The organism is Bacillus sp. S10(2024), assembly GCF_050473865.1.
GTDB lineage: Bacteria > Bacillota > Bacilli > Bacillales > Bacillaceae_G > Bacillus_A.
Map to the genome: position 1 here is coordinate 4,121,717 of NZ_JBFLUR010000002.1, position 230,686 is coordinate 4,352,402.

General features: G+C 36.1%; 214 protein-coding genes, 22 tRNA genes, 2 rRNA genes, 17 pseudogenes, 2 riboswitches and 1 other annotated feature (2 of these 258 cut by a window edge). Of the genes and pseudogenes, 177 read left to right on the forward strand and 78 right to left on the reverse strand.

Going from position 1 to position 230,686, the window contains the following annotated elements; all coding sequences use genetic code 11:
* The 30 genes from AB1280_RS20875 to AB1280_RS21020 form a co-directional block, all read left to right on the forward strand.
* Window positions 1-1,995: ribosomal RNA gene (locus tag AB1280_RS20875) — 23S ribosomal RNA — on the forward strand (it extends 928 nt beyond the left edge of the window).
* A 102-nt stretch (window positions 1,996-2,097) separates the two neighbouring features.
* A 5S ribosomal RNA gene (rrf, locus tag AB1280_RS20880) occupies window positions 2,098-2,213 on the forward strand.
* A 4-nt stretch (window positions 2,214-2,217) separates the two neighbouring features.
* Window positions 2,218-2,293: transfer RNA gene (locus AB1280_RS20885), tRNA-Val, on the forward strand.
* 7 nt (window positions 2,294-2,300) lie between these two features.
* Window positions 2,301-2,376, forward strand: a tRNA-Thr gene (locus AB1280_RS20890).
* An 8-nt stretch (window positions 2,377-2,384) separates the two neighbouring features.
* Window positions 2,385-2,460: transfer RNA gene (locus tag AB1280_RS20895), tRNA-His, on the forward strand.
* Window positions 2,461-2,476: 16 nt separating this feature from the next.
* Window positions 2,477-2,557 (forward strand) — tRNA-Leu (locus AB1280_RS20900).
* 29 nt (window positions 2,558-2,586) lie between these two features.
* Window positions 2,587-2,661, forward strand: a tRNA-Gly gene (locus AB1280_RS20905).
* A gap of 16 nt (window positions 2,662-2,677) precedes the next feature.
* A tRNA-Leu gene (locus tag AB1280_RS20910) sits at window positions 2,678-2,766 on the forward strand.
* Between the two features lie 3 nt (window positions 2,767-2,769).
* Window positions 2,770-2,843 (forward strand) — tRNA-Arg (locus tag AB1280_RS20915).
* A gap of 9 nt (window positions 2,844-2,852) precedes the next feature.
* A tRNA-Pro gene (locus AB1280_RS20920) sits at window positions 2,853-2,926 on the forward strand.
* A 15-nt stretch (window positions 2,927-2,941) separates the two neighbouring features.
* Window positions 2,942-3,014 (forward strand) — tRNA-Ala (locus AB1280_RS20925).
* A 15-nt stretch (window positions 3,015-3,029) separates the two neighbouring features.
* A tRNA-Met gene (locus tag AB1280_RS20930) sits at window positions 3,030-3,106 on the forward strand.
* Window positions 3,107-3,110: 4 nt separating this feature from the next.
* Window positions 3,111-3,187 (forward strand) — tRNA-Ile (locus tag AB1280_RS20935).
* 17 nt (window positions 3,188-3,204) lie between these two features.
* Window positions 3,205-3,297: transfer RNA gene (locus tag AB1280_RS20940), tRNA-Ser, on the forward strand.
* A 28-nt stretch (window positions 3,298-3,325) separates the two neighbouring features.
* Window positions 3,326-3,402, forward strand: a tRNA-Met gene (locus tag AB1280_RS20945).
* Between the two features lie 2 nt (window positions 3,403-3,404).
* Window positions 3,405-3,480: transfer RNA gene (locus AB1280_RS20950), tRNA-Asp, on the forward strand.
* Between the two features lie 10 nt (window positions 3,481-3,490).
* Window positions 3,491-3,566: transfer RNA gene (locus AB1280_RS20955), tRNA-Phe, on the forward strand.
* 15 nt (window positions 3,567-3,581) lie between these two features.
* Window positions 3,582-3,657 (forward strand) — tRNA-Thr (locus tag AB1280_RS20960).
* A gap of 9 nt (window positions 3,658-3,666) precedes the next feature.
* Window positions 3,667-3,742: transfer RNA gene (locus tag AB1280_RS20965), tRNA-Lys, on the forward strand.
* 7 nt (window positions 3,743-3,749) lie between these two features.
* A tRNA-Gly gene (locus tag AB1280_RS20970) sits at window positions 3,750-3,820 on the forward strand.
* Between the two features lie 7 nt (window positions 3,821-3,827).
* Window positions 3,828-3,904 (forward strand) — tRNA-Ile (locus AB1280_RS20975).
* A gap of 3 nt (window positions 3,905-3,907) precedes the next feature.
* Window positions 3,908-3,982: transfer RNA gene (locus AB1280_RS20980), tRNA-Asn, on the forward strand.
* A gap of 8 nt (window positions 3,983-3,990) precedes the next feature.
* Window positions 3,991-4,081: transfer RNA gene (locus AB1280_RS20985), tRNA-Ser, on the forward strand.
* 6 nt (window positions 4,082-4,087) lie between these two features.
* A tRNA-Glu gene (locus tag AB1280_RS20990) sits at window positions 4,088-4,159 on the forward strand.
* Window positions 4,160-4,663: 504 nt separating this feature from the next.
* Window positions 4,664-5,608: an L-lactate dehydrogenase gene (locus tag AB1280_RS20995; protein WP_429756867.1), complete on the forward strand. Its 945-nt coding sequence runs from the start codon at window positions 4,664-4,666 to the stop codon at window positions 5,606-5,608.
* Between the two features lie 353 nt (window positions 5,609-5,961).
* Complete coding sequence (gene glgB / locus AB1280_RS21000) at window positions 5,962-7,869, forward strand: 1,4-alpha-glucan branching protein GlgB (RefSeq protein WP_429757382.1); 1,908 nt, start codon at window positions 5,962-5,964, stop codon at window positions 7,867-7,869.
* Window positions 7,817-8,947 (forward strand): glucose-1-phosphate adenylyltransferase, encoded by a 1,131-nt coding sequence (locus tag AB1280_RS21005; protein ID WP_272188720.1) that lies wholly within the window; start codon window positions 7,817-7,819, stop codon window positions 8,945-8,947. Before glgB ends, AB1280_RS21005 begins: the two co-directional genes overlap by 53 nt.
* A gap of 167 nt (window positions 8,948-9,114) precedes the next feature.
* Window positions 9,115-10,143 carry a sugar phosphate nucleotidyltransferase gene (locus AB1280_RS21010; protein WP_272188719.1) on the forward strand — a complete coding sequence of 343 codons (1,029 nt, stop codon included), beginning with the start codon at window positions 9,115-9,117 and terminating at the stop codon, window positions 10,141-10,143.
* 84 nt (window positions 10,144-10,227) lie between these two features.
* The gene (gene glgA / locus AB1280_RS21015) at window positions 10,228-11,724 is read left to right on the forward strand and encodes a glycogen synthase GlgA (protein WP_429756868.1); all 1,497 of its coding nucleotides are present in this window, start codon (window positions 10,228-10,230) and stop codon (window positions 11,722-11,724) included.
* 64 nt (window positions 11,725-11,788) lie between these two features.
* Complete coding sequence (locus tag AB1280_RS21020) at window positions 11,789-14,197, forward strand: glycogen/starch/alpha-glucan phosphorylase (protein ID WP_429757383.1); 2,409 nt, start codon at window positions 11,789-11,791, stop codon at window positions 14,195-14,197.
* A 248-nt stretch (window positions 14,198-14,445) separates the two neighbouring features.
* Here AB1280_RS21020 and AB1280_RS21025 read toward each other — a convergent pair whose 3' ends face one another.
* Window positions 14,446-15,192 (reverse strand): lipase family protein, encoded by a 747-nt coding sequence (locus AB1280_RS21025; RefSeq protein WP_429756869.1) that lies wholly within the window; start codon window positions 15,190-15,192, stop codon window positions 14,446-14,448.
* Window positions 15,193-15,263: 71 nt separating this feature from the next.
* Window positions 15,264-16,046 carry a TIGR00266 family protein gene (locus tag AB1280_RS21030; RefSeq protein ID WP_272188716.1) on the reverse strand — a complete coding sequence of 261 codons (783 nt, stop codon included), beginning with the start codon at window positions 16,044-16,046 and terminating at the stop codon, window positions 15,264-15,266.
* A 290-nt stretch (window positions 16,047-16,336) separates the two neighbouring features.
* On the opposite strand from AB1280_RS21030, the gene cspD reads away from it, so the two are divergent.
* Window positions 16,337-16,537: a cold-shock protein CspD gene (gene cspD, locus AB1280_RS21035; RefSeq protein ID WP_035432508.1), complete on the forward strand. Its 201-nt coding sequence runs from the start codon at window positions 16,337-16,339 to the stop codon at window positions 16,535-16,537.
* Window positions 16,538-16,700: 163 nt separating this feature from the next.
* Here the strand turns inward: cspD and AB1280_RS21040 are convergent, their stop codons facing one another.
* Window positions 16,701-17,432: a yteA family sporulation protein gene (locus AB1280_RS21040; RefSeq protein ID WP_272188714.1), complete on the reverse strand. Its 732-nt coding sequence runs from the start codon at window positions 17,430-17,432 to the stop codon at window positions 16,701-16,703.
* 166 nt (window positions 17,433-17,598) lie between these two features.
* A complete protein-coding gene (locus AB1280_RS21045; RefSeq protein ID WP_429756870.1) occupies window positions 17,599-18,546 on the reverse strand; it encodes a 1,4-dihydroxy-2-naphthoate polyprenyltransferase in 948 nt (315 codons plus the stop codon).
* 247 nt (window positions 18,547-18,793) lie between these two features.
* Between AB1280_RS21045 and AB1280_RS21050 the strand changes: the two genes are divergently transcribed.
* Genes AB1280_RS21050 through menB form a run of 4 tightly spaced genes read left to right on the forward strand, consistent with a single transcriptional unit; the run spans window position 18,794 to window position 23,578 of the window.
* Window positions 18,794-20,188 (forward strand): isochorismate synthase, encoded by a 1,395-nt coding sequence (locus AB1280_RS21050; RefSeq protein ID WP_429756871.1) that lies wholly within the window; start codon window positions 18,794-18,796, stop codon window positions 20,186-20,188.
* Window positions 20,185-21,939: a 2-succinyl-5-enolpyruvyl-6-hydroxy-3-cyclohexene-1-carboxylic-acid synthase gene (gene menD, locus AB1280_RS21055; protein ID WP_429756872.1), complete on the forward strand. Its 1,755-nt coding sequence runs from the start codon at window positions 20,185-20,187 to the stop codon at window positions 21,937-21,939. The genes AB1280_RS21050 and menD overlap by 4 nt, the downstream gene beginning before the upstream one ends.
* The gene (menH, locus tag AB1280_RS21060; protein WP_429756873.1) at window positions 21,936-22,763 is read left to right on the forward strand and encodes a 2-succinyl-6-hydroxy-2,4-cyclohexadiene-1-carboxylate synthase; all 828 of its coding nucleotides are present in this window, start codon (window positions 21,936-21,938) and stop codon (window positions 22,761-22,763) included. The genes menD and menH overlap by 4 nt, the downstream gene beginning before the upstream one ends.
* Complete coding sequence (gene menB, locus AB1280_RS21065; protein ID WP_429756874.1) at window positions 22,760-23,578, forward strand: 1,4-dihydroxy-2-naphthoyl-CoA synthase; 819 nt, start codon at window positions 22,760-22,762, stop codon at window positions 23,576-23,578. The genes menH and menB overlap by 4 nt, the downstream gene beginning before the upstream one ends.
* 626 nt (window positions 23,579-24,204) lie before the next feature.
* On the opposite strand, the gene AB1280_RS21070 is transcribed toward menB, so the two are convergent.
* Together AB1280_RS21070 and AB1280_RS21075 are read right to left on the reverse strand one after the other, a co-directional pair.
* Window positions 24,205-25,614, reverse strand: coding sequence for a GW domain-containing glycosaminoglycan-binding protein (locus AB1280_RS21070; RefSeq protein WP_429756875.1), 1,410 nt, complete (start codon window positions 25,612-25,614; stop codon window positions 24,205-24,207).
* 14 nt (window positions 25,615-25,628) lie between these two features.
* A pseudogene (locus AB1280_RS21075) lies at window positions 25,629-25,838 on the reverse strand (hypothetical protein); the annotation flags it as partial.
* Between the two features lie 137 nt (window positions 25,839-25,975).
* On the opposite strand from AB1280_RS21075, the gene AB1280_RS21080 reads away from it, so the two are divergent.
* The 26 genes and pseudogenes from AB1280_RS21080 (at window position 25,976) to AB1280_RS21205 (ending at window position 50,900) form a co-directional block, all read left to right on the forward strand.
* Window positions 25,976-26,272, forward strand: coding sequence for a WXG100 family type VII secretion target (locus AB1280_RS21080; protein ID WP_429756876.1), 297 nt, complete (start codon window positions 25,976-25,978; stop codon window positions 26,270-26,272).
* 74 nt (window positions 26,273-26,346) lie between these two features.
* Window positions 26,347-29,856, forward strand: a complete 3,510-nt coding sequence (gene esaA / locus AB1280_RS21085) for a type VII secretion protein EsaA (RefSeq protein ID WP_429756877.1) — start codon at window positions 26,347-26,349, stop codon at window positions 29,854-29,856.
* A gap of 43 nt (window positions 29,857-29,899) precedes the next feature.
* Entirely contained in the window at window positions 29,900-30,394 is a 495-nt protein-coding gene (locus AB1280_RS21090; RefSeq protein ID WP_429757384.1) for a type VII secretion protein EssA, read from the forward strand.
* Between the two features lie 3 nt (window positions 30,395-30,397).
* Window positions 30,398-30,670 carry an EsaB/YukD family protein gene (locus AB1280_RS21095; RefSeq protein ID WP_429756878.1) on the forward strand — a complete coding sequence of 91 codons (273 nt, stop codon included), beginning with the start codon at window positions 30,398-30,400 and terminating at the stop codon, window positions 30,668-30,670.
* Between the two features lie 3 nt (window positions 30,671-30,673).
* Window positions 30,674-31,849 (forward strand): type VII secretion protein EssB, encoded by a 1,176-nt coding sequence (essB, locus tag AB1280_RS21100; protein ID WP_429756879.1) that lies wholly within the window; start codon window positions 30,674-30,676, stop codon window positions 31,847-31,849.
* Complete coding sequence (essC, locus tag AB1280_RS21105; RefSeq protein ID WP_429756880.1) at window positions 31,827-36,302, forward strand: type VII secretion protein EssC; 4,476 nt, start codon at window positions 31,827-31,829, stop codon at window positions 36,300-36,302. The genes essB and essC overlap by 23 nt, the downstream gene beginning before the upstream one ends.
* A 299-nt stretch (window positions 36,303-36,601) precedes the next feature.
* A complete protein-coding gene (locus AB1280_RS21110; protein WP_429756881.1) occupies window positions 36,602-37,033 on the forward strand; it encodes a DUF5082 domain-containing protein in 432 nt (143 codons plus the stop codon).
* Between the two features lie 261 nt (window positions 37,034-37,294).
* Complete coding sequence (locus AB1280_RS21115; RefSeq protein WP_429756882.1) at window positions 37,295-37,582, forward strand: TIGR04197 family type VII secretion effector; 288 nt, start codon at window positions 37,295-37,297, stop codon at window positions 37,580-37,582.
* A 1-nt stretch (window position 37,583) separates the two neighbouring features.
* Window positions 37,584-38,300 (forward strand): DUF4176 domain-containing protein, encoded by a 717-nt coding sequence (locus AB1280_RS21120; RefSeq protein ID WP_429756883.1) that lies wholly within the window; start codon window positions 37,584-37,586, stop codon window positions 38,298-38,300.
* Complete coding sequence (locus AB1280_RS21125; protein ID WP_429756884.1) at window positions 38,301-40,442, forward strand: T7SS effector LXG polymorphic toxin; 2,142 nt, start codon at window positions 38,301-38,303, stop codon at window positions 40,440-40,442.
* Window positions 40,443-40,459: 17 nt separating this feature from the next.
* Complete coding sequence (locus AB1280_RS21130; protein WP_429756885.1) at window positions 40,460-41,434, forward strand: hypothetical protein; 975 nt, start codon at window positions 40,460-40,462, stop codon at window positions 41,432-41,434.
* 16 nt (window positions 41,435-41,450) lie between these two features.
* The gene (locus AB1280_RS21135; RefSeq protein WP_429756886.1) at window positions 41,451-41,906 is read left to right on the forward strand and encodes a hypothetical protein; all 456 of its coding nucleotides are present in this window, start codon (window positions 41,451-41,453) and stop codon (window positions 41,904-41,906) included.
* A gap of 350 nt (window positions 41,907-42,256) precedes the next feature.
* Window positions 42,257-42,700, forward strand: coding sequence for a hypothetical protein (locus AB1280_RS21140; protein ID WP_429756887.1), 444 nt, complete (start codon window positions 42,257-42,259; stop codon window positions 42,698-42,700).
* A gap of 13 nt (window positions 42,701-42,713) precedes the next feature.
* On the forward strand, window positions 42,714-43,226 hold the full coding sequence (locus tag AB1280_RS21145) for an Imm6 family immunity protein (RefSeq protein ID WP_429756888.1): 513 nt from the start codon (window positions 42,714-42,716) through the stop codon (window positions 43,224-43,226).
* 555 nt (window positions 43,227-43,781) lie between these two features.
* Window positions 43,782-43,970: pseudogene (locus AB1280_RS21150) on the forward strand (DNA/RNA non-specific endonuclease); the annotation flags it as partial.
* Window positions 43,971-44,057: 87 nt separating this feature from the next.
* Window positions 44,058-44,348: pseudogene (locus AB1280_RS21155) on the forward strand (polymorphic toxin type 15 domain-containing protein); the annotation flags it as partial.
* A gap of 41 nt (window positions 44,349-44,389) precedes the next feature.
* Window positions 44,390-44,521, forward strand: a pseudogene (locus tag AB1280_RS21160) (HNH endonuclease); the annotation flags it as partial.
* Complete coding sequence (locus AB1280_RS21165) at window positions 44,518-44,985, forward strand: DUF6985 domain-containing protein (protein WP_429756889.1); 468 nt, start codon at window positions 44,518-44,520, stop codon at window positions 44,983-44,985. The pseudogene AB1280_RS21160 and the gene AB1280_RS21165, both read left to right, overlap by 4 nt.
* A gap of 323 nt (window positions 44,986-45,308) precedes the next feature.
* The gene (locus tag AB1280_RS21170) at window positions 45,309-45,794 is read left to right on the forward strand and encodes a hypothetical protein (protein ID WP_429756890.1); all 486 of its coding nucleotides are present in this window, start codon (window positions 45,309-45,311) and stop codon (window positions 45,792-45,794) included.
* A 27-nt stretch (window positions 45,795-45,821) separates the two neighbouring features.
* On the forward strand, window positions 45,822-47,054 hold the full coding sequence (locus AB1280_RS21175) for a PoNi-like cognate immunity protein (protein ID WP_429756891.1): 1,233 nt from the start codon (window positions 45,822-45,824) through the stop codon (window positions 47,052-47,054).
* 200 nt (window positions 47,055-47,254) lie between these two features.
* On the forward strand, window positions 47,255-47,578 hold the full coding sequence (locus tag AB1280_RS21180; protein WP_429756892.1) for a DUF6572 domain-containing protein: 324 nt from the start codon (window positions 47,255-47,257) through the stop codon (window positions 47,576-47,578).
* Between the two features lie 69 nt (window positions 47,579-47,647).
* Window positions 47,648-48,427, forward strand: coding sequence for a hypothetical protein (locus AB1280_RS21185; protein WP_429756893.1), 780 nt, complete (start codon window positions 47,648-47,650; stop codon window positions 48,425-48,427).
* A gap of 19 nt (window positions 48,428-48,446) precedes the next feature.
* Window positions 48,447-49,160 carry a pentapeptide repeat-containing protein gene (locus AB1280_RS21190; protein WP_429756894.1) on the forward strand — a complete coding sequence of 238 codons (714 nt, stop codon included), beginning with the start codon at window positions 48,447-48,449 and terminating at the stop codon, window positions 49,158-49,160.
* A 185-nt stretch (window positions 49,161-49,345) separates the two neighbouring features.
* A complete protein-coding gene (locus AB1280_RS21195; protein WP_429756895.1) occupies window positions 49,346-49,588 on the forward strand; it encodes a hypothetical protein in 243 nt (80 codons plus the stop codon).
* 27 nt (window positions 49,589-49,615) lie between these two features.
* Window positions 49,616-50,086, forward strand: coding sequence for an Imm30 family immunity protein (locus AB1280_RS21200; protein ID WP_429756896.1), 471 nt, complete (start codon window positions 49,616-49,618; stop codon window positions 50,084-50,086).
* Window positions 50,087-50,153: 67 nt separating this feature from the next.
* Entirely contained in the window at window positions 50,154-50,900 is a 747-nt protein-coding gene (locus AB1280_RS21205; protein ID WP_429756897.1) for a DUF4261 domain-containing protein, read from the forward strand.
* Between the two features lie 392 nt (window positions 50,901-51,292).
* Here AB1280_RS21205 and AB1280_RS21210 read toward each other — a convergent pair.
* Window positions 51,293-51,595 (reverse strand): annotated as a pseudogene (locus tag AB1280_RS21210) (transposase); the annotation flags it as partial.
* A 145-nt stretch (window positions 51,596-51,740) separates the two neighbouring features.
* On the opposite strand from AB1280_RS21210, the gene AB1280_RS21215 reads away from it, so the two are divergent.
* The 8 genes and pseudogenes from AB1280_RS21215 (at window position 51,741) to AB1280_RS21250 (ending at window position 57,259) form a co-directional block, all read left to right on the forward strand.
* Window positions 51,741-52,250 carry an ankyrin repeat domain-containing protein gene (locus AB1280_RS21215; protein ID WP_429756898.1) on the forward strand — a complete coding sequence of 170 codons (510 nt, stop codon included), beginning with the start codon at window positions 51,741-51,743 and terminating at the stop codon, window positions 52,248-52,250.
* Window positions 52,251-52,618: 368 nt separating this feature from the next.
* Window positions 52,619-53,266 carry a DNA/RNA non-specific endonuclease gene (locus AB1280_RS21220; RefSeq protein ID WP_429756899.1) on the forward strand — a complete coding sequence of 216 codons (648 nt, stop codon included), beginning with the start codon at window positions 52,619-52,621 and terminating at the stop codon, window positions 53,264-53,266.
* A gap of 21 nt (window positions 53,267-53,287) precedes the next feature.
* Window positions 53,288-53,743, forward strand: coding sequence for an immunity protein YezG family protein (locus AB1280_RS21225; protein WP_429756900.1), 456 nt, complete (start codon window positions 53,288-53,290; stop codon window positions 53,741-53,743).
* Between the two features lie 141 nt (window positions 53,744-53,884).
* Window positions 53,885-54,089: pseudogene (locus AB1280_RS21230) on the forward strand (hypothetical protein).
* 374 nt (window positions 54,090-54,463) lie between these two features.
* Entirely contained in the window at window positions 54,464-55,243 is a 780-nt protein-coding gene (locus tag AB1280_RS21235) for a hypothetical protein (RefSeq protein ID WP_429756901.1), read from the forward strand.
* Between the two features lie 19 nt (window positions 55,244-55,262).
* Window positions 55,263-55,977, forward strand: a pseudogene (locus AB1280_RS21240) (pentapeptide repeat-containing protein).
* 223 nt (window positions 55,978-56,200) lie between these two features.
* A complete protein-coding gene (locus AB1280_RS21245; protein WP_429757385.1) occupies window positions 56,201-56,767 on the forward strand; it encodes an HNH endonuclease in 567 nt (188 codons plus the stop codon).
* Window positions 56,768-56,791: 24 nt separating this feature from the next.
* The gene (locus AB1280_RS21250) at window positions 56,792-57,259 is read left to right on the forward strand and encodes a DUF6985 domain-containing protein (RefSeq protein WP_429756902.1); all 468 of its coding nucleotides are present in this window, start codon (window positions 56,792-56,794) and stop codon (window positions 57,257-57,259) included.
* A gap of 517 nt (window positions 57,260-57,776) precedes the next feature.
* On the opposite strand, the pseudogene AB1280_RS21255 reads toward AB1280_RS21250, so the two are convergent.
* Window positions 57,777-57,928: pseudogene (locus AB1280_RS21255) on the reverse strand (IS66 family transposase); the annotation flags it as partial.
* 228 nt (window positions 57,929-58,156) lie between these two features.
* Between AB1280_RS21255 and AB1280_RS21260 the strand changes: the two are divergent.
* From AB1280_RS21260 to AB1280_RS21340, 17 genes and pseudogenes are all read left to right on the forward strand, one after another.
* Complete coding sequence (locus tag AB1280_RS21260; protein ID WP_429756903.1) at window positions 58,157-58,411, forward strand: hypothetical protein; 255 nt, start codon at window positions 58,157-58,159, stop codon at window positions 58,409-58,411.
* Window positions 58,412-58,417: 6 nt separating this feature from the next.
* On the forward strand, window positions 58,418-59,107 hold the full coding sequence (locus AB1280_RS21265) for an SMI1/KNR4 family protein (RefSeq protein ID WP_429756904.1): 690 nt from the start codon (window positions 58,418-58,420) through the stop codon (window positions 59,105-59,107).
* A 197-nt stretch (window positions 59,108-59,304) separates the two neighbouring features.
* Window positions 59,305-60,084 (forward strand): hypothetical protein, encoded by a 780-nt coding sequence (locus AB1280_RS21270; protein ID WP_429756905.1) that lies wholly within the window; start codon window positions 59,305-59,307, stop codon window positions 60,082-60,084.
* Window positions 60,085-60,103: 19 nt separating this feature from the next.
* Window positions 60,104-60,817 carry a pentapeptide repeat-containing protein gene (locus AB1280_RS21275; RefSeq protein WP_429756906.1) on the forward strand — a complete coding sequence of 238 codons (714 nt, stop codon included), beginning with the start codon at window positions 60,104-60,106 and terminating at the stop codon, window positions 60,815-60,817.
* Between the two features lie 186 nt (window positions 60,818-61,003).
* Complete coding sequence (locus AB1280_RS21280; protein WP_429756907.1) at window positions 61,004-61,327, forward strand: hypothetical protein; 324 nt, start codon at window positions 61,004-61,006, stop codon at window positions 61,325-61,327.
* Window positions 61,328-61,338: 11 nt separating this feature from the next.
* Entirely contained in the window at window positions 61,339-61,923 is a 585-nt protein-coding gene (locus tag AB1280_RS21285) for an NAD+--asparagine ADP-ribosyltransferase (RefSeq protein ID WP_429756908.1), read from the forward strand.
* 11 nt (window positions 61,924-61,934) lie between these two features.
* Complete coding sequence (locus AB1280_RS21290) at window positions 61,935-62,387, forward strand: SUKH-3 domain-containing protein (RefSeq protein ID WP_429756909.1); 453 nt, start codon at window positions 61,935-61,937, stop codon at window positions 62,385-62,387.
* A 581-nt stretch (window positions 62,388-62,968) separates the two neighbouring features.
* The gene (locus AB1280_RS21295) at window positions 62,969-63,391 is read left to right on the forward strand and encodes a DNA/RNA non-specific endonuclease (protein ID WP_429756910.1); all 423 of its coding nucleotides are present in this window, start codon (window positions 62,969-62,971) and stop codon (window positions 63,389-63,391) included.
* A gap of 20 nt (window positions 63,392-63,411) precedes the next feature.
* The gene (locus AB1280_RS21300) at window positions 63,412-63,867 is read left to right on the forward strand and encodes a DUF600 domain-containing protein (protein WP_429756911.1); all 456 of its coding nucleotides are present in this window, start codon (window positions 63,412-63,414) and stop codon (window positions 63,865-63,867) included.
* An 85-nt stretch (window positions 63,868-63,952) separates the two neighbouring features.
* A pseudogene (locus tag AB1280_RS21305) lies at window positions 63,953-64,141 on the forward strand (DUF6985 domain-containing protein); the annotation flags it as partial.
* 441 nt (window positions 64,142-64,582) lie between these two features.
* Window positions 64,583-64,801 (forward strand): annotated as a pseudogene (locus tag AB1280_RS21310) (DNA/RNA non-specific endonuclease); the annotation flags it as partial.
* A gap of 78 nt (window positions 64,802-64,879) precedes the next feature.
* Window positions 64,880-65,263 (forward strand): hypothetical protein, encoded by a 384-nt coding sequence (locus AB1280_RS21315; RefSeq protein ID WP_429756912.1) that lies wholly within the window; start codon window positions 64,880-64,882, stop codon window positions 65,261-65,263.
* Between the two features lie 17 nt (window positions 65,264-65,280).
* Window positions 65,281-66,255: a hypothetical protein gene (locus tag AB1280_RS21320; RefSeq protein ID WP_429756913.1), complete on the forward strand. Its 975-nt coding sequence runs from the start codon at window positions 65,281-65,283 to the stop codon at window positions 66,253-66,255.
* A gap of 16 nt (window positions 66,256-66,271) precedes the next feature.
* On the forward strand, window positions 66,272-66,727 hold the full coding sequence (locus tag AB1280_RS21325) for a hypothetical protein (RefSeq protein WP_429756914.1): 456 nt from the start codon (window positions 66,272-66,274) through the stop codon (window positions 66,725-66,727).
* 487 nt (window positions 66,728-67,214) lie between these two features.
* Window positions 67,215-67,994, forward strand: coding sequence for a hypothetical protein (locus AB1280_RS21330; RefSeq protein ID WP_429756915.1), 780 nt, complete (start codon window positions 67,215-67,217; stop codon window positions 67,992-67,994).
* Between the two features lie 19 nt (window positions 67,995-68,013).
* Window positions 68,014-68,727, forward strand: coding sequence for a pentapeptide repeat-containing protein (locus AB1280_RS21335; RefSeq protein ID WP_429756916.1), 714 nt, complete (start codon window positions 68,014-68,016; stop codon window positions 68,725-68,727).
* A gap of 294 nt (window positions 68,728-69,021) precedes the next feature.
* Window positions 69,022-69,813, forward strand: a pseudogene (locus AB1280_RS21340) (hypothetical protein); the annotation flags it as partial.
* A gap of 594 nt (window positions 69,814-70,407) precedes the next feature.
* Here AB1280_RS21340 and AB1280_RS21345 read toward each other — a convergent pair.
* Entirely contained in the window at window positions 70,408-72,270 is a 1,863-nt protein-coding gene (locus AB1280_RS21345; protein ID WP_429756917.1) for a SpaA isopeptide-forming pilin-related protein, read from the reverse strand.
* 296 nt (window positions 72,271-72,566) lie between these two features.
* Window positions 72,567-72,824, reverse strand: a pseudogene (locus AB1280_RS21350) (CcdC protein domain-containing protein); the annotation flags it as partial.
* 179 nt (window positions 72,825-73,003) lie between these two features.
* On the opposite strand from AB1280_RS21350, the gene AB1280_RS21355 reads away from it, so the two are divergent.
* On the forward strand, window positions 73,004-73,480 hold the full coding sequence (locus AB1280_RS21355) for a GyrI-like domain-containing protein (protein WP_429756918.1): 477 nt from the start codon (window positions 73,004-73,006) through the stop codon (window positions 73,478-73,480).
* A 178-nt stretch (window positions 73,481-73,658) separates the two neighbouring features.
* On the opposite strand, the gene AB1280_RS21360 is transcribed toward AB1280_RS21355, so the two are convergent.
* Entirely contained in the window at window positions 73,659-76,523 is a 2,865-nt protein-coding gene (locus AB1280_RS21360; RefSeq protein WP_429756919.1) for a SpaA isopeptide-forming pilin-related protein, read from the reverse strand.
* A gap of 976 nt (window positions 76,524-77,499) precedes the next feature.
* On the opposite strand from AB1280_RS21360, the gene AB1280_RS21365 reads away from it, so the two are divergent.
* From AB1280_RS21365 to AB1280_RS21380, 4 genes are all read left to right on the forward strand, one after another.
* Window positions 77,500-78,945, forward strand: coding sequence for an o-succinylbenzoate--CoA ligase (locus AB1280_RS21365; protein WP_429756920.1), 1,446 nt, complete (start codon window positions 77,500-77,502; stop codon window positions 78,943-78,945).
* A complete protein-coding gene (gene menC, locus AB1280_RS21370) occupies window positions 78,946-80,052 on the forward strand; it encodes an o-succinylbenzoate synthase (protein WP_429756921.1) in 1,107 nt (368 codons plus the stop codon).
* A 4-nt stretch (window positions 80,053-80,056) separates the two neighbouring features.
* The gene (locus AB1280_RS21375) at window positions 80,057-80,359 is read left to right on the forward strand and encodes a nucleotidyltransferase family protein (protein ID WP_429756922.1); all 303 of its coding nucleotides are present in this window, start codon (window positions 80,057-80,059) and stop codon (window positions 80,357-80,359) included.
* Between the two features lie 290 nt (window positions 80,360-80,649).
* Window positions 80,650-80,844, forward strand: a complete 195-nt coding sequence (locus tag AB1280_RS21380) for a YjcZ family sporulation protein (protein WP_429756923.1) — start codon at window positions 80,650-80,652, stop codon at window positions 80,842-80,844.
* Between the two features lie 52 nt (window positions 80,845-80,896).
* Here AB1280_RS21380 and AB1280_RS21385 read toward each other — a convergent pair whose 3' ends face one another.
* The 5 genes from AB1280_RS21385 to AB1280_RS21405 all read right to left on the reverse strand — a co-directional run bounded on the left by AB1280_RS21385 (window position 80,897) and on the right by AB1280_RS21405 (window position 87,606).
* Window positions 80,897-82,879 (reverse strand): ABC transporter permease, encoded by a 1,983-nt coding sequence (locus AB1280_RS21385; RefSeq protein WP_429756924.1) that lies wholly within the window; start codon window positions 82,877-82,879, stop codon window positions 80,897-80,899.
* Window positions 82,876-83,628: an ABC transporter ATP-binding protein gene (locus AB1280_RS21390; RefSeq protein WP_429756925.1), complete on the reverse strand. Its 753-nt coding sequence runs from the start codon at window positions 83,626-83,628 to the stop codon at window positions 82,876-82,878. Before AB1280_RS21390 ends, AB1280_RS21385 begins: the two co-directional genes overlap by 4 nt.
* 111 nt (window positions 83,629-83,739) lie before the next feature.
* A complete protein-coding gene (locus AB1280_RS21395) occupies window positions 83,740-85,710 on the reverse strand; it encodes an FtsX-like permease family protein (protein WP_429756926.1) in 1,971 nt (656 codons plus the stop codon).
* A gap of 192 nt (window positions 85,711-85,902) precedes the next feature.
* The gene (locus tag AB1280_RS21400; protein ID WP_429756927.1) at window positions 85,903-86,907 is read right to left on the reverse strand and encodes a sensor histidine kinase; all 1,005 of its coding nucleotides are present in this window, start codon (window positions 86,905-86,907) and stop codon (window positions 85,903-85,905) included.
* Between the two features lie 3 nt (window positions 86,908-86,910).
* Window positions 86,911-87,606, reverse strand: a complete 696-nt coding sequence (locus tag AB1280_RS21405) for a response regulator transcription factor (RefSeq protein ID WP_272188670.1) — start codon at window positions 87,604-87,606, stop codon at window positions 86,911-86,913.
* Window positions 87,607-87,760: 154 nt separating this feature from the next.
* On the opposite strand from AB1280_RS21405, the pseudogene AB1280_RS21410 reads away from it, so the two are divergent.
* From AB1280_RS21410 to AB1280_RS21420, 3 genes and pseudogenes are all read left to right on the forward strand, one after another.
* Window positions 87,761-88,162 (forward strand): annotated as a pseudogene (locus tag AB1280_RS21410) (SdpI family protein); the annotation flags it as partial.
* 491 nt (window positions 88,163-88,653) lie between these two features.
* Window positions 88,654-89,424 (forward strand): ABC transporter ATP-binding protein, encoded by a 771-nt coding sequence (locus AB1280_RS21415; protein ID WP_429756928.1) that lies wholly within the window; start codon window positions 88,654-88,656, stop codon window positions 89,422-89,424.
* Entirely contained in the window at window positions 89,411-91,357 is a 1,947-nt protein-coding gene (locus AB1280_RS21420; RefSeq protein ID WP_429756929.1) for an FtsX-like permease family protein, read from the forward strand. Before AB1280_RS21415 ends, AB1280_RS21420 begins: the two co-directional genes overlap by 14 nt.
* Window positions 91,358-91,564: 207 nt before the next feature.
* On the opposite strand, the gene fliB is transcribed toward AB1280_RS21420, so the two are convergent.
* Entirely contained in the window at window positions 91,565-92,812 is a 1,248-nt protein-coding gene (gene fliB, locus AB1280_RS21425) for a flagellin lysine-N-methylase (RefSeq protein ID WP_429756930.1), read from the reverse strand.
* A gap of 198 nt (window positions 92,813-93,010) precedes the next feature.
* Window positions 93,011-93,541, reverse strand: a complete 531-nt coding sequence (hpt, locus tag AB1280_RS21430) for a hypoxanthine phosphoribosyltransferase (RefSeq protein WP_272188666.1) — start codon at window positions 93,539-93,541, stop codon at window positions 93,011-93,013.
* A gap of 138 nt (window positions 93,542-93,679) precedes the next feature.
* Between hpt and AB1280_RS21435 the strand changes: the two genes are divergently transcribed.
* The 3 genes from AB1280_RS21435 to AB1280_RS21445 all read left to right on the forward strand — a co-directional run bounded on the left by AB1280_RS21435 (window position 93,680) and on the right by AB1280_RS21445 (window position 95,990).
* Window positions 93,680-94,582 (forward strand): ABC transporter permease subunit, encoded by a 903-nt coding sequence (locus AB1280_RS21435; protein ID WP_429756931.1) that lies wholly within the window; start codon window positions 93,680-93,682, stop codon window positions 94,580-94,582.
* Window positions 94,575-95,492: an ABC transporter permease subunit gene (locus AB1280_RS21440; protein ID WP_429756932.1), complete on the forward strand. Its 918-nt coding sequence runs from the start codon at window positions 94,575-94,577 to the stop codon at window positions 95,490-95,492. The genes AB1280_RS21435 and AB1280_RS21440 overlap by 8 nt, the downstream gene beginning before the upstream one ends.
* Before the next feature lie 174 nt (window positions 95,493-95,666).
* Window positions 95,667-95,990 (forward strand): hypothetical protein, encoded by a 324-nt coding sequence (locus AB1280_RS21445; RefSeq protein WP_429756933.1) that lies wholly within the window; start codon window positions 95,667-95,669, stop codon window positions 95,988-95,990.
* 40 nt (window positions 95,991-96,030) lie between these two features.
* On the opposite strand, the gene thiT is transcribed toward AB1280_RS21445, so the two are convergent.
* A complete protein-coding gene (gene thiT / locus AB1280_RS21450) occupies window positions 96,031-96,630 on the reverse strand; it encodes an energy-coupled thiamine transporter ThiT (RefSeq protein ID WP_272188662.1) in 600 nt (199 codons plus the stop codon).
* A gap of 86 nt (window positions 96,631-96,716) precedes the next feature.
* Window positions 96,717-96,818: riboswitch (TPP riboswitch) on the reverse strand.
* A 332-nt stretch (window positions 96,819-97,150) separates the two neighbouring features.
* On the opposite strand from thiT, the gene AB1280_RS21455 reads away from it, so the two are divergent.
* The 7 genes from AB1280_RS21455 to AB1280_RS21485 all read left to right on the forward strand — a co-directional run bounded on the left by AB1280_RS21455 (window position 97,151) and on the right by AB1280_RS21485 (window position 102,281).
* The gene (locus AB1280_RS21455) at window positions 97,151-97,378 is read left to right on the forward strand and encodes a FeoA family protein (protein ID WP_272188661.1); all 228 of its coding nucleotides are present in this window, start codon (window positions 97,151-97,153) and stop codon (window positions 97,376-97,378) included.
* The gene (feoB, locus tag AB1280_RS21460) at window positions 97,375-99,363 is read left to right on the forward strand and encodes a ferrous iron transport protein B (protein ID WP_429756934.1); all 1,989 of its coding nucleotides are present in this window, start codon (window positions 97,375-97,377) and stop codon (window positions 99,361-99,363) included. The genes AB1280_RS21455 and feoB overlap by 4 nt, the downstream gene beginning before the upstream one ends.
* Window positions 99,364-99,379: 16 nt before the next feature.
* Window positions 99,380-99,547, forward strand: a complete 168-nt coding sequence (locus tag AB1280_RS21465) for a FeoB-associated Cys-rich membrane protein (RefSeq protein WP_272188658.1) — start codon at window positions 99,380-99,382, stop codon at window positions 99,545-99,547.
* A 231-nt stretch (window positions 99,548-99,778) separates the two neighbouring features.
* The gene (locus tag AB1280_RS21470) at window positions 99,779-100,444 is read left to right on the forward strand and encodes a PspA/IM30 family protein (RefSeq protein WP_272188657.1); all 666 of its coding nucleotides are present in this window, start codon (window positions 99,779-99,781) and stop codon (window positions 100,442-100,444) included.
* A gap of 81 nt (window positions 100,445-100,525) precedes the next feature.
* A complete protein-coding gene (locus AB1280_RS21475; protein ID WP_272188656.1) occupies window positions 100,526-100,930 on the forward strand; it encodes a DUF350 domain-containing protein in 405 nt (134 codons plus the stop codon).
* A gap of 22 nt (window positions 100,931-100,952) precedes the next feature.
* Window positions 100,953-101,459: a DUF4178 domain-containing protein gene (locus AB1280_RS21480; protein ID WP_272188655.1), complete on the forward strand. Its 507-nt coding sequence runs from the start codon at window positions 100,953-100,955 to the stop codon at window positions 101,457-101,459.
* Between the two features lie 12 nt (window positions 101,460-101,471).
* Window positions 101,472-102,281, forward strand: a complete 810-nt coding sequence (locus tag AB1280_RS21485) for a DUF4247 domain-containing protein (protein WP_272188654.1) — start codon at window positions 101,472-101,474, stop codon at window positions 102,279-102,281.
* Window positions 102,282-102,332: 51 nt separating this feature from the next.
* Here AB1280_RS21485 and AB1280_RS21490 read toward each other — a convergent pair whose 3' ends face one another.
* From AB1280_RS21490 to AB1280_RS21500, 3 genes are all read right to left on the reverse strand, one after another.
* A complete protein-coding gene (locus AB1280_RS21490) occupies window positions 102,333-103,364 on the reverse strand; it encodes an ElyC/SanA/YdcF family protein (protein ID WP_429756935.1) in 1,032 nt (343 codons plus the stop codon).
* A gap of 109 nt (window positions 103,365-103,473) precedes the next feature.
* Entirely contained in the window at window positions 103,474-104,502 is a 1,029-nt protein-coding gene (cydB, locus tag AB1280_RS21495) for a cytochrome d ubiquinol oxidase subunit II (RefSeq protein WP_429756936.1), read from the reverse strand.
* Window positions 104,492-105,838: a cytochrome ubiquinol oxidase subunit I gene (locus tag AB1280_RS21500; protein WP_272188652.1), complete on the reverse strand. Its 1,347-nt coding sequence runs from the start codon at window positions 105,836-105,838 to the stop codon at window positions 104,492-104,494. Before AB1280_RS21500 ends, cydB begins: the two co-directional genes overlap by 11 nt.
* Before the next feature lie 219 nt (window positions 105,839-106,057).
* On the opposite strand from AB1280_RS21500, the gene AB1280_RS21505 reads away from it, so the two are divergent.
* Window positions 106,058-106,621 (forward strand): beta-class carbonic anhydrase, encoded by a 564-nt coding sequence (locus tag AB1280_RS21505; protein WP_272188651.1) that lies wholly within the window; start codon window positions 106,058-106,060, stop codon window positions 106,619-106,621.
* Here AB1280_RS21505 and yidD read toward each other — a convergent pair.
* The gene (yidD, locus tag AB1280_RS21510) at window positions 106,618-106,848 is read right to left on the reverse strand and encodes a membrane protein insertion efficiency factor YidD (RefSeq protein ID WP_429756937.1); all 231 of its coding nucleotides are present in this window, start codon (window positions 106,846-106,848) and stop codon (window positions 106,618-106,620) included. The genes AB1280_RS21505 and yidD overlap by 4 nt on opposite strands.
* A 129-nt stretch (window positions 106,849-106,977) precedes the next feature.
* On the opposite strand from yidD, the gene luxS reads away from it, so the two are divergent.
* Entirely contained in the window at window positions 106,978-107,451 is a 474-nt protein-coding gene (gene luxS, locus AB1280_RS21515; protein WP_429756938.1) for an S-ribosylhomocysteine lyase LuxS, read from the forward strand.
* Window positions 107,452-107,764: 313 nt separating this feature from the next.
* Here luxS and AB1280_RS21520 read toward each other — a convergent pair whose 3' ends face one another.
* Complete coding sequence (locus AB1280_RS21520) at window positions 107,765-107,998, reverse strand: DUF3953 domain-containing protein (RefSeq protein ID WP_429756939.1); 234 nt, start codon at window positions 107,996-107,998, stop codon at window positions 107,765-107,767.
* A 322-nt stretch (window positions 107,999-108,320) separates the two neighbouring features.
* Here AB1280_RS21520 and AB1280_RS21525 point away from each other — a divergent pair, with 322 nt between their 5' ends.
* Window positions 108,321-108,635 carry a hypothetical protein gene (locus tag AB1280_RS21525; RefSeq protein WP_035436259.1) on the forward strand — a complete coding sequence of 105 codons (315 nt, stop codon included), beginning with the start codon at window positions 108,321-108,323 and terminating at the stop codon, window positions 108,633-108,635.
* A gap of 81 nt (window positions 108,636-108,716) precedes the next feature.
* Window positions 108,717-109,196, forward strand: coding sequence for an RNA deprotection pyrophosphohydrolase (ytkD, locus tag AB1280_RS21530; protein WP_272188645.1), 480 nt, complete (start codon window positions 108,717-108,719; stop codon window positions 109,194-109,196).
* A 94-nt stretch (window positions 109,197-109,290) separates the two neighbouring features.
* Here ytkD and AB1280_RS21535 read toward each other — a convergent pair.
* Both AB1280_RS21535 and AB1280_RS21540 read right to left on the reverse strand, forming a co-directional pair.
* Window positions 109,291-109,530: pseudogene (locus AB1280_RS21535) on the reverse strand (IS4 family transposase); the annotation flags it as partial.
* 150 nt (window positions 109,531-109,680) lie between these two features.
* Window positions 109,681-111,213: an acyl-CoA thioester hydrolase/BAAT C-terminal domain-containing protein gene (locus AB1280_RS21540; protein WP_429756940.1), complete on the reverse strand. Its 1,533-nt coding sequence runs from the start codon at window positions 111,211-111,213 to the stop codon at window positions 109,681-109,683.
* A 578-nt stretch (window positions 111,214-111,791) separates the two neighbouring features.
* Between AB1280_RS21540 and AB1280_RS21545 the strand changes: the two genes are divergently transcribed.
* The gene (locus AB1280_RS21545; protein WP_429756941.1) at window positions 111,792-112,877 is read left to right on the forward strand and encodes a recombinase family protein; all 1,086 of its coding nucleotides are present in this window, start codon (window positions 111,792-111,794) and stop codon (window positions 112,875-112,877) included.
* A gap of 194 nt (window positions 112,878-113,071) precedes the next feature.
* Entirely contained in the window at window positions 113,072-113,470 is a 399-nt protein-coding gene (locus AB1280_RS21550; RefSeq protein WP_429756942.1) for an RDD family protein, read from the forward strand.
* A gap of 22 nt (window positions 113,471-113,492) precedes the next feature.
* Here the strand turns inward: AB1280_RS21550 and AB1280_RS21555 are convergent, their stop codons facing one another.
* Genes AB1280_RS21555 through AB1280_RS21565 form a run of 3 tightly spaced genes read right to left on the reverse strand, consistent with a single transcriptional unit; the run spans window position 113,493 to window position 116,069 of the window.
* Complete coding sequence (locus AB1280_RS21555) at window positions 113,493-114,299, reverse strand: ABC transporter permease (protein ID WP_429756943.1); 807 nt, start codon at window positions 114,297-114,299, stop codon at window positions 113,493-113,495.
* Window positions 114,292-115,056, reverse strand: coding sequence for an ABC transporter ATP-binding protein (locus AB1280_RS21560; protein ID WP_429756944.1), 765 nt, complete (start codon window positions 115,054-115,056; stop codon window positions 114,292-114,294). The genes AB1280_RS21555 and AB1280_RS21560 overlap by 8 nt, the downstream gene beginning before the upstream one ends.
* A gap of 11 nt (window positions 115,057-115,067) precedes the next feature.
* The gene (locus AB1280_RS21565; RefSeq protein WP_429756945.1) at window positions 115,068-116,069 is read right to left on the reverse strand and encodes an ABC transporter substrate-binding protein; all 1,002 of its coding nucleotides are present in this window, start codon (window positions 116,067-116,069) and stop codon (window positions 115,068-115,070) included.
* 409 nt (window positions 116,070-116,478) lie between these two features.
* On the opposite strand from AB1280_RS21565, the gene AB1280_RS21570 reads away from it, so the two are divergent.
* The 5 genes from AB1280_RS21570 (at window position 116,479) to AB1280_RS21590 (ending at window position 121,973) form a co-directional block, all read left to right on the forward strand.
* On the forward strand, window positions 116,479-117,453 hold the full coding sequence (locus AB1280_RS21570) for a phosphotransferase enzyme family protein (RefSeq protein WP_429756946.1): 975 nt from the start codon (window positions 116,479-116,481) through the stop codon (window positions 117,451-117,453).
* Between the two features lie 104 nt (window positions 117,454-117,557).
* Window positions 117,558-118,838 (forward strand): SLC13 family permease, encoded by a 1,281-nt coding sequence (locus tag AB1280_RS21575; protein ID WP_429756947.1) that lies wholly within the window; start codon window positions 117,558-117,560, stop codon window positions 118,836-118,838.
* 52 nt (window positions 118,839-118,890) lie between these two features.
* Entirely contained in the window at window positions 118,891-120,228 is a 1,338-nt protein-coding gene (locus AB1280_RS21580) for a TrkH family potassium uptake protein (protein WP_429756948.1), read from the forward strand.
* Window positions 120,229-120,261: 33 nt separating this feature from the next.
* Window positions 120,262-120,915, forward strand: coding sequence for a potassium channel family protein (locus AB1280_RS21585; RefSeq protein WP_272188634.1), 654 nt, complete (start codon window positions 120,262-120,264; stop codon window positions 120,913-120,915).
* A gap of 293 nt (window positions 120,916-121,208) precedes the next feature.
* On the forward strand, window positions 121,209-121,973 hold the full coding sequence (locus AB1280_RS21590; RefSeq protein ID WP_429756949.1) for a 2-phosphosulfolactate phosphatase: 765 nt from the start codon (window positions 121,209-121,211) through the stop codon (window positions 121,971-121,973).
* 217 nt (window positions 121,974-122,190) lie between these two features.
* On the opposite strand, the gene AB1280_RS21595 is transcribed toward AB1280_RS21590, so the two are convergent.
* The 4 genes from AB1280_RS21595 to AB1280_RS21610 all read right to left on the reverse strand — a co-directional run bounded on the left by AB1280_RS21595 (window position 122,191) and on the right by AB1280_RS21610 (window position 127,597).
* Complete coding sequence (locus tag AB1280_RS21595; RefSeq protein ID WP_429756950.1) at window positions 122,191-123,591, reverse strand: HBL/NHE enterotoxin family protein; 1,401 nt, start codon at window positions 123,589-123,591, stop codon at window positions 122,191-122,193.
* Between the two features lie 231 nt (window positions 123,592-123,822).
* The gene (locus AB1280_RS21600) at window positions 123,823-124,950 is read right to left on the reverse strand and encodes an HBL/NHE enterotoxin family protein (RefSeq protein WP_429756951.1); all 1,128 of its coding nucleotides are present in this window, start codon (window positions 124,948-124,950) and stop codon (window positions 123,823-123,825) included.
* Between the two features lie 30 nt (window positions 124,951-124,980).
* Entirely contained in the window at window positions 124,981-126,210 is a 1,230-nt protein-coding gene (locus tag AB1280_RS21605) for an HBL/NHE enterotoxin family protein (RefSeq protein WP_429756952.1), read from the reverse strand.
* Between the two features lie 67 nt (window positions 126,211-126,277).
* The gene (locus AB1280_RS21610) at window positions 126,278-127,597 is read right to left on the reverse strand and encodes an HBL/NHE enterotoxin family protein (protein WP_429756953.1); all 1,320 of its coding nucleotides are present in this window, start codon (window positions 127,595-127,597) and stop codon (window positions 126,278-126,280) included.
* 1,036 nt (window positions 127,598-128,633) lie between these two features.
* Here AB1280_RS21610 and AB1280_RS21615 point away from each other — a divergent pair.
* Complete coding sequence (locus AB1280_RS21615; RefSeq protein WP_429756954.1) at window positions 128,634-129,659, forward strand: thermonuclease family protein; 1,026 nt, start codon at window positions 128,634-128,636, stop codon at window positions 129,657-129,659.
* A 52-nt stretch (window positions 129,660-129,711) separates the two neighbouring features.
* On the opposite strand, the gene AB1280_RS21620 is transcribed toward AB1280_RS21615, so the two are convergent.
* Window positions 129,712-129,828, reverse strand: a complete 117-nt coding sequence (locus AB1280_RS21620) for a YjcZ family sporulation protein (RefSeq protein WP_272188623.1) — start codon at window positions 129,826-129,828, stop codon at window positions 129,712-129,714.
* A gap of 373 nt (window positions 129,829-130,201) precedes the next feature.
* On the opposite strand from AB1280_RS21620, the gene AB1280_RS21625 reads away from it, so the two are divergent.
* The 5 genes from AB1280_RS21625 (at window position 130,202) to AB1280_RS21645 (ending at window position 137,778) form a co-directional block, all read left to right on the forward strand.
* Entirely contained in the window at window positions 130,202-132,517 is a 2,316-nt protein-coding gene (locus tag AB1280_RS21625) for a binary toxin-like calcium binding domain-containing protein (RefSeq protein WP_429756955.1), read from the forward strand.
* 667 nt (window positions 132,518-133,184) lie between these two features.
* Complete coding sequence (locus AB1280_RS21630) at window positions 133,185-133,898, forward strand: response regulator transcription factor (RefSeq protein ID WP_429756956.1); 714 nt, start codon at window positions 133,185-133,187, stop codon at window positions 133,896-133,898.
* A complete protein-coding gene (locus tag AB1280_RS21635) occupies window positions 133,895-134,953 on the forward strand; it encodes a sensor histidine kinase (protein WP_429756957.1) in 1,059 nt (352 codons plus the stop codon). The genes AB1280_RS21630 and AB1280_RS21635 overlap by 4 nt, the downstream gene beginning before the upstream one ends.
* Before the next feature lie 87 nt (window positions 134,954-135,040).
* A complete protein-coding gene (locus AB1280_RS21640; RefSeq protein WP_429756958.1) occupies window positions 135,041-135,529 on the forward strand; it encodes a DM13 domain-containing protein in 489 nt (162 codons plus the stop codon).
* A gap of 608 nt (window positions 135,530-136,137) precedes the next feature.
* Complete coding sequence (locus AB1280_RS21645) at window positions 136,138-137,778, forward strand: family 14 glycosylhydrolase (RefSeq protein ID WP_429756959.1); 1,641 nt, start codon at window positions 136,138-136,140, stop codon at window positions 137,776-137,778.
* Window positions 137,779-137,906: 128 nt separating this feature from the next.
* Here the strand turns inward: AB1280_RS21645 and AB1280_RS21650 are convergent, their stop codons facing one another.
* Window positions 137,907-138,809: a Nif3-like dinuclear metal center hexameric protein gene (locus AB1280_RS21650; protein ID WP_429756960.1), complete on the reverse strand. Its 903-nt coding sequence runs from the start codon at window positions 138,807-138,809 to the stop codon at window positions 137,907-137,909.
* A gap of 136 nt (window positions 138,810-138,945) precedes the next feature.
* Here AB1280_RS21650 and AB1280_RS21655 point away from each other — a divergent pair, with 136 nt between their 5' ends.
* Window positions 138,946-139,269, forward strand: a complete 324-nt coding sequence (locus AB1280_RS21655) for an iron-sulfur cluster biosynthesis family protein (protein ID WP_429756961.1) — start codon at window positions 138,946-138,948, stop codon at window positions 139,267-139,269.
* 114 nt (window positions 139,270-139,383) lie between these two features.
* On the opposite strand, the gene AB1280_RS21660 is transcribed toward AB1280_RS21655, so the two are convergent.
* Window positions 139,384-141,087, reverse strand: coding sequence for a hypothetical protein (locus AB1280_RS21660; RefSeq protein ID WP_429756962.1), 1,704 nt, complete (start codon window positions 141,085-141,087; stop codon window positions 139,384-139,386).
* 326 nt (window positions 141,088-141,413) lie between these two features.
* Window positions 141,414-141,635, reverse strand: coding sequence for a hypothetical protein (locus tag AB1280_RS21665; protein WP_020060219.1), 222 nt, complete (start codon window positions 141,633-141,635; stop codon window positions 141,414-141,416).
* A gap of 353 nt (window positions 141,636-141,988) precedes the next feature.
* Here AB1280_RS21665 and AB1280_RS21670 point away from each other — a divergent pair, with 353 nt between their 5' ends.
* Window positions 141,989-142,360, forward strand: a complete 372-nt coding sequence (locus AB1280_RS21670; RefSeq protein WP_272188613.1) for an ATP synthase subunit I — start codon at window positions 141,989-141,991, stop codon at window positions 142,358-142,360.
* Window positions 142,361-142,492: 132 nt separating this feature from the next.
* On the opposite strand, the gene pckA is transcribed toward AB1280_RS21670, so the two are convergent.
* Window positions 142,493-144,079, reverse strand: a complete 1,587-nt coding sequence (pckA, locus tag AB1280_RS21675; protein WP_429757386.1) for a phosphoenolpyruvate carboxykinase (ATP) — start codon at window positions 144,077-144,079, stop codon at window positions 142,493-142,495.
* A 219-nt stretch (window positions 144,080-144,298) separates the two neighbouring features.
* A riboswitch (SAM riboswitch) is annotated at window positions 144,299-144,421 on the forward strand.
* A gap of 165 nt (window positions 144,422-144,586) precedes the next feature.
* Between pckA and metK the strand changes: the two genes are divergently transcribed.
* The gene (metK, locus tag AB1280_RS21680; RefSeq protein ID WP_020060222.1) at window positions 144,587-145,786 is read left to right on the forward strand and encodes a methionine adenosyltransferase; all 1,200 of its coding nucleotides are present in this window, start codon (window positions 144,587-144,589) and stop codon (window positions 145,784-145,786) included.
* Between the two features lie 175 nt (window positions 145,787-145,961).
* Here the strand turns inward: metK and AB1280_RS21685 are convergent, their stop codons facing one another.
* The 3 genes from AB1280_RS21685 to AB1280_RS21695 are packed head-to-tail and all read right to left on the reverse strand — an operon-like array spanning window position 145,962 to window position 148,524.
* On the reverse strand, window positions 145,962-146,663 hold the full coding sequence (locus AB1280_RS21685; protein WP_429756963.1) for a hypothetical protein: 702 nt from the start codon (window positions 146,661-146,663) through the stop codon (window positions 145,962-145,964).
* 18 nt (window positions 146,664-146,681) lie between these two features.
* Window positions 146,682-147,614 carry an ABC transporter permease gene (locus tag AB1280_RS21690; protein WP_429756964.1) on the reverse strand — a complete coding sequence of 311 codons (933 nt, stop codon included), beginning with the start codon at window positions 147,612-147,614 and terminating at the stop codon, window positions 146,682-146,684.
* The gene (locus AB1280_RS21695) at window positions 147,607-148,524 is read right to left on the reverse strand and encodes an ABC transporter ATP-binding protein (protein WP_429756965.1); all 918 of its coding nucleotides are present in this window, start codon (window positions 148,522-148,524) and stop codon (window positions 147,607-147,609) included. Before AB1280_RS21695 ends, AB1280_RS21690 begins: the two co-directional genes overlap by 8 nt.
* A gap of 188 nt (window positions 148,525-148,712) precedes the next feature.
* Here AB1280_RS21695 and AB1280_RS21700 point away from each other — a divergent pair, with 188 nt between their 5' ends.
* On the forward strand, window positions 148,713-150,497 hold the full coding sequence (locus AB1280_RS21700; RefSeq protein WP_429756966.1) for a response regulator: 1,785 nt from the start codon (window positions 148,713-148,715) through the stop codon (window positions 150,495-150,497).
* A 36-nt stretch (window positions 150,498-150,533) separates the two neighbouring features.
* Window positions 150,534-150,638, forward strand: a pseudogene (locus tag AB1280_RS21705) (hypothetical protein); the annotation flags it as partial.
* A 208-nt stretch (window positions 150,639-150,846) separates the two neighbouring features.
* Here AB1280_RS21705 and AB1280_RS21710 read toward each other — a convergent pair.
* Window positions 150,847-151,029, reverse strand: a complete 183-nt coding sequence (locus tag AB1280_RS21710; RefSeq protein ID WP_429756967.1) for a hypothetical protein — start codon at window positions 151,027-151,029, stop codon at window positions 150,847-150,849.
* A gap of 160 nt (window positions 151,030-151,189) precedes the next feature.
* Here AB1280_RS21710 and AB1280_RS21715 point away from each other — a divergent pair, with 160 nt between their 5' ends.
* The 4 genes from AB1280_RS21715 to AB1280_RS21730 all read left to right on the forward strand — a co-directional run bounded on the left by AB1280_RS21715 (window position 151,190) and on the right by AB1280_RS21730 (window position 153,514).
* Window positions 151,190-151,699 carry a MogA/MoaB family molybdenum cofactor biosynthesis protein gene (locus AB1280_RS21715; RefSeq protein ID WP_429756968.1) on the forward strand — a complete coding sequence of 170 codons (510 nt, stop codon included), beginning with the start codon at window positions 151,190-151,192 and terminating at the stop codon, window positions 151,697-151,699.
* Entirely contained in the window at window positions 151,696-152,277 is a 582-nt protein-coding gene (locus AB1280_RS21720; protein ID WP_429756969.1) for a molybdenum cofactor guanylyltransferase, read from the forward strand. Before AB1280_RS21715 ends, AB1280_RS21720 begins: the two co-directional genes overlap by 4 nt.
* A 116-nt stretch (window positions 152,278-152,393) precedes the next feature.
* On the forward strand, window positions 152,394-152,858 hold the full coding sequence (locus AB1280_RS21725) for a hypothetical protein (RefSeq protein ID WP_429756970.1): 465 nt from the start codon (window positions 152,394-152,396) through the stop codon (window positions 152,856-152,858).
* A 29-nt stretch (window positions 152,859-152,887) separates the two neighbouring features.
* Window positions 152,888-153,514 (forward strand): NUDIX hydrolase, encoded by a 627-nt coding sequence (locus AB1280_RS21730; RefSeq protein ID WP_429756971.1) that lies wholly within the window; start codon window positions 152,888-152,890, stop codon window positions 153,512-153,514.
* Window positions 153,515-153,578: 64 nt separating this feature from the next.
* Here the strand turns inward: AB1280_RS21730 and AB1280_RS21735 are convergent, their stop codons facing one another.
* Window positions 153,579-154,112 (reverse strand): N-acetyltransferase family protein, encoded by a 534-nt coding sequence (locus AB1280_RS21735; protein ID WP_429756972.1) that lies wholly within the window; start codon window positions 154,110-154,112, stop codon window positions 153,579-153,581.
* A gap of 384 nt (window positions 154,113-154,496) precedes the next feature.
* Window positions 154,497-154,913 (reverse strand): hypothetical protein, encoded by a 417-nt coding sequence (locus tag AB1280_RS21740; RefSeq protein ID WP_272188602.1) that lies wholly within the window; start codon window positions 154,911-154,913, stop codon window positions 154,497-154,499.
* Window positions 154,914-155,326: 413 nt separating this feature from the next.
* Between AB1280_RS21740 and AB1280_RS21745 the strand changes: the two genes are divergently transcribed.
* Both AB1280_RS21745 and AB1280_RS21750 read left to right on the forward strand, forming a co-directional pair.
* Complete coding sequence (locus tag AB1280_RS21745) at window positions 155,327-158,458, forward strand: collagenase (protein ID WP_429756973.1); 3,132 nt, start codon at window positions 155,327-155,329, stop codon at window positions 158,456-158,458.
* A gap of 199 nt (window positions 158,459-158,657) precedes the next feature.
* The gene (locus AB1280_RS21750) at window positions 158,658-159,554 is read left to right on the forward strand and encodes a DMT family transporter (RefSeq protein WP_429756974.1); all 897 of its coding nucleotides are present in this window, start codon (window positions 158,658-158,660) and stop codon (window positions 159,552-159,554) included.
* 434 nt (window positions 159,555-159,988) lie between these two features.
* On the opposite strand, the gene AB1280_RS21755 is transcribed toward AB1280_RS21750, so the two are convergent.
* Both AB1280_RS21755 and AB1280_RS21760 read right to left on the reverse strand, forming a co-directional pair.
* Window positions 159,989-160,159 carry a hypothetical protein gene (locus AB1280_RS21755; protein ID WP_272188599.1) on the reverse strand — a complete coding sequence of 57 codons (171 nt, stop codon included), beginning with the start codon at window positions 160,157-160,159 and terminating at the stop codon, window positions 159,989-159,991.
* Between the two features lie 17 nt (window positions 160,160-160,176).
* A complete protein-coding gene (locus AB1280_RS21760) occupies window positions 160,177-160,338 on the reverse strand; it encodes a hypothetical protein (RefSeq protein ID WP_429756975.1) in 162 nt (53 codons plus the stop codon).
* Between the two features lie 1,025 nt (window positions 160,339-161,363).
* Here AB1280_RS21760 and AB1280_RS21765 point away from each other — a divergent pair.
* A complete protein-coding gene (locus tag AB1280_RS21765) occupies window positions 161,364-161,525 on the forward strand; it encodes a hypothetical protein (protein ID WP_097795902.1) in 162 nt (53 codons plus the stop codon).
* A gap of 54 nt (window positions 161,526-161,579) precedes the next feature.
* On the opposite strand, the gene AB1280_RS21770 is transcribed toward AB1280_RS21765, so the two are convergent.
* Window positions 161,580-161,759 carry a hypothetical protein gene (locus tag AB1280_RS21770; protein ID WP_272188597.1) on the reverse strand — a complete coding sequence of 60 codons (180 nt, stop codon included), beginning with the start codon at window positions 161,757-161,759 and terminating at the stop codon, window positions 161,580-161,582.
* Between the two features lie 375 nt (window positions 161,760-162,134).
* Between AB1280_RS21770 and AB1280_RS21775 the strand changes: the two genes are divergently transcribed.
* Window positions 162,135-162,809, forward strand: coding sequence for a hypothetical protein (locus AB1280_RS21775; RefSeq protein WP_429756976.1), 675 nt, complete (start codon window positions 162,135-162,137; stop codon window positions 162,807-162,809).
* Between the two features lie 273 nt (window positions 162,810-163,082).
* Here the strand turns inward: AB1280_RS21775 and AB1280_RS21780 are convergent, their stop codons facing one another.
* Both AB1280_RS21780 and AB1280_RS21785 read right to left on the reverse strand, forming a co-directional pair.
* Complete coding sequence (locus AB1280_RS21780; protein WP_429756977.1) at window positions 163,083-163,241, reverse strand: hypothetical protein; 159 nt, start codon at window positions 163,239-163,241, stop codon at window positions 163,083-163,085.
* Window positions 163,242-163,496: 255 nt separating this feature from the next.
* On the reverse strand, window positions 163,497-163,874 hold the full coding sequence (locus AB1280_RS21785) for a hypothetical protein (RefSeq protein ID WP_429756978.1): 378 nt from the start codon (window positions 163,872-163,874) through the stop codon (window positions 163,497-163,499).
* 434 nt (window positions 163,875-164,308) lie between these two features.
* On the opposite strand from AB1280_RS21785, the gene AB1280_RS21790 reads away from it, so the two are divergent.
* Window positions 164,309-164,830, forward strand: coding sequence for a DUF3967 domain-containing protein (locus AB1280_RS21790; RefSeq protein ID WP_429756979.1), 522 nt, complete (start codon window positions 164,309-164,311; stop codon window positions 164,828-164,830).
* A 1,257-nt stretch (window positions 164,831-166,087) separates the two neighbouring features.
* On the opposite strand, the gene AB1280_RS21795 is transcribed toward AB1280_RS21790, so the two are convergent.
* On the reverse strand, window positions 166,088-166,414 hold the full coding sequence (locus tag AB1280_RS21795) for a 6-aminohexanoate hydrolase (protein ID WP_429756980.1): 327 nt from the start codon (window positions 166,412-166,414) through the stop codon (window positions 166,088-166,090).
* Entirely contained in the window at window positions 166,407-166,643 is a 237-nt protein-coding gene (locus AB1280_RS21800; protein WP_429757387.1) for a helix-turn-helix transcriptional regulator, read from the reverse strand. Before AB1280_RS21800 ends, AB1280_RS21795 begins: the two co-directional genes overlap by 8 nt.
* Before the next feature lie 314 nt (window positions 166,644-166,957).
* Between AB1280_RS21800 and AB1280_RS21805 the strand changes: the two genes are divergently transcribed.
* Both AB1280_RS21805 and AB1280_RS21810 read left to right on the forward strand, forming a co-directional pair.
* Window positions 166,958-167,302, forward strand: coding sequence for a hypothetical protein (locus tag AB1280_RS21805; RefSeq protein ID WP_429756981.1), 345 nt, complete (start codon window positions 166,958-166,960; stop codon window positions 167,300-167,302).
* A 719-nt stretch (window positions 167,303-168,021) separates the two neighbouring features.
* Entirely contained in the window at window positions 168,022-168,276 is a 255-nt protein-coding gene (locus tag AB1280_RS21810; RefSeq protein ID WP_272188586.1) for a hypothetical protein, read from the forward strand.
* Between the two features lie 226 nt (window positions 168,277-168,502).
* Here the strand turns inward: AB1280_RS21810 and AB1280_RS21815 are convergent, their stop codons facing one another.
* The gene (locus tag AB1280_RS21815; RefSeq protein ID WP_429757388.1) at window positions 168,503-169,045 is read right to left on the reverse strand and encodes a phosphatase PAP2 family protein; all 543 of its coding nucleotides are present in this window, start codon (window positions 169,043-169,045) and stop codon (window positions 168,503-168,505) included.
* A 142-nt stretch (window positions 169,046-169,187) separates the two neighbouring features.
* Window positions 169,188-169,703: a gamma carbonic anhydrase gene (locus AB1280_RS21820; RefSeq protein WP_272188584.1), complete on the reverse strand. Its 516-nt coding sequence runs from the start codon at window positions 169,701-169,703 to the stop codon at window positions 169,188-169,190.
* A 74-nt stretch (window positions 169,704-169,777) separates the two neighbouring features.
* Between AB1280_RS21820 and AB1280_RS21825 the strand changes: the two genes are divergently transcribed.
* Window positions 169,778-170,578, forward strand: a complete 801-nt coding sequence (locus AB1280_RS21825; RefSeq protein ID WP_272188583.1) for an alpha/beta hydrolase — start codon at window positions 169,778-169,780, stop codon at window positions 170,576-170,578.
* Between the two features lie 53 nt (window positions 170,579-170,631).
* Window positions 170,632-171,693, forward strand: a complete 1,062-nt coding sequence (locus AB1280_RS21830) for a tetraprenyl-beta-curcumene synthase family protein (protein ID WP_429757389.1) — start codon at window positions 170,632-170,634, stop codon at window positions 171,691-171,693.
* Window positions 171,694-171,928: 235 nt separating this feature from the next.
* Here AB1280_RS21830 and AB1280_RS21835 read toward each other — a convergent pair whose 3' ends face one another.
* The 5 genes from AB1280_RS21835 to AB1280_RS21855 all read right to left on the reverse strand — a co-directional run bounded on the left by AB1280_RS21835 (window position 171,929) and on the right by AB1280_RS21855 (window position 175,039).
* Window positions 171,929-172,093 (reverse strand): hypothetical protein, encoded by a 165-nt coding sequence (locus tag AB1280_RS21835; RefSeq protein ID WP_429756982.1) that lies wholly within the window; start codon window positions 172,091-172,093, stop codon window positions 171,929-171,931.
* 35 nt (window positions 172,094-172,128) lie between these two features.
* The gene (locus AB1280_RS21840; RefSeq protein WP_429756983.1) at window positions 172,129-172,665 is read right to left on the reverse strand and encodes a hypothetical protein; all 537 of its coding nucleotides are present in this window, start codon (window positions 172,663-172,665) and stop codon (window positions 172,129-172,131) included.
* The gene (locus tag AB1280_RS21845; RefSeq protein ID WP_429756984.1) at window positions 172,662-173,357 is read right to left on the reverse strand and encodes an aspartate/glutamate racemase family protein; all 696 of its coding nucleotides are present in this window, start codon (window positions 173,355-173,357) and stop codon (window positions 172,662-172,664) included. The genes AB1280_RS21840 and AB1280_RS21845 overlap by 4 nt, the downstream gene beginning before the upstream one ends.
* Before the next feature lie 153 nt (window positions 173,358-173,510).
* The gene (locus AB1280_RS21850; RefSeq protein WP_429756985.1) at window positions 173,511-174,083 is read right to left on the reverse strand and encodes a class I SAM-dependent methyltransferase; all 573 of its coding nucleotides are present in this window, start codon (window positions 174,081-174,083) and stop codon (window positions 173,511-173,513) included.
* Complete coding sequence (locus AB1280_RS21855) at window positions 174,080-175,039, reverse strand: TIGR01212 family radical SAM protein (RefSeq protein ID WP_429756986.1); 960 nt, start codon at window positions 175,037-175,039, stop codon at window positions 174,080-174,082. The genes AB1280_RS21850 and AB1280_RS21855 overlap by 4 nt, the downstream gene beginning before the upstream one ends.
* 103 nt (window positions 175,040-175,142) lie before the next feature.
* Here AB1280_RS21855 and AB1280_RS21860 point away from each other — a divergent pair, with 103 nt between their 5' ends.
* From AB1280_RS21860 to AB1280_RS21890, 7 genes and pseudogenes are all read left to right on the forward strand, one after another.
* Window positions 175,143-175,406 carry a YtzC family protein gene (locus AB1280_RS21860; RefSeq protein WP_272188574.1) on the forward strand — a complete coding sequence of 88 codons (264 nt, stop codon included), beginning with the start codon at window positions 175,143-175,145 and terminating at the stop codon, window positions 175,404-175,406.
* 15 nt (window positions 175,407-175,421) lie between these two features.
* On the forward strand, window positions 175,422-175,571 hold the full coding sequence (locus AB1280_RS21865; RefSeq protein ID WP_035436096.1) for a hypothetical protein: 150 nt from the start codon (window positions 175,422-175,424) through the stop codon (window positions 175,569-175,571).
* A 135-nt stretch (window positions 175,572-175,706) separates the two neighbouring features.
* On the forward strand, window positions 175,707-176,468 hold the full coding sequence (locus AB1280_RS21870) for an ABC transporter ATP-binding protein (protein ID WP_429756987.1): 762 nt from the start codon (window positions 175,707-175,709) through the stop codon (window positions 176,466-176,468).
* 16 nt (window positions 176,469-176,484) lie between these two features.
* The gene (locus tag AB1280_RS21875; protein ID WP_429756988.1) at window positions 176,485-178,326 is read left to right on the forward strand and encodes an FtsX-like permease family protein; all 1,842 of its coding nucleotides are present in this window, start codon (window positions 176,485-176,487) and stop codon (window positions 178,324-178,326) included.
* 103 nt (window positions 178,327-178,429) lie between these two features.
* Window positions 178,430-178,882, forward strand: coding sequence for a hypothetical protein (locus AB1280_RS21880; protein WP_429756989.1), 453 nt, complete (start codon window positions 178,430-178,432; stop codon window positions 178,880-178,882).
* A gap of 650 nt (window positions 178,883-179,532) precedes the next feature.
* The gene (locus AB1280_RS21885) at window positions 179,533-182,169 is read left to right on the forward strand and encodes a collagenase (RefSeq protein WP_429756990.1); all 2,637 of its coding nucleotides are present in this window, start codon (window positions 179,533-179,535) and stop codon (window positions 182,167-182,169) included.
* Window positions 182,170-182,311: 142 nt separating this feature from the next.
* Window positions 182,312-182,838 (forward strand): annotated as a pseudogene (locus AB1280_RS21890) (isochorismatase family protein).
* Between the two features lie 122 nt (window positions 182,839-182,960).
* On the opposite strand, the gene AB1280_RS21895 reads toward AB1280_RS21890, so the two are convergent.
* Both AB1280_RS21895 and AB1280_RS21900 read right to left on the reverse strand, forming a co-directional pair.
* A complete protein-coding gene (locus AB1280_RS21895; protein WP_429757390.1) occupies window positions 182,961-183,452 on the reverse strand; it encodes a DUF6584 family protein in 492 nt (163 codons plus the stop codon).
* Window positions 183,453-183,468: 16 nt separating this feature from the next.
* Window positions 183,469-183,897, reverse strand: a complete 429-nt coding sequence (locus AB1280_RS21900) for a DUF5412 family protein (RefSeq protein ID WP_429756991.1) — start codon at window positions 183,895-183,897, stop codon at window positions 183,469-183,471.
* Window positions 183,898-184,130: 233 nt separating this feature from the next.
* Here AB1280_RS21900 and AB1280_RS21905 point away from each other — a divergent pair, with 233 nt between their 5' ends.
* The 4 genes from AB1280_RS21905 (at window position 184,131) to AB1280_RS21920 (ending at window position 187,703) form a co-directional block, all read left to right on the forward strand.
* A complete protein-coding gene (locus AB1280_RS21905) occupies window positions 184,131-184,649 on the forward strand; it encodes an RNA polymerase sigma factor SigX (protein WP_429757391.1) in 519 nt (172 codons plus the stop codon).
* 3 nt (window positions 184,650-184,652) lie between these two features.
* Complete coding sequence (locus tag AB1280_RS21910; RefSeq protein WP_429756992.1) at window positions 184,653-185,828, forward strand: anti-sigma factor family protein; 1,176 nt, start codon at window positions 184,653-184,655, stop codon at window positions 185,826-185,828.
* 65 nt (window positions 185,829-185,893) lie between these two features.
* Window positions 185,894-186,859 (forward strand): ABC transporter ATP-binding protein, encoded by a 966-nt coding sequence (locus tag AB1280_RS21915; RefSeq protein WP_429756993.1) that lies wholly within the window; start codon window positions 185,894-185,896, stop codon window positions 186,857-186,859.
* The gene (locus AB1280_RS21920; protein WP_429756994.1) at window positions 186,831-187,703 is read left to right on the forward strand and encodes an ABC transporter permease; all 873 of its coding nucleotides are present in this window, start codon (window positions 186,831-186,833) and stop codon (window positions 187,701-187,703) included. The genes AB1280_RS21915 and AB1280_RS21920 overlap by 29 nt, the downstream gene beginning before the upstream one ends.
* Window positions 187,704-187,888: 185 nt before the next feature.
* Here AB1280_RS21920 and AB1280_RS21925 read toward each other — a convergent pair whose 3' ends face one another.
* The gene (locus AB1280_RS21925; RefSeq protein WP_429756995.1) at window positions 187,889-188,188 is read right to left on the reverse strand and encodes a hypothetical protein; all 300 of its coding nucleotides are present in this window, start codon (window positions 188,186-188,188) and stop codon (window positions 187,889-187,891) included.
* A gap of 208 nt (window positions 188,189-188,396) precedes the next feature.
* Between AB1280_RS21925 and AB1280_RS21930 the strand changes: the two genes are divergently transcribed.
* From AB1280_RS21930 to AB1280_RS21940, 3 genes are all read left to right on the forward strand, one after another.
* Complete coding sequence (locus tag AB1280_RS21930; RefSeq protein WP_429756996.1) at window positions 188,397-189,590, forward strand: MDR family MFS transporter; 1,194 nt, start codon at window positions 188,397-188,399, stop codon at window positions 189,588-189,590.
* Window positions 189,591-189,640: 50 nt separating this feature from the next.
* Window positions 189,641-189,854: a binding site (T-box leader), on the forward strand.
* 67 nt (window positions 189,855-189,921) lie between these two features.
* Complete coding sequence (leuS, locus tag AB1280_RS21935; RefSeq protein ID WP_429756997.1) at window positions 189,922-192,330, forward strand: leucine--tRNA ligase; 2,409 nt, start codon at window positions 189,922-189,924, stop codon at window positions 192,328-192,330.
* A gap of 145 nt (window positions 192,331-192,475) precedes the next feature.
* Window positions 192,476-192,709, forward strand: coding sequence for a hypothetical protein (locus AB1280_RS21940; protein WP_429756998.1), 234 nt, complete (start codon window positions 192,476-192,478; stop codon window positions 192,707-192,709).
* Between the two features lie 243 nt (window positions 192,710-192,952).
* Here the strand turns inward: AB1280_RS21940 and AB1280_RS21945 are convergent, their stop codons facing one another.
* The 5 genes from AB1280_RS21945 to AB1280_RS21965 all read right to left on the reverse strand — a co-directional run bounded on the left by AB1280_RS21945 (window position 192,953) and on the right by AB1280_RS21965 (window position 197,973).
* Complete coding sequence (locus AB1280_RS21945) at window positions 192,953-193,369, reverse strand: haloacid dehalogenase (RefSeq protein WP_035436070.1); 417 nt, start codon at window positions 193,367-193,369, stop codon at window positions 192,953-192,955.
* An 85-nt stretch (window positions 193,370-193,454) separates the two neighbouring features.
* Window positions 193,455-193,637, reverse strand: coding sequence for a hypothetical protein (locus AB1280_RS21950; protein WP_020060265.1), 183 nt, complete (start codon window positions 193,635-193,637; stop codon window positions 193,455-193,457).
* A gap of 118 nt (window positions 193,638-193,755) precedes the next feature.
* A complete protein-coding gene (locus AB1280_RS21955; protein ID WP_429756999.1) occupies window positions 193,756-194,862 on the reverse strand; it encodes a Ger(x)C family spore germination protein in 1,107 nt (368 codons plus the stop codon).
* On the reverse strand, window positions 194,838-195,932 hold the full coding sequence (locus AB1280_RS21960) for a GerAB/ArcD/ProY family transporter (RefSeq protein WP_429757000.1): 1,095 nt from the start codon (window positions 195,930-195,932) through the stop codon (window positions 194,838-194,840). The genes AB1280_RS21955 and AB1280_RS21960 overlap by 25 nt, the downstream gene beginning before the upstream one ends.
* Window positions 195,933-195,948: 16 nt before the next feature.
* Entirely contained in the window at window positions 195,949-197,973 is a 2,025-nt protein-coding gene (locus AB1280_RS21965) for a spore germination protein (protein WP_429757001.1), read from the reverse strand.
* 253 nt (window positions 197,974-198,226) lie between these two features.
* Between AB1280_RS21965 and AB1280_RS21970 the strand changes: the two genes are divergently transcribed.
* From AB1280_RS21970 to AB1280_RS21985, 4 genes are all read left to right on the forward strand, one after another.
* Window positions 198,227-199,351, forward strand: coding sequence for an alpha/beta fold hydrolase (locus AB1280_RS21970; RefSeq protein ID WP_429757002.1), 1,125 nt, complete (start codon window positions 198,227-198,229; stop codon window positions 199,349-199,351).
* 67 nt (window positions 199,352-199,418) lie between these two features.
* Window positions 199,419-199,724 carry a rhodanese-like domain-containing protein gene (locus AB1280_RS21975; protein ID WP_272188551.1) on the forward strand — a complete coding sequence of 102 codons (306 nt, stop codon included), beginning with the start codon at window positions 199,419-199,421 and terminating at the stop codon, window positions 199,722-199,724.
* A 241-nt stretch (window positions 199,725-199,965) separates the two neighbouring features.
* Window positions 199,966-200,190 (forward strand): spore germination protein, encoded by a 225-nt coding sequence (locus AB1280_RS21980; protein ID WP_429757003.1) that lies wholly within the window; start codon window positions 199,966-199,968, stop codon window positions 200,188-200,190.
* A 211-nt stretch (window positions 200,191-200,401) separates the two neighbouring features.
* Window positions 200,402-200,746, forward strand: coding sequence for a hypothetical protein (locus tag AB1280_RS21985; RefSeq protein WP_429757004.1), 345 nt, complete (start codon window positions 200,402-200,404; stop codon window positions 200,744-200,746).
* Between the two features lie 76 nt (window positions 200,747-200,822).
* Here the strand turns inward: AB1280_RS21985 and AB1280_RS21990 are convergent, their stop codons facing one another.
* Window positions 200,823-201,494 carry an NAD(P)H-dependent oxidoreductase gene (locus AB1280_RS21990; RefSeq protein ID WP_429757005.1) on the reverse strand — a complete coding sequence of 224 codons (672 nt, stop codon included), beginning with the start codon at window positions 201,492-201,494 and terminating at the stop codon, window positions 200,823-200,825.
* A gap of 140 nt (window positions 201,495-201,634) precedes the next feature.
* Between AB1280_RS21990 and AB1280_RS21995 the strand changes: the two genes are divergently transcribed.
* Window positions 201,635-201,964, forward strand: coding sequence for a winged helix-turn-helix transcriptional regulator (locus tag AB1280_RS21995; RefSeq protein ID WP_272188545.1), 330 nt, complete (start codon window positions 201,635-201,637; stop codon window positions 201,962-201,964).
* A 36-nt stretch (window positions 201,965-202,000) separates the two neighbouring features.
* Here AB1280_RS21995 and narI read toward each other — a convergent pair whose 3' ends face one another.
* The 5 genes from narI to AB1280_RS22020 all read right to left on the reverse strand — a co-directional run bounded on the left by narI (window position 202,001) and on the right by AB1280_RS22020 (window position 209,452).
* Window positions 202,001-202,684 carry a respiratory nitrate reductase subunit gamma gene (gene narI / locus AB1280_RS22000; RefSeq protein ID WP_272188544.1) on the reverse strand — a complete coding sequence of 228 codons (684 nt, stop codon included), beginning with the start codon at window positions 202,682-202,684 and terminating at the stop codon, window positions 202,001-202,003.
* Between the two features lie 17 nt (window positions 202,685-202,701).
* Window positions 202,702-203,232, reverse strand: coding sequence for a nitrate reductase molybdenum cofactor assembly chaperone (gene narJ, locus AB1280_RS22005; RefSeq protein ID WP_429757006.1), 531 nt, complete (start codon window positions 203,230-203,232; stop codon window positions 202,702-202,704).
* A gap of 19 nt (window positions 203,233-203,251) precedes the next feature.
* Window positions 203,252-204,727 carry a nitrate reductase subunit beta gene (gene narH, locus AB1280_RS22010; RefSeq protein ID WP_429757007.1) on the reverse strand — a complete coding sequence of 492 codons (1,476 nt, stop codon included), beginning with the start codon at window positions 204,725-204,727 and terminating at the stop codon, window positions 203,252-203,254.
* Entirely contained in the window at window positions 204,717-208,400 is a 3,684-nt protein-coding gene (locus AB1280_RS22015) for a nitrate reductase subunit alpha (RefSeq protein ID WP_429757008.1), read from the reverse strand. Before AB1280_RS22015 ends, narH begins: the two co-directional genes overlap by 11 nt.
* Window positions 208,401-208,759: 359 nt before the next feature.
* Window positions 208,760-209,452 (reverse strand): Crp/Fnr family transcriptional regulator, encoded by a 693-nt coding sequence (locus tag AB1280_RS22020; protein ID WP_272188539.1) that lies wholly within the window; start codon window positions 209,450-209,452, stop codon window positions 208,760-208,762.
* Window positions 209,453-209,751: 299 nt separating this feature from the next.
* Here AB1280_RS22020 and moaA point away from each other — a divergent pair, with 299 nt between their 5' ends.
* Both moaA and AB1280_RS22030 read left to right on the forward strand, forming a co-directional pair.
* Window positions 209,752-210,765 (forward strand): GTP 3',8-cyclase MoaA, encoded by a 1,014-nt coding sequence (gene moaA / locus AB1280_RS22025; protein WP_429757009.1) that lies wholly within the window; start codon window positions 209,752-209,754, stop codon window positions 210,763-210,765.
* A gap of 15 nt (window positions 210,766-210,780) precedes the next feature.
* Entirely contained in the window at window positions 210,781-211,794 is a 1,014-nt protein-coding gene (locus AB1280_RS22030; protein ID WP_429757010.1) for a molybdopterin-synthase adenylyltransferase MoeB, read from the forward strand.
* Between the two features lie 24 nt (window positions 211,795-211,818).
* Here the strand turns inward: AB1280_RS22030 and moaC are convergent, their stop codons facing one another.
* The gene (gene moaC / locus AB1280_RS22035) at window positions 211,819-212,307 is read right to left on the reverse strand and encodes a cyclic pyranopterin monophosphate synthase MoaC (RefSeq protein ID WP_429757011.1); all 489 of its coding nucleotides are present in this window, start codon (window positions 212,305-212,307) and stop codon (window positions 211,819-211,821) included.
* Window positions 212,308-212,402: 95 nt separating this feature from the next.
* Here moaC and AB1280_RS22040 point away from each other — a divergent pair, with 95 nt between their 5' ends.
* From AB1280_RS22040 to AB1280_RS22085, 10 genes and pseudogenes are all read left to right on the forward strand, one after another.
* Window positions 212,403-213,695: a molybdopterin molybdotransferase MoeA gene (locus tag AB1280_RS22040; RefSeq protein WP_429757012.1), complete on the forward strand. Its 1,293-nt coding sequence runs from the start codon at window positions 212,403-212,405 to the stop codon at window positions 213,693-213,695.
* A complete protein-coding gene (gene mobB, locus AB1280_RS22045; protein ID WP_429757013.1) occupies window positions 213,656-214,177 on the forward strand; it encodes a molybdopterin-guanine dinucleotide biosynthesis protein B in 522 nt (173 codons plus the stop codon). Before AB1280_RS22040 ends, mobB begins: the two co-directional genes overlap by 40 nt.
* Complete coding sequence (locus AB1280_RS22050; RefSeq protein WP_272188531.1) at window positions 214,174-214,644, forward strand: molybdenum cofactor biosynthesis protein MoaE; 471 nt, start codon at window positions 214,174-214,176, stop codon at window positions 214,642-214,644. The genes mobB and AB1280_RS22050 overlap by 4 nt, the downstream gene beginning before the upstream one ends.
* The gene (gene moaD / locus AB1280_RS22055) at window positions 214,641-214,874 is read left to right on the forward strand and encodes a molybdopterin converting factor subunit 1 (RefSeq protein WP_272188529.1); all 234 of its coding nucleotides are present in this window, start codon (window positions 214,641-214,643) and stop codon (window positions 214,872-214,874) included. The genes AB1280_RS22050 and moaD overlap by 4 nt, the downstream gene beginning before the upstream one ends.
* 236 nt (window positions 214,875-215,110) lie before the next feature.
* Complete coding sequence (locus tag AB1280_RS22060; protein WP_429757014.1) at window positions 215,111-216,280, forward strand: nitrate/nitrite transporter; 1,170 nt, start codon at window positions 215,111-215,113, stop codon at window positions 216,278-216,280.
* A 209-nt stretch (window positions 216,281-216,489) separates the two neighbouring features.
* Entirely contained in the window at window positions 216,490-216,828 is a 339-nt protein-coding gene (locus AB1280_RS22065) for a YmaF family protein (RefSeq protein ID WP_272188724.1), read from the forward strand.
* Window positions 216,829-217,227: 399 nt separating this feature from the next.
* A complete protein-coding gene (locus AB1280_RS22070) occupies window positions 217,228-218,067 on the forward strand; it encodes a DUF2935 domain-containing protein (RefSeq protein ID WP_429757015.1) in 840 nt (279 codons plus the stop codon).
* Window positions 218,061-218,180 (forward strand): annotated as a pseudogene (locus AB1280_RS22075) (DUF2935 domain-containing protein); the annotation flags it as partial. The gene AB1280_RS22070 and the pseudogene AB1280_RS22075, both read left to right, overlap by 7 nt.
* 177 nt (window positions 218,181-218,357) lie before the next feature.
* The gene (locus tag AB1280_RS22080; RefSeq protein ID WP_429757016.1) at window positions 218,358-218,561 is read left to right on the forward strand and encodes a hypothetical protein; all 204 of its coding nucleotides are present in this window, start codon (window positions 218,358-218,360) and stop codon (window positions 218,559-218,561) included.
* A gap of 100 nt (window positions 218,562-218,661) precedes the next feature.
* Window positions 218,662-218,967, forward strand: coding sequence for a YjdJ family protein (locus AB1280_RS22085; RefSeq protein ID WP_429757017.1), 306 nt, complete (start codon window positions 218,662-218,664; stop codon window positions 218,965-218,967).
* A 153-nt stretch (window positions 218,968-219,120) separates the two neighbouring features.
* On the opposite strand, the gene AB1280_RS22090 is transcribed toward AB1280_RS22085, so the two are convergent.
* Window positions 219,121-220,788 carry an LPXTG cell wall anchor domain-containing protein gene (locus AB1280_RS22090; protein ID WP_429757018.1) on the reverse strand — a complete coding sequence of 556 codons (1,668 nt, stop codon included), beginning with the start codon at window positions 220,786-220,788 and terminating at the stop codon, window positions 219,121-219,123.
* 382 nt (window positions 220,789-221,170) lie between these two features.
* Here AB1280_RS22090 and AB1280_RS22095 point away from each other — a divergent pair, with 382 nt between their 5' ends.
* The gene (locus AB1280_RS22095) at window positions 221,171-221,407 is read left to right on the forward strand and encodes a DUF2553 family protein (RefSeq protein ID WP_098915883.1); all 237 of its coding nucleotides are present in this window, start codon (window positions 221,171-221,173) and stop codon (window positions 221,405-221,407) included.
* 1 nt (window position 221,408) lies between these two features.
* Window positions 221,409-221,591, forward strand: coding sequence for a sporulation protein Cse60 (locus AB1280_RS22100; RefSeq protein ID WP_272188522.1), 183 nt, complete (start codon window positions 221,409-221,411; stop codon window positions 221,589-221,591).
* A 78-nt stretch (window positions 221,592-221,669) separates the two neighbouring features.
* Here AB1280_RS22100 and AB1280_RS22105 read toward each other — a convergent pair whose 3' ends face one another.
* The 3 genes from AB1280_RS22105 to AB1280_RS22115 all read right to left on the reverse strand — a co-directional run bounded on the left by AB1280_RS22105 (window position 221,670) and on the right by AB1280_RS22115 (window position 224,683).
* Window positions 221,670-221,774: a DUF3973 domain-containing protein gene (locus AB1280_RS22105; RefSeq protein ID WP_272188521.1), complete on the reverse strand. Its 105-nt coding sequence runs from the start codon at window positions 221,772-221,774 to the stop codon at window positions 221,670-221,672.
* Window positions 221,775-221,898: 124 nt separating this feature from the next.
* Window positions 221,899-223,347 (reverse strand): MDR family MFS transporter, encoded by a 1,449-nt coding sequence (locus AB1280_RS22110; protein ID WP_429757019.1) that lies wholly within the window; start codon window positions 223,345-223,347, stop codon window positions 221,899-221,901.
* A gap of 70 nt (window positions 223,348-223,417) precedes the next feature.
* Entirely contained in the window at window positions 223,418-224,683 is a 1,266-nt protein-coding gene (locus AB1280_RS22115) for an NAD(P)/FAD-dependent oxidoreductase (protein WP_429757020.1), read from the reverse strand.
* A gap of 153 nt (window positions 224,684-224,836) precedes the next feature.
* Between AB1280_RS22115 and AB1280_RS22120 the strand changes: the two genes are divergently transcribed.
* Together AB1280_RS22120 and AB1280_RS22125 are read left to right on the forward strand one after the other, a co-directional pair.
* Window positions 224,837-226,486, forward strand: a complete 1,650-nt coding sequence (locus AB1280_RS22120) for a putative polysaccharide biosynthesis protein (protein ID WP_429757021.1) — start codon at window positions 224,837-224,839, stop codon at window positions 226,484-226,486.
* Window positions 226,487-226,530: 44 nt separating this feature from the next.
* Complete coding sequence (locus AB1280_RS22125) at window positions 226,531-227,259, forward strand: pseudouridine synthase (protein ID WP_429757022.1); 729 nt, start codon at window positions 226,531-226,533, stop codon at window positions 227,257-227,259.
* Window positions 227,260-227,450: 191 nt separating this feature from the next.
* Here the strand turns inward: AB1280_RS22125 and AB1280_RS22130 are convergent, their stop codons facing one another.
* Complete coding sequence (locus AB1280_RS22130; RefSeq protein WP_090918771.1) at window positions 227,451-227,672, reverse strand: DeoR family transcriptional regulator; 222 nt, start codon at window positions 227,670-227,672, stop codon at window positions 227,451-227,453.
* 343 nt (window positions 227,673-228,015) lie between these two features.
* On the opposite strand from AB1280_RS22130, the gene pepV reads away from it, so the two are divergent.
* From pepV to pulA, 3 genes are all read left to right on the forward strand, one after another.
* The gene (pepV, locus tag AB1280_RS22135; RefSeq protein ID WP_429757023.1) at window positions 228,016-229,422 is read left to right on the forward strand and encodes a dipeptidase PepV; all 1,407 of its coding nucleotides are present in this window, start codon (window positions 228,016-228,018) and stop codon (window positions 229,420-229,422) included.
* A 316-nt stretch (window positions 229,423-229,738) separates the two neighbouring features.
* The gene (thpR, locus tag AB1280_RS22140; RefSeq protein WP_429757024.1) at window positions 229,739-230,293 is read left to right on the forward strand and encodes an RNA 2',3'-cyclic phosphodiesterase; all 555 of its coding nucleotides are present in this window, start codon (window positions 229,739-229,741) and stop codon (window positions 230,291-230,293) included.
* A 67-nt stretch (window positions 230,294-230,360) separates the two neighbouring features.
* Window positions 230,361-230,686, forward strand: partial view of a type I pullulanase gene (pulA, locus tag AB1280_RS22145; protein WP_429757025.1) — the beginning only. The gene runs 1,816 nt beyond the window's last position; 326 of the gene's 2,142 nt are visible here — the first part of the coding sequence; its start codon is at window positions 230,361-230,363; the stop codon falls past the right edge of the window.

Below are 230,686 nucleotides of genomic sequence, written 5' to 3' on the forward strand. Positions count from 1 at the left end.
GTCCCCATCGGATTACCGAATTCAGTCAAACTCCGAATGCCAATGACTTATCCTTAGGAGTCAGACTGCGAGTGATAAGATCCGTAGTCAAAAGGGAAACAGCCCAGACCGCCAGCTAAGGTCCCAAAGTGTGTATTAAGTGGAAAAGGATGTGGAGTTGCTTAGACAACTAGGATGTTGGCTTAGAAGCAGCCACCATTTAAAGAGTGCGTAATAGCTCACTAGTCGAGTGACTCTGCGCCGAAAATGTACCGGGGCTAAATACACCACCGAAGCTGCGGATTGATACCTATGGTATCAGTGGTAGGGGAGCGTTCTAAGTGCTGTGAAGTCAGATCGTAAGGACTGGTGGAGCGCTTAGAAGTGAGAATGCCGGTATGAGTAGCGAAAGACGGGTGAGAATCCCGTCCACCGAATGCCTAAGGTTTCCTGAGGAAGGCTCGTCCGCTCAGGGTTAGTCAGGACCTAAGCCGAGGCCGACAGGCGTAGGCGATGGACAACAGGTTGATATTCCTGTACCACCTCTTTATCGTTTGAGCAATGGAGGGACGCAGAAGGATAGAAGAAGCGTGCGATTGGTTGTGCACGTCCAAGCAGTTAGGCTGGTAAGTAGGCAAATCCGCTTACCGTGAAGGCTGAGCTGTGATGGGGAAGCTCCTTATGGAGCGAAGTCTTTGATTCCCCGCTGCCAAGAAAAGCTTCTAGCGAGATAAAAGGTGCCTGTACCGCAAACCGACACAGGTAGGCGAGGAGAGAATCCTAAGGTGTGCGAGAGAACTCTGGTTAAGGAACTCGGCAAAATGACCCCGTAACTTCGGGAGAAGGGGTGCTTTCTTAACGGAAAGCCGCAGTGAATAGGCCCAAGCGACTGTTTAGCAAAAACACAGGTCTCTGCGAAGCCGTAAGGCGAAGTATAGGGGCTGACACCTGCCCGGTGCTGGAAGGTTAAGGAGAGGGGTTAGCGCAAGCGAAGCTCTGAACTGAAGCCCCAGTAAACGGCGGCCGTAACTATAACGGTCCTAAGGTAGCGAAATTCCTTGTCGGGTAAGTTCCGACCCGCACGAAAGGTGTAACGATTTGGGCACTGTCTCAACCAGAGACTCGGTGAAATTATAGTACCTGTGAAGATGCAGGTTACCCGCGACAGGACGGAAAGACCCCGTGGAGCTTTACTGTAGCCTGATATTGAATTTTGGTACAGCTTGTACAGGATAGGCGGGAGCCTTTGAAGCCGGAGCGCTAGCTTCGGTGGAGGCGCTGGTGGGATACCGCCCTGGCTGTATTGAAATTCTAACCTACGGGTCTTATCGACCCGGGAGACAGTGTCAGGTGGGCAGTTTGACTGGGGCGGTCGCCTCCTAAAAAGTAACGGAGGCGCCCAAAGGTTCCCTCAGAATGGTTGGAAATCATTCGTAGAGTGCAAAGGCATAAGGGAGCTTGACTGCGAGACCTACAAGTCGAGCAGGGACGAAAGTCGGGCTTAGTGATCCGGTGGTTCCGCATGGAAGGGCCATCGCTCAACGGATAAAAGCTACCCCGGGGATAACAGGCTTATCTCCCCCAAGAGTCCACATCGACGGGGAGGTTTGGCACCTCGATGTCGGCTCATCGCATCCTGGGGCTGTAGTCGGTCCCAAGGGTTGGGCTGTTCGCCCATTAAAGCGGTACGCGAGCTGGGTTCAGAACGTCGTGAGACAGTTCGGTCCCTATCCGTCGTGGGCGTAGGAAATTTGAGAGGAGCTGTCCTTAGTACGAGAGGACCGGGATGGACGCACCGCTGGTGTACCAGTTGTTCTGCCAAGGGCATAGCTGGGTAGCTATGTGCGGAAGGGATAAGTGCTGAAAGCATCTAAGCATGAAGCCCCCCTCAAGATGAGATTTCCCATAGCGTTAAGCTAGTAAGATCCCTGAAAGATGATCAGGTTGATAGGTTCGAGGTGGAAGCGTGGTGACACGTGGAGCTGACGAATACTAATAGATCGAGGACTTAACCATATAATATGAAGCAAGTGTTATCTAGTTTTGAGAGAACATAAAAAAACTTGTTGACTTTTTGAGTCAATCAAGTATAATAATGATTGTCTCAAATGAATATAGTCTGGTAATGATGGCAGAGAGGTCACACCCGTTCCCATACCGAACACGGAAGTTAAGCTCTCTAGCGCCGATGGTAGTTGGGACTTTGTCCCTGTGAGAGTAGGACGTTGCCAGGCAAATGGAGGATTAGCTCAGCTGGGAGAGCACCTGCCTTACAAGCAGGGGGTCGGCGGTTCGATCCCGTCATCCTCCACCATATAAATGCCGGCTTAGCTCAATTGGTAGAGCAACTGACTTGTAATCAGTAGGTTGGGGGTTCAAGTCCTCTAGCCGGCACCAGGATTATGGCGGCTGTGGCGAAGTGGTTAACGCATCGGATTGTGGCTCCGACACTCGTGGGTTCGATTCCCATCAGTCGCCCCATTTTTAAAAATAATATGCGGGTGTGGCGGAATTGGCAGACGCACCAGACTTAGGATCTGGCGCCTTTGGCGTGGGGGTTCGACTCCCTTCACCCGCACTTTCAGTAAAATAACTCATACATGTCTTGCGGAAGTAGTTCAGTGGTAGAATACAACCTTGCCAAGGTTGGGGTCGCGGGTTCGAATCCCGTCTTCCGCTCCAGTTTTCAATATGACATGCCGGGGTGGCGGAACAGGCAGACGCACAGGACTTAAAATCCTGCGGTGGGTGACCACCGTGCGGGTTCGACCCCCGCCCTCGGCACCATATGCGCCCGTAGCTCAATTGGATAGAGCGTTTGACTACGGATCAAAAGGTTAGGGGTTCGAGTCCTCTCGGGCGCGCTTTATTAACGGGAAGTGGCTCAGCTTGGTAGAGCACCTGGTTTGGGACCAGGGGGTCGCAGGTTCGAATCCTGTCTTCCCGATAGCTTTAAAACAATGGGGCCTTAGCTCAGCTGGGAGAGCGCCTGCCTTGCACGCAGGAGGTCAGCGGTTCGATCCCGCTAGGCTCCACTTATAATTCTTTATGGCGGTGTAGCTCAGCTGGCTAGAGCGTACGGTTCATACCCGTGAGGTCGGGGGTTCGATCCCCTCCGCCGCTACCATAAAGGACCTTTAGCTCAGCTGGTTAGAGCAGACGGCTCATAACCGTCCGGTCGTAGGTTCGAGTCCTACAAGGTCCACCACTCAAGTTTTTATATATGGAGGTATACCCAAGTTCGGCTGAAGGGATCGGTCTTGAAAACCGACAGGCGGCGAGAGTCGCGCGGGGGTTCGAATCCCTCTACCTCCTCCATTTTTTATTTAAAAGAATATTATATCATCGCGGGGTGGAGCAGTCTGGTAGCTCGTCGGGCTCATAACCCGAAGGTCGCAGGTTCAAATCCTGTCCCCGCAACCAATGGTCCCGTGGTGTAGTGGTTAACATGCCTGCCTGTCACGCAGGAGATCGCCGGTTCGACCCCGGTCGGGACCGCCATTTATATTAAGGCTCGGTAGCTCAGTCGGTAGAGCAGAGGACTGAAAATCCTCGTGTCGGCGGTTCGATTCCGTCCCGAGCCACCATTTTGAAATATGCAAGCCGGCTTAGCTCAATTGGTAGAGCAACTGACTTGTAATCAGTAGGTTGGGGGTTCAAGTCCTCTAGCCGGCACCATTTCAAAATGAGCCATTAGCTCAGTTGGTAGAGCATCTGACTTTTAATCAGAGGGTCGAAGGTTCGAGTCCTTCATGGCTCACCATTTTTATGCGGGTGTAGTTTAGTGGTAAAACAAGAGCCTTCCAAGCTCTGGTCGAGAGTTCGATTCTCTTCACCCGCTTTTTCTAGGGCCTATAGCTCAGCTGGTTAGAGCGCACGCCTGATAAGCGTGAGGTCGATGGTTCGAGTCCATTTAGGCCCACCATATTCCGCAGTAGCTCAGTGGTAGAGCTATCGGCTGTTAACCGATCGGTCGTAGGTTCGAGTCCTACCTGCGGAGCCATATAATATAGAGAAGTACCCAAGTGGCTCAAGGGGCTCCCCTGCTAAGGGAGTAGATCGCGTAAGCGGTGCGAGGGTTCGAATCCCTTCTTCTCTGCCAGAAATTGGCCCGTTGGTCAAGTGGTTAAGACACCGCCCTTTCACGGCGGTAACACGGGTTCGAATCCCGTACGGGTCATATTAAAAAAGATAGCAGATTCTGCTATCTTTTTTTGCATTTTAGAGATTTTTTTTCGTATTTAAGAAAGACTAATAATATGGCGAACAAAAGTGAGAATCTTTGGCGTAGTTATTAAAGGAATAATTTTTGATTTGCAGAAATGAAATGGAGCCATAAAGGTTGCTGAGGACTACTGCAAATTATAAAGAGAAAAGGATATTCTAACTTTTCTTTGTATTCGATGGTTTTATATTTTATTAAAAATAAGTTTAATAGTATATATTTTACTTTTCACAATCTAAAGAAAACGCTACCATTGAAGTTGATTCCATGCTTGGTATTATAACTTTCTCCTATCTGTGAAAAAGTTCACAAATAGGTCAAAAAACGTGAATATATTCACAAAGAAACGTGCTACAATATGTATGTAAGGAAGTTAAACAATATAAAATCAGTATTTTAATTTTTTACTTAAATGACAATGCTAATAATGATATTAGAAAATAGAGAGGGGATTTTACCATGAAAAAAGGTATCAACCGCGTAGTATTAGTAGGAACAGGAGCTGTAGGTTGCAGCTATGCATATTCTATGATTAACCAAGGTGTAGTTGAAGAGTTTGTTCTTGTTGATGTAAACGAAGCAAAAGCAGAAGGCGAAGCAATGGACTTAAGCCACGCTGTTCCATTCGCTCTAGCTCCAACAAAAGTTTGGAAAGGTAGCTATGCAGATTGTAAAGATGCAGATCTTGTTGTTATCACTGCTGGATTACCACAAAAGCCAGGTGAAACTCGCTTAGATTTAGTTGAGAAGAATACAAAAATCTTTAAACAAATCGTTCGCGGTATTATGGATAGCGGATTTGATGGTATCTTCTTAATCGCAACTAACCCAGTGGACATTTTAACTTATGTAACTTGGAAAGAATCTGGATTACCAAAAGAGCGCGTAATCGGTTCTGGTACAACTTTAGACTCTGCTCGCTTCCGTTATATGTTAGGTGAGTACTTAGATATAGACCCACGTAACGTGCATGCGTATATTATTGGTGAACATGGTGACACAGAGCTTCCTGTATGGAGCCATGCTTCTATCGGTGTACAAAAGATAGAAACAATCTTAGCGAACAATGAGCAGTATAAACAAAGTGATTTAGATGAAATCTTTGCAAATGTACGCGATGCTGCTTACCATATTATTCAACGTAAAGGTTCAACTTACTACGGTATCGGTATGTCACTATTACGTATAACTAAAGCGATCTTAAACAACGAGAACAGCGTATTGACAGTATCTGCATATCTTGAAGGACAATACGGACAAAGAGATGTTTACGTAGGTGTTCCAGCAGTTATCAACCGTCAAGGTGTTCGAGAAGTTGTAGAGCTTGAATTAAATGCAGAAGAAGAATTGAAATTTGATCATTCTGTAAAAGTGCTAAAAGAAACTATGGCACCAGTGCTATAATCCAAATTGTATAAAATCCCTTTCCGGCCTCCCCTGTATTTCACCCCTTTGCCGGAAGGGGTTTTTTTATGTATTACTTTAATGGAAAGTAATAACAATATAGTGATAAATTCCTTATCTTATCCATTGAAAAAATTATTTTAAAATAAAACGCTTACAATGAATATTCGTCAAAATTCGATATTATTCGGTTAAATTTCATGAAATTATCATGGATTTCTATAAAAAAGCGAATATTTTTTAGAAATTCGCAAGGATATTTCAATTTACCGAAGAATAGTAATAACGTATTTAAAATTCTGTCATCTTGTGAGGTGAACATAGTGATTGAGACAAAGTGTAATGTGAAAGACATGTTATTGTTCCATGAAGAAAAGTTTTATGATAGCTACGATATTCTTGGTGCTCATTTGACGATGGAAAATGGAATGGAAGGCACACGTTTTTCCGTATGGGCACCTCATGCACAAGCTGTGAGTATTGTAGGAGATTTTAATGAGTGGAATAGCGAGATCCATGAAATGATACGAGTGACAGAGAAAGGGATTTGGTCTTTATTTATACCGAATATTCCTCAGCACGAATTATACAAGTATGCAATTCAAACACGAGAAGGGCATACGATTTTAAAAGCTGATCCGTATGCAATGTGTGCTGAAGTTCGGCCAAATACGGCATCCGTTGTTTATGATATAAAAGGATATAAATGGAAAGACCAGAAATGGTTTCAAAAAAAGAAACGAAAGCCAATCTATAATGAACCATTAGCCATTTATGAGCTTCACTTTGGTTCTTGGAAAAAGAAAGAAGATGGGTCTTTTTATTCGTATAGAGAAATGGCAGATGAGCTTATTCCTTATGTAGCGGAGCATCAATTTACTCATGTTGAAATTATGCCGCTCGTTGAACACCCATATGATCGTTCTTGGGGATATCAAGGAACGGGGTATTATGCACCGACAAGTAGATACGGAACACCACAAGATTTTATGTATTTTGTCGATGAATGTCACAAATATGGGATCGGTGTCATTTTAGATTGGGTACCAGGACATTTTTGTAAAGATGCTCATGGGCTTTATTTGTTTGATGGAGAGCCGACGTATGAATATAAAGATCTTGATGTGCAAGAAAATCGTGTATGGGGAACAGTGAATTTTGATTTAGGAAAACAAGAAGTGCAAAATTTTCTTATTTCAAATGCGCTGTTTTGGATGAAGTTTTATCATATTGACGGTTTTCGTGTGGATGCGGTTGCGAACATGTTGTATTGGGAGCGAAATGGAGAACAGGAAAGCAACGAACATGCAGTAGCGTTCTTGCAAAAGTTAAATGAAGCTGTATTTGCAGAGGATCCAACTTTCTTAATGACTGCGGAAGATTCAACGGCATGGCCGCTCGTAACAGCCCCGACTTATGAAGGTGGACTTGGCTTTAATTATAAGTGGAATATGGGCTGGATGAATGACATTTTAAAATATATGGAATGTGCGCCGGAGTATCGGAAATACATTCATGACAAAGTAACATTCTCGCTGCTGTACGCGTATTCAGAGAATTTTATTTTACCTTTATCGCATGATGAGGTTGTACATGGGAAGAAGTCGCTGTTAAATAAAATGCCGGGTGATTATTGGTCCAAGTTCGCGCAGCTTCGTTTATTGTACGGCTATTTATTTACACATCCAGGGAAGAAACTGCTCTTTATGGGCGGTGAGTTTGGACAATTTGATGAATGGAAAGACCTTGAAAATTTAGATTGGAGTTTACATGATTTTGAGATGCATAATTGTATGCATGATTATTTCAAGGAGCTCATAGCATTGTATAAGCGCTCCAAGCCGCTTTGGCAGCTTGACCATACACCGAAAGGCTTTCAGTGGATTGATGCGGATAACCGTGAGCAAAGTGTTTTTTCGTTTATTCGCCAAGGTGAAAGAGAAGAGGATGTTCTCGTTGTCATTTGCAACTTTACAAGCGCGGTGTACGAAAACTATAAAGTTGGCGTACCGGCATTTCGCTATTATAACGAAATTTTAAATAGCGATAGTTCTACATACGGCGGTTCGGGAAAAATGAATAAGAAGCGATTAAAGTCGATTATGGAACCTTATCATAATCAGCTTGCACATGTCGAAATGACAATACCACCATTTGGAATTTCAATTTTACGGCCAGTGAAAACACGAAAGGGGAGTAGCAAACAAGATGGTTCAAAAGCAGAAGTGCGTAGCAATGTTATTAGCAGGGGGAAAAGGTAGTCGTCTAAGTGCATTAACAAAAAATCTAGCTAAGCCAGCTGTTCCATTTGGGGGGAAATATCGCATTATTGATTTTACTTTAAGTAACTGTGCAAATTCTGGTATCGAAACAGTCGGGATTTTAACACAATACCAGCCGTTAGAGTTGCATAGTTATATCGGCATTGGAGATGCATGGGATTTAGACCGTGTAAATGGAGGGGTTACTGTACTTCCTCCTTATGCGGAGTCTTCAGGTGTGAAATGGTATACAGGAACGGCAAGTGCCATTTATCAAAATTTAAACTATTTAAAGCAGTATGAACCAGAACATGTTCTTATTTTGTCTGGAGATCATATTTATAAGATGGACTATGCCAAAATGCTCGATTATCACGTGGAACGAGAAGCTGATGTCTCTATTTCTGTTATTGAAGTACCTTGGGATGAAGCGAGCCGCTTTGGCATTATGAATACGAATGAAGAGATGGAGATTATTGAATTTGAAGAAAAGCCGCAATTTCCAAAAAGCAACCTAGCTTCAATGGGAATTTATATTTTTAATTGGGCTATCTTAAAAGAGTATTTAGAAATGGATGCAAGAAATCCAGAATCTAGTAATGACTTTGGGAAAGATGTGATTCCACTTTTACTAGATGAAGGTAAAAAGCTTGTTGCGTACCCATTTAGCGGGTATTGGAAAGATGTTGGAACAGTGAAGAGTTTATGGGAGGCAAATATGGATCTACTTCAGGAAGATTCATCGCTTAATTTATATGATCTTGATTGGAGAATTTGTTCTGTAAATCCGAATCAGCCGCCGCAATATATTGCACCATCAGCAGAAGTGGAAGAATCGTTAATTAATGAAGGTTGTGTTGTTGAAGGGAATGTGCAGCATTCTGTATTGTTTCAAGGGGTAATTATAGAGGAAGGAAGCAGAATTGTCGATTCAGTTATTATGCCAGATGCTAAGGTTGGAAAGAATGTCGTGATTGAGCGTGCTATTGTTGCGCCAGGGATGGTAATTGAAGATGGAACGATTATTCGTCCAGAAAAAAATATAGAAGACGTTGTGTTAATTGCAGAGGAAATATAAAGTGAGACGTTTGTTATACAAGTAAAAAAGACTGAATACCCCCCCTTTCTTTTTAGGTGGGCAAGAGCATCTAGCCATGCATAGAAGTGGTTATTGGAAACAATTTAATTTTGTATGGACGATTATTTTACTTTCTGTTAGAGCGTGACGAAAAGGGGATGAGATGAGTGAGAGAATCAATGTTAGGAATTATTAATGCGACAGAGAATTTCCCATCACTACAGCAAGTAACAAATCATCGATCGTTGGCGGTATTGCCGTTTGGCGGACGTTACCGTTTAATAGATTTTATGCTTTCTAATATGGTAAATTCTCATATTCATAGTGTAGCTATTTTCACAAGTCATAAAAATCGTTCGCTCATGGATCATCTCGGTTCAGGGAAACAGTGGGATTTAGATCGGAAACGCGACGGCTTATTTTTATTTCCTCCAAATCGCCAATGTGATCAAGATGAGTTTGGCTCATTTGCTCATTTTAGCAGACATATTGACTACTTTTTGCGTAGTAAGCAAGAATATGTTGTTATTACAAATAGTCATGTTGTAACAGCGCTTGATTTCCAAGCTGTATTAGAGCGTCATTTACATACAAACGCACATATAACGGAAGTATGTCACCGTGGGAAGTCGCTTCAGACGTATGTACTAAAGAAGGAGTTATTATTACATTTGTTTGAGACGTACCAAGATATGGGCTATTATAGCTTACTTGATATTGTTAAAGAAAAACGAGACACTTCATTACGCATGGAAAGTTATGAACATACTGGTTATGTGGCGGTTATAGATTCAATTGAAAGTTACTATAAGCATAGTTTAGAAATATTGCAGCCGCACATTTGGAAGCAAATCTTTCAGAAAGAAGCACCAATTTTTACGAAAGTAAAGGATGAGCCGCCAACAAGGTACGGAAAAGAGGCAAGGGTACATAATGCGATGATTGCTAACGGCAGCATTATTGAAGGGGAAGTGGAAAATAGCGTTGTCTTTCGTTCCGTAAAGATTGGAAAAGGTTCTATCGTTCGTAATAGTATTATTATGCAAAAGAGCCAAATTGGAGAGAATTGTATACTAGATGGTGTAATCCTTGATAAGGATGTAAAGATTGAAGATGGAACAATATTAACAGGTTCAAGTGATCCATTTGTTGTAGAGAAAGGAAAAATTCAAAGCAGTAATGTAACAATACAGTAAGATCAGAATTGAGAGGAGGAATCTGCATGCTAGGCATAGGTAAATGTTTTACCTATGCCTAGCTATTGCGGAGAGACAATTACAGTGAATATTTTATTTGCAGTATCAGAGTGCGTACCATTTATTAAATCGGGTGGATTAGCAGATGTAGCTGGAGCACTCCCAAAGGCGTTACAAAAACTTGGGATGAACGTGCGCGTTATGCTTCCATATTATAGTTTAATTCCGGAGCATATAAGAAACAAATGTGTGCTTCATAAAGTGATTACGGTTCAGCTTGGCTGGCGTAATCAATATTGTGGTATTTTGAAATTGGAACAAGAAGGAATTACGTATTACTTTATCGACAATGAGTATTATTTTAAACGTGATTCCATATATGGTCATTATGATGATGGCGAACGTTTTTCATTTTTCTCAAAGGCCGTATTAGAGTGTATTCCGCATTTAGACTTTGAAGTGGATGTTCTGCATTGCCACGATTGGCATACAGCGATGACAAACTTTTTACTGCGGGAAAAATATCGTGAACAACCATTATACGAAAAGATAAAGACGGTTTTTACGATTCATAATTTGCAGTTTCAAGGTGTGTTCCCGCGCATTGTTATGCATGACTTATTAGAGCTTGGTGATGAGTATTTTCATAGTGAACAACTTGAGTTTTACGGAAACATTAACTTTATGAAAGGCGGAATTATTGCCTCTGATATCATTACAGCAGTAAGTCCGACATATAAAGAAGAAATTCAATATTCGTTTTTCGGAGAGAAATTAGATGGTTTATTGCGTAAATATAACGATAAACTTGTTGGGATTGTAAATGGAATTGATGATGTTTTGTACAACCCAAAGAATGATGAAACGATAGCAGCAATGTATGATGCAAATTCACTCTATAAAAAAAGAGAGAATAAACGTGCTCTGCAGCGTTATTTTGGATTACCAGAAAAAGAAAATGCACCAATTATTGCAATGGTTACACGTTTAACGAAGCAAAAAGGATTAGATTTAGTACGTCATATTTTTCATGAAATCATGCGAGAAGATGTGCAATTTATTGTACTTGGATCGGGCGATAAAGAATATGAACAGTTTTTTGAACAAATGGCATATGAATACCCAGATAAAGTGAAAGTATATATTGGGTTTCATGAGGAACTGGCACATCAAGTATATGCTGGGGCTGATTTATTTTTAATGCCATCTTTATTTGAACCATGTGGTCTTGGACAGCTCATTGCTCTTATGTACGGAGCAATTCCAATTGTACGGGAAACAGGCGGTTTAAACGATACGGTTCAATCGTATAATGAAGCTACAAATGAAGGGAATGGTTTTAGTTTTACGAACTTTAATGCGCACGATATGCTGCATACAGTGCAGCGTGCCCTGCATTATTATCACGACAAAAAGGTATGGCAGTCTCTTATGAAACGTGCGATGACGAAGGATTATAGCTGGAAGCAGTCTGCCCAAAGATATAAAGAGCTATATGAAAGTTTATCAGGTTCAAATGAAGAACCAGAAACGAATGAGGAAGATAATCAGAAGCAACCGGTTTTTTCTGTAAACAAGTAGGATAGAGCCAACCAGCAGTGGAAAAACCATTGCTGGAAGTTTCACTTTGGAAGAGGTGAGAAAGTTGTTCTCAAATACAGAGAATTTTAAAGCTGCGTTTTTAGAAAAGCTAGAAACAATGTATGGAAAAAGTTTTAAAGATTCGACTGTGCAAGATCAATATAATACGCTCGGTCATATGGTACGTGAATATATTAGTCAGCGCTGGATTGGGACGAATGAACGGTACCGGACAGATATTCAGAAGCAAATGTATTATTTATCTATTGAGTTTTTATTAGGGCGGTTGTTAGGAAGTAATATATTAAATTTAGGAATCCGCGATGTATGTGAACGAGGATTAGAAGAACTTGGGATTTATTTGCAAGATCTCGAGGAAATGGAAGCGGATGCTGGCCTCGGAAATGGCGGCCTCGGTCGTTTAGCTGCTTGTTTTCTTGATTCGCTTGCTTCGTTAAATTTACCAGGACACGGGTGCGGGATTCGTTATAAGCACGGTTTGTTTGATCAAAAAATTGTGGATGGTTATCAAATTGAGCTGCCGGAGCAGTGGCTGCGGCACGGGAATGTTTGGGAAGTGCGAAGACATGACCAGGCGGTGGAAGTTAATTTTTGGGGACAAGTTGATACATTTCAGTCTGGTGGGCGTCTTGAGTTTCGGCATATTAATGCGGAAACGATTATGGCTGTACCGTATGATGTACCTGTTGTCGGGTATGAGACAAGTACTGTCAATACACTGCGCCTTTGGAGTGCAGAGCCTGTTCCCTTTCCGCCGAACTGCAAGGATGTATTAAAATATAAACGGGAAACAGAAGCAGTCTCGGAGTTCTTATATCCAGATGATACGCATGATGAAGGGAAAATACTTCGTTTGAAACAGCAGTATTTTCTTGTATCAGCTAGCTTACAAAATATTGTGCGGTTGCACCGGGAACAAAATGGCACGCTTCGTAATCTGCATGAGAAAATTGCTATTCATATTAACGATACGCATCCAGTTTTAGCAATTCCAGAATTAATGCGCATTTTGCTTGATGAGGAAAAGATGAGCTGGGAAGATGCGTGGTACGTTACAACACATACGATTTCTTATACAAACCATACAACCTTATCAGAAGCGTTAGAAAAATGGCCGATTCATATTTTCGAACCGTTATTACCACGCATTTATATGATTGTCCAAGAAATTAATGAGCGCTTTTGTCATGAGATATGGGACCGCTATTCGTATGATTGGAATCGCATCGAAAACATGGCGATTATCGCTCATGGGCTTGTGAAAATGGCGCATTTGGCGATTGTGGGGAGTCATAGTGTAAATGGTGTTGCGAAAATTCATACGGAAATATTAAAGCAGCGAGAAATGCGATTGTTTTATGAGTTTTATCCAGAGAAGTTTAACAATAAGACAAATGGAATTACTCATCGGCGCTGGTTATTAAAGGCAAATCCGCAGCTATCGAAATTAATTTGTGACACGATTGGAACGGATTGGATGAAAGAACCGGATCAGCTGCAATCTTTAGGATATTATAAGTACGATGCAGCGTTCCAGGAGTCACTTCATAATGTAAAACAAGTGCGAAAAGAATTGTTAATGAAACGCATTGAAAAACAAACTGGTATTGTTGTCGATCCATATTCCATTTTTGACGTACAAGTAAAACGTCTGCACGCTTATAAGCGGCAGTTGTTAAATGTACTGCATATTTTATATTTGTACAATCGGTTAAAAGAAGATGCTAGTTTTTCCTTTTATCCGCGTACATTTATTTTTGGGGCAAAGGCATCGCCAGGGTATTATTATGCGAAAAAGATTATTAAACTTATAAATGAATTGGCGCGAAAAGTAAATGATGATCCGTATGTCAATCAATATATGAAAGTTATCTTTCTAGAAAACTATCGTGTTTCACTTGCTGAAGATATTTTTCCGGCCGCAGATGTGAGTGAACAAATTTCAACTGCAAGTAAAGAAGCATCGGGAACTGGAAATATGAAATTTATGATGAACGGCGCGGTGACACTAGGTACATTAGACGGTGCGAATGTTGAAATTAAAGAGGCTGTTGGAAATGATGCTATTTTTATTTTCGGTTTAACAGCCGAGGAAGTACTGCATTATTACCAAAATGGTGGATATCGTGCTAGCGATTATTATCATCATGATATGCGCATTCAAAAAGTTGTCAATCAGCTAACAAATGGCTTTTTTGAAGATGCAGGCGATGAGTTTGAAGCTATTTTTGATTCTTTTCTTATTCAAAATGACGAATATTTTGTTCTCAGAGATTTTGCACCATATGCAGATATACAAGAAAAAATTGGAGAAACATATGAAAACCGAAAAAAATGGTTGGAAATTAGTACGATGAACATTGCGAAATCTGGCCATTTTGCAAGTGATCGAACAATTTTGCAGTACAGTCATGATATTTGGAGAATCACAGAAGAGATGAGAGCGAGATGAAGTGAAACTTCCATTAGTGACGCTTTTCTCATTGAGGGTTAGCCCGCTCAATCGGGTTTTTACGGGCAGTTATCTTCTTTGCTTTTCTCCAGCCTTTACTGCCCGCGGATAGCGGGATAAAGACTCTTCGATGTTGTTCGGCAAAAAAACGACTTGGAAAATTCCAAGTCGTTTTACTTTACCACAGAAATGGAATAGAACGCTGTATATAATATACCGTGTCCATCGTAAATAAGTATAAAAGATTGCTACAATTCTTCCAACGCATCCCTTTGAAAATGGGTCGAAATTGCCATTTTATATGTTGTAATGTGATGATTTTTTATAAAAGAATGCATATTTTTGGTAAATGTCATACTGCGATGGGTATGGGAATATTCCCATTCATTTTGTTCAAATTGCACTTTACGGGGAGGAAGCAGTGGAACAACATCAAATAAATTTACGAAACGAAAGCTATTGGCAACTTGCATTTTATAATAATTTCGAAAGGCGATATCACCGACTTTGGGAGAGCCGAAATTGTAGAGCGTGTAATGAGGGAATGAAGTGTTTACACGAGCATCTAGTATATGCAATGTAGCAAGGGCTCCGCCTAAACTATGTCCCGTAACGAAAAGAGCTTTCGAGGAAGGTAAGGAAACAAGGGTATCCATAATTGTATCTCGGCATGATTCATAAATAGAAAGAAAACCACTATGAACATTTCCGCTATTTGCAGTAAAGGGATACGGTTTTTGTTGAACGATAGAATCAGCAATCCAATCACGGTCTGACTGTGTTCCGCGAAAGGCTACAATAATTTGGTCATCTGACTCTAAAATGAATCCGAACCATGCTGTTGTTTGAATAGCGGTTGCTTGAAAGCCTTGTACATACCGGAAGCCTTTCGGAATAGTAAAAATGCCATTTTGGTTATATTGCTCATATGTTAATTCACAGCATGTAGCTAACAATACAGCGGTATCCTTATGAAAGGATACGGAAGTTGGCATAGAAAAATCCTCCTCATGATGAAGTATAATTCAATATATGAGGAGGATATATGTTTCATTCTTTTACAAGATCATTCGCTTCCATCAATCATGCGGCCAATCCCGCCAAGAATGCTACCTTCACCAGAAGTTTTTGCTCCTGGCCCCACGATGCGCTGTGCTAAGCGGCTTAATGTTAAGGATTGAACCCAAACTGTTCCAGGGCCTTGTAATGTTGCGAAGAATAGACCTTCGCCGCCAAAGATAGCGCTTTTCACATTCCCAACAAATTGAATATCATAGTCAACATCTTTTGTCATAGCAACAAGGCACCCTGTATCAATTCGTAATTTTTCTCCTGGCTTTAAATCACGTTGATAAACGGTTCCGCCAGCATGCATGAACGCAAGGCCGTCACCTTCAAGCTTTTGCATAATAAATCCTTCACCGCCGAAGAAGCCGCTACCAAGTTTTTTTGTAAATTCAATGCCGATAGAAACACCTTTTGCAGCGCATAGGAAAGAATCTTTTTGACAGATTATTTTTCCTTGATATCTCGTTAAGTCCACAGGAACAATTTTTCCAGGGTACGGAGCTGCAAATGAGACGTGACGTTTTTCATATCCTGTATTTGTAAATACAGTCATAAACATACTTTCACCTGTCACAAGGCGCTTTCCAGCCCCAACAAGCTTACCGAAAAATCCACCTGTTTGGGCAGAACCGTCACCAAATACGGTTTCCATTTCAATATTGTCTTCCATCATCATCATAGCGCCGGCTTCAGCGACTACGCTCTCCTCTGGATCTAATTCAATTTCAACAAATTGCATATCATCGCCATATAATTTGTATTCGATTTCATGTGCTTTCATCGTTTCACCTCAAATAATAAATATGTATTAATACATCTATATTGTACCGAAATATTTCCAAATATAAAATACAAGTTTTGTAAAAATTTAAGCGAGATATCCCTGTTTTGTTTGACGTTTTATTTCGGGCATGATATAGTAAAAGAACTATTGAGCTGCATAATGTGGTACGGAAATAAAGCGTGTTCGTTTCAAAGCGTTAGCTTGTGAGAAAATCATGATGTTTATCTCGACCTTTGTATGTAGTTTCCAATAGATAGATTTCTTTTTTATTTTAGGAGGTACATGCAATGCAAACAGGAAAAGTAAAATGGTTTAACGGCGAAAAAGGTTTCGGTTTCATCGAAGTTGAAGGTGGCGAAGATGTATTCGTACATTTCTCTGCAATTCAAGGCGAAGGCTTCAAAACTTTAGAAGAAGGTCAAGAAGTTTCTTTCGAAATCGTTGAAGGTAACCGTGGACCTCAAGCTGCTAACGTTACTAAAAAGTAATGACAGCAAAAAGAAACATTCCTTATTCGGGAATGTTTCTTTTTTTATCCCGCTCTAACGGGCAGCAAAAGATAGGAAAGAAGCGGGAAGGGAAAACTGCTGGCATGCGCCCGATTGGGCGGGCTAATCATCAGAGAAAGGGCACTCCGATGCAAGTTTCACTTTATGGTTTTGAACTGGACTCGTCTGGGGAAAGCTCGCTTCTAAAGGTTCTTGCTTCGTGGTCATCTAGCATTTGTTCATATTCTTCATGTTCTTCTGTAGCGTATACTTGTACGTTTTTTCCGTATATATCTGTTCCGATAAAGTTTTCAAAATCCTCAACATATCCGCGGGGCTCTTCGGCATCTACATACATTTCATTGAAATTTTTAGAGTCACGGCGCTCTAAATCAGCAGGTGTTTCTGACGTTCCATATAAAGCAACGTCTTGCCAAGCATCTTCAGCATCATATCCAACAGCACTATCCATATCATATTTACCAAAAGGCGGTTCAATAAGCTCTTCCTCAATTGGACGTGCGCCTAAGATTAATTTATTATGTGTGTGTTCGATACAAGTCGTTGCAGTTGGCATTGCTTCTAAACGTTCAAGCGGAATCGGTTCGCCTGATACTTCACAGATCCCATATGTTCCAGCTTCTATTTTTTCTAAGGCATGTTTTACATCTGTAAGTTGTTTATGCCAAAATTCTACTAATCCTAAGTCTTTTTCTCGTTCATACAATTCTGTTCCCATATCCCCTGGATGATTATCATATGCGGAGAGTTCTCCAACTGCATCGCGTTCAGAAGCTTGTCCCAGGTGTTCATGATTTTGCAGCGTTTGTTCCAGCTCTTCCTTTTGCTTTTGTAGTACAGATTGAAAATGATCCATTTGTTGTGGAGTTAGCATAAAATCCACCTTCCTACAATTCGGTTTCTTTAAGTAGTATGAGCTCAATTGCAGGAATTATTACGTTAATATAACGGCGCTTTTGTACAATATAAAGCCCCTTCGACAACAAACGGCATGAGTGTACAATGAAAAAAACGCAAGTGCCTCCACACTTGCGCTGTTCTCATAGGAAATATCCAAGTAATAATCCAATTCCCATTAAAAATCCAAAAATTGTATTCGTTTTTGCTGTGGCAATCATTGCGGGTGCCATCTCCATTGGAATGCTCTTTCCAATAAAACCTTTTGCTGCTTTAAGTGCCTTTGGAACGCTTAAAAAGACTACAAGCATCCACGGTGAGGCAATCCCAACAAGAATAAGGGCAATCGTCCATATATAAGAAATGATAAACATAGATGCTAATACGCCGATTGCATTGTTCCGTCCAACTAAAATAGCTAATGTTTTTCGACCGTTTTCTTTGTCGCCATCTAAATCGCGAATATTATTCGCAAGTAGAATGGCACCGATTAAAATTGCATTTGGAATGGACAGTAATACAATTTCTGATGTTACGATTCCGGTTTGAATAAAGAATGAAATCCCAATAATAATAACACCCATAAATAACCCTGCTGTTAATTCGCCAAAAGGTGTATAGGCAATTGGAAGTGGGCCGCCAGTATATAAATAGGCAACAGCCATACAGATAAGACCAATCGCTGCGAGCCACCAACTGGAGTTTATGCAAATGTAAACTCCTAATAAAATTGCAATGCCAAAGAATCCGAACGCTAAGTTCAATACTGTTTTCGGCTGAATGCCATCGCGAACGATTGCACCGCCAATCCCAACAGATCCTTCATGGTCGAGTCCTCTTTTGTAATCAAAGTATTCATTAAACATGTTTGTTGCTGCTTGTATGAGAAGGCAAGCAAGAAGCATGATAAGAAAAAGAGGTACATTTATTTTGTTAATACCTTCAACTTGCATCGCATAAGTCGTTCCAATAAAAACGGGCACAAAGGCTGCCGTTAATGTATGAGGACGTAATAAGCTCCACCAAATGCGCCAGCCTGTTTGTTTACTTGGCTGCATGGGAGAGGGATTTGTCTCAACTTTTGCTTCCATATGGAATCCTCCTATCTGTTTGTTATACAAAGTAAAAATGAGTTATTATTACCTATTAGAGCGGGAAACATACACAAAAAGTACACAATTAAGTGTAGGAAAAGCCTCATAGAGTGTCAACGTTTATTTTCTAGGAATGTGCTCGGATTTTCTCAGAAATGCTAAACATTGACACACCTTTCATTTGAGGTGTATCTTAAAATCAAGCGTATTTATGACTATTTTTCGCCCATAGGGGGGAGATTCTGTGATTCAAACGAAACAATATAATGTCAAAGATGTGATTCTGACTGCAATTCAGCGCGCAGCTGAAGGGCAAGTACTCGTTAGTTTTGTAAAGCAAGTGGAATGGATCGATCCACTCCTTTTTTATGCAGCAGGAACACAATTTGGATATAGAGATAGATGTTACTTTGCAGACCCAGCGCAGCATGTTATCTTTGCTGGAGTAGGCTCTGCTTTTACTATAGCAAATTCTTCTGAAAAGCGCTTTCAAAACGCTCGTAAAGAGTGGGCTGAGGTGAGAGAAGAAGCGGTCATTCACCGCACTGCTTATGAATTTGGAACAGGACCGCTTTTGTTTGGTGGTTTTTCTTTCGATCCGCGAAAAGAAAGAACAGATCTATGGAAGACGTTTGAAGATGCAATGCTGCAATTACCAGCCTTTTTATTAACGGTAAAGAATGAAAAAGCTTGGTTAACAGTAAATCGTTTCGTATCTGGAAATGATTGTGCGGAAAAGATTTATGAGGAATTGCAAAATGCCGAGGAGCAATTGTTACAGCAAGGCAAGCATTCCTTCGCAGAAGAAAAGGTAGCCATTCTTTCAAAAGTAGAGGTAGAACCGGAGAAATGGTTGCAAGCAATTGAACAGGTGCAGGAAGAAATGAAGCGAGGAGCTGTGCAAAAAGTTGTGTTAGCTCGTGAAATGCAACTTGTTATGGATAAAGATGTGGATTCGACTTCTGTTTTGGCAGCACTTCGCATGGGGCAACCGGATTGTTATGTATTTGCGTTTGATTATAAAGGAACGTGCTTCTTAGGAGCAACGCCAGAGAGGCTTCTTCGTAAAGAGGGAGAAATATATACATCTATGTGTCTTGCTGGTTCGATTGGACGAGGTGCTTCAGAAGAGGAAACGAAAGAGAATGGATATGAACTTTTGCATGATAAGAAAAATTTAGCAGAGCATGGTTATGTAGTAAACATGATTCGCAATGTGTTAACGAAGCATTGTGAAACAGTTGATATTCCATATGAACCGAGTTTATTGAAAACGAAAAATTTACTTCATTTATATACATCAGTAGAGGCAAAGGGAAATGGTGATTTGTTATCGATTATTGAAGAACTTCACCCAACACCAGCTCTTGGAGGAACGCCGCGAGAAGAAGCATTAAAACTGATTCGTGAAGTAGAGCTATTAGATCGTGGTTTATACGGAGGGCCAATTGGCTGGATTGATGAGCAGGGGAACGGTGAATTTGCGGTAGCACTTCGCTGCGGGTTAGTGTCTGGTAAACATGTTTCATTATTTTCCGGCTGCGGTATTGTCATCGATTCGAAGCTGCATTTAGAGTATGAAGAAACAAGATTGAAATTTAAGCCGATGCTTTCTGCTTTGGAGGGACTATCTAGATGAGCGATCATATAGAAGCGTTATCGTATTACTTAGGCGCGTTTGTTGATGAATTGGCGCGCCTGCATGTAGAGGATGTCGTCATTAGCCCGGGTTCGCGGTCAACACCGCTTGCCTTATTAATGGCGCAGCATGAACAAATTCGCACATATTTACACGTAGATGAAAGATCAGCAGCCTTTTTTGCGCTTGGTATTGCCAAGGCAAAAAAACGCCCTGTTGCCTTGTTATGTACGTCAGGAACAGCGGCAGCAAACTATTATCCTGCTGTATGCGAAGCATTTCATTCGCGGGTGCCACTTCTCGTATTGACAGCAGATCGTCCACATGAATTGCGAGATATTGGTGCACCGCAAGCGATGAATCAATTTCATTTGTTCGGTTCGTTTGTGAAACAATTTATAGAAATGGCACTACCAGAAGCAGCAGAATCAATGTATCGGTATGCACGGATGACAGCCGGGCGAGCAGTAGCTGGGGCGCTGCAAACACCAAAAGGGCCTATTCATCTAAACTTTCCGCTTCGTGAACCGTTAATTCCCGACTTTTCTTTAAGGGAATTATGGGAAAAAGGCCGCGGGGAATATGCCGCAACTGTTCATCAAGGGAAAATAGCAATAACGGATGAATATGCAGCATCTTTACGAGAGCGCCTTTCGCATATGGAAAAGGGGCTTATTGTATGTGGAGATGATAGTCATCCCGATATTGCAGAAGCTGTCGTGGCTTTTTCAAAAGCATACGGTTATCCGATTCTTGCAGATCCGCTTTCTGGTCTTCGCAGCGGTCTTCATGATAAAGCGACTGTTATCGATTGCTATGATACTTTTTTACGTAACGAACAACTTCGTGATAGCTGGAAGCCAACTGTGATTATTCGCTTCGGCGGTATGCCGGTTTCTAAAGCACTTACGCAATATTTGAAAAAGCAAACGGAAGCATTACATATTGTCGTTGACGAATCTGGAAATTGGCGAGATCCGGTGCTTATGTCTACAGAAGTTGTGTATGCAAATGACACTACATTTTGTGAGCAACTTGTAAATGATGCGAAGCAGCAAAGTAAGCAAGAGTGGCTTCATATGTGGCAACATATGAATGCCGCAGTAAAAGAGAAACTTACGGAAATGAAATCGTATGAGCATGCATTTGAAGGAAAAGTAATTACAGAACTTGTAGATGTTTTGCCAGAATATGCAACTTTATTTGTAAGTAATAGTATGCCGATTCGCGATACAGATACATTTTTCTTTACAAACGAGAAGAACATTGAAGTAGTAGCCAATCGCGGTGTAAACGGTATTGACGGCATTGTTTCGACGGCGCTTGGCGTAAGTGTAGCTCGCACGCCGCTTGTATTAGTTGTAGGAGATTTATCGTTCTATCATGATTTAAACGGATTGTTAGCGGCAAAACTACATGATTTACATGCGACGATTGTTGTTGTAAACAATGATGGCGGCGGTATTTTCTCATTTTTACCACAGTATAAACAAAAAGAACATTTTGAAGCGCTATTTGGCACGCCGCTCGGGCTTGATTATGAACATGTCGTGAAGATGTATAACGGTTCATTCCAACGTGTACATACGTGGGAGGCGTTTCGTCATGAAGTGGACAAAGGTACGAGAGAAGATGGCTTGCATGTTATTGAAATAAAAACAGACCGCGAAGAAAACTTGCAGCTTCACCGTGATATCATGGGAAGAGCAGCAACAGTTGTTTCAAGGGCACTGCAAGGTGAAGCGGAATGAAAGTGAACGTACACGGAGTTTCTTACGAATATGAAGTGATTGGAAGCGGCGAGCCTCTTCTTGTCCTTCATGGTTTTACTGGAAGTATGGAAACGTGGCGTTCGTTTGTTTCGGCGTGGAGCGAGCAGTTTCAGGTCATTTTAGTTGATCTAATCGGACATGGTAAAACAGAAAGTCCAAAGGAAGTCCAGCATTATCATATAAAAACAGTAGCTGCGCACCTCATTGCTGTGCTTGATCATTTGCAAATTGAGAAAGTGCATCTGTTAGGGTATTCTATGGGAGGGCGTCTTGCTCTTACACTTGCTTGTTTATATCCAAAGCGCATTTCGTCTCTTTTATTAGAAAACTGTACAGCAGGACTCACAGCAGAAGAAGAACGTAAAGAGCGCAGACAGAAGGATGAACAGCTTGCAGACAGGATTGAACGAGAAGGCGTTGCTGCTTTTGTTGAAAAGTGGGAAAATATTCCGCTCTTTGCTACGCAAAAAAAGCTGCCTCTCCATGTACAAGCTCGTTTACGTGAAGAAAGATTAGCGAATCATCCCAGGGGCCTTGCAAATAGTTTGCGGGGCATGGGAACAGGAGCGCAGCCATCTTGGTGGAATGAACTAGAGCACTTGCAAATGCCAGTCTTACTTATGAGTGGAGAATATGATGAAAAGTTCTTTCACATCTTAACAAAGATGAAAAAACAGATCCCTCATGCTGAATTTGTACAAATTATTGGATCGGGTCATGCAATTCATGTGGAACAACCGCAAAAGTTTGATACAATAGTAAGGGGCTTTTTACAAAACATAAAAGGAGGTAGAAATAAATGACGATTGAATGGGTAAAAGAAGGAAATTATGAAGATATTATTTATTCCACATACAATGGAATCGCAAAGATTTCGATTAATCGTCCTGAAGTACATAATGCATTCCGTCCAAAAACGGTAATGGAGTTAATCGATGCGTTTGCACATGCACGCGATGATCAAAATGTTGGTGTTATCATTTTAACAGGTGAAGGTGGCCGTGCATTCTGTTCTGGTGGTGACCAAAAAGTTCGCGGTCATGGCGGATACGTTGGCGACGATCAAATTCCACGTCTAAACGTATTAGATTTACAACGCTTAATTCGCGCAATTCCAAAACCAGTTATCGCAATGGTAGCAGGTTATGCAATCGGCGGCGGACATGTACTTCACATCGTATGTGATTTAACAATCGCAGCAGAGAACGCAGTATTTGGCCAAACAGGTCCAAAAGTAGGAAGCTTTGACGGTGGATACGGCGCTGGTTATTTAGCTCGTATGGTTGGTCATAAGAAAGCACGCGAAATTTGGTACCTATGCCGTCAATACAACGCACAAGAAGCGCTTGATATGGGCTTAATTAACACAGTTGTACCATTAGAACAACTAGAAGAAGAAACTGTGAAATGGGCAGAAGAAATTTTAACAAACAGCCCAATGGCACTTCGCTTCTTAAAAGCTGCATTTAATGCAGACACAGACGGCCTTGCAGGTATTCAGCAACTAGCTGGCGATGCAACGCTACTATACTATACAACAGACGAAGCAAAAGAAGGCCGCGATGCGTTTAAAGAAAAACGTCGTCCGGACTTTGGACAATTCCCTCGTTTTCCGTGATTAAAAGTGGAAGCGGCTCGTTTAGAATCGCAGGGCGTTGGAGTACCCGACAGAGAGGCGCTTTTTGCCTCGTCCGAGGGTGCGAAACGACTGGAGATTCTAGCCGCTGTAGCTGGATAGGATAAAAGCGGAGCCGACTGTTGCTTAAGCTGAATAGTAATGAAAATGAAAAGAGACTTAATGAGAATTCATTAAGTCTCTTTTTTGCATAGTAGCTACAGTTCTCAAAATTGTTTATTTTATCCGGGCGGTAAGCTCTACATTTCAATCCATTCTTTAGTACATTGAAAAATAGATTGCGTGCTCACATAACTTCTAATTGGGGTACAGCCGAGATATACACGTATCTTGGCTGTACCCCTTCTTTGCTTGAAATATGATAACCAAAAAAATAACTAGTTGTTGAAAAAAAGTATAAGCACCAAAAACAGAAAAATCTCCTGCTCAATCAGGAGATTTACTGTCTTTCTTCTTTATTTACATTTATAATATATGCACCTTTATCAATTGTTTTCGTTAGTCTCCACATATCGTACTCCTGTACTGCTACATTGAGCAACTACGGTTACAATTTGGTTTGTACGTTTAGCTGTATTTGATGAGCCTACAAGTTGAGTAAATCCATTTTATTTCGCTTCCCCAATACGCACCACATCTTTATCGATCCAAAATACACCGCCATGGCCGTTATCGAAAGCATACCAATATGTATCGCCTAGATGGATATACATTTTTAACACTAATTTTTTATTTTTGTACGCGACTGCTGAATCAATCCAAGCCGCGTTTTTCACACCGTATGGTTTCGACCATACACCATGACTCGTATCGTTCGTTGCAACATGATATACCCCGTTCCTTTCAAAGGAATAGGTTGAGATTGACCGTGAATCGAACCAACCAATATCACGACCATCTATGTTTACGTGATACCATTCCGTACGGTCGATTTTCATACTTTTGTCCACATGTGCAAGATTATTTGCATAATTACTCACATTCCCTAGGTTTCTAGCACCCTCTAACCCGTATGGAGTCGACCAAATGGCATGACCATTTCCATTTCCGACAACAACATACATGTCTTTTTCATAAACAGATTGATCCGATAGTGTTTGCGAGTCTACCCAGCCAAGTACGCGGTCCCCTATTTGGATTTTACACCAAGTTGTAGGCCAAATCTTCACTTTTTGCAGTATTTTTACAGGTTTATAGTTATAATCACTTATAGGGGCAACCCACTTTGCATCCTCTTCCCCATAAGGTTTCGTCCATATGCCGTGACTTGTGTTTAGGTTTCCTTTCACTGATGCTACACCAGTGCCGATCGGTTCGTTATATGCATTTTCCTTTGTTGCATTTTTCAGGTCAATCCATCCAATGATCCCTTTTTCATTCTTAATTTGACCCCACTTTGTACCTTGAATGCTTACCGTATTAATGACATCTAGCTTTTCATATGCATATTGGCTAATGGGCGCTACATATTTGCTGTAAGCAAGTCCATAAGGTTTGGTCCAAATCGCATGACGATCTGAGTTTCCTAATTTGGCTGATAAGGCAAAGCCATGATGATTTACCGAGCCATTATCGAATGCTTTATCGTGAATCCAACCGATATGTTTTCCATCTACACGAAATGCATACCACTTTTGACCATTTATCTTTGCTTGTGCTGTGATTGTGATCGTATCAAAAGAGTATACATTTGAACTTGCGACGTATTTTGAGCCGCCGCTTACACCATAAGGCGATGACCATATCCCGTCGTTTGTATCTTGACCGACAATTTTGTCAAATGGATAGCGCAGAGATGCGACTTCTGTTAGGCCGTTATCGAACAATTTACTTTCTACCCAACCTATTTCTTTTCCGTCTATGCTGAATTGATACCATGTTGTATTCTCGACAACCATCTTTTGAGTTAGATGCACGACGATACCTACATATTCACTTGCAGAACCTACAAAGCGAGAACCCTCTACACCTTTTGGTTTCGTCCAAATACTGTCATCCCCACCATTTGTGTATATCAAAATATTTTCTTTGTCTATTCGAGTAGCTGCTGTCTGTTTTGGAGGTACGGGTTTCTCTTTTGTTTCCTTAATCTATTATATTCATAGACAATACTCAAAATAGTAAAGATTTTTTGCTTCTCATACTTATGAGATTTTCGTCCGTTCTTCTGTAGTAAGATCTTTGATATTTCTTGGTTTTTTTATAGGGCTTGATACAAAAGGTAGAAATGATTTTGAATCATTCTACTTGTTTAATATTTTGCTAATGATGGGTTTGAAAAAAATTCCGAGTTTTGTAAATTTATTGCACAAGAACCAAGATTAGTTTAAAATTATGTTATCCGTACTTATGGATAGTCAAAAAAAAGGAGATGATTTTATGGCAGGAGCTATTACAGTCACACCCGAACAACTGAAATCTCAGGCGAGAATTTATCAAACTGCTTCATCACAAATTCATGACGCTATTCAAAAGGTGAATTCTATGAATTCACAAATTTCCCAAGAATGGCAGGGGGAAGCTTTCCGAGCTTACTTGGACCAATACAAACAGCTTGAAGGTAATGTGAAACAAATGGAAAATTTATTACAAAGTATTCATATGCAATTGACCAAATATGCAGATACTGTCGCAGATCGTGATCGTCAGGATGCAAGTTCGTTTGGCTTAAGTTAATTTTTTTAAAAGGGGTCAGTGCAACTCATTGTGCTGACACCTTTTTTAATTTATCTGAAAGGAAGAATTGTATTTTGATAAAAAAATATAAGAGTTATTTTCCATTAATTGTGATTACACTTGGTGGATTATTTCTTATTTTGACTTTCACTTATTTTGGTTTTAAAGATAATAATGTGTACCGGGCTACCAATCAAAAAGTATCCAAGGTTCAATATGTTTTAGTGAATGAAGATAAAGGGGCTGTTTTTGAGGGGAGGAAGTATGAACTCGGTGCAGACTTTGTTACTCTGATTAATCAAGATGCCAAAAATAGTTGGCAGACGGTCAGTAGGAATATTGCTAATGCAGGAATTGAGAATGGTCAATTTGATGCAGAAATTATTATTCCTCAAGATTTCTCCGAACGTCTTTTGTCCCTTCAAAGTATCGCACCAGAACAGGCGACCATTAATTATCGTGTACGTAAAGGGCAAAATGAGATATCCAATCAAGCTGTTCAAACACAAGTAAATGATATTTTGAAAAATTTCAATCAACGAATTGTGCAGATGTATTTCTCAAGTATTGTAGGAAATTTATCAGAAGCCCAACGAAATGTCAATAAAATTGTTGGAGAAGGAACTGATGCTAAGAAATATCTGATGACAAATATTCAAAATCCATTTAAGGAGTTGTCGGGAGGATTTAATAGTTTATCTAATGTTTCGAGTATTCTTGATGAAGATAATAAAGGTTTTCTCTCGGAACAACAAGCATTTGTTTCATCCGTAAAAACTCTAATGGATAGTAATAATAAGAGCTTAGAAGCAGGCAGTACCTCGACAAAAGAAGCTCAAAAATTAGCTAACGAAAATATCGATAAAACAAATAAAAAGTTAAAAGAGTCCTTAAAGCAATTTGAGGATCAATTTAACTTAAAGAAAACGGAATTAGAAACCCTACGGAAATCTGATTTAGCGGAATATAAAGCAAAATATGATGGTTTGAACCAATCAGTGCTTACCGAACTAGGAAACTTTTATACACCGGAAACAGATGAAGGAAAATCAACTGGGGTTTATTCGGAATTCTTGCTAAACGCCATGCTATTTCAAGAAACACAAACTGATCGAATTGCTAAACTAAAAGATGAAATTAATCAATTGCAATCGCAAGTTGAAACTCTTGATAATTTAAGAAAACAGATTGCAGAAACTTATTATGGAGATGCAGAAAAAAATCCGGATAAAGCTTCTGATGAGGATATTAAAAAGGCGATTGTGAAACTAATGGATGATTCGAAAGAAAATAAAGTTAATTTAGATAATCGTTATCGTCAAATAATAGAAGAAAGTCTACCACAAATTCCAGCAGACACTTTAGAAAAACTTTTACAAAAGTTAATTGCTAAGAATATTATAACTGATTCTCAATCTAAAAAATTCCAGGATGAGCTAACTATAGTTCGGCGTTATGCGAAAAATTTTGAAAAAGAAACAGGAAAGGAAGGAAACTTTTCCTATTTAGAAGCTAATTCTGAACATAGCTCTATCATTTCTATAAATAGTAGGGAGGTCACTATATCTATTGATCCAACAAAAGATAATAGAATCTCTTTGGTGACAGACCATACAGAACAAGGAAGTTTAGGGATAAGAAATTTGACGAATCTTTTACCGGTGTTAAAAACAGAATTGGATCAAAAACTCAAATCATATGGGTACATTTCTGAGTGGAGTGAAGTTTCTAATCATGAATTCAGTATTTCATTGAAAGAGAACCCCACAGAAACAGAACCGAAACCAGAAACAGAACCGAAACCAGAAACAGAACCGAAACCAGAAACAGATCCTAATAGGCCAACATCTGAAAAAAAGGATCTTCCGTCGTTACCTTCAAGTTTTAGTCTAACGTTTAAGGCGGATTTAGATTGGACTTTGGATGAAGAAATGAAGAAAAAATCTTTTGTCTCTGTTGATTATTCATGGATTGTTAATGAGAAAACTCAAGTGAATTCCAGTTATGCAGAATATATAGACATGAATAAGAATTTAATATCTGACTTACCTGAGTTATTAAAACAATTTCAAATACTTGATAGCACTGCACAGCAAATTGTTACCTTATTTGGTAATCCGGAAAATTCCATATCTATTGATAGCTATGCAGATATGATTAATAAAACTGAAAATCAAGAGAAGACTCTCGAAGAGTTGGCAAATCCAAACTCTGTTTATCGTATGTATAACAATATCACAGGAGATGCTATTACAGATAAAATTTATAAAGAATTTAAGAATAAAGGAAATCAACTCTATACAAATATTGAAGACCAAATAAAAGATTTACAAGAAATAATTGGATCACCAACGGATGAAAATGGATCAACAACGGGTGAAAATGGATCAACAACGGGTGAAAATGGATTAACAACGGATGAAAATAATAGTGGAAAGAAAAATACATTATATGGAACTTTAAATCTAATGGCTGAGCCTCGGAAGTTTCTGGATGAAGCAGACAAGTTAAATGTTTGGTTTGAGAAAGCCAAGAAGCAGATTGATGAAACGTATCAGTCAGGGAAAGGAAATGAAAAAAATCAAGATGAATCAGTAAACAATGCAGAAAATCTACATCCTGCAGAGAACGATACAATACCAATTCCTACAGAAACAGATAGCTTAATAAAAGAAATGGAAGGTTTAATTCAAAGTTCAAAGAACTCGGCTGATAGTTTAGAAAAATCTGCAGCGAAAGCTCATGATATTTATCCAAAAATTCAGGAGTTAAAAGAAACTACAAGTAATGTTCAAAAAAATGCAGATACTGTTTTGAGTAATTTAAATACTTCAGTCACTAAAATTCAAAAGAATACAAGTGAAAATGAAGAATACGCACAAGGGTTTAGCAAAGTACTTTCTAATACGAAACAAGGTGGAGCAGATAATTATAAAGTATTCAATTTTCTATCAGCCCCACTTGCTACAAAAGGAAGTTTTGAAGCTACTCGCCAAACTTCTATTATTCCTTACTATATGACGCTTGTAGGAGCTGTTCTTTCAGTCATTACCGGCATTTCCTTATGTCGTACTATTCAACGTAGAAAAATTACGGAAGATATGGTTTTTATTACACCTACAAGGGCATGGCTAAATGTTCCTAATGTTATGAGGATAACAGGTGTCAGTCTAATTATCTCACTATTCTTTGCTGGAATAACTACTTTTAGTATTTTGGGAGTGTTTAATATCTCTTGGTTTAGTTACACGTTCCTAAATATTTTAGGTGGAACTCTATTAATAACAGGTTTTTCTCGTCAGTTTAAAAATATAACACTTTATGTTTGTGCTTCATTTTTAGGATTATATCTTATGTTAACACCATTATTAGGAATGAAAACTCGTCCAGGTAGTGTTGTCGATTTATTATATCGGTTTTCACCGCTTCAAAACATAGAAAATGGTTATGCAGCACTAAGCAATAGTATACATATTGGATGGGAAAGTTACTTGTTATTGATAATTATTATGGTTGTAGGAATTGGTACGAATTTCATTGCTTTTCCAGGTGTGAAAAAGTCAGAGGAAGCTAACCAAGAGTAATAGCTTATGTTGTTAGGAGAAAGGATGTACGAATTTGGAAAAAATGATAAAACCAAAATTTTTCGTTTTTTTTCTTCTAATTTCTTTTTGTGTGACAAATCTGTTTCCTAGTTTTAACAGACTAGCTTATGCTGAAGATGGAAGACTAACGATTCATAACAACGTGATTTATGAAAAAGAAAGTGATAAAAATAAAAATTCTGTTACAGGCATAGAAGATTTGTTTTTAAAAGACAAAAACACAAAAAATAAGGAACTTGAGAAAGAAAATATAAAGAGTATTTCAAGTATAAAAGAAACAGTATTTCTTAACGATAATCCTGTAGAAAAGAAACCACAGGATACAATCACCAAGAAGCTGTTTTCTAAAGACTACAAAGCTTCTAATGAAAATGAAGCAACTGTGGAACATGCCAATTATGAACTTCCTAGATGGACCTTCTTGATATTGTTAATTATAGGTGTAACCGGAATGTTAATTTTAGGTTGGTTATTAGGCAAAAGATTTTCAAACTTATTTATACGGAAAAAGGAGTAAACAATGGCAGAAAGAACAATGATTAATATCGAACTTCATGTTAATGAGCAAGTACTTGATTTAACAATACCTAATCAAGTTTCTTCTAATAGATTGAAAGAACTATTGGTTGATTCATTATCTTTAGTAAATATAGAATTGCCCACTCATTTTTCATTGGAAGTAAAAAATAAGCCAATTCATTTAGATGAAAATGTTATATTGGCGAAATATCCATTAGCGGATGGCGATCAATTAGTCGTAAAAGAAATAATAGGGAGTTTGGAGGAACACTAGAGCATGGGTGAAATGAGAAATAGTTTGATAGTTATTAAAGAGGAAACTACATCTACTTTTATGAAAATACACTTAACGGCTGATCAATATTCTTTGTCAGGTGTAAAGCAATTCCAGTTATTTTTAAATAAAGCACCACACTTCTTGACTGGAAAGATAGAAGTGGCGAATGAAGAACAGATCCTTATCACTTATAAAAAAGATGAGTTATCCTTTTCGCTTGAACAATATGTTAAAAAATTAGATGTATTTGATCGCCTTCTTTTAGCACAAAAGGTAAGTTTTTTAAAAGAATATCTTAACCAACCAGTAACGCCATTTATCCATCCTAAAAATATCTTTATTTTTGGGGAAGAGTTGTTTATTGGTCATCGTGGCTTAATGAATACCGTTATTCCGTATCTTTCATCAGAAGAATTATATCTAAAACAATACAAGGCATTACTTCTTTATATTTTAAATCCCAAACTAGATTTTGAGGATCTTATTGATGGGGCCGGTGCAGTCCGGGATCCTCTTTCCGAACAAATTCAAGAATCTTCTTCGTTTGAAGAGATAGACAAGTTACTAATGGAAAAAGTTGCGATTCAAAAGGAAATAAGAAATGCTACAAGCATACTGGTGAAACGTAGAAATTACACTGTTTTTAAGTGGGGAACAATTACTCTTGGTCTTGCAGCAATAGGTCTTTCAATAGGGGTAGGGATGTATTCATTAAATATTGTACCTCAGCAAAAACGAATCATAGGTGCTGAATCAAATTTTATTTCAAATAATTATTCAGGTGTTCTAGATTCTTTAAAGGAAGACAAACCAGAGAATCTTCCTAAAAGCGCACAATATGTGTTAGCAGTGAGCTCGATTCAACTAGATAGCTTGTCTAATGAGCAGAAAGAATCTGTATTAGGGACTATCTCTCAAAAATCAAATGGTAACACATTACTTTATTGGATCTATATAGGAAAAGGAGACTTTGAAAAGGCCTTAAATATTGCTAAAAATATTGGAGATAATCAATATATTCTTCACGCCTATACAAAAATTTATGACATAACAAATGCAGATAACAAGATGAATGGTGCGAAGAAACAAGAATTACTTTCGAAATATAAGAAAGAGATGGAAAAGTACATGAAGTTATTGGAGGGCAAGACGGATGATCAGAAATCTGAACAATAGATTATCTAGTGAAGGTGTACCAATTGATGATCAAATTGTAAATAAAGCCTCTGTACTCTATGATATTTTTTCATTTGGTCATATATTTTCGCGTCACGAACTAACAATGTCAAAGCCATCACTTAAGATTGGTAACCATGAAATTTCTTTTGATGAAACGAATTTGTTCTTGGATCAAGATCCATGGACAGGTGATATGAAGGACGGAATTCTCGCGTTACCTCATGAAAAATTAGAAGTTTTAACGGCTATCAAGCCGAAAACAAATTTTGTGATTTCTTCTTCAAAGGACTCAGGAATCACAATTCCGACTAAGGCTTTTGCCCTGGTCACATTTAATGAAAAGAATGAAACTTACCAATTAAATCTGTTTTCAAATGGGGTATTAGTTTATTTTAACGGAAAGAAAGTAGATCGATTAGAAAAAGTTTTGTCTGTAGGGGATCAACTTGTTATTGATGGTGTGCTTATTGAATTGAGAGAAAAACAATTTAAGTTATGTAAGATAACCAATGAATTTTCACTAAATTCTTGGCAGGTTATTAATGAGCCATTTATTCCAGAATACCCAAAAAATTTCCCTGAATTTAGACGTAGTCCAAGAATTCATTTACGAGAGCCTAAAGAAGAGATATCAATTCGACCTCCAAAGGCTGAGGAAACTGAGGGGAGAAGTGACTTATTGCGTACGATTGTTCCGCCATTGGCAATGGTTGTTTTAAGTGGTGCAACGAGCGTATTAAGTAATGGAAACCCTATTATGATGTTAAGCATGGGGGGAGTGAGTTTACTCACGGCAGGGTTCTCTGTTTCAAGTTATTTTACGAATAAGAAAGAAGTGAAACAAAAGAATCTTAAGCGAAGTGAGTACTATGAAAAGTATCTTATTCAAAAGGAAAAAGAATTGTCGTTGCTCTCTCAAAAGCAATTTGAAGCTTTAACGTATAATTTCCCCGATATGGATTCATTGTCTTTGATGACAAAAGAATACAGTCCGCGAATCTATGAAAAAACTATGACAAATGCTGATTTTTTAAGTATTCGTTTGGGTCATGGAGAGATTCAAAGTAGTTATAAGGTCAGTTATCATTCAACAGAAGAAGATGATGCTTTAGGTAAATTTGCAGAGGAAAAAGTTGTTTGGCCACATCAAACGTTAAAAGATGCACCTATTGCTATCTCGATGTTAAATCAAACGTTAGGACTTGCAGGAACAAAAACAGTACTACGAATAGCTGTACAGACATTATTATTTCAGCTTTCCGTTTTACATTCTTATAGAGATGTAGAATTTGTAGCATTAGTTCCAGAAGAAGATTATCAAGATTGTTGGCATGCATGGCGTTGGTTGCCACATTTTCAAATACGGAGCTTAAATTTACGAGGAATTATTCATAATTCACAGACACGTGACATGGTTTTAAATTCATTCTATCAGTTGTTAACAAAACGTCGACAACAAGTTAAAGAGGCGGGAAATGAGAAAGTAACCTTTGCTCCGCATTATATGTTTACGATTTTAGACGAGAGCTGGCTCTCTGGGCATGGATTAAATGAATTTTTAGCTGAAGATATGAGTCAATACGGTGTTACGGTTATTTGGGGGAAAGACGCGTTAAACATGTTGCCAGAGACAGCAACCACAGTGATTGATTATCAAAGTAACGAATCCGCGGTATTAATTAACAATAATAATGAGTACGTGAATCAACTTTTTGTTCCCAACCATTTACCAAAAAGTTATCCAATTGAGCAAGCAATCCAACGCTTAGCTAATTTGGAACATGTTGAGGTAGAGAAAAATGCGATTCCAGAATCGATTGACTTTCTAGAATTATATGATGTGAAAAATGTTGGAGAGTTACATATTGGTGCTCGTTGGGGAAAAGCAGACACTTCAAAGTCATTAGCTGTTCCTTTGGGTGTTCGAGGAAAAGATGACATTGTTTATTTGAATTTACACGAACGAGCACATGGTCCACATGGACTCGTGGCAGGTACAACAGGATCTGGTAAATCGGAAATTGTCCAAAGCTATATTTTATCTTTAGCAGTAAATTTTGCACCAGAAGACGTTGGATTTTTACCGATTGATTTTAAGGGTGGGGGTATGGCGAATTTATTTAAGAATTTACCACATCTTTTAGGATCGATTACAAACTTAGACGGTGCAAGTTCTGCAAGAGCATTACAAAGTATTCGAGCAGAATTGCAAAAGAGACAACGGAAATTTGGTGAATTTGGTGTTAATCATATTAATGGATATACCAAGTTGTACAAACAGGGAAAAGAAATTACTGATCCTGTAGAAAAGAAAAAATATCCATCAGAACCATTGCCGCACCTTTTCTTAATCAGTGATGAATTTGCAGAATTAAAAGCAAATGAACCAGACTTTATGGCTGAGCTAGTATCAACTGCACGTATTGGCCGTTCGTTAGGAGTTCATTTGATTTTGGCTACTCAAAAGCCAAGTGGAGTAGTGGACGACCAGATTTGGTCAAACTCACGATTCAAATTAGCATTAAAAGTAGCTGATCCAAGTGATTCCAATGAAATTATTAAAACACCTGATGCAGCAACAATTACTCAACCAGGACGAGCGTATTTACAGGTCGGAAACAATGAAATTTATGAACTGTTTCAATCTGCATGGAGCGGAGCGCATTATAATCCAGATGCACAATATGAAGAAAAAGTAGATGAAAGAATTTGGCTAATTAATCAATTGGGCCAGCACGAATTGTTAACTACAGATTTATCTCAAGATGATGAAGTGTCCATGAAAAAGGAAGAAAAACAAACACAATTGGACGCGATTGTAGAAGCTATTGTGATTCATGCTGAAAAAACAAATGCAGTTCTTCCAGAAAAACCTTGGTTACCTCCATTAAAAACAGAAATTGATAGTCCTAAGATTAATGTAGTAACTTCAGGGGATTCGAAAAGAAATCTTTCAGTTCCATTTGGTTTGATGGATATTCCATCAAGACAAGAACAAATTGACTTTTTACTTAATTTAGAAGAGTTGAGTCACCTTGCAATCTATGGATCTCCAGGCTTTGGGAAATCCACTGCATTACAAACTCTTGTAATGAATTTATCAAGACTTAACAATCCTGAACAGGTTCAGTTTAACTTATTTGATTTTGGTACGAATGGTTTACTTCCAATAAAAGATTTACCGCATGTAGTGGATATTGTTCGGTTAGAGGAAGAAGAAAAACTGATGAAGTTCCTCAAACGAATTCGCCAAGAAATCCAAAGTCGAAAAGACGCATTTACAGAGTATGGTGTCGCAAGTCTGTCTCAATATGAAGAGAAATCAGGAAAGCAGTTGCCAGTGATTATTACCATTGTTGATGGTTTTGACTCAATTAAGGAGAGTCCTTTAGAGGAAGCGATAGAATCTGTGTTAAATCAGCTTTTACGAGAAGGAGCAAGTTTGGGAATCTATGCAGTTATGACGGTTCTTCGTACGAACAGCTTCAGAATGAGTATGGCGAGTAATATTCCATCGCATATTGGACTATTCCTTGTAGAAGAAGGTGCAATTCGAGATATTATAGGACGTGATGCTCTGATTCCGCAAGAAATTGTTGGACGAGCGCAAATCAAACTAGACGAGCCACATGAAGTTCAAATTTATTTACCAACTCATGGAAAAAATGATATTGATCGATTGAATAATTTAGAGCAAGAGATTACACAGATGAATCAGCAATGGAAGGGCACACGTCCTACCAAGATTCCGATGTTATCTAAAACGATCTCTATGCATGATTTTTATGCAAATCCACAGGTACAAAAGATGTTAGATCATCTACAACTACCACTTGCTCTAAGTAAAGAAACCACAAATGTCGTTGGTTTTGTACCAGAAGAACATGGTTATTTTGTAATTGGAGACGATACGCCACAGCAAACGGAATATATTGAGCGTATAATCGTTCAAAACTTCAAACATTTTGAAGGGAAAGCACAAAGAATTGTGTTTAATGGGAGCGAACGATTTGGCAGATTTAAAGAAAGCTTCGATGTGATTGTGTCAGACATAGAGTACAGTACCTTTGTTAATGATCTAATGAGTGAGATAGAAGAAAGAGAGACACAAAGTGAAAATCAACCGATGTTTGTGTATATTCCAGATGCGCAAATATTTGGCGATAAAACATTTATTTCGGATGAAATATTCAATAAATATTTGAAAAATGGTCCTAAAGTAGGGGTTTATTTCATTTTCCAAGGCAATCAAAAACAAATTGAGAACAGTTATGATGAATTTAATAAACGATTACGGGCAAACATTCCAGCGGGGATGATTGGAACACGTTTAGTGGATCAAGGATTTATAAATGTGAAATCTAATTATAGTGAACCAACAGTTGAATTAGATGAGTCGCATTTCTTTGTTGGACGAAATGCAGGACGAGTGAAATTAGTTAGTGAGTAGATCAATTTATCGTAACTACTCAGTTATCCTGTGAAAAAAGACTAAAAAGCATCTTTTTTAAATGGACAAGAGGGACTGGCTGTGTTTAGGAGCGGTCAGGGCCCTTTCCTGCCACGTGCAATGTTTTAAAACAAAGAAATGAAGCAAGGTGCTTTGCCCTTTTTATCTTCGTGGCAGCAATTATAGGTAATAGCGGGTCATACACCTTACCAAACTTCTAAATGAAATGTATGGCTTAGTAGTTATAAACAAAAAAGATAGTCTTGATAGAGAAATAGATTTTGAGGAGGGAAAACATTATGTCTCAAGAGGAAGATAAAGCCAAAGAAGCTGCACGAATAGCAGATATCCATGCAAGTGTTGATCGATTTAAGGCAACTTATGATAGTAAAATGGCTAGCCACAGGGCAAATGCCCAAAAGTTAGAGCGCTTAAAAGCCGCAAAGAGATCTTTACAGGGAGAACTTCATCATTTTGATTCTTATAAGAAAGAGTTTACCAATTTAAGCACGAGTCTAACAACAAGCCAGTTCAAAGGAGCACGTCGTAATAAATTCGATACAAAATTAAATGAAATTAAGGAAGCACTTGATGCAGATAAAGAGAAGCACAATGAAAATCTAAACGCGATGAATAGGAAAATCACTCTATTAGAAATGGATCAGTCTATAATAGGTGACGCTATTGCGAGCATTTCAGCAAGTATTAGCGGTTTGCGAGCTATGTTGTAGAAAAAGGGTAACTACTCAGTCACTGTATGAAAAAAAGATTGAAAAGCACCTTTTTTAAATGGTTGAGAGGAACTGGCCGTGTATGGAAGCGGTCAGGGCCTATTCCTGCCACGTGCAACGCTTTAAAATAAATAAAGGTAGCAAGGTGCATTACCATTTGTCTCTTCATGGCAGCAATCTATGCGCTGAAAAATGAAAATAACTTTCTATAGATAATAAGTGGTGTATGGCTGAGTAGTGACGAAAAAGGAGAAAATACCAATGGGGAAAATAGGTATAGATCAAGAGAGATTTAAAGGAGCAGTCACAAAAGCAGAGGGCAAAGTTGGTGGGATAGATAAAGTTCCCTCACCGAACATTACCAAGAATAATCTATCTCGGTTCACAAGTTTTCACAATTTAGTAGAGAAAGCCGGAACGACTTTAGAACAATTTAAAGAAGTATCTTCTGCTGACACAGGCAAAATGAAAAACGTCGCAGACAAAATTGCCGATGAAGATGCAAAAATGGCGAATGTAATCAAACAAAATACAGCGAGGTTCGAATAATATGGCCGAATATAACAAACGAGAACTTTTAGAGGTTGTTTTACAAAATGACAAAATATTAGATTTAGAGATTACTGACGAACTATTACAAATGGGTAACTTGCTGGGGAATCAGCCTTCCCTTTTTCGTGAAGTTTACAAGGCGTTTCGAAATCAAGAAGATGTCTTTGAAAACAAACCAAAAATTGGTGCAAAATTCTTAGTAGCGTTTGATTATCCGAATGAGACAATTCGTTTTGAACGATTAGAAACGCAATTAGACATTCCATTTTCTCAATTTTTACGTTTGATGGGTTTGATTGATGCGTGTTATAGCGAAATTTTGCCGCTAGGTACCGTTGTGGAATTGGACATAGACATGATGCCAGAGGTAATTCAAAATATGTTCAAGAATAGTGAACTCGGAGGACTCGTAATTTTAACAGGGCGCAAAGTACCGTTAAGAGAGGGATTTAACGATTATGTGGTAGATTATCTCGGTTACTTGTGGCCATTTGGTGAAATGAGCAACACACCAGCGATTTATGTGTCCAATATGATGATTAAGCGAGTTGTTTCACATGGGATGACGAATGAATGGGAAGAACAATTTGCTTTTACTTTCTTACGAAGTATGCAAGTAGCAAATGGCAAGTTATCCAGTGCCTTTTTACCACTAGATAAAGCACTTGCTTTCTATGAAGCTGTCCATACTTCATTAGAAAGAGAGGCGGATTAAGTGGGCTTTCAAGTAGATTTAAAGGAATTCAAGGAAGTACTGGAAAAACTCCAAAACGACACCAGTAAAACCAATGAACAACTTGAACAAGCCAAAAACGCATTGAATGGGATTATCCAGGCCGATGCCATGCAGGGGGCAACAGGAGAAGCGATTGTCAACGACATCAATAATAACCAAAATGCAGTTGTGACTGGGTTGAAAGTTACCAATGAATTTCTCATTGCAGAAATGGTGACAACTTTACAGGATTTTCAGTCAACAACGGGAGAAACTGATGAGAATGCGGTTATTCTGGAAGATGCATTACTGCAAACACAAAACAAACTTTCCAATCTTCAACCCAAGAAACATGAACTTGATAGTCGCATCTCTAATATTTACAACAGCGTGAACGATTTGGTTTCACTAAGTATGCCGAACAGCCAATTTGATGAAAAATTGGTTGCAGCCAGCAAAGAACTAGAGGATACGATTCAAAAAGTACAGCAATTTGAAAGCAAAAAAGAAAAAAGCAATGCGGAAAACTTTCTCGATGCCCTAAACAAACAAGTTCAAATAGCAAGGGAAATGGGGAGCTTATCTTATACTGATCCGCAACTTCAAGCCTTCTTTGCGCAAGATGCATTGGCAAAAGGCATTCATGAAATGGATACACAAATCACGAAGGCGGAAAAAGAAGCGAAACTTGAAGCTGAAAGAGAAATGAAGAAAAAGCAAGAGGAATGGGCGGAAAATCATCCATTGGAGGCTTGGCTTCAAGACCTTTCCAAGAGTGCCGGTGAGAAATGGGATGTATTGAGAAAGGGTACAAAATGGGTAGGGGACAACATTCCTTTACTGAAAGACCTTTCTGATAAAGCTTTGGTGTTAGAAGGTTTTATAGGTGCGGCAGGTTCGGCTATTAGTGGGATAGCGATAGGTGCAACGAAATTAGGTTTCCTAATCGCAGAGCTTGGTGAGTGGGGCTTTAATTCGATCCGCGGCGTAGAAACAGAACAATGGAAACTGGACGATATTTACGGAGCAGGTAATACGATAAAAAGTCTTGGACAAGCCATCATCAGCTGGCAGGATTATCCTAAGTATGGTATGACACTACTTAACTCCGTAAAAGGTTATGTAGAAAAAGCATTGACCGATCCTTATGCTCTTGGCGGCGCGATATTTGATATTGGTAGTTGTTTTGTCGGCGTCGGTGAAGTAACCGCCGCAGTGAAAGGAACGGCTGCATTCGGAAAATTCGCAGAGGGTACAAAAGTCTTTCAAGCAGCCGCGAAAAGCGGTAAAATAGTTGGTAAGTTGGAAGAAATAACGGCATTAATGAATAAGTTGCCGAAGAGTGCCTTGGAGAAGATTAAAAATATTGAGATCCCGAGTTTCGGTCCTAGACCTGCGTATGCTGGCATTGGGAATGGAGGAGGCGGAGGATTAGACGCTCTGAAAGATGCTTATCAGTTGATGAAGGAGACTGGGGAGAAGGTTTTTGGTACGGGTAAAGGTGGATCTGGCAGTAACATTACAGACAATATCTTAAAAGAAATTAAAAAGTTAGATAAAGAAATAAAAAGATTGAAAAAAGAGGAAAATGACAAAGAAGTCAAAAGATTAACGAAAGCAAGAAATAAATTGGCCAACAAGTTGGATACGAAAGATATTATTACTGATCGTTATGACTTGGGGGTTGCAAAGGAGCATGAAAGAAAAATCGATAATTCTAAATATTTTTCTCATGATAAAGGTGATTTTGGGGAAGAAGTGACAAAAATCTTAGCTAAACAAAATAATTTAGGTAAAGACGTTTCCGATCTGTTCCAAGTGGGGAGAAACGGCATAGATGCAGCGTTCCTATCGGAAGGGCCGCCGCCAAAGTTAACGATTATTGAATCGAAGGCATCAGATTCCGCTAGTTTTAGTTACTCGGATAAACAGAAAAAGGGCGGAGATCCGTACTTCCAAGGCATGGTTAACAGCGATGATCCTAGGTATGCCAGTTTTAGTGTTCACTTAGAGGGACTGATGAAGGAACGTCCTGATCTACAATTCGATTTTATTAGAGTTGAAACAGATATCAAGATCACTGATATTGGATTCGGCGTTGATGAGTTACAGGTAAAGGACTGGAATAAGGAAATAGATTAATTCATAGGGAGGATACAATGATAAACCAAAAAAAGTTAGAAATGGCTTTTAAAAGATATAGCAAAAATTTTGTGGATGGAATCAAATTTGAAGATGTGAAAGATAAATATAATGTTAGTAGAAGGGAGATTGAGGAAATCGTTGAGCAAAATGAAACAGAGAAAGATCACATACTATTAATAAATCTAAGAAGAATTTTCTCATATCACTTGTCACTATGGAAAAATGATGTATTGATCAGCGGTGGAAACAATGTAGAAGGATTAAAGAACATGCAGAAGGTCTTATTTTACCAGTGCATGGGACAGGATCTCTATACAATCAGGTATCCAAGGATGATCTTGGGATATACGTTTAGAGAAGTCGTCCTCACATTAGTTCATTTTACAATGTATGGATGGGAGAAAGAAGAAAATATATTATATGATTTTATGACTCATCACTTTGGTGGACATTTAATAGATGCCAATGAAGAGGATAGACATATTTGGTTTTTGCTAGAGCTGTACTTGCAGTATAGAAATAAAACCATCATGGGAACGAATGAAAAATTGCATCTAGCTGTGAAAAATAAGTTTAAGGAAGCTGAACTGCGATGCGGCTCAATCCCTGAAGACCTGAACATTTATGATGAAGTGCTGGGACGTTGGTCGACTGGTGATTTAGAAGAAATAGAACATCTAATTTCGATAATGTCACAGTATCATTCTGCATTAGCTTCTGAAATCGGACAGTTCGGTGAATTTGGTGATTTCAGATACGGATTTTATCCTTTTGAAATTTTATTCTTGATCCATGTAAGGAAACAACTAGGGTTGCCAGTACCTACTCAATTCGATAATTTTCTGATGAATACTCCAGAAGCGAAAATGGTATTTGGAGAACGTGAGCCATACCCTGAATGGGATCCCGTGCTTCAGATGATCGATCAATTTTATCGTAAAAACTACCCAGAATATATTCCTAACAAGCATGGAGAATTATTTCAATAAAAGGGAGGAAGCTAATATGCCGGATAAAGGGATAGCACAGATTATATTTCCTGATAGCAAGGATTTGGAAACGTTTTTGAAAGAGCAAGGAAGTTATGACTTACATGAAGACCTATTAAAATATGGATTAACGACGAAACAGTTTTTATACGTTGACTATAAAGGTGAGGAATACCAAGAAATTGTCAATTTTATTCTTGATTACGAATTTGCCCACCAAATTGAATTAGCAACACAAGAAGAACTCGAGAAATTAGAAGCATTTCATTATGAATTTTTACCTGAAAAGATCAAGGAGGTCAACAAAATACTGTCACCAAAGGGGTATGGACTATTTGCATATCCAAATTCGGGTGACTTCTTCGCACTATTCATTGGAAAAATAGAGAATATAACAAAATTGCTGCAAGAAGAAGTGCTGCACGATGATACAATCCCTTTTCAAGAAAGGTGTATCAAGTATTATAGATAGATCTAAGATTGTACGTCTTCAGCCTTGACTCCGGTCAAGGTGTTAATATGCAAGATTGCATAGCCATCTAGAATGTGCTATTTTTGGCCGTGTACGATTGTAATAACACCATGTGTTACGGTGATCGTTCATGTTCTTGCAAATTTAATGCTACTTAAAAACAGATGAAATTATAGCACTTGTTGTCTACAATAGGCGACGGGTGCTTTTTTGTTTAAGCATGAAAAGTGAAACGAGCGTTATAATTTTATAAGTGCACTAAGGGTACGGGTAAAGAAAGTAAGATTGATATTGGTAAAACTGATATAGATGCACTAAGGAAAAAATGGAATGTTCCAGAAACTGAAACAGTGGCAGTTGGAAAAACTGATGTAAAAGGATTAGAAGATTTGAATTTTGAAGGAGGATCGCCGAAAGTACGAAAAGAAGCTGGATTACCTGATTTAGATGAAGTAATGCCTGACAGGAATATTAAAGCTCCAGGGACTAACCCATTGTTCACTAGGCATGCAGAGGAAGGGGTTCTGAATGAATTTGATTCAGCAGTAATAAAGGCAGGTATAAAACCAGAAGATGTAACAGGAACATTAAAACTTCATCAATCGAATCCTTCAGGTGTATGTAGAAAGTGTTATCAAGGATTAGCGAACGATAAAGTTCCGCCTGGTGTGTTAAAGCAATTAAGTTTAAAATATCCTAATCTAAAAATCGAAGTAACATCGGAAACCGATGAAAGCATTAAAGTAACTGGTAGGCTTAATCTAATGATTAAAAATGGAAAGTATATTGATTAGTTGGAGGTTAATTATGGTTAATACTAACTTTAGTAGTTTAACAGAAGATGGTAAAGTAATATTTTTTCTTGGACTTTCAGAAAAAGTTTTGTCGGTATTTTCTCAAAAGGAAGATCAAATTTTAGCCCAGGAAGTTATATTTAAATGTTGGGAATGGCTAAAAGGTAAAGAAAATATAGGGGATATTCTTTATGAATTATTAGATAATGAGGAAAATGGTATAACAATAATTCAAGAGATGTCAGATAATGAAATAGATGTCATAGCTTGGAACTGTGTTATTGATGCAGTTGCTTATACTAGTAGAAAAGCATTTGAAAGAGAAGGTGTCAAATATTATCCAGAACCAATTGCTTTAGTTGATGATACATTAGTAGACCATTTTATGGATTGTTTCGCGGAATGTATAGAGAATTCAGATAGTTATATTCGGAGAATAAATTTTTTATTGGATGATTATAAGAATGGGAATATTGCGAGTGATTTGCGGACAGAAGTTTTAAGGGAATTACAAATACAAAATTAACTATTACTCTATTATTTTATGAATTTTTTTTGATTAGAGTTATCAAATTAGAAAAGGATGTTTGCAGTTTAGAGTTGCAAGAATTCCTATTATGCATAGAAAAAGCACTTGATTTCCTTTTAGGTAACAAGTGCTTTTGTTTTCTTATAAAGTATTTATGTCTGAACGATTAAAAATGCTTACTTGAAATTCAAAATTCATGATGGTTGTACCATCAAGACATATTGTTTTAATACAGGTTTTGTGAGAAAAGTATGATAAATAGGCGAGATGACATTTTACTGGTTCACGAATATAAACACATGGAATGGATATAAAACTAACGAACTCGTACAAACTCGTAAATTTTAACGTAGTAGTTGTTACCACATATAAAAGGTGTCATACTGTTACTACAAAACTTACAAATTTATGCTGCTTAAAAACAGATGAACTTAAAGCACTTGATTGTCGACTAAAGGCAATTAAGCGCTTTTTTAATAGGTAAGCATGCTATAAATTAGGGCTAACACAAATTACTAGTATTATATAATTGAAAATACATTAGTAAAAGGTGTGGACGAAACAACCGCCTTCATTAGAGGTGAAGAAGTATTACTTGATGGAAGCGTACGTAGAGACGGTGGAACGAACTTCAGTGAAAGCGTAAAAGAATCCCATGATGCCTCAAAGGCGAGTATTCAGAGTAGGATCTCGAATTTGGAGAGTGGTGGGGTTAAGGGTACGGGTAAGGACTTAGATAATGTACCAATAATTAGTGAAATTGAGGTAAACTTTAACTATAAAACTAAATTTGATTCAAAGGAATTTGCAAGATAGTTAAAAGACCAAGAAAAGGGTATGAAAGAACTAACTGTATATGAGTACCAACAAAATCGAAAGAGATTTATTAGGGAAGGTAGAGCAATAGAGAGTAATGCAGTTCAACAAGCTGCTAGGGAAGAAGTTTATGTACAAAAGATAAATGAACTACAAAGAGAAGGACTAACTTTATCTCAGGCTAAGAAAGCAGCCAAGGAATGGTTAGATACTCAAGCTGCACTGCATAATCCTGACCAGCTAGCGGGTGGAAAAGCAGAGGTAATTGGGGTAAGCATTTTGAAAATGGGCGTAGCGTTGTAAATCCGGATTTTTCTGACGGTACCCCTAAATTAAATGATGTTAAAACAATGCAACTCGTGCCAATAATCATAAATGCTGAATTTGGACATCTGGGTGGTGTAGGAGAGATAAACGCAAGAGCGTTTGAACCCGGAGGATTTGCTAATAGACATAAGGAGGATCTTGTAAATTGATTTTAAATGATTCGGTTTTCGGTGAACTTGAATATGAGTATGGTTGGGTTAAGGATACTACAATTCGTTTTTGGGGAAAAGAAACTGAGATAACTTTAATGATAGATGGGGAAGAGGACGGCAATTTTGATGAGGAACAATATGTAGCATATACTTCACTTATGCAAAATTGGGAACACTTACAACAGAACTTTTTACCAGCAATATTAGACTATTACAAACAAAGAAGGCATAAATTAGGTTATGATATTGGAGTAAATGAAAATTATCCATTAGTTGAAACAACGGATCAAATATTAAAAATGATAGATTTAGACGGGATTGTTGTTCCTTATGGGGATATGTGTGAAGGTAGAGACATTAGATTTACACTTAATTGTACATGGGATACAGAGAATGGGCTAGGAATTCGTATGCTAAATGAGATAATAACTGAAGTGGGTTACCAGGATATTGCGATTTAAGTGTAACTATTAATCAATAATAAACATAGATTTGAATTTATCGGTATAGTAAACTAACGAATGCACACAAGCTTGTGCGTTTTAAAGGTATTACTTGTCACGAGACACAAAAGGGTCATACTATGTTTACGATACAATGAAACTTACAAACTTAGAACGAACATAGACACTTGGAAAACAAACGAACTTAAAGCACTTGATTGTCACTTATGGCAACGAGTGCTTTTTGCGTTGTAGCATGAAAAGCGAAACGAGCGTTATGATTTTATAAATGCACTAAGGATACGGTTAAAGGTAGTTCTGGTGGAAATAAAAAAACAAATGTGGACGACTTTGATCCAAAAACAGCTACAAATAAACAAAAAGGTAATTTTGGTGAAATAAAATCAGGTGATAATTTATTAAACAATCAAAGTATAAAAGATGCTGGATATGACTTAAAGGTAATAGGCGGGGATTTACCATCAACCATAGATGATAAAATAGTAAAAGGGATTGATGGATTATACGAAAATACAAATGCAAACTCAAAGATCAAATATGTTATTGATGAATCTAAGTTTGGTAGTTCACAATTAGGAAAAACTAAAGATGGACCACAAATGTCAGATGATTGGTTGACAGGTTCTGAAACTGGAAAAAGTAGAATATTGAAAGCTGTTAATGGAGATAAAAAATTAGCAGATAAGATTACGAAAGCATTGGAAGATGATGAAGTTGAAAGAGTATTATCACAAATCGATAGTAGTGGAAATGTTAAAACATATAGAATAGATGCAAAGGGAGACATTATTGGAGAATGGCCTTGATTTAGAAGCTAGGAGGAATCAGATGAAATGAGAGATCATTTATGTATAGAAGAGAAATGTAGAGAAGGAATAGAATATAATAAAGAGTTTATTGAAGAAAATAGAGAAGATATTAAAAAATTTGAAGAAGATGAGAAAAATGGTATTCAAAGAAAATCTAAAGATAATAAAAGTATTATAGAAGGAAGACATTTAAGTAATTTTATATATGAGATGAAGGATATTAGTGCGAAGTATTCTTTAGGGGAAGACATTCGTACAATAGAAGAAGATTTTCATAATGCAATTGGCGATTTAGAGCATACAGGGCCTAGGAAAGTTGGATATATAAATCTGCTTTGGATGATTTCCTTAGGAATTTTGTTAGAAACGGATAAAAAGAATATAGAAAGATTAAAAAAGATAGTTGATAAAAAAAATATGAATGATGCAGTAATTGATTTTCTATTATGCGCTAGTGATATTGGATATACAAAAATGACGAATGTTTATTATAAAGAAAATCCATATGCAAAAACAAGAGAGATTATAGAACTTGCGCAAACAGATAAGAAAGAAGCATCTAAAAGATTGAAAACGTATATGGAGAAAGAATGGTTTAAAGGACATTATGATTATGAATGGAAAAATGCACATAAAGAACCTGGATATGTAGGATATTGGAGCTTTGAAACGGCAGCGCTTGCGAAAATTTTGGAACTTGATGATACAAGTTTAAAAAATAATAATCACTATCCATATGATTTGGCGCATTACAAGAATGCAATGAAATTCAAGCGCATCTCCCTAAGTGAATATAACAATGAGGGTGAGACTGAGGAGATAGATGAAATAATAGAAGGAATTGAAAATAATCCTGCATTGGAAAACATTATTCCTCCAAAATGGCATTCATTGGTCAATGAATTGATACATGATTATAAGAATATGGATGATAGTAGTTTTTATGGAAAATACAAAAAAACGATAGGAATAGGTCAAGTGTGGTTTTTACCACAAGAGTATGAAAAAGAAAATGAGCAAAAAGATCTCTTAGGAAGTTTAATTGTTTTTGCAATGACCGAAAAAGGATATATATTGCAACTGGACTATAAAGAGGATTTAGAGGACTACGTTGATAGTATCAAAAATTTCTGGAATGAATCAGAAACAAAATTAGTTCAATTTATACTAAATAATGATCAGAATTATTATGCATTGGTACCGATAGATGAAAATATTGAGAATATGTATGAGGTTATTGTTAAAGATGTAAAGTAAATGTATTTAAAAATCAGTAAAAAATCTATTTTGTTGGTTTTAATGAGTAACTTTTCAATCAATCGAGTCCTGTTAAGGGATCTATTAATAAATGTGTGTAAACTAAGTTAAATTGAATGATAAAATGGTGGTAGTTGGAAAATCCGACTGCCACTATTTTTTTTAGGGCTTGACTTTATAATTAATGAGGTGAGAGGCAAATGTCGATATTAGATAAAAATAAAATAGATGGTATCGGTAAGAGTAAGAGTGAAAATAAGTTAGCATTAATGATTGCAGACCATTTAGACTGGGAAAATGAACTCCAGCATTTAACATTGTTACAAGACAAAATTAACGCTTATGTATCTTTTATTGAAAGTGAGCAAGTCTATAGTGTTTATTCAGATGCTAAGTCAGTAGATGGATTTATATTTGATCTAAGATTTAAATATAAACCAACCGAAAATTGTAATAAACTATTGGAAGTTTTTGAGAAGAATACACAAGATTTGAGGATTGAGTTTAAAATATATGAACTATAGATAGCTTAGATTGGAGGTGTAGTATGAAAGCATATGTAACTTTATTTTTTAGTATGAAGGAGGATATAAATGAAACCTGATTTTTTTATAATTACAATGTATCCCACAGTATCTTTTAATCAGGAAGAGATACTAGGGCGTCTTTTAGATGTGTTTGAGTCAAATGAAAAATTTGCTCCTACTCATTGGGGCAACTGTGAAACGGTACGGGTAGAATATAATCGTGAGGAAATTATTGAAAAAGTGATTTCGGAGCGTAGGGCATCTGAAGTTCATCTCTATCGTGATAAATCTGTTAATTATAGAGGGAGTTTTCAAATTAACTGGAGCCAGCGCTCATTTTTACAGTTTGAGTTTCATAAATCTATACCAAAAAAATTATGGTCAGCTTTTTTGGAGCTATCTGACCAAATCGCAGAAATCGTGAAACCATGTTATGGAGTAACTCAAATTTTTTGGCCTTTATCCTATCCGTGGAATACAGAACGTGAACGTTTACATATGTGGATGGAAATATCTTCTCAACCTATACCGGTTCGATTTCTTCCCAACGGTCCATTAGGGATGGGAGCTAGAACCTACTTTGGTGGCCATATTTTAGAAATGTTTGGTAGAGATTTGTTGCTAAATAGTCCAGCTGTGGTATCAGAACTGAGTTGGGGTGGTATTTGCATAGACCTTTTAAAGAACCCATTAGAAGCTGATATTGGTACATTACTTGATAGTTGGTTACATGTAATGAAATATTTAGAACCAGCTCAAGTCATGGCTATACCAAGTTTTCGTGAGAATCGAAGAGGTGTAACCTTTTCTCCTAATGTTGTTTGGAAGGACTATCTGGAAAGTTAAATGAAAGGAATTTGTAATCATGAATGAGAAAAGTAATGATAGAATAAGGGTCATGGAAATATTAAATCGATCTCAATACAATGATGAGGTTATAGATCAGTTAGATATGAGTGATTTAGACCTTACTTTTTCAGATCTGTCAGAAGTAATGGCAAGGCGTATTATGGCAAAACGAGTTATGTTGAGAGCTTCTTCATTAATGAGAGCGGCGTTTCATGATTGCGATTTTGAGTTGGCTGATTTCAGAAGTTGTAATTTAGAGGGAATTAACATTGCAGATTGTAGGTTTGGCGAAGCGGATTTTTCAAAAGCGAATATGAAATATGCAAAGATAAATATAAGTAGTTGCTTCGAAACTTGTTTTGATGAAGTTGATTTTTCATATGGAGAAGTAGTTGGAACAGTTTTAAATTATGCTACTTTTCGCCGTGCAAATTTATCTGGAATTGATGCTACACAAGCAAATTGTGTTGGAGCAGATTTCAGCAGTGCTACTCTTACAGACGGTAAATTTGAAAAGACGGATTTGGAAAATGCAAATTTATCAGAAGTAGATGCTAGAAATGCAGATTTTACAAATGCAGATTTAACGGGAGCGACCCTTTTAAATGGGAATTTTACAGAAGCGGATTTTACCGGTGCTAAACTTGACAATGTAGTTTGGACAGGAGCAAATGTAGAAGGCGCTAAGTTTGACGAAAATGTGAAGGAACAAGTGTTGAAAATGATATAGAAGTTGATTTTGAATCGTATGTAAACTTGGCAAATGAGTTTTAATGTATTATTTGTCACAACATGTAAAGGGTGTCACAGTGTCACTATAAAACTTGCAAATTTGAAGCACTTGATTGTCTACGATAGACGACGAGTGCTTTTTTTATTGATTGGTATGCTTTAACTTCATAAATAGTTGGTAATTTGGAAGAAATAACGGCATTCATGAATAAGTTGCCGAGGAATGCCTTGGAGAAGATTAAAAATATTGAGATCCCGAGTTTCGGTCCTAGACCTGCGTTGGCTAGCGCTGGGTATGGAGGAGGCGGAGGATCACAGCTTCTGAAAGAATATAACAAAGAAAATAGAAAGAAGCTTAAAGAATATATTGATTACTATAAAAAATATGAGCATAATGATTTGAAGATATTTAGCAAGCCAAAGTAACAGTGGATAGAAAGGAAGGAGAGCACAATGGAATTTAAAGAGGATATTTCTATTTTATACAAAATGCGTTTTCTAGAGAATGAAGGAGATAATATTGAAGAGTTTGAAAATATTCTCAATGAATTATCACATAGAGGAACAAATAATATAATCCCTGATCTTTGTACGATTTTTGAGGATGATATTGCTGAGCCATCAGCTGGTGATTATCTTATTGAAACGATATTTTATATTGCTGAACATTCCGGGATGGAGGAAGGACTATACAAATTAGCTAGTGGTATTCCTAAAATGTTACCTCATGCAGAATTCTGGGCGGAAAGAATTCATCGGACACTTTTAAATTCAAAAGGTTTAGTAGTATCTTATATTAATGCATTAGAAAATGTAAATAGCTCAACAAAACAAATAATTAAAGGAATTCTTCTTGAGATAAGAGAGGACGATCCAGATTTATATTTAGAAAAAGTTAATTCAATTTTAGAGAAATTAAACTAAAATAAATAAGCGTTTGAAGAAATAATAGATATTTAAAATAATAATTGAGATAATAGGTGATATTATGGTGGAATTACCAAAGATTATTTTGGGGGTACCTGGATTTTGGGAAAATAGGAATGAATTTAAAGAGGCCATGGCTAGAAATGGTAATGGTTATATATATGTGGGTAACCATATTGGAAACCTTGAAAACCCAGAGGGATTTTTTGAAGTAGACATGAGTGATTACAATCATTATGTGGCTGAAGCTTTTGTAATAGCAGGAAATGGATCATTTAGTAAAGAAGATATAAATAATCTGAAAAAACATAAAAGTATTGTTTATATTATTGGTGAAGGCGGTTCTTTAGACAAGGCGATAAAAATCATGGAGGTTGCTAGTGCCGTATTACATGCAGGTGGAATTGCGGTAAATGTTGAATCTTCTGGAAGAGCTCGTACAAAGAATGATTGGTTGGACATAACAAGTAGTAAAGAAATTACAAGAGTATTTACTGCGTTTATCCAGATGTCTCGTGAAAATAATATTTTTTACACTACTGGTATGCAAAGTTTTGGTTATCCTGATGTTATAACAACATCTGAAGGTCTAACTGGGACTGAAGTTGAGAAATTGTTTAAAGTATTTTGTTTATATAATCTTATAGAAAAACCGAAAATTAATGATGAAGAAACATTTAGTTTAGACCCAAAATCTCCTGTATACTTATTAAAACAAGAAAACTGTACAATGTTTGAGGAAGATGATCCATTTTATAATCCATATGGAGTGTGGAACTTAGTTCGTCATCATCGACCTGGAAATGAATGATGTTATTTATTGAAGAGTTTACTGAGGGGCTAATATTTTTATCTTAATTAGTTCCAAAATCCTCAAGAATTTTAATAGCTTTAAATGCTTTTGATTAAAAGCTTATACTTTTAATGTGCTTATGATAGTAAGTAGTACATTTAGATTGGATGCAGTGAACAAAGTTACTATTATTCAGTTTATGTTTACAAAAGAGAATGCCTAAACTCGTGTTTTGGACTGAACCCAAAAAGTTAAACAAATATTTGAAGAAGTTAATGAGGAATGCCCCTTGTATTGTGTGTGGGCACTGAAAAAACTTGCGTTTTTTATAAATAAATTCATTTTAGAGAAAAATAGGGCGCTTCTTGTTCAATTTTAAACAGGAAACGCCCTATTTTTTTACCTATTTATTACCCTTTTTTATTCAGAAGCTTTAAGATTCTTTTTAGATTGACAGCGAATATCGTCGTTGCTCCCTGAACTTGCATGCAAAATGAACTTGTAGCCGATGCTTGATCGTACCCGTGTTTATTTTTTAACTCACTATTTTTTGCTTCGATTTTATAGCGTTCTCGAGCTAAGCGTTTAAATTCTTCTGTTTCTTGAAAAGCTTGTTGGTCTAAATGTTCCTCTGATTTAATGGCAAAAGAATAGGTTTTAGTTTTTGCGCCTTCTTTAAAACATCCTTCTCGGAGTGGACCGACCTTACATTTCATAGTATTGATGCTTTGGAGATTGTTGTAAAGCAGTTAAGGGATGTTGAAGCTGAGGGCGGTGACCTTGACGATATTGTTGACGCTCTTAAAGAATTAGGTGGATTAGCTAGTAGAAGATAATTGAATTTAAGGAGGATATGTTTTGGATAAAAAAAGTCTAAACAAAGCAATAAGAAATGCAATTAAAATTGGTGATATTAATGAAGTAAAACGTTTAATAGGAGATAATCCAGAATCTTTACATTCAATGACACCATTTGGTACATGGTTACATGTTGCAGCAAAAAAAGGACATTTTGGAATAGTGGAATATTTAATCCATAAAGGAATCGATGTTAATACAAAAGGTGATATATTTGATGCTTCCCCTTTAAGAGTGGCAGCAGGAGAGGGGCATTTGGAGATAGTAAAGTATTTAATTGAGGCTGGTGCAGAATTAGATGTGAGCTTAGCAAAAAGAAATCCATTATTTGGTGCGATTTATGGTGGACATAAAGAAGTAGCTGAGTTTCTAGTTGAAAAAGGAATAGATATTTCAATTAGATACACTGGAGAAAATATTAAAAATATGAATGCTTATGAATATGCTAGAGAATTTGGGCAAACGGAAATTGCTGAATATTTAAAGCAGAAGATGGATGAAAAAGAATAGGCTGTTAAAAAGTCGATACTCCATGATGGTTGTACCATCATGGAGTATAATGTGCAATGATAGAATAGAAAAAGAAGTACGAGCTTAGGAAAGATGACATTTTACTGGGTGATGAATATAAACACATGGAATCGACATAAAACTAACGAACTCGTACAAACTCGTAAGTTTTAACGTAGTAGTTGTTATGATATGGTATATAAAAGGTGTCACACTGTCACTATAAAACTTGCAAACTTAAAGCACTTGATTGTCTACGATAGACGACGAGTGCTTTTTTTTTATTGATTGGTATGCTTTAACTTCATAAATAGTTGGAAGAAATAACGGCATTCATGAATAAGTTGCCGGGTAGTATGAAGAATGTCGTGGAGAAGATTAAAAATATTGAGATCCCGAGTTTCGGTCCTAGAACTGCGTTTGCTGGCATTGGGAATGGAGGCGGCGGAAACACACTTGGAGAGTTATTTTCGGCTTTTAAGAGTGGAACTAATGGTACGGTAAATAGGACAATAAATGGTACTGTTGGAGCAAGTGGCGTTAAAACATTAGTTAAAGCAGGAGAACATTTTACAAACGGAAGAAAAAATAGATTAAAGCCTAATATTAGGTATAAAACAGGAGAGTTTGACTATTTTTATGAAACCGATAGTCTTGGAAGAATTGAAAAATTTGAAACAGATAAGCTACAATTAACTGAAAGAGAGGATAGATTATCACATAGTAAAAATACACTAGGTAAAATAAAAGGAAAAGACCACGCAGGGCATTTAGTAGGTGATAGGTTTGGAGGCTCGCCTAAACTTGATAATGTAGTTTCGCAATTATCTAATGTTAATCTGAGTCAATATAAGAAGCTTGAAAATGAATGGGCTGCAGCTTTGAGTGCAGACCCCCCTAAAGAAGTAACTGTTGATGTTGAATTAGTTTATGATGGAAATAACATGCGCCCAAAGGAATTTATAGTTAATTACTCTATTGATGGTAAATGGGGATTTGAAGTTATTGAGAATTAATCTAAGGAGTGAAAAAGTAATATGAAAGAATTTGAAGATAAGTTTAGTGAATTGCAATCAGATATGATAGCTATATGTATGGAATTTGTTGAAAATAGAGCCGATAAAGTATATGTTTATGCTTCATGTGAAGAAGGTATTACTTCAGGTAGATTCTTTTATTTAATTAATAATAAGTATGTAGAGCCTCATAAAGTGAATGATGCATTGGAGAATGGGGATGAAAGATATGATGTATCTCCAAAACGAGGGTTTACGGTATTGCGTATAATATGTGAAGACATCAAAAAAATAAAAGAATTGTGCAAAGAATATGAAAGAGACATGCCAACGGAGATGAAATTAATATATGATGTTAAGAGTGGTAATTTCAAAGCTGGGTACAAGTATGATTTAGTATATACGAATGATGATGTTAAAACGGCTGGGCATATTGCTGATGAGTGGTTTGAAGAAGTGAAAAATAATAACCTTTAAAAGGTTTACAGTAATAGTTATATCTAAGTTGAATGGATAACTCATGGTGGTTGTACCATCATGGGGTACTATATGCAATTCTAGAATAGAAAACGAAGTACGGGATTAAGCGAGATGACATTTTAAGCACATGGAATGTATATGAAACTAACCAACTCGTACAAGCTCGTAAGTTTTAACGTATTACTTATCACGATTTATAAAAGGTGTCATACTGTTACTACAAAAATTACAAATTTAATGCTACTTAAAAACAGATGAACTTATAGCACTTGTTGTCTACAATAGGCGACGAGTGCTTTTTTGTTTAAGCATGAAAAGCGAAACGAGCGTTATGATTTTATAAGTGCACTAAGGGTACGGATAAAGCTGATAGTAAGATAATTGATGATAACTATCTTATTAGAGCCTATCGTGGGACTGACTTAAGCAAACTAGAAGCGGAATATAGCAGCTACATTCAAAGATTTTGAACTAACTAGAGACGGTACAATGATAGCGAATCAAAGAAAGGGTTACTATGCAATAAGCATCATCTAGAGAGAAGTAAGATTATAGATGATGGGATTAAGGAGTAACATTCACCGTTCTAATTAAAATGGTGGTAAAATAAACCATAAATAGGTGTTTAATCTAGATTCACCTGGTAGGGGTATATGGATAAAAATATAAATAAAAGTTGTTATGTAACTTTATTTTTTAGTATGAAGGAGGATATAAATGAAACCTAATTATTTTTCAATTACAATGTATCCCACAGTATCTTTTAATCAAGAAGAGATACTTGGGCGTCTTTTGGATGTGTTTGAGTCAAATGAGAAATTTGCTCCTACTCATTGGAGCAACTGTGAAACGGTACGGGTAGAATATAATCGTGAGGAAATTATTGAAAAAGTGATTTCGGAGCGTAGGGTATCTGAAGTTCATCTCTATCGTGATAAATCTGTTAACTATAGAGGGAGTTTTAAAGTTAATTTGAGCCATGGTTCATTTTTGAATTTTGAGTTTCATAAATCTATACCTAAAAAATTATGGTCAGCCTTTTTTGAGTTATCTGACCAAATCGCAGAAGTTGTGAAACCACTTTATGGAGTGGCGCAAATTTGTTGGCCAGTACCCTATCCGTGGAATACGGAACGTGAACGTTTACTTATGTGGATGAATATATCTTCACTACCTATACCAGTCAGGTTTCTTCCCAACGGTCCCTTGGGGCTAGGAGCTAGAACATATTTTGGTGGTCATGTTTTGGACATGTTTGGTAGAGATTTGTTGTTAAATAGCCCAGCTGTGGTATCAGAACTGAATTGGGGTGGTATTTGCATGGATCTTTTAAAGAACCCATTAGAGGCTGATGGTGACATATTACTTGATAGTTGGTTACATGTGATGGAATATTTAGAACCAGCTCAAGTAATAGCTCTACCAAGTTTTGATGAGGATAGGATGGGTGTAACCTATTCTCCAAATGTTGCTTGGCAAGACTATCTGAAAAGTTAAATAAAGGGAGATAGTAATAATGAATGAGAAGAGTAATGATAGAATAAGAGTCATGGAAATATTAAATAGATCCCAATACAATGATGAGGTTATAGATCAGTTAGATATGAGTGATTTGGACCTTACTTTTTCAGATTTGTCAGAGGTAATGGGAGATCGTATTATGGCAAAACGAGTCATGTTAAGGGCTTCTTCATTAATGAGAGCATCGTTTTTTGATAGTGATTTTGAGTTGGCTGATTTCAGAAGTTGTAATTTAGAGGAAATACATATTGCAGATTGTAGGTTTGGTGAAGCGAATTTCTCTAAAGCGAATATGAAATATGCAAAATTGAATATAAGTAGTTGTTTTGAAACATGTTTTGATGAAGTTGATTTTTCATATGGAGAACTAGTTGGAACAATTTTAAATCATGCTACTTTTCGCCATGCGAATTTATCTGGTATTGATGCTACACAGGCGTATTGCACTGGAACGGATTTCAGCAGTGCCAATCTTACAAATGGTAAATTTGAAAAGACGGATTTGGAAAATGCAAATTTATCAGAAGTAGATGCTAGAAATGCAGACTTTACAAATGCAGATTTAACAGGAGCAACCCTTTTAAATGGGAATTTTACAGAAGCGGATTTTACCGGTGCTAAACATTGACAATGTGGTTTGGACAGGAGCAAATATAGAAGGTGCTAAGTTTGACGAAAATGTGAAGGAACAAGTGTTGAAAATGATATAGAAGTTGATTTTGAATCGTATGTAAACTTAGCAAATAAGTTTTAATGTATTATTTGTCACGACATGTAAAGGGTGTCACACTGTCACTATAAAACTTGCAAACTTAAAGCACTTGATTGTCAATTATGACAACGAGTGCTTTTTGCGTTGTAGCATGAAAAGTGAAACGAGCGTTATAATTTTATAAGTGCACTAAGGGTACGGGAGCAAGTAAAGTTGAGGATATTCCACCGGCCTTCAAGCAAGAGGAATTTGCTAGTACATATGAAGAAAGACGGAATCAAACACCTCTTACTGAAAAGAATAAAAAGGTCGGATTTGAAGGGGTTAGAGGTGAGTCTTTATGTACTCTAAAACCACCACCAGATCCTAAGTTACAGAAAATCTTGGATGAAGCTGGTATTAATGGAATTGAGTATAAAAATGGAGTTCCTGATTTTTCACCAGTATCAAAAGCACAGGTGGAAATTGACCATATGTACGGTGGGACTGGTAGCAAACACGGAAATAAAGCTAGACGGTCTAATTTTGCTCAAGCAAACGAAAAATTAGCTGAGCAGCTTAATAAATCACCTGAATTAGCTAGAAAATTTGGAATGAAGTCTGGGAATATTACAGCTAGCGATATAGAAGATTTCCGAATTGCAAACAATTTAACATGGCATGAATTAAATGATGTGAAAACGATGCAACTTGTACCATCAAGCATAAACAGTACATTTGGACATCTTGGTGGGGTAGGAGAGATAAATGCAGGAGCGTATACACCTGAAGGATTCGCTACAAAATAGAAATGTATTAAAGGAGAGTGCAAAATGATAATAAATGATGCAGTTTTTGGGGAACTAGAATATGATTATGTATGGTTTAAGGACACTAATATAGAGTTTTGTGGAAAAGAAGTTGAAATTTCTTTATCGATAAGCGGTGAAGAGGATGGTAAATTTTTAGAAAAACAATATATAGCATATAATTCATTTATTCAAAAATGGGAGCAACTACAGTATGACATTTTACAACCCTTGTTAGATTATTACCAACAAAAACGATATGAACTTGGTTATGATGATACGTTTAATGAAAATTATCCTTTGATTGAAACGATTGATCAACTTCTTGATAGAATAAGTTTAGTTGGAATTTCTGTACTATATACGAAAAGTCTTGAAGGTAGATATATTGGGTTATCCTTCGACTGTACGTGGGATACAGAAAATGGGCTAGGTATACTTCTAATAAATGAAGAAGTAGATAGAGTAGGATATCAAGATGTTGCAATGTAAGGGAAGTATTTCTCCAAAAGAGAGAAACACTTTTTTGGAGAAATCTATTAGGGGTAGCACGCACATTTTAACCTTTTTATACGTTAAGAGATTTTCAGAACTAAACATTGCTTATTTCAATTGAGGCTTTAATTTAGAGATGAGTTTTGAGACATATTCCAAGCTATTTTCAGCATATTTTAGGGTGAATTTCATTTATCTCAAATACCCTCGTTTTTGAGATTAGATAAGTCGTTTAGAATAGTAAAATCAACGTTTTTTTATGTCGGTTTTGCTTAGCGTATATTTTCGTTAAAATGTTGGTGGTACGCCGTAAAGTACAGAAAAAATAGACAGGGTTTACATCATGACAACAAGAACATACAATCAACAAGTCAAACCCTTTATAATTTGATAAACACGCTTGCTAAGCTTTCAAAGGCTTATTCCAACTGAATGATGAGGAGGAATGAGCTTTTTTTCATGACTAAAAACAAAGGAGGGAAATTTGACTGTTACAATGTAAGCGACAAATAATCTGGTTTAGGCAATAGGTTATCGCTGTGCCAAGTGCACTTTTTGGTAATATTCTAGGTTTCTGGATATGAAGCCATGCCAAAAAAAGTCCAGTATCGGTTTACTTTGCTCTAATCGTTTCTGAAAACGCTCTTCTGGCGTGGAAACTTTCAATTAAAGGCATTCATGAATAAGTTGCCGAGTAGTATGAAGAATGTCGTGGAGAAGATTAAAAATATTGAGATCTCCCTGAACCTTCGTTAGCTGGCGTTGGGAATGGAGGAGAAAGAAACGCACTTGGAGAGTTATTTTCGGCTTTTAAGAGTGGCACTAGGGATACGGTTAAAGGTAGTAATACGAAACCAAACAAAATTAAACTAACTCCAGAACGAGAAAAATATTATGGAGGGATCTTGGAAACTAACTAAAGAGCAACAATTGCAGATTTTAAATAATCCAGATAATTTTATTGGATTAACAAAATCTGCAAATACCTCAAAAGGATCAAAATCGTTTGAAGAGTGGACTATGCACAAGGGTAAAAAGATTCAAGTTAACAGTGAGTTTAGGGGGAAAATGATCGTATTAGAGAAGAAATTAGAGATTGATATCCAAAAGCAAATAGATGAATTTGTTAAACTAAATGAAAGAAGGTAAGTAATAGTGAATAATAAATTAGAATATCTAAGAAAATATGAAAAGAATATGGAAATAGTAGATTTTTCTACTTTAGGTAGCAATACACTTAATATACCTGAGCAGTGGTTTGATATTTTGGAAGAGGAAAATCAATCGTTAAAAATTGATAAGCTGATTACTCTGTGGAATAGTGTATGTGCATTTGAATTACGGAATACAATTGAATATTTAAAAAATAATTTAATAACACTAGATTTGTTATATAATGGAGAAGAATATTCTATGCTTTATGGTATTAAATCTAGTAAAGATAAAATTTTGTACTATGAGGGGAAACTAGGGATTAATCTAGATAAAAATATAGAGTTGAAAGCATATTGGGATAAAATACCTAAGTCAGTATGTAAATTTTATGAAAATCTGCATAATGGTTTCTACTATTATGCCAGTCATTCAATGGGGTTAGTTCCGGAAGATGAAGTAACAAATTTCTGTGAATATGATTGGAGCATTATTGAAGAATTAGATGAACCAATTAAAGTCGATATAAATTCAACTTTTGGCTTCTTTTCAAACGGAATGGGTGCTTATGTAGCTATTGATGGTGAGAATTGTGTAAATGAAAATTCAACCTTGTGGTTTAAAAATAAGCCACCTAAGTACAATCTAAATTTCTGGGATGTTGTCGATGAATGGATAGTAATTGGTTTTTAAGTATAATTTGATAATAAATTCTCTACTTAGTTAAGATGTTTTAAACGCCCTGACAAAAGTGTCATATCGCTCGTGAAATATTATAAAAAAGAGAATCTAAGGAATTATTCTTTCTTTAGATTCTCTTTTTTATTTTTATATGCTCAAGTTGATAAGTTTGTTTTCTTTTAACAAATTAATATAAAAGGAGGATAAAAATGAAACCTAATTATTTTTCAATTTCAATGTACCCCACAGTATCTTTTAACGAAGAAGAAGTATTACTTCGTCTTTTGGATGTGTTTGAGTCAAATGAAAAATTTGCTCCCACTCATTGGGGCAACTGTGAAACGGTACGGGTAGAATATAATCGTGAGGAAATTATTGAAAAAGTGATTTCGGAGCGTAGGGTATCTGAAATTCATCTCTATCGTGATAAATCTGTTAACTATAGAGGGAGTTTTAAAGTTAATTTGAGCCATGGTTCATTTTTGAATTTTGAGTTTCATAAATCTATAACCCAAAAATTTTGGCCAACCTTTTTTATGTTATCTGACCAAATCGCGGAAATTGCGAAACCTCGTTTTGGAGTAGCTCAAATTTGTTGGCCAGTACCTAATCCTTGGAATACTGAACGTGAACGTTTACAGAAGTGGATGAATATCTCATCTCTACCTATACCGGTTAGATTTCTTCCTAACGGTCCCCTAGGGATAGGGGCTAGAACATATTTTGGAGGCCATATATTGGACATGTTTGGTAGGGATTTGTTACTAAATAGCCCAGCTGTGATATCAGAACTGAATTGGGGTGGTATTTGTATAGATCTTTTAAAGAACCCATTAGAGGCTGATGGTGACATATTACTTGATAGTTGGTTACATGTAATGAAATATTTGGAACCAGCTCAAGTCATGGCTATACCAAGTTTTCATGAAAGTCGGATGGTTGTAACCTATTCTCCAAATGTTGCTTGGAAGGATTATCTGAAAAGTTAAATGAAGGGAGATAGTAATAATGAATGAGAAGAGTAATGATAGAATAAGAGTCATGGAAATAGTAAATCGATCTCAATACAATGATGAGGTTATAGATCAGTTAGATATGAGTGATTTGGACCTTACTTTTTCAGATTTGTCAGAGGTAATGGGAGATCGTATTATGGCAAAACGAGTCATGTTAAGGGCTTCTTCATTAATGAGAGCATCGTTTTTTGATAGTGATTTTGAGTTGGCTGATTTCAGAAGTTGTAATTTAGAGGAAATACACATTGCAGATTGTAGGTTTGGCGAAGCGGATTTCTCTAAAGCAAATATGAAATATGCAAAGATAAATATAAGTAGTTGCTTCGAAACTTGTTTTGATGAAGTTGATTTTTCATATGGAGAAGTAGTTGGAACAGTTTTAAATTATGCTACTTTTCGCCGTGCAAATTTATCTGGAATTGATGCTACACAAGCAAATTGTGTTGGAGCAGATTTCAGCAGTGCCACTCTTACAGACGGTAAATTTGAAAAGACGGATTTGGAAAATGCAAATTTATCAGAAGTAGATGCTAGAAATGCAGACTTTACAAATGCAGATTTAACAGGAGCAACCCTTTTAGATGGGAATTTTACGGGTGCGAATTTTACCGGTGCTAAACTTGACAATGTAGTTTGGACAGGAGCAAATGTAGAAGGCGCTAAGTTTGACGAAAATGTGAAGGAACAAGTGTTGAAAATGATATAGAAGTTAATTTTGAATCGTATGTAAACGTGGCAAATGAGTTTTAATGTATTATTTGTCACAACATGTAGAGGGTGTCACAGTGTCACTATAAAACTTGCAAATTTGAAGCACTTGATTGTCTACGATAGACGACGAGTGCTTTTTTTTATTGATTGGTATGCTTTAACTTCATAAATAGTTGGTAAGTTGGAAGAAATAACGGCATTAATGAATAAGTTGCCGAGGAATGCCTTGGAGAAGATTAAAAATATTGAGATCCCGAGTTTCGGTCCTAGACCTGCGTTGGCTAGCGCTGGGTATGGAGGAGGCGGAGGATTAGACTCTCTGAAAGATGCTGCTTATCAGTTTATGAAGGAGATTGAGGAGAAGGTTTTTGGTAAGGGTACGGGAATACACTTTGGGAGTTATTTTCTGTTGCTAAGAGTGAAACTAAGGGGCAAGCGCAAAATGCTAATCGGTTATCTGGGGAGAAACTTCCTGCAGAGGGGGTTACTGGAGCTGATAGGTTAAAGCAGCTCAATTTGCCAAATTCTAGAGAAACAATGATAGCTGACTTAAATGAATTTAGAAAAGATTTATTCAAAAGTGGAAACGCAAAGAATATAAGCAAAATTTGCACTATTGTGGATACGGAAAATCCATCTTTAAAAGGTATTGCAGGTAGTGGTATTTGGAAATATAATCCAACTATAATTGATCATAGAGGGATTAATCCTAGAGAATTTTGTAAAACACCTGAAGATTACACTAAGTATTATAGAAATCTATTATCGGAAGAGTATATAGATAGTTTACCTGATAGCTTTTTTATTGGAAAAAATAAAGAGTTTATAAGGGAAGATATGGCTAAGTTAAGAGCGAATATTGATAGAGTTAAGGATGAGGCAACAAAAGGAAAGTTATTTAACAGATTTGGGGAACCAAGTTTTGAAGCCGGTTGGGATGTTGAGAATTGTGCGGAAGTTTGGAGTGCAAGAGATGCAATATTAAAAGGCGCAAGATATGATAATTTTATCGTTAGAACAGAAAACTTACCAGGTGGTTTTGCTGAACCTTGTAGAAATTGTAGTAGAACGTTTTTGGATTTCTATAATATTGATAACTAGGAGGAATGAAAATGGAAATATCAAATAAGACAATAGAAGAATTAAAAAAAGCGGGATGGTATGAGGGGAGAAAAATAGATATATCAGAAAATGTAAAGTTTCTTGAAGAAAGGGGATTTTGGGTTTTTGAAAGTGCCAAAAAATTTATGGAGGAGTTTGGAGAATTACAATTCAATGTTGAAAGGGTTTGGCCAGATGGGGTCACTAAGGACATATCTAAACATACTACTTGCATTAAGGAAGTGATAGGTGTGTTAGATAGTTCGTGTTTTGGTTTAGAAGATTATATTGATGATAAAGTTATTCCGATAGGTTCACTCTATAATTTCGAGCTAAATTTATTTATATCAGAATCAGGAAGACTATTTGAATCAATGGGGTGGATAGGAGATAATGCTTTACAGGCATTGGATAATCTTATTCTTGAAAAGGGAACAGTGATTTGGGGTAAATTTAAAGGGTAATAATAATTTTCTAATGAAAAATTATGTCCTAACCTAATGCATAATTGTAATTAAGCAGTGAGTAGGTGGAAGAGTAATAGATAAAAATTAAAAAGTAATTTTAAGTTGATGGAACTGAAAATCATTTTTAGCATACATTGCCACTTAATCATCTTTTGCTCTAAATGAAAGATGTAATGAAAAGAAAAAATAGATTTATATTATAACTAAGGATAGAACCAATGTTTCTAATGGAGGAAGCGTTGGTTCTATTTTTATGCAAAGAAGCTGGAGGATTAATAATAATGTATCTGAATGTAGTAAGAAAAACAGACATGAACATATACAAACGTAAAACTAGTTAGAGAAAATTTGGATTCAAGGCTGCAGCCAGCAGGAGCTCTTGATGCATCTGTAGCAAATAATCAGTGGCTTAAGAAAAAACAGCACCGTTTTTTGAAAACTTGAATTTAAAGAGTGGTTCGAAGGATTTAGAGTTAAAAGAATTTACTAAGGGTACGGGTAAAGTTAGTGCTGGAGTAAGTGAAGTTAAAACATTAGTGGCCAAAGGAAAATAGTTTACAAACGGTAGAAAAAATAGGTTGAAACCGAATATTAGGTATAAAACAGGGGAGTTTGCCTATTTTTATGAAAACGATAGTCTTGGAAGAATTGAAGAATTTGAAACAGATAAGTTACAATTAACTAAAAGGGAGAAGAGATTATCACATAGTAAAAATACACTAGGTAAAATAAAAGGAAAAGACCACGCAGGGCATTTGGCAGGTGATAGGTTTGGAGGTTCACCTAAACTTGATAATTTAGTATCGCAATTATCGGATGTTAATTTGAAGGAATATAAGAAGTTTGAAGATGCACGGGCTGCAGCTTTGAAAGAAACACCTTCGAAAGAAGTAACAGTTGATGTTGAAATAATTTACTCTGGGAATAATGTGCGTCCGGAGAAATTTAATGTAAAATACACTATTAATGGTGAGACGTTTTCTGAGGTTCTTAATAATTAATCTAAGGAGTGAATAGTAGTATGAAAGAATTTGAAGATAAGTTTAGTGAATTACAAGCAGATATGATATCCATATGTATGGAATATATTGAAAATAGAGCTGATAAAGTGTATGTTTATGCTTCATGTGAAGAAACTATTATTTCGAGCAAGTTCTTTTACTTAATTAACAATAAGTATTTAAAGCCTCATAAAGTGAATGATGCATTGGAGGCTGGGGATGAAAGATATGATGTGTCTACAAAACGCCAGTTTATGGTATTAGATATCTTAAATGAAGATATCGAAAAAATCAAAGTGTTTTGTAAAGAATATGAACGAGACATGCCAACAGAGATGAAATTAATATATGATGTTAAGAGCGGCAAGTTCAAAGCTGAATATAAGTATGATTTAGTATATACAAATGACGATGTTAAAACGGCTGGGCATATTGCTGATGAGTGGTTTGAAGAAGTGAAAAATAATAACCTTTAAAGGGTTTGCAATAATAGTTATACCTAAGTTGAATTAATAACTTATGATGGTTGTACCATCATAGAGTACTATGTACAATGATAGAATAGAAACAGCTACTCAAATTCTCGAAAAAATAACCTTAGTTGGAATTTTTGTTCCAGATAATGACCTTATCGACTTTCTTGATATCGGACTTACGTTTGACTGTACATGGGATATGGAAAATGGATTAGGCCTTTGTCTTGTGAAAGGTGAAGTAACTGAGGTAGGTTATCAGGACGTTGTACTTTAAACTTCGAAGCCTATTTTTATAGAGACAATAAAATTGTTTTTTTATTCATTCGGAATATATGGGCTGATAGAATTAAGGAATAGTTGAAGTGTACAAAAAAAGAAAAGCTCATTTTGAATTACGCACTCCATAATGGTTGTACCGTCATGGAGTACTGTGTGCAATGATAAAATAGAAAAAGAAGTACGAGCTTAGGCGAGATGACATTTTACTGGATGATGAATATAAGCACATAGAATGGACATAAAACCAACGAACTCGTACAAACTCGTAAGTTTTAATGCAATACTTATCACGATATATATAAGGTGTCATACTGTTACTACCAGACCTTAAAGCACTTGATTGTCTATGATAGACGACGAGTGCTTTTTGCGTTGTAGCATGAAAAGTGAAACGAGCGTTATAATTTTATAAGTGCACTAAGGGTACGGTAAATAGACAGTAAATGGTACTGCTGGAGCAAGTGGCGTTAAAACATTAGTTAAAACAGGAGAGTTTGACTATTTTTATGAAACCGATAGCCTTGGAAGAATTGAAAAATTTGAAACAGACAAGTTACAATTAACTAAAAGAGAGAAGAGATTATCACATAGTAAAAATACACTAGGTAAAATAAAAGGAAAAGACCACGCTGGGCATTTAGCAGGTGATAGATTTTGAGGTTGCAAAGGAGTATGAAGGAAAATCTATAATTCTAAATATTTCTCTTATGATAAAGGTGATTTTGGGGAAGAAGTGACAAAAATCTTAGCTAAACAAAATAATTTAGGTAAAGACGTTTCTGATCTGTTCCAGGTGGGGAGAAACGGCATAGATGCAGCATTTTTATCGGAAGGGCCGCCGCCAAAGTTAACGATTTTTGAATCGAAGGCATCAGATTCCGCTAGTTTTAGTTACTCGAATAAACAGAAAGAGGGCGGAGATAAGTACTTCCAAGGCATGGTTAACAGCAAAGATTCTAGGTATGCCAGTTTTAAAGGTAACTTAGCGAAACTGAGGGAGGAGAATCCTGGTCTACAATTCGATTTTATTAGAGTTGAAACAGATATCAAGATCACTGATATTGGATTCGGCGTTGATGAGTTACAGGTAAAGGACTGGAATAAGAAAATAGAGTAATTCATAGGGAGGATGCAATGATGAATCAAAAAAAGTTAGAAATGGCTTTTAAAAGATATAGAAAAAATTTTGTGGATGGAATCAAATTTGAAGATGTGAAAGATGAATATAATGTCAGTAGAAGAGAGATTGAGAAAATCGTTGAGCAAAATGAAACAGAGAAAGATCACATACTATTAATAAATCTAAGAAGAATTTTCTCATATCACTTGTCACTATGGAAAAATGATGTATTGATCAGCGGTGGAAACAATGTAGAAGGATTAAAGAACATGCAGAAGGTCTTATTTTACCAGTGCATGGGACAGGATCTCTATACAAGCAGGTATCCTGGGATGATGTTGGAATATTTGTTTAGCGAAGTCGTCTTCACATTAGTTCATTTTGCAATGTATGGATGGGAGAAAGAAGAAAATATATTATATGATTTTATTGCTCATCACTTCGGTGGAGATTTAATAGACGCCAATGAAGAGGACAGACATATTTGGTTTTTGCTAGAGCTGTACTTGCAGTATAGAAATAAAACCATCATGGGAACGAATAAAAAATTGCATCTAGCCGTGATAAATAAGTTTAAGGAAGCTGAACTACAATGCGACTTAATCCCTGAAGACCTGAACATTTATGATGAAGTGCTGGGACGTTGGTCGACTGGTGATTTAGAAGAAATAGAACATCTAATTTCGATAATGTCTCAGTATCATTCTGTATTAGCTTCTGAAATCGGACAGCTAGATGAATTTGGCGATTTCGGATACGGATTTTATCCTTTTGAAATCTTATTCTTGATCCATGTAAGGAAACAACTAGGGTTGCCAGTACCTACTCAATTCGATAATTTTCTGATGAATACTCCAGAAGCGAAAATGGTATTTGGAGAACCTGAGCCATACCCTGAATGGGATCCCGTGCTTCAGATGATCGATCAATTTTATCGTAAAAACTACCCAGAATATATTCCTAACAAGCATGGAGAATTATTTCAATAAAAGGGAGGAAGCAAATATGCCGGATAAAGGGATAGCACAGATTATATTTCCTGATAGCAAGGATTTGGAAACGTTTTTGAAAGAGCAAGGAAGTTATGACTTACATGAAGACCTATTAAAATATGGATTAACGACGAAACAGTTTTTATACGTTGACTATAAAGGTGAGGAATACCAAGAAATTGTCAATTTTATTCTTGATTACGAATTTGCCCACCAAATTGAATTAGCAACACAAGAAGAACTCGAGAAATTAGAAGCATTTCATTATGAATTTTTACCTGAAAAGATCAAGGAGGTCAACAAAATACTGTCACCAAAGGGGTATGGACTATTTGCATATCCAAATTCGGGTGACTTCTTCGCACTATTCATTGGAAAAATAGAGAATATAACAAAATTGCTGCAAGAAGAAGTGCTGCACGATGATAGAATCCCTTTTCAAGAAAGGTGTATCAAGTATTATAGATAGATCTAAGATTGTACGTCTTCAGCCTTGACTCCGGTCAAGGTTTCTTTATAAGTTAATATCAAGATTGCATAGTTACCTAGAATGTGCTACTTTTGGCCATGTACGATTGTAATAACGCCATGTGTTAGGCGAAATGACATTTTATTGAAAAGACATGGAATGGACTTAAAACTAATGAATTCGTACAAGCTCGTAAGTTTTAATGTAGTAGTTCTCATGGCATATAAAAGGTGTCATACTGTTACTACAAAACTTACAAATTTATGCTTCATAAAACCAGTTGAATTTAAAGCACTTGATTGTCGATGAAAGACAACAAGTGTTTTTTTATTAATAGGGGAACTATAACTTCATAAAAGTGTTTTTTGCAAATTAAGGAAAATGCAAATTGCTAGTATAATTGAAATTAAGATAGTAAAAGCAGCAGACAACGTATCCGCTACCTTTAAAGATGTGGATTTATTTTTTAGTATGAAGGAGGATATAAATGAAACCTAATTATTTTTCAATTACAATGTATCCCACAGTATCTTTTAATCAAGAAGAGATACTTGGGCGTCTTTTGGATGTGTTTGAGTCAAATGAGAAATTTGCTCCTACTCATTGGGGCAACTGTGAAACGGTACGGGTAGAATATAATCGTGAGGAAATTATTGAAAAAGTGATTTCGGAGCGTAGGGTATCTGAAGTTCATCTCTATCGTGATAAATCTGTTAACTATAGAGGGAGTTTTAAAGTTAATTTGAGCCATGGTTCATTTTTGAATTTTGAGTTTCATAAATCTATACCCAAAAAATTATGGTCAGCCTTTTTTGAGTTATCTGACCAAATCGCAGAAGTTGTGAAACCACTTTATGGAGTGGCGCAAATTTGTTGGCCAGTACCCTATCCGTGGAATACGGAACGTGAACGTTTACTTATGTGGATGAATATATCTTCACTACCTATACCAGTCAGGTTTCTTCCCAACGGTCCCCTAGGGATAGGGGCTAGAACATATTTTGGAGGCCATATATTGGACATGTTTGGTAGGGATTTGTTACTAAATAGCCCAGCTGTGGTATCAGAACTGAATTGGGGTGGTATTTGCATGGATCTTTTAAAGAACCCATTAGAGGCTGATGGTGACATATTACTTGATAGTTGGTTACATGTGATGGAATATTTAGAACCAGCTCAAGTAATAGCTCTACCAAGTTTTGATGAGGATAGGATGGGTGTAACCTATTCTCCAAATGTTGCTTGGCAAGACTATCTGAAAAGTTAAATAAAGGGAGATAGTAATAATGAATGAGAAGAGTAATGATAGAATAAGAGTCATGGAAATATTAAATAGATCTCAATACAATGATGAGGTTATAGATCAGTTAGATATGAGTGATTTGGACCTTACTTTTTCAGATTTGTCAGAGGTAATGGGAGATCGTATTATGGCAAAACGAGTCATGTTAAGGGCTTCTTCATTAATGAGAGCATCGTTTTTTGATAGTGATTTTGAGTTGGCTGATTTCAGAAGTTGTAATTTAGAGGAAATACATATTGCAGATTGTAGGTTTGGTGAAGCGAATTTCTCTAAAGCGAATATGAAATATGCAAAATTGAATATAAGTAGTTGTTTTGAAACATGTTTTGATGAAGTTGATTTTTCATATGGAGAACTAGTTGGAACAATTTTAAATCATGCTACTTTTCGCCATGCGAATTTATCTGGTATTGATGCTACACAAGCAAATTGTGTTGGAGCAGATTTCAGCAGTGCTACTCTTACAGACGGTAAATTTGAAAAGACGGATTTGGAAAATGCAAATTTATCAGAAGTAGATGCTAGAAATGCAGACTTTACAAATGCAGATTTAACAGGAGCAACTCTTTTAAATGGGAATTTTACAGAAGCGGATTTTACCGGTGCTAAACTTGACAATGTAGTTTGGACAGGAGCAAATATAGAAGGCGCTAAGTTTGACGAAAATGTGAAGGAACAAGTATTAAAAATGATATAAGAAATTGATTTTGAATCGTATGTAAACTTGGCAAATAAGTTTTAATGTATTATTTGTCACGACATGTAAAGGGTGTCACAGTGTCACTATAAAACTTGCAAACTTAAAGCACTTGATTGTCTATGATAGGCAACAAGTGATTTTTATTTTAAGATGATGACATAGGGGAAATGTGGTTTATGTTTTGTTCTGCACAGCAGCTACTTATATATTGAAAAATTTAAATAGATTTATATATTTTAACCGTACTTTTAAATTAATAGCACTCAAAATTAGAAAGTAGGTAGTGAATGAATGTTAAAAATGAAGGAAGAGGATTTAGATTTTTTCGAAATAGCAAATAGAAATCGATTTCGTCCTGATAATGTAAAAATCTTCTTTTTTGGGGTCTTTTTATATACTTCTATACCGATGTTCATCATGTTTTTAGCTTTTTTGCTGAGTGGTGATAAGATTTTTTTAAGTCCTTTTGAGAAGATAATTGTACGAACTGAGGTAAAGCTATACGCTTTGGAATTCATTTTTTTAATGATATACATGTTTCCGAAGGTTGCTTTTAAATTACAGAAACTCCAAGCTATCGTGATGTTATTTTATTCTTTTCAGATAGCAACATTACCATTTATGGTTATGGTGGTTGGAGGAATATTTGATTTTCCATATAGCAATAAGACACTGGTTTATATTGGTTTAATACTATTGGGGGCAATATGTATTCACTTTGTAGAAATAATTGATGTTTTTAAACGAGCAAAACATGGAGGATATAAGTTGGAAGGAGGGACTGTCTCGTTTTTTACTAAAGCGACATCATATTTATGGATTGGTATGATAATCTATGTAGTGGTTCTGCTTGTATTAATTTTTATAAATATTAATTACGCATTTGATGACATGGAGTTTTATGTTGTACAAACAATAATATTATATATATTTGCTATTGAATCGGCAGAATTTGTCTTATTGGCGTATTGTCGATTCAAATTCCCATCATTCAATATTACATGGGAAGAGCATGAAAAAAGAAGACAGGAAAGGCTAAAGTTGTATAAAAAGAAGGAAAAGAAGAAGAAAAATAAAAAAAATATATCAGTGGAGAGTACACAAAGAAAAACCAAAAAGAAAAGCAAGAAACATATATACATAATTTTATTTATTCTTTTAATCATTGTTCCCACTGTAGGTCAAGGGCTAATAGACCGACAACTACTTAGAAACGGTGAACATAGACAAGCGGTCATGATAAATAAAACAATATACCAGGATACAATCTTTAGGAAAAACTGTCTTAGAGTCATGGTAGACGGAGAACTGGAAGAGATATACGTAGGAGACAGAACGTTTAAGAAAGCAGAAATGGGAGACATATTCGAAGTCATTAAGTACAAGGGGGAAATTGAAGTAAATCCTAAGTACGACTATAACGAGTAATATGTGTAGAGGTAATAAAGTTGCTTAATAATGAAGGTTATACGAAAAATATAACTGTTGCTTTGAAGTAAAGTTTGATTAAAAGCATCTTAATAAAGTGAAACTTCCATCAGTGGGGGTTTTACTGCCCACAAATGGCGGGATAAATCTGAGGGCATTAAAAAAGTCCATTGAAAGAGAAAAGAAGATCATCAACTACTATATCGTTGATGATCTTCTTTTGTTTTTTATATAGTCTCGTAGTTTCTATTACACTTTTTGTCTCATTTTTAACAGATAACCTCCTGCAATAATAAGTCCGATTCCAAAAAGAAGTAAGGACGGAAGTTTCATTCCAGTAGATGGGAGGTATCTTGTATTCTTACGTATAGGTTTATCTATAAGCTGCGTGTTTTTTGAAATCTCATTATTCGGGGTTTGTGGTTGATTTGGTGTTCCTGCTGTTTGCTTTTTCTGATCCTTCACTGTATGTTTAATAATTTGCCCATCTTCTTTAATTTCAAAAGAAAAGGTTTCATCATTAATAACGTAGCCATCAGGAGCTAAAGTTTCTTTGTAGGTGTATTTGCCGTAAGGAAGTTTAAATGTGGCAGTACCGTTTTGATCCGTTTTCCCTTTTGCGACTTCTTTTCCTTGTATATCATAGATAGTGAACTCAGCATTCGGGAGTTTCGTGTCGTTATTTGCACTGTCAACTTTTAAGATAATTAATTCTCCAGAAATCTTTTTATCCTTCACTGTATGTTTAATAATTTGTCCATCTTCTTTAATTTCAAAAGAAAAGGTTTCATCATTAATAACATAGCCATCAGGAGCTAAAGTTTCTTTGTAGGTGTATTTGCCGTAAGGAAGTTTAAATGTGGCAGTACCGTTTTGATCCGTTTTCCCTTTTGCGACTTCTTTTCCTTGTACATCATAGATAGTGAACTCAGCATTCGGAAGTTTCTTATTGTTATCTGCACTGTCGACTTTTGATATTTCTAGTTGTCCATGTATATTTTCATTTTTAACTTCTAATAAAGCAGTTTCACCTGTTTTTACTTCAATTTTTTTAGCTGTATTATCTAATATATAACCATCAGGCGCTTGAATTTCTTTTACGATGTAAGTTCCAATAGGAAGTTGATGCAATTCAGCGATGCCTTGATCATTTGTAGTGATATTTTTTTTGATATCACTTTTTTCACTTGAAACTTCAAATACAGCACCTTTTAAAGGTTGTTTCTTTTCTCCTAATTTCATAATTTGTAAAGATCCTAGTGTTTCCCAATTTACGACTAAATCTGTACTCATGTTTTCGCTATTTTTTTGTAGTAATACGCCTATATTTTGAACGATGTTTCCTCCATCAAAGGCAATGGCTTGTAAATTCGTTAATGTTGATTTTAATCTGAATTTGAAAGCCCCACTAGGTGTATTTTTAGGGATCAAAATTTTAAATTTTTCATTGATAGAAAATGTAGTTTTCTTCTCCCCTTTTTCATTTAAGATTTGGGTTCCTTGAGGTGCATTTTCAGTTTGAACGGTATATGTTCCAGAAATTGCGTTTGTTTGAATGGTATATAGACCTGTTTCTAAATAGTCTCCATTTTGTTTTGCAGTTTGGGGATCAGCTGGGTTTACATTAAAAACAATCTTTTGTGATTCTGACTCATCTTTAGATTTTTCGACTAATTGTTTCATAAGAGTATGTACGTTTTGATTCTTGGGTATTAAATCATCTACTTGTAATTGTCCCATAGCAATCCATATCGCTAATTGGGTGGCATAATGTGCTTCTGCTTCGTTAGATACACCTAATTCGGCAGGAGTTTTTTGTGGATATCCGTGTAATAGTATACGATATACTGGATCACTTGCGTTCCCCATTTCTGGTAAATCCTCACCGTTAGGGGTACGTAAGCCTAGTATTAAACAATATGCAACATTCCCTGATCCAGTTTTGAATAATGCCGCTTTAATTTCTTTGTCTTTTGATTTACTATAACTCCAATTCATTTGATAGTTTTCACGATGAATAACTTCGGCTTTGACTTGTGGAACAGAAACTCCTAGCAACATAATAAGTACACTTAACATGCAAACCCATTTTGCTAACATTTTTTGTTTCATTTCATTCTCCACCACCATTTATCAAATTTTATGGATAGAAAATCTTATATTTTTATTGTACTTGTTGTTCGAAAAAGAGAATAGGTGGTTTTTTTGTAAGTTTTTGTAATTTTCTGAAATTGAAAAATGTCGTGAAGGTTATGTTAAGTTTTACTAGAGTATGTATAATAATGGCAGGTGCGCTCATTTGAAATAACAACTTTAAATTAAATATATAGAGAAACAAAGGGATTTTTATAAAAAATTGGGGCGGGATTAGTATGGAGATAAAAGAAGTACATAATTTTAAGTTAGATTCGGAGTTCATAGTTAGTGGTCCAAATAAGTGGAATTGACAAAAGGAGCCCTAAGATAGCTGCACAAATCTACCACCAGACAGCGACATGTACATTTGGATTCAGAATTATGGGAAGACTAGGTAATAGTAGAAATAATATGGGTAAAAGAAGACGAGTTCCGTTTCCTTTAATCGGACGATACATTGCCCTAGTTCTACGCCATAAGACCAACGCAGCAACTATAATCACAATAGTGTAAAACGATGAAGCATTCATAATCTCACCTCTATACATAGTGTATTTCAATTATTTATATGGGAATTACAGATGGTTGAGCACTAGTATTCGTCTAAAGTGGAAAAAGATAAAACTACTTTATGAATATCATATATAGAATTTTGGGTTTAGATTGAAGTGATTCATAGTGAATATAAATAAGGAGAGGAAATGAAAGAATGGAACCTAAAATAATAAACATTCCAGCAAAAAAGATTGTTGGGATTAAGAGAGAAACAACTTTTGCAACAGATTCCGAAGTTACAAGAGAAATATGGAAAACATTTATGCCATTAAGAAATCGTATTCCTCATAGAAGCAACTCTTGTTTTCTTTCTATAAAGGTGTTGCATACACCTTTAAATATGAATGATATGAACTATGCTTATGAAAAGTGGGCTGCTGTTGAAGTTGAAGATTTTGAAACGGAGACTATTTCAGAATTGTCCACGCATACTTTAGCAGGCGGCTTATATGCTGTTTTTATTCATCGCGGAACGGCATCTGATATGAGCACTTTCCAGTATATTTTTCAAGAATGGTTACCAAATTCGAGTTATAGTTTAGACGTAAGAGAACATTTTGAGGTTATGGATGATCATTATCGTCCGGACGATGTAAATGCAAAAGAAGAGGTATGGATACCGATAAAGTGAAACTTCCATCAGCGGAGGGCTTACTGTCCCAAAATAGTGGGATAAAAGAAAAAATAGAAGTACTTAAGTAATGTAGCAAAGCTCCATAAAATTTGTATGTAACGAGATAATGTCAAAAGATTCAGAAAAAGCACCTTAAATAAGGTGCTTTTTCTCACTTTGTTAAAAAAAATTATATTTAATATCTCATTTTAAATACGTAACTTCCTGTAATGATAAGTCCGATTCCAAAAAGAGGTAAGAATGGGAACTCTGATCCAGTAGATGGTAGAGATTTTGTGTTCTTACTCACAGTTTTCGCTACAGGCTGTGGGTCTGCTGTAATTTCGTTATTCACAGTTTTTGATTGATTATGTTTTATTGTACTCACAGTTTTCGCTACAGGCTGTGGGTCTGCTGTAATTTTGTTAACTAGAGTTTCTGATTGTATTGTACTCACAGTATTTGCTACAAGGTGTGGTGCTACTGTAATTTCGTATTCCAAAGTTTCTGGTGGATCTGGTAATTTGGATATTGGTTTCTTCTGATTTTCCACTATATGTTTAACAATTTGCCCATCTTCGTTTATTTCAAGAGAGAAAATATTTTCGCTAAGTATGTATCCTTCTGGAGCTAATGTTTCTTTATATGTATATGTTCCATAAGGTAGTTTGAATGTGATAACACCGTTTGCATCTGTTTTCCCCTTGGCAACTTCTTCACCTTGTTTATTGTATACAGTAAACTCAGCATTTGAAAGATTCTTATTGTGGTCTGCAAAGTCCACTTTTGAAATTTCTAGTTCACCTTGCATACGTTTATTTTCCACTTCTAATAAAGCGCTTTCATTCGTTTGTACGTTCACCTTTTTAATTGTAGGATCAAGTACATATCCTTCTGGAGCTTGAACTTCTTTTACGAAGTAAGTGCCGATAGGAAGTTGACGTAATTCAGCAACACCTGTATCATTGGATGTGATCTGTTTTTGGATATCACCTTTTTCGCTTACAACTTCAAACACAGCGCCTTTTAAAGGTTGTTTCTTTTCGTCGAATTTCATAATTTTTAAAGATCCTAGCATTTCTTTTGGTACTTCCGGCACTGGTGTCTTTTTATTTTCTACTATATGTTTAACAATTTGCCCATCTTCTTTTATTTCAAAAGAGAAAGTATTTTCGTTAAGTATGTATCCTTCTGGAGCTAATGTTTCTTTATATGTATATGTTCCATAAGGTAGTTTGAATGTGATAACACCGTTTGTATCTGTTTTCCCTTTGGCAACTTCTTCACCTTGTTTATTGTATATAGTAAATTCAGCATTTGAAAGCTTCTTATTGTGGTCTGCAAAGTCCACTTTTGAGATTTCTAGTTCACCTTGCATGCGTTTATTTTCCACTTCTAATAAAGCGCTTTCATTCGTTTGTACGTTCACCTTTTTAATTGTAGGATCAAGTACATATCCTTCTGGAGCTTGAACTTCTTTTACGAAGTAAGTGCCGATAGGAAGTTGACGTAATTCAGCAACACCTGTATCATTGGATGTGATCTGTTTTTGGATATCACCTTTTTCGCTTACAACTTCAAACACAGCGCCTTTTAAAGGTTGTTTCTTTTCGTCGAATTTCATAATTTTTAAAGATCCTAGCATTTCTTTTGGTACTTCCGGCACTGGTGTCTTTTTATTTTCTACTATATGTTTAACAATTTGCCCATCTTCTTTTATTTCAAAAGAGAAAGTATTTTCGTTAAGTATGTATCCTTCTGGAGCTAATGTTTCTTTATATGTATATGTTCCATAAGGTAGTTTGAATGTGATAACACCGTTTGTATCTGTTTTCCCTTTGGCAACTTCTTCACCTTGTTTATTGTATATAGTAAATTCAGCATTTGAAAGCTTCTTATTGTGATCTGCAAAGTCCACTTTTGAGATTTCTAGTTCACCTTGTACATGTTTATTTTCCACTTCTAATAAAACACCTTCATTTGTTTGTACTTCAATTTTTTTAATTGTAGGATCAAGTACATATCCTTCTGGAGCTTGAACTTCTTTTACGAAGTAAGTGCCGATAGGAAGTTGATGTAATTCAGCAACACCTGTATCATCGGATGTGATCTGTTTTTGGATATCACCTTTTTCGCTTACAACTTCAAATACAGCACCTTTTAAAGGTTGTTTCTTTTCGTCGGATTTCATAATTTTTAAAGATCCTAGCGTTTCCCATTTTACTGCTAATTCTGTACTCATTTCTTCTTTACTTCTTTGCAATAATGTAGTTGTATTTTGAATGCTTCGTTTTCCATCAAAAGTAATTGCTTGTAAATTTGTTAGTGTTGATTTTATTCTGAACTTAAAATCTCCACTAGCTGTATTTTTAGGAATCAAAATCTTGAATTTTTCATTAATAGAAAATGTAGTTTTCTTTTCCCCATTTTCATTTAAGAGTTGAATTCCTGCAGGTGCATTTTCGCCTTCAATTGTATATGTTCCAGAAACTGCATTTGTTTGAATTGTATATAAACCTGTTTCTAAATAGTCTCCATTTTGTTTTACGTTTTGTGAATCAGGAGAATTTACATTGAAAAATACGTTTTGGGATTCTTCCCCATTTTTAGATTTTTCGACTAACTGTTTCATAAGAGTATGTATCTGTTGACTTTGTGGTACTAATTCATCTACTTGTAATTGTCCAAGAGTAATCCATACCGCTAATTGGGTTGCGTAATATGCTTCCTCTGGTGTAGATACACCTAATTCGGCTGGACTTTTCTGTGGATATCCGTTTAATAGTACACGATATACTTCGTCTGTTGCTCTCCCCATTTCAGGTAAATCCTGTCCATTAGGGGAAGGTAAGTTTAGTGATAAACAATATTCGATACTCCCTGATGCTCCTTTAAGTGTTCCAGTTTTAATTTCTCGATGTTTTAATTTACTATAACTCCACTTTATTTGAAATTTTTCTTTATGTACAATTTCAGCTTTTGCTTGTGGAACAGAAACTCCTAACAATATAATAAGCACACTTAACATAGAAAACCATTTTGCTAACATTTTTTGTTTCATTTCTTCATCCACCACCATTTATCAAATTTTATGTATAGAAAATCTTGTATTTTTATTACACTTGCTTCCGGTAAAAGCGAATAATTGATATATCTATCAAAGTTTCGCAAGAAAAGATTTAATAATTAGAAAATTTACACTATTTTTATCCTGTTGTAAATGACATTGTAAAAAAAAGACAAATATTTTTGTTTAATTTTGTCACTTTTCCGACAATTTAAGATGCAAGTATTTAATAAAAATTAAAATAGCATTATAAGTTGCATCTTTTTGAATAATATGCATTTGGTTATAAAGAGAACTGTCGGGCATAAAAGTAAAAATTTACAAGTAAATAGGAAAATATGTATATGCAAAATTACATATTGTTATTATAAATGCTATTGTAGAAAAAGAACAGATGTTTTTTGAATTTAATTTTGTCATTTTTTTGAAAATTCAAGATGCAATTGCTTAATAAAAATTATAACAGCATTATATGTTACAGCTTTTTGAATAATAGTAAACTTTGTGTATTTATTTATCCAAAGAACTGTTGGTGCATACAAGTAAATAGAGAAATATGCATATGCAAAATTACATATTGTCATTATAAATGCTATTGTAGAAAAAGAATAGATGTTTTTAATTAAAACATTGTCATTTTTTCGAAAATTCCAATGAGGCTATTTAGCAAAAAGTAAAATAGTATTGCAAAATGAATAAAATGAAACTTTATTCATTTTGCAATACTATTTTCATATCTTTATAGATGAATCTAATGCGATTATCATTACGTAAAGAATCATAGATGTTTTTATGGATAATATAGTTGAATGATAAATATGCTTCAGAAGAATGGAACACAATTAGGTAAAGAGCTAATATTTGCTATAGGAGTAAGAGATAGATAATATGAAAGTAACGCGAGTTATACGTAAAGGAAAAGAGTTAGAGCTATAGGTTAGCTTTCTATTTTTTGAAAGGAGAATATAGTATGGAAACAATGCCGAATTGGCTTATGCAACGTGCTTTTTTAACACCGGAGCGCATCGCAATTGAAACGAAGGAAAGTACGTATACGTTTTTGCAACTTCATGAGAACGTGCTTTTATGTTGTGAACATCTTGCTTATTTACAAGTGAAAAAGGGGACAAAAGTGGCTGTTCTGATGAAAAATAGTATGGAAATGGTGATTGCAATTCATGCTCTTTCTTATGTAGGAGCAGTCGCTGTTTTGTTGAATACACGTCTTTCAAGAGAAGAGCTACTTTGGCAAATGGAGGACGCAGAGGTATCTTGTTTGCTTACGGATGAAGAGTTTGAGGGAGCGCAAGTGCCTGTAAATTTATTTACAGATCTTTCGGCATTGCCGAAAAACAAGGTAACTGTGCAAAGTGAGTTTGTTTTAGCCGAGACGATGACAATTATTTATACGTCAGGTACGACAGGGAAACCAAAAGGTGTGATGCTTACGTACGGGAATCATTGGTGGAGTGCAGTTGGGTCTTCGCTCAATTTGGGGCTTCGTGATGATGATTGTTGGTTAGCGTGTTTACCGCTTTTTCATGTGGGCGGGTTATCGCTGCTAATGAAGAATATTATGTATGGTATGAGGGTGTTACTTGTTCCGAAGTATGATCCGGATTTTATTCATGAAGCGCTGCAAACGAGAGGTGTAACGATGATTTCCGTTGTCTCTAAGATGCTGACAGATTTATTAGAACGACTGCAAGAAGATACCTATCCAACGTTTCTTCGCTGCGTATTACTTGGCGGAGGACCAGCTCCAAGACCGCTTTTGGAAACGTGCGTTACAAAAGGGATTCCAGTGTATCAAACGTACGGAATGACGGAAACGTCTTCGCAAATTTGTACGTTGGCCGCTGATTATATGTTAACGAAAGTTGGTTCAGCTGGAAAACCGTTATTTCCATGTCAGCTTCGTGTTGAGCAAGATGGAAGGGAAGTTAGTGTAGGAATGGCCGGGGAAATTGTTGTGAAGGGGCCGAATGTAACGAGTGGTTATTTCAACCGTGAAGAGGCGACAAGAGCGAGTATTCACGATGGTTGGTTACATACGGGAGACATTGGCTACTTAGATGGAGATGGTTTTCTCTATGTGCTAGATCGCCGCAGTGATTTAATTATTTCCGGCGGAGAAAATATATACCCAGCGCAAATTGAGGAAGTCTTACTCATGCATCCTGCTGTTTTAGAAGCGGGAGTTGTTGGAGCGAGTGATGAGAGATGGGGACAAGTTCCTGTCGCATTTGTTGTGAAATCAAAAGAGGTAACGGCAGAAGAATTGTTTGCTTTTTGCGTGGAGAGACTTGCACGGTATAAAGTGCCAAAAGAAGTTCATTTTCTTTCTGATTTGCCGCGCAATGCTTCTAAAAAATTATTGCGCCGTGAACTACGGCAGCTGGCGGAGGAAATGTAAATGCGCATAAAAAAAGCGATCCTTCATGTAACAGAAATGCCGCTCGTTATTCCGTTTGCCGCAAGTTACGGGACGTATGAAAAGCGCGAAAGTATTGTAATTGAATTGATAGATGAAGAAGGGCGAAGCGGCTTTGGCGAAGTGGTTGCTTTTTCAGAGCCTTGGTACACAGAAGAAACAGTTCTGACAGCACTTCATATGCTGCAAGACTTTTTGTTGCCAGTGCTATTTGAACAGCGGCTGTCTCATCCTTCTGATGTTACGTCTCTTTTTCAACATATAAAGCGCAACAATATGGCGAAAGCAGGAATTGAGGGTGCATTATGGGATTTGTATGCAAAGCGTGAGAATCAATCGCTTGCAGCGCTGCTTGGCGGTACAAAACAGGAGATTGAAGTCGGTGTCGTGATTGGACTTGATACAATTTCTAATATGTTAAAACGAATTGAAATGTACGCTGAAGAAGGGTATAAACGGTTTAAAGTGAAAATCAAACCGGGCAATGACTATGCTTTGCTTCACGAAATTCGCAAAGCGTTTCCGACGATTCCGTTGATGGCAGATGCCAATTCAGCCTATACGTTGGCGGATGTGAAGCAGTTACAAAGGTTGGATGAATTTGATTTAATAATGATTGAACAGCCGTTAGCAGATAACGATTTTCTTGATCATGCCCGTTTGCAGCAGCAGATGGAAACGCCCATTTGCCTAGATGAAAGCATTCATTGTTTAGAAGATGCGAGAGTGGCCATAACACTTGGGAGCTGCCGCATTATCAACATAAAACCTGGACGAGTTGGCGGATTAACAGAATCCATTCGTATCCATGATTATTGTCAGCAGCATGGTATTCCCGTTTGGTGCGGAGGTATGGTAGAAATGGGAATTTCCAGAGCGCAAAATGTTGCGCTTGCATCGCTTCCGAACTTTACAATTCCCGGTGATATTTCCGCTTCTAGCAGGCATTGGAAGCAAGATATTATCTCCCCGGAAGTAATATTGCAACATGGGAAAATTGTAGTTCCTGAGCAAGTTGGGTTTGGTTATAACATAAACCGGGCAAGACTAGAAGAGATAATGAAACAATGTATTGTATGTGAGAGGTGAACAGATGCAAAAGCATGAACAGGTGCTGCGTCATATCCAAAATCGTTTATTAGAAACACCCTTTGTAAAAGTAGCGTACATTTTCGGATCTCATGCAAGAAAAGAACCGACGCTTTCTTCAGACTATGATATAGCGATTGAGACAACACATATTTCAGTAGGTGCTTTTCAATGGCTTTGGTTTCAATTAGCAGAAGAATTAGACGGAATCGGAAAAATAGATGCAGTACATTTAAATGCATTGCCTAACAGTGAGTTGAAACGTCGCATTTTACGAGAAGGCCGTTTGTTTGCACAGCGGATATAAAGTAAAACTTTCGTCAGTGGGGATACTGCCTACGAATAACTGGATAAAATGAGTGGCGTCATTCATATTGCCACCCTATTGAGCGTTACCATGTATGGTTCCATTTTCACGTTTTTTCGAATCCTTTATTAAGGTTTTTTCTACGAAATCCTTTTAGAATCTTATGTTAGAACAAGCCTGTTTTTAAATAGAACAAGCTTCTTATTTCTGTCCGAAACATAGGATAAATGGAATCCACTGAAAGGATCCCGTAAAGAAAAAGGATTTTTTATTAAAGGAGGAATAGAGCAATGGGTGAAAGTTGTGAACACGGGCACGGACACGGGCACGGACATGGGCATCGCCACGGTAATGGCTTTGCGCTTTTAATCGTATTGTTTATTTTATTAATCATTATCGGTGCTAGCTGCTTTGGTGGCTGTGGTTATGGTGGTTATGGCGGCTACGGTGGCCCTGGCTACGGTTACGGCGGTTTTTGTTGCTAACATGTTAAAAACTATTGAAAATAGCCTTGTGCTCTGCACAAGGCTATTTTATTCACAGTTTAATATGTTGTGATAATTTTTGAATGTAAAATGAGCGGATAAAGAAAAAGAAAATGATTTCAATTATGCCAAAGAGACTCAATATTAACAATTCTTCTTTTAGCAATGAGAAAGAGAACATACTTTGTAAAAATTTAATTGCAAATATTGTATGAATACAAGCAATCACATAAGGAACGAAAAATAGGATTGCTAATTGAATCGTTGCCGAACGTATCATTTCGGATTTTGTTAGGCCAATTTTCGTAATGGTCTTATATTTCTCTGTTTCCCTAGTGAGATCAGTGTACATACGGAAATACAAAACACTTCCCGCTCCCATTAAGAAAATAATGCAAAGAAATGTTCCCATAAAGAAGTTGGCAACGTTCTCACGTTTGTCAGCATATAATTCATCACTCGATGTGAAAATTTGAAAATGAGCCCTATGTTTTTGAGCGTCCTGCTGATCTGTATGGAGCAATATACTCTTTTCATCTTCTGTAGTCATACGTAACATGCGTTTTGTAAGAGGCAATGTATTTTCCCAATCATCGACTTGAAAATTATAAAATGTCATTGGTTCGAGATGTGGAATTTCGTTTTCGACGACATAATCTTGCAGTACAATCAAGTAGGTATGAGCGTCCTCCGGTATAATTGGTTTGTCAGCTATTTCTTTTATATGAAATTCTTTTTTATTAGATTGTAACGTAATAGTTGTTTGTGTAAGAAAAGGGTTTGTTAATAGTTCTAATGGCACTGGTGAATATCTTGGAACTAAATATGTTTCTTTGTTTGTTAATTGAATTGGAGGACGATTTAGAAATTTAGCAAGACCATTATAGTCACTTTGCTTTATAATCCAAATGTCTTCATTTCCCACTTTATCTTGATAAATAATTGCCCTATGCTTTTGGTAAGTAAATTTGTCTGTACGCAATTCTTTCTCTAGTGCTTCCATATGTTTTGTTTCAAACGTATTTCCTTCATGAGAAACGTAAGCAAATGGAAAAGGAAATGCTTCTTCTATAGAAGCATTTGTATATTTATTAAAGGCATATAACGGTGTAATAATTGAAAAAGCAATTGTAGATAGTATTGTTACTATAAAAAGCATATTAATGTTGATGCGGACCCTTGATGGTAAGTCAGATATCCAGAGTATATTTGTTTTTTTCATATAAAAGCGTCGTTGCTTTTTTAATACATGAATGAAAAGAAAGCTAGCCTGTGAAAATAGCAAATATGTCCCAACTGTAACAAGAGGAATAATAGATAAAATAATGAGTAAACCGGTTCCATTCGTTAAGTTTTTTTCTGTTATATAAGTTTCTGGATATGCCGCAAAAATATAACCTGAAAGTAAACACAGTAAACTAAAAATGGAAGTGACAATAGAAGGTGATGTCTCCTTCTGTTTGCACATTCGACCATTTAAAAGATAGATTGCTTTCTGTGTACGGATTAAAGCCGGTGTAAAGAGCGATACGCTGATAAAAAGTATGAGAAACGTTTTTATCGTTATCCAAATTGCTTTTGAAGGCCAATATAAATAAAGGCCGTTAACACCGGAAATTTTTGATGTAATTAATAAGAAAAAGTTAGAAAATACAAGGCCGGCTTGAAGGCCGATACAAATAGCAAGAATCCCAATAATCATATTTTCTAAAAAAATAAGCCATTTCATTTGTTTGTTTGTAATACCTAAAATGAGTAAAATGCCACACTGTTTTTGACGTACCTTTAAAAATGTTCCAATCGAGTACAATAAAAAGAAAAGAGAAAACAGGATAATTACCACTTGAGTAAACCCGATTAAGGTAAGAAAAGGTCCTGTTTCGTTAAAACTTTTAACATTTTGCAAACGTGGATGATACCGATACACAGCAAATGAAAAGAACACCGTAATAGAAAATGAGCTGCTTAAAAAATAAGCAAAGTAAGCTCTTGAGTTGCGAACGACATTCCTTAAAGCAAACTGCCAAAAATTCATCCACGTCTTCCTCCCAGCAATGCTAATACATCTAATATTTCTTGATAGAACTTCTCACGGTATAAGCCGCGGTGCAGTTCATTATAAAGCTCACCGTCTTTAATAAAAATAACGCGGTTGCAATAACTAGCAGCAAATGGATCATGTGTCACCGTTAAAATTGTTGCTTGTTCTTCTTTGTTTAACTTTGTAAATAACTCCATCACATCAATTGCAGCTTTCGAATCTAAGTTTCCTGTCGGCTCATCGGCAAGTAGTAACGAAGGTTTATGGATAACTGCACGGGCCACCGCTGTGCGCTGTGCTTGTCCTCCGGAAACTTCAAAAATTCGTTTATTTAAAATATGGTCGATACCGAGTTTGCTTGAAATGGTATCTAATTTTTCATCCATTTCAGAAAGCGGGACATTATCTAATGTTAAAGGCAACACGATGTTTTCACCAATTGTTAATGTATCTAATAAGTTAAAGCTTTGAAATACAAATCCTAATTCTTGCCGACGAAAGATCGCTAACTTTTCACTGCGAAATGTATGAGGCTGTTTTCCGTTAATAAAGACTTCTCCTGCTGTAGGAGAATCAATGGTCGATATAACATTTAATAAAGTTGATTTCCCGCTTCCTGACGGGCCCATAATTGCAACAAATTCCCCTTTATCTACATGTAAATTAATATTTTTTAAAGCAGTATGTGGGACCTTTCCCTCATACACTTTCGATACATTTTGAATATGCAGTACTTCTTCCATATATCAATCACCTTTCTAATGCTATACATCCATTTTCATTTTTTTACATATAAGTCGCTGTTATGCATTAACAGAGGTATTTATTTTTTATATTTATATATATATATCTGTTTATAGTTTAATATGCTGGGACAATTTTTGCATATATAATGAACGAATTAAAAGGAAAAAGAGAATTTCAACTGTTCCAAAAATGATCAGAACAACGCTAACCTCAGTAAACAAGGATAGGTTTATTACGCCTTTCCACATTTTTGCGGCAAACATCGTATGGATGGAAGCCATTATATATGGCACAAAAAATAAGATAGCAAGCTGAATGGTAGCCGACCGTTTCATTTCTGATTCTGTTAAGCCAATTTTTGTAATCGTAATATATTTGTCTTGTTCATTTGTTAAATCCGTATACATCCGGAAGTAAAGCACACTTCCGGCCCCGATAAAGAAGATAACGCCAAGGAACGTCCCAATAAAGAAAAAGGAAGCATTTTGGAGTTTCGTTTCATATAGTGTATTGCTTCCTTCAAAAGCTTCATATAAACGTTCTTCAGAATGAATTTGTTTGCGGTCCGCATAAAGCTTTTTGATGAATGTAGCTGCGATTGTGTATGTATTTTCCCAATTTTGCACTTGGAAATTGTATAACGCCATATGTTTCATAGCGTGTGATAGCGAGTGTACCGTATTGTCGGATAAGACGAGTACATTTGGAACAATTCCAGTGGGTATCACATTTTTATCACCAACACCTTGCACGTGTAATTTCAAGGGATTTGGCGAAAGGATAATCGGCTGTTTTTGGGATGATGGTTCCAATTTACCAAACATCAATTCATAAGAGTGCCCGGGTAGTATATATGTTTCATCATCTTTCAAGAAAATCTGTTTATAGTGTAGTGCAGTAGCTAACTGATTATAATCACTTTGTTTTAATACATACACTTCATCTCCATAGAGAGAATTTGTTTCTTTTTGTAATGATACACCATACAAGTCTACTTTTATTTTGTTGTATTCAAACTTCTCGTTTTTTAGCTGCTGTTCTAACCAGTCGATATGATGCGAAGCAATTGGATTGGCATCATAAGAAAGATAAGTGAATGGAAAGGGGTTATCTTTCACAATTTGTGCCTTTGTGAATTTACCAAATCCATAGATGAAAGTAATCATCGTAAAGGCAAGAGTAGACAACATCGTTACGACAAAGAGCATATTAATATTTGTACGAATACGGCTTGCTAAGTCAGAAATCCACAGCATATTAATTCGTTTCATATAAAATTTCCGTCTTCTTTTCAATATATGAATGAGCAGAAAACTAGTTTGTGAAAAGAAAAAGTATGTCCCAACAGTCACAAGTGTTGGAATGACAAAAATACTAGAGATAATGTATAGTACACCAATCGTATCACCTAGCGATATAAAGTACTTTGGACATATTGCTAGCATGTATCCAGACAGTAAGCATAAAATACCGAACAAGGAAATGATGATGGATGGTTTCTTTTCCTTTTGATTTATTTTTCCTTCTTTTAAAAGACGTACAGCTTTTCTCGTTCGAATTAAAACAGGAGTGAAAGCTGATACGAAGATAAAGAGTCCAAGAAAAGTTGATGTTGTTAACAGAATTGCACCTTTTGGAAAATATAAATATAATCCGGGCATGTGCGTAATTTTTGCTGTAACTAATAAGAAAAATTGCGAAAATACAATTCCAAGTTGAATGCCAACAAAAATGGAAAGAATGCCAATTAACATATTTTCAATAAAAATGAGTCGTTTTAATTGCTTCTTTGATATACCTAAAACAGTTAAAACGCCAAATTGTTTTTTTCGAACCTTTAAGAACGTGCCGGTAGAATAGAGTAAAAAGAAAAATGAAAAGAATACAATAACAGCCTCAGATACACCCATTAAGGTGTCGATACCGGAAGTTGTGTCAGCATTTTGTAAACGAGGATGAAATAAATACACGGCAAATGAAAAGAAAATTGTAATGGAAAAGGAACTGCTTAAAAAGTAGGCAAAATAAGCACGGGAGTTACGTGTTACGTTCTTAAATGCAAATTGCCAAAATGTCATATTTTTATCCTCTCAGTCTTAAAATCATTCTTATATGTTGCAAAAGTGCATGAGGAAAGGGTTCCTCATACACTTTGTCATAAATCCATTTTCATTTTTAAACATATAAGTTACTGCTATGCAAATCAAAAAATGGCTTTCTCTCATTGTTTAAAACCTTTAAGCAATGAGAGTTTTAGAGCATTCTATAAGTTAATCTTTATCTGATTTGTTTAGGGCAGCATTATAGAAAATAATTTTGATACTTGTCCCTTTACCAACCTCAGAATCTAGTTTGACAGAATGACCTAAATAAGAGCAAATTTTACTCACAATATATAAGCCCATGCCGGTAGACTCTCCAAACATTCGACCATTTTTTCCTGTATAAAATGGTTCAAATACACGACGAATATCTTCTTGCGGAATGCCGACACCTTCATCGCGCACTTCTAAAATAATATCTTTCCCGCTTTGAGCAGCAGATAAGAATACTTTTTTTCCTCTTTCCCCTGAATAGCGAACCGCATTTGTCATTAACTGATAAATAATGAATTTTAGCCACTTTGCATCAGAAGTAACCATTAAATCAGAATGCACTTCTAAAACAGGAAAGACACCGTTTCGAATAAATAACTCTTTTAAGCTATTTATATTTTTTGTGACTGCATCTTTTAATGAAATCGTTTCTACATGAAAGTCTTCATGGAAATTATTTAACCGTGCCATATATAATGCCATATCTAGTCCTTGATTTAATTTTTCTAGCTCTTGTTTAAATTTCGGAATAAGATGCTCATCTTCCATTTCAGATACCATGAGTTGCATAACAGAAACGGGCGTTTTCATTTGATGTACCCATTGGTTAATAAACAGTTGATGCTCTTGCTGTTTTACTTCATATGCTTGTAAGTCTTTTTGAAACAGACGATATTGTGTACGAACAAGCTCATTTACACCATGCGGCATAGGGGCAGTTGCTCGCTCAATGAACGCATCCTCTATTTTGTCAGGAAGTTCACTTAGTCGGTTATATAATCTGCGATTTCGAACGTAGCGGTAAGTGAGAAAACAAATGAATAGATACATACTTAGCACAATAAAATAAAATTTATTGTTTTTAAATCCATCAACGGTATCATACAAAACGAAGATAACACCAAAGTTTAAAATATAAAGAAGAAAATAGCCAATATGATCACGTAAAAATAACTTCATTCTCTATTCACTCCAAGTTGCGTTTAACCGATAGCCTAAGCCGCGTACAGTCTCGATTGCATTTTCAATTCCAAGCTCAGTGAACTTTTTACGAAGCCGCGTAATATTTACGTTTAATGTATTTTCTTCGACAAAGCTTTCATCATCCCAAAGTGCAGATAACAAATCTTCTCTGTTTGCTGTGCGCGGATGTTTAGAAACAAGCATCTCTGCTAGAATTGCTTCTTTTTTGGTGAGCAATACATGCTCATTTTTATAGTGGAGCTCTGGTCGTTCAGGATATAGTTGTAATCCTTCCACTTCAACGATGCGCTCTGTCATACTCGGTGCATAGTCGCCGTAGATGCGGCGTAATTGACCTTTAATTTTTGCCATTACAACATCATAATGAAACGGCTTAGTAATATAATCATCAGCACCGCTTTCAATCGCCATAATTTGCTCCATTTCACCAGCGCGAGCAGAAATGAAAACAATTGGACAAGTGGATTCGTGGCGAATTTGACGGCACCAGTAGAAACCATCAAACTTCGGTAAATTTACATCCAATAAAACAAGATGTGGTTTTGTATGATTAAATGAAGCCATAATATCATCAAAGTTATCTGCAACAACTGCCTCGTAACCGTATTTTTGAATATGAGATTGCAGCAAAGATGAAATACTTGGATCGTCTTCTACAATTAAAATCTTGTACATACGTACATGCCTCCTCTAACTTTGTGTATATATAGTGTAACATTTGTTTTCTTCGTTTTCATTATGTCAATCCTTATTATATATACAAGTTTAAGAAACGCCATAAAAACCTCCTTTCTTTTAGAGGGAATCAAATATTTCAGCGACTTAAATGTCGAAAAGTTTTACGATGATCATGTACAGTGTCCTCTTGGTATTGTTTATTGGAAATATGGATGTTATTGCAACTGGACTGGGCTATGATTTACCGATAAATCATTTTTCAGGATTGCTTGTTGGTATTTTATTTTTAGTGATAGGAAACTATTTACCGCAATGTAAACCAAACTATTTCATTGGCATTCGTACTCCATGGACATTAAGCAATGAAGAAGTATGGCGCAAAACCCATCGTTTTAGCGGAAAAGTATTTATCGTTTTGGGGATTATTATGTGCGGAAGTATTCTTGCGCTTGTTACTTGGAGAACATATATTATACTAACCGTTGTTTTTGGTGGTGTGGTAGTCACAATGCTGTATTCTTATCTCGCTTATCAGAAAGAGATGAGAGGATAGTCGGAAAAATCAGTTTTCCTTGTTTTTGTATGTAATTATCTGCAAAGTGTAAATAGTAGAGAACTTGTATGGGTACTAATAAAGAAATAAGAAGAAGGTTCTGATATAGTGCTTTTCTTAATATATAGCATAAAAATTATATTAAAATAATTATAAATGAGACATGTTTAAAATATGGATTTTATATTAGTAATCTATTTATTATATTTTGTTTAAATAACAACAAAATTTATGAAAAAAGACAAAAGAAAAAAGCCACTTTTCCATTTGGAAGAGTGGCTTTTTTAAACCTTACATAAATGTAAGGTTTATGTAAGAGAAATAGATAGTCCGCTATTGTTGGGAATGTTATAGTAACAAGATACTTCGGAAAAGAATTCTAATATAATTTTTATAAAGATAAGGTTTCTTATATAACAATTCTAATTGTGTAAGGAAGTGTAATCGTGGCAACAGTAATGATGAGATAAGATAAAGCGAGGGATATAGTAATGAAGACAGTGTTAGACGCTAAGGATATTAGAAAAGTATATAATACTGGTGGAAATACATACGAAGCGTTAAAAGGCATTAACTTGCAAGTGAAAGAAGGCGAGTTCGTTGGAATTATGGGGCCGTCTGGATCAGGAAAAACAACGTTATTAAATGTTCTTTCTACAATTGATAATGCAACGAACGGTGAAATTTTAATTGATGGAAATGATATTGTGAAAATGAATGATGATAAATTAGCGTTGTTCCGTCGTGATCATTTGGGATTTATTTTCCAAGATTATAATTTATTAGATACGTTAACAGTGAGAGAAAATATTGCACTTCCACTGGCATTATCAAAAGTTAAGGCAAGCGAAATTGACCGCCGCGTTCTTGAAATCGCGAAAAAATTTGGCATTGATCATATTTTAGAGCAATATCCATACCAAGTATCTGGTGGGCAAAAACAGCGCTGTGCAGCTTCTCGTGCGATTGTTACAAATCCAAGTATGATTTTTGGGGATGAGCCAACGGGTGCGCTAGATTCTAAGTCTGCAACTGATTTATTAGAGAGTTTGAAAGCATTAAATGAATACGATCAATCGACAATTTTAATGGTTACACATGATGCGTTTGCCGCAAGTTATTGTAAACGCGTTATTTTTATTAAAGATGGTGAGTTATATAAAGAACTGCACAGAGGAGAAGTAACGCGTAAGCAATTTTTTGGGCGGGTATTAGACGTAATGTCTACAATCTCTGGAGGTGCAGTAGATGACGTTATCTAGTATTGCCCTTCGCAATATAAAGCGTAACTTTAAAGATTATGCTTTATATTTTATGTCGATGATTTTTAGTATCGTCATTTACTTTACCTTTGCATCGCTTCAATATAATACGCAAATGGAAAAAGCAGCGGAAGGATCAAAGAAAATTAGCGGTGCCTTCGAAGTTTCTAGCGTGATGCTTATTATTTTCGTAGCGGTATTTATTATTTATTCCAATGGTTTCTTTACACGTAAACGAAAAAAAGAGGTTGGTTTATATTCTTTACTCGGAATTCGTAAACGCCAAATTGGGAGAATGCTGTTTTATGAAAATATGTTAATGGGGTTAATGTCGCTAATAATTGGGATTGTAATTGGCAGCTTACTGTCTAAGTTATTCCTTGAATTATTAGTAGACTTAATGGGACTCGATTTACAAGTTCATTTTGAGGTGCCACTAGCGGCGATTATGAATACGGCTGTTATTTTCTTTGTTATTATTTTATATACATCGCTGCAAGGATATCGTTTAATTTATCGCTTTAAACTGATTGAACTGTTTCGCGCTGAACGTGAAGGGGAAGGAATGCCGAAAGGATCTACTATTATCGCATGTATCGCTGTATTCTTAATTGGTTCTGGATATTTCTTATCACTTCTGTTTACGAAAGTTATTAAATATGTAGACTTTATGATGACTGCATTTTATATTTTATTTGCGACTGTAATAGGTACGTATTTATTATTTATGTTCTTTACAGTTGTTGTTTTAAGAAGAGCAAGGAATCATAAATCATCCTTTTATAACGGAATGAATATGGTAACTACATCTCAGCTTTTATACCGCATGAAAGGAAATGCAAAATCTTTGGCGACAATTGCTATTTTGAGCGCGGTAACATTAACGGCTGTTGGTACATCTGTTACGACGTATTATAATACATTTACTCAGGCGAAGGATCTTGCTCCGTATAGTTTTTCTTATGAGAAAAAAGATGCCACTTTCGAACGAAAGGTGAATGCAATATTCACAGAAGAGAAGAAATACAACCCGATTACAGCGCAATTTGAAATTGAAATGGTACCGGTGAAAGGGAAATTTACAGGCAAAAAAGCAGATATAAGTATGAATTCTCATTATATGATGACAGAAAGATATCAACTTGTGTCGCAATCTGCCTTTAATATAATTGCGAAAAAAATGGATGTGGATACGGTAAGTTTAACTGCTAGAGAAGCATTTGTATTTGATGGTATGTATATCGAAGGACACGAGTTTAGTACAGCATATAAAGGAAACAAAGCAGTGTTTCCTATTGGGAATGAAACGAAGACATTAACAATTAAAGATGCTGAAGGTCTTAATGTTACGAATTTAGGGGAATTAGTTGTTGTTGTGCCAGATGACGTATACGAGCAAGCGAAAAAGACAGCTGAAACAAGAGTTGTTAAAAATATTAATGTGAAAAATGAGAAAGACAGTAAAGTATTAACGAAGAAGCTAGTAAAGATTATGCCAAGAGAGTCTGAAGCGGCACCGGTCTTTAGAGATTTCTATACAGGGTTTAAAAGCGGAATGGAAGCAACGGGTATGATGATGTTCATCGGTGTTTTCTTAGGGCTTGTATTTTTACTGGCAACAGGGTCTATCATTTACTTCAAACAGTTAACGGAAGCAAATGCAGACCGTGATCGCTACATTGTTCTTCGTAAAATTGGAGTAACAAAGCAAGAAATGAAGAAAGCAATTTCAAAGCAAATCTTCTTTATTTTTGCGATTCCATTAGTGGTTGGCATTCTGCATAGCTTATTTGCACTAAAAGGATTATCAAACTTATTGTCGTTTGAAATTTTAATTCCGTTATTAATGAGCATCGGTGTGTACAGTATAATTTATATTGGTTATTACTTCTTAACGGTTCGTTCGTATTTTAAGATTGTAAGCGGGGAGTAGTAGAAAAAGAGGTTGTCACAAAAGGTCTAGCCTTTTGGAGATAGCCTTTTTCTCGCCTTCAATATAAAAAACCTCCTATAAACCAGTCCAACTACATCATTTTTTCTCCTGAAAAATAAAGATAGCCGCTACTCCGATGATTGAAGTAGCGGCGTACATTTTTAGATAATGCTGATATAAATCAAAGTGTTTATCTGGATTTTCTGCCTAATTCTTCACTAAAATTGACATATAAGGCATTGTTGTAAATTCATTTTCTTTCAGTAAATTGAGTACTCCTTTTAGATAAGCAGTGTTATGCTCAACTGTTTTTGCGAAAGATTGGATAAGTTTAATCACTAAATCTGTCGTTAGTCCTTTATGAAAGCCTGCCATGCCGATTAAATGAAGTTTTATCATTGAATAGTGAATGATTAGCATCACATAATTATCAAAAAGCGTTTTTTGTCCAAACGGGAATAAATTTTTAAATATATAATTGACTAGGTAGTTTTCTAAAATGTACTCATGTTCTGTCATAAATGGTTCGTAAAATTCTTCATAGGCCTTTTTATAGTACGTTGTAAGTTCTTCAATAGTTGCTTCCTCTGTATATTGAATACCTTTTAACATTTCATCTAAACAGTCGCGGTATCGTTGACTTGAGATAGATTGGTTAGTACGATAGCCCACTAAATCTTTACACAATGCCATTTGCACAGCTAATTGAGTAGGTATATTGTCAAGTGACTCTTTCATTCCTTGATTAGACATCCAGTTGGTGAAATCAGCAATGACATTTGGAATGCCATGAACATCATCTTGATCGATGTGTTTCTGTACCTTTTGATAGAACATTCCCAAAATGATAAGACGCTCCGCTAGCGTATAAGAACGGTCCTGAATAACTTGAATAGAAAAAACACGTAATTCCCAAAAAAATTTTTGGGGTGTATTATCGATTTTCAGGCCATCTGTTTTTAAACTGTTTGTAATAGATCCACGAGTATTAGCTGGTTCTTCTATCTCAGCAAAATCAATTCCATTTGGATTCAAAAGAGCTAAACGTGCAGCTTCAGGACATGACATAGTGGCTGATTTCTCAATTATGCCGTTAATACTATTAATAGAGCGAGGATAGACTGTACAAGTATTAGATAAATACTCTTCTCCTAATTTTAATTGAACTCTGCAAAGATTCTCTTCAGATAGGAAGGAACATCTTCTTCCATCCTCCATTTGAATTTTAGCGTAAGACTCAGAAGAAGGATTTGAACGTTGTCTTGTTACCTTATTTTTGAAAAGCGGCTTTAATTCTAAATCACGAGATTTTTTGTATTTTTTATACGTGTCTTCATCAACAGTTACTCTCCACCCAATACAACAAGAATCTTCACACTCTGATCCTATACAAGAGAATTGTTGCATATATTGGGGAACAAGCAGCGGTCTATTTTTTGTGTTAGTAAGTGTCATGGTATTTGTCTCCTTAGTTACAATAAACTAATAATTATATAATAATTGTATATTAAGAAATAAGGATTATCAACATTGGATTTGAGTCAATATTTTGGACGGAAAAAAGGGCGTTTTTTTATTAATATGAAAAGACGAGGCTGCTCAAAAGCCTTACTTTTGGGACAACCTCGTTTTTTGCTAAGTATGTATGTCTTATTACTTATCTGTTGCAACTGATGCAATAAACGGTAAGTTACGATATTTCTCAGCACAGTCAATGCCGTAACCAACGATAAATTCATCTGGGATTACGAAGCCAACATATTCCGCTGTTAAGTCAACTTTACGGCGTTCTGGTTTATCAAGAAGCGTACAGAATTTTAACGTTTTTGGTTTATGCATTAAGAAATGGTCTTTTAAGAAGTGAAGTGTTAAACCAGAATCGATAATATCTTCTACTACGATTACGTTTTTACCAGTAATATTTACATCGATATCTTTTAATAATTTTACTTTTCCAGTTGTTGTTGTTTGGTTTCCATAGCTAGATGCCGAAATGAAGTCAATTGTTACATCATTTTTAATATGGCGAATTAAATCTGCTGCAAATACGAAAGAACCTTTTAACACAGCAATAACAAAAATTTCTTCTCCTTCAAAATCACGTTCGATTTGCAGCGCTAATTCTTTTACTTTTTCTTGCAGCTGTTCTTGTGAGATTAAAGTGTCTTTTATTTGAATATCCATCGAAAGCCTCCTACGTTGTAAAACTTATGAACAGTTTGACTGTAAAGGATTGAGGTGGAAAAGTCAAAAAAGAGTACTTACTTTAAATAGAATACACATAATATTAAGAATATAATAGAGTAAAAAGGCAGGTGGACTATGCGGAAACTTCTAGTGACTCTTGTTCATATTTGTTTGCTTCTAGTGACATTTACTCTGTTAGTATGTTTACCAACATTATTTGTAGATGGAAGAGATGTTGGATTTCATGTGAAACCGTTCCTCTCGCAAATTATAAATGTTTTCTCTTCGATATTGCACCCTGCGCAGTTAAAGATGACAATTGGAACGCAAGTACGAGCCATTCCAGATAATGTAGAAGTATTTGTGATGCAGAAAAGGGAATACCCGCTCTTTCCTGTTGTAATAAAGCCTTATATATATTCGATTGGGCTTATTTTCGGCGCATTCGTTGTATCTGTTTTGTTTGCAGTTATCAGTAGTGTAGGAGTTGCTATGCTACCAAGAAACATTCGTATAATAATAGAAGGGTTTGTATCCATTTTGAAGACAGTTCCGGATGTCTTTTTTATTTTCTTTATTCAGCTTCTTATTATAAGTGTGTATCGAAATATAGACTTTTTAGCATTAAATCCAATTTCTACAGAACAAAATCCATCCATCGTACTACCAATCCTCATTCTATCTGTTTTACCGACTATCTCATTATTTCAACTGCAACTATTACTTATCGGCGAGGAACGAAAGCAAGAGTATGTTACCTTCGCAAAGGCACGAGGTTTTAGTGAAATGTATATTTTGTGTAGACATATTTTTCGGAATGTTATCGTTTCTGTTATGAATCACGTGCAATATATATTGTTAATTCTCGTGACAAACTTGTTCATTTTTGAATATCTGTTTCATGCAAATGGGATATTGTCCATTATAATGAGTGGTCAAGATCCAGCGGTCATTGTGTATTTGCTTTTGCTTTTTATCGTACCTATTTATGGAGTCGTTCTATTTCTACAATGGCGAAAGGAGAAATTGTATGCGTAGGCACTTCCATATTATATTTGTTACCATTGTTTTTCTTTTGCTTCTTATCAGTTTTTTTCTGCCATATGTAAAGCATGAACCTGCAGTGAAGCAATATCGTTATGATGAAAATGACACACTTGTAGAAGCTGCACCATTTTCTCCATCTCGTGAGTATTGGTTCGGAACAGATCGAAGAGGGGAAGATTTATTTTATAAGGTAATGGACGGGGCAAAATACACGATTTTAATTGCACTATTTGTTGCCGTCGTAAGAGTTATTGTATCGCTGTGCATTGGTTTTTTTATGAGTCATGTGAAGCGAAAATTAATTTTCTTCCATCACTTTTTGATGAATTTGCAACTATTTCCGCAAACAATCTTTTGTTTTTTCTTACTCACTCCTTTTGTCATATATGAAATACGGACGGAGCAGGTTGTTACAAATGTCCAATTATTATATATACAAATTGCCGTGTTCATTCTCGTTGCCCTTCCGAGTTTAACGCGATTATTTCAGCAAGAAGTTCAGCAGATTTGGCAGAAGGATTATGTGCAAAGCTCATTCTTATTGGGAGGAAGTAAAGGGCATGTATTTCGAACGCATATGATTAAGGCACTAAGCCCACAAATTATCTTTCAAGTGGGAGAACAAATGGTACAAGTGCTCCTTCTTATGTTGCATTTGTCTATTTTTAAGTTGTTTCTTGGAGGAACGAAGATTGTTTCCGGACAAACGCACGACCAATTTAACTTGTATTTTCCATATTTAAATGAGTGGTCGAATTTGATTAGTTATTATTATGTAGAGCTCATGATTGAACCGAGAATTATTATGATTCCAGTTCTGTTTTATATGATTTTATTATTTTGTATGACGAAAATTGTGAATGGGTATAAGGAATTGCAGTTTGAGAAAGATTGTAAATGAAATTTTTATATTTATATATTTTTATTTGATATTATAATTCTTACAAAAATGTAAGGTTCTTTGTAAGGTTAATCGATAGTTAAGCAACGTTATTTTGAATAAACTTATCTATGTAAGGCACACACATTTTAGGGAAATAAGACGTTAGGTACTACAACTGAAGGGAGAAAGAGAATGGAGAAGCGCTCAGAGGCTCTTGCTTTATTATTAGAGAATGACGCAATTATGTTAGCTAATAATAAGGATTGTACAACTGTCATTGATCGGCGAGAAATACCAGTAGATTCACGCGATAAAATAGTATGGTACAAATGGAATGAGAACTACAAAGAGAACATAAATGAGCAATATCACATAGGGTATGATGTGCATAGAGTTGTTTTATGGAATGAGATGAAATCTTGGATTCATAAGCAAAACGGTAAGAATAATTTTGAGAGCAGCTGCGCACTCCATTCTCAAACTCCCGAAATCGTAAGAAAAAGAGAATCACATTAGGAAAATAACTTGGAATACTGAGGTAAAAAAAGATTGCTGTTTAAGCAATCTTTTTTCTGTTTGTATGATGTGCATTCGAGCTTGTAAATAAGCGCGGTGCTGTTGTAAATAGAACGACAAGTAGAACCGCACACATTGCGAAAGAACCAATCATTGTGATGCCGTTATAGATAAAGGAATATAAAACAGCTGATTGTCCTTTTGGTGCATATTGTCCAAAGAAGATTACGCCGGCAATGAAGTGCCAAAAGTAACGAGCTAAGCTGCCGATAAACGTAGCAATAATGATATACATAGTTGCTTTTGCTTTTTGTTTATTGGCGATTGCTTGTTGAATTGGTGCATGAAATAATCCAGCAAAGCCAATAAAGGCAAAGGCGATGAAGTATTCAATAAACGCTTGTACCGGTGTAAAAATAGCTGCATCTGCTGCGACAATTTGTAATAATCCCCAAACGAGACCACTTAAGAAACTCGCTTTAAATCCCCAGCGGTAAGCAACAATAAAAATTGGAATCATAGCAAATGAGATAGAACCGCCTGTTGGAAGTTTAATAGAGAGCGGCAAAATGTCGATAACTAACGCAAATGCTGCGAGAATCGCTGCCTCTATCATTGCTTGTAAATTTGTGTTACGCATGTAAAAATCCCCCTACATCCAAGTTACAAAAGAAGAATCCTTATCATAGGGGGATGAAAATACACAAATTGAAAATCACTACTTATGTATATACGTCTGCACAATTCCTACGTTAGCATTAACTAACAGGTTCTAAGGGTCGGAACAAAGTATTCCCTCTCAGCAACGCGGCTCCCCCTGTGACAACGAGATTCTTAGATTGTTACTATTATTGTAATAACAATGGATAAGAATGGCAAATGAAAATATAATACCTTTTCTTTTTAGGAAGGGCGAGAGGGATGGGCTGTGCGTAGAAGTAGTCAGTTCTTTATTTTTCCACGTGCGAGGTTTAAAAAAGGTAGAAAGCGAGATCGGGTCAGACCTTATTCAATATAACAACAATTTTTATGTTAAATAAGCTGAAATTGTACAAAAAATAGTAATAAATTCACAGCATATTGTATAGTGTTTTTTCAGAGAGTCATGTTATAATTGATATTGATAATAATTATCGTTATCTTTTGAGGGGGATAATTTGATGAATTTAGTTGATATGAGTATAGATGAAAAAGTACGTGTGAAAGATTTACAATCTCTTGATAAATTATTAAAACGTCGCTTAGCTTCATTTGGATTTTCTGAAGGATGCGAGCTTTGTATAAAACAAAAAGCAATGCTTAATGGTCCATGTACATTAGAATGCCGTGGGCAATTAATCTCTATTCGTCATTGTGATGCGAAAATGATAAAGGTGGAATTAACGTGAACAAGGTTGCTTTGCTAGGAAATCCGAATACGGGAAAAACATCATTGTTTAATGCGCTTACTGGTTCTTATGAATATGTTGGCAACTGGAGCGGAGTAACCGTAGAAAAAAAGATTGGTAAGTTAAAAGATAAGCAAGGAATGTTAATAGATTTACCAGGTATATACGATTTAAATCCTGTATCCCGTGATGAAGGGGTTGTTACGCAGTTTTTATTAACAGAAGAATTTCATCATATGTTAAATATTGTGGACTCTTCACAATTTGAACGTAATATGCATTTAACATTACAATTGTTGGAATTTGGAAAACCACTTTCTATTGGTTTAAATATGATTGATGTGGCAAAACAACGCGGGATTGTGATTGATGTAAAGAAGTTATCTGAAATGCTAGGTGTAACAGTGATTCCCGTTATAGCAAGAAGTGGAAAAGGCTGTGAGGAATTATTGGCTGCTCTTCATGAAAGCGATAAGGCGGAGCAGAAACCGTTTATTCTTTCGTATGGTAAAGCGGTAGAGACAGGAATCCAGCGCGTTATGGAGAAATTGCAGCGAGAAAATGATGATCATGCAAGATGGCTTGCGCTTCAATTTTTAGGAAATAACGAAGTGGTAGAGAAAGAACTTACCAAGTCGCATGTATATAAAGAACTTGTAGCAATTCGCTCTGCATTGGAAGAAGAATTAGATGTTACGCTAGATCAGCACATATACGGGGTACGTGCAGCGTATATTGAAAAGTTGAAAACAAGTGTGATTCGTCATGAAAAAGAAGGAAGCATTCCTTTTTCGGAAAGAATTGATAAATTAATTACGCATAAAATTTTGGGGATACCGATCTTTTTAGGAATCATGTTTTTAATTTTTCAAGTTACGTTTTCGTGGATTGGAACGCCTTTATCTGATCAATTTGATGCATTTGTCGGTGGTCCACTTACAGATTGGGTAACAGCAGGGCTTACGAATATTGGAGCGTCTGATTTCATTCGAGCGCTCGTTACAGATGGAATTATTGCAGGAGTGGGTGCTGTATTAGTATTCGTACCGCAAATTTTCGTATTGTTCTTCTTCATTTCATTACTAGAAGATTCTGGATATATGGCGCGTATTGCCGTTGTTATGGATCGTGTGATGGAGTTTTTTGGACTAAACGGAAAAGCGTTTATTCCTATGATTATCGGTTTTGGTTGTAATGTACCAGGCATTATGGCAGCGAGAACAATTGAACAGGAAAAAGAGAGGTTGCTTACGATTTTAGTGACACCGTTTATGTCATGTTCAGCCCGTTTACCTGTATATGCATTATTTGCAGGGGTCTTTTTCCCAAATAGTCAAGCGGTTGTTGTATTTTCTTTATATCTCATTGGTGTTATTCTAGCGTTAGTCGTTACAAAAATTATGTCTATTACGGTTTTAAAAGAAGAGAAATCTATTTTCGTTATTGAACTTCCGCCTTACCGTGTGCCGCAAGTAAAAACATTATGGCGTAGTACGTGGGAAAAAGGAAAAGGATTTGTACGTAAAGCAGGTACATTTATCTTCGGTGGTTCTGTTGTGATTTGGTTATTAAACTATGCGGGCCCATCTGGATTTGGTGTAGATATGGGTGATAGTTTCTTAGCAATGATTGGTGGATTATTCGCTCCAATTCTTGCGCCGCTTGGTTTTGGAACATGGCAAGCAGCTGCATCTCTGTTAACAGGATTTTTAGCAAAAGAAGTTGTTGTTTCGACAATGGCAATTATTTATTCTGTGAAAGAAGATGTACTAGGAAACGTAATCGGTACGCATTTCACAACGTTATCAGCATATTCGTTCATGTTCTTTATTTTATTATATGTACCATGTTTAGCAACAGTTGCGGTTATCCGTCGTGAAACAGGATCTCTAAAGTGGACGATTTTCTCTGTTGTGTACCCGCTTGTGGTTGCATACGTATTAACACTAGTAATATACCAAGTCGGATCCATACTCGGATTCTAAAAGGAGATGTATCATAATGATAGTTAACATTGTAATTGGAGCTGTCATTTTTGGATATGCAGGATATACGCTAATGAACTTCGTAAAGCGAAGCAAAAAAGGGAAATGTGCAGCATGTTCCTTAAATAAATCGTGTCAGTCAAAGATTTGCAGCCCGGATATGGAGCAAGTCGTGAATAAATAGAAAAAAGCTTTGCGAATTTCGCAGAGCTTTTTTTATCTACTTTTTACAAGTTGTAGCGGGAATGTCAGATTATCGTTTGTATATTTGTAAAACAAGATGTAAGTGCATTTTATTTTTGATATAATGTACACATAGGTTTGAAATATGAATATTCTTACTGTAAAGGGAGATTTTTGGGTTTTCCAAGTACTGAATTTGAAATAGGAAGCAATTTACTTAGGAGGAATTAGAATGTCTGTATTTAAGCGATTAAGAGATTTAACGATGTCAAATGTATATTCATTAATTGAAAAAGCGGAAGATCCAGTTAAAATGACGGATCAGTATTTACGTGATATGCAAGAGGATGTACAAGAAGCTGAGAAAAGCGTAGCAGCACAAATTGCACTTGAGAAAAAATTTAAATTGTTGTTTGAAGAGCAAGAAGCACTTGTAAAGAAACGTGAAGAACAAGCGCATATGGCTGTTCAAGCAAATAACATTGATCTTGCACGCCGTGCTTTAGAAGAAAAGCAAACTGCAGAACAAAAAATGAATGAATATAAAGCAAGCTATGAGCAAAATAAAGCGGCTGCTGATAATCTTCGTATGAAATTAGAAGAAATGCGTAAGCAATTAACAGAATTAAAAAATAAACGTGAAACGCTTGTAGCGCGTGTGAACGCAGCAAAAGCACAAAAGAATATTAATCAGGCAATGTCTGGTTTTGATGCGAATACAGCAAAAGCAGGTTTAAGCCGCATGGAAGAAAAAGCTCTTCAATTAGAAGCTGAAGCAGAAGCGAGCGGAGAAATTTATAAAAAAGAAAAATCATTAGATGACGAATTTGCGAGTTTAAACAAAAACTCAGCTGTAGATGATGAGTTAGCTCGTATTATGAAGCAATATGAGAAATAATCTAGAATAGACAAGAGAACCGACATGTCATAGAAGGAAGTCATGTCGGTTTTCTATTATTTTTTCAGAGGTGGTTTTTTAATGACAGGGATGAATATTTTAGCCATGCTTGTATGGACAGGCGCAGGCGCTCTCCTTTTATTTCTACTGATGTGGATTGATTCACTTTTTACTAAATATAAAGATTTAGAAGAAATTAAAAAAGGAAATATGGCGGTTACGACACGCTTTGCGATGAAGTTGTTCGCGCAAGGATATATTTTATCGCAATCGATTTCGAAATCAAATGATCTATGGCAAGCATTACTTGCATCAGCGGTATCTTTTGTAATTTTATTATTTGTAGAAATGTTTGTTGAACTTGTTTTGCGAAAAACAGTCAATTTAGATTTAGATGAAGGGACGAAGCAAGGATATGTGGCGCATGCTGTCTTGGCAGGTTCGTTACATATTGTCGGTGCCCTTATTTTATCAGCATGTCTATAACGAGAAAAGGATGGGGCGGTCAATGAGTTTATTTAAACGTATTAAAAATATAATAAAAAGCCCGGAACCTGCTAAACCTGAGAAAACGGTACTCACGTTAGCTCCTGGGGATATGATTGAAGTTTCATTAGTCATGTATGAAGTGATTGGAAAAACAAGCATGCACTCTCGAAATGAACTTGTTTTAACGTTGCGAGATGGAAGAACCATTCGGTATTTAAAAATTGAAAATCGTGAGAACACGTATTATAAATTGTATGCGCCTATTGATGGACGATTAGATTCAATCAATGAAATTCCAACGACAATTGAAATGGACGACATTGAATATCATATGGAAGAGCAATATAACGGTCGTGTTGTTGTCATGGGGAAAACACCATTTGCAGCATCTGATGAACAATACGTATGGGAGTTTCAATCTGATAATCGAAAGCTACTTCGCGTTGAGTGGCAAGATGGACGTACAATGATGTATGAGGGAGAATTGATTCTTTCAGCTGATGTACAAATCATAAGAGCAACGTAAGGGGGCGTAATCATGTCAAAACGATTGTTTCCCATGATTAAATCGCTCGGCATCGCTATACTTGCTATTGTTATGTTACTTGTAATTGCAGGTTTTGCCTTATCGGGATGCCAAAATGAAAAGTCGATTCAAGACCGTTACCCGTTAGAATCAGTTGCGAAAGACGGTAAGCAAGAATCTTATGTGTATAGGGCTGCCAATAAATCAGTTCCTCAAGTTGCTAAAGAATTAATTGATGAACAGGAACCAAAACAAGCGTCTAAAGAAGACGAAAATCAAATGTTCCTTGTGTATTCTGATAAAATCTATAACCTTCAAAAGGATAAAGAGAAGCCATCGGATACATTAATTGAAATCAGCAATAAAGAGTTTGTTCGTCAAAATTATCAGCCATCCTTTTTAGAAGGATATATTATGGCAAGTATATTAAATGATATATTTGATTCGCGTAAATCGTATCACGGCGATTACCGCGGGTATACAGACAGACAAAATCATAAACCGGTTATCCAAGAGCGACCACCTACAAAAGAAGAAAAGAAAACACCTCCGCCTATTACGAAACAAGGTAAAGGCTCTATTATTAAAAGAAGTGATAAAGTAGAGCAAAAACCATCTGTAGGTGATTCGGGAAATATTACGGAAAAAGGAACTCAATCTGTTCCACCTTCTACGGAGAATAAAGGGAAAATTATAAAATCACCAGGTGGTTCTAGTGAATCAGATGTGAAGCCGAAATCATCGACAACAGGCCCACCGAAGAATACGTCTCCCCCTAAAACAAAGGTTGGCGGTTCTGGAAAAGTTACGAAAAGAAGATAAAGAAAAAAGCGCAAGAAGCATACTAGTTGCTTCTTGCGCTTTTCTTGTATGTTAAGAAAATAGAAAACTAATCGCTGTAAGGAGTATGGAGAATCCTAAGATAACTCCTACAACCTTAACATGGCGCTTACGACCCATGACAACAATCGCAATATACTCTCGAATCATCGCATTTGGCCAGTAATAAAAAGCGGTTTTGGAGCCAATTCCTTGGCTGTTAAGTCCGGCTTCTTTTGCATATAATCCAGCGCGGAAAAGATGGAAGTTGTTCGTTGTAAAGATACTTTTGTATTGTCCTTCTTTTCGTGAATCCATAATTTGTTTTGAAAATAACATATTTTGATACGTGTTAACAGAACGGTCTTCTTTTATCGTATGCTCGGTAGGAATTCCTTTTTCAACGGCGTACATTTGCATCGCCTCAGCTTCAGGAAGGTTTTCATCAGGACCTTGTCCACCAGAGAAAATAATGATAGGCGGAAAAGAAACAGCTGCTTGTTTCCAATAAAAATCAATTGCCTTATTAATTCTGCTTGCTAAAAGTGGTGGCACTTTATCATTAATTAATCCACTACCAAGGACGATAATGAAATCTTGATTGCGTCTTGGTCTATTAAATTGATACAGAAAGTAAGCTGTTAAGAAGTTAGATAAGTGGAAAAAGAAATATACCATAATGAAAAATACTCCTGTAAAAATTGGTCCGAAATGAGGGGATAAGAATTGTGTTGGCTCAACTACTAAGAATATTATACTGAATAAAATACCTAATCCAGCTAATAGTGTTAAACAATTTGAAAAACGTCGTCCTTCTTTTCTCATTAAAATCCTTGCATTCAGAAATAGTCCGATCATTAAAGCGAATATACCAAAGGTTAACATAAAGCCAATGATGAAAAGAGGGATAGCGGCGATTATTCGAAATATCGCATTATCGGAGCTAAAACCTAAATAAACAAACAGGATAAGGAATGAGCAAAAGAACAGATTAAATAAAAATCCAATTATTAAACTTCTTGGATCTCGTAAATAAAAGAATAGAAAAATAATGAGTAAAATAAAGGTGATGATTTCTAAAAACATATCTTTTGTGATTACCTCAACTTTCTGATAAATTCCTTTTTTATTATATATCACGGAGTAAAGAAATGAATAGAAAAAACCATCCCCGGATAGAGGATGGTTCGCGATTTTAGTGATAACCTTTTGCAGAGTCTTTATGAATTTTCTCTTTAAAAATTGTGTAGCTCCATAATTGATAGCCAATAACGATTGGTACCATTACCATTGCAACAAAGAACATAATTTTTAAGTTTAATTCACTACCTGCTGCTTGGAATAATGTTGTGCTGTATGCATCGTTAATACGCGATGGCAGCATTCTTGGGAACATGCCAGCAAAACCAGTTGCCATAAACATAGCAATTGTTAAGCAAACAAATGTGAAAGCTAATCCAATTTTACGTTTGAAAACCATTACTATCATGATGACACTCAGTAACATCGCAAGTGCTGGGATTAAAAACAGTACAGGATATTCCGTGAAGTTCTGGAATAAGTTTGTACGATTTGCAGTTGCAACGTAGAAGATAGCCAGAATGATTGCTGCTGCCATTGAAAATGGTTTCGCAATTTTATAAGCGCGATCTGATACTTCACCAGTCGCTTTAATCATAACCCAAAGCGCACCGGATACGACAAATATTGCTGTGAAGAATAGGCCGCCTAAAATGCCGTAAGGGTGTAATAAGCTAAGTAAATTTCCTTCATAGCCATTTTTACCAATTTGTAATCCGTAGTACAGGTTAGCGAATGTAACACCGAATAAGAAGGCAATTAAGAAACTACCAACGGCATATGTCCATTTACAAACAGTTTGCCAAACTGGTGAATCATCTTTATGCATGAATTCTAGTCCTGCTGCACGAGCAAATAGAGCAAGTAATACTAAGAATAACGGTGTATATAAGTAACTGAACATGTTTGCATATGTGATTGGGAAAGCAGCGAATGTTGCCCCCCCAGCTGTAATTAACCATACTTCATTTCCGCCCCAGAACGGTCCGATTGCTTCTTGCATTTGGTTGCGTTCTTGGCGATCTTTCGTAACGAATGGGAAAATCATTCCGTTACCAAGTGCATAGCCATCGAGAATAAAGTAAACTGTCCAAATCACGCCCCATAAGCCGAACCAAATAATTGCAAGTGTATCATGAGACATGATATGCACCTCCCTCTGTAGTATCTTCTAAAGCTTCAGGTCCTTTTTTCGCAAATTTCAACATAAGGTATACATCAGCAATTAATAGTAAAGTGTAGAATAAGATTAAGCTAATTAAAGAGAACCATATTTGCGGTACAGAAATTGGTGAAACGGATTCTGCTGTTCGCATTAGTTTGTATACTGTCCAAGGCTGACGTCCCGCTTCTGCAACAATCCAACCTGCGTTAATTGCTACATATGGAAGTAATACAGACCACATTGTAATTTTTAAGAAACGTTTTGAGTTTTCTAGTTTTCCTTTGCGGCTTAAATAGAAACCAAACCATGTAAGTGCCATAAAGAATGTACCAAGCGCAACCATTAAACGGAAGCTGTAATAAACAAGATTTACGTTTGGACGTTCGTCTTTTGGAATATCTTTTAAACCGACAATTTTTCCATCAAATGAATTTGTATAGAAGAAGCTGCCGAGTTTTGGAATTGTTAATGCTTCGAAGTTTTTCTCATTTTTCACATCAGGAATTTGAATAATTGAGAACCCTTTTCCTTCTCCAGTGTCCCAAACAGCTTCCATTGCTGCACCTTTAGCAGGTTGCATTTTTGCTGCGAAGGCACCGGATTCATGACCGATGAATGGTGTTGCAGTTGCTGCAAATAAACCGAATATTAAACCATATTTAAATGATTTTTTAAAGAATTCAACATCATTTTTACGTAGTAAGTGATACGCACTAATCGCCATAACGAAGAATGCACCAACGATATAACAACCAACCACAGTGTGGAAGAATATATGCCATGCATATGGGTTTGTAACTAGTGCCCAAAAGTCATTTAATTCAGCGCGGCCATTTCGGACTACATAACCAACTGGGTTTTGCATGAAGCCGTTTGCTGTGATGATCCAAAGTGCAGAAATATTTGTTCCAAGTGCGACCATCCACATAGAGAAAGCACGGAACTTTGGTGAAATTTTATCTTTACCGAACAACCAAATTCCCATGAAAGTAGACTCTAAGAAGAAGGCAACAAGTGCTTCGATTGCTAGCGGAGATCCAAAAATATCTCCCATATATTTGGAGTATTCAGACCAGTTTGTTCCGAACTGGAATTCCATTGTAATTCCGGTGATGATTCCCATTACGAAGTTAATCGTAAATAATTTACCCCAGAAGTTCGCCATTTTTCGGTATGTTGGATTTAATGTACGTGCATATTGCGTTTCCATGAACGCTACTAAAATAACAAGTCCGAGTGTTAACGGTACAAATAAGAAATGATAAAAAATTGTAATTGCAAATTGAAAACGACTCAGTAACAAAACGTCGGACATAATAAAACTCACTCCCTCTTTTCATTATCTACATTTAGTTTATAGTGAAAATATGAGCAAAGTCCGAGGTAGTTGTTACAGAACTGTGTGGAAATTATGGAAGAATTATGACTGTTGTCTGAAAAATTATATTCTTAGGATAAAGCAATACATTTTTTGTTTTTTTTATTCTTTGGTACACTTACATTATAGCTACATATAAGAAAGAGGGGATTGACTATGAAAGCTCTAGAAGAGATTTTGCAATATAATAAGGAATTTGTTGAAAGTAAAAAATATGAAGAATACGAAACAGGAAAATACCCAAATAAAAAAATGGTGCTTATTTCATGTATGGACACGCGTCTAGTTGAACTATTGCCAAAAGCGATGAACATGCGTAACGGTGACGTGAAAATTATTAAAGTAGCTGGCGCTGTTATTTCGCATCCATTTGGAAGTATTATGCGCAGCATTTTAGTTGCGATTTATGAACTTGGTGCAGATGAAGTATGTGTAATTGGTCACCATGATTGCGGTATGGCGAAAATTCAAGCGAGCAGCACGATTGAAAAAATGAAAGAGCGCGGTATTTCAGAAGAGAAACTAGATACACTTCGTTATTCTGGAATCGATTTAGAGAAGTTTTTACGCGGATTTTCAAGTGTAGAAGAGAGCGTAGAGCACAGTGTGTCTATACTGCATAACCATCCGCTTATGCCAACAGAAGTACCTGTACACGGACTTGTTATTCATCCGGACACTGGAAAGTTAGATGTTGTTGTGAATGGTTACGAAGGCTAATTCTTCTCCTGTTTTTTCTCCGGGACAGGATCGAATCCGCCTGGATGAAATGGGTGGCATTTCAAAATGCGTTTCACTGTAAGCCAACTTCCTTTTAATGCACCGTGAGTTTGAATCGCTTCGAGCCCGTAATGAGAACATGTTGGATGGAAGCGGCACGTCGGCGGTGTCATTGGAGAAATAAACTTTTGATAAAAGTGAATAATACCGATGAAAATGCGTTTCATAATGGTCTCCTTTCCTGCATATGCTGTAAGTATTATAGCATGGTCTGTACATAATACTTTACTAATTTATAATTCCGTTATATCATATTGGATATATAGGAATTATAAATAAAGGCGGGAGAGATGAATATGCCATCAGTAGAAAGCTTTGAATTAGATCATACAATTGTAAAAGCGCCTTATGTAAGACATTGCGGCGTTCATCAAGTAGGAAAAGACGGTATTGTAAATAAATTTGATATCCGTTTTTGCCAACCAAATAAACAAGCGATGAAGCCAGATGTTATTCATACGCTAGAGCATTTATTAGCATTTAATTTACGTAAATATATCGATCGTTATCCACACTTTGATATTATTGATATTTCGCCAATGGGCTGCCAAACAGGATACTACCTTGTCGTAAGTGGTACACCAACAGTACGCGAAGTCATCGATTTATTAGAGTTAACATTGCAAGACGCGGTGCAAATTACAGAAATTCCTGCGGCAAACGAAACGCAGTGCGGCCAAGCGAAACTTCATGACTTAGAAGGCGCGAAACGCTTAATGAATTTCTGGTTAAGCCAAGAGAAAGACGAACTTGAGAAAGTGTTTGGATAATATGTTTGGAAAGCTGCCTGGGAAAGGCAGCTTTTTTATTTAGAAATAAGGAAAAAGCCAATTTCATTGAGGTGAAATAAGTGTGCTACACTAATAAGAAGAAAAGGAGACGATTGTAATGAAATGGTCAGAAGTAAGAGGGAAATATCCTCATACATTTTTACTTATCGAGGCTGTTTTGGTATATTTAAAAAACAATAAGCGGATGATTTAAGAGATGGCTGTGGTAGATGAGTACAAAAGTACAAGCGTTGCATGGAATGCGAAGTATTTTTAGTATGATAGCACTCCTTATCATTTTTTGTGGTAGTTTTTAGTGAAAGAATTGCGAGAGCGGAACATATATCGCAAAGGCACCAGTAAGAAACAGTAAAATCCCAGTAGATGTTTGTTGTTTTTTGAATTCTGCAATACTTGAAATGACACACATGAGTCCTAAAGAGATGAGCATATAAGGTAAAATGAATAGATTGTTATCTGTAAAAAATCCAAATACTCCTAAAAGTAGCGTGATGATGGAAAAAGTAATACGTAATATTTTGAGCATATTCGTATCCTCCTTAACTAAATCCTTGTAAAACGGTACCGAGTAATAGCGCCGTTTTTTATAGTTGAATCCACAAAAGATTTATCCCGCATTAACGGGCAGTAAGACTCCCACCTCAAGATTCAGAGAAAAGCGAAGAAGATAGGTGGGGATGAAGAAAACCCCCACTGATGGAAGTTTCACTTTATTACGAGTATTTTGTTCGGAATATTAAGATTTATAACCTTGTGTTTATTTTATCATTAAACTAACTATATTTTTACATATTTTTGTAAAAAACGAAAACAATAGAAAGTAAAGTAGGTGAAAGAAGGGACGTTCTATGGATAAGAAAACATACTATATTTCAGTTGCAAATGGCGAAATTTCACAAGTGAAAACAGCCAATACATATAGTTTTACCATTGAAGCGACGGATGAAGAAATTCTGAGGCTGCGAGAGTACTTTGATAACGCGTATCGTGAAGATCTTGGGACATTTGTGCGTTCGCATGTGCCGTTTGTAGAATATCATCATGATTCCAATAATGATCGGTATGATGAGCAATTGCAAAAAGCATATCGAATGATTTATGAGCTTGGTGACAATGAGGCGAAAGAGTTAATTGCACAAATGGGTATTATCGACGGGTTATGATAGGATAAGATTAGTCATACTAGTCAGAATGTGCTACAATTTATGGTAAGAAATTTGTAACCATCAATAGGGGAGTAGGGCATGTACACATTTAAAGATTACTATCATAACACTGTACAATTATCGTTTGAACGTTACCCATTTTCTCCTGAGCCAAAGCATGTGTGGGTTGTATGCCGGTACGGAGATCAATGGTTATTAACCCATCATTTGCGTCGTGGTCTTGAATTTCCAGGTGGAAAGGTAGAAGAGGGAGAAACACCAGAAGAAGCGGCAGCTCGTGAAGTTCATGAAGAAACGGGTGGTATTGTATCAAGCTTAACGTATATTGGCCAATATAAAGTATCCGGAAAAGATAAAATAATCATTAAAAACATTTATTTTGCAACAATTAGTGCCTTAGAACAACATACGCACTATGAAGAAACGAAGGGATCTGTATTATTGACACATATTCCAGAGGACATTAAAGTAAATAGACGCTTCAGTTTCATTATGCGCGATGACGTACTTGCGCGCACGATGCGACATATAGAAGAAATCGGCTGTTTTACGAAGTAGAGCAACCGATTTCTTTTTTATTTATACAAAATTAGGTCTGTTAATACGTGATAAACAACTACAGTGTCTATATAGCTTTGTTTTGATTTTTAAATATCTTTGTTAAGTCCTCGGTGTTTTTTTGTAAAGATTGATAAATAAGTAAAAAATAATCTTTTATGATATAAATTGCTTTATATTCACTTAATTCTCTTTTCTTCTTGATGAGGAGTAATTGGCACATTTGAAACATGGTGGAGGAACAAAGAGGGATACTAATTAATTGTCCATATAAATGACATTCTAGTCGTTCTAAATTTACAGAATTACAGTAATGAATACGAAAAAATGATTCTATCTTAAATACAGAAAATTGTTATTAAAAAATCTGGTTGCTAATTTTATCCCGCATTAACGGGCAGTAAGACCTCCACCTCAAGATTCAGAGAAAAGCGAAGAAGATAGGTGGGGGATGAAGAAAACCCCCACTGATGGAAGTTTCACTTTATTTCGATCTTCCTTGCACCCAAGCAGCAATATCATTTATAACATACTCAGGGATATTAGCAGGACTATAATATTCATTCGGTTTACTTAATTCCCCATTTCCTTCTGTAAAGAAGTGATTTAACTTTGGATATAGTCGATAATCAACGTTATGTCGCTCTTTTAATTGTTCTTTCCAAAGAGGAATTTCGATTTTTGATTGAACTTGATAGTCTCTTTCTCCTTGAATAATAAGAAGCGGTGTCTTTTGTTCTTTTGACATTTCTGCTGCTTTAATTTTACGGATAGAATCCCAAAATACTGGTGATCCTAAATAAAAATCTTTTGGAGGATTCTGACTAGAGAAATTGGGATCATTTAATAATTCAAATTGCGATTTGTAAAATTTATATTCTTCAGGTTTCATTGCTCCAATAGAAAAAAGATACTCAAATTGATCTAAAACAACATCTTGGATTGTACGGGCTGGTCCTCCCATCACAATTGCCCCAGCAATATTTTGATTTTGGTCTTTTTCAATCATTTTCGGAAGCATCATTCCACCTTGACTATGACCAAGGATATAAATTTGATTCTTATTTATCATAGGTTCATTCTGAAGAAAACGAGTTGCAAGAAGTGCATCATCTGTTGTCTCTTTATCAACTGTATAAAAAGGACTAAGTTGTGTTTTCAATCCATGTTCATAAGTTCGTTTATTATAGCGAAGGACAGCAATTCTTTTCGAGGCAAGACCTTCAGCTAAATCGCGAAATGGTTTTAAAGCAAACGCTGTTTCATCCTGATCGGTTGCTCCAGATCCTTGAACAAGAATAACCGCTGGGAAAGGCCCCTTTCCCTTTGGAACAGACAATGTTCCTGGTAATGGAAACGCACCACTTCCAACTACTACTTCTTTATCAACAAATGATTCAGGCTTACTATATGGTGGACGCTCTGCAACAGGACTAAATGACATGCTAAGCTGAAAATCATCTATTTTTCCAGATGGATCTAGTTTAATTAGTAAAGGTACAGTAAATTGTTCAAAAACTAATTTAATCTCTACGTTTGTATGAACGGAATTTGTCTCTTTTTGTGTTACCTCTCCAATTCCTATAAAAGAACCTGCTTGTAATTGCACCGGGAGTCCCTTCCAATAGCTCTTCAGCCATTTTTCGGAGATTATTTTCTGTAATGATCGAGAAGTTAAATCAAATGCAGATTTATAATTTTCAGTATGCATATAGCGGATAAATGTAAGGGTAGTAGATATAACAGGATTTTCATTATCAGTATTGTCTATTTTTTTTATATTTGTGTTTGTTTCCTGTAATGTCGAAATAAATTGGTGGTTGAACGGATTATTATATGTACCGGGATATAAACTTGTTTTCAATACATCTGTATTCCGTCCCTCATATAAACTTGAAGAACTCGCGAAATTTTTAGGTGAAATTACTTCCTCCGCATAAGAAACAGAAGGAATAGTTATCGCACAAATTGCACTGACAAGTAATAACTTATTCCCTATTCGTTTTTTCGTGCTCATATTTATTGATTCTCCTTTCAAAATTAAAATTTTTTAATACAACATGCCAAGTACTATAAGGAAAATAAAAATTATCAAAGAGATTCATAATCTACTTTACGATCCCCCTAATAAGTTAAAAAGCCATTATAAACAAACTTCAATAAAAAATGCCTTCTCCCTCTTTTTTTATGACTGGATTTTTTGAGTGGAATGGAAGGGCCGCGCTGAATCACATATAACTGACCAAAGGTAAACCAGTATCATATGGTGGATATAAAATAAAATTCCAGTAGAAATGTTATTTTTGATTTCATACTTTGTTTGAACTGAAAAAGTATTTATCCCGCATTAACGGGCAGTAAGACCCCTACCTCAAGATTCAGAGAAAAGCGAAGAAGATAGGTGGGGGATAACTGCCCGTAAAAGCCCGATTGGTTCAACTAACCATCAGTGGGGGATGAAGAAAACCCCCACTGATGGAAGTTTCACTTTATAAAAAAGGGAACTTTTTAACCAACTGACTAAAGCGTATTATTGTATCTTTTGCCAAAATTGATTATGATTTCAATGACATAATAGAATGCAAGGAGGATGTTATGAGGAAAAACTATATTCATTTTTTATTTTTGCTCATATTTATTTGCTTGGTTAGTAGCTGTAGTAAAGCAAAGAATGTGGCAAAAGAAGTATGTAAAACAAAAGAAGAGTGTTTAAAAACGGGGGATGTATTCCTTAGTAAAATTAATAAAAACATGCAAGGAATCTCTGAATTAGAAACACATACGGAAGTAGAAAGTAAGGAAGAATTAGCAGCTTATGAAGAACAAAGAGGAGATGACGAACGTTACTTCTTTTTAGCCTCTTATTATATTGATAATAATGAATTAGTAGATCCATATTTTGAAAAGCTAGATAAAAAAAGATTACAGAAAGTCTTTGCTGATGATAAAGAAGTTAGAGAAGAAATTAGTGCATTTCATGAAGAAACAGATTATCACGAAGCATTATGGGATATGTACAGTGTGTTAATACCAGCAAAATATAGAGAGAATATAAAAGAGTTTGATATTGTATCGGATGGATATGATAACATCGTTGCTCATGTGATGCAAAATGAAAACAATCCTGAAGACTGGGTATTAAGTTTAGATGCATTAGATTCCAACGTTAATATAAACGAAGTGATGAAAACGTTAATTCATGAAACGGCTCACGTTTTAACGCTAAATAAAACGCAAATTCCTGTAGATAAAAAGTATGTAAAAGCTGTTACGGAAGAAAAAGATATCTCCGCATATGAATCAAAATGTACGACACTGTTTTTAACAGAAGGCTGTACAAAGAAAAAGTCGTATGTGAATCAATTTTATGAACAGTTTTGGAAACCACTTGAAGGTGAATGGAAAGAGAAGAAAGTAGAGACAAATGTAGAAGCGCAAATGCAGTTTTTTAAAGAACATGAAGACAAATTCGTTTCTGAATATGGAACAACGAACGTCGCAGAAGATATCGCCGATACATTTACAGCATTCATTTTACAAGATTCTAACAAAGTGAAAGAGTCAAGAGAAGTAAAGTATCAAAAGATTGCTTTCTTTTATCAATTTCCAGAGCTTGTAAAGATGCGAGCGGAAGTGCTGGCGGGATTACAGCAAATTTCGGAGGAAGTGGAAGAAGCGTAGAATGAAAAAATATGAATCTTGCAATCCGAGGAATAATACGTGAAAAAAATGTCGAATTAACTCGAAATTTGTTATAATCTAAATGGGATTTTAGATGTGATTTATGGAGAAGATGCGAGCTTCTTTGTTTTAACGAGAGGAGAGAATCTATAAATACATCGAAAATGAATACATAATAGAATGGAGAAGATGATATGAATGAAGAGTTAGCGGGGTTTTGGAGGCGTGTTGGTGCCAATTTTATCGATGGATTAGTAGTGATTCCGCTTTTTGTTATTTTTATATTGTTTGGTATGTCCATTGAGATGTCAGAAAGTATAGTAGGTATTTTCCAAACGCTATACTACTTAATCGTTCCTATTGTATGGTTTGGGTTTACAGTAGGTAAGAAAGCAGTGAACATTCGAATTGTACGTGTGGATGGACAGAATATTACGATTTGGACTACAGTAAAACGTTACTTATTAAGTGGAATTATATATGGTTTTATGTTTGGAATTGGTTTTATTGTAAGTGCGTTTATGGTAGCACTGCGAAAAGATAAACGTTCTATTCACGATTTTATTGCAGGAACGCAAGTTATTCGTGATTAATAAGAAAGCAACCTACATTGTGTTAGGTTGCTTTTTTCGTCCGCGTAATGAACTTTTCAAATGCTGCAACAAGCACATACATAAGCGTGGCAAGAATACATGTGAGAAGCACGCTCAGCAAGACAAGTGTAAAGTTAAAGACTTGAAAGCCGTAGCTAATTAAATAGCCGAGTCCTTCTTTTGAAATGAGCAGTTCACCGAAAATGACCCCAACCCAAGAGAGACCGACATTTACTTTTAATGTGGAAATAATCGCTGGGAACGATGCTGGTAAAATGACTTGTTTATAACATTGCCATTTATTTGCGCCAAAAGTTTGCATGACCTTTACATAATTGGCGTCTACTTCTTGAAAAGCGCTATAAATGACGAGGATTGTAACGATGATGGAAATGATGACACCCATCGCTACTGCCGATGAAATATTAGGCCCGAAGATGACGATAATAATGGGGCCAAGCGCTACTTTTGGCATTGCGTTTAAGACGACAAGGTACGGGTCGAGTACACGAGCAATGAATGGGCTCCACCATAAAAAGGTTGCGATGCACGTACCGAGAAGTGTACCAAGGATAAAGCCAAGACACGTTTCAAGGAGTGTTGTATATATGTGTGGCCAAAGGGAATGATCTTGCCATTTTGTGACGAGCAAATGAAAGATGCTAGACGGTGAGCTAAATAATAATGGATCAATCCACTCGTTTCGGCTAGCGATTTCCCATAATGCGAAAAAGAGTATGAGCAGCAGCAGCTGCAAGATTCGAACAGCAAATGTCCGCTCTTTTTCACGCTTTTGAAAACTTTGATGAAATTCTTTTATATTATTCAAGTTGTTCCAACTCCTTCCATATTAACTGGAAGAATGAAGGGAAATCATGGTGCTGACGTGCTTCAAACGGCGAGAGGGAGCGAATGGTTTCTGGGACTGAAAATACTTTCGCGATGCGGCCTGGTTTTGCTTGCAATAAGTATATACGATCGCTCATCGCAATGGCCTCTTCAATGTCATGTGTAACGAGAAGTGATGTTTTCTTATATTCTTTTAAAATAGAAAAAACGAGTTCTTCTAATTTTAGTTTTGTTTGATAATCAAGGGCAGAGAATGGTTCATCTAGTAATAATATTTTCGGATTTGTGACCAGTGTCCGAACGAGAGCAGCGCGCTGGCGCATTCCGCCTGATAATTCACGCGGGTATTGCTTCTCAACACCTTGCAAACCAACTTGTTCTAACAAATGCAAAGCATGTTGCTTCGTTTTAGATGTGTATGTTTTTGTAATGTATAAGCCGACGGAAATATTATCTTCAATCGTTTTCCATGGAAACAAGTAATCTTGCTGAAGCATATAACCGATGGAAGACGTTGGTTTTGTGATGCGTTCGCCATCAAGAAAGACGGTTCCTTCAATGGATTGTAGTAAACCTGAAATGATAGAAAGTAATGTTGTTTTGCCGCAGCCGCTTGGGCCAAGGAAGGAAATAAATTCTCCTTCTTCGATTGTTAAAGAAATATTCGATAAGACAAGGCTGGCATTGTCTTTTGAGAAGAAGCAATGAGATACGTTGGAAAGCTCTAGGAAGTTCATGAGACTCGCCTCTATTTCTTAATGACACTTTCCGCAATGGATGTGTTCACTAACTCTTTATGTTGCACTTCTTTCGGTAATTCGCCAGCGTCTTTCATAATGGTTTGTAGTTGTTTCCACTCTGCCTCGTCTAACAATGGATTTGTTGCGTACGAATGTTGTTGTTTATAGCGATCGATAACTTTTACCATAATATCTTTTGGTGTATCTTTAAAGCGCGGTTCAACAGCTTTGGCAATTTCTTCTGCGCTATGTGTATCGACCCATTGCTGCGCTTTATAAATAGCACGTGTAAATTTCTCTGCGGTTGCCTTATCTTTCTTTAAGAAGCTTTCTTTCGCCATAAAGGTTGTATACGGAACAGTTCCGGATTCAACGCCGAATGAAGCAACGATATAACCTTTTCCTTCTTTCTCGAAAATGCTAGCAGTCGGTTCAAAGAGCTGCACGAAATCACCGGTACCAGATGCAAAGGAATTCGCGATATTCGCAAATTCGATATTTTGAATTAAATTTGTATCTTTGTGCGGATCAATTCCATGTTTTTTCAGTACGTATTCGCCAACCATTTGCGGCATCCCGCCTTTACGCTGACCGAGAAAAGTTGTGCCTTTCACATCATTCCAGTTAAAAGAATTAAGTTTTTTGCGAGAAACGAGAAATGTTCCATCTGTTTGTGTTAATTGGGCAAAGTTAATTGCTGGATTTTTTGCTCCTTGCGCATAAACATAAATAGATGTTTCTGAACCGACAAGCGCAATATCGATGCCATTTGATAATAAAGCTGTCATCGTTTTATCGCCACCAGCAGTTGTTTGCAGATCAACTTCTAGTTCTTCATCTTTAAAAAATCCTTTTTCCATTGCAACATATAACGGAGCGTAAAATAATGAATGTGTCACTTCACCAACGCGTACTTTCTGTACCTTTGCATTTTCTTCTTTTTTATTACACGCAACAAATGTAAAGGCAGTAAGAAAAACAATTAAAAAACACGCTAGAATTTTTCGCAATGCATGACACCTCCCAAAATACATTTACTTTAATGTATGTAGGTAAATGCCTATATGTGAGTGGACATAGGAGGAATTTTTTGAGTAGGGAAGAAGTGAAAGATAAGAGGTAGCTAACAAAGAAATAAGGAGGATTTCTATGATTAATTTTCTTTTTTTCTTTTTCATATTGGCCACTGGTTTCACAGTACTACAATTTCTATTTTATAGGTATGCAATAAAAAGCATTCATAAGTATAAGGAAGGAAATTTGGTTCATACGTTGTTAGAGATGCAAGTGAAGAAGGGACCAAAATTAGATTTCAGTGATTATTCATTCGTTTTTATCGTGTGTTTCCTGTGGGAATTTTGGCTTTTTTCGGTATGAAAATGGAAGTGTCATTTTGTTAATAGAGACGAGGTATGTAACATGAATACGAAAGTAAAACAAGCAATGCAATATTTTAGAGGAAAAGAAGAAAGCTGTAAGAAACTCTCTAGTGGGTTTCAAAATGAAGTATACGAGTATACATATGAAGGAGAAAGCCGGATTTTACGAATAACTTCAAACTCTCGTAGAAGTGTCAAACAAATCCAAAGTGAACTGGATTTTATACGTAGCTTACAAGCAGGCGGCGTGAATGTTTCCTTGCCGGTTGCTTCTTGTTTTGGGAATGAGGTTGAACAAATAGATAGAGAAGAAGAGTCATTTTTTCTTACTTCATTTATAAAGGTACCTGGTCAGTTTGTGAATGTGGCGGATGAAAGAGAATGGAATAGGAAGCTATTTCAAAATTGGGGGCAAACAATTGGGAGGATGCATGCGATCGCGAAACAAAATGTTAGCAATTATGAATCGTACGAGAGACCCGTTTGGAAGTGCGATATAAAATCTATGAACTTTTTTAAATCGATCAGTACAACGTTAGCCGCAAGCTATGAAAACATGATTAGCGAAGTTCAAGAACTGTCTAAGGAGCAAGATACATACGGGCTCGTTCATAATGACCTTCATCAGGGAAACTTTTTTGTTCAAGACAACACATTAACAATTTTTGATTTTGATGATTGTTCGTTTAACTGGTTTGCTCAAGATATTGCTGCGTCATTTTACCATGCAGTGTGGCAAGGATTATCAGTAAGGCCAGAACATGTATCGTTTCCGCAAGAATTCATGAAGTATTTCATCGAGGGATACAACAAAGAACATTTAATGAATAAAGAGATACTAAGGCAAGTTCCGCTTTTTCTAAAACTGCGCGAAGTCTTTTTATTTACGCTGTTTCATAACGTGTGGGATGCAAAAAATTTAGAAGATTGGCAAGCGTATACACTGCAAGATTTACAGCACCGGATTGAACATGAAATTCCGTATACGAATGTAGACTTTTTGACGTTTGCCTAAGAACTCCTTTTTTAAACCCTGTTTAATAACAGGGTTCTTTTTGTGCATAAAAAAATACAGCAATCGTTACAATAAAGTACATAAAAAGATTATGGAGGATACACGTGGAAACGAAGTCGATTATAGCACTAGGGATTTTCTTGATTACATACGCTGGGATTATTTCAGAAAAACTCCACCGTACACTTATTGCAATGTTAGGTGGAATCTTAATGGTGGTCTTCGGGGTCATCGATCAAAAAACAGCTATTCATCATATTGATTTTAATACAATCGGTTTGTTGGTTGGGATGATGATTATTGTATCAATTACTGCGCAGACAGGTGTATTTGGCTACATTGCGATACGGGCTGCGAAAAAGGTGAAAGGAAATCCAATCCGACTTCTTTTTGTGCTCGGACTGATTACTGCCATCGCATCCGCCTTTTTAGACAATGTCACGACAGTTTTACTCATCGTTCCAGTTACATTAAGTATCACATCACAACTGAAAGTAAATCCTACTCCTTATTTAATCACTCAAATTTTCGCTTCGAATATTGGTGGCACTGCTACTATGATTGGAGATCCGCCTAATATTATGATTGGTAGTGCTGTAAAAGAACTAACATTTCTTGCATTCATTAATAATTTATCATTGATTAGCTTTATTATTTTATTAGTGTCTCTTGTTATATTTACGCTCATTTATAGAAAAAAACTCAAAACAACACCTGAGTTAATAAACGAATTACTGAACAAGGATGAAAGAAACGAGATTAAAGATGTAAAGCTATTGAAAAAGTGTGTCTTTGTTATTGTAGTGACAATTGGCGGTTTTTTTCTGCATCAATTTATCCATATTGAAACAGCTACAATTGCCTTGTTTGGGGCCTTTCTTTTACTGCTGATGACAGGAGATAGATATTTAGATCGAACATTAGAAAAGGTAGAATGGACCATTCTTTTCTTCTTTATCGGCTTATTCGTTATAGTTGGTGGATTGGTGGAAACAGGGCTTATCGCAATGGTGGCTAAAAAAGCGATGGCTCTAACCGGGGGAGAGGTAAAAATGACAACGCTCTTAATTTTATGGATGAGTGCGATTGTCTCTGCTTTTGTTGACAATATTCCATTTGTAGCGACAATGATTCCCATGATAAAAGAAATGGGGTCAATTGGAATCACAAATTTAGAACCATTATGGTGGAGTTTATCACTAGGAGCCTGTTTAGGTGGTAACGGAACGCTAATCGGAGCCAGCGCCAATTTAGTAGTAGCTGGACTAGCCGCAAAGCAAGGACACCATATCTCCTTTATGAAATATTTAATAGTTGGATTCCCAGTGATGATAATCTCCATTATCTTATCAACGATTTACATATATGTTCGGTATTTAATGTGAAGAAAGAAGAGAAGAAAAGTTTTCCTCAAAAAAATGTATAGGAGAAACAACTATGAAGAACAAACGGATTTATATGGATCCTCCGAAAACATTAGTAGTAGGATTCGCTCTCATTATTTTCATCGGCGCGCTTCTTTTAACGCTTCCAGTTGCAACAACAGATGGTCAAGGTCTTCCTTTCTTAAATGCATTGTTTACAGCTACATCTGCTACATGTGTAACAGGACTTGTCGTAGTGGATACGGGAACAACTTTCACGTTGTTCGGCCAACTCGTTATCTTGTTTCTTATTCAAGTAGGCGGTTTAGGATTTATGACATTTGCGATCTTTTTTTCCGTTTTGTTAGGAAAAAGGATTTCTCTGAAAGAAAGGCTGTTATTACAAGAGGCATTGAACAATTTATCCATTGCGGGCATTGTTCGTTTAGCAAAAAGAATTCTTATTTTTACAGTTGTAATTGAATTCATCGGTGCCGCTTTATTAGCGATTCGCTTTGCGTTTGATATGCCTCTTTCCAAAGCAGTGTATTACGGCATATTCCATGCTGTTTCCAATTTTAATAACGCAGGATTCGATATAATGGGAGAGTTTAAAAGCTTGACTGCGTATGTAGAAGATCCAATTGTTACATTGGTCGTCTGTGCATTAATTACACTAGGCGGTATTGGATTTATCATTATGAATGAAGTATATGAATATAAACGGATTAAACGCCTTTCCTTGCATACGAAGGTAGTTCTGTTTACAAGTTCTTTGTTAGTAGTGGTGGGAACAGTTCTCATTTTCTTATTGGAATTTCATAATCCCAAAACGTTACAACCGTTATCTGCATTTGGAAAATTTTTAGCTTCTTTATTTCAAGCTGTCACCCCAAGAACAGCTGGGGCAAATACACTCAATATTCCAGATTTACATCATTCAACCCTTTTTATTATTATTATTCTCATGTACATCGGGGCATCTCCTGGATCTACGGGTGGAGGAATTAAAACAACTACATTTGCAACTCTTTTAGGTGCAGTATGGTCACAAATAAAAGGAAAAGAAGATGTAATCTTTTTTCGAAAAAGAATTGCATACGATACAATTTATAAATCACTTACCGTTATGTTAGCTGGTCTTTTCATCGTTATAATAGCTGCCATGTTGCTAACAATAACAGAACCAGGGAAGGACTTTTTAATGATTCTCTTTGAAGCAACATCTGCTTTTGGAACGGTAGGGCTCTCTATGGGACTGACCCCTGAATTATCTCCTCTTGGAAAAATTATCATTACTTTAACGATGTTTGCAGGAAGGGTAGGACCATTGACTATCGCTTTTGCCGTTACACTACGAAGAAATGCAGATCCGTTCAGTTATCCGAAAGGAAAAATTATGATTGGTTAGATGTTCATTCATCCTTAGAGGAGCGATAGAAATATGAGAAAGCAATACGCAGTCATTGGACTCGGAAGGTTTGGTTCAAGTATTGTAAACACATTAGTAGAAGCAGGACATGAAGTGTTAGCAATAGATAGCAATGAAAAACGTGTAAATGAACTTGAGGATGCGGCTACCCATGCTGTTATCGCTGATGCGACAGATGAAGAGGTATTAAAAGCAATCGGTATTCGAAATATTGACACAGTCATTGTCGCAATTGGAAATGATATTCAAGCAAGTATTTTAACAGTGTTGGTACTAAAAGAATTAGGGGTAAACAAGGTTGTGGTCAAGGCGCTAAATAAAAGACACGGACAAGTGTTAGAGAAGGTAGGCGCGGATTGGGTCGTATTTCCTGAGTGGGATATGGGTGAGCGTGTAGCACATCAGCTTATGTTACCAAATGTTCTTAATTTCATTGAACTCGCTAAAGATTACAATATTGAAGAAATTAAAGTGCCTCCTAGCATGTCAGGAAAAAGTCTGAAAGAATTGGATATTCGAGCAAAATTAAATTTAAATGTCATTGCGATTAAAAGTAAGGGGAGAATCAATATTTCTCCTTCTCCAGATGAAGTTGTGCAAGAAGGGGATGGTTTAGTGATGATTGGAGAAAAGATAAATTTGCATCGTTTTGCAGATTTTGAATAAGAAGTAAGTTTGAAAGGGATGTAACTTAAATACCTTTCTTTTTAGGAGGAACGAGAGCATCTGGCCGTGCATAGAAACGGTCAGGGGCTTTTTCTGCCACATGCAATGTTTAAAACAAAAGAAGAAATCAAGAAAAAAGCGATGTAATAGCTCACTACATATGTAAGCTATTACATCGCTTTTTTATACAGACCTCATTCAACATGGTATCAAAATTTTGAAAAACAGTCTATTTCTTTTTGAATCATGTAGTTAACATGAGAGTGAAAGCAATGATGAATGGGGGCTATTCTATGTCAGTGTTTGCACAATCTTCATTTCAGTGCCGCATCGAGTGGGGACGGCGCGGAGCTAGAGAAGCAGCCAAGCGTGGTGATATTACCATTATTGTAGATGTTCTTAGCTTTTCTTCAGCAGTGGCCAGCGCCTTACATGTAGGCACTGAAATTTTTCCATATCCGCCGCCATTGAATGAAGAAGCAAAAGTGTATGCGAATCAATTGGGTGCAGAGCTTATATTAAGTAGGGCAGAAGCGGCGAAGGCAGGGAGACATTCGTTATCCCCAGTAACATTTAGCGCTGCTGATTTTGGGAAAAGATTTGTTTTATGTTCGTTAAACGGTGCAGCTTGTACGTGGATTGCTTCGAAAGTTCCGGCTCTTTTAATTGGCTGTTTACTTAACGCTTCGGCAATTGCAGAGGCAGCGAATCATATCCAAAAACAAACAGGCGCAAATATAACAATTGTTCCTTGCGGTGAACATTGGGAAGATCCAAAAGAAGATGAAAATGATTTAAGACCAGCGATAGAAGACTACTTAGGCGCAGGTGTAATCATAGAAAAATTACAAGGGAGTAAATCAGTAGAAGCACAATTATGTATGGGCGCTTTTCAGTATGCAAAGTCCAATCTTAATGAATTCATTTGGGATTGCGGAAGCGGTAGGGAGTTACGAGAGCGTGGATTTGCGGAAGATGTAACGTATAGTGCAGCTGTAGATGTGCTGCAAGTAGTGCCGGTTTTTCAGAATGGTCGCTTTGTGAATTTCTTGAAATAAGATCTTCTTTAGGAATCTGCTGCATAGTTACATTATTTTCTAGCAGTTTTATATTTTATATAAAAAGCGAAGTCTTCATCAGACTCCGCTTTTTTCATGTATTATAAATCAATTGTTTAACACAGTATAGAAACTTAAGTTTGCAACAACCAAACTTCGTTTTTTCGACGTAAAGTATAATAATTTACAACAACTTTTTTTGTCTAATTTTTCGGGTTCAGTTCATTATATTTTCTACTTTGTCTTTATACACAACATATTCTTTCCCATCCACTACTGCTACCACTGCAAATTCATCTTTTGGATTGAATGAAAGCCAGTCAGCCCACATGCTTGTATTTGGTCCTCCACTCCACATGTTATGAACAGTGTTTTTAGTTAAATTCATAACTTTATAAGACGCATTTGGTGCATTTGTTCCAGTCTTTATTTCAAATGTATATGCGTTATGAATTTTTTTATAAAAGTAGAAAACGTTTGATGGACGAAGCTGATTCATGAGATCCTGTTCTTTTTTCTCTGCAATTTTCATCCCTTCTTGTAATGTGACAACATCTGTTCTTAATGTTTTCCAACTGTCTTTAGCTGCATTCAAGTGAGGGGTTAAGAATTTATATCTATTTTGATCAGCTTTTTGAGCTGCTTTATCAATATGTCCCAGTACGCCTGAATATTGAGAGTCTAAATCATCCCATTGCGTGGAAATATAAGTAAGAGCGGTAATAGCATTATCAATTGTACTATGCATATCACTAATATTATGAAACGCAACTCCAACTACACGATTTAATGTTATTTTATAATCTACAGTCTTACGTAATTCTGTTAATGTAGGCTCTAATCGGCCTAAATTGTCTCTTGCTGTACCTATCATTATACCACCAGAAATCAACGTGGGAATAAAAGGGATTTTTACCATTGTTAATCCATCAGATTCTAATTTTTTATAATAGTTTACTTGTCCTAAAACTTCATCTAAACGCTTTTGGTCAGTCTCCACATCAGCACCTTGGTTTTTTAAAATTGATTGCAAGGTCTCTTTATGGCTTCCAAATGCTCTGACATCTTCTCCAATATCGTTTTTGAATTTAGTTAATTCTTCTATTAATGCTTTTGCAGACTTTTGATTTTGTTGAATTTCACCTCGTAAATCTGTAATGCCTTTTTTTAAAGTATCTCCATTCCCTGTATTAATCGCCTCTACTAATGTTCCGTATTGACTATCAAATTTTGTATCGTATTCAATAATGTCTGTCAATGTATCTAAAAATTGTTTTTTTATTTTCGTATTCCATGTAACAGCGTGTGCTCTTGCGTTCTTTTGATCTTGTAAAATTTTAATAGGTAAATCTGCATACCCATTAATAGTAATTCCTTCAAAACTCACATCTGGATTATTAGTTAGCAAGTAAGAATAGTCATTCATAGATTTTGTAAATACCGCAGCATCTTGCAAAGCTTTTTTCATCTGTTCTTCATTTGCTGAAAGAGAAATATCTCCATTGTTAGTTTGTTCAATTTCACTTGCAAAAGTTGCTATTGGTGTGACTGCATAAGTTGTTGTCATAGTTAAAAAAGTCGATACAGCGAGTAGTTTGTAAGGGAGCTTTTTCATCATTTCATATTCCTCCTATATAGGCTTTGATTGTAAGTTCTACTTTTCTTTAAAAGTGAAATTAGTTCTGTGTCTTTATGAATATCGCTCAAAGAGAATTTATAGTAAAAGGCGAAGTCCTTAATCAGACTCCGCCTTTTCGGTGTATAAGGAATTGTTAAATGAATATTTAACGATGTAATCCTAGATTTTCTATGTGTTTTTAGGCAACTTTACAATAGAACCAATATTTCCCTATTGTTGTGGAGTAATAGGCTCCACTTTTAATTCTTTGATTCCATTTTTTATTGTGACTGCATCTTCGTGTAATGTGTTCCAAAGATCTTTAGCTGTCTTCAAGGTAGGTTTTAAGTAGCCAAATTTATTTTGATCAGCTTTTCCAGCTGCCTTATCAATCTGTTGCAGTACCCCAGCATATTGATTATCTAAATCAGTCCATTGCGTTTGCATATAAGTAAGAGCATTGATAGCATTATCAATCGTCTTATGCATCTGATCAGTATTATTATACGCAACTCCAACTACACGATTTAATGTTGTTTTAGAATCTACAGTTTTACGTATTTCTGCTAAATACGGCTCTAACTTGCCTAAATTATCTCTTGCTGTACCTACTATTATACCACCGATCCACCATAGGCCAAAAACGCCAACTTTCATTGTTGTAAATCCATCAGATTCTAATTTTTTATAGTAGTTTACTTGTCCTAAAACTTCATCTAGACGTTTTTGATCGTCCTCAAGCCCAGCTGTTTGATTTTTTAAAATCGTATACAATTGTTCTTTATTGCTTCCAAATGCTCTAACATCTTGTCCAATATTATCTCTTAACTTAGTTAATTCTGCTATTAAATTTTGTGCAGTCTTTTGGTTTTGTTGAATTTCACCTCGTAAATCTGTAATCCCTTCTTTTAAAGTATCTCCATCCCCTGTATTAATCGCATCTACTATTGTGTCATAATAATTGTCAAACGTTGTATTGTATTCAACAATGCCTGTCAATGTATTTAAAAGCTGTCCTTTTACTTTCGTATCCCATGTAACAGCATGTGCTCTAGCATTCTTTTGGTCTTGTATAATTTTACCGGGTAAATCTGGATATCCATTAATAGTAATTCCTTCAAAATTCACATCTGGATTATTAATTAACAAATAAGAATATTCATTCATAGATTTTGCAAATACCCCAGCATCTTGCAAAGCTTTTTTCATCTTCCCTTCATTTGCTGAAAGGGACATATCTCCATTGTTAGTTTGCTCAATTTCACTTGCATAAGTTGCTACTGGTGAGACTATAGAAGTTGTTGTCAAAGTTAAAAGTGCCGATGCAACGAGTACTTTGTAAGGGATTTTCTTTATCATTTCATATTCCTCCTATATAGGTTTTGATTTTTAGTTCTTTGTTTCTTGTGTAAAAGCGATGTCCTTCGAAATGAATTCTGCATCTTTATGAATACCACTCCAGCTTTGTTTAGCAGCTTTTAAATCATCAAGTATTAAAGAGAATTTATGTTCTTGCATAGAGTCGATATTATCATGTAAATCTGTATAATTAGCTCCCATTTTATTCCATTGTTGTTGGATACTTGTTAGAGACATGATTGCCTGATCCACTGTTTGATACAGATCTGTCAAAGTTGATTTCGCGTTAGTAAGCGAAATAACTGCTTGGCTAGCAAGATCGGCTTTCGTACCTAATTCTCCGATTTTTTTAGAAATTTCATTATAGGAGTCCATATGTTTAGACGCCGTGACACCAGCTGCTGTTCCTAAACCGATACCAGCTGCACCGAGAGCTGTAAGGCCACCAACAACAGCTGGTGTTGCTGTACCGCCAGTCACAATAATTACTACCGTTCCTGCAATGGCTGCAGCAACTAAAATGAATGCTCCTAATCCACCACCAATTGACCATGCTAATACATTGTTAAAATGCTCTGTCTGAGTAGAACGTAGCTTCTCAATTTCAGCTTGAATTTGTGGAATCAGGGCATTTTTTCCGGCTAATAGTGCTGTTAATCCACCTTGCCCATCTGGACCACCAACATTATTTTTAAACCCTGTAGAATTGTCATACAGTTTTGCTTTGAAGTCTTGTAACATCTTAATTACTTCTGTAACTTCATTTGAATTTGTATTAATTGTAGTGATTAAATCATTTAGGCCCTCTTTTAACTCTGCTTTATCTTTCTTTTGTACAGCAGCTTCCAATGTATCGTAATAATTTTTAAATTGTTCATCGTAATTTACAATATTACGTGCTGTTTTTTGAATCTTCGGCTTTGCTGTATCTAACCAATAATTTGCATTGATTCGTGATAGTTCTTGATTAAGGTGAATATTTTTAATTAATTCTGCTCCTTCTGAACCTAAATCAATATTGGCTAAATTTACATTTGGTTGTTTAATCATTGTTTTTGCGTACAAATCCATTACAAGAATATTAGATCCTGTTTGAGCTAATGCTTTCTTCAGCCCTTCAGGTCCTAATTCATAATTCCCTACTTTTTGTTCTTGAGCGGTTTGTTCTTGGGCAAGTACATGAATAGTGTTACCGTTAGTAGCAGTTATAAATGTTGCTAGAGTGGCTACAGCTAACACTTTAAATGGAAGTTTTTTCATAACCATTCTCCTTCTAAGTTTTTTGATAGATTCTTATAATCTTTTCGTTTTCGTTAAATTCGCAATATTAAAACTTATTAACTTGTTCTCCAAGGTAACTTGTTACATTTTTTAATTGTCTTAATGTATCTTTTTGAGACTGCTGGTCAGTTGTATCAACATTAGTAGATAATTTTGTAATATTATTTTTGATTAGATCCAAATCTGCTTTATAGCGTTTTAGTAGATCAAGTTCTACATCAACTTGATTTGCAAACGTATGCAAATCATTTTGCATAATAAGAAGCATTGATTTTTGTAGATCTGCTACTTTTAGGTTCTTTGTTAAATCATAAAATTTTTGGTTTTGTATCTCTAAATCAGCTAAATGTGCTCGTTGCTCTGCTGTTAGTTTATTTACTTCAGCGAAGGCACTATATGTTTGTTTAACTTTTTCAGGGTCAATAACTTTCGTAAGGTCATACTCTTTTGTCTTTGTAACTGCAGCTGCAGCTATTTCAGCTTGTTTGCTTTTCTCAATTGCTTCACGAGCTGCTTTTTTGGCAGCTTCAATCTCTAGAGCAGATTTACCTTTTTCTATCGCTTCTTGCTCTGCCTTTTTCTCTGCTTCTAAAATAGAGTTGTTAATTTCTTTTCCTTTGTTATACGCTGCCACAGCTGTTTGAGCAACAGGTTCAATGATATCTTTTGAAAGATTATAGACTTCTTTGAATATAACAAACCCTTGTTCATTTAAAGCTCCTGGTAACAACGCTATTTGTTGTAAATCATCTTGAATTGATTTTTGGGTATTTAGTATTTCACCTTTTATCTGGTCTATTTTTCCTGTTCCATCTGAACTTAGTACCCCTTGCGCTTTTGTAACATCAGCATCGAGATCTGTAAGTTTTTTATCGAGTTGTAATTTAAGATCTGTTAATTCATTAATTTGACGTTGTACGTTGTCTTGGTTCGTCATAGCCATGTCTTGAAGAACTTCTAGTCTATCCAAAAATCCTTCTTTATCTTCTCTATTGTCTACAAATCCTTTTAATGCTGGATAGTAGCTATTAAATTTAGTTACAAATCCCTTACTTTTTGAATTTAATAGAATTAACTTTGGATAAAGTTCCGATGACCATTCATTCATATCTTGTTTGATTAAGGATTGGTTCGTATTTAAAGATGGAACTTCCATAAGCTGTACATTAGGACTCATTAAAGCTTTATCTATATATGTTTGAATTAATTTAGATTGTGCACCTAATTTTCGTAATGATGAGGAAATATCCGTGTTCTCTTGTTGCGTTTCTGCCTGAACGATTGGCGTTGCGAGAGTATTGATAGGAATATTTGCTCCAGTAACAATGGATGTTATTAAAAATCCTGTAAGTATTTTATTTTTCATTCCGTACACCTCTTCACTATTGTCTTTTTACAATTTTATTCATACATCTTGAACAAACTATCTCTTTGCTTTCTTCTTGCATAATTGAGGTAAGAGAATTCTTTCGGATAGAGTGTGAAATCAAGAAACTCTCGTTATGATCTATTTTCATGGAATGTAAGGACCTTACGCCCTCATTGTAAACATTATGTTTTTGATAAGTAAACAATAAAATTCCATCGACTATATTTAAAAATTGAGATGTTTCATATTCGTATTTGAAAAAATATTATATCTAAAAAATTAAATGCTATGAATCACTTCACTAAGTGAAATAGTTATAATTTGATAATTAGGACTTAGATGTAAAGGTTTTCATTGATTTATATAAATCACTTGTTAAAATATGTTTTCAATATAATTTAATAGTACCTTGTATAATGGTTTACTTTATTTGGGAAATGTAAAATTGCATATCGATATAGTCATTTCAACGATAAATAATCTATAAAATTATTATCCTATGAATAGTAATTATGTTTTCTATAAAGTGAAATTTCCATGAGTGGGGAGCTTCATCCCCCACCTATCTTCTTTGCTTCTCTCGCAATCTTGAAGTGGGGATCTTACTTCCCGTTAATGCGGGATAAACATTACAAGGGGGATCTTCTACAGGGAATGAGACATGCTAAAAATATTTTTAAACGTATAATTTTCTTTTTTTGATACCGTGCCTCTAACAGAGAAATTGCAAGGGAACAAATCAGTAGATGCACAATTATGTATGGGAGCTTTTCAGTATCTTAATGAATTCATTTTGGATTGCGGGAGTGGTAGGAGTTACGAAAGCGTGGGTTTGTGGAAGGCGTAACATATGGTCCAGCTATAGATGTGTTGCAAGTAGTGTCTATTTTACAGAGTGATCAGTTTGTGAGTTTCTTTAATCACCTTAACAAAACATAAAATTATTACGACAAAATTCGACAAATGTGAACTTGTATATTTGTTAATATAGATGAAGTAATTATTTATATCATTGTTCTAGGAGGATTACTAAATGTTGAAAAAGTTAGCAACATTGCTTATGTGTGGTGTGTTTGCTTTTCATTTAGCTGCATGCGGCAATAATGCAAAAGCGACAGAAAACAAGGATGCAAATGTAGAAAAACAAAAAAAGGCTGAAGAACACCAGAAAGCTGAGGAACAAAAGAAGCAAGAAGAGGACCAGAAAAAGCAGGAAGAATTAAAAAAACAACAAGAAAACAGTACGTATGAAGATGTGACAGTGGCAGATCGTGAAAATAACACGCCAAACAGTGCAGAAAATAAAGTACAAAACGAAAGCTTAGTGAATGATTCGATTCATCATATTGATGATGAAAAAAATAAAATGAATACGAATCGCGTGGTAAATGCAACTGTACGTAAAAATATTGACGGAGATACGCTGAAAGTGCAATTAGAGAATGGAAAAGAAGAAACAGTGCGCTTTTTGCTTGTTGATACACCGGAAACAAAGCATCCACGTCTAGGTGTGCAACCATTCGGACCAGAAGCAAGTGCATTCACGAAGAAATACGCAAGCGAGGGAAAGAAAATTCAGCTTGAATTAGATGTAAGTGAACGTGAAAAATACGGACGTTTATTAGCTTATGTATGGGTAGATGGACAGATGCTAAATCGATTACTAATTGAACAAGGGTTAGCGCGCGTGGCATACGTATATGCGCCGAATACAAAGTATGTCGATTATTTACGCGAATTCCAAACAAAGGCACAGGCAAATAAGAAAGGTATTTGGAGTGTAGAAAACTATGCAACAGATAACGGCTTTGATAAAAATAAAACAGCAAAGCCTGCTACATCTGCACCGGCCTCGAAGCAATCACAACCTGCGCCAACTGAAGCACAGCCAAAACCAGAACAGAAACAACAACCAAATAACAACTTACCACAGGGTGAATACCATTTTAGCAGCTGTAAAGAAGCAAAAGCAGCTGGGTTCTCCAATATTCCAAAAGGTCATCCAGCCTATTCGTCTAAATTAGACCGAGATGGCGATGGAATGGCTTGTGATAAGTAAATACAAAAAAAGCTGTTTCCAAAATATCTTGGAACAGCTTCTTTCTTTAGCATCAGCAGCCGAATCCGCCTCCAAAACAACTACAACCGATTATGATTAATAGAATAAACAATACAATCAGTAAGGCAAATCCGCCACCGAAGCCACTACAACCAGCTCCAAAACCCATAATTTATTCCTCCTTTTAATAGAAACAAACAATGAGAGCTACAGTTAGAGATCCTTCGGCGATTTACAATACATTATGTGTCCTAGAACGATAGAGTGCATGGCTTAAAAGATGATTTTTGTTGCTTATAGTACAGCATGTTTTTGTCGGTATTGTCTCGGATTAGTATTCGTAAATTTTTGGAAACATTCGGGAAATATAGAACTCCCTGTATTTTCTCTAAAAGATTAATAACGTCATAGTAACAATGAAAGTTTTTCGCAAGACTTTTGTAACATTTATGAGAGAGAAATGAAAGATTTGTTAGATATGATGAAGTCAATCTTACTAGTGAATGTACTCATACCCTTAGTAAACAAGGAGGAAAATGATAATGAAGAAAAAGAAATTGAAGCCAGCATTTGCTGTATTAAGCAGTGTAACGATGGCACTAACTTTAGCATCCCCTGCTTTAGCCGAAACAAAGCCTGAACAAGATGGAAAAGTGGAGACCTTTAAAGAAGATAAAAATCTAAAGGACGGACAGAATATTATCTATGGTGATTCTGGAAAAAAAGGAATCATGATTATGGAAGAGCCACAGGCAAATAACGATTGGGACGAGGATGGTATCCCTAATGATGTGGAAGAAAAAGGATTTAAAATTGTATTTAATGAAAAGACAGGGAAAAATGAAGCCCAGTTATATGACCTTGTAGAAGACTTTGGGAAAAAGAGATTTATAACAAATCCGAAGAGTGCAAACTCAGATGGGGACCCTTTTACAGATAACTATGAAGTGGAGCATTATGATAGTGATTCTGATATAGATTTTAATCCCATGATCGCGAATGTACCAAATCTACAAATTGCTGTAAAACGTATCGATATTACTCCCGTTGCTAGTATTACAGATTCAAATGGTGAATCGCGTACTAAAAGTTGGGAAAAAAGTTTATCTGTACAACATTCTTTTAATGTTGGATTAGGTGTTGAAGGCGGCGCCGAGGGATCAGCAGCGGGTCCTGTCCCTTCAGGAAAAGGATCGTTAAATGTAGGATATGGTTACTCTAATACAAAAACGGAAACAGAAAGCATCTCTAATAGTTTTGATTGGTCAACAGCAACAACTGTTGATTCAGCTAAAGCAGCAAATGTGCGTTTCCATCTAGAATATAAAAACACGGGTACTGCATCTGCTGGGGATGTTTCACCTCACTTTAACATTCGATTAGGTAATAAAATTATTAATACTGTAAAGGCAACACAAGATCGTTATAAAGCCAACTTGTTAACTACAGCAAAAGGTGGAAACAATAAAACTGAAATTCTAATGGATAGTGTAGAAGGTCAAGCGGATGTGAAAATTTCTCTAACACTGGATGAATTAAAAGCAGTAGAACAAGGGGCACCCCTTTCTATTGAAGTCTTGCCTACTAGTACGATGAATGTGTATACAATGAAAGATGGACAATTTGTAAATTTAGGAGATTGGTCGCATTTTGCATCAAATGTAAATGCTTCTACTACATTAGTAGAAACAAACTACGGTTCTATACCAAAATATAGAGTCTATACACCAAGAACGGGCAAGGAAAAGCCTGCTAACATTAATAATAATCTTTCGCTAGACGAATTCTTTGCACATACTGAGATAGCTGATAAAGGTTGGGTAGCGAATTATATAGTAAATGGTCGACTAAACCCAGAGCGAGTTCGTTATGGTCCAAATCGGACTCTTTTAGAACGAGGTAAGAACCTTGGTTTCTTTGATAACCGTGTACTACGACCAACTCTATCATATAGCAGTTATGATTATAGCAAGAAAAAGATTTACGCATCAGTTATACCAGGGATATTTAATTTGAATGAAGAAATCTTTGTTACGGTTCGTAATAAAAAAGGTGAGAATCAAAAGGTAACACTAGTTCGAAATCAGAATTCAAATGTGTATGAATCTAAAGAAAATGAACCTGTAGACTTAGCGATAAACCGTAGATCTCTTGGGGAAAATTCCGCTAAGTTTGAACTCATTGATGAAAAAGATAATAAAACTGAAGTCTTCACGCCTCTTGTTTCAAATAAAAGCTATCTAGAAGCTATCGATAAATTAGTAGTAGATAATTCTGGAGAACCTATAGTAGAAGGTAAAAAGTACTATTTGAAGTCATCTGTTAACTTTCATGATGGTGTAAAGGAATCCTGGTCCGCCGGTACTTTAAGCCAATCAATTAATGGGAGATATGTACACTTTTCACTTAAGAGTAATAATTGGGATGGATTGAGACTCGGGCCTATCCAACAAGCAATACATGGACCAGACATTCAAGCAACACCAGTATTAATTGAAAGAAAAGGAAAATCTAAACCTGAAGAACCATTCAAAAAAGATGAAGAAGTGTTTCTTAAGTTTACGAATAGTAATCACAGTGGTTATCAGTATCTCAACATTGGAAATGGATATGATTATAGCTGGTTAGATCAAGAAAATAATAGATCTGCTATAAAATTAGACAAACTTCCTAATCAGAAGAACTTCTATCTAAAATCTGATTCTACTTATATAACATCTAGAGAAAATCAGTGGACTAGTTCTGTTGCAGATAATGGTATTGCCCCGCTTGTGGGTGCTGGTGAGCGTGTTTTAAGATCTGAGCATACAACTTCACCAAGTAATTATCACCAATGGGAATTAGAAAGTGTTAAATAAAGTAAGAAATTATAAGACTGCAAAGTGTTTCTTTTAGACGGCTTTGCAGTCTGTTTCTATTTTTTACTGAAAGATTTCTATGTTGAAGAACCGCAACGAAAAAATTCATTCCGCTTCTTGCTTCAATCTTTTCAATTTGTATTGTACTCTCTTATATCACCGATTTTTCTGTTATAATAGCTCTTGCATTCAATTTTGGAATGGTTATCATAACAATGGTATTTTTACTACAAGATTTTTCTAAGCTTAGTAGAAATTGATTAGTGTATTAATCCCATTAATCGCAATGAGGACTTATATTATGTAACAAAGCCTTTCCAATTCTATACTCAACATTTAAAACTTCGATATGTACTCCTCAAAGGGTTGAAAATAAAGCAGTATTCTCCTTTTAAGTATGTCACCTGGATTGTATCATTATTTTTCGTGAATAAATGACTATAGTTCTTGACTTGGAATATATATATTATCAATTATTATATTTGCATAAAAGATAACTATAAACAAAAAATGATAGATTTCTTTTAATGTACAAGAGTATATGCTTGTTTTCTACCATAGGCAAAGTTGACAACAGAAGAAGAGAGAGTACAGGTTTTGTTGTATTCTGCTTATATGTCGGGAAATTAAAATAGATACATAGAAAAGAACAGCGGGGGTTCTAGTTATGAAACAAAGAATTGTAATTATAGAAGACGAAGAGAATATTAGAGAAATATGTAAACGGTATTTAGAGAGAGAAGGGTATGAAGTATTTACAGCTGAAAATGGAACAGAAGGCTGGGATGCGTTTCAACAATATCAACCAGATTTAATTATTTTAGATTTAATGATGCCGAAAAAAGATGGCTGGGAGTTATGTGAGGGAATTCGTCAACAATCGAACGTTCCTATTATTATGTTAACCGCTAGAGGCGAGGAAAGAGATCGCATTTTAGGCTTAACAATTGGAGCGGATGATTATGTGACAAAGCCGTTTTCGCCTCGCGAATTAGTTTTAAGGGTTCAAATTATATTAAGAAGAGGGAACCAGCCAGTCGTGCAAACGAAAGAACCGGAATTAGAAGTGATAGAGTTTTCAGATTTAGAGATTTATCCAGCAAAGAGAAGTGTATTTGTTTGTGGAAATGAAGTTGACTTAACCGTTAAAGAGTTTGAAGTACTTTATACGATGGCAAAACATCCAAAACAGGTGTTTTCTCGGTCGCAGCTTCTTGAGCAAATTTGGGAATTTGAATATGAAGGTTGCACCAATACAGTAACGGTGTTAATGAGTCGTTTACGTGAAAAATTGGATAAGCACACGACAAAGAACCGTTGGATTCATACTGTTTGGGGCATAGGATATCGTTTTGATCCGAGTGGGGGAACTGAAACATGAAACTACGTTATCAATTGTTATTGATGAATTCATTAAGCATGAGTATCATGGTCATTGCGATATGGTACAGTGATACGAGAATGTTACTTAGGCCAGAACAAACTCGGTTATTAACAGGAGTTGCGATTGTAGCAATGATTCTGTCAACTCTTATCTATTGGTTATTAACACGCCCGATTATGAGATCTATTCAAAATTTAATTGCATTATCACAACAATTTAGTGATAGGCATTTTGAAACGATGTATATAATTGGAAAAGAACCCCGAGAGTTTCAGGAACTCGCAACAGCTTTTCAGAAGATGGCGAAAAAGTTAGAAGAAGGATTTACGAAGTTAGAAGAAGGGGAAAAAGCGCGTACAGAGCTGATTTCCAATATTTCACATGACTTAAGAACACCCATTGCCAGCGTACAATTGATGATAGAAGCAATGCAAGATAATGTAATTGAAGATCCTGACATGAAAAAGCAGTACTTAGCCACAATATTAAAGGAAATGCAAAGATTAAATGGTTTAATTAATAACTTATTTGATCTTTCCAAGTTAGAACTTGGACAAGAAGAGTTTCATCCAAGTTTAACCCATGTGGACAGAGTACTATTAGAAGTACTAGATTCACATTCTATCTTGCTAGAGGAAAAACGAATGCATTTAGAAGTACAGGTGTCTGATACATTGCCTCGGCTTTTGATTATGCCTTGTAAAATAGTACGGGTTATTAGTAATTTGTTACATAATGCAATTCGGTATTCTCCTGCAGCTTCCACAATTGATTTGATTGTGGAAGAAAATAAGCAGAAGCAACATGTCCAATTTATTATTCGTGATGAAGGACAAGGCATCAAATACAATGATCAATTACGCATATTTGAACGTTTCTATCGAACGGATCAGTCCAGAAGTTCGCAATCTGGAGGATCCGGGCTTGGATTAGCTATCGCAAAATCATTAGTTGAAATGCACAAAGGCGAAATTGGTGTGCGAGATCGTTTAGATGGGAAACAAGGAACTGAATTTTGGTTTACGCTTCCTATTACATCAGAAAAAAAATAAGGCGTGAAAGACTTTTGTAATAGTTATGTTATGGAAATGAGAGATTTCCTTGCTAACATATAAGTGTTAGAGGAGGGAACTTACTTTATGAAAAGAAAACATATATTCCTTATAGGAGCATTCATAATTGTTGGGGGGATAGTGTGGTCCTTATTCCGCCCAGAGAAATTATTTATTGATAAGAAAGTAAATGAAACATTGCCGCAAACAGAAATGAAATCAAAAGAAACAAAGCAGGTAATAAGCGAAGGACAGTTTCAAAGCGGTGTCCATGAAACAACTGGAACAGCAACAATCCATCAATTAGCAGATGGAAAACGTATTTTACGCCTTACTAATTTTACAACTTCTAACGGACCGGATGTTCGAGTTGTATTAGTTCCTACAAAGCAATTGAAAAACAATGAAGATGTTAAAAATTATAAGTATATTGAATTAGGAAAATTAAAAGGAAACAAAGGCGATCAAAACTATGAGATTCCTGATGAGATAGATGTAAGTGCATACGGCGCAGTTTCTGTATGGTGTAAGAGATTTAATGAGAACTTTGGCGCGGCATATGTAAATAAAAATTGAAAAACGGACATACCCCCCTTTTTTCTAGGTGATCAAGAGTATCTGGCTATGCATAGAAGCGATCAGGGCCTATTCCTGCCACGTGCGAGGTATAAAACAAAGGAAGCAAGTACAGGTCATGTTGTATTCTGCATAGCAGCGACTTATATGTCGAAAAATGAAAATGGATGTATATAAAAAACGGGTGATAGAACTGAAATCTATTACCTGTTTTTTAATTTTTATAAAAATATATTTATATATAAAAATTAAAAAAGATATAAAACCCCTTTTTTTAGGAGGAACGAGGGCATCTGGCCGTGCATAGAAGCAGTCAGGGTCTATTCCCGCCACGTGCGAGGTTTAAAGCAAGGGAAGAAAGTAAGTAGCGGTCATGTTGTGCTCTGTATAGCAGTGACTTATATTATATGTCGAAAAATGAAAATGGATTTATAATACATATAAAAAGCCTAGTAAAATACGAGAAAAGTAATGCAAACGATTGCAATAAATGATAATATGTAAACGCATACATGTTTGTTTGTAATTACAAATATAGAATGAAACCCTTTGCTTTCATTCAAGTTTTTATTATTTGTAGTCTTAATTTTTAGAAAAGGAGAGAGCGTATGAAAAAATATTTAAAAGGCTGTAGTATTGCCATGTTATCTGTTCTTATATTCTTTGCTTTTTCAATTTTTCCAAGCCAGAGTTATGCAGCTGTAAACGGGCAATCAATGAACGGAAATTACAAAGCATATATTATGGCACCGTTAAAGAAAATACCCGATATGATGACATGGGAGACGTTTGAAAATGATTTACGCTGGGCAAAACAAAACGGCTTCTCTGCTATTACTGTTGATTTTTGGTGGGGAGATATGGAGAAGAATGGAGATCAACAATTTGATTTTTCTTATGCCCAGCGCTTTGCACAATCTGTAAGAAATGCTGGTATGAAAATGATTCCGATTATTTCAACGCATCAATGTGGCGGTAATGTTGGAGATGATTGTAATGTACCGCTTCCTTCTTGGATATGGAATCAAAAATCAGATGATAGTTTATATTTTAAATCGGAAACAGGAACAATTAATAAAGAAACATTAAATCCGCTAGCTTCAGATGTAATTCGAAAGCAGTACGGAGAACTATATAATGCTTTTGCAGAGGCGATGGCTCCGTATAAAGATGTCATTTCGAAGATTTATTTATCGGGCGGTCCGGCTGGAGAAACACGTTATCCATCTTATACGTCGGCTGATGGATCAGGTTACCCGTCTAGAGGGAAGTTTCAAGCTTATACGGAATTTGCGAAAGAGCAATTTCGTTCTTGGACATTACAAAAATATGGATCTTTAGCAGGAATAAACAAAGCTTGGGGGACAAACTTAACTTCTATGTCACAAGTACTTCCTCCATCTGATGGAAATCAATTTTTGACAATCGGCTATCAAACAAAGTACGGTGAAGATTTCTTAAAGTGGTATGAAGGTGTGTTAGAAGAGCATACAAAATTGATAGGTGAATTAGCTCATTCTGCATTTGATAATACGTTCCACATACCAATTGGAGCAAAAGTTGCCGGTGTTCATTGGCAATACAACAATCCAAATCTTCCGCACAGTGCTGAAAAGCCAGCGGGATATAATGATTATAGTAGTTTGTTAGACGCCTTTAAGAGTGCAAAATTAGATTTAACATTTACCTGCTTAGAAATGTCAGATAAGGGAACATATCCAGAATATTCAATGCCAAAAACACTTGTAAAACAAGTAGCTAAGCTTGCGAATGAAAAAGGGATTGTCCTAAATGGCGAAAATGCGTTAAGCATAGGAAGCGATAATGAATATAAGAAAGCAGCTGAAATGGCTTTTAATTATAACTTTGCGGGATTCACACTGCTTCGTTATCAAGATGTTATGTACAATAATACATTGATGGCACAGTTCAAAGATACTTTAGGAGTTACTCCTACTTCGCAAACAATCGTTGTAAAAAATGCACCAACAACTACTGGAGATACAGTGTATATTGCTGGAGATCGTGCTGAGTTAGGGCAATGGGATACAACGCTATATCCTATTAAATTATCGTATAACTCTACTTACGGAGATTGGAGAGGCACAGTTTATTTACCAGCTGAGCGAAATGTTCAATTCAAAGCGTTTATTAAGCGCCAAGATGGAACGATTAAAGCATGGCAGCCAAATCAGCAATATTGGACACCAATTCCAGCGACTTCTACTGTGTATACGGATTTATGGTAGTTTCATTGCTTAAAAGAAATTTTTAATTTTTGTTGAAGTAAACAATGATAAAGGGCAAACTAAGCAACCAAATATATGATAAATTTGGTTGCTTTATTTTTCATACAGAAAGGATAGCGCTTTCTAAATTAATACCACCATTTCTCCTGCGGCAGCAAGACAACATTGACATTAAAATTTTGCGAAAACCAGTCATACATGAGTGTCTTCTTTACTAAATACTCCGATGCAGAGTGGGAAACACCGATGAGCGACATAGTTGTATGCGGTATGTACTCTTTCATAATGGCATATTTCTTTTTGCCATAGTCGTTATCGATATGACAATGCACTTCCCCAGTAACATAAGCTTGCGCGCCTTTTTCCTCAGCTTCTTGCATCATGCTTACTTTATCACCGCAGCCAGCGATGATTGCGATTTTCGAAATATGAGAACGTGTTTGTCCTTCAAAGTCTACATAAGGGATGTCAAAAATCTTTTTTGCTTTTTCCATTAGCTCATTTGTATGTGTTGGAGCTATTTCACAAATCAATCCATCGCCTTCAGCGAAGCTTTCAATTACGGATGCATGTAGTGCTTTGGCGATGGCGATACTTGTCCCATACGTTTGATGACGGTCCATTGGCGCATGACATGTGTATACGGATAATCCCTTGTCCTTTATTGCTTGCAAATAGTGACTTGGAATAGGAATGAACCCGCGCCCTGGTAAGCCTTGCGGATCGCCGCATTCCATGACAAGCGGATGATGCATAAATAATAAGTCTCCAGCTGTTCCTTCAGTAAGAAACTTATCAAGCACTTCGTTAGTTGGAAAAACAGCTAGAAAGACATTGCGAACAACAGCTGCTCCTTTTATCATGAGCCCATTAAAGTGTGTCACGAAATCATCTTCAAAGAACTCTTGCCAAGGAAATGAAATTGGATCATAAGCAGCTGGGAGGAAACGGCTAAACCCAGGATCTATTCCGTATTTGTGTACGGAAAATAACGTATTCAACTGATATTCTAGTTCTTGAAGTTTTGGCATGAGGAAAACCTCCTTTGGGAAAATGTATCAATTTAATTATATGGTTTAATGAATTTTCTGTATATAAAAATCGAATCGATTTATAAAAAAAGAATGCTACAATAGAATAATCGTGATATAGGTAGGAGGAAAAACAATGAATGTGACCGTAACGGACGCAGCATATGCGAAAATGAAAAAGATAATTCCAAGTGAAGCTAAATATATAAAATTATTTTACGATACAGAAGGATGCGGCTGTGTGATGAGTGGGATTATTGACTTAGTCGCTGCACTAGAAAAAGATGAGCAAGACGTGGACATTCCATCAAACAAGTTTCAGTTTATTGCCGATCGAACGAAGCTTGTTTTTATGGATGATAACTTGACTGTTGATTTTTCTGAATCTGGGGGAACCTTTCAATTAAAAAGCCCGAGTCAATATTATAATCCGAATATGAAATTGCATGTTCGGGTGTAATTCATGGAAGAGAAGAAAGCAGATCATCTTTGCTTTCTTCTAATTTATTCCCAAACATAAAATATCAAAAATTAACGAATATTATTTATGGTAATTTCTTAGTGAAAAGTGAAATTAGGCGTATTTTATTGTGGAATCTATGTCATGTTTCTTTTCTTTATTTCTTCTAATACTTTTTAAACGAATGAAAATCATCAACATAACGAAAGTAGTAATAGAAGTGTAAAAGGAGAATTTTTGAATAGCTGTTCCTGGGTATGATACTTCCATTTTACCTTTTTCTTGGATCGGTACTTCTATCAATCCGTTGTTAGACATTTTTATCGGAACTATTTTGTTGTTAATTTTCACCTCATAGCCTTTGTAATAAATCATTGGAAGTTCTAAGACATCTTTATTCTTTGCATCAAAATTTATATAAAGCTCATTGCCTTCCTTTACTATATGACTTAGTTTCGTGGTATGATTTCTTGTTTTCACTTCGTCTTTCTTTCGAGATTTTAAAACATCGATCTTTGTAACAGAAGGCAGGTATTCAGAACCTGCACCTATATTGTATGAATCTTTAAAAGTTTGCTCTCCTCTAAATTGATTTTGGTCATGTATACGAAAATCTTTATAATATTGAGCTATTGTCGATGTATTACTGAATAATAGAGAAAGAACAATAACTAGCAAACCGATTGAATGATATTTTTTCTTAATAGCATAGCCTATATAAACAGAACAGCTAAATGCCATTAATAATGTTACAAGTGCAAAAAGTCTAAATGTGAATTGTATAACGTCTAGCATATGGAAGTGTTTCCATGGGAAGTAGTTTGTTGTCATTAGTAAAAATATCATTGCGATTAATAAGCATTTGTCAGCAAAACTTATTATTGCATTTTTCTTTTTAATGTTAAATCTATATATTAATGGTAAAAATAAAACGTATCCTATTCCTATAATTGCAGAACCTTTATTGTTTAATATAATGCTTTTGCATAATTTTCCTAGTGAATACATCGTATCGCCAGGTGTTGTAAAAGTATATGTATTGAGATAGAAGGTATTCGATGCCATTTGCTCTACCATTGGAAAAATAAAAAAAGCTGATAGTAAGATTGTTACTCCGCCAGCAATAACAAAATAAATTATTTTTGTTTTATCCTCCCAGAGTCTATTAATTGAAAAGAGCAGGAAGAGCAGTAACATGCAAAAAGCTAATACACTTGATAAAACATGAGTATAAATCATTCCAGTGAACCCAATCGTTAAAATGTACCACTTTCTTTTCTGTCCATATAAAATTTCATAAATTCCATACAATATAACAGGAAGAAAGATAAACGCCAATGACTCCCCAAGCGCAGCTCTTTGATAAACATCAAATGCTCTATAGAGTGAAAAGACATACAATATAGTCATAAAGCTTGATGAAGTTACTTTTTTACTCATTTTATAGACACAATAATAAGTTACGCATGCTGTTGCTATTGTATAAATTATTATATAAGTTCTATAGGAAACTACTAAACTGTATCCTAAATTCAATAAAATAGCCATTGGAAATAGAAAAAGGTTAGAATAAAACCAATTTGTTGCATAACCATATCCATTTAAAAAGGTACTATCAATGTAAAATGGGTATTGAGATGTTTTAATTGCTTCAGCTAATCCGAATATGCGATTAAAATGGAATCCTATATCATCTCCTGCCAATACTAAATCTTTGTCCCAAAATAAATTCATTTGTATAATAGTACATATGAATATAAGGGCGATGATAGCGGAGAATGCTAAAGCATCTTTTTTATTAACCTTTATTAACTTCACGATTTTTATCCTCCGTATATTTTGATTTATACATATCATGGAAATATAAGGTTATTTTACCAAATTTATATCAACAAATAAACAGCGAATATTTTGTCGAATTTATGAATGAGAAGAAAAAAAGGTATTACTTATAAAGAAGAGGAAATGTTTGAGTGCTATATTTATCCCGCATTAACGGGCAGTAAGCCCCCCACCTCAAGATTGAGAGAAGCGAAGAAGATAGGTAGGAGTAGTTCAATGGTCCTATGGTTTGTAAAGTCAGAAAAAACGTTACTTGTAAAAGAAAATATATCAAAATAAGAAAGCAGAGTAGATCTGCTTTCTTATTTTTTGATTTTCGGTAATAAAATAAGATACAAAATTGCTATAACAAATGGAATCCAGTTAAGAAAAGGGAAGCGGAAATAAGTGACGAGAATCATACCGGTGAGAAGAACGCTGAGGACGGCATAGAAAACGCTATGCTTAGGTGTATACCAATATAACGTTAAGCCGACGAGAGCCGGGATAAGGAAATGAATAAGAGCGATGAGAAAGAAGAGCAATGGAAGTCCCTCCTTTATTGTGTACTTACTATATAATATCCACATTTTGTTAGAATGATATCTTATTTTATAAAAAAATGTTTGAAAAAACGACACAATTCGACTCGTTATTTGCAAGAGATTTTTTGTATAATGTTATTTCTTAAATTCAATTTAATAATATAAACACTATCAAAATAGTTGAAAATTTGTAAATCCATTTAAACAGCTGGTATGGAGAGATGATTTGTTTTTGTATTGCACGTGGTAGGGAATCGATTACATACTTTTACCCACTTAAAAAAGTGGTTTTTACGTTGTTTTTTAATTGGACGATATTTGATATAGAGATTTTGCAGTAGAGGAGCCAGAACATGATTAGCATGTCGTTACAAACATTTAAAGTACAAACATATTATATTTTAGCACTGATGCTGTTAGGCTGGACATTTACTCCGTTTTCTCCGCACTTTTTAGGAATCGGTCTTGGTTTTCTCGTGAGCACATATTGTGTTTGGATTTTAGGGCGCCGCATTGAAAAAATCGGAGAGAGCATAGTAAAAAAAAGTAAGTCACCAACTCTTGGTATGATAAACAGATTTGCAGCAGCAATACTTGGTGCCATTATTATGTACGAGATTGAGCATCATATGGTGATGTGGGCATTTGCTGTTGGGATTATGGGCGGGTATATATTAATTGTGATTAATTTAGCATATTACAGTATGAAAGATGTGAAGAAATAGGGAAGAGGCTTGCGAGATTACTCGTAAGCCTCTTTTATATGTAAGTATGCGCAATTACAAGAAAACATGGGCTTTGTCGGTGAATACTTGTTTTCTTGCAGTCACAACATACTTATTCACATTAAAGTCAGGTTAAGCGATTGGACCGCCAAGGTTTACAACTGTTTCAGAAACAGTATCAAATTTCTTGAAGTTTTCTTTGAACTTATTTGCAAGTTCAGTTGCTTTTACTTTGTAAGCTTCTTTATCAGTCCATGTTTGTTCTGGCATTAATACTTCATCAGGTACACCGGGAACATGAAGTGGTACTTCAAGACCAAAGATATCATGTTTTGCTGTTTCAGTGTTGTCAAGCTCGCCGTTTAACGCAGCTTGCACCATTGCGCGTGTATGACCTAAGTTCATACGTTTTCCAACGCCGTATTCGCCGCCAGTCCAGCCAGTGTTCACTAAGAATACTTTTGCATCATGCTTCTCGATCTTTTCACCAAGCATTTCTGCGTAGCGAGATGCATCAAGTGGTAAGAATGGAGAACCAAAGCATGTTGAGAATGTTGCTTGCGGAGAAGTAATACCGCGCTCAGTTCCTGCTAGTTTACTAGTGTAACCGCTTAAGAAATGATACATAGCTTGCTCTTTCGTTAATTTACTGATTGGAGGCAACACGCCGAATGCATCAGCAGTTAAGAAAATAATTGTATTAGGATGACCTGCAACGCTAGGTAATACGATGTTATCAATTGCATCAATTGGATAAGCTGCACGTGTATTTTCTGTTAATGCAGTGTCATCGTAATTTGCAATGCGTGTATGTTCATCAATTACAACGTTTTCTAAAACAGAGCCGAATTTAATTGCGTCAAAGATTTGTGGCTCTTTCTCACGAGATAAGTTCACACATTTTGCATAGCAACCGCCTTCAATATTAAACACACCGTTATCAGACCAACCGTGCTCATCATCACCAATTAATTTACGGTTTGGATCAGCAGATAATGTTGTCTTACCTGTTCCAGATAAACCGAAGAATAAAGCAACATCGCCTTCTTCGCCTACGTTTGCAGAGCAGTGCATAGAGAAAATGTCTTGCTCTGGAAGTAAGTAGTTCATGATAGAGAAGATTGATTTTTTCATTTCACCAGCGTATTCTGTGCCGCCGATTAACACGATACGCTTTTCAAAAGAAACGATAATAAATGTTTCTGAATTTGTGCCGTCAACTTCTGTATCTGCTTTAAAGTTTGGTGCAGATACAATTGTGAACTGTGCATCATGATCTTGTAATTCTTCTTCAGTTGGACGAATGAATAATTGGTGCGCAAATAGGTTATGCCAAGCATATTCATTAATAACTTGAAGAGGAAGACGGTAGTTGCGGTCTGCTCCTGCAAATCCTTTGAATACGAATAGTTCTTCCTTATCTTTTAAGTATTCTAGCACTTTTGTATATAATTTATTGAAATGTTCTTCAGAAATTGGTTGGTTAACAGATCCCCAAGCAATTTTGTCCGTAACAGATGCTTCGTCTACAATAAATTTATCTTTCGGAGAACGTCCTGTATATTTTCCTGTTGAAACAGAAACTGCGCCAGTAGAAGATAATTGACCTTCTTTTCTCATTAATACCTTTTCCGTTAATTGCGGAACGCTCAATTGAACCTGTGCATTGCTTCCGTTCAATAGTTCATGTAATCCAATTTGGACATTCGCAGTACTCATATTTATATACCATCCTTTATTTGATTTATGAATATTCATCGTAATCCCCACCAAAAGTATAACACAATCATATAAATAATGTATACTATTTATTTGTTTTTGTTTGTGTTATTATATTATTTTTTTCCATAAATTTCTGGTATGAAAAACTTATAGGAATATGTGTATTTGGATTGACAAATGAAAGTCATTTCTTTAGTATAGTTGAGGACGGATACTCTCTTATCCCGAGCTGGCGGAGGGACAGGCCCGATGAAGCCCGGCAACCTCACTTGTATGGACAACAAACAAGTGAATAGGTGCTTAAACCTGTGCGAGGCGAATTGTCTCGAACGATAAGAGCGAAGGGCAAAAAGCAGTATGCAAGTAGCAAATACAACCTTTCCTCTATTAAGGAAGGGTTTTTCTTTTGCACTTGTGTGGGAAAATACATGAATGTCGCAGTTTGTGGCAAATTAAGGATGAGTTCCGTACAATATATACAATTACTGTAGGGAGGTTTACCACATGACAAAAAAACGTCATCTGTTCACATCTGAATCTGTAACTGAAGGACATCCAGATAAAATTTGTGACCAAATTTCTGATTCAATTTTAGATGCAATCTTAGCAAAAGATGCAAACGCACGTGTAGCTTGTGAAACAACAGTAACAACTGGTTTAGTATTGGTAGCGGGAGAGATTACAACTTCTACTTATGTAGATATCCCAAAAATCGTTCGTGAAACAATTCAAGGAATCGGTTATACTCGTGCAAAATACGGATTCGATGCAGAAACTTGCGCAGTTTTAACATCTATCGATGAGCAATCTGCTGACATCGCAATGGGTGTTGACCAAGCGTTAGAAGCACGCGAAGGTCAAATGACTGACGAAGAGATTGAAGCAATCGGTGCTGGCGACCAAGGTTTAATGTTTGGCTTCGCATGTAATGAAACAAAAGAATTAATGCCACTTCCAATCTCACTTGCTCACAAATTAGCTCGTCGTTTAACGGAAGTTCGTAAGGATGATACATTACCATATTTACGTCCAGACGGTAAAACACAAGTAACAGTTGAGTATGATGAAAATGGTAAACCAGTTCGCGTCGATACAATCGTAATTTCTACGCAACATCATCCAGAGATTGCTTGGGAACAAATCGATCGCAACTTAAAAGAATTTGTTATTAAACCAGTTGTACCAGCTGAATTAATCGATGAAGAAACAAAATTCTTCATTAACCCAACTGGCCGCTTCGTTATCGGTGGACCACAAGGGGATGCTGGTTTAACAGGTCGTAAAATTATCGTAGATACTTACGGCGGATATGCTCGTCACGGCGGCGGTGCATTCTCTGGTAAGGATGCGACAAAAGTTGACCGCTCTGCAGCATACGCAGCTCGTTACGTTGCGAAAAACATCGTAGCAGCAGGACTTGCTGACAAAGCAGAAGTACAACTTGCATACGCAATCGGCGTAGCACAACCAGTATCTATCTCTGTTGATACATTCGGCACTGGTAAAGTATCTGAAGAAGTACTAGTAGAACTAGTTCGAAGCAACTTCGATCTTCGCCCAGCTGGTATCATCAAAATGTTAGACTTACGTCGCCCAATTTACAAACAAACAGCAGCTTACGGCCACTTCGGACGTACTGATGTAGATCTATCATGGGAACGTACAGACAAAGCTGAAGCTTTAAAAGAGCAAGCTGGTCTATAATAATAGGAAGAAAAAAGCTTTGCGCGTGTGCGCAAAGCTTTTTTCTATTTATGGGAATACATAAAGTTTTCTCTTGCGTATTTTAAAAATAAGCAAGAATGTTTGACTATGTTATATGGTCGTTTCACAAAAAATGCGGTTGGTTTCATTCATTTTCATATCAATAAGTCAAACGTTATTTATTGAATGTTACTTTCCCTTTAACACCATCCACTTTTATCTTATCGTTTTTAGCACCTAAGATTGTTACGTTTTTTTCAATACTATTTATATCGGCTGATCCATCCCCAATCTTAGCCCGTACTGATCCATTAATATCTTTAATAACAACTGCCCCATTATTATTATCGACATTGATGTCAGATGACACATTGGAAATATTAATTTTCCCATCCCTATTTGTTACACTAACAGTCCCCTTAACATTGGAAATGTCTATATTTCCATTCACATTAAGAATGTTTATATCTGAATCCAATTTAGAAACTGTAATAGCTCCGTCTCTATGGTTTTCTTTAAATTCCACTTTTACGTTCTTAGGTACTGAGAGTTTCACATCAACCCAAGTTTCACTACTACTAAAGAATTGCCCATCAAAAGAAGTATTTAAGTTGGCGACTCCATTTTTTTCTGAAAGGTCTAGTTTTAATTTGTCTATGCTGATTCCTTTTGCTTTTGCATGAATAGAAGCTTCTATTTTATCCGATGTAGAATTTGTTGAAATATCAATATTACCATTACGATTATCTAATGTTAATTTTTTAACATTAGAGGCTGATAGTTCCAGTTTTTGTTCCTTTGTTTCACTTTCAGAACTAGAACAGCCAGTAAGGATTAAAGTGATTAACGTACAAAAAATAATTAATTTTTGCTTCATTTTGCTTTCCTCCAGTCTTTAAACAACATCTCTTTTCACAAAAATGGGATACGAAACTAAGTGCATGATGAATAGATGAATGAAGATTAATACAAGAGCAAAGCTTAAGGACATTCCTTCTACAGGTGGACTCTCGTATATAAAATTCGATAAGTCTGTATTAGAGAAGATAAAATATTGTGTCCAACTGAAACCTTTTAATGAAATGCTCATAACAAAACCTGTAATTGTTATTAAAAGAGAAAAGACGATTGAGAATGTTGAACTTTTAAATGCAGCTGAAATCATAAATGCGAAAGTCGCAACAATAAGTAAGAAAGGAATTTTAAAGAGTAAGCTACCAATTAGTGCTTGAAGGACACTTGTTTTTTGAACGACTTGATCTTTGACGAATAAGTAGTCGCTGTTTATGCCATCAAATCCTAAAAGAATACCACTAAATAGAATTGAAAAAATAAAGGTGATTCCGACTAGAAATAGTCCAAATAATAAAGTCGAAATATATTTAGAAAAATATATTTGTGTACGAGTAGCAGTTCGAGTTAATAAAAATTTAATCGTCCCGGATTGAAATTCACTTGCGACACTTTCACCAGCTATTATTAAGGTAAGAATAGAAATCGCTACTAAAAAATTTGTACTTTGTCCAATTGTAAAGAACCATGCATTGTTTTCTGGTTTTATATTGTTGTCAATGTAATACTTATTTAGTAAAAATTTTTTTTCATTTTCGAGTATTTCCAGCGGTAATGTTTTAGATTCTTTTTCAACTTTAAGTAATGCATTTTCTTCTATAAGAGAGGTTTTCCAATCATCTCCATAGTTAACTTGATGAGAAAATTTTACATTTAGAAATTGCACTAGAATAAATAGGACCATAACTCCTATCATGACCCAAGTTCTTTTACGTTTAAAAGTTTTCATGTTTTCATTCTTGATTAGATTAAGCATTACGTAGTTCATCCCCTGTCATTTCGATGAATTTGTCTTCTAAAGTGGTTTTAATCGTTTGAACACCATAAACATTTACTCCACTTCTTGCTAACGTATCACTAATTTCTGGTATACGTTCTTTACTAATTGTAATATTGATCATATTTTGGTTTGTTACAATTTCTGCTCCTACTAATAACTTTTGAAGTACTGGAATAGCTAAATCTGTTCGGTCTACTTCAAATTGAACACAACTTATCTTTTCTTTTGTAATATCTTTCATGTCATGTAAACCTACCATATAACCCTTATCAATAATGGCTATACGGTCACACATCATTTCCATTTCAGCCATTTGGTGACTTGATACAACAATTGCTACATTTTCACTTTTGGCTAGTTTCTTTAAGTGAAGTCTTAAATCACGAATACCTTTAGGGTCAAGTCCATTTGTAGGTTCATCTAATAGTAGAAGTAAGGGCTTGTGTACTAAAACAATCGCAAGAGCGAGCCGTTGTTTCATTCCTAAAGAATAAGTCGAAACTTTGTTATGAATACTTTTCTCCAACCCAACTAAAGATACCACCTCATTTAATCGTTCGTTAGGGACACTGGGTGTCATTCGAGAGAAGTGAAGAAGATTATCATAGCCAGATAAAAATTTGTACAAATCAGGATTCTCAACAATTACTCCTACATGTCTCATTGCTTCTTTAAAATTGTTATCTATGTTTTTTCCATTAATTTCAACCGTTCCGCTAGACTTTGAAATTAATCCAACTATCATTCTAATTGTGGTAGTTTTTCCAGCTCCGTTTGGACCGAGGAGTCCAAGTATTTCTCCTTCATTTACATCAAACGATAATTGATTGACAAGTGTTTTTCTTCTAATTTTTTTAGTTAAATTGTTTATTTTCAAGATACTCATTTTTTTCATCTCCTTATGCATTTTAATTTTCAACTCAATACGATGAGTCGTGTTCTTAGTTATCAACGTATCAAAATGAATGTAATAAAGCACAGTGACAAAATGTAATAACCTTGCTATGATAAAAATATAATGATGGAAAATATATACACTAGGTGAAGGTTTTTTAGTGGGAGGTGCTTATACGGTTGATTTCAGTACAAAATAAATTACTTTGGCAGCATTGGCTAATCGTATTCATTCGTATCTTTTGGATCGCTGCAGTTGCAGTTTTAACGTATCAAGATAATCCTACATTCCCCTTTGAAAGTGTTTTTTGTATGACATTAATACTGTATGTCATACCTGTAATATTATATAAAATTCGATATGAACTATATTTATTGGCCGAGATCATATTAGTGGGAGGGCTTTCACTTTATCTTGCACATACGTATCATCTAGCACAGTTTTTTTCTCCTGCAATTTTAACATTGGCATTTTTTTGTCGAGGAAAAGCTAATTTCTATACATTACCTTTAACAATTATTGTTTATATATTCGGAGTTTTCTTGAATTTTGATTATAAATTAAATCACTTGCTTCTAAATCTATTTGACGTTCTTTTCATTTATAGTGTTGGACATGTGTTACAGAGAATTGTTTTTTCTATGGATTCAATTAAACAAAAACTCGAATTAATTAAAGAGAAGAATGCGATTTTAGAACAATATTCTTCACAAGTTGAAAGAATGACTCTGCTTGAGGAAAGATGTAGAATGGCGAGGGAATTACATGATACTGTTGGTTATAAATTTACGTCAGTTATATTAAGTATGGAAACGTTAAAACCTCATTTAACTACGCAAGAAGGGCAAAAAAAATTACAAGATATATTAGATATGTCACGATCTGGCTTAGAGAGTATTCGAAGACAAATTCATGAAATGGATCCATTAGAAGAGGAATTAAATTTAGATGTATCTTTACTTAATATTATAGAAGAATTTAAAAGCAACACACACGTTGATGTTGTTTTTCGAACAATTGGAGAGCAGTATATGATAGCGAAAAAAGTTAAAATGGCTTTTTGTCGTTGTTTACAAGAAGCGATGACAAATGCAACTAGACATGGCGAAGCAGAGTCGATACAAGTTCTTCTGCAATATCATAAAAGTCATGTCATGCTTCAAGTGCAAGATAATGGTAAAGGAATAGAAGATATCCAAGAGGGATTTGGCTTATCTGGCATGAGAAATCGTTTAAATGAATATCAAGGAAGCTTGTACATAGACTCTCAAAAGAATGCTGGAACTATTGTAACTTGTGTAATTCCAAGCTTAAATATAGAGAAAACTTCTACTCAAGATGAAATAAATATACTAGTAGTAGATGATCAATCTATGGTTTTAGATAGTTTAAAACTTTTATTGACCGAATATACTGACTTTGATGTTGCAGTTGCAAATAGCGGAAAACAAGCTTTAGAAAAATGCGAAGTAAATCAACCAGATATTGTTCTTATGGACGTACAAATGCCTGAAATGAATGGAATTATAACGACAGAAGAAATTAAGAGGAAATGGCCAAGTACGAAAGTTATTATGGTGACGACTTTTGAAGAAGCTTCTAGTGTTTCTGAAGCGCTTAAAGCAGGGGCTGAAGGATATGTACTTAAATCTGCCACGCCAAAAGAATTAGTAGCGGCAATTAGATTAGTAAATTCAGGAGGGACTATGTTGTCTCACAGTGTTGCGAATCGTTTGTTTAACGCATATAGCTCAGTACCAAAAAAGTATCCTTATGAGTTGACGCGGCGTGAAATGGAGGTCTTAGGTGCTCTTAAAGAAGGGCTTCGATATAAAGAAATTGCAAAAAAATTGTTTTTATCTGAAGGAACTATAAGGAACTATGTTTCTTCTATATATATGAAGCTTGAAGTTTCTGGGAGAAGTGAAGCTGTAAAAAAAGCAGAGGAGGAAGCTTTGTTATAAATGATACGGATAAATTTGCGTACGCAACCAGCGTAGCGAATAGTATCTATTTCTATTGATACATTCGGCACTGGTAAAGTATCTGAAGAAGTACTAGTAGAACTAGTTTGCAGTAACTTCGCTCTTCGCTCAGCTGGTCTATAATATAGGAAGAAACAAGCTTTGCGCGTGTGCGTAAAGCTTGTTTTATTTTAATATTCACCACAATGTTTATGTTTGTAGGGATAAGTGTCAGGATTTATTTTGTCATCCCACTTGGCGGATATTGCATGCAAATCTAAGAACGTTCATGTACAGCAATTTCTTTTCCGCATGATGTGCATGTAGTTGATTTCTTACCGAACATTACTTATTCTCCCTTCTGTGAACGGGATTTTCCTAAGCAGTATGCACTGCAAAGTAAAAAGAGTGTTCCAAATCCCCAGCCGCCTATTGCTGCGTACGGTACGGCGTCTTTTAGTGCCATGCCGGCGCTAATGGAAGCGACGAAAAGTAAGATAAATAGTGTCGTTAATTTTCGCATTGTCTCCATATGAAATTCCTCCCTTTGAAAACCTACATTTTTATTATAAGGTAAATTTCGGAAAAGGAATGCTTTTTCGATAAAGAAGTGTGATAGGTCTCACATTTTTTTGCTGCTATATGATATATGATAAAATTTAGAGAAGCTTATTAATGGGGAGGAAAAAAGAATGAGCGTCACAGAACATAAGAAACAAGCACCAGCACAAGTCCGTTGTAAAATCATCACAATTTCAGATACACGTACAGAAGAAACAGATAAAAGTGGACAGTTACTAAAAGAATTATTAATAGAAGCAAATCATCAAGTAACAGCGTATGAAATTGTGAAAGATGATAAGAAAAGCATTCAGCAAGCTGTCTTATCTGGATATCATCAAGAGGATGTTGATGTTGTATTAACCAATGGAGGAACAGGTATTACAAAGCGTGACGTGACAATTGAAGCTGTTTCTCCATTATTAGATAAGGAAATCGTTGGTTTTGGTGAGTTATTTCGAACGATTAGTTATTTAGAAGATATCGGCAGTGCGGCGATGTTAAGTAGAGCGATTGGCGGGACCATTGGTAGAAAAGTTGTCTTTTCGATGCCAGGGTCAACAGGGGCGGTGCGTCTGGCGATGAATAAATTGATTTTACCAGAGCTTGGCCATATTATATTTGAGCTGCATCGCCAATGAAAATAGCTGGAATTGTATTAGCTGGCGGAAGATCGAGTCGTTTTGGAGAGCCGAAAGCATTAGCGATTTGGCAAGGAAAAACATTCATTGAACATAGTATAGAAGCATTAAAAGAAGTTGCGGTAGACATTGTCGTCATTAGCCATCCAAACATTACAAACGAGCTTTCGCACATGTTGAATGTCCCTGTTATAGAAGATATCGAATTATATAAAGGAAACGGCCCGCTTGCTGGTTTCATAACAGGCATGGAATATGCAAGCGCAGATTGGTACATCATTGCACCGTGCGACACACCAAATGTTTCGAAAGAGTGGGCACTGGAATTAATAGAACGAGCGGATGAAACATATGAAGCGATTGTTCCGTTAGTAGAAGGACGGAAACAACCGCTTTTAGCGCTATATCATTATAAAGTAAAAGAGAAAATAGAACAGTTATTAAAGGAAGAAAAAAGAAGCATGCAGGGGTTATTATCACAGTGTAACGTTCAGTATGTAACAGTGACAGAGACAGATCTATTTGTAAATGTGAATACAAAAGAAGAGTATAACGAATTGCAGAAGAAAAAGAGCTGAAACTCTTTTTCTTTTTTTGTGAAAAATACCGAAAATTATTATTTTTCTGGTAAAATAAGTAAGGGGCACTTTTAATATTAGTGTATAAAGTTTTTAAAGGAAATGGAGGAGGTAAAATGAGTTTGTTATTAGTAAAATTATTAAAGCTACTGTACTTTGCTGGGCTCATTCTTATTTTGTTTTCTATTGGGAAAATTTCCGAAACAGTGGAACGGTATGCTCGAAAAACATTTGGAAATCGTCTCTCTCAAAAGGCGCTGTACTTTATATTTGTGATGATAACAATGTGCTTTGAAGGAGCAAGTTTGTGGCTTTTATCAATTTTCTTTCATTGGGAATTGATTACAACATTATTTGTGGGAAGCTTTTTATTGTTAATCGTGACGTGGAATACACTCTATTTTCGAAATGCATTTCATAATCAAGCGAGAGCAGCAAGCCGTTTTGTAGGAGGTACAGATGAGCATACAGAATTTCGAGCAACAGGATTGTCAGTCCATCCGTTTGCGATTGGAACATTCTTATTTGGAATTCTTAGCATTGTAGGTTCATTTTTATACTATTTACCATACTTAGTATAGAATCATACTGAAAATAAGGAGCATACATAATGGAAAGCGAATTACTAAAAGTATTTGATGAACATAGAAATCCAGTCGGAGTCGCAACGCGTGAAGAAGTGCACAAAATAGGGCATTGGCATGAAACATTTCATTGCTGGTTTATAAGTAGGGAAAATGGAGTGGATTATATTCATCTTCAAATTCGTAGTCATTCAAAAAAGGATTATCCGGATTTGTTAGACATTACAGCGGCGGGACATATATTAGCTCATGAAACCGTGTACGATGGAATACGCGAAGTGCAAGAAGAAGTGGGGATTGATGTCTCGTTTGATGAACTCATACCACTAGGCATTATCAACTATTGCATTACAATGGAAGACTTTATTGATAAAGAGTTAGCTCACGTCTTTTTATATAAAATGAAAGGCACAATGGACGATTATACAGTGCAACTAGAAGAAGTGTCAGGTATTGTTAAAATTGACTTCAATCATTTTTCTGAACTTTGGTTAGGAGAAAGAAATGAAGTTACAGTAGAGGGATTTGAAATGAATGGAGCGGGAGAAAAAGTTTCTATTTATAAAACGGTAGATAAAAGTCATTTTGTGCCGCATGAACTTTCGTATTATGAGAGCATTATTACGCTAATGAAGGAGAATACGGAAGCGTAAAAAAGAAAGTACCACTTATGCTGTTTCAGTTACATAAGTGGTACTGCATATATCATTATAAAATTTAAAGCATCAATCCCATAATAAGAGTATTATAATATACACCATTTATATATGTATCTTGTTCTAATAATCCTTCTTCTTTAAAGCCAACCTTCTTATAAAGTTCTATTGCCTTATGATTGTCTTCGCGAGTGACAAGATGTATTTTCTTTGTTGTGCCATTTCCTCTTGCCCATTCAATAAGTTCCTCCATTAATTCTCTGCCTAAACCAAATCCGCAGTACTTTTCTGCAATCACGATTCCGAGCGTTCCTACATGTTTCGTTCGCGATTTTAGACTAGAGTTAATTGAGGCAATACTAATGATTTCATCATCCATTATTGCTAGCAATATAATTGAATGATGATCTGCTTTAGTAGATTCTATGAAGTTTTCATAATCATGTAGAGACATACTGAACTCATTTTTTCCAAACGAAAGAAAATCAGTTTCTCCACCGACTATATTATAAAATTTGATCATAGACTGGGCGTCTTCTTGTGTAGCTTCTCTGATTATCACTTCTTTTCCATTTTTCAAACACATTTTTTTCATATTTCTCAACTTCTTTCAATGTTAATTTTTTGAGATATAAGTAGCTGCTATGCAGAATACAACATTCTCCGCTACTATGCGCGGCCAGATGCCCTGGTCTCCTCCAAAAAAGAAAAGAGTTTTTATGTCGGTTTTTTAACTTGTATATATAGTTACGTTCATCATAATATTAATGCTTGAAATTTTATAGCTTTAATTTTAAATATTGTTCAAATTAACAAAAAAGCGAAGAATCGTAATGATTCTTCGCCTTTTTGAATACTAGGGTATCTTGCTATATATGAGGTAATTTCACTCTTTATCTATTATAGCACTGTAAATAATTTGAAATTTATGCAATATTGCATATCTTAACTATTGAATGTTGTTAGTTTGTTATTTTCCTTAAGAAATACACATGAAATTTCTGATTTGTGAATATCGATAGCTTACTTTGCGTCGTCGTCCAGCTCTCCATGTATATCCAGATACTCCATTTGTTCTTACTTCAGTAGGGTAAAACCAAAAATCTCTTCCAAAAGGCCCTTGTCCTTTTAAACCGATAAATCCCCATCTCCCTAAACAATTACACATCGCTGATCGTATTTGCCCCATTTGTATAGGAGAAGAAAATGCTGATGGTGCTGCTGGTGGTTGTGCTGGCGGTGCCGATGTTGGAGCATCTTCAGCATCATCGGGACGATATACGTCATCATCGATTTCTCTTATGTCCTCGAATGGTTGATAGCCTGGAGTTTGCGTGGGATAATACTGCGGTTGATGATAATTTGCATATGGAAAATACATTGGTTGATTATTCATGAAAACATCACCTCATCTTTTTTTATTCACATTTACAATATTAGTATGTTGTGTGCCCCTTATATGAAGCTTATTTATAGCCTAAAAATGCTTTAGCTTCTGATATATGTATAAATCCACTTTAATTTTTCGACATATAGGTTGCTGCTATGCAGAGAAAAAGGAAACTGTACTCACTTGCTATCTCTAGTTTTCACTGCGCACGTGGCAGAAAAGGTCCCTGACCGCTTCTACGCATGGCTAGACGCTCTCGTCCCCCTAAAAGGAAAGGGGTTTTTGTGGTGTTTTATATAAATAATTCATAAATCGTTTAAAAACTATCAAAAAATAATATGAAATCTTGCATATTTAAATTATTTCACCTAAATAAAATGTTATTTTATTTTAATGATGTTTAGATATGGAGGGCAATTATGAAAAAGAAAATGAATAAAATTATGCTTGGGGTTAGTACAATGGCATTGTCGTTAGGGACATTGCAAGCTGAAGTATCAGCGGAAGAAAAAGTACCTTACAATGTAATGCAAATGAAACCAGCAGGGGTAGAAACGCCAAAAGATGCAGTTGCTCATTCCTCAAAGGCTGATGAAACATTATCATATGAAGAACGTTTAAAAGTAGGAGATTTTTCACAGAAGCCGGCTTCCACTAAGAAAATTGTGAAAGCGGAGCAGTCGCAGCAAAGCTATACTTTAGATGAGCTGAATAAAATGAGCGATGAGGAGTTAATTGATACACTAGCGAATATTCGCAGCGGACAAATTAAAGATTTATTTCAGCTTAACGAAAAAACAAAAGCTTTCTATGGAAATAAAGAGCGTCTGCAAGTAATCATGAACGGATTAGAGAAACGAGGAAGTACGTTTACAAAAAATGATACAAAAGGAATTGATACATTTACTGAAGTTCTTCGCTCTGCCTTTTATGTCGGAGCGAATAATGAGGAATCAAGTTTAAGTTATTTAAAAGAGAGAAGCTTCATGGATAAATGTTTACCTGCATTGAAAGCAATTGCAAAGAATCCAAACTTTAAACTTGGTACAGCTGAGCAAAATTTGGTTGTAAATGCATACGGGGATTTAATGAGGAATGCTTCTAGTGACGTTGAAACGGTGCAGTATACAGCAAAAATTTTAAAACAGTATAATAATAACCTTTCTACATATGAAAGTGACCGTAAGAAAGGAGAAGCTGTATACACTTTGATGGGAGCTGTTGATAAGGATATACAGACTTATTGGCGCCTTTCGGGTAAAGAACCAAATGAGACAATGTGGTATGGGAAGATTGATAGTTATATAAATGAAGTAAATAAAATGGCACTTATAGGTAATGTGACGGATGAAAATGGTTGGCTCATTAATAATGGGATATACTATGCAGGGCGTTTAGGGAATTTTCATAGTAATCCGAAGAAAGGGCTAGACGTTGTTACGCAAGCGATGCAAATGTATCCATACTTAGGAGAGCAATATTTTAGTGCGGCACAGCAGATTGCTACAAATTACGGCGGAGTAGATGCGAACGGAAAAACAGTAAATCTGAATCAAGTTAAAGAAGAGGTTAAAAATAAATATTTGCCAAAAACGTATACGTTTGATGACGGGGCAATTGTCTTTAAAGCGGGAGATAAAGTGTCTGAGGAAAAAATCCAAAGAATGTACTGGGCTGCGAAAGAAGTAAAAGCACAATATCACCGTGTAATCGGAAATGATAAAGCATTAGAACAAGGGAATGCCGATGATGTATTAACAATCGTGATTTATAACACACCAGATGAATATAAAATGAACCAGCAATTGTACGGCTATGAAACAAATAATGGTGGTATTTATATCGAAAATATCGGAACGTTCTTTACATATGAACGTACACCGCAGCAAAGTATTTATAGTTTAGAAGAATTGTTCCGTCATGAATTTACACACTATTTGCAAGGAAGATATGAAGTGCCTGGATTGTGGGGGCAAGGAGACTTTTATAAAGATGAACGTTTAACATGGTATGAAGAAGGAAATGCAGAATTCTTTGCAGGATCGACGCGTACGAATAATGTAGTGCCGCGTAAGAGTATTATAAGGGGTTTAGCAAACGAACCGGCAGAACGCAATACAGCAGAGAAAACATTACATGCAAAATACGGAACGTGGGATTTTTATAACTATTCCTTTGTATTACAGTCTTATCTATATAATCACAAATTTGATACATTCGATAAAATACAAGATTTAATTCGTGCAAATGATGTGCAAGGTTATGATGCATACCGTGAGGCGTTAAGTAAAGATGAACAATTGAATAAAGAATATCAAACATATATGCAGCAATTAATTGATAATCAAGAAAAATTTAAGGTGCCGCAAGCATCAGATGATTATGTAGTAAGTCATGCACAGAAAGCACTAGCTGAAGTGAAGCAGGAAATTGCAGATGTTGCGAATGTGAAGGATGCAAAAATTACAAAGCATAAGTCTCAATTCTTTAATACATTTACAGTTGAAGGGACGTATACAGGCAATGCAACAAAAGGTGAATCTGAAGACTGGAAAACGATGAGTAAACAAGTGAACGAAGCATTAGAGAAGCTACCGCAAAAAGGATGGAGCGGTTATAACACAGTAACAGCGTACTTTGTAAATTATCGTGTGAATAATGAAAATCAGTTCCAATATGATATTGTTTTCCACGGCATTGCAACAGATGAAGGTGCAAATCAAGGAATGCTTGTAAAGAGAAAAGATTCATATCATGGGGAAGCAAATAACGCAATTCAGTTTAAGAGTGATAGTTCAAAAGTTGAAGATCGAAAAATCGTTTCTTACCTTTGGGACTTTGGAGATGGGGAAACAAGCACAGAAGCAAATCCTACTCATGCGTATGAAAAAGAAGGAACGTATACGGCAACCGTAACAATGAAAGATGATAAAGGAAAAGAAAGTAAAGAACAAATGACAGTTCATGTAGATCGAGCAAGAGAAACATATTACGGGGAAGAAAATAAAGCAATTGAGTTTAAGAGCGATAGCTCAAAAGCTGAAGGGCGAAAAATCGTTTCTTACCTTTGGGACTTTGGAGATGGGAAAACAAGCACAGAAGCAAGTCCTACTCATGCATATGAAAAAGAAGGAACGTATACAGCAACCGTAACAATGAAAGATGATAAAGGAAAAGAAAGTAAAGAACAAATGACGGTTAATGTGGATCGAATAGGAGCAACTGAAACAGAACCAAATAATAAGCCAGAACAAGCAAATGTAATTCCGTTTAATACGCTTCTCAAAGGTTCATTTAAGGATGAGGATTATAAAGATACTTATACGTTTAATGTGTCATCGCCAAAAGAAATGAACATTTCTGTCATAAACGAATGTAAAATCAACATGACATGGGTGCTTTTTCATGAATCAGATATGAAAAAATACGTTGCAGGCGGACAATCTAATGAAAATATACTTAAAGGAAAGTTTACTGCAAAACCAGGGAAGTATTATTTATATGTGTATACACCTAGCGAAAATGGGACATATTCTGTTCAAGTAAAATAAAGATAGAAATAGAGATACTTCTTTATAGAAAGAAGTATCTCTACATACTGTTGAAAAACAATTTTTTCAACAAAGTGAGAAGAAAGCAGATTATATTTGCTTTCTTCTTTTTTGCTATTTGTAAATGAGGAAAGAAGGAATTATAGCACATGTCTCGAAACTTAATGGAGTAAAGTATCGGGTATGGCGGGGGAAATATATGAAAAGATGGGGAATTGAATTACTACTTTTATGTGTTGTTATCATATGGGGCGTCAATTATACAATCGGAAAATACGGACTCGTAGAATTAACCGCAATTCAATTTACAGCGATTCGCATGGTTACTGCGGCGCCACTGTTATTGTTGCTGACTTTTTACATAGAAAAATCGCTTTATATTGCATGGAAAGATATGATAAGACTTATTTTTGTTAGCGTGGTTGGGATTACGCTGTATCAAACGTTATTTATGGAGACGATTCAATATACGTCTGCAATAAATGCATCGTTACTAATCTCGATTTCTCCCATTTTTACAACGATGTTTGCTGTATGTTTGAAAGAAGAGAAGTTTTCATCACGTAAACTTGTTGGATCAGTTATTGCGTGTATCGGAGCGGCACTTGTATTACTTGCAGGGCATTCTCTTGTACAATCCTTTTATGGGAATGCAATTGGGCTCATTACTTCAATTTGCTGGGGATTGTATCCTGTTTTAGCAACGCCGCTTATGAAAAGGTATTCTGCTTTGCGCGTAACGGCCTGGGCTTCAGCAATTGGTGCGGTGCAGCTTGTATTATTGAGCGGGTGGCAAATTGTTCAGTTACCTTTTGCGATCGAGCACGGCAGTACATGGTTTTCGTTACTATATTCCATTTTTCTTGTTACTGTATTTGGGCTTGTGATGTGGTACATTGGGATTCAAAACATTGGTGCATCCCATACGATGGTGTATATGTACATTACACCGTTTGTAGCGGTTTTATTTGCAGCAGTATGGGCAAGAGAGCAATTATCTTTACAACAATTGATTGGCGGACTCGTTATTTTTATTGGTTTATGGTTTGTAAAGTCAGAGAAACAGTTACTTGTAAAAGAAAATATATCAAAATAAAAAGAAAAGGGGTTTATGTCAGATTTTTAATTTGGATTTATATATAAGCAAATAGAAGATTGATTATGCTTAACAAAATCATACAACTTAAGTAAATATTATTTGTTTCTTGAGTGGTCTTGGATTTGATATTTCAAAGAAAGAATCTGCAAATTATAAGTCTTCTCTACCAAACTCCATGTCTTCACCAATAATAAATGTTAAAGGCAACATATTATCCACTAAAGCACGACCATAGTTTTGGAATGTTTCTCTTAACGTTTGCTTGTCCGTTGTAGTCTCCCTTTCACTTATTTACGTTTACTGTCATATATCGACTTTATTATAATTATAACGAATAGACTTAATATATTTAATAGAGGTCTATCTACGATTAGAAAGAATCCACCTACTACTAAGATTATGATTAACTGTAACATATCAGTCTTATTACCTTATTGCATGTCATTGATTGCAATGAATCCGAAATAGATAAATCCAAATATTAATACCCCTAGTCCCATTTGGAGAAGAATCGGTTTCCAACTGAAATCGTCTCCTTTTTCTGCTTTCTGCTTTTTAATATAAAATACAAATATGATAGTTGAAATGATAATTAATAACACTTTCTTGTCTCCTTTTACTATATTTGGTTTGTAAACCCTAGATAACACAGTAATATGACTACTAAAAGACAACCAGTACAGGCGATACCGAAGTCTTTCATTGTCATGTCTTTTCTTCCTTTGTAGTATGCCATAATGCATACCCCTGTTAGACCTAAGCACCACATGACTGTATTCATATGCCTTCACCTTTTCTTATTATGGTTTCTATAATAATATAAGTTTTATTCACCCCTACATGTTTCTAAGAGTAATTAGTATAACAAATGCTAGTAATACCCCTACACCTACTAATATGAGTTGAGTCTTTGGATTAAGTGGTTTTACCTCACCTTTCTTTACCCTCTTGTTATATAAAGCAAAAGCTGAAATAATTACTATTGTAGTTAGTATTTTTAACATGTTTAGAATCTCCTTAGCCTATCTTAGTTGTCTAACTCAACTAATTCTATTTTCATTTTATTACTGTAAAATCTAATCTCCTTATTGAAGAAACCTGTCACATTAGTTGAAGAAGAGAGAGCAGATTTTTTCATTGTATTAATTACTTAAACATCTCAAAATGAATAGCTACCCACGTCTTATCATTTTCTGCTATATATTGTTCAGTTTGGATAAACCATTGAACAAGTTTTTGTTTGGGATGGTTCGATTTTTGATACAGGATACTATGTAAGTAAATGTTTAACTTTTTTTACTTTTAAAAGGTATGTAGGTTAAAATTAAGCATACAGAACATATGACAAAAATGATAAGTTGCTTCATTATATCCCCTCCTCTACTTTTTTCCATTTTTGATTAAGTATAGCAGAAACGAATTTTAAAAGTAGAGGTGTCGTCCACATTTTAATAAAAGTATTCGCTAAACAAATTCTACATAAATAAACGACAATTTTACTACTCTAAGGTACTCAACAATTCCCAAAAACGATTGTTTTTGGGACAATTGAATATCAGGCGATCTTCTCCAGTTTTTTGTCGGAATGCTTTCCCAAAATTCATCTCAAAAACTATGTCCCTGATACGTACACTTATGAATTATAGTAAATTGGAATAAAATAACTTTATCAATAAATATTATAGATTAATATGGTAAAATAAATAAAGAGCAACAACTCAAAAAGTAAAATGGTGATTCAAGTTGAAAAAGTACTCATTTGGGTGCTTTTTTCTCTGTTTTACATATACAAAAGGGGATTTCATCATGAATATTATCGACTTAGAACTAGTACGAAAGCGAAAAATAAAGGAAAATAAAATGATTACAATACCAATTATTGAAAGGGTCTTTGAAGTAAATGGAGAAATTCAGTTTGAAGTAACTGGTGAAAAAGAAATTCCTATTGCTTGGCTAGAAAGGGAATAGATGTTTCTGTCCTTTAAATAAACAAGAACTTGTAGGAAAACTACAGGTTCTTGTTTATTTTTTCTTATATAAGCGATTTATTAAATCAATAATCCAAGAATTAATAATAGCTACTGTGAAAATAACTAAAATAGCAATAATATTTTGATTTGAAGATATGTATGGTATTAGTGGGCCACGTACCACCCAAAAAAATATAAGAGAAAAAACTAAAGACCAAATAAATTTCAGTATTAATTCGTCCCCTTTTCTAATAAATGTAGCACAAATAAATTAGAGAATAATGTAAAATAAGCGGATTAAACCTTCAAAAATTAAATGTAAGCTTTTTATTATTTGTTTACACTTAAAATATTGATTTCATTAACCCTATCCGACTTTAGCTATTTTTAACAAAATTATTAAAGAAATTATATATTAAGAGCACTGTAAATAAAGAGGTTAGAACATCCATAAACAAAAAAAAAAAAACTAGATCCTTACTAGCTTTTTACATAACCCCACTTCTCGGTAGCTAAGTTCTAGTAATACTCCAAGAGGACGTATGAAATAAAAAGATGAATATATATTTAAATACAAATTCTATCTAAAGAAAGGTGATAAGAAGAAATGGAACATCTAACAATCCCTGAGCTTTTTTTCTTACTATCTGTAGATGATGATACTCAAACTATACAACCACCTGTCCAATCCAATATAGAAATATTCATTACAATAAACATCTTGCTAGAACTTTACCTTCAAAAATATATTTATATAGATCATGAATTTATTATATATAGGACTAGCAAGTCATCTGATATACCTTATTTACAACATACCTTAGATTTAACACAACATTTAGGCAACAATCACAATATAAGAATGTGGATACTAACAATTTGCGGAAAACAACAATTAAGTCACAAACTATATAATTCTGTTTTAGATTGTATACAGCGAAAAAAACAAATAAAAGTAATTGAAAAAAGAATACTAGGTTTATCATTTCAAAAACGTTACATATGTCTTCAAACTAAAGAACAAATTCTTATCTCCTTACGAAAAAGTGCTTTGAAAGGTGGAACACAATACTTATCTATATTAACCCTTTTCCTAGCCATAGATTTGAATGGAGTTTTACAAGATAAAATGTTTCAAAATGATTATGAATATTTAATTAACTTAGAAGAATACAACAAACAATTACCTGAGGTTAAATTCATACAAAAACTAATAGCAAACATTAAAGAGACTTTGCCTACCCTTTTAGTATGGAAACACACCCCATTTTCGGGTATATAAAAAAGTGAAGCCTCTAATTTAAATAATCAGAGGCTTCTTATAGTTACCATAATTTTTGTTATTCGTAGTTAGGTTTCTTTAGTTGAATGGGAATGTTTTGATCCAGTAGAAGAATGCAAAACCTCCAGCTATAAATAAAGCAGCTAAAATGAATGTTATTAGAGGTATTTTATTTTTCATACTTTTTCCCCCAATGATTTAATATTAAGCTAATTTAGCTAACATAACATGCGTTATTGGAAGTTCAAGTTATTTTTGATACAGGGATCTAACTCAAAGGATTTTTTTCCCTTTTTCTATATTCACAGATAAAATAAGTAAAACTGTTAAAAAAATAATTATTTTTAAATCACTTTCATCTTTTACAAAAAATGAATATAAAGTATAAATTACAAGAATAACTCCAAAAATTAGATTAATAATTCGATGCAATAAAATAACCTCCCGTTTTATCCATTTATTTCTAATAATACCATTATAATCAAAAATAATTTCACTTTAATTTATAACTGGGATAGCATTATCAAGTTAAGAGTAAAGAATATTGATTTGTATACCGTATTCATAATTGGTTAACATAACGCAACATTATCGGGATTCAATGTATTTAGAAGACTATTAAAAGTCCTCCAAATTGTTTAATTGGAGGACTTTCGTGTTCACATAATTCTTGTTATTGGAAGTTAATTAAATTTTTCTACGTACTAAATAAAAAGCTAAAGAACCCATAATAACAGGTGTAATAAAACTAACAAAATCAACAAAACTATAAAAAGGAAGTGATCTAGTAAAAAGAGAGGGCATAAATGTATAGATAACTGCTAGTCCTATAAATACAGGAATTCCAAATTGAAATTCCCTACATCGTTTTATTTTTCTGTATAACACTTCCCCAATTAGGCAAGCTATGAGAGCTGGTATACTACCATAAATGATGACAATTATAATGAATCCAAATAAATCGTTCCATTTAAAATGACTAGGATCAAAAATAAATAGAATCAATATCCACCCGATAATAAAAGTAAGCAGACTTGTAGCATAACTAATTAAAAATTTTTTCATTTGTATCTCCTGTATAATCGATAATGTTATTTCTAGTATATAACAATTTTCTTTATGCAAGATAGATAAAATATAATATGTATACTGTATTCATGTGAGGTTGACATAACGTCTCATTATCGGTAGCAAGGACAATGGACAAACCTTTATTATCATTGGGTTTGTCCGTTTTCTTTTTCTATCGTACTATGCATGATCTTATACATGGTAGAGATACTGGGGGTTTTCAGGCTTACAAATGTCCTGTATTAGTACAAAAAATGTATAAAATTTTGTATAAAAAAGTAGTTAGATTACTGTATTTTACGCCGGTTTATTTTAGAAGACAAGTGAAAACTCATCTTTAAATTTTAAAAAGAAGGTGTTACCTTTTTAAAGAAGGAAAACACTACATAGCAATTGAAGAACAGCTTAGAACAGAGGGAGGACAAAATATGGCTCAAACTTATTGGGGATCTGAGGTAGCCAAGAACTTAGGGATTGGCTCAAGTACTTTGCGTAAATATTGCCTTGCCCTGGAGGAAGCCGGGTATCCTTTCGAGCGCGGTAACAATAATTCTAGAATTTTTTATCATAAAGACGTAGCAACTATAGAACGGCTAGTAACGGCTATGAACAAGAAGAATGTAACACTAGAACAGGCTATAAATCTAGCAATGACAAGTGTTACAGAAAATGAGGTAGCAACTGTTGCTATAGATAGTGTAGCAGATACAGAACACATAAAAGTATTAACAGAACGTATAGAACGATTAGAACAACTTAATTTAGAGTTAATTCAAAGATTGGATCAACAAAGTAAACTTTTACAGGAAACTGATGCTCAAAGAACAATAAGAGAAGAACAAAGAGATGTTCAATTAATGCAGGTATTAAGAGAAATACAAGATAGCAAACGCCTAATAGCAGCTTCAGAACAGAAGAAATCACTTTGGGTTCGTCTGTTTGGTAAATAAATTATGATTTATTTATTGAAAGAAAAGTTCGCTTCTTATTTGAAAAAATATAAGAAGTGAGCTTTTTTGTTTATTGTCGATAATGATTGGTTATGTAAACTACCTCTATATAGGATATGCAAAGGAAAATCCTATATCTGATTCAAACTCATTGTAAATTAAACTATAATAAATATAATCTCGTTTTGAAGTAAGGAGCGGAATTTTTGAAAATCTTTATAAGATTTATTACAGCTATTTTATCTTCTGTTTTTTTTAGTATTATTATTTGTATAGTTAGCATAACACCCGTAAGTGAACGAAAACCTGATGTTTATTACTTTGGTTTTTTTGAAACATTTATGTTTACACTTATTTACACACTTCCAGTTTTTCTAGTAGTAGGCATTACTTGTTCATATATTATTGATAGGTTAAGGGAAAAGATGCAACCTGCAAGAACGTATGTGTTTAATCTTTGTATGTACTCAATAGCAGGATTAATTCCTTCATTCATATTCTTATATATTCTATTTTCATCTGAATTTGAAGACTTTAGCTATCAAGGTTTTTTTTTTCTATTTGCGTTAAGTATTTTTGCTTCCAATGTTTTTTATCACATTTTGCTATTTATAAATTCATTTTCTAACTTGATTAAAATGAAGGTGAATAGCTTAAAAAATAATTGATTATGTGAACGAAAAGTCCCTTCAAATCTGAAGGGACTTTTTTCTAGGTTTCTAGATGGGGAACAGCCAACATTACACGGTAAACATACGTTTTCCGCGTAATGTTGGTTGTTACTACCCCTAGATAAATTGACTGCTGATAAGTGAGATTGTGTAAATTGAACAAATATTATAACAAATTATACTAATTATGGTAAAATTTATAACGGTGATGATTATGAGAAAAAGCGAAAAAGATGATTTATCTTGGAAAATATTCAGATTATGGATATAAATTCCAAGAAGTATCCGTTTAGCATTTTTGTGGTCAATTTTTATAGGATTTTCTTATTTAGGTTGGGTAAAAATCATACGTAAATTATTTGAATAAGTATATTGGAAAATGTTCAGTAATCCCTTTATTTTCAGTGTTTTAAATGTATACTTTTGAAGTCGTTTTTGAGGAAAATGGGTACATTGCTATAAATCCAATAAAATCAAGGAAATGAAAGTAAACTAATATTCAAAAGTTTACCTTCAAAAAGGGAGCAATAAAAAAACAGTAGTGTATAAGATTACTACTGTTTTTTTATTGTTTTTTGCAAGAAAATTACTTGAATTCTTTTCTATATAATCTAACAGAATAAATAGCTCCAACGAAAAAGACAATGGCTTCAAATAATATGAAAAATTGACGGAAATACATATCTTTACCAACTAAAGAAATAAATGCGCCATTCATTATAAGTTGAGTAGTAAACATACAAGAAATAATCTTAAGATAAATAGCATTTGTTCTTTCATCTGGTCGACCAAACTTTTTTCCTATAATAAAAAGTACAATTATTGAACCCAACCACAGAAGGACTATAAAACCTACAACGATATTGAAATTATCTGTGCTTTCTAACATCCAGTTGTTTAATAGATCAAGCATTATTATCTTCCTTTCCTACATAAGAGAATATTTCGTTTATATCAACTTCAAAATAATTAGTTATTCGATATGCTAACACTAGTGAAGGAGAATAATTATTCTTTTCCATAACAAATATCGTTTGTTTAGAAACTCTAACAGCATCAGCTAAATACTTTTGGGACATTCTTTTTAACACCCTATATTCATACACTTTATTCGTTATAGAGTATCCATATTTTACCTTAATAGCTAACAACTTCCTTTCTTAAGATCTATATTAAACATATTTTATAAAAAAGTAAAGTTTAATTATACAAAAGCTATTTTTTTTTATATAAATCAAAAGAAATTCTATATAACCTTTTGAATTTTAACCTTACAAAAGAGAAAAAATTGTATGGGGTCCCACCAATATGAAGGGATAAATCGAATTTTCGACTGAGGATACAAAAGAAGGGATTGAAAGAGCATTAAAATAAATTTTTATTCCATAAATTAACATAATGTAATATGATGTAATATGTGTGTCTAATTATTTAAAAATTGAAAGGAGTCATTGTAATGATTATTTGGAGAGGTAAAGGAATGTTAGTAGCATTAGCATTTATTTTAGGGTTTATGATAAATGCAATCCTTTTTAGTTTTTTGCAAGTGAACACGGAAGAAAAAGCTGGATTTATTTTGCAAGGAATATTTTCGACTATATCTATAGCGATTATTAATTATTTTTTCACTAAAAAGTTTATATCTGATGATGTACGAATATTCGTCGATGAAAAAACTGGAGAAAGAGTTCAAATAAAAGATAAATCTTCATTATTTTTCATTCCAAATAAGTATTGGACTTGGATTATTCTAGTTTTAGGTGTTGTAATTATTATTAATGTTAGTGCGCAATTATCATAATTTTTTTATTATATAAGGAATCACCATATCATTAAAAAGACTCTGATCTTTTTAAAATTAGAGTTTTTTATATTAACTACTTTTAATAATTTAAATTACATATATTCATAAATTGATTTTATTTAAAATAAAATTTTTATCCATGGGTTTCTGTACCTCTTTATTTATATTGTTTTGAATGTAGGGTAGTACCACATCGCTATCAAGCTAACAAAATTAAATTTTTTTGAAATGAAAAAATGCCATTCTTTCTGTAGAATCATAGGAAAGGATGGCGTTTTTTATGTCTGTTTCTGTGTCTGACGAATTACAGCTATTTGCTCAAGAGATTCAAAGTTTTTTATCTCCAATTACCTTACGGGATCTTGCTGGAGATGTTGCATCTTTCGAACGTTTCTAAGTTTAACAAGATTAATCTACCGGAACCAAAGTTTGAAGGTTTCATGTGGTAGAGCGTAGCTAGGAATTTTAAGACGTCTACTATAAAAAATAGTGCAATAAAAATGGTTACTAAAAGTATAAGCATATGAAAGGATTTTGCTTTACTTTGAATTTCATGTATATCCACCTAGGTATCTTCGTACATAAAATTATAATACAATAATTACCATATGGAAATATGCATAATTGCATTTTTTTATTTTTTGTTAATAATGTAAAATTTTTAATGAATTATCATTTTTTTCTATAAAATAAATGGAAAGAAAGGTCTTGATTGCATGTTAGGAATCAAAGTTACAAAAACAAACGAAGAATTAATGATTGAATGGCAACTAGCAAAAGTTTGTATTCCGCTAAAGGAAATTATTGAGGTCACTGAAGATGACACTTATGGTGGAGAAGAGGCGAGTGCGATTCGAATCGGAACGCCATATGGGACAACAGATCGAATCTTGATTAAGACTGAAAAACATAATTATTTGTTATTTACTACAAATAAAACTTCAATTTTGAATGCGATACATTCAGCTTAAGATATCTACCGAAATTCGGAATCGAATAATATCAAAAATATTTTATTTTAAAAGCCCTTGGGAAGCGTTCCAAGGGCTTTCGTTTAACGGGCAGTAAGACCCCCACCTCAAGATTGAGAGAGAAATGAGAAAGATAGATGGGGGATAACTGCCCGTAAAAGCCCGATTGGTGAGAGCTTTCCATCAGTGGGAGATGAAAAAAATCTCCACTGATGGAAGTTTCACTTTATATAAAAAGCGGAATGAATTGATAATAAGACACAATGCCAGCTATTGACCCGAGACACATGCCAACGAGTACATCAGATGGATAGTGCAGGCCGAGATAAATACGCGAAATGCCCACGCTAATTGCAACTGGAAGTAGCAAGAATGTCATGCTTGGTTCATATAATAGGAAAGGGATGATAACAGAAAAGATAGCAGTCGTGTGTCCAGATGGAAAAGAATGATCCACTAATGGATTCGTTGGATACTTTGCATTATGAATTGTTAAATAAGGGCGTTTTCGCGGATAAAACTTTTTTAAAATTTGCACAGGAATATGACTAATCGCAAGGGAAATAGCGCTTGCAATTGCTATGTCTCGTAAAGATCCGTTTGTGAGAACAAGTAAGAATACAATAAGAGAGATTGTAAAAGTTGCGCCGCCCATATGAGTAATAGTGCGAAAAAAGATGTTTAATGTTTTACGTTCAAAATAGCGATTAATTCCTTTGAAGATGTAGCACTCTATTTTGTATAAGGAGCCGATGGATCTAGTTTTCATCAAAATTTTCCTCCTCACTACATATATTTGAAGTATCACTGTTATTTTAATAAGTTTTCATTGAGGGAATACTAAGATTCTGTAAAGAAAATGTAGAGTTTTACAAAGAAAAGGCTGCCATATAAGGTGGCAGCTAAAAAAATTATTTCATTTGTAAACTTTTATAATATTGTCCTTTTTCGACGTATTGACGACGAATACGAGCCATATCTTCCCGGTCTTCTTCTGTTAGTTCACGAATTACTTTGGCCGGGCGACCGAATGCAAGTGTATTTGGCGGGATTTTTTTTCCTTGCGGTACTAAACTACCGGCACCAATAAATGCACCTTCACCAATTTCAGCTCCGTCTAAAATAATGGAACCCATACCGATTAAAGCATCTTTTTTCACTGTACAACTATGTAAAATGACTTGATGTCCAATTGTGACATCATCTTCTAAAATAAGCGGATACTTTGGACTTTGATGAAGTGTACATTGATCTTGGATATTAGTCCGGTCTCCGATTATCGTTGGAGAAACATCCCCGCGGATGACAGTGTTAAACCAAATGCTTGATTCTTCACCGATTGTAACATTACCTGTAATTGTGACATAGTCAGCGATAAATGCGCTATCAGCAATTTTCGGATTTTTGTCTTTGTATGGATAAATCATATAACTAACCTTCCTCTCCTAGAAACTAATATTAGTGTAGCAAATTATGAAATAGAGTGAAATGGAGGAATTTTATGTGGAATTATGAAGCAGAAGAGGCGAAAGGTGTTATAGTTATGGTACATGGTGCAATGGAGCATCATGGCCGATACGAAACACTTGCAGACATGTGGCGCTATCTTGGTTTTCATGTTGTGATGGGAGATTTACCAGCACACGGAACAACTTCAAGAAATAGAGGACATATTACATCATTTGATGAATACATAGAAGAAGTAAAGACATGGATTAAAGAAGCGAAAAAATATTACTTGCCCCTTTTTCTATATGGACATAGTATGGGAGGGTTAGTAGTCATTCGCGTACTGCAAGAAACGAAAATGGATGTGCAAGGCGTAATCTTAACTTCGCCATGTTTAGGAGTGTTATCAACGCCGAAACTACCGATTCGTACGATTGCGAAAGTACTAAATGTTGTGGCACCGAAAATGCAATTTCATTCCAATATTACAGTGGAAATGGCAACGCGCAATCATGAAATTCGTGATGCGATGGAAAATGATTCATTGTTCTTGCGCAAAGTATCGGTTCGTTGGTATAGTGAGTTAATTAAAGCGATAGAAGTTGCACATGAAAAACGTAATGAATTTCCGGACGTACCACTCTTGCTAATGCAGGCATGTGAGGATAAACTTGTAGATAAAACACGTGTATGCAACTGGTTTGATAACCTGAAAATTAGTGACAAAGCATACAAGGAATGGCCGGATTGTTATCATGAGCTGTTTAATGAGTATGAAAAAGATGAAATTTTTGCATATGCCAAATCATTTGTAGAAACACATGTAATTAAGAAAACAGAAATAAATAATTGAACAGTATACAGAATGTATTAGACCATATTCATTTAGAGGAGATGAAGAAAGAAGTGAAAGTACCGAGTAACCCCATAACGCTCATGGCGAAAGTATACCGAGATGTGTTTCCGGTCGTACACCATGAGCTGGCAATGTGGAAAGAACGCGCCTACCATATTCCGAATGATGAACTCCATAATCAAGCTTTAGCAAGTATCGAGCATAAAACATTTCACTGTGAAGGCGGTGGAATTTTAGCGCTGCTTGCCGATGAACAGCGCGAGGAATGCATTCGATTCATTGTGGCATATCAAACAATTAGTGATTATTTGGATAATTTATGCGACCGTAGTACATCACTTGATCCGAATGATTTTGCAGCGCTCCATGAGTCAATGCTTGCAGCACTAACACCAGGAAGTGAAGGAAGCAACTATTATCGCTACCGTGATGATCAAGATGATGGTGGTTATTTAGATGAACTTGTAGCAACTTGTCAAGAAGTGCTTACAAAGACGAAGCATTATAACAAGATTGCACCCATTCTTCATGAACTTGCTTGTTATTACTGTGACTTGCAAATTCATAAACATGTAAAGTTAGAAGAAAGAGAAGAACGTTTAAAAACTTGGTTTGCAGCACATCGTGAAAAAGTCCCGCCAATGAGCTGGTTCGAATTTTCTGCTTGTGCAGGTTCAACGCTCGGTATCTTCTGTCTTGTAGCGTATGCATTTCATGATGAATTAACAGACGATGATATTATGAAAATTAAACAAGGGTATTTTCCTTATGTACAAGGATTACATATTTTACTTGATTACTTCATTGACCAAGAAGAAGACCGTATTGGCGGAGATTTAAATTTTTGTAGTTACTATGAGAATAAAGAAGCAACTCTTGAGAGATTGCAACATTTTGTAATAGAGGCAGAAAGAAGTTTAGAACAACTGCCGCATATGAAATTCCATCGTCTCATAAGCCGCGGTCTACTTGGAATTTATTTATCTGACGAGAAAGTGTCGCAGCAAAAAGAAATGCAGTACATGGCACGGCGCATTGTGAAATACGGGGGCCTTACTTCACGCTTTTTCTATTGGAATGGAAAGATGTATCGGAAGAAGATGGCGCAGTGATGAAAACGAGCTGGATTCTACAGGAAGTAGGATGCAGCTCGTTTTTTATCTAAAATAGGGGAGAACACTCCCACCTCAAGGAATGTGAAGGGCGTATTTTAAATGCTACCGTAAGACTTCTAACCGTAGGAACTACGGGGGTAGCCTACTAAGATAATCAAAGGATACTTTGGTATTCGTAGGAATCCCCCACTTCACACAGTCCGTAAGGACGTTAAGTGGCGGGTAGTTCAAGTTAATGCAGATCATTCCGATGCTGATTATCTCTTCCTAGTTCCTCATGAATGGTTTGGTTATCTGATTTATTTGGAGCTTCGGATTTATATTTTCGCTGTAAGAAAAATCCTACACTAATAAGAAAAATGCAAATGGACCAAAATATGATACCGAAGATCGTCATGTATTCGCCCCCTTTTTCTATGATGAGACATTAATCTATCCAATAGAAAGACAATATTGAATACACTGTTCTGTGGAGAGAATCAGTTCTTGATCTCCTTTTTTTAAACGTATTTGTAATGCTCTTTGAAAATAAGCTAAAGCTGTAGAAATATCTCCTTCATCAATTTTACATTTCCCGTAATGCTGATAAAAAAAGTCCTCATACACAGTTAACTCATTTTGCTGTAATAGGTATAAAAGTTCAGTGAAAATTTTATGTGCTTCTTCAAAGTTTCTTTCCCAGTGGTAAACGTGGGCAAGGCGAAGTTTATTAATAAAAAGTCCTCGTATACGCTGGGAAGTTTCATATTGTTCGATAGCTTGCTGTAAATAGAATTTACTTTCGGATAAATTTCCTACGATTCGTTCGTAGACTCCAATTAGACCACATTGTTTTGCATAGGATATATCCGGGGTAGTTAAATTTGTTTTCAAAAATGCAATACCTTGTTTCATCTGTTCAAGAGATAAAGGCTTTTCACGAAGGGTTTCATCAAATGTATAGCCCATTTCGAATGGGATATGTTTCATTTTTTGTATGTCTCCTTTTGAAGAGATAAATATTTGTTTACAACTGCTTTGGCAAGACATGTTGAGGAGTCTATAATGTGAAAGTGATTTTGTGATGTCTCTAATACGACATTTAAATCTGTACATGCGATGACAGCAGCATCGACAGTTTCAGCTAACTCTAGGCATAGTGTATTCCACAAGTTACTGGCTTCGTTTGTTTGTCCGATTTTTATTTTATATATAATTTGATTTATAGCAGTTTGCCAGCTGTCTTTTTGAATATAATCAATATCACGTTTTAAAAATCCCTCTTGATATATACCGGATTGAACGGTTGAATCCGTTGCTAAAAGAGCTACGTTTTCCGTGTGAGGAGGAATTTCTTTTAGTGTTTCATCCACCATATTTAATACTGGAATTGAGATGGATGTCTGCAGTTGATCAAAATAAACATGTGCCGTATTACATGGCATAGCGATAAAGTCGACACCCGTACTCTCAAGTTTTTGTGCGCCGTTTATAATTGCACGTTTCATATCTTCATGGTTAATAGCTTTATCGATATAGAACGGTGTTGGACATGAGTAGATCATCATATGAGGAAAGTCCATGTCATCTTTCGCCCCGTAAATGTTTTGACATTGTTTTACTACGTTATCAACGAATGGCCCGGTAGACTTTGGGCCCATTCCTGCTAGTATTCCAATCATTGTTGTTCATCCCCTTTGTTTTCATTCGGATATAGAAATTCTTGTTTTGAGTTAGAGAATCCTTCTTAGAAAATAAAAAAATACGCGCAGTATGCACGTATTTTTGTTGGTGTATTCATGTCGAAGCGCCGATATATTGGCGCAGCGCTTGTTCTATCTTTTCTCAATCGCCACAATAAATGGCGGGTTATTTTGTTGGTTCATAAATTCGTACTTTAGTACGTGTGCTTCTTTTTGTTCTAGCTGTTCTGCAAATTTGACAACGGCATCGCGTTCTGTCTGTCCTTCAGGATGTCCGTGATAAATGACAAGGACGATGATTCCTTCTGGTGCCATAACTTCTAATAGCTGCTGCAAGGCAGAAAGAGTTGAGTTTGGTTTCGTGACAATGCTTTTATCACCGCCGGGAAGGTAGCCTAAGTTAAAGATCGCTCCTGTTACTTTTCCTTTTGTGTCTTCTGGTAATACAGCTGTTAATGTATCGTGGCTATCGTGAATAAGAACAGCACGCTCGTTTAATCCTTTTTCTTGTAGCCGTGCGCTTGAGTTTGTGATAGCTTCTTCTTGAATATCGAAGCCAAATACTTTTCCGCTTTCGCCGACAAGCTCTGCTAAAAAGCACGTATCATGACCGTTGCCTAGCGTTGCGTCAACGGCGTAATCTCCTTCTTTCACCGCTCGCTCTAGCAGCGTACGAGCAAAAGGTAAGATGCGTTCTAGCTTCATACTGGCTTCACCTCATTTGCATATTTGCCTTGCCAGCTGCCGCGGCGTACAAATTCAGCATCAATTGCATTTAATACTTCCCACTTGTTCAAGCTCCACATCGGACCGATCATTAAGTCGGGTGGACCGTCACCTGTGATGCGGTGCACGATGACATCTGATGGAATGATTTCAAGCTGATCAACAACGAGATTTACGTAATCTTCAAGAGACAGAAATTGTAGTTGTCCTTTTTCATATTGCTTTACCATAGGCGTTCCTTTTAATAAGTGCAGCAAATGAATTTTAATCCCTTGAATATCAAGCCTTGCGACTTCGCGTGCTGTTTCCATCATCATGTCATAGTCTTCAAGCGGGAGACCGTTAATGATATGTGAGCAAACGTTAATATTATGCTTACGAAGTTTATTGACACCTTCTACATATAAAGGATAATCGTGAGCACGGTTAATCAGAAGCGCTGTACGTTCATGTACGGTTTGCAAGCCAAGCTCGACCCAAAGGTACGTACGTTTATTTAAATCAGCTAAATATTCGACAACATCATCAGGTAAGCAGTCTGGCCTTGTAGCGATAGAAAGACCAACAACACCTTCTTCTTGTAAAAGAGGTTCAAATTTTTCTTTTAGCACCTCAACAGGAGCGTGTGTATTCGTATAAGCCTGGAAATAGGCAATACACTTACCATCTTTCCATTTCGTATGCATTTTTTCTTTCATTTCATGATATTGCGTAACAACATCATCACGGCGGTCGCCGGCAAAGTCGCCAGAACCAGCCGCACTACAAAATGTACAGCCGCCGTAAGCAACTGTGCCATCGCGGTTTGGGCAGTCAAATCCAGCATCTAAGGAAACTTTAAAGATTTTCTCACCGAAATGCCCGCGTAGATGGTAGTTCCACGTATGGTAACGTTTATTGTCATTTGAATATGGGAAAGGATTTTGGACTTTCATGTTATTCCTCCTCAATGATATGAGCAAAAATCATTATAACATACTCATAAGGTTCATATAGAACGGACAAGCTAAAGGAGAATATAGGTAAGGAGGAACAATCATGGCAGAGCGTGAATCACTGGAAGCATGTATTCAAAATGCACAAAAAGCAATGGAGTATGCAAAAGAACAATTAGAAATTGGAATGAGACAAGAACATTACAATACGATGGAATATTCTGATGCTCAGCTTCAATTAGAACAATCTTACAATGAGATGCAAACGATGCAGCACTATGCAAATGATGAACAACGCGAACAATTAAATCGCGCACGTATGGCAATACGACAATTACAACATCAGATGATTATTACACCGCATTAATAAGGAGTGATCGAAATGGCAACACGTTCAGATCAAAATAACCCAGAACAAAAAACACAAAATGGACATAATGCTGAGTTTTCCAATGAATTAGATCCAGTCGTACAAGCAAAGCAAAACAATCGTAAAAAAGGACAACCGCAAAAATCAAAGCAATCTGAGTAAGCCAGGTCGAAAGATGACCTGGTTTTATTTTTTCAACATTACAAAAGTGTAAGCAAAATGTAAGTTTAATCAATGGTAGCTAATGACTGAAAGGTACAAAATAGGAACAGGAAAACAAAGTACAGGAGGATTTATATGAAAACACCAGTTGTAGACGTGAAAAATATTCAAAAAGTATACGGTAAAAAAGGTGAGAGCCAATCACATGCATTAAAAGGCGTATCATTCTCTATTCAAGAAGGTGAATTTGTTGGGATTATGGGACCATCTGGCTCTGGGAAAACAACATTATTAAATGTTATTTCAACATTAGATAAGGCGACGGGCGGCATTGTTGAAATTGCAGGTACAGATATTACGAAAATGAAGCAAGGAGAATTATCTGATTTCCGTTCACAAAAATTAGGATTCATATTCCAAGATTTTAATTTACTAGAAAATCTATCAATTTATGAAAACATTGCATTGCCTCTTTCACTGCAAGGCGTTTCTTCAAGAAAGATTGGACCGAAAGTGGAGAAGGTAGCAGAAATGCTAGGGATTTCAGAGATTCTTCAAAAATATCCATCTGAAGTATCTGGTGGACAAAAACAACGTTCAGCGGCGGCACGTGCACTTGTACATGAACCTGCCATTATTTTAGGTGACGAGCCAACCGGAGCACTGGATTCTAAAAATGCAACAAGTTTGCTAGATGCGATGACAAGCTTAAATGAAGAACAAGGTGTTTCTATTATGATGGTTACACATGATCCGTATAGTGCAAGTTATTGCCGACGTATTTTATTTATCCAAGATGGTGAGTTATATAAAGAAATTCACCGCAAGGGTACACGTGAAGAATTTTATAAAGAAATTTTAGATGTGCTGGCAGGCTTAGGCACACAAAAAGCGTAAGAAAGGAGGTTCAATCATGTTATTTAAGCTTTCCATGTCAGGACTGAAAAGTAAGCTGAAAGACTATATCGTTTTACTAACTGGTCTTGTTATGTCAATTTCTATTTTTTATATGTTTCAAACGCTTGCGCTGAATAAAGCGTTTCTTGAATCTAATTCCGTGATTAGTGCAATTGGATTTGTCTTTCATGCTGGTTCGTTCTTATTAGCAATTATAACGTTTTTCTATATTTTATATGCGAATTCGTTCTTATTATCTCTTCGTCAAAAAGAGTTCGGTATGTATATGATGTTAGGAGCAAAAAAGCGTAAGGTTACATTGCTTATGTTTATAGAAACAATTGTAATTGGATTCGCATCTCTTATAATCGGGATTGTAGTTGGTGCGGGGCTAGCACAAGGAATCGGTCAGTTACTTATGAAGCAGCTGGAGTTTCATGCGGACGGTTATCATGCATTTTATGTCCCATCGATGACGGTTACTTGTATCTTCTTCGTTGCATTATTTGTGTTATCAGCAATTATGAATAGTATTAAATTATCACGTATTTCAGTATTGCAACTTGTACATGCAGATGCGCAAGCAGAGCGCGTTACTGTAAAAGGAAAAATGACTGTTGTTGTTGCATTCCTTGCACTAATCTTATTAGCAATTGGTTATGCTTCTATGATTTATATGGAAAAATTACAACAAGTGGGTATCATCATTGCATTGATTACAACAACAGCTGGAACGTATATGTTGTTTGCTTCTGTCCTTCCACTTGTAATCAAAAAGCTGAAAAGTAATAAAAAACGAAGCGAAAAAGGACTTAATGCCTTTACATTTGCACAGCTAAACTTTCGTATTAACAGCTTAACGAGAGTGTTAGCAACGGTAGCGATGTTAGTTGCACTTGGTGCGGGGGCTATTTCTGGCGGTATGGCATTTAAAAATAACACTATGATGATGGTTGATGGTGTTGAAATATATGATTCAGTCATTCATAACCCAACAGCAGAAGAGAAGAAAATTTTAGACGGTATTACATTCAATGAGAAAAATGAATATCGTTATAAAGTCGATGAGAAGTTTGTTTATTATTTAAAAGAAGATTTAGAGAAACATCCCCCATTAGTACATGATGGTATAGGAAAAGAAAGCTTTGGTAAATTCAAACGTGTTTCAGGAGATCTTCCTGTAGGTGCCGTTTCAAAAGATAGTCAAGAAAAAGCAGTAGCAATCCCAGAAGAATGGGGCGAGGCGCTAAGAAGTATTCAGCCATTTTATTTATACCGCAATCAAGCGATTAAAATTGTCGATCAGAAGATGTACAATGAGGTAAAAGGAAGAGAAGGCGTTGTCTTTATTGGAAAAACAGATGATTTTATTGCACACAAAAATGAGTGGAAAAAACTTGATGAGTTGCAACTAAAGAAACATAAAGATGTAAAAGCAGATGATTTAGCAACGAAATACGCGATGTATACTGGATTTTATGGCATTGCGAGCGGAACCGTATTTATGGGCTTCTTCCTAGGAATTGCGTTCTTAGCAATGATGGCAAGCTGTTTAATGTTTAAAATCCTATCCGGAGCATCAAAAGATATTACACGTTACAACATGCTTCGTAAAATTGGTGTACGTCGTGAGTTGTTAACGAAGTCAATTTATAAAGAATTGTTCTTAGTATTCTTATTCCCTGCGATAATCGGGATTGTGCACGTATTAATCGGAATGAATATTTTTAGCTTCATCTTAATTAATCCATATTTCCGTATTTGGCTTCCAATTGTCATTTTCGTAGTCATTTATACAATCTATTATTTTATTACAGTTCAATTGTATAAAGGAATTGTTCTTCCAAAAGAGGAATAGGATTTGGGAAATACCGAGCACCAGCGCTCGGTATTTTTTACATCTACAAGAATGTAACGTATTAAACCTGTTATAAAGCGATTACACGAGGAGGTTCTAGAAAATGAATAAGAAAAAAATAGGCATATTTATTTTAGGATTATTATTTATACTCGTTCCGTTATATATGTATATCTTTTTAATAGAGCATGAAGATAAAGTAGCGCTAACATCTGACATGATATCAAAGGTACAATATTTAGAAACAGATTCGGTTGCTGAAGGTACGATTACAGATGGTGGCCAAGAGGCGAGAGATGTATTTCAAAAGTTAATCAGTTCAAAAAAAGTGGTAACACAAAAAGAATTTTTCAAGAAGAGATTTTTTGAACAATCTTCGCACCGTAAAATTGATTTTGTGTTAGATAAAGGGAAAAAAGTTACATTTAATGTAGTATTGTTTAACGTTGAACCATACTATGCCGAAGCTTATGTTCAATGTGTTGGAAACAAAACGATTTATCACTTAAATAAAGAAGATGCAACAGATATAGGAATGCAATTTATGAATCGATAATTTGTTCATCAAAAAAAGCACTTATGAAATTTTCAAAAGTGCTTTTTTTAATGAACAAGGATTTTGTACACAAATCCCCCCTTATCAAGAAGGGTAGCTTGATAAGGGGGCGCTAAAAAGAAAGAGTAGGAGAAACACAAGCATGGAAGTGAACAGTAAAATGGTTAAATACTCAATTTTCGGAAAACTTTAAAACTGAAGGGTTTTTTCGTTTCTCTCTTTCTTTATGATATGAGTGTATCATTAATAATAAAATAAATCAACGAAAAAAAGACAATATTCTTATTAATTCGACATTTTTCGATAATTTGACAAATTTTATTCCAATAGAATAATTAGCTTCAGAAAGCAGAGAGTTTTTATGTCAAATAATTTATACATGACTAAATTATGAGTGTATAAATTATTTGATAATTATGGTTGAAGTGCGTCTGTTTTGTGAAAGTACACATTGGCACAGTTCTTGCTTATATGAACTAAGGAAGGAGGGGGGATTTAGCAGTAGCTGTAATAAGAGAATGCTTATTGAAAATATAGGCCGCTGATTCTACGGACATAACTGGGGGAAACTGTTGTTAATAAAGATATATATAAGTTTTTTAGTTTAAAAAGTCAGAATTTTCATTATTTTTAAAAAAGGAGAAAATAGTATGGCAAAACACTCGAAATTTTATAAACTGATGCTTGGCGTGGGGCTTGTTACGATATCATGTAATGGATTGCAAATTCAAGCAGAGACAAATGAAAAAAATACGAAGAATGTATTACAAATGGAGCCCGTAGGAATACAGCAATCCGTTGATGAGATAGCGCACTCTTCGAATGTACAAGAAAATGCATCCTTTACAAAACGGCTAAAGCTAGCAGATTTATCGCAGCGTCCACTAGCGCCAAACGAGAATGCTAAACAGTTAGCTGAAGAAAAAAAATATTCGATGGCTGAATTGAATCAATTAAGCAACAAACAATTAACCGATCTTCTTGTGACGATTAAATGGTATCAAATTCCGGAGTTATTTCAGTTTAATAGTGATAGTCTTAAGTTCTATCAAGATGATAGCCGCGTGCAAGCGATTATTGATAAATTAGCAGAACAAGGTCGAACGTATACGCAAGATGATTCAAAAGGAATTGAGACATTAGGAGAAACGTTACGTGCAGCATTTTATTTAGGTTTTTATCATGATGAATTAAGCAAACTAAACGAGCGTAGCTATCATGATAAATGTTTACCGGCTTTGAAAGCAATTGCGAAAAATCCAAATTTCAAACTTGGTACACTGGAACAAAACAAAGTTATTTCATTGTATGGAAAGCTAATTGGAAACGCATCAGCTGATGCTGAAGTGATTCAATATGCAGGTGGGATTTTCAAGCAATATAACGATGATCTTGCAACTTTCATTGAAGATAGAACAAAAGGCGATGCTGTATATGAATTGATGAGAGGAATTGATTATGAAGTTCAATCGTATATGTATGATACAAACAAAGAACCAAAAGATACGATGTGGTATGGAAAAATTGATAATTTTATTAATGAAATAAATCGTTTTGCACTAATTGGTACGGTGACAGACAAAAACGGATGGTTAATTAATAATGGAATTTATTATGCTGGCCGATTTGGCAAGCTTCATAGTACACAGGCAAAAGGACAGCAAGTTGTGACAGAAGCGATGCGGATTTATCCATATTTAGGAGAGCAATATTTTGTTGCGGCCGAACAAATTACTTCAAACTACGGCGGAGTAGATGCGAACGGAAAAACAATAGATTTAGATCAAATTCGAGAAGATGGTAAGAAGAAATATTTACCGAAAACGTATACATTTGATGACGGGGCAATCATCTTGAAAGCAGGCGATAAAGTTAGCGAAGACAAGATTAAGCGTTTATACTGGGCGGCAAAAGAAGTACGCTCTCAATTTTATCGTACAGTTGGTAGTGATAAGCCGCTTGAAAATGGACATACTGATGATGTGTTAACGATGGTGATTTATAATAGCCCAGATGAATATCAATTTAACCGTCAATTGTACGGCTATGAAACGAATAATGGTGGAATTTATATTGAAAACGTTGGAACGTTCTTTACATATGAACGTACACCGCAGCAAAGTATTTTTAGTTTAGAAGAATTATTCCGTCATGAATTTACACACTATTTACAGGGAAGATACGAAGTTCCCGGATTATGGGGACAAGGAGATATGTATCAAAATGAACGCTTAACTTGGTATGAAGAAGGAAATGCGGAGTTCTTTGCAGGTTCAACGCGATTAGATAGCGTAGTACCACGTAAAAGTATGATTGGTGGATTATCTAATGATCCAGCGAAACGATATACGGCAGAGCAAACATTAAATGCGAAATATGGAACGTGGGATTTTTATAATTATTCGTTTGCACTGCAATCTTATATGTATAATAACCGCCCTGATATGTTCGATAAAGTGCATGATTTAATTCGTGCAAATGATGTCCCAGGTTATGATGCGTACCGCTCTGCATTAAGTAAAGATAGTAAATTAAATGCAGACTATCAATCTTATATGCAAATGCTAATTGATAATCGTGATAATTATACAATTCCGCAAGTATCAGATGATTATGTAGCACAGCATAATCCGAAAGCACTTTCCGATGTTACGGCGGATATTACAAATGAAGCGAAGTTAAAAGATGTGAAGGTAACAAAGAATAAATCACAATTCTTTAATACATTTACACTACAAGGAACATATATAGGAAGTGCGTCAAAAGGAGAAGCTGCGGACTGGAAAGTGATGAATCAAACAACGAATGACATGCTGAAACATCTTTCCGAAAAAGAGTGGAGCGGATACAAAACATTGACTGCTTATTTCGTGAATTACCGCGTCAATGCGGCTGGACAATTTGAATATGATGTTGTGTTTAGCGGAATAAATACAGAAGAAGATCCTATTGTAGAAAAAGAACCGAATAATGAATTTAATACAGCGAACCCACTAGCGCTCAACGTGTTATTACGAGGTAATCTAAGTGATCAAGATCAAGTTGACCGCTTTGTTATTGATGTAAAGGATCCGAAAGATTTACAGATTACCGTTACGAATGAACAAAACATTGGACTGAATTGGGTATTATATTCTGAGTCAGATCTTAATAATTATGCCGCTTATGCAACGAAGCGTGACGGAAATAAATTACTTGGAAATTATAATGCGAAGCCAGGGAAATATTACTTGAGTGTATATAAATATAGCGGTGGAACAGGGAATTATACAGTACAGGTAAAATAGTTGAATGAAGAATTTAAAGATCAAACCCACAGAGAAAATAAAGTCTCTGTGGGTTATTCTTAGTTATCATGCTAGAGAAAGAATAGTGAATTTTGGTAATAAATGTTATGCTGGAAAAGAAACAATAGGGTGGAGAATAGTAATGAAACAAGCTTTAGTTGTCATTGATGTGCAGGAGATTTTCTTTCTTGAACCGCAAAACTTTTTATATGATAAAGAACGTGTAGTTGAAAATATAAACAAGTTAATTACGAAAGCTCACGAAAAAATATCCCAGTTATTTTTATTCAACATACGAGTACAGAGGAAACGGATGAAATGTTTGAAGGAAAAGATGGGTGGCAATTACATAAGGGGCTAGTGAAAACTTCTGCGGATAAAGTTATTCAAAAAACGAAATGGGATGCATTCTATCAAACAGAGCTATTAGATTACTTACAAGAGAAAGAAATTGAGCAAATTATTTTTGCAGGAGCTCAAACTGAATTTTGTTTGGATACTACAATTCGAGCTGCTTATAGCTTAGGTTACCAAAATAACCTTCTTTCTAGAAATACACAAAGTACAATAACGAGTGCAGTATTAGAAGCACAGCAAATTATTCAGCATCATGAAAATATTTGGAATAACCGATTTTTAAAAATTGTAGAATTAGATACAGTGCTATGAAAAAAAGCTAGCAAACAATTTATTTGTTTGCTAGCTTTTTTGTTAACGAGTGATATACGTGGTTGCAAAAATAAACTATGGGAAGTTGTGCATACATAGCCTTCCGTTTTAAATAAGAGTTATTAAAATATCCAATCGAAGGCAGTATAAATGCCAAGTAGAGCAAACAAAATGATTAATATAAGCACCGAGATACATCCAAAAGGAATGAGCTTATCTTGCCACGTTTCTTCATATTCTTCAATTATGCTTTCTTTTACTTTTTCTTGCAGAGAAGATGCGATAGGTTCAGAACATAACTTTTGAATTATTTCGTTATCCCCTTTAAATTTTAAGGCCCTAACTATATGACTAACGTTGTTCCCCATAGATTTTTCAAATAGTGAACACGCCTTAATCATTTCAGGTGTTTTCTGCTCTTCTAAGTACCAATATCGTCCAGCCATTGCGGGATGTTGTAATTTGTAATAGATATCTCCTAGTTTCTTACGAAGGTCTAATGCATTAGGATAAGTCGAAATTAGACCATGTAGTCGATCTCTTGCTTTTCCTAAATCATTATTTTGAATATCATTTTCGATTTTTTTTAACGTTTTTTCAGGTATGTTGTTAATGAGATAACTCTCCTTTTCATTTTACAAATTGTTTAGGATATTCTCTCGTGTGGTTTTCATGATCACGCCAATCATATGTTTCTTGTTTTGGAATATGTAAAGTTTGATTGCCGATTTTAACTGTAGTCTCATCAATCCATTCAACGAGTGGATCGTTATCAGGATAATTCCAGTATATCGTTTTAGTAGAATTCGTTTTAAGATGAATTAGTTCACCTCTAACGGCGTTTGCACTTAATGAGTCTCCGGCTTGAACATAAGTTTTCAGTTTATAATCTCCATTTGGGGATTCAATCGTTCGAATTAATTTTCCAGTTGGAACACCTTGCAAACTAAAAAACTTCCAATATACAAAACCAGCTCCAATAATCAATATAGAAAGTAGTACAATTCCTACTTTTCTCTTTGTCTTCTTGATTTCTTTTTGTATTTTTTTCGTATTCATTTGATTCTCCTTAAAAATGGTTATATGTATTTTATACCATTTCATGGATAATTTGTATGTATGGTCAGATGACTGTGCTTTAAGGGAAAATCTCTTAGGAAAGGCAATTCGTTTCCATACAAGAAAATATTTTTTTATTTTTTTGTCACAAACCGCAAATTTGTGGTTTCTTTATAGTGACAGTACCAATAAGGAGGAAGAAACGAGTGGAGGTGACTGCTTCGTTGCTAAATATGTATGAACAAGATTCAGTTTCAAATATACAGTTTCAAGATGTATTTAAACAATATTATGCTCACGTTGTTAGACAAATTATGCGGATTGTGCGAGATCAAGCAATTGCTGAAGATTTAGCGCAAGAAGTATTTTTGCAATTATATCATACAGAATGGAAACAGATTGAAAGTTTATCAGCATGGCTTGCAAAAGCATCTATTTATGCAGCATATAACTATTTACGATCTGAAAAAAGGCATCAAGCAAGGATCGAAAAAGAAGCAAATTATAAACAGTCAATTAGTAGTCCATCATCGGAAGAACAATGTATTCAAAAAGAAGAGATTACTCACGTACAAAGTACATTAAGAGAAATGGATGAGCGTGAACGGACCCTCTTATTAATGAAGTTTTCAGGATTTCAATATAAAGAAATCGCGGAGGCTACTCATATGGAAGTGTCTTCGGTTGGAACAATGCTTGCAAGAGCTAAGGCAAAATTTCGGAAGATGTATAGAGGGATAAAGGAGGAATGACAAATGAAATGCCAAGATATTGGATTTATTCAGGCGTACTTAGATGGAGAGTTAAACCGCAATGAAAGAAAGCAATATATTCAACATCTTGACCAATGTAAATCATGTCAACAGAAGTTAGAAGAAATGAGCAAGCTTAATCAATGGGGACAAGTGGTATTGGATGATGAATTCACAAACGTTGGTCAAGAGATTGATATCGACGTTGAGCGAGCTTGGAACACCTTTGAACAAAATATACAAAATCATAAGACGGAAGAAACAAACAGTAAGGAAATTAAAAAGAAGGGAAGATGGGAGAATATGAAGAAATCATCTAAACGTTGGATTACTGCAGCAGCAGCGGCGGCAGTTGTGTGTGTGTCTTTAACAGTTCCAGAAGTACGAGCAGGAGCAAGTAGCTTGTTATCAATTTTTCGAGTAAAGGATGTACAGTTCGTTCAACTTACCGATTCGGACTTACGTGAAATTGAAGGATGGATCTCTAAAACGGAAGAAGGAGAAAAGTCCATTAAAGGAATTGGGAAAATAGGAATCAAAGATAACGGGAGTAAAAAAGATGCTCATTTTCAGTCGGAACAGCAAGCAAGAGAAGCTGGATATGCTGTCCCGAAAGTGCCAAATGGATATCGTGTAACGAATGTAGATGTGAACCCATCATTTATTATGCAATTTGAACTCGATACAGAAAAAGCTAATAAGTTGTTGAAACAACTACAAAGCAATACGCAGTTTGAGAGTGCTTTGAATGGCAAACAGTTTTCAGTCACAGTTCCAGAATCAGTACGCACACAAATAGAAATTGAGGGCGATCGAGCATCAAGTGGTTTTTCTTATAATGTAATTGATACACCAAAAATTTCTGTTCCAGAAGGTGTAGATGTTGCGAAATTACAAAAAACAGTTTTAGAGCTTCCAATTATTCCTGGGAATGTGAAAACACAACTTGCAGGTATTCAAGATTGGACACATACATTGCCGATTCCTTATGTAGCAAAAGATGCAAAAGTATCGGAGACAAGTGTTCAAGGAGTAAAGGCTGTTTTATATAATACAGAATATGAAAACGTACTTATTTGGGAAAAAGATGGGAAAATGCACATGATTGAGCAACATAAAGAGCAAGGAAAAGATATGAATGCAAGTAATCTTATGAAACTTGCAAATGAATTAAAATAATGATTGAACAAGAGCGGCTCCGCAAAAAGGGGCGGCTCTGTTCCTGTATAGGGCGGAGGTAAAACATGAACGAAGACTGGATTATACAAACAAAGAATTTAACAAAACAATATAACGGAAAAGGAGGGATCCGTAATATTTCATTAGATGTGCCGCGCGGTACTGTATTCGGATTTATAGGTCCTAACGGTGCAGGGAAAAGTACGTTTGTGCGAACGATGCTTGGATTGATTCATCCGGATTCTGGAACAGCACAAATGCTAGGACAACCAATTGGAACAATTGAATCAAAACGACGCATTGGCTATTTACCTGAGCTGTTTCGCTATCCAGATTGGCTGACTGGTTGGCAATTGCTTGAAACGCATGCGAAATTATGCGATCTTCCTTTTCGGGAGCGGAAAGCAAAAATGAATGAGGTTATTGAAAAGGTAGGTCTAAAGGGAAGGGAAAAGGAAAAAATTCGCGGTTATTCAAAAGGAATGCAGCAACGTATCGGACTTGCTTGCGCTTTGCTTTCTGATCCAGAATTGATTTTTTTAGATGAACCAACATCCGCGCTTGATCCAATCGGGCGAAAAGAAGTGCGTCATCTAATGGAAGAGCTTCGGGACCAAGGGAAGACCGTATTTTTAAACAGCCATCTATTAAATGAAATTGAACATGTATGTGATCACGTCGCGATTATTAATAAGGGAGAGTTAATTGTCCAAGGAGATTGGCGCTCATTGATGATGATTCAAACGGAAGTTGAAGTAACACTTGGTGAAAAGAGCGAATTATTCTTTAAACAACTGCCTCCTTTTATTAAAAATGTAAGGAAGATAGAAGAACAGCAAAATCGTAAACGTTGGATTATAACTTTGCAACAAGAAAATGACATTCCTAGATTGTTAGAAGCATTTGTATCACTACACATTCCTGTGTATCAGTTAAATCCGGTTCACCCGCATTTGGAAGATGTGTTTATGTACTGGGTAAATAAGAAAGAGGGGACGCAGCATGTGGACAATCGCCAAGTTATCATTTAAAGAAATTCTGTTAAAGCGTATTTTTACTATTACGTTATGTATGACATTTGCCTTTTTAATATTTTATGGGGTGGCCATTCATTATGCCGTCAGTGAAATCCTTCCAGGAGAATCTAGCGGTCTTTCGGCAACTCAAGATTTTATAAGTAAAAGTTTTATTTCTACACAGCTTCTTGGTGTGGGGTTATATTTTTCTTCATTTATTACTGCGCTGCTAGCTATTTTAAGTAGTGTTGGCAGTATTGCCAATGAAATTGAAAGTCATCAAATTGATACGTGGCTAACGAGGCCAATCTCACGTTTTTCCTTTTTAATGGGAAAATGGATCGGCTTATGCTTGTTACTGATTGCGTACGCAGCCTTTCTGTTTATAAGTATCGTGCTCATTCATCAAACAATGGGAGGGAGCACGTTTCATTTAGATTTCACGGCGACGCAGATTATAAAAGCATTGGCTCTTTTTTTAATACAGCCCGTTATTTTAATTAGCATCGCGATATTACTAAGCACACGTATGGCGACATTAAATGCTGGCATTGTGTTAATTATTTTGTATGGAACTGGATTTATTGGCGGATTTGTTGAACAAATCGGGACATTGGCACAAAAAACAGCACTTGTAAATATGGGCATAATCGCAAGCCTTTTATTCCCAATTGATACAATGTATCGTAAAATGACAATCTATTTATTTGATTCATCAGACAATCCTTTATCAATCGCCTCACAAGGAGTGTTCGGGAGTGTTTCAACACCAAGTAACATGATGATTGTTTATGCTGTTTTCTATGTATTAGCAGCTATTTTTATAGCGATTCGTACATTTAAATCACGTGATTTATAAGGGAATGAAACTTCAGTGTATTCTCCCAATCCTGTAAAGTATGTGAAAGAGCCATTTCGATTTTGGGATTAGCATAAGCTTTACGCCACTATTTGCAGGAGATGAAAAAATACTGGCGGAAGATTCACTTTATATATCATAGTTAAAGCTCCTTCAATTGTAGAGAAGGAGCTTTAATTATGAGTTTATTGTTTATTTTTTCGTAATACAATAGCTATGATTAGCAACATAACGCCTAATAAACCTGTGAATATTGGATAAAGTAGAGGAAAGAACATGCTTGGAAATCCTTGCATTATGTCTGAATGATGTCCCATTGACATTAAATCTGTATCCGAGAAATTAATAAGTTTTACACCAAGATTATGATTGCTTCTTTCGTTATAAGTGAAGCGTTCTTCAAAAGAAGTACCATCTTGATTGATACGAATAATTTTCCATTTTCTTTTTTCCATAGGAGCATTATCATCTGTTAATCTCTGCACAAAATAAACGTGCTGTTCACCAGTTCGCTTGTTTTTTACGGTTAATATATCTAACCATGAAAAATACTTTCCACCTTTTTGACGATTGGAGAGCCATATCTCATTATCTGAATTTCACTAACTATTAATCAGTTGCCATCTTATTTAAAAACGACTACAATTTTACTGTTATAGATAGAACGAAAAACAACAGAATAGGAGGGGGATTATGCCAAGGAAAGTATGGCTATTAGTAGCCGGGATGATTATTAATGTCACGGGTGCTTCTTTTTTATGGCCTTTTAATACGATTTATTTACATGATCATTTAGGAAAGTCGTTATCTGTGGCTGGAATGGTATTAATGATTAACTCGTTAACAGGAGTAATTGGTAATTTACTCGGCGGTACGTTATTTGATAAATGGGGCGGATATAAGTCCATTTTAGTTGGAATTGTGATTACATTATTAGCGATTCTAGGATTGGTATTTTTCCATGGCTGGCCATTTTATGTTGTTTGGCTGGCGTTAATTGGATTTGGTTCTGGAATGGTATTTCCGGCGATGTATGCGATGGTCGGAACGGTTTGGCCAGAAGGCGGCCGGAGAGCGTTTAATGCGATGTATGTTGGACAAAACGTTGGGATCGCTGTTGGAACGGTGTGCGGTGGTTTAGTTGCTTCTTATCGCTTCGATTATATTTTTTTAGCGAACTTTATTTTATACTTTATTTTCTTCTTAATCGCTTTTATTGGATTCCGTGGTATGGAAGATAAGAAAGAGAAATATGACAAAGTAAAAGAAAAAACGAAAAATGGTTGGTCACTTACACCAGGATTCAAAGCGCTTCTTATTGTATGTGTAGCATATGCTTTATGCTGGGTTGCATATGTACAATGGCAAGGAGCGATTGCAACGCACATGCAGGAACTGAATATTAGTCTTCGCCACTATAGCTTATTATGGACGATAAACGGAGCGATGATTGTTTGTGCCCAGCCGCTAATAAGCATGATTATTAGCGCGATGAAACGTTCTTTAAAACAACAAATTATGATCGGAATTGGTATTTTTGCAGTGTCGTTTATCGTATTAAGTCAAGCGCAGCAATTTACAATGTTCCTTGTCGCAATGGTGACATTAACAATTGGGGAATTATTTGTTTGGCCAGCTGTGCCAACGATTGCGAATATCCTTGCTCCAAATGATAAGCTCGGTTTCTATCAAGGTGTTGTAAATAGTGCAGCGACTGTTGGGAAGATGTTTGGACCGGTTGTCGGCGGAGCAATTGTTGATTTATATAATATGGAAGTATTGTTTATTGCAATCATGGTAATGCTTGTAGTAGCAATTATCGCAACGAGTATTTATGATAAGAGAGTACGTGTTGAAGAAACAGAAGAAGAAAAAGTTGCAGTTTAGTTTGACGGAACATGTAACTTGTTTTAGAATATACTTTAAATAACTCATATGTAATAACAGTGAGAAGGAGTAGTAGTAATAGAAACTGGTTTAGAGAGTTGACGGTCGGTGCAAGTCAATCCACGTTTCGTTATGAACTCGCCTTTGAGTTGCAGTTGTGAAACAAAGTAGCAATTGCCGTCCATCCACGTTACGGATCTAAGCGAATGTATTTATGCATTAATTTAGGGTGGTACCGCGGGAATATAACCTCTCGTCCCTTTCTGGGATGAGGGGTTTTTTGTATTTTTGGCGGTGTAAAAATATAGAAAATTTGAATGGAGGGTATTTCATGAGCTTCAATCATCAAGAAATTGAAAAGAAGTGGCAAGCGTATTGGGAAGAAAATAAGACATTCCGTACGCCAGATGAAACAGACAAACCGAAATTTTACGCACTAGATATGTTCCCATATCCATCAGGTGCTGGGCTGCACGTAGGGCATCCAGAAGGATATACAGCAACGGATATTTTATCTCGTATGAAACGTATGCAAGGCTACAACGTTCTTCATCCAATGGGATGGGATGCATTCGGGCTTCCTGCTGAGCAATATGCGCTTGATACTGGAAATAGTCCAGCTGAATTTACAGAACAAAACATTAACACGTTCCGAAACCAAATTAAAGCGTTAGGCTTCTCTTATGACTGGGATCGTGAAGTAAATACAACAGATCCAAACTATTACAAATGGACACAATGGATCTTCTTAAAACTATATGAAAAAGGTTTAGCTTACGTTGATGAAGTACCAGTAAACTGGTGCCCGGCACTTGGTACTGTACTTGCGAACGAAGAAGTAATCGATGGCGTGAGTGAGCGCGGCGGACATCCTGTTGAGCGTCGTCCGATGAGACAATGGATGCTGAAAATTACAGCTTATGCAGATCGTCTGTTAGAAGATTTAGATGAGCTTGATTGGCCAGAGAGCTTAAAAGATATGCAGCGCAACTGGATTGGTCGTTCTGAAGGGGCTGAAGTTCACTTCGCTATCAACGGTACAGATGAGAAGTTTACTGTATTTACAACACGCCCAGATACATTATTCGGTGCAACGTACTGTGTACTTGCTCCAGAACACGCACTTGTAGCAGAAATTACAACTGCAGAGCAAAAAGAAGCTGTAGAAGCTTACATTGATTCTGTAAAAGCGAAAAGTGATTTAGAGCGCACAGAGCTTGCGAAAGAGAAAACAGGCGTATTCACAGGTGCTTATGCAATTAATCCAGTAAACGGTGAAAAATTACCGATCTGGATCGCTGACTATGTACTTGCTAGCTATGGAACAGGTGCAGTAATGGCAGTTCCAGCACACGATGAGCGCGATTATGAGTTTGCGAAAACATTTGGACTGCAGATGAAAGAAGTTGTAGAAGGTGGAGACATTACGAAAGAAGCACATACAGGTGATGGTGCACACATTAACTCTGCGTTCCTAGATGGATTAAATAAAGAAGAAGCGATTGCGAAAATGATTGAATGGCTTGAAATAACAAGCGCAGGAAATCAAAAAGTAACGTATCGTCTGCGTGATTGGTTATTTAGCCGTCAACGTTACTGGGGTGAGCCAATTCCAATTATTCACTGGGAAGACGGCACAATGTCAGCTGTGAAAGATGAAGAACTACCATTAGTTCTTCCGAAAACAGAGAACATTCGTCCATCTGGTACAGGTGAATCTCCACTTGCAAACATTGAAGAGTGGGTAAATGTTGTCGATCCTGAGACTGGTAAAAAAGGTCGCCGTGAAACAAATACAATGCCGCAATGGGCGGGTAGCTGCTGGTATTATTTGCGTTACATCGATCCAAACAACAGCGAAGCACTTGTCGATCCTGAAAAAGTAAAACAATGGCTTCCGGTTGATATTTATATCGGTGGTGCAGAGCACGCGGTACTTCATTTACTATATGCACGTTTCTGGCATAAAGTATTATATGATATCGGTGTGGTTCCAACGAAAGAGCCATTCCAACAACTATTTAACCAAGGTATGATTCTAGGAGAAAACAACGAGAAAATGAGTAAATCAAAAGGTAACGTTGTAAATCCTGATGATATCGTAGCAAGCCATGGTGCAGATACACTTCGTCTATACGAAATGTTTATGGGACCATTAGATGCTTCGATTGCTTGGTCTGAAAATGGCCTTGACGGAGCTCGTCGTTTCTTAGATCGTGTATGGCGTCTATTTGTTCAAGATAATGGTGAACTAAGTGAGAAAATTACAGATGCATCAAACAAAAATCTTGAAAAAGTATATCACCAAACAGTGAAGAAAGTAACAGAAGACTATGAAGAGCTTCGCTTTAACACTGCAATTTCTCAAATGATGGTATTCATTAACGATGCATATAAAGCCGAAACTCTTCCGAAAGAATATGTAGAAGGTTTCGTGAAAATGTTAGCTCCAGTTGCACCGCACGTTGCGGAAGAACTGTGGAGCAAGTTTGGATATAACGAAACAGTTTCATATGTAAGCTGGCCAACATTTGATGAGTCTAAACTTGTAGAAGATGAAGTGGAAATCGTTGTTCAAATCATGGGTAAAGTACGTGCAAAGTTAACAATGAAAAAAGACGCATCAAAAGAAGAAATGGAACAACTTGCAGTTGAAGCAATTCAAGAACAAATTGAAGGGAAAACAGTTCGTAAAGTAATTGTTGTTCCTGGAAAACTTGTAAATATCGTAGCAAATTAATGAAAGAGGGCGCCTATTTTAGGTGCTCTTTTTATGTTCTATACGGGGCGGGGAAGTGCTCAAATTTAGAAGAGACAAACACTTATTTTTCTTTTTGCAATATGATAACATCGACACATTAAATTGTGAAGAAGAGGTGAACGGAATGAATTATTATGAACAACGACAAATGCCTAGTCCATACGGTATGGGGGGATTTCCACAGGCGCAAGTAGGGCATTATCCACATGGAGGATATCCTTATGGCTATCATCATGTGGGGTATCATCCATATCATTATCCATATCATCACCACGGCTATCAACATGTTATTTATCATCCGCATCATCATCACCATCATCATGGCCATCATTATGGCATGCCGTATCAAGGCCAATAGAATGTAAAATTTATCAACTATGTAAAGTCTCCTTCTATGCAAGGAGATTTTTTATTTGGGAATGATAAAAAAGAAGGAGGTGTTACATATGGGAAAAGGTAGAAGTAACAATACTGGTCAAAGACAGCCTAATTTCGATACAAATGCTTCGAAAGGAAAGCAACCCCAAATGGGAGATTCGAAAAAGAAATAGAGAAAAGGAGCCATTTAACAGGTGGCTCCTTTTCAAATGGAAATCATATATTATTTTTTTGCTTCTTGACGCTGACGTTCAATTTCGGCGCGAAGTTGTGGTTCTGGTGCTTCCCATCCTTCTGGTTTTAAAATTTTGCCGTCACCTTCGCGGAAGCGTGGTTTGCCGTCTGGGAATAATTTTGCCATGTTTGCATTGTTTACAATTTCAAATCCTTTATCAGGACGTACACCCATTTCTGCAAACGTTCCAAATGCAAAGTAAATTAAGTCAATTAATGCATCATATTGATCTTCTACTGTGTTTGCTTCTAAGAACTCTTCTAGCTCTTCTTGCATGAAGCTTGCACGGATTTTTGCACGCTCTTCTGTTAATTTTGTTGGTGCATCTGCAACAGGATGGCCGAATACTTCATGCATTTTCGCAACAAGTTCGTAACCTTTATCTAAACCTTTTTCGTTTGTCATGTTGTTTCATCCTCTCTCGTTCTTTTCCGATTGTTATTGTAACATGATTTCGGTTAGGGCAGTGTACATTCTACTTTGACAAATGCTATTCTTTTTTTTCTGTTAAGGATAGCGCGATATCTATTCCGAACATTCCAATGATAAGTATCGGTACTGTTACAAGGAGATAACGTGTAAGGGAAGCGTTTTTTAAATATGTATGAGCAAATAAAAAGACCGTACAAAAGAGAATGACATGTAACATAGGTTTAATTAATTTTTTAGGCATGAGATTCCCCCCGTTTAGAACTCTTAGCCTTTAGTATATGGAATGAAATGTAATATGAAAAGCCATTTGGCATTTGATCCTCTTTCCGGTTTTGATTTAGGAAAGAGGATTAAATATTTTACTCAATAACTCCTGAATTTGTAATATCAACCTCATACTGTACTTTTACAGGAACGTCTTTGTACATTTTTCTCCATTCTTTTAATTTAAACGGTCGGTAATGCTGTTTAAATCTAGCACCTAAAGCGAGTGGATCTGTACCTAGAGATTGCAGCTTTTTAACTAATTTTTCTCCGTCTGCACTCAAGCTCTTTGCAATGTCTTTTCGTATTTTTTCTACATTTTTTTTATTTTCTAAGTTCGTATGTTTTGAAATCTCTTGAATACGCGCTGCCATTTTTACGCGAATAACAAAGGAAGGTTTTTCATCCTTTACATATACATGATAAGATGGCGAAGAACGAATAGTATTAATGATGGTATAGCCTAACTTTGTTTTAAACTCATGTGATTCCAGTTGACTTTTCTCGAGCAGCGTTTTAAAAACAAACATATCTTTTTCTTCTACTTTTCCTACATATTTATCTTTTTTTAAAAGAGCCATACTTGTAACTTTAATGCTATTCTTTTTTTTCTTTAATATAGGCATATACGTATCTTGTCCGTCACGATAATAGCGAAAAGTTTGCATGTGTAAATTATCGTTTGGTACGACACCTGTTTTCATATTATGTTCTAACATTTTTTTGATGTAGATTGCTACGTTAGAAGCTGTATTATATTTGCCTGATAAAAGTTTCACACCTTCGTCATTGCCGCCTCCCTCAAGGATCCCAACATATACTAAGTTTCCGATATTTACATCGCGAAGAAGCGTATCGAATACACTAGAGAGCCCTTTTTTTGCTAGTTTTTCTGTGAATAGAGTCACGCGTATTTGTCCGCTTGCAAGAGGCTGTCCCGATTCTAAAGAAGTAGTTGTTTTAGCTTGTTTGATTGTATTACCATAGCCTTTTAGTACTTGTACTTTATTCCCTTTTTTTTGAATCGGACAAACGTAAGTCACTTGTAATCTTTTACGGTTTGAATCTGTACTTGGAGCGACATCGAAAACAGCACCTTGAATGAGGCTAATATCGTCAATGACATTTTTAGGGACACATGCTGTTGTAAAAAGTAAACATAAGCTAAATAGGAATATTACTTGCTTTTTCGTGTTTTCCATTTCTTTTTCACCCACATTATAAGAAATAAGATTGGGATGTACACAAAAACAAGCCAAAAGCTTGCTTTGGAGATATAAGTAATAAAATTATTGATGTCATGGCGTTCGGTTAGGAGTTGTGAAATGATGACAGTTATAAATAATAAAGAAATTAATATATACTTTTGTTTGACATGAAAGACTTCGTATAATCCTCTTGTTGCAGCCCATAATGGTAAGATAATACTTGTAATGACAATGAGTGCATAGCCCGCGATCGCAATATATTCTAGACGCTCAATGAAAGGAAGATGAATGACTTGTGTGATCGATAGCTGCGACCAAATTGTTTTTGATAATTTTTTTTCGCTAAAAAATGCAAAAGCAAGGATTGTACTTAATAAATATAAAAAATTGGAAAATAAAACACCATATTGTGCAAATTTATGAGATTTCTCAGGCGTTTTGATAAATGGATACATCATCAAAATAACTTCAAAACTAATCATTGTATAAGTCGATGATTGAGCTGCTTTTAAAATATCCCCAAAAGAATGATTGAATATAGGAAGTAGGTTTCCGAAATTTGCATATTTAAAGACTATAAGTAGCAGCATAATATATCCGCATGTAGCAACGACAGAAATTACACAAACACCAGTCATGACTCGAAAACCAGATGAAATAATGTAATAACTAAGTATGGATAAAAAGATTGTTAATTTCCACGTAGAGGCCGTTGGGAACATCCAAACTTGAATAATTTCTACGTACGTGCGCATAACGGAGACGCTAACAAGAAAGAAATATGCCATAAAGATTAGATTAAATGCATTTCCTATCCATTTTCCGAATAGATGTTGATGCAGTGTAATTAGGTTACCGTTTACACTTTTTAATAAACGGTAAATCATCCACATAATAATATGAATGATGATACCTGCAATAATAACGCCCATCCATGCATCGTATCCGGCCGCTTTTGCAATAACACGTGCAAATCCAAGAACACCAACACCAAATTGCGCGCTATGGACTAAGAAAAAAACAAAAATGGGAGACACTTTGTAGTTTATTTTAACTGTACTCATACGCCCTCCTCATTTCTTACTCATCGAAATCTGTCATACGTTTTTGCGGCATTTCTTTTACATAACGCTGGGCATGTTGCGGTCTTCCTTGAACTCCACGCGTATCTATTTCAGATAAGGGCATTCGTACGAGGGAGTCTTTCAGCGACTGTTTGCGAAATGGATAAACAAACCCATACGGCTTTCGAAGGGATGATAATCGAAAAAGTCTTGTTAATAAAAAGATAAATCCTAGTGAAATTCCTAATAATCCCCACAACTCGGCAAGTATGAGAAAGGGAAAGCGCAGTAAACGAACCGCATTGCCCATTTGATAAATCGGTGTAATAAATGATGCAAGCGCGGATAAGGCGACGATGATTAATAAAATATTACTAGTCAATCCTGCTTGAACCGATGCCTGCCCAATCACGATACCGCCAACAATACCGAGCGTTTGCCCGACTTTCATTGGTAAACGTGCTCCTGCTTCGCGGAGAAGGTCAATAGCTAACTCCAGAAAAATAGCCTCTATTATAGGTGGGAATGGTACTTGTGCCCGCGATAAAATTAATGTCTCCAGCAAATCACTTGGAATTAATTCGTAATGATAACTAAGCACAGCTACATATAAAGGCGTTGCACAAATGGAAAACGTAACTGCGACAAAACGTAATAAACGAGAAAAAGTTGCATAAAACCATGTCACGCTGTAATCCTCAGGAGAGATGAAGAAATCCAGTAGAGATACAGGTGCTAACAAAACATTTGGTGAGCCATCAACGAATATAGCAATTTTTCCATCAATGAGCCCGTTGCTGACACGATCAGCCCGTTCTGTATTAATAAAAGTTGGGAAAATAGATGTATTGCCCATTAGATGGGGAATATAATAGCTATCATTAATTTGTTCATATTGTAGTGTGTTTAAGGTATCTTCTAAATATGTAACGCTTTCTTCTTCTGCTACATTACTCAAATACATCATAACAACTTTTGTTTTGGAGAATTCTCCAAGTATCAGTTCTTTTGTTTTTAGCTCAAGAACCGGTAAACGTTTCCGAACAAGGTTAATGTTTGTATCGATATCCTCTACAAATCCTTCTTGTGGTCCAATAACTGTTGATTCGTTCAATGGTATAGCCGGTAATCTATATTTCTCAATTGCAATATTTGCAAGTAGACATTCCTTATCATGTTCTTGTAGTTGAACAATGGCATGCCCCTTTAAGACCATCTCTTCAATTTTTTTTATGTCACTTGTAATGATGAGTCCGCTTATTGGAATCATTGCTTTTACTTCTTCTAGTGTTGGCGCAGTATGGTGCAATAAAGCAGGCATTAAATAATTTTGTAACCTCATGCCATCCATTGAGGTACGAAAATATGAAATCCAATACGGTTTAGTAGGGTCTTCAGAAGTATGATAGTGAACAAAATCGCTTGACTCTTGTAATTTTTGGATCAATTCTTGTAGCGAATGAACAGTTTCGTGCTCTGGCTTGCTAAAATTGAAAATGTTGTTTTCACTTTGTTTTGATTGTTGGTTTGCTTGCTGCTTGTTGTTTTGAGTTTGTTGTTGGTTTGCTTGCTGCTTGTTGTTTTGAGTTTGTTGCTGATTTTCTTGCTGTTTATTGTTTTGAGTTTGTTGTTGGTTTGCTTGCTGCTTGTTGTTTTGAGTTTGTTGTTGGTTTGCTTGCTGCTTGTTGTTTTGAGTTTGTTGTTGGTTTGCTTGCTGCTTGTTGTTTTGAGTTTGTTGTTGGTTTGCTTGCTGCTTGTTGTTTTGAGTTTGTTGTTGGTTTGCTTGCTGCTTGTTGTTTTGAGTTTGTTGTTGGTTTGCTTGCTGCTTGTTGTTTTGAGTTTGTTGCTGATTTTCTTGCTGTTTGTTGTTTTGAGTTTGTTGCTGATTTTCTTGCTGTTTGTTGTTTTGAGTTTGTTGCTTCTTTGTTTGCGCTACTTGCTCATTGTTTGTTTGTTCATTTTGTTTCTTTTTTGTATCTGCATTGTTCTTGTCTACTTGTTTATTAGCGTTCTTTTTTTTGCGAAACCAATTGAAAAACATATGTATTCCCTCTTTATCCAAATAAGATAACTTTAGTCTGTGGGAATTTTTATATATTATGCATATATTTGTGTGTGAAAAAGTGAAATGTGAATAGCGAGGGAAGCACTTTTGGATACATAGTGATATGAGTTTTAGAGGAAATAATAATTGAACAAATAAAGGAAATGCGTTTTCTCTTTTTGAATAGTCTTCTGTAGTGCACTTCATTTGTTTTATGTAGAAGCGAAGTGTGAATTAAGGAGGCGAAAAGATGTTATATGTACAAAAACAAGTATTTCGGCTAAAGAAATATACATTTGAAAACGGTACATCAATTCCAATCCAAATTGGTTATGAAACATATGGTACGTTAAACCGTGAGAAATCAAATGCTATTTTAGTGTGTCATTATTTTAGTGCAACGAGTCATGCAGCTGGAAAGTATACAGAGCAAGACTTAGTTCCAGGTTGGTGGGATGCATTAATTGGACCAGGAAAAGCAATTGATACAAATAAATATTTTGTTATTTGTACAGATAATCTTTGTAATGTACAAATGAAAAATCCTTATGTTGTGACAACGGGACCAAAAACGATAAATTCGGAAACAGGCGCAGAGTATGGAATGGAATTTCCGGTATTCACGTTTCGTGATATGGCTCGTATTCAGTATAAATTAATAAAGGACATGGGGATTACTAGGCTGCACACGGTCATCGGTCCATCAGCTGGAGGTATGATTGCACAGCAATGGGCCGTTCATTATCCCCATATGATGGAACGAATGATTGGTGTGATTACAAATCCGCAAAATCCTGTTGTAACGTCTATTAATGTTTTGCAACACGCAATCGATGCAATTCAATTAGATCCAGCTTGGAAAGAGGGAAATTACGGGGAGCAGCAGCCTGTAAAAGGGTTGCACTTAGCAGCGAAAATGATGTTTATAAATGCATATGATGCTCATTATTATGAAACGACATTTCCACGGGACAGTATAGAATCTGCGCCGTATCAAGATTTTTGTACATTAACTTCATTTGAAGAAGCAATTAATGCAATAACAGTACAGAATATCGCTTTTGTTGATGCAAATTCATGGATGTACACCGCAAAAGCAACTTTATTACATGATATTGCTCACGTTTTTCCTTCATTAGAGGAAGCGCTTCGGCAAATAGAAGCGAGCGTCCTAATGATTCCTTGTAAGCAAGATTTACTGCAGCCTCCCCGTTATAATTATAAGATGGTTGAATTGTTGAGAAAGAACGGGAAATTTGCAGAAGTATATGAAATTGAAAGTATATACGGACATATGGCAGGTGTGTTTGAGACGCATTTATTTGCCGGGAAAGTGCATCAATTTCTTAATCAACAAACCTCAAGTCTGATGTAACTCATACACATAACTTGTTTTCTAAGTGGTGCATGCTAAAATTGAGGAGAAAGAAGGAGGAGAGTTTATGACTGAAGTGAAAACTATTATGCCAGAAGAAGTACAAGAGCGTTTAGAAAAAGGCGAAACGCTCTTTTTAGTAGATGTGCGTGAAGATGAAGAAGTAGCATATGGGAAAATTCCAGAAGCAGTTCATATTAAAATGGGAGATATTCCGCATAAAGTAGACTTCTTTGATAAAGAAAATGAATATATTTTTATTTGTCGATCTGGCGTGCGCAGCGAAAATGTTTGTCATTATTTAAATGAACAAGGCTATAAGACACTAAACATGGTTGGCGGTATGATGCAGTACGAAGGAGAAGTAAAGTGAAACTTTAATCAGTGAAGAGCTCATTCCTACTGATGATCAGCCCTCACCAATCGGGCTTTTACGGGCAGTTTTCTTCCCTGTGCATCCCCACTTTACTGCCCGTTAATGCGGGATAAAGTAAGTTACTATTTCTTAAAATGTAATAATTCTTTTGAAAACTTGAAACGCGTCCGTTTCAAGTTTTTTTCTTTTGCATACAGTGTAGAAAGCAGGAGATATTGTTAAGGAAGGTGGTTCAAGGGTGAATTCACTTATTCGAAAAATCAAAATCATAAATAATAGAGGAGCAATCAACATGGGGGATTGTTACAATCTTTCTCCATTTTTTGTAAGGAAGGCATTTAGTGGCTCTGGTGGATCGAGCGTTGCGACATTCTTAAATGGGAGGTTAGCGTCGCCGATAACACCGCAAACCACTGAATTTACTCCGCCTCTACCAGTTGGTGCATTAACAGCGGGAGTATAATATATGAATTAAAAAACGATATAAAAACCCCTTTCCTTTTAGGAGGGACGAGAGCATCTGGCCATGCATAGCAGCGGTCAGGGCCTTTTCCTACCACATGCGAGGTTTAAAACAAAGGGAGCAAGCAAATACAGGTCATGTTGTATTCTGCATAGCAGCGGCTTATATACCGCAAAAGTAAAAATAGATTTATGTGGAGAGGTTGTATAAAATGGGGGTTTGTATTAAGGAATTTGTTATTGTTAATAATTCTGGGAATATTTTCACGGGGGATAATTTGCGAGATACTTCGTTTGTTGCTTCGAAAACATTTACAGGATCAACAGGACCAACATGTATAGATGTTGTCGTCGTTATCGGGAATACAAATGAAGTTTGCTTACGCCCTGGAGATACGTTGACAACTTCAATTACACGAGGTACTGGACTAACAGGTAGTAGCCTAAGCAGTGGTCAAAGTAATAGTTCAAGTAGTAGCGGCGGGAGCGGTTTACAAGCAGCTCCTCAAGCAACTCCTAGTACAGAGAATGCAGATTTTGGAGTAGGGTTTTCGTAGAAGTACAGGCTTATTACTTCTAAAAAAGCATCCATCAGTGGGGGAGGGAAAACTCCTCACTGATGGATGCTTTCATTCATTTTATCCATTCAACAACCATATCCATTGTTTGACGGGTTTTTTCACGTTGAGGTTCTTCTAATCGATAGCCGAATGCTACTAAACAAGAGACACCAAATGCCTCTCCAAAAATAATGCCTTCTTCTCGTAAAAGGGATTCTACTTTTTCTTGCTGAAAGCCTTCAATAGGACAAGAATCGATACCGATTTGAGCAGCTGCAGTCATCATATTACCTAGAGCAATATATGTTTGTTTAGAAGCCCAATCAAACATAGCACGATCACTTTCTAATAAATTAAAATCGGATTCTTGGAACGTTTTATAAAAATTACTTTTCGCATCTACTACTTCTGGGGGGAGATTTTGGATGTTTTTCATAAAGTTAGAAATATAAGAAGAGTTATACATCATATCTTCTTTTTTTCGAGCTAAAATCACAACAAAATGGCTGGCTGTTGGTAATTGTTTTTGTGCTCCCCATGCCACTGGAAGAAGTTTTTGACGAAGATTTTGATTTTGAATTACAACAAATTTCCAAGGTTCAAAGCCAAATGAACTTGGAGATAGACGGCCTGTTTCGAGAATAAAGTGAAAATCTTCATCAGAGATTTTTTTATTTACATCAAATACTTTGCATGCATGTCTAAATTCATAGGCTTTTAAAATTTCTTCTTTTGTATTTTTCATTTCAATAACCACCTTTTGATAATTTACTTTCTCTTAGTAAGTCGATTACAAAATGAATTTTACTATAATATAATTACAAGTGTAAGTACGCACATTTTTGACATATAGTATCAAAATGTATACTAATGGAGAGTGATGAGATGGAGAAGGAGAGTATACGTCGTTGTTCGGTAGAAGTCACATTAGATGTAATCGGCGGAAAATGGAAAGGTGTAATTCTATTTCATTTAATAAATGGAGAAATTCGCTTTAATCAATTTTTACGATTGATGCCTGGTATCACACAGCGAATGTTAACGAGACAATTACGAGAGCTAGAGGCTGATGGTGTGATTCACCGTGAAATATATAAGGAAGTACCTCCGAAGGTTGAATACTCGTTAACTGAGTTCGGAAAGTCGTTAATTCCGATTATCATAATGATGCGTGATTGGGGAAATCAGTATCGAACACAAATAAAGCAAAAATAAAAAAGTGTGCAATCAAGGTGTTGCACACTTTTTTTATTAAAATTTTACCGGTTTTCTTTTTCGATAAATGATATAACTGCGTCGTAAGTATTTCACCGGTACGCTAAAGACATGAACAAGTCTTGTAAATGGCCATGTTGCAAAGAGTCCCATAGCTGCAATGATATGAATTTTAAACCAAATTGGCACCTCCGCCATATACTCTGCTTTAGGCTGGAAAATAAAGAGGCTGCGGAACCATGGGCCAATCGTTGTTCGATAATCAAAACCGTTTGAATCGATATTTAAAAATGTAGAAGAAAGTCCTGCAAGCATTACGATGAGCAACAAGATGAGAGCAACGTAGTCTCCGGTTGTACTTGTTGCGATAATACGTTTTACGGTAAAGCGGCGATACGTTAAAATGAATAATCCGATTACAGAAGCAATACCTGCTGGAAGGCCGAAGCCGATTGCCATTATATGATACGTATGTTCAGAAATGCCAAGAGAACTGTAGACAGATTCGGGGATTAAAATTCCCATAACATGCCCGCCAATTACGAACATAATACCAAAATGAAATAGTAAACTTCCGATTCGGAGCATTTTCTTCTCTAATAGTTCACTAGATTTTGATGTCCAGCCAAATTGATCGTAGTTGTATCTAAAAATATGTCCACCAATGAAAATGACTAAAATGATATAGGGAAAGAGTACCCATAAAAATTGATCCATCATCTTTGCCGTACTCCTTTCTAGTTTATTTCATACTGCCATGCACGAATAGCAGTAAGGATGCACCTTACAATTGGTTCGTGCATACTGTTTGTGTCTTTTAATTGTTGATGCAATGCCTCGATATTGCTTTCATATTTTTTCATAATCGGTTCACTATCTTCTTCACCGGCATTTGCGAGAAATTCTAACATAAGCGGTAAATAATCGGGCAGTTCTTTATCTGTTACAGCGAAGCCTGCTTTTTGATAGTGTTGTTTTAGTTCTAGCAGTTCAATTCCTCGTTCTCGTTGTTCACCAGTATTCATATAAGTGAGATACATATTTGTTTTTTTGCCAAAATCAAATGTATATACAAATGATTGAATTAATTCATCATTTGTTTTTTGTTTTGCTTGTTCGATAAACGTTGTAAGGGTAGTGCGAATTTTCTCATGTTGGATCGTTTGAATCTCACTCTGTACATGAGGAAGTGCTTCTCTCCATCCTCGTTCAGGATAGGAGAGAAGAAAGGAAGAACAAGAAAACGCTGTTTGTAAACTTTGATTCATAATTGTTACCTCCTTTATTTTAAGAGATTGTCATACAAGAGCCAGGACCGCCGGCAAAGGAAAGACCGCAACTTCCTTGCTCGTTATAAAGGTCTGCCACTTGCTCGCGGTGAGAAGTTGGAATAACAAAACGATCCTTATATTTCGCAATCGCAAGAAGACGATACATATCTTCAACGTCTTCTTTTGTTAAGTTCAGTTCTTTTAATACAGCTTCATTTGGTTCTTTATTTATTTGCAATGCTCTCATATGAGTACGCATGACAGCCATTTTTTTCAATGTAAGACGAATATGAGATTCATCCCCTGCAGTTAATAAATTTGCTAAGTATTGAATTGGAATACGCATATTATCAATAGCAGGGAAAATTTCTTCTGCTTGCCAGTTGCTTCCTTTTCCTTCGACCATGTTCATAATCGGACTTAATGGCGGAATATACCAAACCATTGGCAATGTACGATACTCTGGATGAAGAGGAAGAGCAATTTTCCAATCGATAATCATTTTATAAATTGGTGATTGCTGAGCAGCTTTGATCCATTCTTCTGGAATACCTTGTTTCTTTGCTTCAGCAGCTACTTCTGGATCATTTGGGTCTAGGAATACGTTAAGCTGCGAATGGTATAAGTCTTTTTCATCTGGTACAGATGCAGCTTCTTTTACTTTGTCAGCGTCATATAACATAACTCCGATGTAACGGATGCGTCCGACGCATGTTTCCGAACAAATTGTTGGCATACCAGCTTCAATACGCGGGAAGCACATCGTACATTTTTCAGCTTTATTCGTTTGCCAGTTGAAATACACTTTTTTATACGGGCAAGAAGATACGCAGAATCTCCAAGCACGGCATGCATTTTGGTCGACAAGGACAATGCCATCTTCATCACGCTTATACATAGCACCGGATGGACAAGAAGATACGCATGACGGATTGATGCAGTGCTCGCAAATACGAGGTAAGTACATCATGAATACATTTTCAAAATCCGTTTTAATTTCTTCTTCCATTTTCTTGACGTTTGGATCTTGTAAGCCTGTTATATGCCCGCCAGCTAAATCATCTTCCCAGTTTGGTCCCCATTCAATCTTATCGATAAATTCACCTGTAATAGCTGATTTTGGGCGAGCAACTGGTTGGTGCTTTCGCTGTGGACTGTTTGTTAATGTTTCATAATCGTAGTTCCAAGGCTCAAAGTAATCATCAATTGTTGGTTGATCGGGGTTATGGAAAATGTTCATGAGACGTTTCGTTTTTGAACCGGATTTCAACTGAAGGTCTCCGTTTTTCAGCTCCCAGCCGCCTTTATATTTTTCTTGATCTTCCCATTGTTTTGGATAGCCGATGCCCGGTTTTGTTTCCACGTTATTAAAGTACATATATTCAGCACCTGGACGATTCGTCCAGGTGTTTTTGCATGTTACGCTACAAGTGTGGCAGCCGATGCATTTATCAAGGTTCATTACCATTCCGACTTGTGCTTTAATCTTCAAGCCAATCTACCTCCTTCAGTTTGCGGATGACGACATTTAAGTCGCGTTGGTTTCCAGTTGGGCCATAGTAGTTAAAGCCGTAACTTAATTGACCGTATCCGCCGATCATATGAGTTGGTTTTACGTGAATACGCGTTGGGCTATTATGTGTTCCCCCGCGGTTACTTGTTAAATTCGTACCAGGCACGTTAATGTGGCGATCTTGTGCATGATGCATAAACGCCATTCCACGAGGCATGCGGTGTGTGACGACAGCACGTGCAACAACGACCCCGTTTCGGTTAAAGCATTCAATCCAGTCATTATCAGCAACACCGGCATCAAGGGCATCATCTTTATTCATCCATACTGTTGGCCCGCCGCGGAACAACGTTAACATCGGCAGTGCATCAAAGTACATACTATGAATAGACCACTTATTATGCGGTGTTAAATAGTTTAGTGTAATTTCTTTTCCTTCTACTTCAGGGCGAGATTTTCGGAACGGCTTATGTTGTAAAATTGGTTTGAACGTTGCCATTGTTTCGCCAAATTCCTTCATCATGTCGTGATCTAAGTAGAAAGATTGACGCCCTGTTATTGTTCGCCAAGGAATGAGACGCTCCACATTTGTTGTAAACGGTGAATAACGGCGTCCTCCTTTTTCAGAACCACTAAAAGCAGGTGATGTAATAACTGTTTTTGGCTGTGCTGTAATTTGTTCAAATGTGAAGCATTCTTCTTCACGCTCTTCTGCCAAATCACGCAGTTGTAAATCCGTTTGTTTTTCAAGCGCTTCCCATGCTTTTACTGCCATATGACCATTTGTTGTCGAAGAAAGAGTTAACACAGCTTCAGCAGCATTGATTGCTTCTGTTATGTTAGGGCATCCTTTCGCAATAGAATCAGTGCGAATTACACCTAATTTACTCTTTAATTGTTCGTATTCTTTTTCCGCAGACCAAGAGATACCTTTCGTGCCAATTGGCTGTTTTCCAACGTTTGGCCCGAGTGCGGTCATTTTGTCATAAATCGTTTTATAATCACGTTCTACAACATGTATTTGCGGCATTGTTTTGCCTGGGATTGGCTCACATTCCCCTTTGCTCCAATCTTTAATTTGTCCAAGCGGCTGTGCTAATTCTTGCGGTGTATCGTGAAGAAGCGGTGTTGCAACAACTTCTTTCATTGGCTCAAGGTCTAACTTTTGTGCTAAATCAGAAACTGCTTTTGAAAGGGAGCAGAAAATATCCCAATCAGAACGAGCTTCCCACGGTGACCCAATTGCCGGGTTAAATGGATGCACGAACGGATGCATATCTGTACTGCTTAAATCATGCTTTTCATACCACGTTGAAGCAGGAAGAACGATATCAGAGTATAGTGCTGTTCCAGCCATACGGAAATCTAAGTTGATAAGTAGATCAAGTTTTCCTTCAGGTGCTTCTTCATGCCACTTGATTTCTTCTGGTCGTAATGAATCACTATCGTCGTTCATTAATCCGTTTGTTGTACCTAATAAATGTTTTAAGAAATACTCGTGTCCTTTACCAGAACTTGAGATTAAATTTGCGCGCCAAACGAATAAATTGCGCGGGAAGTTATTTTTGTTATCAGGGTCTTCAATCGCAAATTTTAGCTCTTTGTTTTTTAGCTTATCTGCAACATATTTCCCGATTTCTTCCTGGGTTGTTGCACCATTAGCGACTGCTTCTTTATATAATTCAATTCCGTTTTTCTCGAATGTTGGATAGGATGGTAACCAGCCAAGGCGAGCTGCCAACACATTGTAATCACCGTGGTGCTGATAGCGTGAGTTGCCGACAACTGGTGATGCTAAATGTCCAACTGGTGTATCTTCATAGCGCCACTGATCTGTAACGAAATAGAAGAAGGATGTACCGTTTTGCAGTTTCGGCGGGCCTTGCCAATCTTTTGCTGTTGCGATGGTTTGCCAACCTTCTGCCGGACGTAATTTTTCTTGGCCGACATAATGAGCCCAGCCGCCGCCGTTTACCCCTTGTGCTCCAACGAGAAGAACGAGGTTTAAGACAGCGCGGTAAATTGTATCTGAGTTAAACCAATGGTTAATGCCAGCGCCGACAATAATCATTGAGCGTCCATTTGTATCAACGGCATTTTGCGCAAATTCACGAGCGATTTGAATAATAAGTTCTCGTTTTACACCTGTCATTTTTTCTTGCCATGCTGGTGTAAACGGAGCATCTTCATCAAAGCTCTTTGGTTCCGGGCCGCCAAGACCGCGGTCCACACCGTAGTTTGCTAATGTTAAATCGTAGACAGTTGTTACGAAAAGGTCACCGTTTGGCGTTGTAATTTTTTTCACTGGAATGGTACGTTCTAATACTTCATTTCCGTCATCAGAAAAGTATGGAATTTGTACGGTTCCAATTGCATCTTCCATACCAAGTAAAGAAAGACGCGGATCAATTTTTTCGCCTGTTTGTTCATCTTCTAAACGCAAGTTCCATTTTTTCTCGTTATCCCAGCGTGAGCCCATTGTGCCGTGCGGCGTAGCGAAATCATGACTGTTATCGTTCCAAAGAACAGGTTTCCATTCGCCAAGCTTTGTTTCCCGGCCGATATCAGCGGCATTTAAGAAACGATCTGCAACAAATTGACCTTCTTGCTGGTTTAACGTGACAAGGAACGGGAAATCTGTGTATTGTTTTGCATAATTTATGAAATAGTCTACTTGTTTGTCCACGTAGAATTCTTGTAAAATAACGTGCCCCATTGCCATTGCAAGTGCCCCGTCTGTTCCTTGTTTTACACTGATCCAGTCATCAGCGAATTTTGTTGATTCGGCAAAATCAGGGCTAACAGAAACGACTTTCGTTCCTTTATAGCGCACTTCTGCTAAGAAGTGGGCATCTGGTGTCCGTGTTAGTGGTACGTTAGAGCCCCATGTCATAATGTAGCCAGCGTTGTACCAATCACTACTTTCTGGCACATCCGTTTGATCACCCCAAATTTGTGGTGAAGCTGGCGGTAAGTCAGCGTACCAATCGTAGAAGCTCAGCATCGGCCCGCCCATAAGCTGCATAAAGCGACTACCAGCTGCGTGACTTAACATTGACATCGCAGGAATTGGCGAGAAGCCAACATTTCGATCAGGACCATACTTGATTACTGTATATAGTAAGGAAGCGGCAACGAGCTGTAATACTTCATCCCAACTTGCACGAATGAATCCACCTTTTCCGCGAGCGCTTTTATATGTGCGTGCTTTTTCCGGATTTTCAACAATGCTTTTCCAAGCATCTAACGGTGATTCATGTTTTTGTAATTCTTCTTGCCACATATTCCAAAGAACGCCGCGTACATATGGATATTTCACACGAAGCGGGCTGTAGATGTACCAGGAAAAGCTTGCTCCGCGCGGACATCCGCGTGGCTCAAAGTCTGGCATATCAGGACCAGTAGACGGATAATTTAGCTCTTGGCCTTCCCAAGTGACAATCCCATCTTTTACGTAAATGTTCCAGCTGCAAGAACCGGTGCAGTTTACGCCGTGTGTGGAGCGGATTACTTTATCATGTTGCCATCGCTTTCGATAGGCATTTTCCCATTCTCGGTCTTCATATGTTTCTTGCGTATGATTATCGTTATAACGATCTATTGGCGAAAAATATTTTAAACGTTGCATAAGTGGTGATAATTTCTTTTTCATATTGTTCACTCCTTTATCCCGCTTTAACGGGCAGTAAGACCCCCATTTCAAAATGCAGAGAGAAACGCAGAAAATAGTTTGGGGATAACTACCCGTAAAAGCCCGATTGGTTCAACTAACCATCAGTGGGAAATGAAGAAAATCCCCACTGATGGAAGTTTCACTTTATTGCGTCTCTCTTGCTTACTTTCACTATAAGAGGGCATGCAAAATAGGGATGTGATATCTATCACAGTTCAACAGATTGTCAAAAAATTACGAGTGTGTAAGGGGAAAATCGAGAAGGTGTGACATTTTGCACATTGCAAAACACGGTGAGGGTGTAGAATAAAGAAAAAGAGCAGCATCTAAATGAGATGCTACTCAATACTACAAATAGAAGTAGGACAATCTTCACAAGAGATTGCACATTTTAAAAAGTGTAAATTATGAATGGTGATTTTTCCTTTATGAATCGAAATAATGTCTTGTTTTTTTAAATCATTTAACATGCGATTGACACTTTCACGGGAGGTTGCACAGAAGTTTGCAAGCTCTTGATTCGTTAATGGAAGATCGATAAGAATACCATCTTCTTTTAAAATGCCATAACTATTCGTCATGCGAATGAGAGTGGAGTAGAGTGCGCCCTTTTTGCCATGCAATACTAAATCACGAAACTTCGTTTGCATTCTTCGTAAATGTTCACTAACCCACCTCATAAATTCAAAGGCAAGAGCTGGTTTTTCCAGCAATGCTTTTTCTAATGCATCCCGCTTAATGACGCCAATTTCTGCATGTTCAAGCACTTTTGCATTTAATAAATATTTGGCGTCTTCCGTAAATAATGTAAGCTCCCCAATAATATCATTCTCCGAACAAATGCGCAGTGTCAATTCTTGACCGTCGGCGCTAATTTTACTAATTTGTACTTTTCCTGAGTGAATAATATATAGTTCTTTTGCCTCCATACCTTCTTGGAAAATATAATGGGATTTGTTTATTTGCATTTTATATTCAACAGATGCGAGTAATTCTTTTAAATCATTTGATAATGCAGTACTGTTTGCCACAGCAATCACCCCTTTTTTTCCGAATAGTCTATTTCTTATTTTGAATATAAATATAGTAAAAATGCAAGAGATTTTTTCCTTTGCCTAATTGTGAACAGTTTTTGAACACATTTGTGAAGAATGTTTGAATGAGGAAATTGATGTGAGAAATATCACAACATAGATTGTTGTTCTTTTTTATGATGAAGACAAATGAAAGACAGCCAAAAAAAGATAAAGTGTAAGAGCAAAAACACCCTAGTTTAAAAATATATTATAATAGAATAAAAGTAGACATACAGCAAGAAGGAGGGGTGAAGATGACTGAGAAGATTATAGATGTATGGCAGCGTCCACTTCAAGATTTACGCATTTCTGTCATTGATCGTTGTAATTTTCGGTGTACGTATTGTATGCCAGCCGAAGTGTTTGGACCAGATTATGCATTTTTAAAAGAAGAGTTTCTACTTACGTTTGACGAGATTGAGCGATTAGCTATGCTTTTTGTTCGTATGGGCGTAAGAAAAATTCGCTTAACTGGCGGCGAACCGTTACTTCGTAAAGATTTACCACAGCTTATTAAACGTCTTGTAAAAATAGAAGGTTTAACAGATATTGGACTAACGACAAATGGCATTCATTTAACAAAGCAAGCAAAGGCATTGAAAGAAGCCGGTTTACAGCGAGTAAACGTCAGCTTAGATGCGTTAGATGATGATGTATTTCGACGTATTAATGGCCGCAATGTAAGCACAAAACCTGTATTACGAGGAATTGAAGAAGCAAAATCCGCTGGCTTAGATGTAAAAATCAATATGGTCGTGAAAAAGGGCATGAATGATAACCAAATTTTGAAGATGGCCGCTTATTGTAAAGAGCGGTGCATCCCTCTTCGCTTTATCGAATTTATGGATGTTGGAAGTACGAACGGCTGGAATTTTAAACAAGTTATTACGAAGAAAGAGTTAATCGATATGATTGGACATACGTATCCAATTGAACCGATAGATCCTCATTATTTCGGTGAAGTAGCCAAGCGATATCGATATGTTGGAACTGAAGCCGAAGTTGGTTTTATTACTTCTGTTTCTGAATCGTTTTGTTCTTCTTGTACGCGAGCGCGCATTTCAGCAGAAGGTCAGTTGTATACTTGTTTATTTGCAACGACAGGAACAGATTTACGAGCGCTGATCCGTGGTGGAGTAGATGATGAGGAATTGTTTCAAATCGTGAAAGATGTGTGGAATAAGCGTAATGATCGTTATTCAGATGAACGAACGGAAGAAAGTGTAAATAACCGCCCGAAAATTGAAATGTCATATATTGGCGGATAGGGAGAAGGGGTTAAGATGCAAGAGCGGTACTCACGGCAAATACTATTTTCTGAGATAGGGGAAGCTGGTCAGCGCAATTTAAGTGAAAAACACGTATTCATTATCGGTGCTGGTGCACTTGGTACAGCAAATGCTGAAGCGCTTGTTCGGGCTGGAGTTGGCAAGTTGACGATTGCTGATCGAGATTATGTCGAATGGAGCAATTTGCAAAGGCAGCAATTATATACAGAAGAAGATGCAAAGGGCTATGTGCCAAAAGCAGTTGCAGCGGCGCAGCATTTAAGACGAATTAATTCTGAGGTAGATATTGAGCCAGTTGTAACAGATGTAACGGTGCAAGAAATCGAGCGGCTTGTGCAAAACGTGGATGTTATGATCGACGCGACGGATAATTTCGATACACGTCTTCTTATCAATGATATTTCACAAAAGTATAGCGTTCCGTGGATATATGGTGGCTGTGTTGGGAGTTACGGTGTAACGTATACGATTATCCCAGGGAAAACACCGTGCTTTCGCTGTTTAATGGAACATCCAACGAGCGGAGCAACGTGTGATACAGCAGGAATTATTCAACCAGCCGTGCAAATGGTCGTTGCTTATCAAGTTGCTGAAGCTTTAAAAATATTAGTTGGAGACTTTGCAGCACTAAGGGAAACGATGGTATCATTTGATCTTTGGAACAATCAATATATGGCATTTAAAGTAAACCGGCAGAAAAAAGAAAACTGTCTATCATGCGGCAAACTTCGTACATATCCAAGCTTAACATTTGAAGCGCAAACGAAAACAGAAGTATTATGCGGCCGTAATACGGTTCAAGTACGTCCAGGCATAAATCAGCCTCTTAACTTAGAAGAAATAGAAAAGCGCTTACAAAAAAGCGTGCCAGTACAGAGGACGCCATACTTATTATCCTTTCATACTGATGAATATCGTTTTGTTTTATTTCAAGATGGTCGGGCCTTTGTTCATGGTACAAATGATATACAAGTGGCAAAACGATTATATGCGCGTTATATAGGGTGAATCCAAAGGGAACACCCCCTTGGATTAAGACTGATTTCTTATATAATCACCGCTTTTGCCACCTGTTTTTTCAGACAGGTATGTTTCACCGATAATCATGCCTTTGTCGACAGCCTTACACATGTCATATACGGTAAGAGCGGTAGCGGAAGCAGAAGTTAAGGCTTCCATTTCAACGCCGGTGCTGCCTTCTGTTTTTACTTTTACTTCAATAAGTAAACGATATTGTTCATCTGCAATATGCCAGTCAAAGGAAATATCAACACCTTTTAGAAGTAGTGGATGACACATCGGAATAATATCAGAAGTGCGCTTTGCGGCCATAATACCAGCGATTTGTGCAACGGCTAGGACATCGCCTTTTCCGATTTCATTATGAGTGATTTTATCATAAATTTCTTTTGTCACAATGATGCTTGAACGAGCGATAGCTGTGCGTACAGTAACTTTTTTGTCGCTAATATCCACCATCTTGGCGCGGCCTTGGTCGTTAAAATGAGTAAATGAAGACATGAAATTCCTCCTTGAAGTAATTGCTATTATGATTAGCATTGTACAACAATAAGTGTAATAAAGATGTGATATTTTGCAAATATGGGGTGAAAATGATGCTAGAAAAACGAATACCAATTGCTGTTAGCGATGCAGTAGCGCGTGTGATGGAGTATGCACAGCGCGGAGAAATTGAGCGCGTACCACTTACGGAAAGTTATAGACGAATTCTTGGGGAAGATGTAACTGCTGATCATGATGTGCCTCATTTTGACCGATCGCCGTACGATGGTTTTGCAGTTCGGGCAGAAGATACGAAGAAAGCAAGTTATGAACATCCGGCCGAGTTTGAAGTTGTTGGAGAAATTGGAGCTGGTTCTGTTTTTACAGAGGAAGTGAAGGCATTTCAGGCGGTGCGAATTATGACTGGTGCAGCAATTCCAACTGGTTGTGATGCGGTTGTCATGCTGGAGCTTACGGAAGGATCCCAAAAAGACGAAAAGACATATATGAAATTGAAGCGTCCGTTTCAGTCAGGCGATAATATTTCTCGTAAGGGTGAAGATGTAAGGAAGCATCATGTACTTGTTGAAAAAGGAACGATGGTTAATCCAGGAGTGGCAGCGCTTCTTGCAACGTTTGGTTATAGTGAAGTAGCTGTCATAAAGCGTCCGGTTATTGGAATTGTGACGACAGGAAGTGAATTGTTAGAAGTTCATGAGCCGCTTGAACCAGGGAAAATTCGCAACAGTAACTCATATATGATCGGTGCGCAAATTATGCAAGCAGGAGGAACGGTTCGATATTATGGCCAATTTGCGGATGACTTTGATACTTGTTATGAGATGGTAAAAAAGACAATGGAAGAAGTCGATATTCTCATTACGACAGGCGGTGTGTCAGTTGGTGATTATGACTACTTGCCAGCTATTTATGAAAAGCTTGGAGCGAACGTACTGTTCAATAAAGTCGCGATGCGTCCGGGAAGTGTAACGACAGTAGCAGAAGTAAATGGAAAGTTATTGTTTGGATTATCAGGGAATCCATCTGCTTGTTATGTTGGATTTGAATTGTTTGTACGTCCGGTTGTTCGAACATTTCTACAGATGAAAGAGCCTCATATGTACCGCAGCGATGCCGTTTTAATGAAGGGGTTCCCGAAAGCAAATCCATTTACACGCTTTGTTAGAGGGAAAGTAGAAATTGTAAACGGAAGGCTGCAAGTTGTGCCAGTTGGACTTGATAAATCCAGTGCGGTTTCTTCACTCGCTGATGCGAATGCGTTTATCGTTTTGCCAGGTGGCACGCGTGGTTTTGAAGAAGGTATGACAGTTACTGTCCTTTTATTAGACAGAGAGCAAGGAAGTGAGTGGCCATGGAAAGAGCCGTTCCAGTCTTACAAATCGTAGGGTATCAGAATAGCGGGAAGACAACATTGACAGAGAAGCTGATTAAAGCGTTAACAAATGAAGGTGTGAAAGTAGGAGCGATTAAGCATCATGGGCACGGAGGATATCCAGAATTGCCCCTGCAAAAAGATAGCGAACGTCATCGCCTGGCTGGAGCAATTGTCAACGCAGTGGAAGGGGATGGATTATTGTCTTTATCCGCTGAGCGCGACTGGTCTTTAGAAAAAATCATTCGTTTGTATACGTGTTTTGAAGCGGAAGTCATAATCGTTGAAGGATATAAAAAAGAACGATATCCAAAAGTTGTTTTACTTCGGTTAGAGGAAGATGCTTCTTTATTAGAAAGTGTCGAAAATGTGATTGCTGTTATTACATGGAATAAGGCTCTAAAAACAGGGCAAGAACATTATCAAGTCTTCCATATAACAGAAGATGAAAAGTATATAAATTGGTTCGTACAAAGAATGAGGGATACAAAATGACAAATACGTATTTTGAAGTAGTAGATACACCGATTTCTATTGAAGAAGTAGCGCAGAAAGTGATTCACCGTGAATGCGGCGCTGTGACGACATTTATTGGTACAGTGCGAGAATTTACGAAAGGACGCCGTACGCTTTACTTAGAATATGCTGCGTACCGTTCGATGGCTGAAAAAATGCTTGCCAAAATTGGGGAAGAAACGAAGGAAAAGTGGCCAGGAACATATGTGGCAATTTCGCATCGCATCGGCACATTGCAAATTTCTGATATTGCGGTAGTTGTTGCTGTATCAACGCCGCACCGAAAAGCTGCATACGAGGCAAATGAGTACATTATGGAGCGAATTAAACAAATTGTTCCTATTTGGAAGAAAGAGTTTTGGGAAGACGGTGAGAAGTGGATTGGCGATCAATTAGAGCAAACATCGTATCCAAACGGAGAGCCAGGAAAGGAGAATGTAGAATGATTACAGTGTTATTATTTTCTCATTTACAAGAAGAAGCTGGAACACACCAATTACAAATTGATGTACAAAACCTTACGGTAGCAGAGCTGAAGGAGCTTGTAACGAAAGACTACAATGTTTCCCTTTCACAGCACATAATGGTAGCAATTAATGAAGAGTATGCAAATGAAGACGATATGATTCAAGATGGTGATGTTGTTGCGTTGATTCCACCGGTAAGCGGCGGGTGATTCTTTCCTGCCTAATCATGATAAAGTGAAACTTCCATCAGTGGGGGCTTTATCCCCCACTGATGGTTAGTTGAACCAATCGGGCTTTTACGGGCAGTTATCCTTCACCTATCTTCTTCGCTTCTCTCAATCTTGAGGTGGAGGATTATTGCCCGCGAATAGCGGGAAAGAGCGTGATTAGGCAGGAGGGAAGCAATAGAAAATGTGAAATATTGCACAAATAGGGGGAGAGATTAATGAAAAATCAGAATTTTCAGTTAGGGTTACAAACTTCAAATCTTATACTTGGCTTTATGGTATGGGTGATTTTATCTTCTTTAATGCCATTTATTAAAGCAGACATTGCATTAACAGCAGGACAGATTTCTCTTGTCACGGCAGTACCGGTAATTTTAGGTTCTATTCTTCGCATTCCAATTGGTTACTGGACCAATCGTTACGGAGCAAGAAAACTATTCTTTATTAGTTTTATTATTCTATTATTCCCTGTCTTTTATATTAGTATAGCAACATCGATGCTAGATTTAATTATTGGCGGTTTATTTGCCGGAGTTGGCGGCGCGGTATTCTCTGTAGGGGTAACATCTCTTCTGAAATACTATCCGAAAGAAAAGCATGGTTTTGTAAACGGAATATACGGAATAGGAAATATAGGAACAGCGGTTACATCCTTTCTTGCACCAGTACTTGCAACTTCATTTGGCTGGAGAACAACGGTACAAATGTATTTAATCTTACTCGCTGCATTTGCATTAGCAAACTTCCTGTTAGGAGATCGTAACGAGAAAAAGGTAAATACATCATTAACGGAACAAATTAAAGGTGTATATAAAAATGAAAAACTTTGGTTCTTATGTATTTTCTACTTCTTAACGTTTGGTTCGTTCGTCGCATTTACAGTTTATTTACCGAACTTCCTTGTATCTCACTTTGGCTTAGCGAAAGTAGATGCTGGATTACGTACAGCTGGTTTTATCGCCTTAGCAACAATCATGCGTCCAATTGGGGGCTGGCTCGGCGACAAATTTAATCCATTTAAAATTTTAATCTTTGTCTTTACCGGTTTAACATTAGCAGGAATTATTTTATCATTTATGCCAAAGATGAATGTATACACATTCGGATGTTTATTAGTTGCTTTTTGCGCTGGTACTGGAAATGGAACAATCTTTAAACTTGTACCAATGTATTTCTCCAAGCAAGCTGGTATTGTAAATGGTCTTGTATCGGCACTTGGCGGACTTGGTGGTTTCTTCCCGCCATTAATCTTAACGTTATTATTCCAACTAACAGGCCATTATGCAATTGGGTTTATGGCGTTATCAGAAGTAGCGCTTGCTTGTTTAGTTATTACTGTTTGGATGTATAGTCAAGAGAAGTTAGTTGCGATGTTACAGCATAGATAAAGAGTAGAAGAGGGTGTTTCCAAGTTGCGATTTTGGAGACATCTTTTTAAATTTTTTAGGAGAGATTGTTCATAGAAAGCTCTCACCAATCAGGCTCTCCTTTTCTAAAAGCAGTAGGATAAATTTGAGAGGAATTATCTCGATCGTATAAGCATACTAGTTTATAGAGTTTATCTTTATGCATAAGGGGAATGAAGAGAATGGATAGAGTGAACAGGGTGGGAAAAGATGATTTTGTTTCTGGTTTTGTGCCACATCATAACCATGGGTCAGTGGATTATACATCTGTTGTGGGCGGGCATGTACATCAATGCCTAGATGTAACATCTCCCCCCATTAAGACACAAGAGGGCGGGCATATACATTATACAGAAGGATATGTATTGTTCGAAGATGGACATACACACTATTACAAGGCGTATTCAGGACCAGCAATTCCAGTTGGAAACGGAATGCATGTTCATTATTACGATTTTTATACGACGGAAAATAATGGGCATAAACACCATGTTAAGGGAGTGGATCAGCCTGCCCCGGGTGATAAATAAAGTGAAACTTCCGTTCGGAGATGCCTTTTCTCCGAATGGTCAGTTGAACCAATCGGGCGCATGCCAGCAGTTATCCCCCACTTATCTTCTTTGCTTTTCTCTGCATCTTGAGGTGGGGTTTTACTGCCCACGATTAGAGGGATCAAGTTATGTTAAATGGCAGCTTGTTTTTGTTCTTAATAATTAAAGCGCCAGCGCCTAATAGTAGCTTCAGGACAGAAGAAATCACGTTGGAGTCGTCTGTTTGGTAAATAAATTAGAATTATTATTATTTATGTTGTGATGAATAGAAAGAATAAGATTATTTTTATAGCCAGACTGAACTTTTATTGCTGGTATTTTTACATATATCTATTCATAGGAATAGAACTAGCATAGTATTTACTGGAGGGATTGAGAATGGATAGATTACATCCTGATACGGGTGTTACATCTGGAGCGTTTGTTGAACGATCATTAAATGAAATTCGTTTTTGGTCTAGAATCATGAAAGAGCATTCTTTATTTCTTCGATTGGGGTTTAGATGTGAGGATACTCAACTAATCCAAGAGGCTAATCAATTTTACCGATTGTTTGAACATATCGAACAAATTGCGCATTCCTATACAAACCAAACAGATCCTGAGCAAATAAAAAGATTTAATTCAGAAGTACAACAAGCTGCAACTAATATTTTCGGATTTAAACGAAAAATTCTAGGATTAATTCTCACATGTAAATTGCCAGGGCAAAATAATTTTCCACTGTTAGTTGATCATACAAGTAGGGAAGCTGATTATTTTAGAAATCGTTTAATTGAATTAAATGAGGGTAAATTGAATGCTCTTCCTGATGCCATTATTAAAGAAAATGTTTTCTTTTTAAGGATTATGGCAGACCATGCTAAATTTATTGGTCATCTTCTTGATCCATCGGAAAGAAAGCTTGTAGATATGGCCCGGAATTTCAGTAATGATTTTGATGAATTGATGTATCAAGCAATTGACTTAGAATCTATGAAACCACAATCTCAAACAGTGCCTCTTTTAGATCAATTTCTGGATCAAAATCGTGTGTCAGTCACATCTCTTCGGGACTTTAAGAAAACGGCACGTGATTTAATCGAGCAATGTAAAATAAAGAGTATCATTCACCCACTATTAGCAGACCATGTTTTCCGTGAAGCTGATAGATTCCTTGAAATAATTGATATGTTTGATGCGCATCTTACAAGCGTTAAATCACAATCTAGAATGTAATTAATCCTTTACTAGCGGATCACGTTGTAAGAGAAGCGAAGCATTTCCTCTTTATGATTCACGCTTTAGAACAGCGATTAAAACTAAAACAAATGGAGCAATTCGGACAGTAATCATATAGCTAGGATTCTCTAGTTTTAATATGGATATTGAATTATACTCTACAAACCTTTATTATGAATATATTGGATGTTATGTATTATTTTGGATTTTTGTTTTTTGACATATCAATTGCAAGATTTGCGTTGGCTTTTATGTCAATTGTATATACATAGTAAAGGTGGATTTACATGTTCTTTCAGAAATATAAAGGTTTAATTCTTGCAGTAGCTGGTGCTGTTATTTACATGGTCACAACACTTTATTTTCAAGATTTAGAATATGTATATAGATTGTGTATCAAAATATTTGCGGGAATCATGATAATTGTTGGAGGGATTATGATCGAGGATTCAAATCGCTTCTATAAAAAGCAGAGAGATAACAATGTATGACATATGATCGTTTAAAACGATACATGTACAGGAGAGTGCCTACCGAGTATAAACTTGGAGGCGCTTTGTTTTGTTTATAAAATAAAAAGGAGAATAGTGTATGAAAGCAAGGTACATCGTTCAATTCGGGATAGCAATTATCTTCTTCAGCGTTTCCGCTCTTATTAGTTGGTACGAAGGAAGTAATCTAATCGAGGATTCATTTGAATGGAAATATTCCGCTAAGTTTACGAATTATTTTAAAGGGCCAGTTTCAAATTATGACGACATTTTGCAAATCGATTTTTTTGTATATGCAGCTAAATTTTATCCGGTGCCAGTACTAATTATGGTTGCGAGTTTTGGGTATATATTGTTTTTAAGTATGTATCTTATTTTGAAGAAAAGAGGCATTTATAAAGTTTAGAAGTAGTTATGTATACTGATAATCTGCTTTTTTTCGAAAACAAATGAGCGTTTCACACATTTCATTCCTACTTTTTCATAATGTTTGTGAAGTAAAAAGAAATCAAATTTATCCTCATAAAAGGATATAATCTGATTTCTTTTTTTATTTCTGTTATTGTCCTTCTCGCTGTGCCTTTCTTCGCAAGAACCAAGCTCCAAGGAGTGCAAGCGCTCCAGTGATTCCAGTTGTTTCAACAGCAGAACCTGTTTGTGGAAGTGATTGGGATTTCGTTGAGTTGTTAACTTGACCTGTTCCATTTGTGTTACTGTTATTAGAATTATTATTGTTATTCCCATTTCCATTGTTATTAGAGTTGTTATTGCCGTTGTTGGAATTTCCGTTATTATTGTTATTCCCATTTCCATTGTTTGTATTATCTGTTTGTGAGAATACTAGTTTTGTTGATTCACTCTCTAACCATTTATCAGTCTTTTTGTATCGAATGAGAGCTTTTTTACCTTCTTCGACTGAAAGCTGTCCATTAATTATGAAATCATGCCATGTTTTTCCTTCATCAAGAGAGTATTCCATATGTTGAGTTACGCCTAAAATCTTCTTGTTGTTCATATTAGCAAGGACAACTGGTGCATCTGGACGATCACTGTGAGTGGAGAATTGATAATCAAAATAATAACCAAAAGCCTCTTGTCCATTATCAGGCTTAAAATCTTGCTGTAACAATTCAAGATGCTTTTTCGCAAATGGTCCATTTTTTAAATCAAATTTATTTTCTACGATATTTAAATAAGAAAGTTTGGATGTGTTTAAGCTAGGCAAATCATTCAGTGCATTGTTATTTAATTGGATATTGTGAAGTATTACGTTTGGATTGAACTGTATAGAAGAAAGTGCATTGTGTTCTGCAAGGAGAGTGTGCAATGCAACTTGATTTTCTAAATTCAAATTTGTTAGATTGTTGTTAGATACATCAAGTGTGTCTAGTTTCGATTCTTTTGGTAAACGTAATTCTTTTATACCATTATGTACAGCTGACAGAGCAGTTAATTTCGTTTGGTTAGATACATCTAATATAGCAATTTGATTGTTTTCTAAATGCAATAATTGTAAATCTTTATTTTCAGGTAATGAAAGGGCATTGATTCCTAAGTTGCTTATAGCTAAGTGCTTCAGTTTCTTATTGTTTGATAGATCAATAGAAAGAGACGATTTAGGTAATGCCTCGTTTACCTTTTTATTTGCATCCAAATTGAGCTCTTCTAAATTTGGTAATAAGTGAAATCCTTGTAAGGAAGTGAATGTTCCCTCATTCGTAATGTCAAGCGCTGTTACTTGCTGTAATTCTTCTTCTGTTACTTTATCATCAATTTTCTTTCCAAGCTCACTAGCAATTGCACTGGCAATGGTTGCGTCAGGGAATAGTTCTGAAATTGTTTGTTTTGTTTGTGCTTGCTGGTTTGTTTCCTCTTTTAATTTTTCTTCTTTTGTAGGTGCCGTTTGCTGAGGTGTTGGTTTATTCTCTTGAGAAGGTGGAGCGGCTGGTTTGCTTTTTTCTTGTACAGGTTTCGTTTGTTCAGTTGACTTTTGTTCTTGTACAGGTTTTGTTTGTTCAGTTTGCTGTTGTTGTTCGGACTTGGATTCTTGCTTTTGCACAGTTTCAGAAGCATTCGTTTGTTTTGATTCAAGTTCTTTCTGAGTTACATTTTCTTTTTTTTCTTCTGAAGTAACAGTCTTTGTTTCGTTCGTTTGAGCAAACGTACTCATAGGTTGCAGTAATAAGGATGTAGCTGCGACTGCTGGTAAAGCGTATTTTTTCTTCACTAGAAACCACCTCTGAATTTTGAATTTTTTTAAAACTCTACAAGAAATTTATACCAAAAATTACAATATTAATCAATATAATTACATTTTTTGTAGATTTTTCTGTATATGTAGCGAAATTTTACTCTATACCAACCTTAATTGTAGTTACTAGTTTTAGATGTATATTGCTAAGTGTGGATATCACTTTGAAAAGACAGGGTACTTATGAATACAGAAGGGTTGCGCTCCGGTGACTAAAGCGGTAAGCTCGCTAATGAAATTGGAATTCCACGGCACGTCTCCCTTTTTTCACAGCATATCCCCTTAATTTTCATTCATAAAATAAAAAATCCCTAATACAATAAACCAATCCGTTCTTTTTCGAAAGGAGGGGTGGGAGATGAGCCGTACAATTAAAATTGATATTACCGATAAGGTAGTGGCGAAATTTAAGACAGATTATTTGGAATTATACTCTAATAAATTTATGATTGGTAAGTTTTATGTCTATACTGAAGAAAAGCAGTATATATTAGAAGATGGTTACTTATATGAAGATGGTAAGTTTTATCGCATCATTGATACGCGCCGAGATAACAGTCCAGCAGTAGAAGGTTGTGACTTAGGATGGTGTTAATGTGATTCGCGTGAAGATCTTTGATGAAAGTCATGAAAAGGATTTAGAAGAGGCAATCAATGTCTTTTTGAAAAAAATGGACGAAGAACAAATTATAGATATTAAGTACCAAGTATCGGTTTCGAACAATGATGAAGAGAGTCAGATTTATTGTTTCTCTGCGATGGTTGTATATCGGTCTTAAATACAAAAAAGACGACTTCGCGTCGTCTTTTTTGTATTTATCTCGCTATTAGTGGGTAGTTTTCTTCCCTGCTCTTCTCTAGCCTTTACTGCCCGTTAATGCGGGATAAAAACCATTTTCGAAAACTTTGTCTGTTGCACTTCTTTCATAATGAATTTCAGAACATGTGATGCAATAGTACATTTCACCTATCTCTTTTATTTTTGTGAGTTTGAATTAAGTTTCTTATGTGAGCAGTGTATGAGGGAATATTGAGAGAAGTGCTTGTCACATGAAAAAAGTGTTGAGAATTTCTCAACACTTTTTTCTACAGTGCAGTGCCTTTTTGCTGCGGTGCAACTGTTTCTTGTTGTTTGGATTGTAAGCATACCCATGCAATAACTAAACTGATAACGGCTAATATAAATGTGCCGCTAAAGATAATATGAACACTAGAAGCGAGTACTTCTTGCGAACGCGCTGCAGTACTTCCATGTTCTGAAGTTACTAAATTTACATTTCCGTCTCCTGCGCTGTGGATGACTGTATTGAAAATGGTTCCAAATACTGCTGCACCTAGCGTTTGACTAAATGTATTAATAAATGTATTTAAACCGACTGCTGTTCCGCGTTTATTTGCAGGGACAGAAGCTTGAATTGTGACCATAAAGATTGGTGTCATAAGTCCCATTCCCATGCCGAACATCCCCATTGCAATGTAAATAAGAGCTGGATGTGAGTGAGTAGATAGCATAAATAATAAGAACGTTGCAGCGGATAAAATGCTGCCGCCAAGTACGATAATTTGTTTTGTTTGTAAACGGCCAACTAAGTTACCAGACATCATTGCACCAACTGTCCATAATACAGGAATTGGCATCAGAATCATACCAGCTTCCGTTGCATTTTTTCCTAATACCCCTTGTGTCCAAATCGGAAGGTACATTGTAATACTAATAATCATCGCACCAGCAATTAACGTTAATACGTTTATAATAGATACAGTTCGGTTAGCGAATAGCTCTAATGGAATTAATGGTTCTGGTGATTTTTTTTCTACAAGTAAGAAAAGAATAAATGCGAAACCGGCAAATACTAGCAGGCTGATAATTGTAATATCGCCCCAGTTTTGATGCTGACTTCCTGTTAGTAGTGCATAAAGTAAGGCGATCGTACTAAGTGAGAAGACAATTGCACCTGGATAATCGATATGATGTTTTGCTGGTTTGATGGATTCCTTATAAGAAATTGCAATCATCGCGCAAGCGAAGATTCCAAATGGAATGTTTAAGAAAAAGATATAACGCCAAGATAGTGAATCGACTAAAAAACCGCCAACTAGCGGCCCGACAACACCAGATACACCCCAAACAGCGCTCAACCAACCTTGGGCTTTTGCTCGATCTTTTGCTTCGCTATATAAGTCACCGATAATAGTCATTGTAATTGGCATAACAGCACCTGCTCCTACTCCTTGCAGGGCGCGGAACAGAATTAACTGCTCCATTGATGTTGCAACGCCGCATAATGTAGAGCCGATTAAAAAGATGGCAGCCCCAATTAATAATACTTTTTTACGTCCAAATAAATCTGCTAGCTTCCCGTAAATCGGAGTTGTTACTGCGGTTGCTAACATATAAATTGCATATACCCAGCTTACAAGTCCTACTCCTGAAAGTTCACTTGTGATACGAGGCACCGCTGTGCTAACAATCGTCCCTTCAACAGCGGAAAGAAACGTCATTAACATTAAAGATATCATTACTTTTTTTCTCATCTGTTTTCCCCTTTTGCTTTTTTACAATTACAAATGAAAAGGAGTCTGTAATTAGGCTCCTTTTTTATTACTATATGGTAGCATTTTGACCAGCAGTCATTCCAGCAATTCGGCCTGTAACGAATGCTGAGGTAATATTATACCCGCCTGTATAGCCGTGAATATCAAGGATTTCTCCGCAGAAATATAAGCCGTTCATAAGCTTTGATGACATTTCTTTCGGATTAATTTCTTTCACCGACACACCGCCGCCTGTTACGAATGCCTTTTCAAGAGGCTGCGTTCCATTTGCGGTAAAGGTAAAACCTTTGAAATCTGAAGCAAGAGCGCGAATTTTTTCGTGAGAAATTTGTCCACATTGCTGACTACCGTCAATTTCATTTTTCTCTAACAAAAATAAGAAATAACGCTCAGGCACATAGCCTTTCAGTACATTCTTTATTGCTTTTTTCGGCTCTTCTTTTATTTGCTTCATCATGCCCTGGAAAAGCTGTTCGCCATGTTCTTCTGGCAACGCATCAATGCTCATTGTTACGTTGTTTGTTTTGAACTTTTTCATCGTTTTCAGGGCAAACTGACTACAGCGCAGAGCAGCTGGCCCAGACACACCGAAGTGGGTAAAGAGCATATCCATTTTATGAGAGATAACCGCTTTTCCTTTTGGATTTAATACGCTTAGTTCTACATCACGAAGTGCTAAGCCTTGTAATGTACGGTCGCGAATAAATGGTTCATTCGAAAGGAGTGGTACTTCTGTTGGGAAGAGTTCAGTAATTGTATGCCCTGCCTTTTCTGCCCAAGCATATCCATCCCCAGTAGAGCCTGTATGCGGTACAGATTTTCCGCCAACTGCAATCACGACATGATTTGTTTCCAGCACTTCACCATTTTGTAGGACAACCGCTTTGGTTTGTCCATTTTCATACTCTACAGTTTTAACAGGGAGATTTGTCCGAATGGTAACGCGAAGCTCTTTTAAACGTGTTAATAAAGCATCTACAACGGACTGTGCCTTATTTGATACAGGGAACATACGACCATGATCTTCTTCTTTTAATTTGACGCCAAGCTTTTCGAAAAACTGAATAATATCTTCATTATTAAAAATAGAAAAGGCACTGTATAAGAAACGACCATTTCCAGGAATGTGTTTCACAATTTCATCAAGCGGAAGGCGGTTCGTTACATTGCAGCGTCCGCCGCCAGAAATAGCAAGCTTTCTTCCTAATTTGTCACCTTTATCAAGAAGTAAGACGCGTGCGCCTTCTTCAGCAGCACCTATCGCTGCCATTAATCCAGAAGGACCTCCACCAATGACAATTACATCATAATGCATATAAATCGACCTCATTTTCTTGTTTTGCTGCATTCAAGAATATCATGTTTTCATAGAAAAGAAAAATGAAGGGATATACTGTTTAGAGGAGAAAGTGTGGTACAATACAAAAGTTGGAGTTCAGCGTTTGGAATAATGTAGGAGGATTTTTTTATGTCCGATTCAAAATTTTTACGCGGAACGCTTATTGTGACGCTTGGGACATTTTTAGTGAAGTTCCTCGGCATGATTTATGTTTTTCCGTTTCATGCGTTAGTTGGCACAGAAGGCGGGACGCTATATAACTATGGATATGTTCCATATACAATCTTCTTAAGTATCGCAACGGCGGGGGTACCGCTTGCAGTTGCGAAGTTTGTTTCGAAATACAATGCGCTTGGAGATTATAAGACGAGCCAACGAATGTTTAAATCCGGTATGGTTATGATGATCATAAGCGGAATATTTTTCTTTTTCGTCTTGTATATGACAGCACCGTTATTTGCAGAGGTGACGCTTGGAAAACAATATTTACAAAAGGATTTAGAAGATGTAACAATGATCATTCGCCTCGTTAGCTTTGCACTTCTTGTTGTGCCAGCGGCGAGCTTAATTCGCGGTTATTTTCAAGGGTTCCAATCAATGGGGCCAACGACTGTTTCACAAATTATTGAACAAATTATTCGTATAGTATTTTTACTTGCAGGTAGTTTTGTCGTTATAAAAGTAATAAAAGGTTCGGTCGCAACAGCAATTGGTGTTGCGACATTTGCAGCGTTTGTTTCCGCTGTTGGAGCATTGGCTGTCCTTATTTGGTATTGGAGGAAGCGAAAGCATCATTTAGATCAATACATAATTAACCAAACCGTACCTGAATCAACGGTTCGAACATTTGACCTATATAAAGAACTGTTTGCTTATGCGATTCCTTATGTTGTGATTGGGTTAACGATTCCGCTTTATCAGCAAATTGACACGTTAACGTTTAACTCTATTATGCAAGCGATTGGACAAGGGGATATTGCAAAACGTGCCTTTGGTATCTTTACAATGTGGACACATAAGTTAATTATGATTCCAGTATCGCTTGCAACGGCGTATAGCTTAACGCTCGTACCCGCGATTACAAAATCGTTTACAGAAGGACAGTCCCGTTATTTAAAGCAGCAAATTACACAAACGTATCAAGTGAATATGTTTTTAACATTACCAGCTGTCATTGGAATTTCCACTTTAGCGTACCCAATTTATACCGCATTTTATGAAGCTGATCCGCTCGGCGGAAAAGTATTAATGTGGTATGCTCCAGTCGCGTTATTATTCGCATTATTTACAGTAACAGCAGCTATTTTACAAGGGATTAACCAGCAAAAGCATGCGGTCATTGCACTTGGTATGGGCGTTATTTTAAAATTCTTATGTAACGTGGTATTCATTCGTTATTTTGGAACAATCGGTGCAGTCGTAGCGACAGGGGTAGGATTCGCTGTATCCATTTGGTATACAAATAAACAAATTCGAAAATATGCCCACTTTTCATTTGTACTTGTGTATAAACGAACGTTTCAAATTGCAGTATTAACAGCTGTGATGGTCGTGGTTGTTAAGGTGTTATTATGGGTTCTTTCCTTTATGCTTCCATATGAGACAAGCCGTTTTGCGGCGTTAGTTACAACTTTCATTTGTGCAATCGGAGGAGCAGCTGTGTACGGCTATTTAGCATTCCGTACAGGCGTAATAGGGCGAGTATTTGGCGATGAATTTTTAGAAAAGATTCAGCGTAAACTTGGTGGTAGGTTGAAAATCAAAACGAAAGGGGCGTAAATAGTGCGCCTCTCTTTTTCTAATTATACAAAGCAGGTGAAACGATGAGATTAGATAAATTATTAGCAAACATGGGCTATGGTAGCCGAAAAGAAGTGAAAAAACTATTAAAAGACGGCATTGTAAAAATAGATGGCGTATCAGTGAAAGATGCAAAATATCATGTGAACATAGAAGAACAAGAGGTTACGATTCACGGTGAAGTAGTAGAGTATAAAGAATTTGTATACTTAATGATGCATAAGCCACAAGGTGTCATTTCTGCAACAGAAGATGACAATCATGAAACAGTTATTGATTTATTAGAAATGGAAGATGCGATCTTTGATCCGTTCCCAGTTGGAAGACTTGATATCGATACAGAAGGTTTTCTCTTATTGACGAATGATGGAAAGTTAGCGCATCAACTTCTTTCTCCGAAAAAGCACGTCCCGAAAAAATACTTTGCGAGAGTAGCTGGGAAAGTGACAGAAGAAGATGTTGTGGCGTTCAAAAAAGGTGTTATTTTAGATGATGGATATGAAACAAAGCCAGGTGAGCTGACAATTCTACAAAGCGATGACGTGTCTGAAATTGAACTTGTTATTACAGAAGGTAAGTTTCATCAAGTAAAGCGCATGTTTGAAGCGGTAGGAAAAAAGGTTGTGTACTTAAAGCGCACAGAGATGGGTCCTTTAGTATTAGATGAGGAATTAGAGCTTGGACAGTACCGTGAATTAACAGACGAAGAAGTAGAGATGTTGAAGTCCTCAAACATTCAAATGGAAATATAAGTTAAAAAACCCTTCCTTTTTTGGATGGACGAGAGGTTCTGGCGCTGTGTAGAAGCGGTCAGGGCCTTTTTTTGCCACGTGCGGAGGTTACTTTTTGTTTTAGTTAGCATTGATTTATATCATAGTCAAAAAGACCCCCATTCTTTTTATTAAGAATGGGGGTATGTATATAATAAATCAAGTCATACTTATTACGAGGTCATTCTCACTTTCTTTCCTGTTGTTGTCCACTTGCCGCGGCAAGGGCTATACACGAGCTCATTAAATTGCAACACATTTAGATCGCGCTGTATCGTTCGCGGTGTGATCCCAAACTCATCTACAAGGTCTTGCGTCGTTACGGTGCCTTTCTCATTAATGTAAATATAGATTGATTTAATGCGTGTTAGCATACGAGTAGTTGTAGGTTTTATCAAAAAACCACTCCTCTACAAGTTTTTTGACCTATTCAGGAAAGAAGGTCGTTATTTTCATTGTACTCCAGATGAAAAAAAACATGCTCTAACTTGCTCAAATTTTACAAAATTTTAATATGAGATAGGAAAGAAAGTTTTTGATATTTTGTTTCTCTTTATCAATTATCTCATAAATTTCTACGTAAAACGTCAAATTCCTGCAAAAAAAATAAAAAAATAAGAAAAAACCAATTCTAGTTATCTGAAATATTAAAATCGTTCGTCATTAGACTTAAGCTTGCTAGCATAAAAAGAGATCGTTTGCTATGATGAAAAAGAGAATAGAGAAGAAGGTGAAAGTATGACAAGTATAAATTGGACGCAAGAAGTAGAGAAACGAAAAGATACTCTGATCCATGATGTACAGCAATTTTTACAAATTAAAAGTGTATGGGAAGAAGAAACGGCAAAAGAAGGTGCACCGTTTGGAGAAGGTGTAGCAAAAGCATTATCTTTTATGTTAGATAAGGGAGAGACTGACGGATTTCTTTCTAAAAATTTAGAGGGATATGCAGGGCATTTAGAAATGGGACAAGGAGAAGAAATTGTTGGTATTTTATGTCACGTTGATGTTGTACCAGAAGGAGACGGCTGGACAACGCCTGCATATAGCGCTGATATTCGTGACGGTAAAATCTTTGCACGCGGTGCGATTGATGATAAAGGCCCAACAATGGCGGCTTACTATGCGATGAAAATTGTAAAAGAATTAGGATTGCCGCTTTCTAAACGTGTTCGCATGATTTTAGGAACAGATGAAGAAAGTAATTGGAAGTGCGTTGACCATTATTTTAAACACGAAGAAATGCCGACGATGGGCTTTGCTCCTGATGCAGATTTTCCAATTATTAATGCGGAAAAAGGAATTTGCGATTTATATGTTGTCCAAAATAAAAAAGAACATGTAGCAGGAAAAAATGTATTAGTATCTTTCACATCAGGGCGCCGACTAAATATGGTTCCTGATTTTGCAGAAGCTGTCCTAACGAGCGAAAAAGCAGCAGAACTTGCAAGTCAGTATGAACAATATATACAAGAAGCAAAGAAAAACGGGAAAGCGATTGTGGAAGGAAGTACGGTTACACTGCAAGTAGAAGGGATTTCGGCACATGGTTCTACGCCAGAGCAAGGAGAGAATGCAGGATTAACACTTGTGAACCTTTTAACAACAATCTCTTTAGATGAACAAGGCGCAGCGTTTGCTAGCCTAGCTGCAGAAACATTTACAAATGATACGCTTGGAGAAAAAGCTGGCATTGCGTATGCAGATGAGATTACAGGTCCATTAACAGTAAACGTTGGTCTTCTTTCTTATACAAAAGAAGAAGGTGGTAAACTTGGATTGAATATTCGTTATCCAGTCACAACAAACTTAGAAGAAACGCTGCAAACATTAACGAATTATGTGAGTGCAAAAGACTTTGCTATCACAAATGTGTCAGACTCTCGTCCGCATCACGTTGATAAAGATCATGTATTAATTCGTACACTTCAGCGTGTGTATGAAGAACAAACAGGAGAAAAAGCCGAGTTATTAGCAATTGGCGGCGGTACATATGCACGTTCATTGGAAGCTGGGGTTGCGTTCGGTCCGCTATTCCCAGGGAAAGAAGAATTAGCGCATCAAAAAGATGAGTATATTGAAATTGAAGATTTATTGAAAGCAACAGCGATTTATGCACATGCGATTTATGAACTAGCGAAGTAGTAGCATGGAAATATAAATTGAAAAACATAGAACCTTTCTTTTTTAAAGTGGGCGAGAGGGACTGGCGGTGCATAGAAGCGGTCAGGGTCTATTTCTGCCATGTGCCGTGCGAAAATAAAGAGAGAAAACGAGTGTAAGTCACTTTTTATTTTCCGTATAGGCGATTTATGTATTGAACAATCGAACTCTCACTAGTGAAGTAAACAATGGATGAACCGCTCTTGATAAGGAGAGCGGTTTCTTTCATATGTATGGAGAATTAGCTTCACACGAATAATAGATATATCGTATGTGTTAGAAAGAGGAGAGAGAAAAGATGGCGAGACATTATTTTATTGCGGTGAAATTATCAAATGAAATAAAGAACACACTAGCAGAGTGGAAAGAAATAATAGAAGAAACGACACCGTTTCGTTCTTGGGTACATAAAGAGGATTATCATATTACACTTTCGTTTTTAGGAAGTGCGGAGGAAAGACAACTTGAAAAGCTAAAATTAGACTTGCAGCAACTGGATAAAATGTCCCGTTTTTCACTTGCGTTGCAAGGGTGTCATACATTTGGTGTAAAAGAACAGCCGCGTGTGTTTTGGGTAGGAGTGAAAGAAGAACGTGCTTTGTTTGATCTACAAAAACAGGTGTATACGATATGTGAGCAAAATGGTTTTCAATTAGAAACGCGCCCATATCATCCTCATATTACCGTAGCTCGTAAATGGAAGGGAGAAGAAGCATTTGATAAAAATCAGCTTCCTACCCTGCCACCGCGTATATTTGAAGTGGAAACAGTAACGTTATACGAAACACATGTAGAACGGGTGCCAAAATATGAGGCGATTTATGAAATATCTTTACAAAACACACAAGCTTGAAAACGTTTTCTGATTTTTTGAATATACTATAGAAAATGGAGTGTCTCTTGGGAGGGTGTGGATACATATGTTAAGCATACAGCGTACGTTTGAAGCATATTTAGATGAAATGGATAAAATTACAATTTTACTTCCGCATGCGTACGGGACGAGTAGCAAATTCCACTTAAAACAAGATACAAATGAATGGGAGCTTTCAATTCATTGTATCACCTCTCTTCCATATGCAACGAAATATGAATGTAAAGTGAGCGAACCTATTACATTGAATAACTGTTATATCATACGTGATGAACAGGGGGCAGAAACCGACTTACAGATGGGTGCTGTCATTCGGACAGAGAAATTTGATGAGCTATACATGTATGAAGGGCGCGATTTAGGTGCTTCTTA

Bases quoted from the DNA above. Each gene is read 5' to 3' on its own strand.
- AB1280_RS20995 (WP_429756867.1), top strand. From the start codon at position 4,664: ATGAAAAAAGGTATCAACCGCGTAGTATTAGTAGGAACAGGAGCTGTA.
- glgB (WP_429757382.1), top strand. From the start codon at position 5,962: ATGTTATTGTTCCATGAAGAAAAGTTTTATGATAGCTACGATATTCTT.
- AB1280_RS21005 (WP_272188720.1), top strand. From the start codon at position 7,817: ATGGTTCAAAAGCAGAAGTGCGTAGCAATGTTATTAGCAGGGGGAAAA.
- AB1280_RS21025 (WP_429756869.1), bottom strand. From the start codon at position 15,192: ATGCCAACTTCCGTATCCTTTCATAAGGATACCGCTGTATTGTTAGCT.
- AB1280_RS21030 (WP_272188716.1), bottom strand. From the start codon at position 16,046: ATGAAAGCACATGAAATCGAATACAAATTATATGGCGATGATATGCAA.
- cspD (WP_035432508.1), top strand. From the start codon at position 16,337: ATGCAAACAGGAAAAGTAAAATGGTTTAACGGCGAAAAAGGTTTCGGT.
- AB1280_RS21040 (WP_272188714.1), bottom strand. From the start codon at position 17,432: ATGCTAACTCCACAACAAATGGATCATTTTCAATCTGTACTACAAAAG.
- AB1280_RS21045 (WP_429756870.1), bottom strand. From the start codon at position 18,546: ATGGAAGCAAAAGTTGAGACAAATCCCTCTCCCATGCAGCCAAGTAAA.
- menD (WP_429756872.1), top strand. From the start codon at position 20,185: ATGAGCGATCATATAGAAGCGTTATCGTATTACTTAGGCGCGTTTGTT.
- menH (WP_429756873.1), top strand. From the start codon at position 21,936: ATGAAAGTGAACGTACACGGAGTTTCTTACGAATATGAAGTGATTGGA.
- menB (WP_429756874.1), top strand. From the start codon at position 22,760: ATGACGATTGAATGGGTAAAAGAAGGAAATTATGAAGATATTATTTAT.
- AB1280_RS21080 (WP_429756876.1), top strand. From the start codon at position 25,976: ATGGCAGGAGCTATTACAGTCACACCCGAACAACTGAAATCTCAGGCG.
- AB1280_RS21090 (WP_429757384.1), top strand. From the start codon at position 29,900: ATGATAAAACCAAAATTTTTCGTTTTTTTTCTTCTAATTTCTTTTTGT.
- AB1280_RS21095 (WP_429756878.1), top strand. From the start codon at position 30,398: ATGGCAGAAAGAACAATGATTAATATCGAACTTCATGTTAATGAGCAA.
- essB (WP_429756879.1), top strand. From the start codon at position 30,674: ATGGGTGAAATGAGAAATAGTTTGATAGTTATTAAAGAGGAAACTACA.
- essC (WP_429756880.1), top strand. From the start codon at position 31,827: ATGATCAGAAATCTGAACAATAGATTATCTAGTGAAGGTGTACCAATT.
- AB1280_RS21110 (WP_429756881.1), top strand. From the start codon at position 36,602: ATGTCTCAAGAGGAAGATAAAGCCAAAGAAGCTGCACGAATAGCAGAT.
- AB1280_RS21115 (WP_429756882.1), top strand. From the start codon at position 37,295: ATGGGGAAAATAGGTATAGATCAAGAGAGATTTAAAGGAGCAGTCACA.
- AB1280_RS21120 (WP_429756883.1), top strand. From the start codon at position 37,584: ATGGCCGAATATAACAAACGAGAACTTTTAGAGGTTGTTTTACAAAAT.
- AB1280_RS21130 (WP_429756885.1), top strand. From the start codon at position 40,460: ATGATAAACCAAAAAAAGTTAGAAATGGCTTTTAAAAGATATAGCAAA.
- AB1280_RS21135 (WP_429756886.1), top strand. From the start codon at position 41,451: ATGCCGGATAAAGGGATAGCACAGATTATATTTCCTGATAGCAAGGAT.
- AB1280_RS21145 (WP_429756888.1), top strand. From the start codon at position 42,714: ATGGTTAATACTAACTTTAGTAGTTTAACAGAAGATGGTAAAGTAATA.
- AB1280_RS21175 (WP_429756891.1), top strand. From the start codon at position 45,822: ATGAGAGATCATTTATGTATAGAAGAGAAATGTAGAGAAGGAATAGAA.
- AB1280_RS21180 (WP_429756892.1), top strand. From the start codon at position 47,255: ATGTCGATATTAGATAAAAATAAAATAGATGGTATCGGTAAGAGTAAG.
- AB1280_RS21185 (WP_429756893.1), top strand. From the start codon at position 47,648: ATGAAACCTGATTTTTTTATAATTACAATGTATCCCACAGTATCTTTT.
- AB1280_RS21190 (WP_429756894.1), top strand. From the start codon at position 48,447: ATGAATGAGAAAAGTAATGATAGAATAAGGGTCATGGAAATATTAAAT.
- AB1280_RS21200 (WP_429756896.1), top strand. From the start codon at position 49,616: ATGGAATTTAAAGAGGATATTTCTATTTTATACAAAATGCGTTTTCTA.
- AB1280_RS21225 (WP_429756900.1), top strand. From the start codon at position 53,288: ATGAAAGAATTTGAAGATAAGTTTAGTGAATTGCAATCAGATATGATA.
- AB1280_RS21235 (WP_429756901.1), top strand. From the start codon at position 54,464: ATGAAACCTAATTATTTTTCAATTACAATGTATCCCACAGTATCTTTT.
- AB1280_RS21250 (WP_429756902.1), top strand. From the start codon at position 56,792: ATGATAATAAATGATGCAGTTTTTGGGGAACTAGAATATGATTATGTA.
- AB1280_RS21260 (WP_429756903.1), top strand. From the start codon at position 58,157: ATGGAGGGATCTTGGAAACTAACTAAAGAGCAACAATTGCAGATTTTA.
- AB1280_RS21270 (WP_429756905.1), top strand. From the start codon at position 59,305: ATGAAACCTAATTATTTTTCAATTTCAATGTACCCCACAGTATCTTTT.
- AB1280_RS21275 (WP_429756906.1), top strand. From the start codon at position 60,104: ATGAATGAGAAGAGTAATGATAGAATAAGAGTCATGGAAATAGTAAAT.
- AB1280_RS21290 (WP_429756909.1), top strand. From the start codon at position 61,935: ATGGAAATATCAAATAAGACAATAGAAGAATTAAAAAAAGCGGGATGG.
- AB1280_RS21300 (WP_429756911.1), top strand. From the start codon at position 63,412: ATGAAAGAATTTGAAGATAAGTTTAGTGAATTACAAGCAGATATGATA.
- AB1280_RS21320 (WP_429756913.1), top strand. From the start codon at position 65,281: ATGATGAATCAAAAAAAGTTAGAAATGGCTTTTAAAAGATATAGAAAA.
- AB1280_RS21325 (WP_429756914.1), top strand. From the start codon at position 66,272: ATGCCGGATAAAGGGATAGCACAGATTATATTTCCTGATAGCAAGGAT.
- AB1280_RS21330 (WP_429756915.1), top strand. From the start codon at position 67,215: ATGAAACCTAATTATTTTTCAATTACAATGTATCCCACAGTATCTTTT.
- AB1280_RS21335 (WP_429756916.1), top strand. From the start codon at position 68,014: ATGAATGAGAAGAGTAATGATAGAATAAGAGTCATGGAAATATTAAAT.
- AB1280_RS21345 (WP_429756917.1), bottom strand. From the start codon at position 72,270: ATGAAACAAAAAATGTTAGCAAAATGGGTTTGCATGTTAAGTGTACTT.
- AB1280_RS21355 (WP_429756918.1), top strand. From the start codon at position 73,004: ATGGAACCTAAAATAATAAACATTCCAGCAAAAAAGATTGTTGGGATT.
- AB1280_RS21360 (WP_429756919.1), bottom strand. From the start codon at position 76,523: ATGAAACAAAAAATGTTAGCAAAATGGTTTTCTATGTTAAGTGTGCTT.
- AB1280_RS21365 (WP_429756920.1), top strand. From the start codon at position 77,500: ATGGAAACAATGCCGAATTGGCTTATGCAACGTGCTTTTTTAACACCG.
- menC (WP_429756921.1), top strand. From the start codon at position 78,946: ATGCGCATAAAAAAAGCGATCCTTCATGTAACAGAAATGCCGCTCGTT.
- AB1280_RS21375 (WP_429756922.1), top strand. From the start codon at position 80,057: ATGCAAAAGCATGAACAGGTGCTGCGTCATATCCAAAATCGTTTATTA.
- AB1280_RS21380 (WP_429756923.1), top strand. From the start codon at position 80,650: ATGGGTGAAAGTTGTGAACACGGGCACGGACACGGGCACGGACATGGG.
- AB1280_RS21385 (WP_429756924.1), bottom strand. From the start codon at position 82,879: ATGAATTTTTGGCAGTTTGCTTTAAGGAATGTCGTTCGCAACTCAAGA.
- AB1280_RS21390 (WP_429756925.1), bottom strand. From the start codon at position 83,628: ATGGAAGAAGTACTGCATATTCAAAATGTATCGAAAGTGTATGAGGGA.
- AB1280_RS21395 (WP_429756926.1), bottom strand. From the start codon at position 85,710: ATGACATTTTGGCAATTTGCATTTAAGAACGTAACACGTAACTCCCGT.
- AB1280_RS21400 (WP_429756927.1), bottom strand. From the start codon at position 86,907: ATGAAGTTATTTTTACGTGATCATATTGGCTATTTTCTTCTTTATATT.
- AB1280_RS21405 (WP_272188670.1), bottom strand. From the start codon at position 87,606: ATGTACAAGATTTTAATTGTAGAAGACGATCCAAGTATTTCATCTTTG.
- AB1280_RS21415 (WP_429756928.1), top strand. From the start codon at position 88,654: ATGAAGACAGTGTTAGACGCTAAGGATATTAGAAAAGTATATAATACT.
- AB1280_RS21420 (WP_429756929.1), top strand. From the start codon at position 89,411: ATGACGTTATCTAGTATTGCCCTTCGCAATATAAAGCGTAACTTTAAA.
- fliB (WP_429756930.1), bottom strand. From the start codon at position 92,812: ATGACACTTACTAACACAAAAAATAGACCGCTGCTTGTTCCCCAATAT.
- hpt (WP_272188666.1), bottom strand. From the start codon at position 93,541: ATGGATATTCAAATAAAAGACACTTTAATCTCACAAGAACAGCTGCAA.
- AB1280_RS21435 (WP_429756931.1), top strand. From the start codon at position 93,680: ATGCGGAAACTTCTAGTGACTCTTGTTCATATTTGTTTGCTTCTAGTG.
- AB1280_RS21440 (WP_429756932.1), top strand. From the start codon at position 94,575: ATGCGTAGGCACTTCCATATTATATTTGTTACCATTGTTTTTCTTTTG.
- AB1280_RS21445 (WP_429756933.1), top strand. From the start codon at position 95,667: ATGGAGAAGCGCTCAGAGGCTCTTGCTTTATTATTAGAGAATGACGCA.
- thiT (WP_272188662.1), bottom strand. From the start codon at position 96,630: ATGCGTAACACAAATTTACAAGCAATGATAGAGGCAGCGATTCTCGCA.
- AB1280_RS21455 (WP_272188661.1), top strand. From the start codon at position 97,151: ATGAATTTAGTTGATATGAGTATAGATGAAAAAGTACGTGTGAAAGAT.
- AB1280_RS21465 (WP_272188658.1), top strand. From the start codon at position 99,380: ATGATAGTTAACATTGTAATTGGAGCTGTCATTTTTGGATATGCAGGA.
- AB1280_RS21470 (WP_272188657.1), top strand. From the start codon at position 99,779: ATGTCTGTATTTAAGCGATTAAGAGATTTAACGATGTCAAATGTATAT.
- AB1280_RS21475 (WP_272188656.1), top strand. From the start codon at position 100,526: ATGACAGGGATGAATATTTTAGCCATGCTTGTATGGACAGGCGCAGGC.
- AB1280_RS21480 (WP_272188655.1), top strand. From the start codon at position 100,953: ATGAGTTTATTTAAACGTATTAAAAATATAATAAAAAGCCCGGAACCT.
- AB1280_RS21485 (WP_272188654.1), top strand. From the start codon at position 101,472: ATGTCAAAACGATTGTTTCCCATGATTAAATCGCTCGGCATCGCTATA.
- AB1280_RS21490 (WP_429756935.1), bottom strand. From the start codon at position 103,364: ATGTTTTTAGAAATCATCACCTTTATTTTACTCATTATTTTTCTATTC.
- cydB (WP_429756936.1), bottom strand. From the start codon at position 104,502: ATGTCTCATGATACACTTGCAATTATTTGGTTCGGCTTATGGGGCGTG.
- AB1280_RS21500 (WP_272188652.1), bottom strand. From the start codon at position 105,838: ATGTCCGACGTTTTGTTACTGAGTCGTTTTCAATTTGCAATTACAATT.
- AB1280_RS21505 (WP_272188651.1), top strand. From the start codon at position 106,058: ATGAAAGCTCTAGAAGAGATTTTGCAATATAATAAGGAATTTGTTGAA.
- yidD (WP_429756937.1), bottom strand. From the start codon at position 106,848: ATGAAACGCATTTTCATCGGTATTATTCACTTTTATCAAAAGTTTATT.
- luxS (WP_429756938.1), top strand. From the start codon at position 106,978: ATGCCATCAGTAGAAAGCTTTGAATTAGATCATACAATTGTAAAAGCG.
- AB1280_RS21520 (WP_429756939.1), bottom strand. From the start codon at position 107,998: ATGCTCAAAATATTACGTATTACTTTTTCCATCATCACGCTACTTTTA.
- AB1280_RS21525 (WP_035436259.1), top strand. From the start codon at position 108,321: ATGGATAAGAAAACATACTATATTTCAGTTGCAAATGGCGAAATTTCA.
- ytkD (WP_272188645.1), top strand. From the start codon at position 108,717: ATGTACACATTTAAAGATTACTATCATAACACTGTACAATTATCGTTT.
- AB1280_RS21540 (WP_429756940.1), bottom strand. From the start codon at position 111,213: ATGAGCACGAAAAAACGAATAGGGAATAAGTTATTACTTGTCAGTGCA.
- AB1280_RS21545 (WP_429756941.1), top strand. From the start codon at position 111,792: ATGAGGAAAAACTATATTCATTTTTTATTTTTGCTCATATTTATTTGC.
- AB1280_RS21550 (WP_429756942.1), top strand. From the start codon at position 113,072: ATGAATGAAGAGTTAGCGGGGTTTTGGAGGCGTGTTGGTGCCAATTTT.
- AB1280_RS21560 (WP_429756944.1), bottom strand. From the start codon at position 115,056: ATGAACTTCCTAGAGCTTTCCAACGTATCTCATTGCTTCTTCTCAAAA.
- AB1280_RS21570 (WP_429756946.1), top strand. From the start codon at position 116,479: ATGAATACGAAAGTAAAACAAGCAATGCAATATTTTAGAGGAAAAGAA.
- AB1280_RS21580 (WP_429756948.1), top strand. From the start codon at position 118,891: ATGAAGAACAAACGGATTTATATGGATCCTCCGAAAACATTAGTAGTA.
- AB1280_RS21585 (WP_272188634.1), top strand. From the start codon at position 120,262: ATGAGAAAGCAATACGCAGTCATTGGACTCGGAAGGTTTGGTTCAAGT.
- AB1280_RS21590 (WP_429756949.1), top strand. From the start codon at position 121,209: ATGTCAGTGTTTGCACAATCTTCATTTCAGTGCCGCATCGAGTGGGGA.
- AB1280_RS21595 (WP_429756950.1), bottom strand. From the start codon at position 123,591: ATGATGAAAAAGCTCCCTTACAAACTACTCGCTGTATCGACTTTTTTA.
- AB1280_RS21600 (WP_429756951.1), bottom strand. From the start codon at position 124,950: ATGATAAAGAAAATCCCTTACAAAGTACTCGTTGCATCGGCACTTTTA.
- AB1280_RS21605 (WP_429756952.1), bottom strand. From the start codon at position 126,210: ATGAAAAAACTTCCATTTAAAGTGTTAGCTGTAGCCACTCTAGCAACA.
- AB1280_RS21610 (WP_429756953.1), bottom strand. From the start codon at position 127,597: ATGAAAAATAAAATACTTACAGGATTTTTAATAACATCCATTGTTACT.
- AB1280_RS21615 (WP_429756954.1), top strand. From the start codon at position 128,634: ATGTTGAAAAAGTTAGCAACATTGCTTATGTGTGGTGTGTTTGCTTTT.
- AB1280_RS21620 (WP_272188623.1), bottom strand. From the start codon at position 129,828: ATGGGTTTTGGAGCTGGTTGTAGTGGCTTCGGTGGCGGATTTGCCTTA.
- AB1280_RS21625 (WP_429756955.1), top strand. From the start codon at position 130,202: ATGAAGAAAAAGAAATTGAAGCCAGCATTTGCTGTATTAAGCAGTGTA.
- AB1280_RS21630 (WP_429756956.1), top strand. From the start codon at position 133,185: ATGAAACAAAGAATTGTAATTATAGAAGACGAAGAGAATATTAGAGAA.
- AB1280_RS21635 (WP_429756957.1), top strand. From the start codon at position 133,895: ATGAAACTACGTTATCAATTGTTATTGATGAATTCATTAAGCATGAGT.
- AB1280_RS21640 (WP_429756958.1), top strand. From the start codon at position 135,041: ATGAAAAGAAAACATATATTCCTTATAGGAGCATTCATAATTGTTGGG.
- AB1280_RS21645 (WP_429756959.1), top strand. From the start codon at position 136,138: ATGAAAAAATATTTAAAAGGCTGTAGTATTGCCATGTTATCTGTTCTT.
- AB1280_RS21650 (WP_429756960.1), bottom strand. From the start codon at position 138,809: ATGCCAAAACTTCAAGAACTAGAATATCAGTTGAATACGTTATTTTCC.
- AB1280_RS21655 (WP_429756961.1), top strand. From the start codon at position 138,946: ATGAATGTGACCGTAACGGACGCAGCATATGCGAAAATGAAAAAGATA.
- AB1280_RS21670 (WP_272188613.1), top strand. From the start codon at position 141,989: ATGATTAGCATGTCGTTACAAACATTTAAAGTACAAACATATTATATT.
- pckA (WP_429757386.1), bottom strand. From the start codon at position 144,079: ATGAGTACTGCGAATGTCCAAATTGGATTACATGAACTATTGAACGGA.
- metK (WP_020060222.1), top strand. From the start codon at position 144,587: ATGACAAAAAAACGTCATCTGTTCACATCTGAATCTGTAACTGAAGGA.
- AB1280_RS21685 (WP_429756963.1), bottom strand. From the start codon at position 146,663: ATGAAGCAAAAATTAATTATTTTTTGTACGTTAATCACTTTAATCCTT.
- AB1280_RS21690 (WP_429756964.1), bottom strand. From the start codon at position 147,614: ATGCTTAATCTAATCAAGAATGAAAACATGAAAACTTTTAAACGTAAA.
- AB1280_RS21695 (WP_429756965.1), bottom strand. From the start codon at position 148,524: ATGAGTATCTTGAAAATAAACAATTTAACTAAAAAAATTAGAAGAAAA.
- AB1280_RS21710 (WP_429756967.1), bottom strand. From the start codon at position 151,029: ATGGAGACAATGCGAAAATTAACGACACTATTTATCTTACTTTTCGTC.
- AB1280_RS21715 (WP_429756968.1), top strand. From the start codon at position 151,190: ATGAGCGTCACAGAACATAAGAAACAAGCACCAGCACAAGTCCGTTGT.
- AB1280_RS21720 (WP_429756969.1), top strand. From the start codon at position 151,696: ATGAAAATAGCTGGAATTGTATTAGCTGGCGGAAGATCGAGTCGTTTT.
- AB1280_RS21725 (WP_429756970.1), top strand. From the start codon at position 152,394: ATGAGTTTGTTATTAGTAAAATTATTAAAGCTACTGTACTTTGCTGGG.
- AB1280_RS21730 (WP_429756971.1), top strand. From the start codon at position 152,888: ATGGAAAGCGAATTACTAAAAGTATTTGATGAACATAGAAATCCAGTC.
- AB1280_RS21735 (WP_429756972.1), bottom strand. From the start codon at position 154,112: ATGAAAAAAATGTGTTTGAAAAATGGAAAAGAAGTGATAATCAGAGAA.
- AB1280_RS21740 (WP_272188602.1), bottom strand. From the start codon at position 154,913: ATGAATAATCAACCAATGTATTTTCCATATGCAAATTATCATCAACCG.
- AB1280_RS21745 (WP_429756973.1), top strand. From the start codon at position 155,327: ATGAAAAAGAAAATGAATAAAATTATGCTTGGGGTTAGTACAATGGCA.
- AB1280_RS21750 (WP_429756974.1), top strand. From the start codon at position 158,658: ATGAAAAGATGGGGAATTGAATTACTACTTTTATGTGTTGTTATCATA.
- AB1280_RS21760 (WP_429756975.1), bottom strand. From the start codon at position 160,338: ATGAATACAGTCATGTGGTGCTTAGGTCTAACAGGGGTATGCATTATG.
- AB1280_RS21765 (WP_097795902.1), top strand. From the start codon at position 161,364: ATGAATATTATCGACTTAGAACTAGTACGAAAGCGAAAAATAAAGGAA.
- AB1280_RS21775 (WP_429756976.1), top strand. From the start codon at position 162,135: ATGGAACATCTAACAATCCCTGAGCTTTTTTTCTTACTATCTGTAGAT.
- AB1280_RS21785 (WP_429756978.1), bottom strand. From the start codon at position 163,874: ATGAAAAAATTTTTAATTAGTTATGCTACAAGTCTGCTTACTTTTATT.
- AB1280_RS21790 (WP_429756979.1), top strand. From the start codon at position 164,309: ATGGCTCAAACTTATTGGGGATCTGAGGTAGCCAAGAACTTAGGGATT.
- AB1280_RS21795 (WP_429756980.1), bottom strand. From the start codon at position 166,414: ATGCTTGATCTATTAAACAACTGGATGTTAGAAAGCACAGATAATTTC.
- AB1280_RS21805 (WP_429756981.1), top strand. From the start codon at position 166,958: ATGATTATTTGGAGAGGTAAAGGAATGTTAGTAGCATTAGCATTTATT.
- AB1280_RS21810 (WP_272188586.1), top strand. From the start codon at position 168,022: ATGTTAGGAATCAAAGTTACAAAAACAAACGAAGAATTAATGATTGAA.
- AB1280_RS21815 (WP_429757388.1), bottom strand. From the start codon at position 169,045: ATGAAAACTAGATCCATCGGCTCCTTATACAAAATAGAGTGCTACATC.
- AB1280_RS21820 (WP_272188584.1), bottom strand. From the start codon at position 169,703: ATGATTTATCCATACAAAGACAAAAATCCGAAAATTGCTGATAGCGCA.
- AB1280_RS21825 (WP_272188583.1), top strand. From the start codon at position 169,778: ATGTGGAATTATGAAGCAGAAGAGGCGAAAGGTGTTATAGTTATGGTA.
- AB1280_RS21835 (WP_429756982.1), bottom strand. From the start codon at position 172,093: ATGACGATCTTCGGTATCATATTTTGGTCCATTTGCATTTTTCTTATT.
- AB1280_RS21840 (WP_429756983.1), bottom strand. From the start codon at position 172,665: ATGAAACATATCCCATTCGAAATGGGCTATACATTTGATGAAACCCTT.
- AB1280_RS21845 (WP_429756984.1), bottom strand. From the start codon at position 173,357: ATGATTGGAATACTAGCAGGAATGGGCCCAAAGTCTACCGGGCCATTC.
- AB1280_RS21850 (WP_429756985.1), bottom strand. From the start codon at position 174,083: ATGAAGCTAGAACGCATCTTACCTTTTGCTCGTACGCTGCTAGAGCGA.
- AB1280_RS21855 (WP_429756986.1), bottom strand. From the start codon at position 175,039: ATGAAAGTCCAAAATCCTTTCCCATATTCAAATGACAATAAACGTTAC.
- AB1280_RS21860 (WP_272188574.1), top strand. From the start codon at position 175,143: ATGGCAGAGCGTGAATCACTGGAAGCATGTATTCAAAATGCACAAAAA.
- AB1280_RS21865 (WP_035436096.1), top strand. From the start codon at position 175,422: ATGGCAACACGTTCAGATCAAAATAACCCAGAACAAAAAACACAAAAT.
- AB1280_RS21870 (WP_429756987.1), top strand. From the start codon at position 175,707: ATGAAAACACCAGTTGTAGACGTGAAAAATATTCAAAAAGTATACGGT.
- AB1280_RS21875 (WP_429756988.1), top strand. From the start codon at position 176,485: ATGTTATTTAAGCTTTCCATGTCAGGACTGAAAAGTAAGCTGAAAGAC.
- AB1280_RS21880 (WP_429756989.1), top strand. From the start codon at position 178,430: ATGAATAAGAAAAAAATAGGCATATTTATTTTAGGATTATTATTTATA.
- AB1280_RS21885 (WP_429756990.1), top strand. From the start codon at position 179,533: ATGGCAAAACACTCGAAATTTTATAAACTGATGCTTGGCGTGGGGCTT.
- AB1280_RS21900 (WP_429756991.1), bottom strand. From the start codon at position 183,897: ATGAATACGAAAAAAATACAAAAAGAAATCAAGAAGACAAAGAGAAAA.
- AB1280_RS21905 (WP_429757391.1), top strand. From the start codon at position 184,131: ATGTATGAACAAGATTCAGTTTCAAATATACAGTTTCAAGATGTATTT.
- AB1280_RS21910 (WP_429756992.1), top strand. From the start codon at position 184,653: ATGAAATGCCAAGATATTGGATTTATTCAGGCGTACTTAGATGGAGAG.
- AB1280_RS21915 (WP_429756993.1), top strand. From the start codon at position 185,894: ATGAACGAAGACTGGATTATACAAACAAAGAATTTAACAAAACAATAT.
- AB1280_RS21920 (WP_429756994.1), top strand. From the start codon at position 186,831: ATGTGGACAATCGCCAAGTTATCATTTAAAGAAATTCTGTTAAAGCGT.
- AB1280_RS21930 (WP_429756996.1), top strand. From the start codon at position 188,397: ATGCCAAGGAAAGTATGGCTATTAGTAGCCGGGATGATTATTAATGTC.
- leuS (WP_429756997.1), top strand. From the start codon at position 189,922: ATGAGCTTCAATCATCAAGAAATTGAAAAGAAGTGGCAAGCGTATTGG.
- AB1280_RS21940 (WP_429756998.1), top strand. From the start codon at position 192,476: ATGAATTATTATGAACAACGACAAATGCCTAGTCCATACGGTATGGGG.
- AB1280_RS21945 (WP_035436070.1), bottom strand. From the start codon at position 193,369: ATGACAAACGAAAAAGGTTTAGATAAAGGTTACGAACTTGTTGCGAAA.
- AB1280_RS21950 (WP_020060265.1), bottom strand. From the start codon at position 193,637: ATGCCTAAAAAATTAATTAAACCTATGTTACATGTCATTCTCTTTTGT.
- AB1280_RS21955 (WP_429756999.1), bottom strand. From the start codon at position 194,862: ATGGAAAACACGAAAAAGCAAGTAATATTCCTATTTAGCTTATGTTTA.
- AB1280_RS21960 (WP_429757000.1), bottom strand. From the start codon at position 195,932: ATGAGTACAGTTAAAATAAACTACAAAGTGTCTCCCATTTTTGTTTTT.
- AB1280_RS21965 (WP_429757001.1), bottom strand. From the start codon at position 197,973: ATGTTTTTCAATTGGTTTCGCAAAAAAAAGAACGCTAATAAACAAGTA.
- AB1280_RS21970 (WP_429757002.1), top strand. From the start codon at position 198,227: ATGTTATATGTACAAAAACAAGTATTTCGGCTAAAGAAATATACATTT.
- AB1280_RS21975 (WP_272188551.1), top strand. From the start codon at position 199,419: ATGACTGAAGTGAAAACTATTATGCCAGAAGAAGTACAAGAGCGTTTA.
- AB1280_RS21985 (WP_429757004.1), top strand. From the start codon at position 200,402: ATGGGGGTTTGTATTAAGGAATTTGTTATTGTTAATAATTCTGGGAAT.
- AB1280_RS21990 (WP_429757005.1), bottom strand. From the start codon at position 201,494: ATGAAAAATACAAAAGAAGAAATTTTAAAAGCCTATGAATTTAGACAT.
- AB1280_RS21995 (WP_272188545.1), top strand. From the start codon at position 201,635: ATGGAGAAGGAGAGTATACGTCGTTGTTCGGTAGAAGTCACATTAGAT.
- narI (WP_272188544.1), bottom strand. From the start codon at position 202,684: ATGATGGATCAATTTTTATGGGTACTCTTTCCCTATATCATTTTAGTC.
- narJ (WP_429757006.1), bottom strand. From the start codon at position 203,232: ATGAATCAAAGTTTACAAACAGCGTTTTCTTGTTCTTCCTTTCTTCTC.
- AB1280_RS22015 (WP_429757008.1), bottom strand. From the start codon at position 208,400: ATGAAAAAGAAATTATCACCACTTATGCAACGTTTAAAATATTTTTCG.
- moaA (WP_429757009.1), top strand. From the start codon at position 209,752: ATGACTGAGAAGATTATAGATGTATGGCAGCGTCCACTTCAAGATTTA.
- AB1280_RS22030 (WP_429757010.1), top strand. From the start codon at position 210,781: ATGCAAGAGCGGTACTCACGGCAAATACTATTTTCTGAGATAGGGGAA.
- moaC (WP_429757011.1), bottom strand. From the start codon at position 212,307: ATGTCTTCATTTACTCATTTTAACGACCAAGGCCGCGCCAAGATGGTG.
- AB1280_RS22040 (WP_429757012.1), top strand. From the start codon at position 212,403: ATGCTAGAAAAACGAATACCAATTGCTGTTAGCGATGCAGTAGCGCGT.
- AB1280_RS22050 (WP_272188531.1), top strand. From the start codon at position 214,174: ATGACAAATACGTATTTTGAAGTAGTAGATACACCGATTTCTATTGAA.
- moaD (WP_272188529.1), top strand. From the start codon at position 214,641: ATGATTACAGTGTTATTATTTTCTCATTTACAAGAAGAAGCTGGAACA.
- AB1280_RS22060 (WP_429757014.1), top strand. From the start codon at position 215,111: ATGAAAAATCAGAATTTTCAGTTAGGGTTACAAACTTCAAATCTTATA.
- AB1280_RS22070 (WP_429757015.1), top strand. From the start codon at position 217,228: ATGGATAGATTACATCCTGATACGGGTGTTACATCTGGAGCGTTTGTT.
- AB1280_RS22080 (WP_429757016.1), top strand. From the start codon at position 218,358: ATGTTCTTTCAGAAATATAAAGGTTTAATTCTTGCAGTAGCTGGTGCT.
- AB1280_RS22085 (WP_429757017.1), top strand. From the start codon at position 218,662: ATGAAAGCAAGGTACATCGTTCAATTCGGGATAGCAATTATCTTCTTC.
- AB1280_RS22095 (WP_098915883.1), top strand. From the start codon at position 221,171: ATGAGCCGTACAATTAAAATTGATATTACCGATAAGGTAGTGGCGAAA.
- AB1280_RS22105 (WP_272188521.1), bottom strand. From the start codon at position 221,774: ATGTACTATTGCATCACATGTTCTGAAATTCATTATGAAAGAAGTGCA.
- AB1280_RS22110 (WP_429757019.1), bottom strand. From the start codon at position 223,347: ATGAGAAAAAAAGTAATGATATCTTTAATGTTAATGACGTTTCTTTCC.
- AB1280_RS22115 (WP_429757020.1), bottom strand. From the start codon at position 224,683: ATGCATTATGATGTAATTGTCATTGGTGGAGGTCCTTCTGGATTAATG.
- AB1280_RS22120 (WP_429757021.1), top strand. From the start codon at position 224,837: ATGTCCGATTCAAAATTTTTACGCGGAACGCTTATTGTGACGCTTGGG.
- AB1280_RS22125 (WP_429757022.1), top strand. From the start codon at position 226,531: ATGAGATTAGATAAATTATTAGCAAACATGGGCTATGGTAGCCGAAAA.
- pepV (WP_429757023.1), top strand. From the start codon at position 228,016: ATGACAAGTATAAATTGGACGCAAGAAGTAGAGAAACGAAAAGATACT.
- thpR (WP_429757024.1), top strand. From the start codon at position 229,739: ATGGCGAGACATTATTTTATTGCGGTGAAATTATCAAATGAAATAAAG.